This window comes from Pirellulales bacterium (assembly GCA_036499395.1).
Classification (GTDB): domain Bacteria; phylum Planctomycetota; class Planctomycetia; order Pirellulales; family JACPPG01; genus JACPPG01.
In genome coordinates, this window is sequence record DASYDW010000077.1 from 57,672 (window position 1) to 240,749 (window position 183,078).

Annotated in this window: 133 protein-coding genes and 1 tRNA gene; 53 read left to right on the plus strand and 81 right to left on the minus strand. The window is 59.9% G+C overall.

The annotated features are described in order from the left end of the window. Positions 1–300: 300 nt before the first annotated feature. Positions 301–4,239, plus strand: coding sequence for a pectate lyase (pelA, locus tag VGN12_14565; GenBank protein HEY4310669.1), 3,939 nt, complete (start codon positions 301–303; stop codon positions 4,237–4,239). 66 nt (positions 4,240–4,305) lie between these two features. Then, positions 4,306–5,748, plus strand: a complete 1,443-nt coding sequence (locus tag VGN12_14570) for an arylsulfatase (protein HEY4310670.1) — start codon at positions 4,306–4,308, stop codon at positions 5,746–5,748. Between the two features lie 81 nt (positions 5,749–5,829). On the opposite strand, the gene VGN12_14575 is transcribed toward VGN12_14570, so the two are convergent. Next, entirely contained in the window at positions 5,830–7,083 is a 1,254-nt protein-coding gene (locus tag VGN12_14575; protein HEY4310671.1) for a DegT/DnrJ/EryC1/StrS family aminotransferase, read from the minus strand. 328 nt (positions 7,084–7,411) lie between these two features. Between VGN12_14575 and VGN12_14580 the strand changes: the two genes are divergently transcribed. Next, positions 7,412–10,000 carry a glycoside hydrolase family 20 zincin-like fold domain-containing protein gene (locus tag VGN12_14580; GenBank protein HEY4310672.1) on the plus strand — a complete coding sequence of 863 codons (2,589 nt, stop codon included), beginning with the start codon at positions 7,412–7,414 and terminating at the stop codon, positions 9,998–10,000. Positions 10,001–10,036: 36 nt separating this feature from the next. On the opposite strand, the gene VGN12_14585 is transcribed toward VGN12_14580, so the two are convergent. The 9 genes from VGN12_14585 to VGN12_14625 all read right to left on the minus strand — a co-directional run bounded on the left by VGN12_14585 (position 10,037) and on the right by VGN12_14625 (position 23,811). Continuing rightward, on the minus strand, positions 10,037–10,195 hold the full coding sequence (locus VGN12_14585; protein ID HEY4310673.1) for a hypothetical protein: 159 nt from the start codon (positions 10,193–10,195) through the stop codon (positions 10,037–10,039). Then, positions 10,195–11,688, minus strand: coding sequence for a sodium:solute symporter family protein (locus tag VGN12_14590; GenBank protein HEY4310674.1), 1,494 nt, complete (start codon positions 11,686–11,688; stop codon positions 10,195–10,197). Before VGN12_14590 ends, VGN12_14585 begins: the two co-directional genes overlap by 1 nt. Positions 11,689–11,792: 104 nt before the next feature. Then, positions 11,793–13,148, minus strand: a complete 1,356-nt coding sequence (locus tag VGN12_14595) for an amidohydrolase family protein (protein HEY4310675.1) — start codon at positions 13,146–13,148, stop codon at positions 11,793–11,795. Positions 13,149–13,252: 104 nt separating this feature from the next. Then, the gene (locus VGN12_14600) at positions 13,253–16,573 is read right to left on the minus strand and encodes an amidohydrolase family protein (protein HEY4310676.1); all 3,321 of its coding nucleotides are present in this window, start codon (positions 16,571–16,573) and stop codon (positions 13,253–13,255) included. Between the two features lie 154 nt (positions 16,574–16,727). Then, positions 16,728–17,621 (minus strand): endonuclease/exonuclease/phosphatase family protein, encoded by an 894-nt coding sequence (locus VGN12_14605; protein ID HEY4310677.1) that lies wholly within the window; start codon positions 17,619–17,621, stop codon positions 16,728–16,730. A gap of 107 nt (positions 17,622–17,728) precedes the next feature. After that, positions 17,729–18,622 (minus strand): PIG-L family deacetylase, encoded by an 894-nt coding sequence (locus VGN12_14610; protein HEY4310678.1) that lies wholly within the window; start codon positions 18,620–18,622, stop codon positions 17,729–17,731. A 294-nt stretch (positions 18,623–18,916) separates the two neighbouring features. After that, the gene (locus tag VGN12_14615; protein ID HEY4310679.1) at positions 18,917–20,641 is read right to left on the minus strand and encodes an aldehyde dehydrogenase family protein; all 1,725 of its coding nucleotides are present in this window, start codon (positions 20,639–20,641) and stop codon (positions 18,917–18,919) included. A gap of 267 nt (positions 20,642–20,908) precedes the next feature. Continuing rightward, positions 20,909–22,981: a glycogen debranching protein GlgX gene (gene glgX / locus VGN12_14620; GenBank protein ID HEY4310680.1), complete on the minus strand. Its 2,073-nt coding sequence runs from the start codon at positions 22,979–22,981 to the stop codon at positions 20,909–20,911. Between the two features lie 59 nt (positions 22,982–23,040). Next, a complete protein-coding gene (locus VGN12_14625; protein ID HEY4310681.1) occupies positions 23,041–23,811 on the minus strand; it encodes a cytochrome c in 771 nt (256 codons plus the stop codon). Between the two features lie 228 nt (positions 23,812–24,039). Between VGN12_14625 and purM the strand changes: the two genes are divergently transcribed. Next, positions 24,040–25,101: a phosphoribosylformylglycinamidine cyclo-ligase gene (gene purM, locus VGN12_14630; protein HEY4310682.1), complete on the plus strand. Its 1,062-nt coding sequence runs from the start codon at positions 24,040–24,042 to the stop codon at positions 25,099–25,101. A gap of 87 nt (positions 25,102–25,188) precedes the next feature. On the opposite strand, the gene VGN12_14635 is transcribed toward purM, so the two are convergent. The 4 genes from VGN12_14635 to VGN12_14650 all read right to left on the minus strand — a co-directional run bounded on the left by VGN12_14635 (position 25,189) and on the right by VGN12_14650 (position 31,802). Further along, positions 25,189–27,603 carry a thioredoxin family protein gene (locus VGN12_14635; protein ID HEY4310683.1) on the minus strand — a complete coding sequence of 805 codons (2,415 nt, stop codon included), beginning with the start codon at positions 27,601–27,603 and terminating at the stop codon, positions 25,189–25,191. 204 nt (positions 27,604–27,807) lie between these two features. Beyond that, positions 27,808–28,845: a phosphotransferase gene (locus VGN12_14640; GenBank protein HEY4310684.1), complete on the minus strand. Its 1,038-nt coding sequence runs from the start codon at positions 28,843–28,845 to the stop codon at positions 27,808–27,810. A gap of 142 nt (positions 28,846–28,987) precedes the next feature. Further along, entirely contained in the window at positions 28,988–30,412 is a 1,425-nt protein-coding gene (locus tag VGN12_14645) for a DUF1598 domain-containing protein (GenBank protein HEY4310685.1), read from the minus strand. Positions 30,413–30,791: 379 nt separating this feature from the next. Further along, complete coding sequence (locus VGN12_14650; GenBank protein HEY4310686.1) at positions 30,792–31,802, minus strand: SDR family NAD(P)-dependent oxidoreductase; 1,011 nt, start codon at positions 31,800–31,802, stop codon at positions 30,792–30,794. Positions 31,803–32,364: 562 nt separating this feature from the next. Between VGN12_14650 and VGN12_14655 the strand changes: the two genes are divergently transcribed. Further along, entirely contained in the window at positions 32,365–33,498 is a 1,134-nt protein-coding gene (locus VGN12_14655; protein HEY4310687.1) for a GNAT family N-acetyltransferase, read from the plus strand. Here VGN12_14655 and VGN12_14660 read toward each other — a convergent pair. Further along, on the minus strand, positions 33,488–34,615 hold the full coding sequence (locus VGN12_14660) for a fatty acid desaturase (GenBank protein HEY4310688.1): 1,128 nt from the start codon (positions 34,613–34,615) through the stop codon (positions 33,488–33,490). The two genes, VGN12_14655 and VGN12_14660, sit on opposite strands and share 11 nt — an antisense overlap. Positions 34,616–35,059: 444 nt before the next feature. Here VGN12_14660 and VGN12_14665 point away from each other — a divergent pair, with 444 nt between their 5' ends. After that, the gene (locus tag VGN12_14665; protein HEY4310689.1) at positions 35,060–36,325 is read left to right on the plus strand and encodes a beta-ketoacyl-[acyl-carrier-protein] synthase family protein; all 1,266 of its coding nucleotides are present in this window, start codon (positions 35,060–35,062) and stop codon (positions 36,323–36,325) included. Positions 36,326–36,394: 69 nt separating this feature from the next. Here the strand turns inward: VGN12_14665 and VGN12_14670 are convergent, their stop codons facing one another. Further along, entirely contained in the window at positions 36,395–37,741 is a 1,347-nt protein-coding gene (locus VGN12_14670) for a hypothetical protein (GenBank protein ID HEY4310690.1), read from the minus strand. 326 nt (positions 37,742–38,067) lie between these two features. On the opposite strand from VGN12_14670, the gene VGN12_14675 reads away from it, so the two are divergent. From VGN12_14675 to VGN12_14685, 3 genes are all read left to right on the plus strand, one after another. Next, positions 38,068–39,123 (plus strand): transaldolase family protein, encoded by a 1,056-nt coding sequence (locus VGN12_14675; GenBank protein HEY4310691.1) that lies wholly within the window; start codon positions 38,068–38,070, stop codon positions 39,121–39,123. 205 nt (positions 39,124–39,328) lie between these two features. Then, complete coding sequence (locus VGN12_14680) at positions 39,329–41,050, plus strand: response regulator (protein HEY4310692.1); 1,722 nt, start codon at positions 39,329–39,331, stop codon at positions 41,048–41,050. A 63-nt stretch (positions 41,051–41,113) separates the two neighbouring features. After that, positions 41,114–42,388, plus strand: a complete 1,275-nt coding sequence (locus tag VGN12_14685) for a metallophosphoesterase (GenBank protein HEY4310693.1) — start codon at positions 41,114–41,116, stop codon at positions 42,386–42,388. 31 nt (positions 42,389–42,419) lie between these two features. On the opposite strand, the gene VGN12_14690 is transcribed toward VGN12_14685, so the two are convergent. From VGN12_14690 to aroF, 8 genes are all read right to left on the minus strand, one after another. Further along, positions 42,420–43,055, minus strand: coding sequence for a phosphopantothenoylcysteine decarboxylase (locus VGN12_14690; GenBank protein ID HEY4310694.1), 636 nt, complete (start codon positions 43,053–43,055; stop codon positions 42,420–42,422). Positions 43,056–43,119: 64 nt separating this feature from the next. Continuing rightward, entirely contained in the window at positions 43,120–43,674 is a 555-nt protein-coding gene (locus VGN12_14695; GenBank protein HEY4310695.1) for a flavoprotein, read from the minus strand. Between the two features lie 10 nt (positions 43,675–43,684). Beyond that, a complete protein-coding gene (locus tag VGN12_14700) occupies positions 43,685–43,948 on the minus strand; it encodes a DNA-directed RNA polymerase subunit omega (protein ID HEY4310696.1) in 264 nt (87 codons plus the stop codon). Continuing rightward, the gene (gene gmk / locus VGN12_14705) at positions 43,945–44,544 is read right to left on the minus strand and encodes a guanylate kinase (GenBank protein HEY4310697.1); all 600 of its coding nucleotides are present in this window, start codon (positions 44,542–44,544) and stop codon (positions 43,945–43,947) included. The genes VGN12_14700 and gmk overlap by 4 nt, the downstream gene beginning before the upstream one ends. Before the next feature lie 30 nt (positions 44,545–44,574). Beyond that, positions 44,575–45,459: a YicC/YloC family endoribonuclease gene (locus tag VGN12_14710; GenBank protein ID HEY4310698.1), complete on the minus strand. Its 885-nt coding sequence runs from the start codon at positions 45,457–45,459 to the stop codon at positions 44,575–44,577. A 140-nt stretch (positions 45,460–45,599) separates the two neighbouring features. Further along, entirely contained in the window at positions 45,600–46,091 is a 492-nt protein-coding gene (gene secG, locus VGN12_14715; protein HEY4310699.1) for a preprotein translocase subunit SecG, read from the minus strand. Between the two features lie 102 nt (positions 46,092–46,193). Next, positions 46,194–46,949, minus strand: a complete 756-nt coding sequence (tpiA, locus tag VGN12_14720) for a triose-phosphate isomerase (GenBank protein ID HEY4310700.1) — start codon at positions 46,947–46,949, stop codon at positions 46,194–46,196. Next, positions 46,946–47,983 carry a 3-deoxy-7-phosphoheptulonate synthase gene (aroF, locus tag VGN12_14725; GenBank protein HEY4310701.1) on the minus strand — a complete coding sequence of 346 codons (1,038 nt, stop codon included), beginning with the start codon at positions 47,981–47,983 and terminating at the stop codon, positions 46,946–46,948. The genes tpiA and aroF overlap by 4 nt, the downstream gene beginning before the upstream one ends. 244 nt (positions 47,984–48,227) lie before the next feature. Here aroF and VGN12_14730 point away from each other — a divergent pair, with 244 nt between their 5' ends. The 7 genes from VGN12_14730 (at position 48,228) to tkt (ending at position 57,727) form a co-directional block, all read left to right on the plus strand. Then, the gene (locus VGN12_14730) at positions 48,228–48,440 is read left to right on the plus strand and encodes a hypothetical protein (protein ID HEY4310702.1); all 213 of its coding nucleotides are present in this window, start codon (positions 48,228–48,230) and stop codon (positions 48,438–48,440) included. A 286-nt stretch (positions 48,441–48,726) separates the two neighbouring features. Continuing rightward, on the plus strand, positions 48,727–49,668 hold the full coding sequence (locus VGN12_14735; protein ID HEY4310703.1) for a MoxR family ATPase: 942 nt from the start codon (positions 48,727–48,729) through the stop codon (positions 49,666–49,668). A gap of 105 nt (positions 49,669–49,773) precedes the next feature. Continuing rightward, positions 49,774–50,955: a DUF58 domain-containing protein gene (locus VGN12_14740; protein HEY4310704.1), complete on the plus strand. Its 1,182-nt coding sequence runs from the start codon at positions 49,774–49,776 to the stop codon at positions 50,953–50,955. Between the two features lie 126 nt (positions 50,956–51,081). After that, positions 51,082–53,454 carry a DUF3488 and transglutaminase-like domain-containing protein gene (locus tag VGN12_14745; protein ID HEY4310705.1) on the plus strand — a complete coding sequence of 791 codons (2,373 nt, stop codon included), beginning with the start codon at positions 51,082–51,084 and terminating at the stop codon, positions 53,452–53,454. Then, a complete protein-coding gene (locus tag VGN12_14750; protein ID HEY4310706.1) occupies positions 53,451–54,479 on the plus strand; it encodes a DUF933 domain-containing protein in 1,029 nt (342 codons plus the stop codon). The genes VGN12_14745 and VGN12_14750 overlap by 4 nt, the downstream gene beginning before the upstream one ends. Before the next feature lie 249 nt (positions 54,480–54,728). Further along, positions 54,729–55,364: an aquaporin gene (locus tag VGN12_14755; protein ID HEY4310707.1), complete on the plus strand. Its 636-nt coding sequence runs from the start codon at positions 54,729–54,731 to the stop codon at positions 55,362–55,364. Between the two features lie 302 nt (positions 55,365–55,666). Beyond that, positions 55,667–57,727 carry a transketolase gene (gene tkt, locus VGN12_14760; protein ID HEY4310708.1) on the plus strand — a complete coding sequence of 687 codons (2,061 nt, stop codon included), beginning with the start codon at positions 55,667–55,669 and terminating at the stop codon, positions 57,725–57,727. Positions 57,728–57,834: 107 nt separating this feature from the next. On the opposite strand, the gene VGN12_14765 is transcribed toward tkt, so the two are convergent. From VGN12_14765 to VGN12_14780, 4 genes are all read right to left on the minus strand, one after another. Further along, positions 57,835–59,328, minus strand: coding sequence for a GNAT family N-acetyltransferase (locus VGN12_14765; GenBank protein ID HEY4310709.1), 1,494 nt, complete (start codon positions 59,326–59,328; stop codon positions 57,835–57,837). Positions 59,329–59,501: 173 nt separating this feature from the next. Beyond that, a complete protein-coding gene (locus VGN12_14770) occupies positions 59,502–61,124 on the minus strand; it encodes a hypothetical protein (GenBank protein ID HEY4310710.1) in 1,623 nt (540 codons plus the stop codon). Then, positions 61,121–61,873, minus strand: coding sequence for a glycosyltransferase family 2 protein (locus tag VGN12_14775; GenBank protein ID HEY4310711.1), 753 nt, complete (start codon positions 61,871–61,873; stop codon positions 61,121–61,123). The genes VGN12_14770 and VGN12_14775 overlap by 4 nt, the downstream gene beginning before the upstream one ends. A 278-nt stretch (positions 61,874–62,151) precedes the next feature. Beyond that, positions 62,152–62,949, minus strand: a complete 798-nt coding sequence (locus VGN12_14780) for a Nif3-like dinuclear metal center hexameric protein (GenBank protein HEY4310712.1) — start codon at positions 62,947–62,949, stop codon at positions 62,152–62,154. A gap of 165 nt (positions 62,950–63,114) precedes the next feature. Between VGN12_14780 and VGN12_14785 the strand changes: the two genes are divergently transcribed. Beyond that, on the plus strand, positions 63,115–63,900 hold the full coding sequence (locus VGN12_14785) for a sugar phosphate isomerase/epimerase family protein (GenBank protein HEY4310713.1): 786 nt from the start codon (positions 63,115–63,117) through the stop codon (positions 63,898–63,900). Positions 63,901–63,937: 37 nt separating this feature from the next. Here VGN12_14785 and VGN12_14790 read toward each other — a convergent pair whose 3' ends face one another. Continuing rightward, the gene (locus tag VGN12_14790) at positions 63,938–64,303 is read right to left on the minus strand and encodes a cupin domain-containing protein (protein HEY4310714.1); all 366 of its coding nucleotides are present in this window, start codon (positions 64,301–64,303) and stop codon (positions 63,938–63,940) included. Positions 64,304–64,368: 65 nt separating this feature from the next. Further along, positions 64,369–64,947 (minus strand): RsmD family RNA methyltransferase, encoded by a 579-nt coding sequence (locus VGN12_14795; protein ID HEY4310715.1) that lies wholly within the window; start codon positions 64,945–64,947, stop codon positions 64,369–64,371. A 201-nt stretch (positions 64,948–65,148) separates the two neighbouring features. Between VGN12_14795 and VGN12_14800 the strand changes: the two genes are divergently transcribed. Beyond that, the gene (locus VGN12_14800) at positions 65,149–66,276 is read left to right on the plus strand and encodes a peptidylprolyl isomerase (protein HEY4310716.1); all 1,128 of its coding nucleotides are present in this window, start codon (positions 65,149–65,151) and stop codon (positions 66,274–66,276) included. Positions 66,277–66,322: 46 nt separating this feature from the next. Here VGN12_14800 and VGN12_14805 read toward each other — a convergent pair whose 3' ends face one another. Then, positions 66,323–67,438 carry an aminopeptidase gene (locus tag VGN12_14805; protein ID HEY4310717.1) on the minus strand — a complete coding sequence of 372 codons (1,116 nt, stop codon included), beginning with the start codon at positions 67,436–67,438 and terminating at the stop codon, positions 66,323–66,325. Between the two features lie 341 nt (positions 67,439–67,779). Between VGN12_14805 and VGN12_14810 the strand changes: the two genes are divergently transcribed. Next, positions 67,780–69,825: a hypothetical protein gene (locus VGN12_14810; protein HEY4310718.1), complete on the plus strand. Its 2,046-nt coding sequence runs from the start codon at positions 67,780–67,782 to the stop codon at positions 69,823–69,825. A gap of 20 nt (positions 69,826–69,845) precedes the next feature. Here VGN12_14810 and lptB read toward each other — a convergent pair whose 3' ends face one another. From lptB to VGN12_14825, 3 genes are all read right to left on the minus strand, one after another. Next, positions 69,846–70,652: an LPS export ABC transporter ATP-binding protein gene (lptB, locus tag VGN12_14815; protein HEY4310719.1), complete on the minus strand. Its 807-nt coding sequence runs from the start codon at positions 70,650–70,652 to the stop codon at positions 69,846–69,848. A 71-nt stretch (positions 70,653–70,723) separates the two neighbouring features. Then, a complete protein-coding gene (lepB, locus tag VGN12_14820; protein HEY4310720.1) occupies positions 70,724–72,505 on the minus strand; it encodes a signal peptidase I in 1,782 nt (593 codons plus the stop codon). A gap of 184 nt (positions 72,506–72,689) precedes the next feature. Beyond that, positions 72,690–74,228 carry a S26 family signal peptidase gene (locus VGN12_14825; protein ID HEY4310721.1) on the minus strand — a complete coding sequence of 513 codons (1,539 nt, stop codon included), beginning with the start codon at positions 74,226–74,228 and terminating at the stop codon, positions 72,690–72,692. Between the two features lie 72 nt (positions 74,229–74,300). Between VGN12_14825 and VGN12_14830 the strand changes: the two genes are divergently transcribed. Then, positions 74,301–74,777 (plus strand): DinB family protein, encoded by a 477-nt coding sequence (locus tag VGN12_14830; GenBank protein HEY4310722.1) that lies wholly within the window; start codon positions 74,301–74,303, stop codon positions 74,775–74,777. A 25-nt stretch (positions 74,778–74,802) separates the two neighbouring features. On the opposite strand, the gene VGN12_14835 is transcribed toward VGN12_14830, so the two are convergent. Beyond that, positions 74,803–75,621 (minus strand): AAA family ATPase, encoded by an 819-nt coding sequence (locus tag VGN12_14835; protein HEY4310723.1) that lies wholly within the window; start codon positions 75,619–75,621, stop codon positions 74,803–74,805. 211 nt (positions 75,622–75,832) lie between these two features. Between VGN12_14835 and VGN12_14840 the strand changes: the two genes are divergently transcribed. Beyond that, a complete protein-coding gene (locus VGN12_14840) occupies positions 75,833–76,558 on the plus strand; it encodes a 16S rRNA (uracil(1498)-N(3))-methyltransferase (protein HEY4310724.1) in 726 nt (241 codons plus the stop codon). A gap of 19 nt (positions 76,559–76,577) precedes the next feature. Here the strand turns inward: VGN12_14840 and VGN12_14845 are convergent, their stop codons facing one another. Continuing rightward, positions 76,578–77,141: a hypothetical protein gene (locus VGN12_14845; GenBank protein HEY4310725.1), complete on the minus strand. Its 564-nt coding sequence runs from the start codon at positions 77,139–77,141 to the stop codon at positions 76,578–76,580. Between the two features lie 142 nt (positions 77,142–77,283). Next, complete coding sequence (gene lhgO / locus VGN12_14850) at positions 77,284–78,483, minus strand: L-2-hydroxyglutarate oxidase (protein ID HEY4310726.1); 1,200 nt, start codon at positions 78,481–78,483, stop codon at positions 77,284–77,286. Positions 78,484–78,683: 200 nt separating this feature from the next. On the opposite strand from lhgO, the gene VGN12_14855 reads away from it, so the two are divergent. The 3 genes from VGN12_14855 to VGN12_14865 all read left to right on the plus strand — a co-directional run bounded on the left by VGN12_14855 (position 78,684) and on the right by VGN12_14865 (position 82,623). Continuing rightward, positions 78,684–79,079 (plus strand): BlaI/MecI/CopY family transcriptional regulator, encoded by a 396-nt coding sequence (locus VGN12_14855; GenBank protein HEY4310727.1) that lies wholly within the window; start codon positions 78,684–78,686, stop codon positions 79,077–79,079. A gap of 31 nt (positions 79,080–79,110) precedes the next feature. Then, complete coding sequence (locus VGN12_14860; protein HEY4310728.1) at positions 79,111–80,274, plus strand: M56 family metallopeptidase; 1,164 nt, start codon at positions 79,111–79,113, stop codon at positions 80,272–80,274. A gap of 213 nt (positions 80,275–80,487) precedes the next feature. Beyond that, complete coding sequence (locus tag VGN12_14865; protein HEY4310729.1) at positions 80,488–82,623, plus strand: HEAT repeat domain-containing protein; 2,136 nt, start codon at positions 80,488–80,490, stop codon at positions 82,621–82,623. A 125-nt stretch (positions 82,624–82,748) separates the two neighbouring features. Here the strand turns inward: VGN12_14865 and VGN12_14870 are convergent, their stop codons facing one another. From VGN12_14870 to VGN12_14900, 7 genes are all read right to left on the minus strand, one after another. Further along, the gene (locus VGN12_14870; protein HEY4310730.1) at positions 82,749–85,046 is read right to left on the minus strand and encodes a redoxin domain-containing protein; all 2,298 of its coding nucleotides are present in this window, start codon (positions 85,044–85,046) and stop codon (positions 82,749–82,751) included. Positions 85,047–85,136: 90 nt separating this feature from the next. Continuing rightward, positions 85,137–85,838, minus strand: a complete 702-nt coding sequence (locus VGN12_14875) for a TetR/AcrR family transcriptional regulator (protein HEY4310731.1) — start codon at positions 85,836–85,838, stop codon at positions 85,137–85,139. 332 nt (positions 85,839–86,170) lie between these two features. Continuing rightward, complete coding sequence (locus tag VGN12_14880; GenBank protein ID HEY4310732.1) at positions 86,171–87,187, minus strand: alcohol dehydrogenase; 1,017 nt, start codon at positions 87,185–87,187, stop codon at positions 86,171–86,173. 158 nt (positions 87,188–87,345) lie between these two features. Next, positions 87,346–88,755 carry a galactokinase family protein gene (locus VGN12_14885; GenBank protein ID HEY4310733.1) on the minus strand — a complete coding sequence of 470 codons (1,410 nt, stop codon included), beginning with the start codon at positions 88,753–88,755 and terminating at the stop codon, positions 87,346–87,348. Then, positions 88,752–89,942 carry a DegT/DnrJ/EryC1/StrS family aminotransferase gene (locus VGN12_14890; protein HEY4310734.1) on the minus strand — a complete coding sequence of 397 codons (1,191 nt, stop codon included), beginning with the start codon at positions 89,940–89,942 and terminating at the stop codon, positions 88,752–88,754. Before VGN12_14890 ends, VGN12_14885 begins: the two co-directional genes overlap by 4 nt. Next, the gene (locus VGN12_14895) at positions 89,929–90,819 is read right to left on the minus strand and encodes an NAD(P)-dependent oxidoreductase (protein ID HEY4310735.1); all 891 of its coding nucleotides are present in this window, start codon (positions 90,817–90,819) and stop codon (positions 89,929–89,931) included. Before VGN12_14895 ends, VGN12_14890 begins: the two co-directional genes overlap by 14 nt. A 27-nt stretch (positions 90,820–90,846) precedes the next feature. After that, positions 90,847–92,388 carry a glycerophosphodiester phosphodiesterase family protein gene (locus VGN12_14900; protein ID HEY4310736.1) on the minus strand — a complete coding sequence of 514 codons (1,542 nt, stop codon included), beginning with the start codon at positions 92,386–92,388 and terminating at the stop codon, positions 90,847–90,849. Positions 92,389–92,899: 511 nt separating this feature from the next. On the opposite strand from VGN12_14900, the gene VGN12_14905 reads away from it, so the two are divergent. Next, positions 92,900–93,634 (plus strand): VTT domain-containing protein, encoded by a 735-nt coding sequence (locus tag VGN12_14905; protein HEY4310737.1) that lies wholly within the window; start codon positions 92,900–92,902, stop codon positions 93,632–93,634. 57 nt (positions 93,635–93,691) lie between these two features. Here the strand turns inward: VGN12_14905 and VGN12_14910 are convergent, their stop codons facing one another. Beyond that, the gene (locus VGN12_14910) at positions 93,692–94,600 is read right to left on the minus strand and encodes a VOC family protein (GenBank protein ID HEY4310738.1); all 909 of its coding nucleotides are present in this window, start codon (positions 94,598–94,600) and stop codon (positions 93,692–93,694) included. Between the two features lie 205 nt (positions 94,601–94,805). Between VGN12_14910 and VGN12_14915 the strand changes: the two genes are divergently transcribed. After that, positions 94,806–96,209 (plus strand): neutral/alkaline non-lysosomal ceramidase N-terminal domain-containing protein, encoded by a 1,404-nt coding sequence (locus tag VGN12_14915; GenBank protein ID HEY4310739.1) that lies wholly within the window; start codon positions 94,806–94,808, stop codon positions 96,207–96,209. 91 nt (positions 96,210–96,300) lie between these two features. Here VGN12_14915 and VGN12_14920 read toward each other — a convergent pair whose 3' ends face one another. The 3 genes from VGN12_14920 to VGN12_14930 form a co-directional block, all read right to left on the minus strand. Beyond that, a complete protein-coding gene (locus tag VGN12_14920; GenBank protein ID HEY4310740.1) occupies positions 96,301–97,353 on the minus strand; it encodes a DUF1559 domain-containing protein in 1,053 nt (350 codons plus the stop codon). Positions 97,354–97,471: 118 nt separating this feature from the next. After that, the gene (locus tag VGN12_14925; protein ID HEY4310741.1) at positions 97,472–98,215 is read right to left on the minus strand and encodes a PEP-CTERM sorting domain-containing protein; all 744 of its coding nucleotides are present in this window, start codon (positions 98,213–98,215) and stop codon (positions 97,472–97,474) included. Between the two features lie 57 nt (positions 98,216–98,272). After that, positions 98,273–99,274 carry an SMP-30/gluconolactonase/LRE family protein gene (locus VGN12_14930; GenBank protein HEY4310742.1) on the minus strand — a complete coding sequence of 334 codons (1,002 nt, stop codon included), beginning with the start codon at positions 99,272–99,274 and terminating at the stop codon, positions 98,273–98,275. A gap of 610 nt (positions 99,275–99,884) precedes the next feature. Here VGN12_14930 and VGN12_14935 point away from each other — a divergent pair. Continuing rightward, on the plus strand, positions 99,885–100,766 hold the full coding sequence (locus VGN12_14935; GenBank protein ID HEY4310743.1) for a DNA-formamidopyrimidine glycosylase family protein: 882 nt from the start codon (positions 99,885–99,887) through the stop codon (positions 100,764–100,766). Between the two features lie 144 nt (positions 100,767–100,910). Beyond that, a complete protein-coding gene (locus tag VGN12_14940) occupies positions 100,911–102,326 on the plus strand; it encodes a DUF1501 domain-containing protein (protein HEY4310744.1) in 1,416 nt (471 codons plus the stop codon). Positions 102,327–102,398: 72 nt separating this feature from the next. Here the strand turns inward: VGN12_14940 and VGN12_14945 are convergent, their stop codons facing one another. Further along, positions 102,399–103,703, minus strand: a complete 1,305-nt coding sequence (locus VGN12_14945; protein HEY4310745.1) for a hypothetical protein — start codon at positions 103,701–103,703, stop codon at positions 102,399–102,401. A 160-nt stretch (positions 103,704–103,863) separates the two neighbouring features. Between VGN12_14945 and VGN12_14950 the strand changes: the two genes are divergently transcribed. Next, positions 103,864–104,934 (plus strand): DMT family transporter, encoded by a 1,071-nt coding sequence (locus VGN12_14950; protein ID HEY4310746.1) that lies wholly within the window; start codon positions 103,864–103,866, stop codon positions 104,932–104,934. Here the strand turns inward: VGN12_14950 and VGN12_14955 are convergent. Next, positions 104,886–107,969 (minus strand): CusA/CzcA family heavy metal efflux RND transporter, encoded by a 3,084-nt coding sequence (locus VGN12_14955; protein HEY4310747.1) that lies wholly within the window; start codon positions 107,967–107,969, stop codon positions 104,886–104,888. The two genes, VGN12_14950 and VGN12_14955, sit on opposite strands and share 49 nt — an antisense overlap. Positions 107,970–108,049: 80 nt before the next feature. After that, positions 108,050–109,465, minus strand: coding sequence for an efflux RND transporter periplasmic adaptor subunit (locus VGN12_14960; protein HEY4310748.1), 1,416 nt, complete (start codon positions 109,463–109,465; stop codon positions 108,050–108,052). A 552-nt stretch (positions 109,466–110,017) separates the two neighbouring features. Here VGN12_14960 and VGN12_14965 point away from each other — a divergent pair. The 6 genes from VGN12_14965 (at position 110,018) to VGN12_14990 (ending at position 117,544) form a co-directional block, all read left to right on the plus strand. Next, positions 110,018–110,827 carry a hypothetical protein gene (locus VGN12_14965; protein ID HEY4310749.1) on the plus strand — a complete coding sequence of 270 codons (810 nt, stop codon included), beginning with the start codon at positions 110,018–110,020 and terminating at the stop codon, positions 110,825–110,827. A 152-nt stretch (positions 110,828–110,979) separates the two neighbouring features. Further along, positions 110,980–112,380 (plus strand): FHA domain-containing protein, encoded by a 1,401-nt coding sequence (locus tag VGN12_14970; GenBank protein ID HEY4310750.1) that lies wholly within the window; start codon positions 110,980–110,982, stop codon positions 112,378–112,380. A 275-nt stretch (positions 112,381–112,655) separates the two neighbouring features. After that, the gene (locus VGN12_14975) at positions 112,656–114,674 is read left to right on the plus strand and encodes a serine/threonine-protein kinase (protein HEY4310751.1); all 2,019 of its coding nucleotides are present in this window, start codon (positions 112,656–112,658) and stop codon (positions 114,672–114,674) included. Positions 114,675–114,696: 22 nt separating this feature from the next. Continuing rightward, complete coding sequence (locus tag VGN12_14980) at positions 114,697–116,265, plus strand: hypothetical protein (protein HEY4310752.1); 1,569 nt, start codon at positions 114,697–114,699, stop codon at positions 116,263–116,265. Positions 116,266–116,400: 135 nt separating this feature from the next. Further along, positions 116,401–117,039 (plus strand): sigma-70 family RNA polymerase sigma factor, encoded by a 639-nt coding sequence (locus VGN12_14985; protein HEY4310753.1) that lies wholly within the window; start codon positions 116,401–116,403, stop codon positions 117,037–117,039. A 100-nt stretch (positions 117,040–117,139) separates the two neighbouring features. Further along, the gene (locus VGN12_14990) at positions 117,140–117,544 is read left to right on the plus strand and encodes a hypothetical protein (protein ID HEY4310754.1); all 405 of its coding nucleotides are present in this window, start codon (positions 117,140–117,142) and stop codon (positions 117,542–117,544) included. 291 nt (positions 117,545–117,835) lie between these two features. On the opposite strand, the gene VGN12_14995 is transcribed toward VGN12_14990, so the two are convergent. The 10 genes from VGN12_14995 to VGN12_15040 form a co-directional block, all read right to left on the minus strand. Then, positions 117,836–124,219: a hypothetical protein gene (locus tag VGN12_14995; GenBank protein HEY4310755.1), complete on the minus strand. Its 6,384-nt coding sequence runs from the start codon at positions 124,217–124,219 to the stop codon at positions 117,836–117,838. 413 nt (positions 124,220–124,632) lie between these two features. Beyond that, positions 124,633–126,522, minus strand: a complete 1,890-nt coding sequence (locus VGN12_15000; GenBank protein ID HEY4310756.1) for a hypothetical protein — start codon at positions 126,520–126,522, stop codon at positions 124,633–124,635. 161 nt (positions 126,523–126,683) lie between these two features. Next, positions 126,684–128,072, minus strand: a complete 1,389-nt coding sequence (locus tag VGN12_15005; protein HEY4310757.1) for a prepilin-type N-terminal cleavage/methylation domain-containing protein — start codon at positions 128,070–128,072, stop codon at positions 126,684–126,686. Between the two features lie 53 nt (positions 128,073–128,125). Further along, a complete protein-coding gene (locus VGN12_15010; GenBank protein HEY4310758.1) occupies positions 128,126–129,400 on the minus strand; it encodes a prepilin-type N-terminal cleavage/methylation domain-containing protein in 1,275 nt (424 codons plus the stop codon). A gap of 302 nt (positions 129,401–129,702) precedes the next feature. Next, positions 129,703–130,881, minus strand: coding sequence for a type II secretion system protein (locus tag VGN12_15015; protein HEY4310759.1), 1,179 nt, complete (start codon positions 130,879–130,881; stop codon positions 129,703–129,705). 118 nt (positions 130,882–130,999) lie between these two features. Beyond that, positions 131,000–132,337: a type II secretion system F family protein gene (locus tag VGN12_15020; GenBank protein ID HEY4310760.1), complete on the minus strand. Its 1,338-nt coding sequence runs from the start codon at positions 132,335–132,337 to the stop codon at positions 131,000–131,002. Positions 132,338–132,432: 95 nt separating this feature from the next. Beyond that, on the minus strand, positions 132,433–134,148 hold the full coding sequence (locus tag VGN12_15025) for an ATPase, T2SS/T4P/T4SS family (GenBank protein ID HEY4310761.1): 1,716 nt from the start codon (positions 134,146–134,148) through the stop codon (positions 132,433–132,435). 189 nt (positions 134,149–134,337) lie between these two features. Continuing rightward, on the minus strand, positions 134,338–135,468 hold the full coding sequence (locus tag VGN12_15030) for a type IV pilus twitching motility protein PilT (protein HEY4310762.1): 1,131 nt from the start codon (positions 135,466–135,468) through the stop codon (positions 134,338–134,340). A 439-nt stretch (positions 135,469–135,907) separates the two neighbouring features. Then, complete coding sequence (locus VGN12_15035) at positions 135,908–137,623, minus strand: ATPase, T2SS/T4P/T4SS family (GenBank protein ID HEY4310763.1); 1,716 nt, start codon at positions 137,621–137,623, stop codon at positions 135,908–135,910. 381 nt (positions 137,624–138,004) lie between these two features. After that, positions 138,005–138,817: a hypothetical protein gene (locus VGN12_15040; protein HEY4310764.1), complete on the minus strand. Its 813-nt coding sequence runs from the start codon at positions 138,815–138,817 to the stop codon at positions 138,005–138,007. Between the two features lie 413 nt (positions 138,818–139,230). On the opposite strand from VGN12_15040, the gene VGN12_15045 reads away from it, so the two are divergent. After that, positions 139,231–139,914 carry a response regulator transcription factor gene (locus VGN12_15045; protein HEY4310765.1) on the plus strand — a complete coding sequence of 228 codons (684 nt, stop codon included), beginning with the start codon at positions 139,231–139,233 and terminating at the stop codon, positions 139,912–139,914. A 319-nt stretch (positions 139,915–140,233) separates the two neighbouring features. Next, positions 140,234–141,379, plus strand: coding sequence for a quinolinate synthase NadA (nadA, locus tag VGN12_15050; protein ID HEY4310766.1), 1,146 nt, complete (start codon positions 140,234–140,236; stop codon positions 141,377–141,379). Positions 141,380–141,546: 167 nt separating this feature from the next. On the opposite strand, the gene VGN12_15055 is transcribed toward nadA, so the two are convergent. The 4 genes from VGN12_15055 to prfB all read right to left on the minus strand — a co-directional run bounded on the left by VGN12_15055 (position 141,547) and on the right by prfB (position 145,413). Beyond that, on the minus strand, positions 141,547–142,353 hold the full coding sequence (locus tag VGN12_15055; GenBank protein ID HEY4310767.1) for a hypothetical protein: 807 nt from the start codon (positions 142,351–142,353) through the stop codon (positions 141,547–141,549). 480 nt (positions 142,354–142,833) lie between these two features. After that, on the minus strand, positions 142,834–143,541 hold the full coding sequence (locus VGN12_15060) for a hypothetical protein (GenBank protein HEY4310768.1): 708 nt from the start codon (positions 143,539–143,541) through the stop codon (positions 142,834–142,836). Positions 143,542–143,608: 67 nt separating this feature from the next. After that, positions 143,609–144,304, minus strand: a complete 696-nt coding sequence (locus VGN12_15065; GenBank protein HEY4310769.1) for a hypothetical protein — start codon at positions 144,302–144,304, stop codon at positions 143,609–143,611. Next, a protein-coding gene (gene prfB, locus VGN12_15070; GenBank protein HEY4310770.1) for a peptide chain release factor 2 occupies positions 144,291–145,413 on the minus strand; the annotation gives its coding sequence in 2 pieces (ribosomal slippage) (positions 144,291–145,343 and positions 145,345–145,413; 1,122 coding nt in all). The genes VGN12_15065 and prfB overlap by 14 nt, the downstream gene beginning before the upstream one ends. 295 nt (positions 145,414–145,708) lie before the next feature. Between prfB and VGN12_15075 the strand changes: the two genes are divergently transcribed. Further along, entirely contained in the window at positions 145,709–146,320 is a 612-nt protein-coding gene (locus tag VGN12_15075) for a hypothetical protein (protein ID HEY4310771.1), read from the plus strand. 130 nt (positions 146,321–146,450) lie between these two features. Here VGN12_15075 and VGN12_15080 read toward each other — a convergent pair whose 3' ends face one another. Both VGN12_15080 and VGN12_15085 read right to left on the minus strand, forming a co-directional pair. Beyond that, entirely contained in the window at positions 146,451–146,618 is a 168-nt protein-coding gene (locus VGN12_15080; GenBank protein HEY4310772.1) for a hypothetical protein, read from the minus strand. A gap of 48 nt (positions 146,619–146,666) precedes the next feature. Beyond that, complete coding sequence (locus VGN12_15085) at positions 146,667–147,068, minus strand: TspO/MBR family protein (protein ID HEY4310773.1); 402 nt, start codon at positions 147,066–147,068, stop codon at positions 146,667–146,669. A 53-nt stretch (positions 147,069–147,121) separates the two neighbouring features. On the opposite strand from VGN12_15085, the gene VGN12_15090 reads away from it, so the two are divergent. The 5 genes from VGN12_15090 (at position 147,122) to VGN12_15110 (ending at position 152,284) form a co-directional block, all read left to right on the plus strand. Beyond that, positions 147,122–147,439, plus strand: a complete 318-nt coding sequence (locus VGN12_15090) for a hypothetical protein (protein HEY4310774.1) — start codon at positions 147,122–147,124, stop codon at positions 147,437–147,439. Between the two features lie 208 nt (positions 147,440–147,647). Next, positions 147,648–149,162, plus strand: coding sequence for a DUF1501 domain-containing protein (locus VGN12_15095; GenBank protein ID HEY4310775.1), 1,515 nt, complete (start codon positions 147,648–147,650; stop codon positions 149,160–149,162). Between the two features lie 282 nt (positions 149,163–149,444). Next, the gene (locus VGN12_15100; GenBank protein ID HEY4310776.1) at positions 149,445–149,705 is read left to right on the plus strand and encodes a hypothetical protein; all 261 of its coding nucleotides are present in this window, start codon (positions 149,445–149,447) and stop codon (positions 149,703–149,705) included. A 384-nt stretch (positions 149,706–150,089) separates the two neighbouring features. Beyond that, on the plus strand, positions 150,090–150,623 hold the full coding sequence (locus VGN12_15105) for an RNA polymerase sigma factor (GenBank protein HEY4310777.1): 534 nt from the start codon (positions 150,090–150,092) through the stop codon (positions 150,621–150,623). A gap of 161 nt (positions 150,624–150,784) precedes the next feature. Next, positions 150,785–152,284 carry a hypothetical protein gene (locus VGN12_15110; GenBank protein ID HEY4310778.1) on the plus strand — a complete coding sequence of 500 codons (1,500 nt, stop codon included), beginning with the start codon at positions 150,785–150,787 and terminating at the stop codon, positions 152,282–152,284. A gap of 78 nt (positions 152,285–152,362) precedes the next feature. Here VGN12_15110 and VGN12_15115 read toward each other — a convergent pair whose 3' ends face one another. The 4 genes from VGN12_15115 to VGN12_15130 all read right to left on the minus strand — a co-directional run bounded on the left by VGN12_15115 (position 152,363) and on the right by VGN12_15130 (position 156,534). Next, on the minus strand, positions 152,363–153,430 hold the full coding sequence (locus VGN12_15115; GenBank protein ID HEY4310779.1) for a phosphotransferase family protein: 1,068 nt from the start codon (positions 153,428–153,430) through the stop codon (positions 152,363–152,365). Positions 153,431–153,538: 108 nt separating this feature from the next. Then, entirely contained in the window at positions 153,539–154,741 is a 1,203-nt protein-coding gene (locus VGN12_15120) for an acyl-CoA dehydrogenase family protein (GenBank protein HEY4310780.1), read from the minus strand. A gap of 222 nt (positions 154,742–154,963) precedes the next feature. After that, entirely contained in the window at positions 154,964–155,683 is a 720-nt protein-coding gene (locus VGN12_15125) for a histidine phosphatase family protein (protein HEY4310781.1), read from the minus strand. 77 nt (positions 155,684–155,760) lie between these two features. Continuing rightward, a complete protein-coding gene (locus tag VGN12_15130) occupies positions 155,761–156,534 on the minus strand; it encodes a glucose 1-dehydrogenase (protein ID HEY4310782.1) in 774 nt (257 codons plus the stop codon). A gap of 159 nt (positions 156,535–156,693) precedes the next feature. On the opposite strand from VGN12_15130, the gene VGN12_15135 reads away from it, so the two are divergent. After that, the gene (locus tag VGN12_15135; GenBank protein HEY4310783.1) at positions 156,694–157,350 is read left to right on the plus strand and encodes a DJ-1/PfpI family protein; all 657 of its coding nucleotides are present in this window, start codon (positions 156,694–156,696) and stop codon (positions 157,348–157,350) included. Between the two features lie 77 nt (positions 157,351–157,427). Here VGN12_15135 and VGN12_15140 read toward each other — a convergent pair whose 3' ends face one another. The 6 genes from VGN12_15140 to VGN12_15165 all read right to left on the minus strand — a co-directional run bounded on the left by VGN12_15140 (position 157,428) and on the right by VGN12_15165 (position 165,989). Next, positions 157,428–158,912, minus strand: coding sequence for a tetratricopeptide repeat protein (locus tag VGN12_15140; GenBank protein HEY4310784.1), 1,485 nt, complete (start codon positions 158,910–158,912; stop codon positions 157,428–157,430). 317 nt (positions 158,913–159,229) lie between these two features. Further along, positions 159,230–159,571, minus strand: coding sequence for a hypothetical protein (locus tag VGN12_15145; protein ID HEY4310785.1), 342 nt, complete (start codon positions 159,569–159,571; stop codon positions 159,230–159,232). A 206-nt stretch (positions 159,572–159,777) separates the two neighbouring features. Further along, positions 159,778–161,049 (minus strand): DUF1559 domain-containing protein, encoded by a 1,272-nt coding sequence (locus tag VGN12_15150; protein ID HEY4310786.1) that lies wholly within the window; start codon positions 161,047–161,049, stop codon positions 159,778–159,780. A 741-nt stretch (positions 161,050–161,790) separates the two neighbouring features. Further along, complete coding sequence (locus tag VGN12_15155; GenBank protein ID HEY4310787.1) at positions 161,791–162,807, minus strand: PEP-CTERM sorting domain-containing protein; 1,017 nt, start codon at positions 162,805–162,807, stop codon at positions 161,791–161,793. A 346-nt stretch (positions 162,808–163,153) separates the two neighbouring features. Further along, a complete protein-coding gene (locus VGN12_15160; protein HEY4310788.1) occupies positions 163,154–164,626 on the minus strand; it encodes a dockerin type I domain-containing protein in 1,473 nt (490 codons plus the stop codon). Positions 164,627–164,936: 310 nt separating this feature from the next. Then, on the minus strand, positions 164,937–165,989 hold the full coding sequence (locus VGN12_15165; protein HEY4310789.1) for a hypothetical protein: 1,053 nt from the start codon (positions 165,987–165,989) through the stop codon (positions 164,937–164,939). Positions 165,990–166,243: 254 nt separating this feature from the next. On the opposite strand from VGN12_15165, the gene VGN12_15170 reads away from it, so the two are divergent. Further along, positions 166,244–167,710 carry an FGGY-family carbohydrate kinase gene (locus tag VGN12_15170; protein HEY4310790.1) on the plus strand — a complete coding sequence of 489 codons (1,467 nt, stop codon included), beginning with the start codon at positions 166,244–166,246 and terminating at the stop codon, positions 167,708–167,710. Positions 167,711–167,902: 192 nt separating this feature from the next. On the opposite strand, the gene VGN12_15175 is transcribed toward VGN12_15170, so the two are convergent. Further along, the gene (locus tag VGN12_15175) at positions 167,903–169,264 is read right to left on the minus strand and encodes a dockerin type I domain-containing protein (GenBank protein HEY4310791.1); all 1,362 of its coding nucleotides are present in this window, start codon (positions 169,262–169,264) and stop codon (positions 167,903–167,905) included. A 313-nt stretch (positions 169,265–169,577) separates the two neighbouring features. Between VGN12_15175 and VGN12_15180 the strand changes: the two genes are divergently transcribed. Next, positions 169,578–170,825: a protein-L-isoaspartate(D-aspartate) O-methyltransferase gene (locus VGN12_15180; protein ID HEY4310792.1), complete on the plus strand. Its 1,248-nt coding sequence runs from the start codon at positions 169,578–169,580 to the stop codon at positions 170,823–170,825. Between the two features lie 30 nt (positions 170,826–170,855). Here VGN12_15180 and metF read toward each other — a convergent pair whose 3' ends face one another. Both metF and VGN12_15190 read right to left on the minus strand, forming a co-directional pair. Further along, complete coding sequence (gene metF / locus VGN12_15185) at positions 170,856–171,728, minus strand: methylenetetrahydrofolate reductase [NAD(P)H] (GenBank protein HEY4310793.1); 873 nt, start codon at positions 171,726–171,728, stop codon at positions 170,856–170,858. A gap of 111 nt (positions 171,729–171,839) precedes the next feature. After that, complete coding sequence (locus VGN12_15190) at positions 171,840–173,075, minus strand: putative sugar nucleotidyl transferase (GenBank protein HEY4310794.1); 1,236 nt, start codon at positions 173,073–173,075, stop codon at positions 171,840–171,842. A 528-nt stretch (positions 173,076–173,603) separates the two neighbouring features. Between VGN12_15190 and VGN12_15195 the strand changes: the two genes are divergently transcribed. The 7 genes from VGN12_15195 (at position 173,604) to VGN12_15225 (ending at position 182,685) form a co-directional block, all read left to right on the plus strand. Beyond that, positions 173,604–175,856: a CHASE3 domain-containing protein gene (locus VGN12_15195; protein HEY4310795.1), complete on the plus strand. Its 2,253-nt coding sequence runs from the start codon at positions 173,604–173,606 to the stop codon at positions 175,854–175,856. 17 nt (positions 175,857–175,873) lie between these two features. Beyond that, entirely contained in the window at positions 175,874–176,986 is a 1,113-nt protein-coding gene (locus VGN12_15200; GenBank protein HEY4310796.1) for an ATP-binding protein, read from the plus strand. Positions 176,987–177,116: 130 nt separating this feature from the next. Then, positions 177,117–177,199 (plus strand) — tRNA-Leu (locus VGN12_15205). 113 nt (positions 177,200–177,312) lie between these two features. Then, a complete protein-coding gene (locus VGN12_15210) occupies positions 177,313–178,137 on the plus strand; it encodes an FRG domain-containing protein (GenBank protein HEY4310797.1) in 825 nt (274 codons plus the stop codon). A 1,383-nt stretch (positions 178,138–179,520) separates the two neighbouring features. After that, positions 179,521–179,805 carry an antibiotic biosynthesis monooxygenase gene (locus tag VGN12_15215; GenBank protein ID HEY4310798.1) on the plus strand — a complete coding sequence of 95 codons (285 nt, stop codon included), beginning with the start codon at positions 179,521–179,523 and terminating at the stop codon, positions 179,803–179,805. A 428-nt stretch (positions 179,806–180,233) separates the two neighbouring features. Beyond that, the gene (locus tag VGN12_15220) at positions 180,234–180,650 is read left to right on the plus strand and encodes a response regulator (GenBank protein ID HEY4310799.1); all 417 of its coding nucleotides are present in this window, start codon (positions 180,234–180,236) and stop codon (positions 180,648–180,650) included. 928 nt (positions 180,651–181,578) lie between these two features. Next, entirely contained in the window at positions 181,579–182,685 is a 1,107-nt protein-coding gene (locus VGN12_15225) for an endonuclease/exonuclease/phosphatase family protein (GenBank protein ID HEY4310800.1), read from the plus strand. Between the two features lie 206 nt (positions 182,686–182,891). On the opposite strand, the gene VGN12_15230 is transcribed toward VGN12_15225, so the two are convergent. Beyond that, positions 182,892–183,078 (minus strand): hypothetical protein (locus tag VGN12_15230; protein ID HEY4310801.1); only part of this gene is annotated, 187 nt, incomplete at its 5' end.

Below are 183,078 nucleotides of genomic sequence, written 5' to 3' on the forward strand. Positions count from 1 at the left end.
TCGGTGTGATCTTAGCGACCGATCGCGGACTTCTGAATTCTATGACGGAAAGAATCCGCAATATATAGAGGACGATGAACCTCGTTCTCTAGTCCAGAATACGTAGCAAACCTCGCTCGCGCACTTTGCTCATCGTCGTTCGGATTTTCGCCGTCTGCCTCTCCGCACTGCTTTGCGGTCAGCGGGATTCGAGCAATCTGGCAATCGTGGCTTTCGCCTGCCATGATATTTGATCGAGCACAGCGCCGGGCCGGCGCCTCGATTAAAGCTTTGCAAACTAACTTTCGTGAGAATCCTTTGATGGCGAACTGTTTCGCGCGTGGTGCAAATCGCGTTGCACTGTCGGTCGTGATTATTTTTAGCGGCTCGCTCGTTGGGCGGGGGGACGAGATCGCATTCCCCGGCGCGACGTGGGAAGCGAAAGATCCAAGAGAGTTGGGGCTCGATCCAGCGCGATTAGACGCCGTGGCCGCGGCCTTAGGGAGCCGGGGTTGCGCAATCAAGAACGGCTATGTCGTCAAGACTTGGGGTGCCCAGGACCAGCGCAGTGATTGGTTCTCGTCGGCCAAGCCTGTCCTTTCGACTCTGCTGATGTTTGCGCTGCAGGAGGGAAAGATCACTAGCTTCGATCAACCGGTGGCCGATTTCGATTGGGAGCTGTCCCCCAAGGATCGGGCCATGACATTGCGACAACTGGCCAGCATGACCAGCGGTTACGCGCGCCCCGAGGAACCCGGCAAAGCCTGGGCCTACAACGACTACGCCATCCAACTCTATCAGCTGACCGTGTTCGACAAAATCTTCAACGGGCCGGCGGCGGATGTGTTTCATGAAGAGCATCGTTTCGGCGCCCTGGGCTTGCAGGATGGCTTTACGTTCAACAAGAAGCGTCGAATGTCAGCCTCGGTGCGCGATTTCGCTCGCGTGGCGTGGTTCTGGCTCAATCGGGGCAGATGGAACGACGCGCAGGTGCTTCCGCGCGCTTACTTCGATGACAACATGCGGCCGCAAGTTCCGCCGGACCTGCCCGTCAGCCAAGAGGCGAAGACCAACGACTATTTGAATATTGGAAGCTACGGCGGCGAATCGAGCCATTTCTCGAAGTCAGGCCCCGGCATCTACGGCTTCAATTGGTGGTTCAATGACCACGGGCAACAACAGGGACCGGCGCTCACCTGGCCCGACGCTCCCCAAGATACCGTGATGTCGGTTGGGCATCGCGGAAACTGCTCGGTGCTGCTGCCGGGCTTGAACTTTGTCGTCGTGGCCTCGGAAGCCGATTGGGGCCCGCTCGATCCCGGCAAGGCAGATTCGGTCCTGAATAAGAGATTAAAGCTCATCACTGCCGCCGGCACGCCTGTCACGGCCGAGGTGTTCACGCCCAAGGTCGAAGCGACGCACGTGACATGGCAGCCGATGACAATCACGCTCGACGGCCCAACGGCTGCGGCGACGGACAGCGCGCCGAATCCGTTCAAGGACATTCGCCTGCAGGTCGTATTCACCGGCCCCGATAACAAGCGCTACGACGTTCCCGGCTTCTTCGACGGCGATGGCCGTGGTGGGCCGCAAGGAAATGTATGGCGCGTGCGATTCACCCCGGATGCTCCGGGTAAGTGGACGTACCAGGGCGAATTTCGGGGAGGCCCGAACGTGGCGATCGACATTCGGCCTGACGCCGGCCAGCAGCTCGCGCTACCGAATTTGAATGGCACATTCGACGTGGCACCGCGCGATCCAAATGCAGCTGGCTTTTCGAAGTGGGGCCGGCTGCGGTACGCCGACAACTTCTATTTGAAGTTCGCCGATGGACCGTACTGGATTCGCGGCGGCACCGATGAACCCGAGGATCTGTTGGGCTATCAGGATTTCGACAACACGCCGGGCAAACACAAGTACGCGGCCCACGTCGAAGATTGGTGCGCAGGAGATCCAGAGTGGGGCGAAGGCCGCGGGCACGGTTTGGTCGGGGCTCTCAACTACCTGGCCAAACAGCACGTGAACAGCATCTATTTTCTGACCATGAACATCGGCGGCGACGGCAAGGACGTCTGGCCGTGGATCGGGCCGATCAATTCCAAGGGGAGTCCCGACAACGACAACCTGCACTATGACGTCGGCAAGCTCGCACAATGGGAGATTGTGTTCGCACATGCCCAGCGACTGGGAATTTTTCTGCACATCGTGTTCAACGAGGCGGAAGAGGCCAATAAGCGCGAGCTGGACGACGGCGAATTGGGGCTGGAGCGTAAGCTCTATTATCGCGAGATGATCGCCCGCTTCGGCCATCACCTGGCGCTGGAGTGGAATCTCTGCGAGGAATACAACCTGCAGTTCGACTTCGGCCCCGAACGAATTCGTGAATTTGCTGATTACGTACGCGCAATCGATCCCTACGATCATCCGATCACGGTGCATAGCGCCGGCGATCCTGTCGAGAAGCTGCGATTCACGTTTGGCGATCCCCGGTTCAGCCTGACTTCGGTTCAGTTGAATCACCGACCGATCCACGAAGTGACCGAGGCGCTTCGCAGCGAGACCAAACGAGCCGGCCGGCCGCTGCCGATCAGTCTGGATGAATTCACGCTCGATCGGGGGCAGCGTGCGTCGCACATTCCTGTTGACGACGCCGAAGGGCATCGCCGCGAGAAAATCTGGCCCACCTATTTCTCGGGCGGCATGATCGAATTCATTCTCGACGACCTGTTGCGCACCGACAGCTTTAAGACGCCCGAGCGGGAGAAGTTATGGAAGTACCTATGGAACGCGCGTCACTTCATGGAGGAGAATCTGCCGTTTTGGGAAATGGAACCGGCCGACCAGTTGTCTGCCGACGCAGCCACATTTGCTGTTGGTGTTGGCAAGGGAAAAACCGTCCCGCTCGGCCCACAGGTTTTTGGCAAGCGCGGTGCCGTGTATGCCGTTTATCTGCCGACATGCACGGCCACGGGCACGCTCGATTTGACCGACTTGAAGGGAACCGCCACGCAACGCTGGTTCCATCCTGCGCGGGGTGAGTTCGTCGGACCTGTCGCGCAAGTCACGGGGGGCGCGCGGCGGGAGCTGGGTCCGCCTCCCGCTGATCCCGACGCCGACTGGGTCGTGTTGATTGAAGGTACCAAAGCGTCCGAGCCGGCCGAGATCGATGTAAGGGGATTTCGCGATGGTGCGCATCATTGGCGAAAGATTCGCGACAACAGTCGCGTGATTCAGGCCCTCCCCGACCAGCCAACATACGCCCCATCGCAGGTGGCCGAGATCGTTGGCAATATCCTGGTGTTTCAACGTGAGAATGGTGGCTGGCCGAAGGATTACGACTACCTTGCAGTTCTAACGCCGGAACAGATCGCTGCCATTGGCGCGACACGCGATCGGACCGATACGTCGTTCGACAATTACAACATTCACACCCAGGTCGATTACCTGGCACAGGCCTACACGCTGGTGGGTGACGAGAGTTGGCGCGATGCATGTTTACGCGGTTTTGATTTCATGCTGCGCACACAGCTCGCCAACGGCGGCTTTCCGCAGCGTTATCCTGACCCCACCGGGTACGCAGCCCACATTACTTTCAATGATGGCGTGACGATCGGCATTTTGAATGTGCTCAAGGATGCCGCGGATGGCCTGCCTCACTGGTCGTGGCTCGACGCCATTCGCCGCCAAAGCGCGCGTGACGCCGTGGCGCGCGGCACCGCCTGCATTTTGAAATGCCAGATCCAGGCCGATGGCACACGCACAGGCTGGTGCCAGCAACATGACGAGACAACTTTTGCCGCGGCCACTGCCCGCACGTTCGAATTGGCCTCGTGCTGCCCGCAAGAAACCACCGCGATTGTCCGTTTCCTGATACGTATCGAGCAGCCGGACAGCCAGATCGTTCAGGCCGTCGATGCCGCCGTCGAGTGGCTCGATCGCGCGAAGTTGTCGGGTATCCGCGTGCAGCGGGTAGCAGCGCCCGTGGAAGAGTTCGATCGACATAGCGCTGATTTTGACACGGTCGTCGTTTCGGACGAGAGCGCACCTCCGATTTGGGCACGCCACTACGAGATCGGCACCGATCGCCCCGTATTTGCTGGGCGTGACGCGGTCAAACGCTACAACCTGAGCGAGATCGAACGCGAGCGCCGAACCGGCACGCCCTGGTATGGTGAATGGCCACGTCGGTTACTGGCATCGGAATACGGCAGGTGGCACAACAAGCTGCCCGGCCAGCCGACGCCCCCGAAAACTAACTGAGTGCCGGCCAATTTGAGCGTGTGTGCAAGTTGACTTTCGTCCGCCCATCCGCCCACAGACACTTCCATGCTTTCCAACCCCGTCAAAAGCCGGTTCGACAGATACTTGCTGGACAGATTAGCTACCTCGATCATCGTCTGCATCGCGGCAACTTCCTCGCTCATCGGCCATCATCAAGCGCACTCAGCCGAACCTCCGCGTGGTCCGAATATCATATTCATCTTGGCCGATGATCTGGGCTACGGCGACATCGGTTCCTACGGCCAACAGCGCATAAAAACATCGAATCTCGATCGGCTTGCGGCCGCTGGCATGCGGTTCACTGATTGCTACGCCGGCAGCACTGTTTGCGCCCCATCACGCTGTGCCTTGATGACAGGCCTGCATAGCGGCCACGGTCGGATTCGCGGTAACGGTGAGGTTCCGCTTTCCGCCACGGACGTCACGATCGCCAAGATTCTGAAGCAAGCCGGATACGTGACGGGAATTTTCGGCAAGTGGGGGCTAGGCGAAGCTGAGACCACCGGCGTGCCAAATGCGCAAGGGTTCGATGAATGGTTCGGCTATTTAAATCAAAAACACGCCCACAATTACTATCCCGACTTTCTGTGGCATAACCGCGAACGGCAGCCGATCGCCGGCAACGTCGTTGTGAACAACGTCGCCCGCGAACGCGCCGTTTATTCGCAAGATTTGTTCGTGCAACATGCGATCGACTTCCTGGATCGGCATCAGCGAGATCGTTTTTTTCTGTACCTTCCGTTCACCAGCCCTCATGCGAACAACGAGGCGGGACAGCAAGGGATGGAAATCCCCACGGACGAACCTTATTCCCATGAATCATGGCCGGCGGCGCAAAAGAATCATGCCGCCATGATTACGCGGTTGGACCGGGATGTTGGTAGCATCCTCGATCGACTGCACGAACTACAGTTGGACCAGCAGACGATCGTGTTTTTTTCCAGCGACAATGGTCCGCACAAGGAAGGGGGCGCCGATCCGAAATTCTTCGACAGCGCCGGTCCCTTGCGCGGGCACAAGCGTGATCTGTACGAGGGAGGAATCCGCGTTCCCATGATCGTCCGCTGGCCTGGGAACGTCGCGGCCGGCTCAACCAACGACCACGCCTGGGCCTTCTGGGATGTGCTACCGACACTCGCCGAATTAGCAGGTGCTAAACCGGCCGCGGGCATCGACGGTATCTCGGTCGTGCCAACGCTACTCGGCGCCGATGCCGCCGGGCGCGAACAACCCAGGCACGAGTTCTTGTACTGGGAATTCCACGAGCGCGGTTTCAAACAGGCGGTCCGCGCCGGCTCGTGGAAGGCCATCCGTTTCGGCCTAAAGGGGCCCATCGAACTTTACGATCTGGACAAAGATCTCGGCGAAACCACCGACGTGGGCAAGGATCATCCCGGTGTGGTGGCAAAGCTGACGAATATGTTGGACACTGCGCGGACCGAATCGGCCGACTGGCCTGTCCGCGAGAACGATGCCCCGCAGCGCTAATGGACCTGTCATGCTCGGGAAGGATGGCTGAGTAAGCAGCGTAACCGCTCGCAAACGGCCAATAGTCAGGTGTTTGTTCGGCTACCTTGTACTGGCGCTCTGCGCCCAATCGGTCAGCGCGGCGCGACTGGTGGCGATTTTCTCAAAAGCCCAATAGATGTCGTCCATATCCTGGCGAGGACCGAGAAACATGCCTTGCTCAAGCCACAGCGATTGTTCGCGACAAAGCAGATCGCTATTCGGGCACTTCACTCGCTCGTAATCCAGCGTGTCAGCGATACGCGGCAGGTAAGGTCCGAACGCACGATTACGAAACATCGGCTGTTGCGGCAGCGAGTAGCCATAACCGGGTGAGCACGGAATTCCCTCGGCGCGTAATGCTTCGATCACCGTGGCACGCGGCACGCCGAGTTCCTGCTCGACGACGCGCATCATGAACAGGTGGTACGCATGTCGCGTGCAATAGTCAGGGCGTTCCTGCGGGTGCAGGCCGGGTAACGCCGCGATCTTTTCGGCGAGATATTTCCCGTTGCCGTCGCGTGTTTTTGTTTGCTCTTCGAGGCGCTCTAGCTGCGCATTCAACAGGGCGCCTTGCAATTCGCCCAGCCGGTAGTTGCCCGAGATCACGTGGTGCTCGTACCAGACCCCCGTCGGAATTCTTCCACAATTGTGCAGCGACCGGCACTTGGCGGCCAGCTTTTCATCATTCGTGGTGATGATGCCACCTTCGCCGCACGTGAGATTCTTGCTCGATTGAAATGAAAACGAGGCCAAGTCCCCCAGACTGCCCGACGGACGGCCTTTATAAGTTGCCGCGTGGGCGTGTGCCGCGTCCTCAATGACTAGCAGCTTGTGCTTGCGCGCGATCACCATGATGGCGTCCATATCCGCCGGCTGACCGGCAAAATGAACCGGAATGATCGCGCGCGTTCGCGGGGTAATGGCCGCTTCGACCGCCTGAGGATCTAGGTTGAAGGTGCCCAGGTCGACATCGGCGAACACCGGCACCATGTTGGCTTCGATGACCGCCGAAGCTGTCGAGAAAAACGTGTAGGGAGGAATGATAACTTCGGATTCGGCCTCTAGCCCCGCGGCGACCAGGCTCAGGCGTAGCGAAACGGTGCCGTTAACCACGGCGATTGCCTCTCGACAACCGTGCATCGCGGCAAATCGTGTTTCGAACTCCGCGACTTCGTCACCGTCAAGTCGCCCCCATCGACCGCTGCCAAGAGCGCTCAGCAGACGCGCTTTTTCCGGTTCCCCATGAATCGGCCAACTTGTAAAGGGGCGGTCCCGCACGGGACGGCCCCCAAGTAGTGCAAGGTGTTCTGACATGACGCGATCGTTGACTTCGGTCCTGGTTCGATTAGGGCAAAGGGAGCCGCTGGGCGAACAGCTTGCGCCGCGGGAGTCGGTCATCGCCGGGCTGATTAGCTTTCCATAGCGTCGCTGGATATAAGAGACATAACCCGCCGGGCGGGAACATAGAGAATCGCCTCGGACGGTGCGGCACCAGTCCGAGCTTCTGCATCTCGCGGATTCTCTTTGCTCACGCCCCCCCAAAGGCTATCCGAGACCGTTCAGTTCAGCCAGTCCCCGCGCAGACCCTCACTGCCGGGCGGCCGTACCGAGTCGCTTACCGAAACGAATCGCGGAGATTGGGATGATATTTGCGAAGACGTGTCGCTGGTTGCCAGTAACCGTGACGATCATCGGATCGCTGCTCGTCGGGCTCGCGCCGGCCCGCGAACCACAGCGCGAGGATCTGGGCGTCATTCCGACGCCGCAAGAAGTCGTCTGGACCAAGGATTCGCTCCGCGTCGACGAGCAGACCAAGATCGTGCTGCCTGGCACAACGACCGACGGCGCCAAGTTCGCCGCCGAGAATCTGCAGGAACGACTGCGGCAACAAGCCGGTTTGAAATTGCAAATCGTTCAAGACGCGGCAAAGGCCCCGGCCGCCCGGCAGATCGTCCTCGGCAATCCAAAGACCGATCCGCGCGTCGCAAAGCTCATGAAGGCCTATAGCCTGGAGCTGTCCGAAGCGATGGCCAAAGAAGGCTACGTGCTGGGCATCGGCGCCGACGGGATCGTGATTGGTGCCGAGAGCTCGCGCGGTTTGCTTTATGGCACGACAACGCTGCGGCAGATGTTGGTCTACCGCGGATCCGACAAACCATTGCCGGCGGTGCGCGTGCGCGACTGGCCGAAGATGGCCATGCGCGGCGTGCATGATGAGTTCAGCTACGGCCAGGTCTCGACCATGGACAACTTCAAGGACATGATCCGCTTCCTGGCTGAGTTCAAGATGAACACGCTGATCTATTACTTCGAAGATACGTTCCGCTTCCAACGATATCCCAAGATCGGTGATGGACGCGGCGCCCTGACCCGGGCGCAAATCGACGAGTTGGAAGCCTTCGCCCGGCCCCTGGGGGTCGAGATTTTTCCCGTCTTCGAAATGTTGGGAAATCAGGGCGCGCTATTGATGCTCGACGAGGTGCGGCCGTTTGCCGAGTACCCCGGCGCGCACTCGTTTGCCACGAACGACGAGGCATTCAACTTCTTGACCAATTGCTTTAACGAGATCGCTGACGCGTTTGACTCGAAGTACTTCCACGCCGGTCTCGACGAGTCATGGGACCTTGGCTTCGGCAAGAGCGCGGAATCCGTCAAACGGCTAGGGCGTGGGCCGGCCCATGCGGCACACTATCGACGCATCAACGATCTGCTGAAGAGCCGTCACAAAACGATGATCATGTACGGCGACATCATCCTTAAATATCCCGAGATTCTTGACCTGATCCCCAAAGACATCGTGCTGATGGATTGGCAGTATGAACCGGCCGATCACTACCCAACCGTCGATGTGCTGGGCTCGAAGGGATTCCCGATCATCGTGCTCCCCGGCATGAGCAATTGGGACCGGATATTTCCGGACATGTCCAAGGCGATGATCAACATCCGCAACTTCACGCTCGATTGCTACCGGCAGCCCCAACCGCTGGGCTCGATCACTTCGACGTGGGGGGACAACGGTTCCAAGAACCTGCGCGAGCTGCTGTACTACGGTTACGCCTATGGCGGTGAGGTTAGTTGGTCGCCAGACTCGACCGACGTTTCAAGTTTTTCCGACCGGTTCTTCACCCTCAACAACGGGCCGGGCACCGGACCGTATTTCGAGGCGATCTACGCACTACTAGAAAAATGGCCGTGGTGGTTCCCGCTGCTCGACTATTTCCGCCATCCATTCTTGCCCCGCAAGGACGGACGAGCGCACACGACGCAGGAGCTGTATCGCGTCTACGAAGACGCCCGCACGGCGCAGAAGCTGTGCGACATTCTGCAACCGCTCGTCGCGAGGCGCAAGGGGGACGTGGACTATTTGCGCTATTGCGCCCGCATGCACGAGCATTATGTGGCCAGCCAGCGACTGGTCGCAGACTTGAATTCCTTTACAGCCGAGGGCCTATCGCAAGACGACCTTGGCGCCGCGCAGCAGAAGTTTTTGGATCGCATTCACGCCGTCCGTGACGAGGCCACCAGCCTGCGCGACACATTTCAAGAGCTGTGGCTGCGGACGAATCAGCCCGCGAATCTGCACTACGCCATCGACGAATACAATGCGATGGTTCAAGTGTGGGACGACGCGGCGGCACGGGCGGCGACGGGAGTCTTTGCGTACGACCCGCGCCCGGCGGCCGGATGGATTTATCATCCCGATGCTTTTGCCGGCCGGCCCGTCGAGCACGCCTGGTTTCGCAAAGTGCTGAAGCTCGATCCGCACGATGTCGCCGCGGCCGGTATTCAGGTCCACGGCGACACGCATGTCAAAATCTTCGTTAACGGCACGCAAGTCGGCGAGCAGTTCGCGCGCCGCAATCTTTCGGCGCCGGTGAATCCGAAGTTGCTCGCCGTGTACGATATTAAGCCCTACCTGCGACAGGGCGAGAATGTCATTGCGGTCGATGCGCGCGAATACGGCACAAACAATCCGGATCTTGAGCCGGGCGGCCCGGAGCGCAGCGGCGGCTTTCATCTTTATGGCGAGATCCGCGACCGCGACGGCCACGTGCAGCCGATCGTGTCGGACACGAGTTGGAAAGTACGCGACAGCGAAGTGGCAAATTGGAACCAACCCGGCTACGACGATCATGATTGGTCATCAGCCCAAGCGGATCCGAATCCGACGGTTTGGGTGACCTATCCAAACTTTGGCAAAGGACTGCGCGGGTTTAGCGACGTGCGATGAGCCGTCCCGACAGCAACCGCGCTCAGTAATCGGAATTTAGCGTGGAGCTGCGATTTCTTCGTCCGCGTCTTGCGAGCGTTCTAGCCTGGTCAGCATATTCTTGATATCACGCGCGCCGCGAACGCTGACGTAGATAGTGACGGTCGAATACCACACCAGGCAAATGATCGTCAGCAGCCACCAAAACGTCGCCATTATTCGCTGGCCTCGCTGCTGGTATCGGTAACGAATATTGGCTTCAGCAGCGACCCCACGATCATGGCCACGGCCGCGCCAACAAACGCGGCAATGCCCGAATTATAGGGGCCGATTGATTTGGCCATTTCTTGCGTGGCGGGCAGTTGCTCCATGACGAGGTATGTCAATGGGAAGATGGCTCCCACGCCGATCGCCGCCGCGGCGCCCCAATTGTTCGCCTGCGGCCAGTAACAGCATGCCACGAGCAACGTCGACATACTCGAAAGATAGATCGTACCGGTTACGGTCAGATAGGCCCAAATACCGTTGTCGCCGATCTGATACCACAGCCCGAATAAGAGCAAAAACAAGCCAATCACGGCGACGATCATACGATTGACGAGCAGCCCGCGTTTCTCGGGCCAGGGGGTCTTGCGCAGCGGAGCCAGCAGATCGTTATAGATTACACTTCCCCAGGTCAGCATGTACGACGAATCGGTCGACATGTCCGCGGCCAGCATCGCGGCCACGAGTAGGCCCATCAGGCCTGTCGGCACCGTGCGACTGAGAAAGATAGGCATCGCCTGAGCCATGTTGTCCGGATCGACGACCCCCTCTTCGAGCGTGGCCAAGGCCGCGATTCCCCACACCGCGGGAATCAAAAACTGGCACACGAAGAAAAAGCTGGTGGCCGTGTAAACTCGCTGACCGGTTTTCGTGTCCTTGGCCGAGAGTAGTCGGGCGATCGTGGTTTGCCAGGTCAGCACGGCGGCCAGGTTCAAGAGGGAGTTGAAGATAATGAACGGCCAGCCCAACTTCGGATTGGCGAGCGGATTGAAGCCCCCTTCGCCGTAGCGTTCTTGCACCACTTCGACGAGCGAACTCCAGGGGATCTCGAACAACATCAAAAATGTGACGGCCAATAGCCCAATACTCATCACGACAAACTGTAAGTAGTCAGTAACCAACACGGACAACATACCGCCGACGATCGTATAGAACGCCACCGCGGCCAACAGCACGGTCATCGTGATTTCGAGGTTCTCGACCGAGAAACCGCAGACGGTGACCAAAAAGTCGCCGCCTTGGCGAAGAAACGTGCCCATGTTGAGCAATCCGCCGACGACGATCACCAGTCCGCTCCACCAACGAATGCGCGAACCGAACCGCTTTTCGAACAACTCGGCGATCGTCACCACGCCCGAATCGCGCAGTTTCTTTACGCAAAAGCCGGTATAGCCGACCACGAACATGGCAATGGCGTAGGTGATGCCGACCGAGGCGCCGGCGAAGCCATGCTTGTAACCAAGCTCGGCCGCGGACATGCAGGTGACGATACCGAACTCGGTGGCGGCCAACGACGCGATGCCCAGGTAGACATCCATTTCGCGGCCGGCGACGAGAAAGTGCTCGACCTTACCGACGTACTTGCGGACGCTCAATCCCACGGCCATCGTGACGATCAAATAGACGCCGACGATCAGGCCGTCGATCAAGGAGAAATGCGTCATCCCGCTCTCGTTTCCACCGGTTCCGTCAAACACGCGATACGACCGCGGGACCATCGTACGCTCCCCGGCCGGACCTGCCCAGCACCGTCGACTGTGGCCGTGGATTAGGGGTTCTGAATTCCCTGGCGGCGATATTTCTCTTTGTACTTTTCCCACAGCCGCTTGTGCCGGTCGTTTAATTGCACTTCCCGTCCCTGGACGTAGGCGGCCGTGACGTGCGTGGGGATATCTAGCGGGTCGCCGGTCGTGACGATCAGTGTGGCGTCCCGGCCGACGTCGAGCGAACCGATCCGATCGTCAACGCCAAGAATCTTCGCCGCGTATAACGTGACCGACTTCAATGCATCTTCCGCCGGCAGTCCATAGGCGGCAGCCGTGCCGGCGTGGTGCGGCAGATTGCGAATATTGGCCGGCGACGAGCCCGACGCCCCGCCGATCACACCGCCGATGCAGAAAGTAATGCCCGCGGCCTGCAACTTTGCCGGCACGGTGAACGGCGCATCGTACGCATCGCCACGACGTCGAGGCAACCGATGCACTCCGGCCACGATCACAGGCACATCGTGTTTCTTCAAGAGTTCCGCGCACGCCGGTGCGTCGTATCCACCGACGATCACCAAACGCAGCTTTTCTTGATCGGCAAACGACACGGCCGCTTGAATCTGTTGTGTCTCCTCGGCGTCGATAAAAACAGGCATTTTTCGCTCGAGGACCGGAATCATGGCTTCCCAGCGCGCATCGAACTGCGGGGCAGCGCCCTTCCCTGCGGCGCTCGCCTCTTTGGCCGTTGCGTAAGCCCGAGCGTCAGCAAATGCCCGGCGAATCGCCTTGAGCGATTTATCTCGATCCTGCATTTGCGTGGCGCCGGTTTCTTCGATCCACCATGCTTCAATCGGTGCCATCTGTGGCCAATTGATGTGCATGGCCACGCCCGGCTTTAGACACATATCTTCCCAACTCCAGCCATCCAATTGCATGCAGGCGGATTGACCGGTGATCAGGCCGCCGTTGGGAACAGTCAGCACGCTCAAAATTCCGCCCGAGCGGCCGACGGGAATCAGCTCGCTGTCAGCATTGAAGGCGACCTGCGCCTTAACGTTGGGATTGATCTCACCCGTTTCGGCCATATCGCGCGTGCCGCGCACTGAAGGGATTTCGACGAGTCCCAATTGCGAGTTGGCGTCGATCAGCCCCGGATAGACGTGCTTGCCAGATACGTCGACGAAATGCGCCTCGGCCGGGACGGCAATTCCCTTTTCGACCGCCGTGATCTTGCCACCGTCGAACACCAGGGTGCCATGCTCGATCACCGGTCCGCTAACAGGGTGAATCGTACCGCCAACCAGGGCGATAGCATGAGTCTGCGGCGCGCCGGGCACCTCGGGCGTAGCCAGGCTGCGATTCTCACTCGCTGCCACGAGACTCAATGCCGCAACCACGGCCAAATAATGCTGTCGCATCAAAAACGTTCTCCCCTCGCGGCCCTTTAAACCTTTGTTGTCCATCCAGGCTAACTTGTCTTATTCGTGTGGTTCGTCGTAGGCGAAGATTATTGACTTTGCTTCTAATGCCCGTGACCATCCAGCTCGCCGTGATGACAAAAGATATCCTCGCGAGGCCAGAATTCTGACTCGCGTTTCTTCTCATCCTCAGGCGTGGCTGTCGGCTCGCCCGAACTGAGCACGCGCTGCACGAGTGCCGCCCGCAGCTTGGCAGCATCTTGACGCAGTTGCTGGTCTTCCCCGAGATCGAAATACCGTCGGCCATCGACCCACGTTTGCTCGCAGCGACCATACGTCGACAGCGGGGAAGCACTCCAAACGACCAGGTCCGCGTCCTTGCCGGGCTCAAGCGATCCCACAAACTGGTCGATGCGCAATTGCTTGGCCGGATTCAATGTGACGAATTTCAGTGCCTCCTCAGGCTGCACCCCGCCATATTTCACGGCTTTCGACGCTTCCAGGTTCAACCGCCGCGCCAACTCGGCGTCGTCCGAATTGAACGACACTACCACGCCGGCGTTGTGCATCAGGGCGCCGTTGTAAGGAATCGCGTCCAGCACTTCGAACTTAAAGGCCCACCAGTCCGAAAAACTCGATCCGCCGACGCCGTGTTTCGCCATGACGTCAGCGACTTTGTAGCCTTCGAGAATGTGCTGCAGCGTGGCGATTTTCACGTTGAACGACTCGCACGTTCGCAGCAGGGCGAGAATCTCGTCCTGACGATACGAGTGGCAGTGAATCAGGCGTTTGCCTTCGACCACCTCGGCCAAGGCTTCCAGTTCCAGATCCGTTCTCGGCGGCAAACCGGTCTTCGTGCGATTCCACTGGTCGTGGTCCTGGCGATATTGTTGCGCCGCGCGGAACGCATCCCGCACCAACTGCTCGACCCCCATCCGTGTTTGCGGATAACGATTGTTGGCCCTCTCGCCCCAATTGCTTTGCTTGACGTTTTCACCCAGCGCGAACTTGATTCCCTGCGGCGCCGCGGCGAATTTCAATTCCTCCGGCCCGGCGCCCCAACGGAACTTCAGCACCTGGTTCTGACCGCCGATCGTATTGGCCGACCCGTGCAGGATATTCGAGCTCGTCACGCCGCCGGCCAGTTGGCGGTAGATGTTAATGTCGTTGGGATCAACAAAATCGCCGACGCGAACTTCGGCCGTAATCGTTTGGCCCGATTCGTTCACGCCGCCGTCGGTTGCGATATGCGAATGGCAATCAATAATTCCCGGCGAGATGTGCTTGCCCGTCGCGTCGACGGTTATCGCACCATTCGGGACGGCCAGGTTGACGCCCACGGCCTTGATCTTTCCCTGCTCGATGAGGACGTCAGCATTTTCCAACAGGCCCTGTGGTCCACTTGTCCACATTGTGGCGTTTTTGAATAACACGGCTGCAGGTTGCTCGGGCGCGGCTTTTCGACCAAACTCGCCCAATGGGTAGTTCACTTCGGCGAGCGCGCGCACCGGCTTCTTCGGCTTTTCCGACTTCTCTTTCTTACCGGCATCGTCCTTACTGTCGCTCTTAGAAGCGTCTGCCTTCTCCGCTGCATCGTTCGGTTTCTCCGCAGCCTTCTTGTCAGCCTCCGTGTCATCCGACTTTGCCGGCTCCTCGTCCTTTTTCACGACCTGTTCGTCGTTGGCCTCGGTCGGCTTCTCTTTCTCTGCGTCGTCTTCCTTCTTTTCCTCCTTCGTCTCGGCTGCGTCGTCGGCATCAGAGGCCTCGGCCGGCTTCTCGCGCTTCGCCGTTGACGAGGTCTGTTCACCACTGGGCCAAACCACGGCTCCCAGCCAGGTAAGGTCTACCACGGCATCGGCCGCCGCCGCGGGCGTCTGTGCGATGGTCGCCGTCAATTGCAGCACCCCTTCCAGCCCAAGCGGTTCTCCTTTGAAGGAGGTCGTGAAATGCCATTCGGCAAGCGCCGGGCTGACAAGCGCCGTCGACTTATCGCCACGCTTGACCTTGCCCGATAGTTTCGTCGGGGACCCTTTGAGCGCGATCGTGAGTGTTTCTTTGGCGCCATCCGGCTTCGTAATCTCGACCTGCCAAGTCCCGCGCACGTCGACCGTCGGACTGGCTTCGATCTCGTAACGACGGCCGTCGACCCAGGTCTCCAGAACCTTCGATTTCTTCTGCAATAGGTCGCCGCTAGCGACGACAATATTCGCGGCTTTCCCAGATTCGAGCGTGCCCAAGCGATCCGCCATGCCGAACAGTTCAGCTGGCGTGACTGTCAATGCGCGAAGCGCCGCCTCTGGCTTCAGGCCCCGCTCGACGGCTTTGCGGACTGCGCCCAGCAATGCGCCAGGATCTTTGAGCCCACGAGTCGTGAAGGCAAACTTCACGCCGGCATCAGCCAGGCGCGCGGGATTCTCGGGAGCGATGTCCCAATGCATCAGCCGCTCGAGCGAAACATTCGCGGCACCCTCAGGTGTGGAAACATTCGGCGCCTTCGGGAAATCCAGCGGCACGATGACCGAGCGTTTCGTGGCGACAATATCCGCCAGCCGGCGATACTCGTCCCCTGAGCCTCGTACGATCACATCCAGGCCGAACTCCTTGCCGATGCGATCCGCTCGCAGAAAGTAAATTTCATCCGCCGCATCAATCATGACTGGCTGCTTGCCGCCGAGATAACCACGCAGCGCAGCCAACGCATCGCTCCGCTCGGGGCGTGGCAGGTCCTTGTTTCCTTCGTAAGCGTGCCACGCCTGCGAATACCAGCCGGCATCGTAAAGGGCCTGTCGCACCAACGTGTACGCACCCATCGGCGAGTTGGGGTAGCCTGCCAATCCGCGTGCCGTGGTTAGCTTGGCATGCAGGGCGACCTGATCCTTCAGAATCGTTTCGCGACCCGATTCATCCCCGGTGGTCACCAGGGCGCTTGCACCCTTGATGATGCCCGCCGACGGAGCGACCAACCGCACCGCAACCCCTTGAGATCGATACTTGCGGTTGGCGTCATTATCGGGTGCATAAATCGCAATCGCAGCGACCTGCGGCAGAATATTACCGTTCCAGTAACCGGCGCCGGACTTGTCGTTCGCCACGGCCCGCGATGCGTCGGCCGGCAATTCGCTGTAGGCGTCGATGAAGCCGGCGTAGACAGTCTTGCCCTTGGCGTCATGAATCTGTGCATCGGCCGGCGGCGTCACTTTTTCACCAACGGCCACGATGACCCCGTCGCGGAAAACGATCGTGCCGTTTTCGATCGTACGGTCAGGCGAGACGACGATCCTGGCACCCGTGATGGCGTGCGCGGTCAAGACTGGCTCGCGCAAGCCGGGAAAGGGGGCGATTCGCGGCGCTGCACGAGCCGGCCCCTGATCACCGCATAGAACCAAGCAGATCGCAACAACCAGCGAGCTTCTCAAGTAGTTCATCGTGACGGCATCGCGTATGGGTGGATTCGGCAGCCGATGGTTCGATCGGAAACTTCCGCCGGCAAGCTTCGACGATAACCCACCGCGCGGTGCGATGCCAGCAGCGTGACTCGTGACGCCGGCCACACCGATGCATTGCAGCCGTTAATGAGCGTTATTTCTGCAGCATTACTTCGGCGATGACGCCGTAATGGTCGGCATAATCCATGCGGCGCCCCTCGTATTCCTTCCAGACACGCTGGATCGTTTGCCGTTGGATATTGGTTCCGGTTCCGCTGGGATTCAACAGAACGTGATCGATACGTTCTCCGTGCTTGCTCGGCCGGCTCCAACTGTTTTCGCCGTCGACGGACCAGGGGCGAGGATCGTCAGTCGGATACTCGCGCATGTGAGTTGTCGCCAATAACATCCGCCAGCGTGGGCGTTCGTCATCGACGTCCGATGCGACGTTCATGTCACCGACCAGGAATTGCGGAACTCCCTCCTGCAAATTTGGCTTGAGGATTCCCTCCCAGATTTCCGGGATTTGCTTTTCCTTCATCTCGTTGTGCCCGGCCTGCAGGTGCGTGGCCGCGATCTGAAAGCGCACGCCGTCGCGCTCGCCGGCAGCCATCAAGCATCCCTTTTCCGCCAGCCGATCGACCCCGGCCACGTTTTTATAAACGATGTGCGAGACATAGGTCAGCGGGATACGGCTGGCAATTAGAATGCCGCCGCTCGTGCCCGAGATTCCCGACTTCGACGGCGGCGCTACGATATGCGGATAGTGCGACTTGAGCCCCTCTTTCAACTCTTCCGTGATTTTGCGATCAATTACCTCTTCCAGCGCGACGATGTCGTAATCCTGCTGGTTGAGATACTCGATAATCCACGGCGCCCGCAACGCCTGCTTCTTTTGCAAGTCCTCGCTCAAGAAGCCGAACGTGGGCAGCATCTGAATATTCCACGTCAGAATCTTCAGGTTGGATTTCGCAGCCGGGCGCGGCTCCTCAGCCGACAGCGGACTCGAATTGATCCAACCCGAGAGGACCGCCACAATCCCGAACAAACTCAAAACTCGTCGCGAGCAAACTAGCATGGTGACACCAAAAACGATTGTCTAGGTGTAGATTGGCGAGAGCAGATGAACGGCAATAAACGGCCGCGAAAGGGCTCTTATTCGCTGTACGCGGTCGTGCGGCGGAATTTCTCCACGATACGGCCGTCCTCGCGCGGCACAACTCGGCTGGCAAGCAGCATCTTGGCCAAGCCCTCGCGGCGCTCGGCCAGCTTGTTGTCGTCGTAGCTGGTGACCATCGAGCCGAACTGGCTGGTATGCGCCGCGGCGGCCTTGGCTTTCAAAGGAGCTACCTCGGTGATGTCGACCGAGTAGTTGGGCTGGTTCGAATAAAAGAAGAACGCGACCGGCACCTTGTGCGCCTTGAATCCCTCGCGCTCGAGTTCCGGAAAATACAATCGCCACGCCGCGGCGCGCATGGCGTCGGCCGTCACTACGGCACCGCTGCGATGATCGCTCTTGTGCCACTGCTCGTACGGCGCACCGGGATCGATCGACAGAATCGCATCCGGCTTTTGACGGCGGATCTCGCGGGCAACTTGCTTCGTCAGCTCGCGCCGATCGACGTATTCGAGCATTCCGTCGTCATGCCCTAGCCAGGTAATGTGATCCTTGGGAATGCCGAGGATCTCGCAGGAATCCTCCTCCTCACGGCGGCGAATTTCGGCCAGCCGCTCCTTGGTCATCGTCGGATCATTCGATCCAGCGTTGTCGCTGGTGTAGATGAGAATCTGCACGTTGTTCTTCTGCGCGGCGAGCATGGCCAACAGACCGCCCGAGGTGAACGTCTCGTCATCGGGATGCGGCGTCACGACCATGACCGTCTTGCCTTCCCACTTCTCAATGCGGTCATTCCCGTTGTATTCCGGCTCGGCAACGGCGATCTGTGCATGCGCCGTAGGGCTCGCGGCCAACAACAAGAAAAATGCGATCGCAGCTAAGACGAGACACGAAGAAACAGGTCGCCGAAAGGCAATTCGCGGTGGGTTCATCGAATGCGTTCCCCGGGAAGGATCGAAGGCTGGCGACTAGCGCATGAAAGCCATGCGCAGGCACGAGTAGCCTGCACTCCTCGCGGGCGCACGTCAACCTCCCCGTCATAACCAGGAGGACTGCAAAGTCTGTAGCCGGGGGTCTGCGACCCCGGAGCGCTACCATGAGGTCACGGCCTCGAAGAGGTCAGCTACAGAAGACGAGATGCAAATTCTCAACTTTGCAGTTCTACGGCCGACACTTCGGTGTCGCGTCGACCTACTGAACGCGGCCAGGCCAGGCTGGCGATCGCTCTAGCCTCGCAATGCCGGCAGCATCAGGCCGGGCAGCTTCCACCAGGCGGGCCGGTAGGTTAGATCAACCGTCTTTCGCGCCAGGATATTTGCCGTCTTGTGCGTTGGGAACCAGAATGGCTTCGGCATCATCGTCAGCGGCCCCTCGATCACGGTTTTTTGTGCCGCGTCGAGCAGGTATGTGTTATGGACCCAGCCTAGACCGCTTTTCGGATCTTCCAGAGTCCCTTCGGGGAACCCGCCCCAGGGGGTACACATCAAGGCATAGCTGATGGCCGGCCAATGATTGATGCCGACCGTGCCGAAGCGCAGGCGTGCGATCAAATCCTGAAACCGCTCCTCATTCCCGGGCTGCCGGCGAAATTTTGGGTGGACCATTACACCGGCGCCCAGATTCCCCCACAAGCGATCGTTAACGAAATCACCGACGCGATCGACGAACTCCTCGGCCGAAGCCACGTCAAGCGCCGTCTCGGCGCAAACACACACGAACGATTCTTCTTCGAAATAGTGCGGCTCGCGATCCAGCGTCACGTCGCGCACCAGCGTCCAGGGAAGCGTCCCCTGTGGACCCGGTTCAGGCTTGCGACCCGTGAAACGCGTGAAGCGTTCCTCTGCGCCGGGATAATAAGCGCGACGACGAGGAATCCGCGCGAGTACAGCGTCGATCTTGTCGAGAAACTGTTGCCGTTGCGGCCAACTGCGACTCGTGACCACCATCTTCGTCGCGATGCAATTGAACGAGGCGTTGTTGGTGATCATCGCCGCGACGTTTTCAGCCTGAAACGTCAGCTCCCGGGCGCTGTACGTCCCGGGGACGACAATCCACGGCGTGACGTTCCCCAACTCGCTCGTGATTCGCTTTTGCAAGCGCGCCGCACCTTCGGCCTTGCGCCGCTCGCGATCCGGGCCCGGTGGTCCCCACACGATCGTCTCGTGGGAAAAAATCGAACCCGTGATATGCACTTCGTCCACCAGCTCATGCTCGACCGAATAGGTTCCGACATCGGCGCCACCGTAAATGATGCGCAAGAACCCGGCCTCGATCAGCGGGACGAACGCCTGGGCAAAGATGCCCCCCAGGTATTCGTTTACCGGGTTCATTTTCAACAGCACCACTTTGCCTTCTTGAAACAGCTTGCTGAAGGCGTCGGTCGGCGCAATGCTGCTGACGTTGCCGGCGCCCAGGACCAGGGCGATGCCCGCCGGCGCCGATTCCGGTCGAACATAACAGGCAGAGTGCTTGGCGAGATTCTCACGCGTCACGCCCGGCTGCATCCAGACGTCAGCACGAAAGCCGGCAAACAATACCGAGTCGTACAAACCGCGGGTGGGAAATACCTGCACGCGCAGCTGGCCGGTCTTCGTCGTGTCGATCTTGCCAGGCAGCTTTACTTCGCCTGTGCGCTCAATGTCACGCAGTGAGCGGATCAACAAGGTCAGGTAGCGGACCGTGGCCAATGGGCCGGCCGCCATTTCCTCTCCCTCAAGCGGCGTTCCCGGCTCGATCCCTTTGGCACGGCATGCTTCAGTCACCCAACGGTCCGTGGCCACCACGGCACCGTCCAGGCAGGCCTGCGCCAGCTCGATGCGCTTGGCTAACGGAGTCTCGCGCCAGCGCCCTTTGGCCTGTGCCAAATCATCCAGGCAGCGATCGATGACCTCGCGCGAGGTGACCTGGCCCGTCCGTTCCTGATAGAGAGCTGCGGACGTTGCAATGCTCATCGCATGTCACTCCGAAAAAGTGGCCGATGCGCCGTAGTCGCGACGTCCGCACGGCCGGGGCCTGGGGCCAATTCGCCGAAAACGAGAGAGGAGAGTAAATCGTCTACAGAGCGAGGGCGCCGCTCGCTGTGACAATTGTACGACCTGAACCCCTGGTATTCTGCCGCAGCCGGGCGGCGGCCGCTACCATACCCGCCCAGATTTTGCGCGTAACAGCCTCGCAGTACGAGCTCGCCGCCCAGCCGCCGCCCCGTCAAGCTCGCTCGGCTACGGCCCCGAGACGAAGCACACCAACGAATGGTCGATCAGCGTGATCTTTCGATCGTTTCTCACCTCGGGCCCGTCCAGATTGGGGAATACGTCGCCCGGGCTGTCGGCGGCCGTATTGATGAACAGGTTCCAGCGGTAACGGCGTGCGAGCCACGGAATCGAAAACTCGCACGGCAGCGAACCGGCATGGCTCAGCAGCAAGATATGCCGAGGTGATTCCTCCTCGCTCGTGGCTGGCGGCGCTGCCAAAAGGCAGGTCAGACTCATCTCGTCACTCGTCCAATCGACGGGCCCGCCCGAGGCACTAAACCAACTAACGTCGGGAGGCGTACCGGGCCCCTGCGGCTCCCCTTTCAGGAAGCTCGAGCGACGCAACGTCGTCTGGCGTTTGCGAAACGCGATCAAGGCTTGCGAAAAACGCACCAAGTCGACATTGTGCGCGACTAAGTCCCAATCAAACCACGAGATATCGTTGTCCTGACAGTACGCGTTGTTGTTGCCATGCTGCGTCCGCCGGCATTCATCGCCGAACACGAGCATCGGCACGCCCTGGCTGAGGAACAAGGTAGCTAGGAAGTTGCGAATCTGGCGCGAGCGGATTCGCTCGATGATGCGCTTGTTCGTCGGGCCCTCGACGCCGTAATTGTCGCTCAGGCTGTTGTTATCGCCGTCCCGGTTGCCTTCGCCGTTGGCCTCATTGTGCTTGAACTTATACGTCACCAGGTCGTTCAACGTGAACCCGTCGTGCGACGTGATGAAGTTGATGCTGTGATACGGCTGCCGGCTGGGGGCATACAGATCGGCCGATCCTGACAATCGCGTGGCAAAATCCCCTAGCGTCCCGCGGTCACCGCGCCAAAACCGGCGAATATCATCGCGATAACGACCGTTCCACTCGGCCCAGCGCAGGTTGGCGAACGAGCCGACCTGATAGGCGCCCGCCGCGTCCCAGGCCTCGGCGATGATTTTCGTATCGGACAACAGCGGGTCTTCGGCAATCGTCTCGACCAACGGCGGATTCGGCAGCAACTCACCGTTACGGTCGCGGCTTAACACGCTCGCCAGATCGAAGCGGAATCCGTCGACGTGATAATTCAGAACCCAATGCCGCAGGCAAAGGAAGATCAACTCGCGGACAATGGGATGATTACCATTCACCGTGTTACCGCAACCTGAGTAGTTACGATAATACGTGCCGCCGTTTTCGAGCATGTAGTAGACGCGATTCTCCAAACCCTTGAAGCTCAGCGTCGGCCCATGCTCGTTTCCTTCGGCCGTGTGATTAAAGACGACGTCCAAAATCACTTCGATGCCGGCCTGGTGCAGTGCTCGCACCATCTGCTTGAACTCGACGACCTGCGCCCCCGGTTCCGGGCTCGAAGCATAGCCGCGGTGTGGCGAGAAAAAAGCGAGCGGATCGTAGCCCCAGTAGTTCGGGCGATCGTCCGTTCCGCCGAAGCAGTTGTTCGTCGGATAGTCGTGGACCGGCATCAACTCGACGGCCGTCACGCCCAACGACTTCAAATACGGGATCTTCTCAATCACTCCTAGGTACGAACCCGGATGGTCGACGCCACTGGTGCTGGAAGCGGTAAAGCCCCCCACGTGCATCTCGTAGATCACGGTATCGGCCAGGCTGCGTCGCAGGTGGCGATCCCCCTGCCAATCGAACGTGTCGTCGATCACGACGCACTTCGGTGGACGCACGATCCCGTCCGGACAAGGCAGAAAGTTGCCAGCCAGCGCCCGAGCATAGGGGTCGATCAATCGCGCCCGGCCGTCGAAGCGATGCCCCTCGCGCGGATCGAACGGACCGTCGGCCTGCAAATGGTAGAGCTGTCCCGGCGCGATCCCCGGAACGAAGATGCTCCAGATGTCTCCCCAACGATCACTCTCGGCGTCGTAGTGAATGATATCCGCGGGCTCGGGATCTTCGACGTTGTCGTACAACATCAACCGCATGGCCGTGGCTGAACGACTGAAAACCACGAACTGGACACCGCCGTCGATCGGGATCGCCCCATACGGGAGCGGGTGAGTGAACTGCAGAGTCGGATGCGAAAGGGGCATGAAGTCAGCTCAAGGTGGCACGAGGGGTAACACAGCCGTTGTGCTGAAGCATACCACGCTCAGGGCGACGTTCGGACTCGAAACGTTTCATGGCAAGTTTCGCAGCTTTTTCCGAGGTTAGCGAGCGCTGCTTCGGCCTTGGCTTTATCGCCCGCATGGATTTGCGCATTCACATCGCCTGCCGCGTCGCGCATCTCGCCGCACAATTGATACCACTTATCAATGTCGGCCGGATCCTTGACTTCGTGCGTGTCATAGTTTGCGGCCTGGGCAATGGCCGCCAAAACGGCCGCATCGCGAGCATTGTCATCTTTTCTCTCGTCGAAGCGTCGCATATTTCGTTTCAAGCGGTTGTTCACGAATGTGACTTGCTTCATCAACTGCCCCAGGCCTGCGACTTTTTCCCACTGAGGTGCGGCGGCAGCGCCAGTGGACTTGCCTTGTGCGGCGCTTTCGACCGCGGCGAACGCGGTCTTCGCAGCTTCGTAGTCCTTGGCTTTGGCAAGCTGTCTCGACGCCGCCAGTAAATCCGGCGAGCTGGCCGTCAGGCGATGATCCTGATCGTGCTTCGCAAGCACAAGCGCTAGCGCCGCGAGCGTGTGCGCGTCGCGCGCGACCTGCCGCGACTTTTCCATGTACGACGGCGCATCGGCCAGCGCTTCGCGACAGCCCGTCAAGCAGAGATCAACCTGCGCGATCAAATCGGTCGCCGGCATCACCTTCGACAACGGTGGCGGAGCCGGAGGATCACCGGCCAGGACCACTCCCACCAAGACGGCCAGCGGCGCGCAAATGACCAGCATTACCAACCTTGTGGGATATAATCGCAAAACTTCTCTCCTCGATTGTGGCTGAATGTGCTCTCTACCATGCCCGCTCGACGGGCGTGACACAAGTCTATCGCCGCGAAATACCGCTGTTGAGTACGTGGTTTCAGCAACTCAATCGCGCAAACACCGCCAAAGGGTGGGACGTTTCGCTGCGATCCCTGCACGTTTGACAGCCCCTTGCGGGGCCACCTACAATCGCGTCTTTCTCGGCATTCGCCCACAGTATTGATGGCCAAGACGACTTACAAGGACGCAGGTCTCGACCTGGAGTTGTACGCGCAGGCGATGGCCCGACTGCCAGGCCTGATGGCGCGAACACAGTCGCCGCGCGTGCTCCCCTTGCCGGGCGGATTCGCCGGCCTGTTTCAGCTCGATTTCGCCAGCCCTCTCTTCGCCCGCAAGTACGTCGACCCCGTGCTGGTCTCCTGCACCGATGGAGTGGGCACCAAGTTAAAGGTGGCCATGATGGCCGGCCACCACAGCACCGTTGGCATCGACCTGGTCGCAATGAGCGTCAACGACGCACTCTGCTGCGGAGCGGAGCCGTTGTTCTTCCTCGACTACGTGGCGATGTCGAAAGATGATCCGGCGCTATTGGAGCAGATTGTCACCGGCATCACGGTCGGCTGCCTGGCCAGCGACTGTGCCCTGTTGGGGGGCGAAACCGCAATCATGCCCGACCTTTACGCTCCGGGCGATTACGACCTGGCCGGCTTTTGCGTCGGCGTGGTCGAACGGCATCGCGTCATCGACGGCCGTGCGATCGCAGCCGGCGACGTCGTGCTGGGCCTTCCTTCGAGTGGTCTGCACTCGAATGGATTTAGCCTGGTGCGCAAAGTGGTCTTCGAGAAGGCCGGCTTGGGAGTCGACGATTACGTCGAAGAATTGTCCAGCACCGTGGGCGATGCGTTGCTGACACCAACGCGCATTTACGTGCAGCCGATCCGCAAGATCCTCGCGCACTACAAAGTTAAAGGGGTCGTACACGGCATCGCACATATCACCGGTGGTGGGCTGCTCGAGAATCTGTCGCGTGTCCTGCCCGAGGGTGTAACGGCCGTCATCAAGCGCGACAGTTGGCCGGTGCCGCCGGTATTTCCCTGGCTAGCGCGGCTGGGTGACGTCGAAGCCGACGAAATGGCGCGCGTCTTCAACATGGGGCTAGGGCTGGTGTTGGTCGTTAGCTCATTCTACGCCGACAGCATCGCGCAGCAGCTCGCGGACCAGGGTCTGGAGTGCTTCACGATCGGCCACATCGCGAGTAGCGAACGCGGCGCCGTGTGGGCGTAGAAACAGTGTCTTAGCCGAGAATGCTTCTCGTCGTAGAACGCCCGTCCGAATACCAGCTACCGGCATCTAAGTACTGGTAACCACCTCCTACCGCGACGTCTTCAGCGCCGTGCGCTCTTCGGTCCCCCGTGAAGGCCCCGCTTCGCGCAGCTTTTCCAAAACTTCGCCTTGAGTTACCAGATCACTGAATACGATCGGCTTATTGGGCTGGCTCGCCGGAAAAATCGCATAAACGGGGATCGAGTTCCGACCGAGCAGATGCAGCATCTCCTTGATCTCTGCCGAGCCGTCCGTCCAATCGGCCTTGAGCGGCACAATTTGGTACTCTTCGACCAGTTCGCGCACCGCCCGGGTGTTAATCGCCACGCGCTCGTTCGTTTTGCAAGTAAGGCACCATTCCGCGGTAAAATCCACGAAGACAGTTTTCCCTTCGGTGCTCAACTGGACGAGCGCCTCTTGCGAGAAGGGCTGCCACGGTAGCACATCATCACCGGGCACTAGCCAATTGAAGGCGAAGAGCCCAACGAACGTTGCCATTCCGGCGCCGACGCCCCAGGCGACAACCTTCTGGCCGAGTTCGGCTGTCAAAGGAGTGCGTCCCGCCCACCAGCATCCGAGCCAGATACCGATCAAAAGTGCGAATGTGGGCACCAAATAATCTGGCTTGATGCTCATGAACAGAAACACGACTGTTCCCAATAGCACGAAGGCCATGGCTTGTTTGAACGTATCCATCCACACGCCTGGCTTTGGCAGAAAGTGAATCAAACGCGGGAAGGCGCCAATTAATAAATAGGGGCTCGCCATGCCAAGTCCGACACAGAGAAAGATGGCATAGATCACAGCCGGCGGCTGCCTGAGCAACAAGCCGAAAAGAGGCCCCAGAAATGGTCCGCTACAAGGCGTCGCCAATAGGGTGGTGAATACACCTTTGGCGAAAGCGCCTACGGCGCCTTCCTGGGTTGCCAACTGACCGGCGGTTCCACTGCCGACGAACCCTGGTATTGGTATCTCCCACACGCCGAGAAAGCTCAGCGCCATGGCGAATACCAGGCCCGACATCCCGATCGTGAACCAAGGCTTGGTGAACTGTTCGCCCCAGCCCATATTCAGGAACACTGCGAGCGAAGCCAGCACGGCAAATACCGACATCAACCCAAGCGTGAACCAGACGTTCAACAAAAAGATCGAGTGCCGGCTTTGGTGGCTCTGCTCTACGAAGCCAAGCAGCTTAAGGCCGATCACCGGCAGAACGCACGGCATGCAATTCAGAATCAAGCCGCCTAAAAGTGCAGCCCCCAGCATCACAAACAGTGACGTATCGGCCTGTTCAGTATTGGCCTCGATCTCCTCCAAATTAAAGGCGTCACCTGGTCCAGCGGGCGATTCCACGGTCGCCGTCGAAATAGCGGCTGCGGCGTCGGCCGCCTGCTTGTAGCTTTTCGCCGGACGAAACACGAGCGGCAGTTTCCCGGCGATGCTCTGCGCCTCGATCGGTACTTCGACCTCGAACTGCACCCCGTGCGGCATGTCGCACTGGTCCGCTTTGCAAGTCTGCAATCCGATCAGCCCTGACAGCTTAGCGATCCCCGGCTTTGCGTCGCGCGGAATCGCAAGCGAAATCATCCAGGTTACCGGCTGTTCGTAATAGCGTTCCTTTTCGCCTGGGGTCACAGGCGAGGGCTTCTCGACTAGTTTCCCTTGCGCTACCGGCGGCGAGGCTTGCCATCCGGCTGTCTCCTGGAACACGATCAACGTCGGCTTGGAGATATTCTGTGGGTCGCGAGCCGCGAGCGCGTAAACGTGATATCCCTCGGCCGGCTCGGCCGTGATCACTAGCCTTGCCTTTTCACCCGGCGCCACAACTTTTGGTTCGAGATAACCTTGCAATACGACGTGTGCATTCTTGGGCTTATAGACGCCCGCGTCCCCGGGTGCGCTTGCGGCCTCTGCCGAAACTGCCTGCGCGGCCTCGACTGGCGCGGCCGTGAACGGAAGCGACTTGGGGGGCATGCAGCTCTTGGCATCGCACGCCTGGAAGCCGAGCTTGCCTGTGATGGAAAGCTTGGCTGCGTCGGCCCCCGACGATAGTTCCAGCGGTGCCGTCCAGACGACGCGCCCTTCATGCGCTTCTACCGGCAGGTTGTCGAACGCTGGCTCCGGATGAATATCGGGCGCCGTGGCCGACTTGAACTCGCCGGCCAGCTTGACGTCCGTGCTCGGCTCGACCGTGATCTTGCTCTTTACCGGGCCGCCCGGCTTTTGGGTCAAAGAGTAGATGTGCCAGCCGGGCGCGACATCGGCAGTCACCACCAGTTGAGCAGGCCCACTATCACTTGCCGGGGCAATCCGCGCCGTGACCGTGACCGGACCAGCGTTGCCCGCAGGGGCCGCCTTGCCGGACGGATTCAGCGCCCCCAGATCCAATTGGGCGAATGCCGGATGGACCATCACGGCAGCAAGCAGCGGCAGTCCCAGCACAACCCAACGGGCTGCTCTCATCAGATCCCTCATGAAATCCTCCCGACGTCCCCCTCAAATGGCAAAGTCGGCTTATTTTAGGACGCCTGACAGCGCGCGGTCAATTTCAGACCGCTCGAATCATTGGGGCATCTGTGAAGTTTCAAACTGGCATTTACACAATATCTGCCAGCAATGACACGCGTTGGCCCTCGACAATTCTACGCAATTTTCTTGGCGAACGATTCACCGGCTCTCGACCAAATGCGTAAGTCGCCTGACAAAGTAATCTAAACGGGCCTGTACGGCCGCCGGCTGGTCGAAGACACGTCGCCGATCATAAATCCAGGTTAGCCAGTTCGTCCCCCCCAGGAGGACGCCACTGATGTCAAAGGTCCCGGCCAGCATGGCTTCGACCTCGGACAACGAACGCACCTGCTCGTAAGCCGCGAATCCTGCTCGCCATTGGCTACGATCGTCTTCGGCCATGCTTCCTAAAAGGCGAGCCACGTCGGCCGAGACATTCTCAGCGCGCAGCGAGCCAAAATCGATCAGACCGCTGACCTCGTCCCCCTCGAACAATACATTCTCGTGCCACACATCGCGCAGGCAGGGGACGACCGATACCTCTACAGCCGAGGCCCGTTCCAATTCCGACAATACGCGCGGGGCCACCCGCGGGAAGAGTTCCACGATACGGGCCGCCGCCGGTTGATAGTCATCATGTGCGGTCGTGACCAACGATCGCAGTTGCTCCAACTCTCCGGACAATAGCCTTCGCAGTTGTTCGAGACGCTCGCCTATGCTGGGCGAGGGACAGAGTGATGATTCGGCCAGGGGAAACGAAGAGACTGCCTGGTGATATTTGGCCAGCGCCGTCAGGGCGTTTCGCAACCTTGTGAGGCTGGGTGCGGCGTGATAATCGGACGCACCAGGCAGCCACGGCGCTATTTCCCAGAAATGTCCTGCGTGCGAAACGTAGCCTTGATGTGCGACGTTTTCCAACGGCAGTGGCACGCGATCGAAGCCCTCCTGGTGGGCATGCCAGAGTACGGCCTGTATGAATTCCAAACGCTCGCGCGGCGGATGTTCCGGAGGCCAGCGCCGCAATAGTAACAGCCCGCGTGGCGTCGTCAGCCGCCACAACCGCGTGCCGCTCAATCCTCCGGCCGTATCGAGAAACTCGACCGCCGTCGGCTGACAGTCAGCCGGGTAAAAACGGAGCACGGACTGATAGTCGAGCGCATCGGACATCGCATGCTCGGCCGGAAGGAATCGAAGCACGACGCAGAGCGCTGCGTCGCGCAGGTATGGCAGGTCACGTGCGCTAGATTGTTACCGCGCGGCGCGCCGTCGGTCCAAGCCCAATAGAAGACTTAGACCAAGAATTCCTTCCGCTTCGTCTGCCAGCAATCCCCGCCGGCAACTAGTCCCACCACCACTGACCTTCGGCCAGGTCCTGCAGGCTGGTGGTCGCGTGCGCCTTTTCGACCTTCTCGTCGTCGCTAGAGAGCATATTGTCGGTATCCAGCGCCTGGTGAGCCCTCACTGTTACTCCGCCGCCGATCGGCGTCATCAACTGATTTCCCTTCCAGATGCTGTTCACGGCGGATTCAACTTCAAGCGGGGCGTTATAGGTCTCGATCGGGAGCTTTTCTTCGTCGCCGAAGACGTCCATCTCCCATTTCGCCTTTTGGTAATAGTGATTTTGCTGCATGAACGCCGCGGCCACCGACATATCAATCAGGTTCCGCAGTTGGGCAAAAACGGGCGACCGGGCGGCCAATTCCGGGTATTTCTTCGTAAAGCCGTTGACGAACGAGACGCTGGCCTTGTTCGTGGCCGTCGACTTGCCGCGTTGTCCGCCAGCTCCCACGACCTCGTCGGCTCCCACGAGCTTCACGCCATCACCGACGAGCTCCATCGAGTCGCGGTCCTCGGTCGTGCGGACGCATTTATAGTCGGGGACGAAGTACCAGCGTTGCATCGCATTGCGGCTGACCGTGGCTGGATTAGCCCGGTCGACGTAGCTGGTGATTTGAACGGGCGGACGTTCCAGGCCAATGCCGATCAATTTCATGCGGTAATCGGCCTCGACCATGACCTGGGCGAAATGCGTATTCGGCGAGATGCCGCGAATGGCCACCTTCTGCAAACCAAGCGCGGTGCGCAAGCCGTCGACGATGAAATCGGTTTGATCCGGTGTCGCCGCGCCCCCCATCTGCACCAAGAACTGCTGCATACGGGCCAGCCCTTCAGGTGTGGGATCGATCGAGCAGCCGATCAGCGGCCCCTGATCCTCGCCTGGCGGATAAGCACGTAGCGCGACAATGAGGTCCTGCAATTCGAGCACCGGCCTTGCGGCGGTCAACGTCACGACGCGGCCCGACAGATCACGAAACCAACCTTCGGCCGGACCGGCAATCACGACATCGCCGGTGTCGGGATACAGAAACACATAGCGCAGCCGCCATAGACCAGCCAGACAGTTCATTTCGTCCGTAGGCTGTTGTCCGGCTGCCAGCTTGGCTTGAATCGCGTTCTCCAGACGTGTCAGCGAGACCTTGCGCAGATTACTGCGCGCGATGACCTTGTCGTTGAGCGCCGCTTGCGCTTCCTCGATGCGGCGACGCTGCAACATGCCCGTTTGGTCATCGTAGACTTCGCGCCGCAACACACCATCGGCATTTACGACCACACCGGCCGGCGCAAACGGGGAGGGCGTCGACGTGCCCGTGCTAGGGGTGGTGGGCGTCGTCGTAGTCGCCGTGACCGAGACGGCAGCCAGCGCAACTGCAGAGCAAACCGAGCCGACAATAAGGACGCGAGCTCGCACAGAGCGTAACGTCATCCGAGACCTCCCGTTGACCGAACGATTGACCGGTTCGCCCCCACCAGCAGTCACATGGAACACTGCGGCTGGGTGGGGGCGGATGATTGCTAAGAAAAGGATAGGTCCAACGTCTCGTTCCAGCATTCGATCCTAATTTGGCAATTTGGCCAAAGCAAGGAGAAGCAAGGCCTATCAAAGACTTGCGAGAATTCCAGGCGGGGAGATGGCGGTCGGCGGCCGACCGCCCTTGGTCCCCTTTTGGCTATTCGCACACGGTACGGCGATAGCCCACGGGGCTGACCGTGCCACGGCTGCCAGGGAAAGGCCGGAACGTCACCTCTCGGGCTCCTGGAGCAGCCGCTGCCCCACTGGGGCGCCGATTGGTTGGCAGAAGTGCCTACAGCAGGCCGTGGCTGCGATACCAGCGCGTCGTTTGGGCAAACCGGGCCTCGAGATTCGCGCCCACCGAGAAACCCAAATGCTCGCGAGCCCGCTCCGCTCCACAGACCCAGGAGCCGGCGGTCGCCTCGCGTAACTTATCGATATTGAAAATATGTGGCCGGCGGCGAAGCCGGGCCCAGGCTTCGTTCAGACCCGCCAATCCCCAACCCAAGGCTTCCGGCGCGCGAACAACGCGCAAACGACGGTAGCCCAACGAGCGGGCGATCAATTGCCCTAACTCGGCGAAAGTCGGGCTTCTTTCATCCGCCAGAAAGTAGTATCCGCGCGCCGAATTTACGTCATCACCGTGCATAATGCGTTCGCCCCGTTTTGCGGCCGTGATCAGGCCAGCCACCAGATCCGTGGCGTGAATCATCGACGCTCGGCGCTCGGTGAATCCGGGCACCAGGTGCAGCCGCAACATCTTGATCGGGCGAAACATCGACAGCAGGGTCAAGTCCCCTTCGCCGAATACCACGGGGGGACGGACGATTGTCAGCGGAATCCGGTCCGCAAAGCGGGCCGCGGCCAGTTCGCCGGCGCGCTTGCTCCGTCCATAGTTCGAGACCGGTTGGGCCGGGTCGGTTTCCCGACGTGGTCGGTCGCTGTGCGACGGACCGGCTGCCGCCAGCGAAGAAACCAGCACCATCGTCGGAGCGTTAGGTTGATCCGCGCAGGCCTGCGCGACGTTGTGCGTCCCTTGCTCGTTGACGCGCAACAATTCTTCGTAAGTCAGCGCCTTGATGAGCCCGGCCAAATGAAAAACGACGTCGACGCCGGCCGTGGCGGCCGCAACGCTCTCTGGATCCGTGACATCACCGTAGGCCAACTCGGCATGCAATTCGGCTAACTGGACAGTCTGAGAATTGCGACGCACCAGGCAACGAACGGAATGCCCCTCTGCCGTCAGTGCCGAGGCAAGGTGCGTGCCAATAAACCCACTGGCGCCTGTAATTAAAGCCTTCACGATCGCTTGACCTTTTTTTCTACGTCCGGCGTTTTTTCGTCCTGCGCTGCGATTTCAACTGCCCGACCCTCGCCGCGGCGGACAGGACCTTCCAGCAGATACAGCGAAATTCAAGGCCGCTCGGTACTGATGACTGATGCGAGCCTCGGCGCAGCCGCCGCATTCGCGTGACCGGGCTAAATGCTCGCAATTCCGGTAGCGGCGGGACGTCAGCGGAGGGTGTCCGAGGTCGAATTCTTGCGCAGGGGCGGGTGGGAATATTGCCCACCAAGCCATCGCTATATTAGCATTGCACCTTTTCCTGCGAAATCAATGCAAACGTACCAACTGACCGGCTACGCATCTGGCGAGCACTCGGGACATTTGTACGATTGACATTTTTGGCATGCGCATTCGCGGCGTTTCGCCAAAGCGAACGAAATTTGTGCTTTCGCGTGACCCTGTAACGCGTATTGATCGCTCGCGGGCGATAAAGACGCCAAATTGGGCTGTTCGGGAGTCGTGCGGTTCTGCCGTGCAAGTCATTAAGTCTGCCGTGGGATCGGCAGGCTAGAAGGATGCTATGTCCGCAGTCGAAATCAAGCCGGTCAAAAGTTGGAGCGACCGGCGAGTTTTTCTGAATGTCCCCGAGCGCCTGTATAAGGGGGATCCGAATTGGATTCCGCGCCTGCGACTCATTGAGAGCGAACTGGCCGGCTTCAAACACCATCCGTTTCACGAAACGGCTGAGGTGCAAACATTTCTCGCGATGCGCGACGGCGAAGTCTGCGGCCGCGTGGCTGCGATTATTAACCGGGAGCACAATCGCGAGCACAAGGAAGAACGCGGATTCTTCGGATTCTTCGAGACCGTCGACGATCCCGCGGTGGCCAATGCCTTGCTGGATGCCGTGCGAGGCTGGTTGGCCGAACGCGGCATTACGAAGCTGCGCGGACCGGCGAATCCTTCGATGAATTACGACTGCGGCCTGCTCGTCGAGGGTTTCGACACACCGCCTACGTTCCTGATGCCCTACAATCCGCCGTTTTACGAAAAGCTGATCACGGGGTACGGATTTCAGAAGTCACAGGATTTGCTGGCCTATGTGGGCTACGAAGCTCAGCTTCCCGAGTTCGAAAAGGAGATGGGCTGGCTTGTGGATCAAGCGCAAGAACGCTGCCAGGCCACGGTCCGACCCATGATTCCCTCCTCGACAAAAGACGTCGAGCTGTTTCTCGAACTCTATAATCGCTCGTTCGAGGCGATGTGGGGATTTGTGCCGCTCACGAAGCACGAGGTGGCCGAATTCGCGCGCACGCTCAGCTACCTCGTTAGCCGCGAGTTGGCCCTCATCGCCGAGGTCGACGGTCGCGGCGTCGGCGCCGTGCTAGGGTTGCCGGATTACAACCCGACCATCCGGCGAATTCGCGGCCGGCTCTTGCCCTTCGGCTTTATTCACTTGCTGCGCGGCCGAAAAGATGTCCGCCGCATTCGCATCATCAGCATCAACGTCGTGCCCGAGTTTCAACGCTGGGGACTGGGACTGGTCCTGTTGCGTGCGCTCGTCCCTAAGGCACTCTCGATGGGCGTGAAAGAAGCCGAATTTTCCTGGATCGCCGAGTCGAACGTCATGCCCCGCGTCGGGCTGGAAAAGATGAACGCCAAACTGACGAAAACCTACCGCATGTACGATCTCGATCTGCCGGCTAAGCCGTAGTCGAGCTGCGGGCTCGACGCCACAACGCAAGCAAAGCCGATGGCAAACTCGAGCAGATCGTAAGGTGGTAGGGCGAACCAGAGGGCAAGCCAGCCATCAGTCGCTCGTGGGCCGCGGGCAGAGCGTGATACGGCAGCGACGGAAACAGGTGGTGCAAGGCGTGATACCGTAATCCCACCGGAGCCCACAACTCGCCCGTGATGGGATGATTCGGGTAGTTCAGCGAATCGACCAACTGCTCGACGAAGCTCACCGGCTCACCGCGATGCAGATAACGATGTGCGCCCATGGTGCGAATCGCATTGATCATGAGCACGCCAGCGGCGATCAGGTAAAGATCACGCACGAATTGCCACGGTCGTAAGCCCGAGACCACGGCCAATAGCGTGCCCAGCGCCAACGCGAAACAGGCCGCCTCTTGCAACCGCCAGGTGCGCAACTCGCCGCGACCGGGCAGCGGCCGAACGAAGGTGGGATCGATCACCATCGACGAGGCGTGCGCGTAAACCCATTTGCGCGAGCGCGGGCTGATCCATGTCAACGGCGCCAATACCAGGAAGCGAACCACGGCGATGGCCGGCATCACCAGCGGTTCGCAAAGAAACAGAAAGATATTACGTACCGGGCCCGTGGCCAGCGGCAGATACTCGCCGTCATTGGCCGTGCCGTAGTGCTTCCGCACATGATGCAAAGTATGCGTCTGATACAAAAACGAGGGGATCAAAAACGGAATACCGCACAGCAGGTTCCAATAGATGCGAAACGCTTTGAACTTCTCTGCTCGCAGGTGAACGACTTCGTGACTGAACATAGCGGCGCGGTAAAACGCCAACACGGCGGCCGCGTAGATGATTCCCCAGCCCGCCCAATTCAGAGGCGCCCGACGGAGAACGAGCAGCGCGGCCGTCCCCAGGCCGATCGACAGTGAGAAATCGACCCAATAAATCCACGGCCTGGGTTCAAACAGGTCGTTAACCAACTGGCGTGCGTCCCGCAGCGAGAAATCGCTCCGGCTGTGCGCGCCGACGCGCCCCGGCTCCTCGCGGCGAAAATTGGGTAACGTGGGGGTGGGCCAACCCGGGGTACGGGTACTTGAGTATTTCGATGATGTGGTCACTTGGGCGAGAATGCCGGGGCATTCCCCACTGCGAAACTGGGAGATTGAGGGCGAATAGATCGCTCACGATGACGTCAAACCCACATTTCGGCGTATTGCGTGGGACGTCTTAAGAAGCAGGCTCTATAGGCTGTTTGGGCCGAGAACATGGCTTGTGCCGTGCCCGCTCATAGAAATGGTCTATTCTTTGAAAACCGTGCGATAATGGGGATTTCCGCCGCACTCTTCCGCCGCAGCATCTGGACAAAACTTACGAATAGACAATGATTTAGACCCCGGCTGGGCAGCGGTGCTGGGGGAGCGCTATTTCCGGTTAATCGAGCGCAACCCCTTTGCGCCGAGCGTTCGCCGGATTAAGGCTGGAGTGCCGTGTCTGACGTTTTGGGCCGGCGAGGGACAGGGACGTCGCGTTTTGAATGTGCCTGATCCCGTAGGGAGTCGATCGTGGCGGCGCGAGACATCGTCATAACGGGGCTAGGAATCGTCAGTCCGATCGGCATCGGCGGCGATGCCTTTTGGACGGCGCTTCGTCACGGCACCAGCGGCGTCCGGCCACTCTCACTGTTCGACGCACAGGGCTTGCCCGTCACCTACGGCGCCGAAGTGACAGGCTTCGACCCGAAACAGTTCGTCAAGCCACGCAAGAGCTTGAAAGTGATGTCGCGCGACATCCAGTTCGGCGTCAGCGCGGCCGACATGGCGTGTGGGCAAGCGGGCTTGTCTCCGGGGGCCATTGATCCGGAGCGATTCGGCGTGGTGTTCGGCGCCGACATGATTCTCTGCCCGCTGGACGATGTCGAGGCCGCCTATCGCAGTTGCATGGTCGATGGCCGATTCGATTTCCGTCGCTGGGGACAACATGCTATGGCGCAGTTGTATCCCTTGTGGATGTTGAAATATCTGCCCAACATGCCAGCCTGCCACATCGCGATCAACTACGATGCCCGCGGCCCCAGCAACTCGCTCGCCACGGCCGAGGTCTCCAGCCTGCTGGCGATTGCCGAAGCATCCCGCATCATCGAGCGCGGATTAGCGGACGTGATGGTGGCCGGTGGAACCAGTTCGCGCATTCACCCCACAACCTACGTGCGGGCCGTCCTTTGCGACACGGCGCGTCAGGGGCAGGATCCGAAAACAGCCAGCCGTCCGTTCGACGCCGATCGCACGGGTGCCGTCTACGGCGAAGGCTCGGCCGCCTTCGTCCTGGAAAGTCGCCGTCACGCCGAGGCCCGCGGAGTGAAGATTTTCGGACGCGTGCTGGGCTATGCTAGCGGCTTCGAGCCACGTGTTAACGGCTCGCCGCTCAAGGGAACGGCAATCCGCGCGACCATCGAAAATAGCTTGCGCTGCGCCGAGCTTGAGCCGGGTGATATTGGACACGTGAATGCGAACGGTATCAGCACGATTCTTGATGATCGGGCCGAAGCGCAGGCCATTCGCCAGGTGCTAGGAGACGTTCCCGTTACCGCGCCAAAAAGCTACTTTGGCAATCTGGGTGCGGGCACTGGCGCGGTGGAAATGGCGGCCAGCGTGCTGGGCTTCGTCAATAACGAGGTTCCGCGGACCCTCAATTACGAGCGTCGTGATCCGCAGTGCCCCGTGAATGTCGTCCATGGGGAACCGTTACGGGGTGCGAAGGGCACGGCCGTAATTTTGAATCAGGCCTCGACCGGCCAATCGGCGGCCGTGGTGATCGCCGCCGAAGAATAATCACTGGCACGTGCCCGGACGGCAGCCAGGCTTGTCGCGCTGTTGGCACCGCATTCACGTCTGCTGCATTTAGAAGCAGATGTCGACTCCCAACGTAACCCCTTGCAGTAGGACGTGGCCGTTCTTACGGACCACGGGGGCGATGTTGCTCGTGTACTGCACTTGCTCCGCGGCATTCGCGATGCCGCCAACCCACATCAGGTCGTAACCGCCACGAAAGTACATGCGCTCGGTCAGACGTGTCGTGCCGAAAAATCCCAGGTCGCCGATGAACGCCGTCGTTGGCGACGAACCTTGGCCCGTGCCAGATGCATTGCCCAGGTCTGGGTCGACGATCGAGACTTCCGAGGATTGCTTGGCCAGGTTGCCATACACGCCCGCTTTGGCCCGAACCCCTAGTTGCCAAATGTTCTGATTCATGATGACGTCGCCGCCGATTTGCATCCCCGCCAGAACGTTCGTGGTCTTTATGTTGTAGACGCCCTGGAACACGCTGCCGTCGCTGTGAACGCCGGACGAAAACCAATTGAAATGATCGTTGAGCGTAAACATGCGGAAACCGGTGATGAACGACGGTACCAATGTCGGGGTCGCGACCTGCATCCACGTGCCGTCGGGGAGTTGCGAAATGCGATCCGGCCTCGGCAATTTTGAAATGCGGTAGTTTATCTCGAAGTTGCTGAAGCTCGACGAATCCGCCATCGTCATCAAAGACGCGCCATTGAAGCCGCCAACTGTGAGCGGAAATTTCGAAAACAATCCCGCGAACTGAGCGAAAGTCGACGACGAAAAACCCGGCCCGCCGATCGCGTTGCCGCTCGTGGACCAGGTATTCAGCCCGATGAAGGTGAATTCAATGGCGTGTTGGCGATGGAGAACATCTTCAAAGAGGTTTCTCCCGATCGTAAATCTCGCACCTGGCGTGAAGTGGAAGTCTAGCCCGCTCGTGCCCATTACGAGCGGATGCAGAAGCACCACTTGGCCGCTAGTGGTTAGTGCTTCCTGAAACAATTGCGCTAGTGGCAACGCAGTCCCCTGATGCGTAGGGGCCGATCGCTGCATCATCGTGAACGCGACTGACGAGTACCACAGCGGGCCGCGGTTATTGAAAACACCGTCGGGAAAGATCGAATCGGGGCCGTCATCGCAGTTGTTCGGGCAGACGCAGGAGTTCTCGTCCAGCATTTCGCCGAACTCTCCCACGAATTCACCGTCGTCGTTCTCTGCGATCATGCCGCCATCACTGGGGCCGTCGCCGTAGCCCGGCGGAATCGTCTCCTCACTCGCGTCTTGCCAGAAGGCCTGTTGGCGCACGGCCCTCTGATAGCCACTGCTCTGGGCAGAGCACCAGCCTGCTAGCATTGGCCCGCAGACCAGTGCTACCGCAATCGCAATCTTTGAAAGCACTCCCAGCACGAACGAGCTCCTCGTTGTCGCGCAGAGTCGTAACCGACCAACACCGCGAGCCATCGGGCTCGGATGTCCCACCATTAATCGGCCACCGACTGCCCGCAAAACAGGAATAACCGTTAAAATCACCGAAAACGCACAAAGTCATCGCAAACACCCTAGTCACTGCAACCGAAACAGTGCCTCAATGGATCGTTGATGGCTTCAACTTCTCGATTGTGCTATTCTCACTCGCTGCCCCGGAAAACCGCTGCTGCGACTGGCGCATTGGTCGCAGGTAGCGTTCTAAACTATTTATGCAAAGTCAGTTACGAAGAACCTTTGAGGGCGTCATGAGCTCATCACTTAAGTCCCTGATCGCCAGTGGCACGAAGCTCTGGCTCGATTCGATTGACCCTGACTTGGTGGCCAAGAACTTCGCCCTAGGTGCTAGCGGTGCAACGTCGAATCCGATCATTGTCTCCGGGCTGATCGAAACGGGACGCTTCGATAGCGACCTCGAGGGACTGTTGCAGCGCGGCCTTTCGGACGAGGAAATCGCCTGGCAGACGACAGACAAGCTGGTCCGCGGCGCCCAGCAGGTATTTCTACCGGTCTGGGAAAAAACCGGCGGAAACGATGGCTACGTCAGCTTCGAACTTGATCCGCTGATCGAAGATATCCACAATCCGCTACCCCATGCCGAGCGCGTCAAGCGGTATATCGAGCTCGGGAAGAAATGGGCCGCTGGCCACAAGAACCGCATGATCAAGGTACCGGCGACTCCCGCGGGGCTCGATGCTCTCGAAGAGTTGGTCGCTGCCGACGTCACCGTGAATGTGACGCTGATCTTCAGCATGCGGCAATACCTGGCCGCTCGTGACGCCGTGTGGCGCGGGGCATGTCGTCGGGCGAATCTAAGCCATTTCAAGAGCGTGTACAGCATCTTCGTATCGCGATTGGACGTCTACACCGAGAAGGCGGTTCCCAGCCTCTCGCCCGCCGCCCAAGGAATGGTCGGCATCGTCAATGCCAAGCGGATCTGGGCCGCGAACCAGGAGTTCTGGAAGCAGAACAAGACACCGCTTCAACAAGAGATGATCTTTGCCAGCACCGGCACCAAAAAGCCGGAGGATCCTCCCTGGAAGTACGTCGAGGCCTTCGCCGGCAGCGATATCGAGACGAATCCTCCCGCGACCAACGATGCCGTCGAGAAGAGCGGCCGCACAATCACACGTCATGTGGACGAATTGCCGCCCAAGGCCGTGCTGGACGAAATCGACGCCAAGGTCGACATCAAGCACCTCGAAGAGACGCTCATGGACGAGGGGCTCAAGAAATTCGCCGATCCGCAGCATGCCCTGCTGAAGCTGATCGCGTCGAAGCGCGGCGCGCTCGCCCCTCATTAGGACCGGTCGGCCCTAACGGTGAGAGCGAGCATTACTGTCGTGCCGATAGCGAAAAACAGGAAAGCGGGACCGAGCCCCAGGAGGGCTGATTTGCGAGACCTTGAGCGTCCGATGGAAAACTAGGGCGTGCTGAGCGGTTGTTCGCAGCCGAGGCCGCTCCTATAATCGATTACGGATTATTCATATCTGCCGGGAGTTAGGGCCTTTGACGGAAAGACCCAGAATCCTGCTGCTAGGGGACGCGGGCGAGGACACGTCCCCCTTGTTGGCTCGCCTCGGGGACACGGTCGAGACCGTTCCTGTTCAGAACCCGATCCGCGCCTTCGCCCGGCTCGCTCGCGAAAAGTTCGATGCCGTTTACGTCTCCTCGCCGCACCTTCGCGAAGCGATGGAGCTGGGCAAACTCCTGCAGAACGAACGCATCCTTGAGCAAATGCCTGATGGCGTTGTGCTCCTGGACGGCGACAATTCCGTCATTTGGGGCAACGGGCGGCTGCGTGAATGGACCGATCGCGACTCGATCGTCGGTCTGAATTTCTACGCGGTCCTCGGCAGCCCCGAAATTCTCGGGCCCGACTTCTGTCCGTTCCACACGGCCCTCGCCACCGGGGCTCGCAGTTGTTCCACGCTACGCTCGAGCGATAATCGCTACTTCCGCGTGCATGCCATGCCGGTCTGCGATTCGGACGGACCGCCGCAAAACCTGATCGTCACGATTCGCGACGTCACGAGCGAAGTTCTCCAGCAGCAAAAGCTGGCCGCGATTCATCAGGCTGGCGTTGAACTGGCCGATCTGTCGCCCGACGAACTTTCGCACATGTCGATCGAAGAGCGGATCGAGCTCTTAAAGTCGAACATCCTGCACTTCACTCAGGACCTGCTGAACTTCGACGTCGTCGAGATTCGCTTGTTGGATGCCAATTCCGGCAAGCTCGAACCGCTGCTGGCGGCCGGCATGGTGCCCGAGGCGATGGATCGTTCGCTATACGCTCAATTGCAAAACAACGGCGTGACCGGATTCGTGGCCGCCACCGGCAAGAGCTACCTGTGCGAAGACACGACCGAAGATCCGCTCTATCTCGAGGGGTGTAAAGGGGCCAAAAGCTCTCTGACCGTCCCCCTCATTTTGCATGACGAAGTAATCGGTACTTTCAACGTTGAAAGCCCCGAGCCGCGGGCTTTCACCGAAAGCGACATGCAATTCCTCGAGATATTCACCCGCGACGTGGCCGTCGCGCTCAACACGCTGGAATTGCTGGTCGCCGAGAAGGCCACCACGGTCGTCGAGAATATCGAGGCTGTACACCGCGCCGTGGCGATGCCGGTCGACGATATCCTCAACGACGCCGTCAACCTGATGGAGCGGTACATCGGCCACGACCCCGACGTGGGCGAGCGTTTGCAGAGCATTCTGCGTAACGCCCGTGACATCAAGCAGGTGATTCAGCAGGTGGGCCAGAAGATGGCTCCTAGCCAGGCGCATCCGCAGCCGATGCAGAATCAGCAACGCCCGCAGTTGCGCGGCCTGCAGATCCTGGTCGTTGACGCCGACGAAAACGTTCGCAGCGCGGCCCACAATCTGCTCGAACGTTACGGCTGTGTGGTCGAAACGGCACACGACGCTGGTGAAGCCGTCTGCATGGTCCGCAACCTGGCGCCGGGTACCAGTTACGATTGCATCATTGCCGACATCCGCTTGCCCGACATGAGTGGCTACGAATTGATGCTCAAGCTGCAGGGCATCCTGGACGCGGTCCCTATGGTGCTCATGACCGGCTTTGGATACGACCCCGGTCACTCAATCGTCAAAGCGCGGCAGGCGGGCCTACAGGCCGATGCCGTGCTGTATAAGCCGTTCCGGCTGGACGCCTTGCTGGATACCGTCGAAAAGGTATCCAATTCTTCGCGCATGGTGCGGCAGGGCTGATATCATTCGCTGGGGGCATCCGGCGCAGGCGCGCCGCGACTCTAGACTTCAAGGATCGTCGGGATGGAGCCGCTGCTCGCTTGCTCGCTGTTCGCACTGGCCGTGGTCGGTAGCAGTGCCTTTTGGATCACCTTCCTGAATCGCACGCACGGCCTGGGTGTTTGGCGGCCGTTGGTTCATGGGTGCTCGGGACTGGCGCTACTCGGATTTCTGGGCGGGCCGCTTGTGCTCCTGGTCGCGGCACTGGCAGCCTCGCCAGCCATTGCCGCGTACCTGCCGACGTCGATTATCTCACTGCTGGCACATGCCACGGGTTCCTGGGCCGCGGTTGCGGCGCAAAGTTATGCACTCGCGTGCCTATTGGTCGCGCTCGGACCATTTCCCTGGTGGATCGTCTCCCGGCGCCTGCGTCGCGACCCAGCGCAGTTGCGTTCCCTGCGCATCGAGAGCTTCGACTTCGCCCGCCAACGATCAGGCCAGTCGCTGGCGCACGGCTTCAGCCGCTTCGCCGTGCAACTACCCGGCAATGAAGTGTTTCAGGTTGAGGTAAATCTAAAAACGCTGGCGCTCGCGCAATTGCCGCCGCGACTCGAGGGATTGTCGATCTCGCATCTATCCGACCTGCACATGAGCGGCCGGATATCGATCGACTTTTTCCACGAGATGGTCGATCGGACCAACGCCCTGTCGCCGGACCTGGTGGCGATAACCGGGGACATTGTCGACGCATCGAAGTGCCTGGATTGGATCGTGCCCACGCTCAGCCGCTTGAACGCGCCGCTTGGTGTCTACGGAGTCCTTGGAAATCACGACGTGTGCGTCGATCTCGAAACGTTGCGCACCAAGCTCGCCGCGGCCGGTGTTACGAACCTCGGCGGACGCACGCGCCGTTTGGAAGTGGCCGGGGAAACGATCGTGCTCACCGGCAACGAGCTTCCCTGGATTCCTCCGACGACAGACGCTAGCGAGCAATCCGGCACCAACGAACCGGCGGACGCGCTACGAATCCTGCTGTCGCATTCTCCGGATCAAATCGGTTGGGCGCGCCGCCGGCGCTACGACCTGATGTTGGCCGGCCATACGCACGGTGGCCAGATTCAATTCCCGTTCTTCGGCGCGGTTCTGGCACCTAGTATCTTCGGTACCCGATACGCCTCGGGCCTGTTCTACGAGGCGCCGACGCTGATGCACGTCAGCCGCGGTGTTTCAGGCCTGACGCCGGTGCGCTACAACTGCCGCCCCGAGATCGCTCTATTACGGCTGGTCGGATCGAACACGATGCCATGTAGCAACGACGCCACGCCCGACACGGAAGAGGCCATGGCGACCGGTTCGTAAGCGTCCGGTCCGCCGAGGCGTGAGGTGCGATCTATTTCCGCTGGTCAATCAGTCGGTCCTGTATCACGCGGAAGATGCCGTCGGCGACTTCCTCTTTGCTACCCGAGAGCTCTTGCACCACGGCGCCCGTGGAATCAATCAATTCGACCTGGGTGTCGAGCGCGTTCATCGCCTCGGGACCGTTTGAGACCATGAGGTCGCAATGCTTTTTTTCCAGCTTCGCCAAGGCGCGTAGTCGGTGATCGTCTGCCTCAAGCGCAAAGCCGACCAGCCATTGACCGAGTTTTGCGGCACCCAGCGTTGCCACGACGTCGGGCGTTTCGATCAGGTGCAGTTCGAGCGGCTCGCCCGTCTTGCTGATCTTGCCGGGCGCAACCTTCACAGGACGATAGTCGCAAGGAGCGGCCACGCCGATCAATCCGTCGCACGACGCAAAGACCTGCTGGCATTCGGCGAGCATCTCTTCGGTGGAAACGACCGGAATCACACGCACCCCGGGCGGATATTCGACATCGACCGGTCCGCTGACGACGATCACCTCATGACCGGCGGCCAGGGCACTCGCGGCCAGGGCACAGCCCATACGACCACTCGAGGCATTCGTCAAATAGCGCACCGCGTCGAGATACTGCCGCGTGGGGCCGGACGTAATCAGGATTCGCGCCATCGACGGTTCGGAATGATTGGAGATTCTCTTGCGGCAGTACGGCATTGCCCCGCGGCAGTGGCGCTCATTTCTTCGGAATTTGGGAGAGTTGCTCGGCGATGGCAGCAAAGATCTTTTCCGGTGCCGCCATCCGTCCCATGCCGCGCTGCCGGCAACTTAGCCAGCCTTCTTCAGGACCGACCAGAACGACACCGTCCTGGCGCAACTGTGCGATGTTGCGCTGCACGGCCGGCTTATCCCACATTTCGCAATTCATCGCCGGAGCGAGCATGATCGTCCCGGTAAAGCTCAAGGCCAGCGTGCTCAACAAATCGTCGGCCAGGCCTTGCGCCGTCTTCGCCAGAAAATTAGCAGTTGCCGGCGCGACGCAGAGAATCTCGCCGCGTGTCGCCAGATCGATGTGGGCGCCGAGCGGATGCTCGGGCTCGTGAAAGACTTGGGTGTTAACCGCGCGGCCCGTCAGCGCCTCGAACGTCGCGGCGCCGATAAACTCGCGCGCCGAGGCCGTCAGCACGACGGACACTCCCGCCCCGGCCTGCACCAATTGGCTCACCAGCGCCGCGGTCTTGTAAGCCGCGACGCCCCCGGTGACGCCGACTACGACCTCGCGCCCGTTCATAGATCCCCGTCTATAGATCGGTGAGATCCAACTCGACCGGACCTCCGCCCGCCTCGGGCTCGCCCGTGATGCGCAGATTGGCTGACGAATCGAGGTAAATCTTGTCCTGCATGATTTCCTGGATCACGATCTCGAGCTTGTCATGCGTGTCGAGATTCACCAGCGGCCGGCTGCCGGCGTTCAATGCTACCAGGCGCTTCTGGATGAGGGTGGACAGCTTGAAGCGTCCGCCCACCTTGTTCACGATTCGTTCCTCGCGAAGTTCGTCAATCATTCCGAAACGTCTCCCACTTGCTGCAGGCTTGCCTGGTTGAGAATATCGCAGATCACGCGCGTCGCGCGGTCGACTTCGTCGTTAATTACCCGGTGGCGATAGATGTCGATCGATGCCAGTTCGTGGCGCGCCACTTCCAGCCTTCGCTCGAGAGCCGCGGCACTTTCGGTGCCCCGGTCGCGCAGTCGACGCTCGAGTTCATCGAGCGAGCCGGGCTCCACAAAGATTGTCAAGGCTTGAGGATAGTGCCTCAGCACTTCCACCGTGCCTTGCACGTCAATCTCCAAGACTACCCACTTACCGGCCGCCAGGCTAGGGGTGACCTCCTCCCGCAATGTGCCGTACCAGTCCCCCTGGCCGTAAACTTCGCAAGATTCGAGAAAATCGCCATGCTGCCGGCGGCGCGCAAATTCCTCGCGGCTGAGAAAATGATAGTCCACCCCATCCTGCTCGCCGGGGCGCGGCCGCCGGGTGGTCGCCGAGACGCTGGGCACCAGCGGCAGGTCCGTATGCTCGTAAACTCGCTGCAGGAGCGTAGTTTTCCCCGCCCCCGAGGGTCCGGAAACGATCACTAATTGGCCCGATCGGATATTCATCAGCCCGCTCGGCGCATGGGACGCCTGTTGTCACTCGACGTTTTGAATCATCTCGCGGACCCGCTCGATGGCCGCCTTGATCTCGATGACGTGCCGCGAGATCGTGACGTCATTCGCCTTCGAGCCGATCGTATTGGCTTCGCGGAACATTTCCTGCGTGAGGAATTCCAGCTTTCGGCCAGAACTTTCTTCCGCGCGCAGCAATTGGTCGAACTGCTCCAGGTGGCTGCGCAGGCGGACAGTTTCCTCCGAAATGTCCGACCGCTCAGCAAAAATGCTGACTTCCCTTATCAGGTCGCCGGGCTCGAGTGTGACCTGGAACTGATCGAGCGTTTTTTGCAGCCGGTCCGTCAAACGTGTCCGGTAAGCCTCGGCCACGAGCGGCGTCCTCTGTTCGACGTGCGATAGCTCGCTGGCGATCTGCCGACAGTTATCTGCCAAGTCGGCCGCCATCGCCTTCCCTTCCTTGGAGCGCATGTTGGCCAGATTCGTGAGTGCCGCGTTGAGCGTCGACTCGATCAGCGGCCAATCCTCTGCCAATTCAGTGCTCGAGACGGCGTGCTCGACAACCACGCCCGGCAGCTCCAATAGCGCGCCATACGGAATCGGATCGTCGACCTTCCAAGACTGAAACAGCTCGCGAAGCTGCTGGCGGTAGCCGTCGAGTACCACGCCGTTGATGCCGCTGGCGTCCCCGGTGCGTGGCCGATCGACACGCAGCGTCACTTGGATCGAGCCCCGGCGAATCTGCCGGCGGACTACCTGTTCGATCTCAGGCTCGAGCGCGTTGTACGCTTCCAGGCATTTGGTCGACAGCTTGAAGTACCGGCCGTTGATCGTCCGCACTTCAACCCAGGCGCTGCGCCCCTCAAGCTTGCCGCGAGCCTCGCCGTATCCGGTCATGCTCAATAGCACGGTCGAGGACTCCCCAAAAGTGTGAACGCGGAAACGATCGAACCAATGAAATGACGATCGCCACAATCAAAACAGTCTGTTCGCCCGATACTCGATTCGTGCATGCCTAGCGTGCAGCGAATTATCAGGCGATATTGCGGTTACTTGGGCGCTTCGCTGGCCGCGGGTTCCGCAGGCGCTGCTTCGCTTGTTGCGGAACCAGTAGCGGGGGGTGCTGTCTCGGTAGCGCTTCCCTCGGTAGCGCTACCCTCAGGCGCCTTCGTCTCGCCAGTACCTGGTGCCGCCTCGGTCCCCTGGGGAGATGCCTTGACATCGACGTCCACGCCACCCAGCGATGCCTTGGCGCCGCCTGGTTGAACGTCGACCTTGGCTGCCCCGCCCAGCTTGCTGCTGAAGTTATCAGGCGTGTTGTAATACTTCACACCGAGGACGCACAACACAACCCAGATCGACGCTGCCACGATCGTAATGCGGGTGAAAAGGTCGCCGGCTTTGGTGCCGAAGGCGCTCTGCCCTCCCATGCCACCAAATGCGCCAGCCAGACCACCGCCGCGTCCGCGCTGAATCAGCACGAGCAGAATCAAGAACAACGCGACCAGAAACATCAACACCATCAGGATGCCGCCGAACATGGCTCTTTCTCCTGCACGACTAGTCCATTGTGGGCGAGTACTGTGACGAGCCGCCGCGGGTGTGCAACGGTGAAAACTCGCCCGAAAAGTTCGCAATCCTTGCTAACGCGCCGCGGCGGCAATGCCCAGAAAATCATCCGCCTTCAGGCTTGCCCCGCCGATGAGCGCTCCATCGATATCCGGCTGTGCGAGCAGTTCGCCGGCGTTGCCCGGCTTGACGCTGCCGCCGTACAGAATCCGGACCTTCTCCGCAGTGGCAGTATTGTATCGCTCGGTCACGATTCTGCGAAGGTCCCGATGCACCTCTTCGGCCTGCTCGGGCGTGGCCACCTGACCGGTTCCGATGGCCCAAACCGGCTCGTAGGCAATGACCGTTTTCTCCATGTCCGCCGCTGATAGACCCGCGAGTGACCCGGCCATCTGCCGGGCAATGACCGCACCGGTCTGCCCCGCCTGGCGCTCGGCCAGTAGCTCGCCGACGCACACGACCGGCACGATCCCCGCGGCCAGAGCCGCCACGGTCTTGGCCCGCACCTGGTCGTCGGTCTCGCCCAGAATATTGCGGCGTTCGCTATGCCCCAGAATAACGTACTGGCAGCCCAGATCCTTGAGCATCGCGGCACTCGTTTCGCCGGTGAACGCTCCGTTGGCCTCGTGATACATGTTCTGCGCACCCAGCGCAACGCGGCTCCCTTTGAGCACCGCACTCACGGCGTCGATATAGACGTTCGGCGGGCAGACCAAAAGATCAGCAGCCGGGTAGTCCCCAGCCTTGGTCACGACAGCCTTGGCGAGTGCCACGGCGCCGGCCCGATCCAGATTCATTTTCCAATTGCCCGCGATCAGCGGTCGTCTCATACGGTTGCTCCTGCCGGTTGCGAAATCGTCTTGCCCAGCAGTTCAGCCAGCTTGCGAATCTGCTCTGCCACCTCGGCGTACTGTTCAGGCAACAAGGCCTGTTCTCCGTCCGAGAGCGCCTCCTCTGGGCAGTTATGGACCTCGATATGGACCCCGTCGGCTCCGGCGGCCACCCCTGCCAGCGCACAAGCTGGAATCAGATCGGGACGTCCAGTGGCATGACTTGGGTCAACGATGATGGGCAGGTGCGATAGCGTTTTGGCCAGTGGAACGGCCGCCACGTCGAATAGATTGCGCGTAGCGCTGTCAAAGCTCTTGATGCCGCGTTCGCAGAGCACAACGTTGGCGTTTCCTTGGGCGAGGATATATTCCGCGCTCATTAGCAAGTCTTTAACGCTGGCGCTCATGCCGCGCTTCAGCAGCACGGGCCGACGCGTCTGACCGACTTCCGTAAGCAAGTTGAAATTCTGCATGTTGCGGGCGCCGATCTGGAACATATCGGTGTATCGATCCACCAGTTCCACGCGGCGCGGATCCATTACCTCGGTAACGATCGGCATGCCGTACTTGTCGCCCGTGTCGCGCAGGATCTTCAGCCCCTCTTCGCCCAAACCTTGAAACGCATAGGGGCTGGTGCGCGGCTTGAAGGCGCCACCGCGCAGGACATTCGCCCCGGCGGCCTTGATAGCGGCCGCGATCGAATCCAATCGTTCGGCGCTTTCCACGGCACAGGGACCAGCGATCATGCCCAGGTAGCCGCCGCCGAACTTCACACCGGCCACGTCGACGACGCTGGGCTCGGGGTGCGCTTCCAAGCTCGCCAGCTTGTACGGAGGCAGTATGGGCACCACTTGTGCCACGCCCGGAATGGCTTCCAGCGGCGCGACCTGAGTTTTGGCCTCGTCGCCGATGACACCTATAATCGTTCGATAAGTGCCACGACTGAGGTGCGCTTTCAGCCCCAGGGCTTCCACGCGCTGCACGACGTGCTCGATCTGCTGCTCGGTGACGTTGGGCTTCAGTACGATGATCACGGTATCGACCTGCCGCGGTAAGGTTTGCCGGCGGACGGAAAGCCCGACGGCCGAAAATGGTGATCGGGCAGTATACCCTGCCGGGAACGAGGGTTGAAGCACGGTTATTGCTCCAGGGGCAGACGTTTTGCGGCTGTCGCGCCAGGGCTCTACCAGAAGATGACCGACAGGCTCAGGCCTGCTTAACCCGATACCACTCGCGGATCGCTCACACCCAAAGGTTCCTGCAACCTAAGGAGCACAGATGCCAGGGCCAATGCAACGCTGGGGCCGTTTCCGCCTGCGCACCCTATTGGTGCTTACAGCGGTAATCGCAGTCGCCCTGGCCTTTTCTGGACGCGAGTTTCAGGAGTGGCGCCGCCGAGAGCGGGCGCGACAGCAGCGCGCGCAGTTGCTGGGGGTGGACGGCTACCCAGGCGATATTCCCTTGCGTCGCGCGATTCCGCAATTGCGCTAACCATTTCGAGTGTTTAACAAAGTTACAAGCCGGCGCCCGCCCCTGATCCATTACGCCAAGCGAAACTCGCTTTGCCGCATTCGCAAGCTTCCAAGCCCCCGCCGTTAGTTGCCCGCTTTTGAAATCCGGCAGGGGGTGGACCGTGCCGGTTTCTTGCGGCTACCATGAAATGTGTTCGCTGGTGGCGGCCTGGACGTGGCGGTGCCCGGTGCGCATTTCCCGGAACGAGGCGAGCGGCGCGACTTTTCGCACCACTCGACGGAACACTCCTGCGTGGACTGCCAACATGACGCCCGAGCTGCATAGCCTGGTCGGAGAACTTGAAGCCAATATTGCCAAAGTCGTGCTGGGCAAGCCGCGCGTGATTCGCTTGTGCGTCGCGGCGCTACTGTCCGGCGAGCACGTCTTGCTCGAAGACGTGCCAGGGGTCGGCAAGACGCTGGTCGGCAAGGCGCTCGCGAAGAGCATCAACGCCCGCTTCACGCGGATCCAGTTCACCCCCGACTTACTCCCCGGCGACATCGTCGGGTCGAGCATTTTCGACGCGAAGACGAGCGAGTTCTTTTTCAGCCAGGGACCGATCTTCGCCAATATTGTCCTGGCGGACGAAATCAATCGCACGACTCCCCGCACGCAAAGCGCGCTGCTGGAAGCGATGAGCGACGGCCAGGTGTCCGTCGACGGCCATACCTACCGGCTGCCGCGGCCGTTCATGGTGATCGCTACGCAGAATCCCTTCGAGTTTGAGGGGACTTACCCGTTACCCGAAAGCCAGCTTGACCGCTTCCTGTTGCAAACCAGCATCGGGTATCCCGATCGCGACGAGGAATTACAGGTGCTGACGAGTCACCGCCAGGGTGAGCCGGTTGACAGTCTGACGCCGGTTCTGGACTGCCAGCAGGTGATCGCCCTGCAAGAGGCCGTTCGCCGAGTGACGATGGACGAGGCGATTCACCACTACTTGCTCGACTTGATCGACGCCACACGCAACAGCGACGATCTGCACGTGGGCGCGAGCACACGTGGCGCACTTTGCCTGTATCGAGCCAGCCAGGCACTCGCCTTGATTGAAGGACGCGACTACGTCGTGCCCGACGACATCAAGCGGCTGGCCGTGCCGGTGCTCGCGCATCGCGTGATTACGAAAGGCTATTTGCACGGCAATCAGCGCAGCGCCGTCGAAGCCATCATTCAACGTTTTATCGACGATTTGCCTGTCCCGACCTGAAATTGGAGCCACCCGAGCAACGCTCGCAGTCCCCGTCGATCAATTAATGACAGTTGCTTCTCGGCCGATGGCCCATTCACCTTGATGATGCAGCCGTAACGTCGCATGCGTATTCCGCGCCTTCCTACGATCACTCTCGAAGGCCTGTGCTTCATCACGATGCTCGGCTTTCTGCTGGCCGGCGCTCTCGTGCGACAGATCAACTTGCTGTTGGCGCTGTTTGCCCTGCTGGCCGGGCTGCCGCTGGTGAATCGCTGGTTGGTATGGGCCACGCTACGCAAATTGAAGGTCGAACGGCGGATTCCGCGCAGTACTTCAGCGGGCGACTTGTTGCTGGTCGAACTCTCGATCTCGAATCTGAAGAAGAGGCTCGCCTCGTGGGCCGTCACGGTCGATGACCAGATTCGCCGCCAGGGGGCTGGTCGTGACGATGCCCCCATTTCAGCCCGCACGCTCTTTCCCTACATTTCGTCGCGCGGTGCCGCGGCGCAATCGTATCGTGGCCGTATCATGCGGCGCGGGCGTTACGAATTCGGGCCGATTCGGCTCTCTACCCGTTTCCCTTTCGGCATGATCCGTGGCGTCACCACGATCGAAGAATCTCAGACCCTGCTCGTCTTGCCGCGATTAGGCCGCTTAACGCGTCGTTGGCAACGCCTGCAGCAATCCTCGGATATGGGAACGAGCAATGTGCAGCGTCGGCAAGGACTGCTGGAAGGTGACTTCTACGGCCTGCGCGACTGGCGAGCAGGAGATAGCCGTCGTTGGATACATTGGCGAACGAGTGCCAGGCGGCAGACGCCCACCGTTCGACAATTCGAGCAGCAGCGCAACCAGGACCTGGCGCTAATCCTCGAACTTTGGCAGCCGAAACAGCCCGGCGAGATGCACTTGGAGCATGTCGAGATCGCCGTAAGTTTCGCCGCTTCGATCGTCTCGGATCTGTGTCGCCGCGGCGGTCGTACGCTGTGGATGGCCGTCGCCGCTCGCGAATTGCATTGGAACAGCGGCCCGACTTCGCTCGCGCTCACGCGTGAAGTGATGGAAACCTTGGCCATGGCCGAGGCCAACTGCGGGGACCGTTTCCCCGACGCCCTCGGTAAGACGCTCGAGGTCGCCCGGCCGGGCACTAATGTCATTGTCGTCAGCACACGTGCGATTGACCTGGGTGATACCGAGCGATTTGCCAAGCTGTGGCGCAATCCACGGCAGCGAGCCTGGCTCAGCCGCCTGCAATCGATCAACGTAGCGCAACCGAACCTGTCTGAGTATTTCATCCCGCAGTAGAGGTTCATGGTGTTCCGCATCAAGAGTTGGCCACGTCCGTTCGCCGGAATCTGGCGCGCCGCCGCGGAACAGACCTCGAGCGTCCCAATATCCGTCCGCCCGTCGTCGCACGGATCGACGCTGTCCATGGAGCGCATCCTGCAGGTCGGTGTCGCGGCACTTGTGGCACTATCGACCGTGCTGCTGGGCATGGGGGATCGAAATGTCTCGTTGACCATCGCCGCGGTGATTATCGCCTTCTCTTCGGTTTACATCACGGACGTCAAGGGCTGGATCCGCCTCCCCGACCGTTTGGCGGATCTACTGGGCCTCGCTGCCGGTGTACTCGCGTTTTTCCAGTGGCAGCGCGACGTTTCGGATGCCGGCTTACTGGCGCTGTTGAGCTTTGTCATCTACGGACAGTTCGTACTGCAACTGAAGCAAAAGAGCATTCCCACATATTGGTTGCTGATCGCGCTGAGCTTGATGGAAACCGCCGTATCGACCGCGCTGAATGAATCGCTGTTGTTCGGCATCTTGCTATTGGCGTACGTGGTTTTGGCGATTGGCGTGCTGACCGTGTTCTACCTGTTTCGCGAGCAATCCCGCGTGCTCGAGCGAATCGCGGGGACCGACCATTTCGCGGCGCACGCTCCGACCATCGGCATTGCCCCCACCGTGCGCCCCGTGCAGCCGCTGTTATTCACTGGCGGCGCTCAGCAGCAGCAAGCCGAAGGGTCGTTGAATCTGGCGCTCGTTAGGCTGGTGTGCAACGTCGGTGTGATCGCACTGGGCCTGGCTTGCGTCGTCTTCGGCGCAATCCCTCGCGCCGAACGGGGCGTCTGGCGCGAAAAGGAAGTCGAGGCCGCACAACGAGTCGTGGGATTTTCCAACGAGGTCCAACTCGGCGAGATGGGCGCCATCAGCGAAAGCGCCGAGGAGATCATGGAGGTGTATCTCACGGACTCGGTGACACGAGAATCGCTGGAACTGGTCGACGAGCCGTTGTTTCGCGGCGTTGCGTTGACGACCTATACCAATCGCAAATGGAGCCAGGAGTTGGCCATGGGCGAAAGGATCAAAGCCAGAAAGCCGCCACAAGGCGCCCCCGTTGTCCGGCAACGCTATATCGTGCAGCCGCTCGATACAGACGTACTTTTTTGCCTTTACCCTTCTTATTCGCCCGTCTCGAGCGGCGCGATACTGTGGTCCGAAGGGGGTGAGCAGTTGATGCGCACAGAACGTCGCCAGGGCACGTCGATCGAATACGAGCTGACTACGACGAGCATTGTGGACCGTCGCCAGTCAGCGATTGTGCAAGCGGCGCAACGTTTGGACAGAAAGATGGAAAGGCGTCTGACCTTACTTCCCAGCCCGCGCGGCAATATCAGAGATCCGCTGGCCGGCACCAAGGCCGCGGCCGAACGCATCGTGCGCGGGATACCGGCCGAAGATCATTTGGAACGAGCTCGAGTACTGACTAACTTCTTGCGCGACCCGACAAACTTTCGTTATTCCCTGGGCGAAGTGCGGCGCGACACCGAACTCGACCCGGTTGAGGATTTCGTCACCAAGAATCGCGTTGGCCACTGTGAGTACTATGCCAGTGCCCTGGCCTTGATGCTGCGCACGATCGGTGTTCCCACGCGACTGGCGGTCGGCTTTAAGGGCGGAGATTGGATCCAGGACCACTACCAGGTGCGCGCTCTGAACGCCCACGCCTGGGTCGAAGCGTACTTGGCGCCGGAATTTTTGCCGGCGCAGTTACCGCCGGAATTCGATCGCGAGCGAGGCGGCTGGCTGATCCTCGATCCTACCGGTGGCATTGGCACCGGCGCTATTCCCACCACCAGCGGCTACGTCATCGAAGGCATCAGGCAGTTCACAGCCAGTTTGCGCAATGTCTGGCGAACATACGTCCTGGGCCTGAATCATTCGCGGCAACAAGAATCGCTCTACGTTCCGATGCGTGAAGGGATTATCGCTGGACTGGTCAATCTGACCGATCGCCATGCCTGGAGAGGCCTGGCTCGTAGAATTATTCACTGGCTAAGTCCCGCCTATTGGGGGCTGACCAACGGAGGCTGGTTTAGCTGGCGCGGCGCCATCGCCGCGATGATCGTGATGCTGGCGGTCGTCGGTGCCGTCTACGCTGTGCGGTGGACGATCGTACTCCTGCGTCGCTGGTCAACCCGCGGCTCGCCAAGCAATGACCACGGCGGGGCGGATGTGGCGTTCTATCGCCGGCTCGAACGTTTACTGGCGGAGCGCGACCTGCTGCGCGCCCCCAGTCAAACCCAGCGTGAATTCGCGCTGGCCGTCGGAGGTCAACTGGCGGAATCAGCGCAAACCAAACGCGCGGCCCCCGTGGCCCGTCAACTGGTTGAGCTATTCTATCGCGTCCGCTTCGGCCGCCGCACCCTGGACAGTGACGAAGCGGCTGCGGTAGAACAAGCCCTTTCCGAACTGGCCGACGCGCTGACGCTGGCCGGCGAACGTCGCGCACAGGATCACAGATGAAGATCGGTTTGATCGGCTATCAAGGGTCAGGTAAGAGCACGCTATTCGAATGGCTGACCGGGATTGTGCCCGATCCCGCCAAGAGCCATACCGGCCAAGGCGCCATGGCTCCGGTTCCCGAGCCGCGCGTCGATGGGCTGTGCAAGGTCTACAACCCGAAGAAGATCACTTACGCCGCGCTGGAAATCGTCGATACGCCGGGGTTGAGCCGTACGCACGAAGGAAACCCGGCACGCCTGGGCCTGTTGCGCGATTGCGGCTGCCTGGTGATGGTCGTGGCCGCCTTCGATCGGGATGCTCCCCAAGGGGACCTTGGGCGGTTTCAAGAGGACCTTCTGCTAGCCGACATGGAGATCGTCTCCGGCCGGATCGATCGCTTGCGCGACAGCGTCAAGAAACCTCGCCCCAATCGCGATCAAGAGATCGCCGAGCTTGCCGCACTGGAAGAGGTACTGGCCGCCATGGAAGCTGGACAGCCGCTGGCAGAATCAGCGATGACCGAACCGCAACTGAAGGCCACACGCAGCTTTCGATTGCTCACCGAAAAACCCGCCTTGCTGATTCTGAACGTCGCCGACGACGAGTCCGACCCCGCGGCCAGGGCCACAGCCGCCACCACCGACCGGCCGATCCTGGCCGTTCGCGTCGGGTTGGAACGCGAACTGGCGCGCATGTCCCCCGAAGAACGGGCCGAATTCGAGCAAGACCTCGGCCTCACCGGCAGCGACCGCGACCAGGTCCTGCGTAAGATATTGGAGGTTTCCGGCCAAATGTTGTACTTCACCGCCGGGGAAAAAGAGGTGCGCACCTGGATGATGCGCAAAGGGGGAACTGCCCTGGAAGCCGCCGACAACATTCACAGCGACCTGGCCCGTGGGTTCATCCGCGCCGAGGTTATGACCTGCAGCGACTTGGTCCGTCTCGGCAGCGAGCGGGAAATCAAAGCCCACAATCTCGTTCGTCAGGAACCGAAGGATTACGTCGTACGGGACGACGATATCCTGAACATCCGATTCAGCGTTTAGGTCGACCGGTTGGCCCTGGGTTGCTTACCCCAACCGGGCCAAATGCGAATGCCATCTTGCTAACGTCTGAAGGTTGGCTAGACTTTCGCATACCTGTCGTCCACTTTCGCAAGAATGTCTGCCGGTCCTGTTCTGTTTGCTTGCGCTTGTTTCGCATCGCACGAATGGCGCGGCGAGGCGGTGAGCACTGTTCGTCGAGCGCGGCGCGATCGACGCGACCGATCAGATTCATCCGCAGGAGCCCGAGTTATGAATAAGCTGGTTACGGAATTCATCGGCACGTTTTTCTTGTTCCTGACGATCGGTTGCAGCGTGCTGGCCGGTGCTGGCGGCGGGGTCATTCCTCCGCTGGCCATCGGCTCGGCGCTGATGGTGATGATCTTTGCCGGCGGGCATATCTCGGGCGCGCATTACAATCCGGCCGTCACGTTGGGCGCGCTGCTGCGTGGGCGGACCACCGTGCCAGAGGCGATTGGCTACTGGGTTGTGCAGATTCTTGGTGCCGGCGCGGCCGCCGCGGCGGTGAAATTCTTGCGTCCCGACGCCGTTGCGGCGATTGAATACAGCGCGATCGCGACAGGACCGGCATTTCTTGCCGAATTTCTCTTTACGTTTGCCCTTGTCTACGTCGTGCTGAACGTCGCGACGTCAAAGGATACGGCCGGTAATTCGTTCTATGGCTTGGCCATCGGCTTCACGGTCCTGACCGGCGCATTCGCTGTGGGCGATATCTCGCGTGGTGCCTTCAATCCGGCCGTTGCCGTCGGTCTGTGGCGGCTGGGCATTGCTTCGGTAAACGACCTGGGTTTGTACTTCCTGGCGAACCTGGCCGGCGGTGCTGTCGCAGCGATCGTCTTTCGCGTTCTCAACCCGAACGATTCTTAAATCGATCATTGCTGCTTAACAGAAGCGAAATTGCATTTCCCACGCACGCCTAAGGTGCGTTAAGGGGAACGCTAGCGACACGCCTGGATGCCGCCAATTGACGCATCCGGCGCGGCCCCCTAGACTCAGCAAGGTTCTGCTGACCGCCCGAGTGCGGGAAGCGGATCGGGTTCTACGCGCCCGGTAGCGGCGCGACATGGAATCGTGCCGATGGCTGCGTGATCGCGCGCGAGCCGGGCACGCCTGTGACGCATCGCCCGCCTTGGCGCGTCCTCGATTACTCCTACCCCCAGCAAGCAATCATGGCTACGACCTCTACGAGCATTGAGCAGCTCTCGATCAATACCATCCGCACATTGGCCATGGACGCCGTGCAAGCAGCCAACTCCGGGCATCCTGGTACGCCCATGGCGCTCGCACCCGTGGCGTACACGATTTGGAACCGAGTCCTGCGCTACGATCCCGAGCATCCGCTCTGGCCCGGCCGCGACCGGTTCATTTTGTCGTGTGGACACGCCTCGATGTTGCTTTACGCGACCTTGCATTTGGCGGGAGTCAAGCAGGTCGACGCCAAAGGCAAGCCGACGGGCGAGCTGGCAGTGCCGCTAGATCAGATCAAACTGTTTCGCCAATTGCACAGCCGCTGCCCTGGCCATCCCGAGCATGGCATGACCACAGGCGTGGAAACGACAACGGGCCCCCTGGGCCAGGGTATCGCCAATAGCGTCGGCTTCGCGATTGCGCAACGTTGGCTGGCCGCGCATTTCAACAGGCCGGGCTTTGAGTTGTTCGACTATCGCACGTACGTCCTGTGCAGCGATGGCGACATGATGGAAGGCATCAGCTCCGAAGCAGCCTCGATCGCCGGGCATCTCAAGCTCTCGAACCTGTGCTGGGTCTACGACGATAATCAAATCACGATCGAAGGGCACACCTCGCTAGCCTTCAGCGAAGACGTCGGCCGACGCTTCGAGGGATACGGATGGCGCGTGATCCACATCGCAGACGCCAATGACCTGGATGCACTCACGGCGGCGTTGGAAACAGTCGAACAAACGACTGATGCGCCGTCCCTGATCATCGTCCGCAGCCATATCGGTTACGGCGCGCCGCACAAGCAAGACTCGCATTCCGCCCACGGCAGCCCGCTAGGCGAGGACGAGATTCGACTCACCAAGGAATTCTACGGCTGGCCGGCGGACGCCAAGTTCGTCGTGCCTGACGAGGTCCGCGCGGATTTCGCAGCGCAGGTCGGCAAGCGAGGCAAGGAACTGTTCGCCGACTGGCAGCGACGCTTCGACGAGTACGCCAAGAAATTCCCCGAGCTGGCCACCCAGTGGCGTCAGATGGAAGCCCGTGAATTGCCGGCAGATTGGGAAGCGGGGTTGCCAATCTTTCCTGCTGATCCGAAGGGGTTGGCGACTCGCGTCTCCGGCGGCAAGGTGTTGAACGGCGTAGCAGTGAAGATTCCCTGGTTGCTGGGGGGCGCCGCGGACTTGGCTCCCTCGACGATGACCATGTTGGAATTCGACTGCGCCGGCGCGTTCTCGGATACAACAAGCGGACGCAACATGCACTTCGGCATTCGCGAGCACGGCATGGCATCGGCCGCTAATGGCATGGCGCTGTCTAACCTGCGACCGTATGTCTCGACATTTCTGGTGTTCAGCGATTACTTGCGCCCGACACTGCGGTTGGCCGCGATCATGGAGCTGCCCGTCATCCACGTTTACACGCACGACTCGATTGGCGTTGGCGAAGATGGCCCCACGCATCAGCCGGTCGAACACTATGCCGCACTGCGGGCGATCCCCCGATTGCTCGTGTTCCGGCCTGGTGACGCCAACGAAGTGAGCGAGACGTATCGTACGGTTCTGAAGCAGACGCACCGCCCCTCAGCGCTTTGCCTGACGCGGCAAAATTTGCCGACGCTCGATCGGACAAAATTCGCTGCGGCCTCGGGTGTGGCGCAAGGGGGATACATCCTGGCCGACGCACCAGGTGGAAAACCTGACGTCATCTTGTTGGCAACCGGCAGTGAATTGCAGTTGGTCGTTGCGGCCCACGAAAAGCTTTCAGCAGCGGGCGTTAAATCGCGTGTTGTGAGCCTTCCCTGCTTCGAGCTATTCGACGAGCAGCCCGAGGTCTATCGCAACAGCGTGTTGCCCCCTGAGGTCACGGCCCGCGTGGCGGTCGAGGCAGGTATTGTCTTCGGCTGGGAACGGTACCTGGGCCTGTCAGGACGCTTTGTCGGCATGCACGACTACGGCGCCAGCGCGCCGGCCGGCCTGCTCTTCAAGGAATTCGGCATCACTGCCGATCACGTCGTGGCCGAGGCGCAGTCACTGGTGGGCAAGAAATAGCGCTGCTATCACAACAGCGCTCCAACCACGACGTCACAGTCCGCTTTCTGGCGTCCGGATGGCCCTTCTGACGTCGGGAGACTTTCCGCCGAGATCATCCAACAGCGTCAGGTGGACATCTCGTCCAGCGGAGGACGCCACGAGGGCAACCGCGGGAAGAGTACCCGCGCCATCTCGGCAGCCAATTGCGTCGACGCTCGCAAGCGTCCCTCGGCCATGGCCTCGTTGACGTCGAGGTGCCCGAGCAGCAGTCGCGTGACATTTGCACCGTCGCAGGCCAGGTAACTGCGCCCGATACGGTGCCGGCCCAGCTTGACGCTGCGGCGCGAAATCACCAGGCGATACTTTTCGCCATCCAATACCAATCCCAACTCGCAAGGCCGGGTTAATTTGGCGGCATCGGCGCGGGCGTGCATTTCCGGGCAGAGTTGCTTCAAGAACCCAATCGGATTCATCAGCTTGGCCATATAGACTTCGCCCTGCTCCGATTCCGAGCAGTGCAAAGTCCCCCCCGCGATGCGGAAGATTTCCATCAGCGGGTCGTCCGGCGGAGCGTGCAACGTGACCATGTTATAGTCGCGCTCGATCGCTTCGCTGCAAGCGCGGGCCAATAATTCTCGCGCCACATGCCGATGCGTACGTGCCGCGGCCAACTCGAGCACGCGATCTTCGCTGGTAATCAAGTAACCGACGAGCTTGGTCGGGTCGTCTTCCAGTTCGAAGTTATCGTGACCGTCGACGGCAACGTAGACGCGCTCGAAACCTTTGCGACTGATTAACCACCGCCAATAAGCCTCGGTGCGTTCGAAGTGCCCGGCCCGGCCGGCGGTCATTTCCTGATAGAGCCTCATCAGGGCGGGCAGTTCTACCTGCCGCCACGGACGGATGCTGACCGAGGCTTCGCCCGGCACCAGCCCACGCGCCGAGAGCTGCGCGAGCAGATCCCGGCAGCCGGCCTGCGCATGACTGTGCCGCCCGCACAGGGCCCAGCCATAACGGCGGAAAAGATGGGGCACACGCGTCTTAAGAACCCCCAGCACCGCCCCTTCGCGGCGCATCGTCTCGTCTGCGGCCCGAACTAGCCGCCCGGCGTAACCCGATTCGCGAAACTCCGGCAACGTGCCCAGCCACGACAGGCAATCGGTCGGCAGGCTAAGCGAGCCGAACTGCGTCACGCGCTTCGTCATCAGGACGTGGGCCACGACCTGGTCGCTGCGCTTGATAAGTAGCCGATCGCGCGGTTCATAAAAGGGATCGTCGAGCGAGCCATAAAAAGCATCGCGTGTCGGCCCCTGAAAGACTTCGGTCAGCAGGTGGTGTACGACCGGATGGTCACCGGCACAACCGATTGCTAACTGGCCGGTGGGCTCACGATCGGTACGAACGTCGCCAGACAACCGGGCGCGGGACCCGAGCCCGGCCTTACGAGCCGCCAGCTTTGCCCTACCCTCGGATAATTTCAGGACGCGAGCGGTCGCACCGCCGTTTTGCGCGGTTCTCCCGCCGACGGAACCAGTATCACGGCCGACGGAACCAGTATCACGGCCGGCGGCACCAGTATCACGGCCGGCGGCACCAGTCCCTTTGACGACACGAACCAAGGAGGCAACCTCCTTAGTCTGCCGAGAGACAGCCTGATTTGCGGCTGATTTTTGTGTTTCGATCGAATCCGTTCCGCGGCCCCTGAGCCGCGCGCCCGCGATAGCTGAAGTCGCTGCGCACATTTGCGAAAATCCTTTCCGCTCCAAAGTCTTCGATCCGTCTTGACAGTAGCTTAGAGAGTTGTCCCTCGGAATGCCAGCAAAAAATCCCGCAAACTATCTGCCGGATAGAGACAAAATCCGTACTCGCGCGACGTCAACACCGCCGCAGTGCGCTGTTCGCGCAGCGCATCCGTGCGCCGGCGCATCAGCTCGCGGCGCCGTGGCTCAACCCACGCCTGCAGCGCCTCGTTGGCCGCGCGGATCGCATGACAGCGCTCGCGACCATTCTCGCGTGTCTGCTCCGTGGCCAGCCAACGTGCCTTTAAATCCAGCCAATGCGCGATATCCACAGGCGCGGATGTCCAGTCGTGCAAGTCCGCGATGCATTTCTCGGGGTGATAATCCAGGTCACGCAGATCCTGATCGATGCGCCGGACGTCACCAGGCGCCCGCTGGACGGCTGCTGCCAAATGGAAAGTCGCAGAAATCACCAGATAATTCGGCGGCGAAATCCCGAAAAATCCGTGGATCAGCTCGTCCGTCAGTTGGTCGTATTTCGCCCCGCCGATGCCGTGGATAAACAAATCCGAAAGCACCAGCCGCGCGAATAGGGTCGTGACCAGTGCTCTGCTCCGCAACTTGATGCCGCGTTCGCGCAAGCTGGCGAGCACGTCAACAGCACGCGTCGCATCGCCGTCAGGTGCGAGCGGCAATTCAAATTCAACACGTCGCCGATCCGTGAGCGTCATGCCGCTGCTGTGGCGGCGCACGAACAATCGGCGCCGCCGTGGCGTCGAAGAACTCCACAACCAAAACGGAGCCTCGATCAATTCACCGTCGGTGGCCAAATTCGGAACCGGATGGTTGGCGCTGCGGACTCGATTGACGCGCCGATACGTTTCGACGGCGCTGTTGTAAGCGTCGCGCAGGCGCGGCAGGTTGGCAAGCAAATGCGCTGTGAACCAGTGAAAGGCCTCGAGCGCGCAAACCTGGCTCTGCGGCAGTTCGAGCGTGTGGAGCCCCCATTCCTCCTCGAGCACGTGTCGTGACTGCGCCAGGCATTCGCCCAAGTTGCGCGTCGCCGCGGCGCGCTCCAGTGCCATCGGCCAATAATGCCGCATCAGCGGTTCTGGCACGATGCCTTGCAACTGCTTACAGGTCCGTGTGCCGAAACTGGCGAACATACCACGGTCTTCGATCTCGCGCTCTTCGAACGGAATTTCATCGGCCGTGCTGTCGAAAGCGATCGAATCGACGAACGGCTCGTCGAGCGATCCGCCAGGCACGCGCAGCGAAACGTGCTTGATCGTGTCGCTATCGATTACCAGATTGACGGCCGTGGCCTGCTGCTCACGAGCCAAACGGCTGAGCGCGAAATTCTTGTACCAGACGCCCGGATGAAACAATTCCGGCTGATGCCCCGCCAAGAACAGACGCTCACTCGCGCACGGTTCACCGACGTTCCGGTAGGTAGCCGTGTAGCTTCTGGCAAGCTTGACCAACTCGCGCCGCCCGAACTCGGCCAGGTCGTGCAACGAACGCCCTTGCACATCGTATTGCGCGGCCTTGCGATGCGCAACGTTCGCCGTGACCAGTTGCGGTACTTGCGCAACTGCCGGATCGACTAGCACAGAGCCATGCCCGCGCGGAGCACGCAAACGACGATAGGCGAGCGGATTCAGGCCGTCAGTCATCCCGCGCGCTCATTACAAAGTGAGCGCGCATGCGGGGTTGTCGCGCGTGGCTCGGCCGTGCGGGCCATCGCCCGCTGAAGAATCGTGTTGTAATGTGCCAGCCGCGTATCGGCATCGTCCAAGGCGCCCCCGAACGATCGGGCCAGGTCGAGATAAATCAGCGGCACAGCCAACTCTTTGACACGAAAGCCTTGATGAGCCGCCTGTACCCATAGTTCGAGCGGCATGGCATAGCCGTCGTCGGTGATATCAAGTTCTGGCAGCCGGCAAACGCGATAGGCTTTGAATCCGCAGAAGGCGTCGGTCAATTGCAGGCCCAGCAGCTCATTGATCCGCGCTGTCAGCAGTTCGTTGATCCGCCGCCGATCGGCCGGCGGCTGGCTTTCGCCCGTTAATGGCGCCAGATACCGGCTGCCCGAGACGATATCCCAATCCGAACACTCGGCAAAGAACTGCGGAATCATCCGCGGCTGATGCTGGCCATCGCAATCGATCGTGACCAGCACGTCGTAGTTGTTCTGTACGGCAAAATCAAAGGCCGATCGTAACGCGGCGCCGTAACCACGATTCTTGGCATGGGTCACGAGGTGGATCCCCGGCTCGGCGGCCAGCAACTCGGCCGTGCCATCGGTCGAGCCGTCGTTCACAACCAGAATATTGTCGCTATATCGACGAACTTCCGCCAAGACAGGGCCGACATGCTTGGCTTCGTTATAGACGGGCAGCGCGGTCAGGTATCGATGCGACATGGGCGTCTCCGCTGGGTGAAAAGCAAGGATCCCGCCACGGCCCTCGCAAAGCTGACCGCAATTCTAGGTGGGACAGGGATCAAGTCAACGCGGCAAGAGATGCCCCCGGGTTACGGCGCAGCACGACCGTTTAGGAGGCAAGTTCATTGCGGTTCGACGTGGCGAAAACCGCAAGCGAAACCCATGAATTCGACGACAGGCAGCCAATCGACTGGCCGAGGGGACACGTCGTCGGGACGCTCCCCGGAAATTCAACAACATGAAGGTGGAGACCGTCGCTAGCTCCAAGTCAATGGATCGCGCTCGTCGACGCTAGCCCAGACATAAGCGGCGGGAAACTCGCGCCCCAGCAGACCCGCCAAGAACTCGACGGCGAATCGTTCGCTGGCGTAGTGCCCCACGAGAATCATCGCCATACCCATCGCCTCGGCTTCGAGCGCGGTGTGAAAGCGGGTCTCGCCGGTCACGAAGCACTCGCATTCCGCACGCCGCGCATCGGCCAGTAATTCGCCCGCGCTGCCGCAGGCGACGGCAATCTTCGTGACAGGCGATTGAGCATCGCCCACCAACTGCACTCTTTCGACGCCCAGAAATGCCTTCAGGCGTTCGGCCACCTTGGACAATGGCACAGCTTGCGGAAAACGTCCCCAGCGCCCCGCCCCCAAGCGACGGCCATCGACATCTTCCAGTCGCGTCGTCAAAGGCTCGATATCGTTCAGATCGAGCCCCGCAGCCAGACGCTGATTAATTCCTTCCGGCGCCGAGTCGAACGCCGTGTGAGGACTGAAAATCGAGATCCCCGCTCGCGCCAACGTCCATAGCGATCGGCCATCCGCGGTATCGGTCGTAATCCGTTTGAGTGCCGTAAAGGGCAGCGGATGATGTACCACAATCAGGTCCGCGTTGTGCTTGACCGCTTCGGCCGCCGTGGCGCCGGTCACCGTCAGGCACGTCATGATGCGGGCCACAGGAAGCTGTCGATCACCCAGCAGTAGCCCAACATTATCCCAAGGCTCGGCCAAGCGCAATGGGGCGAAGGCGTCCAGAAATCGAGCAATGTCGTCGACAGTGACCATGACCGTGCCCGCGCCTTGCCGCGTCCTGAATTCCCGTTTGATTTCGGACCTCACACCGCAAGCATAGCGTAGATGGCGTGCGCACGCCCTCATGTCGCTCAGCCTGGGTGGCTTGGAGGCGGGCGACAGGCCGTTAGAATCAGCACAGACACCAGGAGTCACTAGATGCCGCCGCTTCCGATCGCCATTCAATTGCGCAGCCTGCGTTTGCCAGTCCGGCGCGCTTTGGAGGCCGCGTCGCGCCTGGGCGTCGCGGCCGTCGAGATTGATGCCCGTACTGAACTTCGCCCCCACGAACTCTCGCAAACGGGCCGTCGCGAATTTCGAAAGTTGCTGGAGAATCTGAACCTGCGGGTCGCCGCGATCGGTTTTTATACCCGCCGCGGCTACAACGTCGCCGACGACCTCGAACGGCGGGTGACGGCCACGAAAGACGCTATGCGGCTGGCCCAGGAATTAGGTAGCGCGGTGGTCGTAAATCAGGTTGGTCAGGTGCCGGAAAATACCGAGGCGACGGATTGGCCAACAATGCTCGAGGCGCTCACTGACATTGGCTCATTCGGCAATCGGATCGGCGCCACGCTGGCGGCCGAAACTGGCAGTGAGAGCGGTGACGATCTCGCGCGGCTGGTCGCGGCGCTGCCCGACGGCGCGTTGGGGATCACCTTTAACCCAGGCAACCTGATTATCAACGGTTTTTCGCCGAGCGATGCGCTCACGGCACTCGGACGCAACGTGATCTTCGTACACGCGAAAGACGGAGTGCGCGACCGCGCTCGTGGCCGCGGTGATGAAGTGCCGCTGGGGCGCGGTTCGGCCGATTTTCCCGCGCTACTCGGCACCCTCGAAGATTTCGCCTACCGCGGCTACCTGTGCATCGAGCGCGAACGAGCCCAGGATCCTATCTTCGAAATTGGTCAGGCCGTCGAGTATCTGGCGAGCCTGTGCTGAGAATTCACGGCAGCTCGCCGATGCAACGACGCGCCGATTAACTTTGCAGCAGCACGGTGTCCTCGTGCTGGTAGCCCGGCGCACAGCAGCAGAGAAACCGCAGCAGGTGATCACCGCTGTTAACGATTTGATGGACACTGCCAGGAGGAATTGCGATGGCGTCACCGGGACCGACTGGACGCATCTCTTCGCCGATGCGCATCGTGCCCGTTCCGGTCAGAATGTAATAAATCTCTTCGGTGTGCGGATGATAATGAGGCGTCGTCGCCATGCCTGGCCCCAAACGAGCCTCGGCCAGGCTTTGCTTTACGATGCACGAATTGCGATCGGCCAACAGTTCGCGAATCTCCGAACCGTCCTTGGTCGTAAAGGCAGGAACTTCGTCGATATTGCGAATGTCCATAGCAATGATTGGGAGTTGAGGAAACGTTGTTTTGGAATCCTGCAGTTCAGATGCACCGCGAGGAACTACGTTCGAAAGATGCCAACGTGCGCCGGGGGATAATGACGCACATTCCAGGTGTCTGGTGAAGGGAGCGTACCAAAGTCGAAGCGCTGGTCGGCCTCGACGACGAAGGTGCTTCCGGCCGGAGCGGCTTGCAGCAGCCGGGACAGCATCTGCAGCATCTCTTCATTGCGCTCGACGTAAAAGTCGTAGGGGGGAGAACAAAATACGACCCATGGTTGCGTTCCCATCTCGGGCAAGCGCCGGGCCCAGATAAAGGTGTTTCCGGCCACGACCTCGGCCAGTTCTGAAACTGCCAATGTCGCCAGGTTATCTCGGATCACTTGCGCCGTGGGAAAATGCTGTTCGATGAACGTGGCCCGCGTTGCGCCGCGGCTAATGGCTTCTAGCCCCAGCGCACCAGTGCCGGCAAACAGGTCGATGGCATGCGTACCAGCGACGGATGGCCCGACCAGGTTAAAAACCGCCTCGCGCACGCGGTCCTTCATCGGACGGGTGCGCTGGTCGCCGGTATACATCAATCGCCGGCGCGCCAAGCGTCCCCCGATGATACGTAGCGGCGTAGCTTCGCCAGCGGGCATAGACCCTCGCGCGGCGGAGTCGCGATCTTGTCGGGGGCGGCGTTTCACAAAAAAACCTCGGGGGGACGATGGTCCTGATTGCCATCCGTGCATGTCGCGACGTATAGAAGTATGGTAGGTTGTCCACTTTCCCGGTGGAAGCACCGCGCCCGCAGGTTGCCTCGCCTTTCCCTAAGCTCCATTCTATTGAGGATTTCGCAGATGCACGTCCGAGTTTGCCCAATTCTGCTGGCGGTTTGCCTGGTCGTCGGCGGAATTACCAGCTCGCCCTGTTTGGCCCAGGCCACGAAGGCCAAGGGTCAGGATCCCCAGACCGTTTTCGAAAGTATGTTCGACGACTGGAAGAAGCTTCTGGCCGAACTTCGCAAAAATACACTGGAATACCGTGCCGCCAAGGAAGATGCTCGTCCCGCGATCATGAAAGAGCGCGAGGAGATTCTGGAACGCGGTATGGCCATGCAGCCGAAGATCATGAAGGCGGCCGAATCGGCCTTTGTCGCCGCGCCGAACAAGAACAAAGACGTCAGTGTCTTTCTCGAATCAATGATCCAGGGCGCCGAGCAGAAGGAACAATATGAAGAGGCTCTGCGCGTCGCCAATCTTTTGATCGCAAATAACTACGAAAACAAGGGGGTCTACTCCCTGGCGGGGCGGGCCGCGTTCAACTCGAATAACTTCGACGAGGCCGCCAAGGATTTCAAACTCGCCAAAGAAGCCGACGTTCTCGAGGATAATCCCGGCAAGCAGCTTCTGGCCCAGGTCCCTGAATATCAGAAGAAATGGGCGAAAGAATCGGAGCTACGGGCTGCGGAAGAAAAGGCTGACGACCTGCCTCGCGTGAAGTTAAAGACCAGCAAAGGGGACATCGTCGTCGAGCTGTTCGAGAACGAGGCGCCGAACACGGTCGCTAACTTTATTAGCCTGGTGGAGAAGGGGACCTATGACGGCACTCCCTTTCATCGCGTCCTGAAAGGATTCATGGCTCAAGGCGGCGATCCGAAGGGGGACGGCACCGGCGGTCCCGGCTACACGATTGCCTGCGAGTGCGACAAGGAGAATCATCGCGACCATTTTCGCGGTTCGCTGAGCATGGCCCATGCCGGCAAGGACACTGGCGGCTCGCAGTTCTTTCTGACTTTCGTGCCGACGCCTCACCTGGACGGACGGCACACGGTGTTCGGGCGCATTATCGAAGGGCTGGACGTACTGTCCGAGCTGCAGCGGCGCGACCCGGCCGATCCGAAGGATCCGGACAAGATCATCGAAGCGACCGTGGTTCGCAAACGCGACCACAAGTACCAGCCTGTCACAGTGGCTGACAAAAAATAGTCGCGACGAGCTTGTAACGCGTAGCGCCAAGGCGACTGCTACAGGACTACAGTCCTGCGTTCAATCCCTGCAGTTCGGCGGGGAGGAATCGTCCGTCCTTGCGCACCAGTTGGCCGTCGAACCAGATTTCGCCCCCGCCCCACTGCGGGGTTTGAATCAGCACGAGATCCCAGTGAACTCGGCTGCGATTGCCATTATCGCATTCGTCATAGGCATTGCCGGGCGTCAGGTGGATCGAGCCGCCAATTTTTTCATCGAATAGCGTGTCGAGCATCGGCCGGCGAACGAGGTTATTGCAACCGATCGACCACTCGCCGATGTAGCGCGCGCCCTCATCCGAATCGAGAATCTTGTTCAGCTTCTCGGCCTCGTTGCGACACGTGGCGCGGACGATCTTTCCTCGCTGGAACTCGAACTCGATCCCTTCGAAAACAGTCCCCTGATATCGAGACGGGGCGTTGTAGCGAATTGTCCCTTCCAAACTGTCGCGGATCGGCGCGGTGAATACCTCGCCGTCGGGAATATTTCGCTGGCCGTAGCAGGGACGCACATCAATGCCGCGAATCGAGAACCTCAAGTCCGTACCCGGCGCGACGAGCCGCACCTGATCCGTGGCTTTCATCCGCGCGACCAGCGGCTCCTGATCCTTGGCCATCTGGGCATAGTCAGCCGTGCAAACGGCGAAGTAGAAATCCTCAAACGCGGCCGTGCTCATATTCGCGGCCTGCGCCATCGCGTCGGTGGGATAGCGCAGCACGACCCACTTGGTTTTGGGGACCCGAATTTCGCTGTGGACGGGGTGCCACCAGTGCTGCTGATACAGGTCCATGCGTTCGTGGGGCACGTCCGAGAATTGACTGCTGTTGCTGGCGCCGCGAATGCCGACGTACGCGTCCATCTCTTGCATGCGCGCCGCCTCGAGCCGGCCGGCAAGACTGATATTCTCGGCGGTTGCCGTGCGATATAGCGACCGCAGCACTTCATTGTTCTTGATCGTGACCAGGGGTTGCGCGCCGCGCTCGGCCGCCAACTCGATGAGCTTGCACACCAGTTCCGGTGAAGGAAGATCAATCGCCTCGATCAAGACCTTTTCGCCCGGCCGGAGCTCGCAACTGTGATCGATGAGGATCTCCGCCAAGCGGGAAATTCGTGGGTCGTTCATGGTTTCCTGCGATAAATCTTGATCCGATTAAACCTGCGTGCGGCCTCATAATAGGCGATCCCGCCGGTAGCAACAACGCAGCCCAAGGCTCAGCTCACCGGCTGGCAGGTCCTGGTGCCGAGTCCGACAAAATCGCTACAACCGGGCCGACCGCTCGTTTGCTTTTGACGCGCGCATTTCGGCGCCCTATACGAATGTAGGAAAACATATCGCCCGGTAAGCGGCTTGGCTCCGGCGCACTGCGCCGCAGTTGCGAGCCTGTCGCGCAGGCGCGCTGTAGAAATGGCATTCTGATGGACGCGCACCCCACGCAGACAGAAACACCCTCCTCGCTTTCTTCGTTGACCCTCGCCTTGCAGCAGCGGCGCGAACGGATGCAATCGCTCTCGGCCGCGCAGCGCGAACGGCTAAGCCGCCTCGAAACGAGTATTCTCGCGCAATTGGATCGCGCCGCCCAAGCGCTCGCTGGCCAGCAGCAAGCCGTACAAGAGCGACGCGACGAATTCGAGCGTCGTACTTCGGACGAAGATAGCCGCAGTGCTGCCGTCCACGCGCGGGCGACGGAGCTTGACCTGCTGGCGCAGAATCTCGATCGCCGGGCCGCGGAATTGGCGGCGCGGGAAATCGCGATTGCCGATCGCGAGAGCGACGTGCAAAAGTCCGTCGCCGCCCCTTTGGCCGAAGTCGAGCGACGTCGCCAGACCGTCGATGCGCGCTCGGCCGAGCTTGACCGGCAAGCGGTGGACCTGAAACGGCAGGAAGCGGCCCATGCGGCCGCTTGTGAAGCGGCTTTCGCGCAGCAAGCCGACATGGAGAAACAATTCGCTCAGCGACAAGCCTTGCTCGAAGCGACAAAACAGGAGATCGACGCGGCAGCGGCCAAGCTCCTCGAGAAAGAACGAGCTGCGAAAGAAGAACGGCATGCCGCGGCCCAAGAGCAATTGCAAATCAAAAGGCAAGCGGACGAACGGCAAGCAGCACTCGCGCGCGAGGCGGCCGAGATTGCTAGCCAGCGTGAGCAATTGAACGGCGCCACCGAGCAGCATCGCCAGGCGGTGCTCTCCGCGGACCGCTTGCGTGAAGGGAAAGAGCAGGAGCTCACTCAGCTTAAAAAGCGGACCGACGAGAAACTGCAATCGCTCGAACGCGAATGGGCCATGGTCACCCACGAACGCGAGCGCACCGATGCTCAACGCCTGCATATCGCCGAGCAATTCAAACGCGACCGGACCGCCGAACGGCAAATCGCGGCCGAACGGCTCTCCGAGTTGCAAACCTTGGCCTCGCAGGGGCGCGTCGTTCAAGAGGCGCTACTGGCGGACATTCGCCAGGAATGCCAGCGTCTGAGCGAACGTTTGCTGGCCCGCGATGACGAACTATCGGCCGAGGTCAAGGCCCACGATGCGACACGCCGTGAACTCGCGGCGCTGGTCGCGCAACTCGATGGTGCCGGCAGCGGTCGCGCCGCGGCCGAATCCATGCTTGAATCGGCAAGTGCCGATGCGACGGCGCTGCGGCGGCAGCTCGCCGCGTTGGAAGCCGAGCGCGATCAATGGCGCGAACGTTGTGAAGCGCAAACTGCACTCTCGGAAAGTGGCAGCGATGCCGAACTGCGGACACATGAGCTGCTGAATCAGATGACCACCGAGCGCGACCAACTGCGGCGCAAGCTGGCCGATGCTGAAACGGCACTGGCCGAATCTGAGGCGGCGAGTGAAAACGCAGCCAGTGGCGCGGATTCGTCGGAAATGGCCGACCTGACGCAACGCTACGAGATGGCCGTCCGCGACATCCGTGAACTCAAAAAGAAGAACGAAGACTTGGAGAAGCGAACAGCTAATTCCAGGCAGGCACCCCCAGCCTTGGGAGGGCCTCTCAATTGGGAAGCGCAAAAGCGACAGTTGCTGGCAAGCCTGGAAGCGGACGAAGGGGGAGAGGACGAACCGGAACGTCACGCCGAACGATTGCGTATTGCCGATGTCGTCGAACAAACCGACTCACTATTGCGCGAGCGTGAGCAAGAAATCGAAGAACTCCGCAGCCAGTTGGAATCAGACGCAAGTAAAGCCAACCTGGTTGCCGCCTCTGACGCGGCGATCGTCGCTGGCGTGCTGGATAAGGATGAAATCCTCATTCGCGAACGAGCACGCCTGAAGGAACTCGAAACGGAGTGGGAAGGAAAGCTAAGGCAAGCCGAGATTACCATCTCGGTAGAACGAGCCCAGTTGGCCCGCGCCCAGGCCCAGTTGGCCGAGAAGCAGCGTACCTTGGAAGATCGCGATTCGGTTCACGATGCCCGCGAAGCGCAGGAAGCAGGGACTAAGCCCAAAGTGTCGCAGCGCGGTCGATGGCTGTCGCGTTTGGGTTTATCGGATGACGAGAAATAAGGTCCGTCGCTGAATATCCCTTACGGCTGCGCAGCTCCTTCGCGCTTCATCCGCTGCCGAAGCGTGTCCACCATGCTATGGGGCGTCGCCTGAGGTGCCAGCCCGATATCCAGCCCCTCGCCGAAATAGTATTTGCGCGCTTCGGGGTTCTGCACGACTTCGTCGGGCTTACCATGGCATAGAACCTTGCCACCGCGGATGACATAGCTCCGATCCGTGATCTGCAAGGTCTCGCGCACCTGGTGATCGGTGATCAAAATCGAGATGCCCGCCGCGCGCAGTCCGCGAATGATCTCTTGAATGCTGGCGATCGTCACCGGATCGATCCCCGTAAATGGCTCATCCAGTAGGATCAACTTCGGGTTCGAGACCAGGCAGCGCGCAATCTCCAGCCGGCGACGCTCACCGCCGGAGAGTGACATCGCCAGGCTCTTGCGCAGCTTTGTGATGTTGAATTGATCGAGCAGATCATCGCAACGTCGGCGGCGCGACTTGCGATCGAAGCCCAACATCTCCATCATTCCCAGCAAGTTCTGTTCGACGGTCAGCTTGCGGAATACGCTCGACTCCTGCGCCAGGTAGCCCATACCGCCGTCGCGGGCACGACGAAACATGGGCCATGTCGTGACGTCCAGATCGTTCAGCGTGACCCGGCCGGCGTTCGGCTCGATCATTCCGCAGGCCATGCGAAAGCTGGTCGTCTTGCCGGCGCCGTTCGGCCCCAGCAGCCCTACGATTTCGCCGACACCGACGTCGAAGTCGACACCGTCGACGACGCGTCGCGAGCCATAGATCTTGACCAGTCCCTGGACTTGCAACATGGGCATCGTGGTCCTCCTTGACCGTTCCTGAGAGCCCGACGATCCGCAAACCGACCGTCGCTGGGCCTGACTCTCAGCTACCGAACAAACTTCATGCGGGCAAAATTCGGGAAAAAGGGAAACGGAATTCCAGTTCCCGGAATCCGATTCCACGAATGCGGCCAATAAACGAATACCGCCTTGCCGACCAGCAAGTCGCGATTCACGAAATGCTCGGGCGTCCCGTCCGGCGCTTTCCACAGGCGACTGTCGGCGCTGCGGGGGCTATTATCGCCGAGCATCAAAAACTCGTCCGAATCGAGCGGGAATTCCACCGTCCTTAGCCCCGCGAATACCTCGGGCCAAGTCGCGGGCTTGGAAAGAAATCCGGATACCGGCCTTTCGTAGTCGGAAAGTGATGCGGACTGGGGCCGATCGAGCGAGTATTGGCAGGCGATGTAATAGACGTCGCGCAGGATGCGCAAGTGGTCAACCTCGAGCGCGGTCCCCACGGCGCCAATGCGGACCGGCGTCAAATCTTCCAGCGTGGGAAGATCATGCTCGATCGGGTCGTAGGTCGTCGGTTTGTCGAACTCCACGACCTTGCCATCGACCCACAAGAGGAGTTGACAATCAACGTTGGCGAATGAGATCGCGTGCCGGCTGCCAGGACGCACGACGGTGTTGGCCGTCGCGCCCAGATCGTTTCCATCAATCGACATCCGTGCGACGCCTGTCAAAACATCGATGCGGCAGTCAAAGTTACGCCCACCTTTGACTAGCCGCAGTACGGCTTCCGCATTTGGTGTTTTGCCCGATGGCTCGGCGGTCAGATCGCAATCGAGGATCAAATCGCCGACCCAGTGCATGCCTTGCGACTCGGTGTCCGAACCGAGGCGCAGATTGCGATGCCAACCGGCGTTATAGGCATAGAAGTCGCTGATCAATCGTGGCGGTATGGAGCCCGTCGGCGGAAACTTCCCGCCGCGCGCATATTGCTGCCAATCGCCCTGCGTTGGCACCAGGTGTTGATATCCCAGCCAAGCCTCGCCAGCGGCGGTGCCATCCGTGCGGTACGCGCGATTTCCCTCGAGGGGCTGCCAGCTATCGCCGCCGGCCTCGGCCATCCCGTGCCAACGAACCGGCAGGCCCTCGACGGTCAGGGCAGGTTGCACATAGTCGTTGTCGTAAACCGACTGCATGATCGCGCGTACTTTGTCAGGCGGCTTGCGCGCTATGTTGCGCTGTGGATCGTCGCCGGTGCGCGAATAGATATTGCCCTGATGAATGATGACGGTCTCATTCGGCAGGCCGACGCAACGTTTGATGTAATTCTCGTTCGATTTCTGCGGGTACTTGAAGACCACGACGTCCCAGCGGCTTGGATCCGCGAAATCGTAGGGAAACTTTGCCACCAGGATCCGGTCCCCCTTATACGTCGGGAACTTTTTTCCCTCGGGCGCTTGCGGATCGATCGTCATCGGAAAGCGGCAGTTCGGACAGATGCCTCCCACAACATCACGGGCGGCCAGGTCGTTGGCGGCTTGGCGGCGCAGGTTGGGATCGCGCTGCGGATCAGCCATCAGCATGCGCGACAGTTCGGCATCCTCGTCCTGTTCTTCGCTGGCGCTAACTCGGTAGGGAAATCCGCACTTCTCGCACGTCAGGTCTTTGTGAACGCCCATCAGCGTCGGCGCCATCGATCCTGTGGGGATGACGAATGCCTCGGCCTCGAAGGCACGAAACAGAAATGCCAACACAAAAGCGATGACCACGGATTCGACCGTCTCGCGCATGCCATCCTTGCGAGGCGGCGCCGGCGCGTCCGAAACACTGGGAGAGGGCTTTTTCACAGCGACCTGCGGTTTCGCTTTGGACATCAATCGTGGCCTTTCGACCGCCAGCGGCAAATGAAAAGAGGAGTGAGCGGGTCTGCCCAACGGTCCCAAGCCGCCGAGAGAGCGGGCGTTTAAGTGCCGGACAAGCTTCTCCGCCTCAGGCGACTTATTCTCGGGAGCGGGTACCGACGACTTTGGCTGCCGGCATATGGTTATTCGCCGCGAGTCACCGAATATAGCGAATTTGGCGGAGGGCCGGAACTTGAATCGCCGGGAACCACGACAGCCCCACAGCTCCCGAGCCGGCCGCAAGCAAGGGCTTGCCCACGAATAACTTAAAGGGCACCAGCCCGAAATGCTCGTCGCGGCTGTCGACGCCCATGGGAGCATTGTCTGACAGCACGAAATACTCGTTCTCTCCCAGGCGAAGCGCCCGAATCTGCGACTCGGGCCGCGACTCGGCGTAATAGACGTCCCGCCAAACTCGCAACCCGGTGATCGTCAAAGACATGCCCTCGCAGGCGATTGCAAATGGTCGGCCTGTGGGGGGCGCATCAGCCACCGGCTGGTCAAAAGGGTAATCGATGATCACGTGGCCATCGACAGCTAGCAGGCATGCGTGATCGATCAACGAGAAGTCGATCGTCTTCGAGCCGCCGATCAGCGGATCGTTGAGCGTTCCATCCGCTACGGCCTTGCCATTGTCGAGCACCTGCACGCGGCCCTCACTCGTCAGCACGCAAACAAATTCATGCGTGCCGACCAGCCCGCGAAGAAATATTGCGCCGGGGCCGCCAGCCCTCAATTGAAACGTTAGCGCCAGGTCACGCACTGCGTGCAGCTCGCGAATCGGTAAGGTTTGGTTGTAACCATAGGTATCCAGAACAGGAGACTCGTCGGCCACACCGTCGCCGTCGAGCCGCAGATGGTGATAAGAAAGCCAATCGCGCGGGACAGATGAAAGAAGCGTGTCGACGTTCGCAGTGTCTTGGCGATCGTCTCCTGTTCCTCGAGAGTTCGCGTTCTTCGCGCCCTCATGCCGCCGTGGCAAGCCCTCGGCAGCTTCCGCGCTGAAGGCAAATCCCTCGTCCGTCATTGTCCATTGCGAGTCTCCCTCGGCTTGCCAACACGACGGCAAGCGATCTTGCCGCGCACGGAATTGATCGTCGTGAACAGTGATCCCCAGGGCACGTTGCTGGCCGAGATTCTTGCGCGCAACGTGACTATCAATGTAAACGTCGCCATGAACGATCGACATTTCCTCGCCGGGCAAACCGACGACGCGTTTCGCGCAGACCATCGCGGCATCGTGCGGAGCGCGCAACGAAACAATTTCCCACCGCCGCGGCCGTCGCCAGGCGAACGCAGCTTTATCGACAAGGACTGAATCTCCGCCGCGCGCATCACTGTTGGAAATCCGTGTATCCGCGGCGCCGCAATTCGGACAGATCACCGGCCGGCCGTCAGAGGCTACCCCCTCAAGACCTGTGGCGAATTCGAGGCTACAGCACGGACATAGAACGTCGACATGCCGAGCGAACAATGTTGGCGCCATCGAGCTTCCATCAATCGTGTAGGTCTGCACGAACCATGTTCGCACCAAAACGCTGGCCAGGAGAACTATGATTGTCCCCTCGACCAACAGTCGCGCGCCATTGCCAACAGGCGAAGAGGCGACCTGCGGTCTGCAGCGCGGCGCTAGGTACTGATGACCTTTCGCAGGCGTGATCGTCGCGGAGTCATGTTCCGAGGAAACTATCGACATCGCTCAAACACTCTGCAAAGATTCCTTTCGCTGCACTGCTCGATTATAGACAAGTCCCCCGAGGGCGCAACGATGACGGCCGTCGCACGTCTCGGTGAGTTGCTTCACAAGGCCCATTTCGGCCCGGCATGGCATGGTCCGGCCGTCGCGGAATTATTAGCGGACATCACGGCCCCTCAAGCTGCGGCGCCGGCGGCCGTGGGTTCGCACAGCATCTGGCAACTCGTGCTACACGTCACGGCCTGGAAGGACGAGGTATGTCGACGCCTGAGCGGGCCGGGGCGAAGACTGTCGCCCGAAGAAAACTGGCCGCCTATTCCCGACACGAGCGAGGCCGCCTGGCAAGATGCGGTTGCGCGTTTGAACGAGTCTCAAAAGACTCTCGAAACGGCTGTGGCAAAGCTATCGGATGACCAACTGGTCACCGTTAATGAAGTCGCGGGGGGTGACAGCGAAGGAAGCTGGGAGGAGCTGTTACACGTCCTCATTCATCACGATCTGTACCACGCAGGGCAAATCGCGATTCTGAAGACGGCACCCTGGCATTGAGAGGTCGCGCGCCCGCGTGACTTCGTCAGTGCGCTTCGGCCATGCGTTGCACGACGCCTAATTCGTGATACACGGCATGAACCGTGTGGGCGTCGACCTCGGACAGTTCCTGCCCTGCCGCCGCAATAAGCGATAGATCCGCCAGTTGCACGACGTTGCGCGGGACGCCTTGCGACAGTTCGGCCAATAGTGCAATGGCGTCGGGCGTGAACGTTTGTTCCAGACGTCCAGCGCGTGCCAGACCATGCTCCAAGTAGTGCTGTGTATCGTCGGCGTTCCAGGGCATCAGGTCGACGCGCAGGTCCGCAAGCTCCAGCAGCCGATCACCCAACTGTGCGACTCGAGCACGACGCGCCACCAGGATCAACGTTGCCGCCGGCTGCGTCGCGACGTCAGTTTGCATCAGACGCAACACCTGAGCTAGGACCTCGGGCGTCGCTTCGTCAACGTCGTCCAGCAGCACAACGTTGCGTTGACTCTCGATATGTTGCGCGGCGATCGTGTCGAGCACGAGCCGCCAAAGCACAGCAGCTTCCTCCCCTGGCGAGACATCGAGCCCCCAGCACGCGGCCAGGTTGGCCAGCAATTCGTGTTTGTCGAGCCCCAGCAAGCTGAACTTCGCGACGGTCACGCCAATTTTGCGAAGCTGCCTGGCAAGTACTTCTAGTAGCAGCGACTTGCCGCTGCCGGCATCTCCCAACAGCAGTCCGCCGCGGTGATCGCCGTCTACCAGGAAGTGCAACCGGGCGAGCGCCTCGTCGTGCGTCAGGCTTTGAAAAAAATAAGCCGGATCGATCGCGTTGCGATAGGGCGCTTCGCGCAATTGCCAATGGGCGAGGTACATGCCTGGGCTCGCTTCCTGCTTGTTCCGGCGCACCCTTGGTGCGGAGCGGGTTGTCAACGCCACGCGCGAATGAGATCACGGTAGATGGGACGCGCGGCTGCTGCCTTTGGTGCCGACTATCGAGGTCGGCGGACTCAGACAATTCCGTGACTCTTCAGGTTTCGGTAAGATATGAAACTAAACTTGACCCAATCCCAACGCCTGCGACGGCATGACACAGCGATACTTCGTAGAACAGCCAATTGCCGGCACTCAAGCCACGCTGCTAGCAGCCGAAGCCCATCACCTGGCGCACGTCATGCGAGGCAAGCCAGGACAGCAGGTCACGCTGTTCGACGGGCGCGGCGGCGAGTACCTGGCCGAAGTGACTCGTGTCGATCGTGCCGCTGTGCAACTCTGCGTGCTGTCGCATCACGCCATCGAGCGCGAACTGCCCATCCCAGTGACGATGGCCGTCTCTTTGCCGAAAGGAGACCGACAGCGATGGTTGATCGAGAAGCTCGTCGAACTGGGTGTCTCGACCTTTGTGCCGCTGATCACCACGCGCGGCGTCGCTCAGCCCACCGGCAGCACGCTCGAACGGCTCGAACGTGCTGTGATCGAGGCCGCGAAGCAATGCGGTCGAAATCGACTGATGGCCATAAGTACGCCGCGAGAGTTTCGCGAATTCGTTAGCCAGGCGCCGGTGGACTCGAAACGCATCTTCGCCCACCCCGGGGCGCCGCTTTCGATCAGCCAGTTCGGGCGTGAAACTGGCAACGGATCAGTCGCTGGGTTTTCGCTGATTGTCGGCCCCGAAGGGGGACTGACCGACGACGAGACGACTATGGCGAACGCTGCCGGCTGGACGGCTGTCGATCTCGGCACACGGATCCTTCGCGTCGAAACCGCTGCAGCGATGTTGGCCACGACAGCCGCGCTAATTGCAGCGAACTAGCTCACGTGGCCGGCAATAACTACGGCTTCTCGCCAGTCGACTTCTCGGCCGGTTTCGCCTCGGCCGCTGTTCCTTTCTTTTCGATGCGTCCGAAAAGGTGGCCGCCGTGATCCCCGCCGTCCCAAGTACCGGCATACTCATCGCGGAACACCAGCACGCGACAGGTGAACTTGCCAAAGCCGGGCACCGGCATATCAGTGAGTGTGATGACCGCCGTATCGCCGGCCCATTTGACGTCCAAAGCCAAGGGGACCGTCAGATCATGTGTCCCATATTGGATGCGCGACTTGAATAGCCACTTATCCTCGCCGACCTTCTTCACGCTTTCAATCGTATATCGCTCTTCGTGCAGTTTCTTGTCCGTCTGTCCCGTGACGGTAAAGGTACCGACCAGCGTGGCGCCGGACATCGTTTCTTCGAAGCGTTGCTCAAGCGCCTCCTTATCGAGCGGCTTATCGGCGGACGCCGCGGCATCCTTCTCGTCTTCTTTGGCTTGGGCAAGTCCCAATGGCACGCCGCCTGCCAACGCCAGCCCTACCAATAAGCCCGCGAGAAGACATCGCGAAATGTGATGAGCGTTCATTGTTTGAATCCTTAATTGAGCGTCGATTTAGCAGCGAATGTGATGCAACGAGCACTGCTCGAAGGCGGTATCTGAACATACCACCAGTATATCGAGTGGCGACGATACAGGGCATCGACCTTACGTCTCGACTTCGTGCTTCTTATGCCATTCGAGAGGCCAAATGATCGACGATCAGGCTCCCCACGTTCAGCGAAGCGGTTGCTGCCGGCGAAGGGGCATTCTGCACGTTGACGACGCGCGGCCCATCCTGAATCAGGAAATCATCGACCATGCTGCCATCGCGCAACAGGGCTTGTGCCCGCACGCCGGCGGGCGCCGCGACAAGGTGCTCCTCCTGAATCTCAGGCACGAGCCGTTGCAGCGCTTTAACGAAGGCTCGCTTGCTGATGCTGCGCCACATCTCGCCCATGCCGGTGCGCCAATACTTCGCGGCCAGTTTCAAGAAGCCCGGGTAGGTTAGCGATTCGACTAGGTCCGCCAGGTTGATATCGGTTTTGCGATAGCCCTCGCGGGCCATGGCCAACACGGCGTTCGGCCCACACTCAACGCCGCCATGAACCATCCGCGTGAAATGGACCCCCAGAAACGGGAACGCCGGATCGGGCGTGGGATAAATCAGATTCCGGCACAAATGCTGAGCCTCGGGCAGTAGCTCGAAGTACTCGCCTCGAAAGGGAACAATCTTGGCCGCTGGCGTCTGACCGCTCATTTTGGTCACCCGGTCACACTGCAGGCCGGCACAATTCACGACATAACGCGCCGAATAAGTGCCGGCTGTTGTCTCGATCTGCACCTCGTCACTGGCAGCACGCATGCTTGTGACCCGCGCTCCGTTCACGATCTGTCCGTCATTGCGACGGACATGTTCGGCCAGGCGAACGCAGACTTGCGGGTAGTCGACAATGCCAGCCTCGGGGACGTGGATCGCGCGGACGCCAGCGGCGTGCGGCTCGAGCTCGGCCAGCCGTGCCCGGTCGATCATTTCTACTCCGACGCCGTTCGCCACGCCGCGCTCGTAGATGCGTTCCAGCGCCGGCAATTCGTCTTCGGCGACAGCCACGATCACTTTGCCGCAGATATCGAAGGGAATTCCCTCTTCGCGGCAAAAAGCCTCCATCGCGGCTTTGCCGGCACGGCAATTCGTGGCCTTGAGCGACCCTGGCTTGTAGTAAATGCCGGAGTGTAGGACGCCCGAATTATGCCCCGTTTGATGCTGGGCAAGATCCTTCTCTTTTTCCAGGATCAGAACCCGCAACTGAGGATACCGCCGCCCCAGCTGATAGCCCGTGGCCAGCCCGACAATTCCCGCGCCAATGATTGCAACGTCGAATTTTTGCATGGCTGCACTTGTACTCGCGACTCCTCACGGGTTCAAGCTGACGTCACCCTCGATACACTCTGGCAAGTTTTCAGAAATGTGCGGTCGATCTCTTGACGCACAAGACAAATTGTCTAGCATTACTACAAGACACGGCGTCTTGTGAAGTTCCGCCGGTGGCACGAAGCTGACGCCGCCTATTCGCGAATCGGGACGATTCGATGAAGAAAAAGCCCATACCCGCCGCCACGGGGGCCGAGCTCAAGGTGCTCGAGGCTCTATGGGAAAACGGTGAGGCAGCCATCCGCGAACTGCGTGATGCGCTCTATCCCGCTGGGGGCGAGTCGAAGTTTGCCACCGTCCAAAAGCTGCTCACGCGCCTCGCGGAAAAGGGTCTTGTGCGCCGTCGCAAGGAAGGAGCCAGCTGGCTTTTTTCGCCCCTGATTGGACGGGACGATTTGATCGGGGGGGAACTGCGTCGCCTGGCCGAAAGCCTGGGGGGCAGCTCGATGGCGCCGCTTTTGACCTGCCTTGTTGAAACGGGCGAGCTTACTGCGAAGGAACGAGCCCACTTGCGCCGCTTGCTCGATGAAGAACCCGGCGCGCAGGGTCCCTGACACCCGTAAAAATCGTTAGCGGAGGTGCAGTATGTCGTGGCTGTCGTGCATCATCTCGAATGTCGTGCTGGCGTCGTTGCTGGCGCTGTTGGCCTACGTCGCTCAGCATCATTTGCGGTCCGCGGCCATTGCCCGAGCGCTGTGGGTGCTGGTACTTGTCAAATTAGTGACGCCTCCGTTGGTAAGCATTCCGCTCGCTGAATCACCTGGGCTGATGGCGTGCCTGCTGGGCACCTGCGCCTGCGGAATACATCTCCAAGAACAGGGAACGTTAAGCGAGTTGCTGCCGTGGCTGTTACTGGCCGTCTGGTCTGCAGGAGCCAGCACGAGGGCGTGGACCGCATGGCGCCGCTGGGCGCACTTTCAGGGACTGATCGCCGGGGTATCATCCGCGCCAAGGGAATGGCAGGCGCTGGCAGATCAGTTGGCCGCGGAACTTTCCATGCGCCGCCCGCCACTGATCCGAGTCGTGCCCGGCCGGTTGCCGCCGCTAGTCATCCCAGGTTGGCACGGGCCGCAAATGTTGTTGCCCAAGACGTTGATCGAACAACTTCAACCATCACAACGTGCCGCACTGCTGCTTCACGAACTGATTCATCTCAAACACAGGGATCATCTGATACGGCTGCTGGAATTGACGGTCGGCATCGTCTTTTGGTGGCTGCCAGTTGCCGGCGCGATTGGCAGGCAATTGCGCGCCTGCGAGGAAACGTGCTGCGACGCCGCGGTTGTGGCCCGTCTACCGCAGTCACGTCGCGATTATGCCTGCCTGCTGCTGGATGTGCTGGATTTCGCCCATCCACTGCCGCAGTCGGCGATGCCGCCCGTGACCGCGATTACTGTCGCCCAGAATGTCGAAGCGCGGCTGAGAGCGATTCTCAACACCCGTCCGCGCGCTCAGCGCCACAGCCTAGCGGCCGCGTGCCTATTTCCGATCGCATTGGCCCTGCTTCCCTGCGAATTGCGTTATGGCGTCATTCGTCGCCCACAAGCCGCTGCGCCTGTCGCGGCGTCGGCCAACGAACGTCCCATCACATACGGAAGCTGTGACCCCAATCCTATGCCGTCGCGAGGACCAATCGAAGTGAAGCCAGCTGCAGGCAAGTTGCCGTTTTCGATGCTCTGCCCCGATTCACCACTGGTCCCGCCGATGATAACTGATCAGCAGCCCTCTACGTTCTGTTGCCCCTCGTAGTTTCGCGATTGACCGGACCGTAAGACCCACGAACCGGCGCACACTCACATCAGAATAGTTGCCGAGACTTGGAACCGTCTGAGCGTGCCGCGGAGCTCGCCACGTAGCGCATTCAGTCGTCATTAATCATCATCTGGGAGGGTTGAAGTGATGTTCCACGCAAACAGGCGCGTTCCTTCGGTTCAATCAACTTGCTTTGTTCTCGCGATCGGTATGGTGTTTGGTTTGACAGGGGCATCACGCGCAGCACAAGAAGGATTTGACGGCTGGGATCTCGAACCAAGCGTCAGCCAGGCGCACCTGGTCGTGGTAGCCCGCGTCGTTAACATCAGCAGCCTGACGGTTGTCGAAGGAGCGAAGACGGACGTGGCTTTGCGCGAATACCGCTTTCAGTCCGTTCGTCGACTTAAAGGCATCTTTCAGCGCGATCAACTCGCTATGACGAACGCCGACCTGGGCTGTCCCGCCGAAGACCCGGTGCTCGGCTGCCCTTTAAAGGAAGGCGAATTTCGCCTGTTGATCCTGGTGCAACAGCAGGGTTTGCAGAACATGGGTTGCGTATCGGCGTCCCCCGGCACAACCACGTTCGCGGAGCGCGTTCCGCTGCTCAGTGGGCCCGAAGATCCGCTGGTGGCAACTGTCGAAACATTGATCAAGGTCACCGATGCGCGTTCGCGTCGCGAGCGAGCCAAGCTGCTTGTGGATCGACTGCACACAACCGACGGACTGGCCGCCGTGCCACTATTAACCAGCCTGCAGACTCGAGCTGACTGGGCTGCGGCCGATCCGCGGGCGCTACCTGTGCTGGCTCAATTAACGGCCCGGCAGCCCCCTGCGGTGTGCGCCGCCGCGCTCAAGGCACTTCGCAACGCTCTTGCGAATTACCATACATCCGGCGGCGGGTTTGACTGGCAAGTCGTGGTCGATGCGCTGCATGATGCCCTGACCGTCCAGCCATTCGAGGGCTGCAATCCTCGCCATGCGATCAGGACCGTCGACCGTGTGGCCGCGATCGACGCATTGGGGTATTTGCGCGCAAGAAATATCGTCATACCCTGGGCTGACGACTGGCTGATAGGCCAGCTTACCAAGGCCGGGACTCACGCCGAACAGACCGCCGCGGCCACCGCTCTGTCCCGATCGAAATCGCCCGCAGCGATCGCGGCGGTAAATGATGCCTTGGCCAGGCTGCCGCTCGATGAGCTTCCGGCGTATGAAACCGCTTATGCGCGCGCCGCGGAAAGACTCAGCTGGACGCAAGCCGAACGATCACTCATCGAGCGATTGAACCATTCCATCATCGCCCAGCAGTCACTCGAAGCCGAAATGGAGCCCTTAGGACGCAGGCGCAGCACGGCGAGTCTCGCTTACCTTTTGCATGCTGCCCATCAAGACGAGCTATCGCCGGCGGACCGGTATCATCTGGCCAGGGCCCTGGGACAGTTGCGAGACGATCAGGCCGTGCCCGTCCTGATGAGATGGATGCGAGACGACGATCATCGCTTGAGAGAACTTGCGCTGACGGCCCTGGAAAACATCGATTCACCGCTCGCAGCCCGTGAAACTCGTCCGCTGCTGAAGACGGAACCCAACCTGGCCAATAAGTTGCGCATGGCACGATTGCTGGCCCGACACCAGATCGCGGACGGCTATGCGCTTGCGACCGAGCATTTGGCCGATCGAACCCACACGCCGCAAGCCTTATTGGTATTGGTAGCCCTCAACGATCCACGCACGACGAATGAACTCTCCGAGATCGTCGCGGCACGACCTGATCGACATTGGTATGCCGTGACGCTGGGCGCTCTTGCCGCGATTGGCAACGCCGAGGCCAAGGCCCAACTACTGGCCATTCTGAACGATGATCGGCATCCGCTCTTGGCGGACGCCGTCGAGGCGGCCGGCCTCGTGGATGCTGACGAATACTTGCTGCCGCTCGCGAAGCTGGCTCAGTCTCGCAACAAGCACATCGCACTGGCCTCGTTGGTTGCGATCCACCGTAACCTGAGCGATGTCCGTTCGTCGCCCAGCGGCATAGCTGCCGCTCAGACGGGTCATTTTTTTGCCGAAGATGAGATGCTCGACGAACCGCGTGCTGCAGGCAGGCTCATCCCGCCCGTCATCGAAGCGCCCGCCATCTTCGACGCCGTGGCGGCGCTGGCGATCGACACGTATGTCGAGCCGGACGTCCGCCGTCTGGCAATTGCGGTCGCCAGACTATTGCACACGAATCGTTACGGCGAATTGCTCGAACGCCTGGCTGACCAGGCCGAGCTCGAAGGAACGCCGCTTCTGAAGATAATCCAGGCCGCACGGCTGGCCTGGCGCGATGCCAGGGACGGCTGCTGAACCGAGGTTCGAAAAACTCTCGCCAGCCAGGATTCGATCGCTGTCAAAAAAAGCGTGCCCCGCGCGTCCTATAGAGCGACGCACGGGGCACTGGCGTGGCGGTCCACCTGAATATGCTTACGCGGCTATTTCGCTTGCGACCCTTCGGCCACCAGCCGCGCGATCTGCTCGAGGATTTGCGCCGCTTGCGGCGGGAACGCCCCTTCCTCGGTGCTCCAGAAGTTCATCGTGCAACGCTGCCCATCGATCTGCACGGGCACGTGCATGCTCGAATGAATATCCTTCTTCGCCATCTTGTTCATCGTCGGCCCCTTGACGTTCGTCAGCGAATCGTTGACGACCACTTTGTCACCCAGGGCGTAATCAGCAAGCGCCTCACCCTCGGCCTTGGCGACCGTCGAAGTGCTGTGGAATGGCGTCTTCAGCCCGATGCGGTCCTGCACCATCTTCAGGCGGAGCTTGTCGCCGTCGACGGTCGTAATGCAAACGCGGTCCACCTGTGGCACCAACTCCAAGATTTGCCACGTGACCAGTTCCCAACTCTTGGGCGTCTCAAGCGCCTTGCCGGCCATCTGCTTTAACTGCTCGTCAACTTGCAGAACGTCACCTTCGGCCTGCTTCAAGAACTCTTTCACTCGCAAGGCCGAATCGGTCGCTGGCGCGGTCAGATCTTGATCCGTCAGCGCCATTTCGAACCAGCCGAACATCATCTCTTCCCAAGTCTGCTCGCCCCAAGCGACGGTGGCGTTCGGATCGGGATTGGCCAGATTATCCGGCGAGTTGTCGAAGTGGGCCACGCAGTGCATCTTTGCGCCGCGCGGGATTTGCTTCGGCTCGGTCAGCCAGTACGTGGTCTGCCAACCGAAGTCGTACCTCGGCACCGACAGGAGAGTTTCCTTCTTTCCATCGGGATAGATTAATTCGTAGAAGAAATCCTTGCCGCGCACATGCATGTGTGGCGAGATCGTCAAGAGCGTCGCGTTCTGACGGAACACGAATTCGCTTTCGACTTCGTAGTTGGGATCCTGCGGCGGAATCTTGAAGGTGAAGTTGCCGGCGTTCTGCACCGCCACTTCGTTCTTCACGGTCGCCGGATCGGCAAAGACAAAGCCAGCATAGCTGCGGTCCGGCTGAGCGACACCGTTGGGCGTGTAATGCACTTCGAAGAGCAGCTTCGAACCCTTCTGCACATAGCGAGCATAGCCTTCTTTAAGCGGTTCCTGACGCAAGCCAGGTGCGAATGCCCCCAGCCAATTCGTTTGCAAACGGCCGGCGCGACCGGTGGGCGCCACGCCTGGCGGGATCACGTACACGATAATGTGATGCACGATGGCGTGATTGCCCGGACGGCATTCCATCGCCTTGATCCACTTGTCCTCGGTCCAGCCTGGATCGATGACAAATCGCTGGTATTCAACCGTCCCTCCGGCTGGGACATCGTACGGCTCGTCGGCCATGTAGATAATCTGATCCGGCTGTGGAATTTGCCAGCCGTCTGTGAATTTCGGCGCCTCGGGCAGATCCTTCGGATTTCCCTCGGGTGCGCCATTCTTGACCCACTTCTCGATCGTGGCCAGATCCGCGTCGCTCAAGCGGCAATCGTTGCTGAACGTGCCCACCGCGGGATCAGCGTGCCAAGGAGGCATGCGGCGTTCTTGTACAACCTCTTGAATCATATCAGCCCAACCCACCGCTTCGTCATAAGAGGTCAGCGGGAACGGAGCGATCTGTCCCGGGCGATGACATTCGACGCAATTGGCGTTGAAGATTCGCGCGACCTGATTCGAATAGGTCACGTCGCTGTCGGCGACCGGTTCCTTGACCCGGCCAATCAAGCAACCTTGCAGCGGCGTCTCGGGCTGGGAAACTTCCTTGCCGGCCAGAAGCTCGGTCAACGCCTCGGCCAAATCACGGCGAATCGGTTCGGTGCGCTGGTAGGCGATTCCCTTGCCCATGAATCCATATTGATCGTCGATGCGACCGTGATAGCGCACGGCGCCATTCTTGTCGAGGACAAATGCCTCGGGCGTGCGCTGAGCTCCGAATTGATCGGCAATCACATTTCCGGCATCTTTCAGCAAGGGGAATTCGATCGCCGCCTCACGAGCGTAATGGGCCACTTCGGTCCCCAGGTCCTGGCGATTCGAATCGACGCCAATGAAGGAAACGCCCCTATCGGCAAATTCCTTCTGCAACTCGACAAGCCGCGGTCCGTACAACTTGGCCAGCGGGCATTCCGTACCCAGGAAGATGACCACCACGGCCTTGCTCTCGGCAAGATCCGCCAAGGCGACTTCCTTGCCGCGGAAATCACGGCCGGTGAAGTTCGAAATCTTCTTGCCGACCAGTGCGCTTTCCGCAGCAAGTGCAAGCGAAGGCGCCAAGCCGACCAGCAGGCACAACGAAAGAATCCTGGCCTTCATCCTCGTATCTCCTGTCAAACGTCGGTCGGAATGCTCGTGATTCGGAACGCTATCTTCTGATCGTGTCGCGTGCATCGGACACGATATCAATCACACGATTTGGCTGCTGACCTCTTCGTCGGACACACCCTGCTCAGGTAGTGTTCGCTCGACGCCAAGATAACTTAGGTACAAACGAATCAATTCTCGGGCAGTTTGCTGCGGCGAAAGCGGATGAGCCGAACGCTCGACGCCGGCGAACAGCGTCGATTGATCGAGCGTGTCGAACATCATGCGCAGCCCAAAGTCCACCGCCACGACGGGGTCAGGATGCGTGATCTCGCCACGCCGGTCGAGAACCAATTCCGTCAACCGCTGCGAAATGTACTTCCCCAACCGGCTGGCAGTTTCAGCGAACTCGGGATCATTGGTGCCGCGCACTATAAAGGCACGGACCAACCCCTTCTTCTCCTGATAGACCGCCACCAGAAACGGGATCACCTCGGCGAAAATCTCGGCGATCGACGCCCCATCCCAGCGCTCGGTATCAAGCGCCAAATCGGCGGTTGCCAAAGCCTCTTCGCAAAACCGTTCGTGCAAGCAGCTCAGCAGCGCGTCCTTATCGGTGAAGCGAGCGTACATCGCTCCCACACTCGAGCGTGCGCGGCGCACTACCTCGGCCACCGTTGCCGCCTCGAAACCGCGCTCGCCAAACACTTCCTCAGCCGCGTCCAGCAGACGTTCGAGCGTCTCCTGGCTACGGGTTTGCCGCGGAGGACGAACCCATTCGACTTTGGAGAGAAGGCGATTCATTAAGTGCTATCTTGGCGTAAGCCAAAACCGGTTTTGGAGAAAAATGGAACCGGAATTCTCATTCTGTTTTCTGCCCGAATTCAAAACCGGGCCACAGAACATGGAACCGGAATCAGAATTCTTATTCTCTTCTGATATTACTATCGAGTGCCAAACCGTGTGTCAACAAGATTTTCGGAAGAATCTAGCGTGGTAGCAGCGACGCCTTACCCCCCGCTAGATCGCGACTCGTTGACCAAAACGACTGCCCCTCAAGGAGTTCGGTCGATAGCGCCCGAACTAATTTCTAGCCAGTTGGCGGCCTGTTCGGCAGTCGATCAATTCTCCGCTGATCACTTCCCCATGGTAAGCACGACGCGGAACCGTGCCTTGCCCGTGATCATCCGCTCGTAGGCCTCGTTCACGCGCGACAAAGGATAGTACTCGTTCATCGATGCCACGCCGGTCCGAGCGCTGAAAGCCAGCGTGTCCTGCGTATCGATTGACGTTCCCGAATACCAGCCCTTCACGGCTTGCGAAGTGGTCAACATTCGGATGGGCGATATCTCCATCGAATCGGTAACGCCGATGGCCATCATCGTGCCGTTAATGCCCAGGCCAGCGGCGATCGAGCTCATCGCCTTGCCGTCGGTCACCGTGGCCAGGATCGCTTTCGCGCCGCCAAGCTTCATGAGCTCAACGGCCGCATCCTGCGATTGGCTATCGATGTAGAGCGAGGCGCCGAGCTTCGCCGCCAACTCTTTCTTATCCTGCCCACGCGCGACTGCGACCGTGTAAAAGCCCATCTTCGCGGCGTATTGCACTCCCAAGTGCCCGAGGCCTCCCAGGCCGTGAACCGCGACAAGGTCTCCCGACCGCGCACCGCTGTTACGCAACGCGTTGAAGGTTGTGATGCCCGCGCACATCAGTGGTGCCGCGTCGATGGGAGACATTCCGTCGGGGACTGCCGCCACGGCGCTGGCCGGCGCAATCATGTATTCGGCATAGCCGCCATCAAACGAGATGCCGGTCGTCAAACCATTTTGACACGCGAAGAATTGGCCACGCCGGCAAGGCTCGCAATATGAACAGTATCCGCCATTCCAGCCGACTCCCACACGATCGCCAGCGTTCCAGCTTTTGACGCCTACGCCTAGCTTATCGATCACCCCTGATACTTCGTGCCCCGGTATCCGTGGATAAGGGATGTTTGGAAACAACCCTTCCTTGACCACCGAATCACTGTGGCAAACGCCGCAGGCTTCCACCTTGATGCGAACCGTGCCCGGCGTTGGCTCCGGCACCGGAACTTCGACTAGCTCAAAAGGGCCTTTTGGTTTCGCAACTCGTGCAGCGCGCATCGTAGCCATTATGAGTACTCCGTTTTGCGGCGGTGGAAAGCACACGGAAACTGAATCTGTTCGCGGCGCCGCCTCGGCCGCTTTCGTGCAGTTTTAGCTTCATCGAGGCGCATGACAAGCACCGGCGATCGCAAACTCAATACTGCACGAGCCGTTCACTACCGAGATCAAGATGAAGCGGCCGTAACCTCGATCACACCGAAATGGTCCGCACCCGGCGAGCTGCCCCGGAACACGTATGGCTTTGCACCGCGGGCCCGAGAGTAATGCTCGACCAGGCAATCGAACGCGTCTTCGCGTTCCGCCAACCCCAACACCGCCACGGTGCCGCCGGCTCCTCCGCCGGTGACCTTGGCGCCGAAGATTCCACGCTCGCGCCCCTGTTCACGAGCTAACCGCACCAGCAAGTCCGTGGCTTCGTTGCCGAGACCTGTTTCGGTATAGCCGTGATGCGACTGGTACATCAATTCACCCATCAGCGTCGCGGCAGGGCACAGGTCGTCGGCGTCCGCACCGCGGGCCAGCTCGGCAAACAGGCGAACTCGCTCATTTTCTTCCACGGCGTAGCGAGTGCAGGCACGAACGGCATAGTTAATCTCGGGTCGGCACCGTGTGAACGGATCGACGTGGTCCTGTGCGACCTGCAGAAATTCCGCGCCGGTCATTCGCTCGGGCAGCTTGCTCTCGTAGCGTTCCCGGAACCGCGAGGGGGACAGGTTCGCCAGATAACCGGCAAAGCGATCATCGGTGAAGCGTGGGATGCGCGAATCGAGATCCGGCCGAACCGTCAATCCTTCGAAATCGCAAATCATCTTGTAGCCCATGAATCCCGCTGCGCGGGCCGCCTCGTATTCGATGCCGGTGACCGCGTGCGACACGCCCGAGTCGATCGCCCAGCAAGTCAAACCGGCTGGCAGTCGCACCAGCGGTTGCGGGACGCATGGTTGGCAGACAAGCGGCAGCACGCACCCCTCATCCCCCAGTACGACAGCGATTTGATCCATGATGCCGCAGGCACTTTCGGCCACAACGTTCTCGGCCCATTGGCACGATTCTGCCAGCTCGACTCCGGCGAGCGGCACGCCGTAGGCGCTCGCCGCGGCCTTCATCACTGCCACCTCGATCGCGGCCGACGAGCTGACTCCCTTATTCAACGGCACGTCGGAATCAATCAGTACCGTGGCGCCGCGCCGCACAATGTCCGGTGATTGCCTGCGCAGCCAATAGAACAATCCCAGGACATACGCCGTCCAACGGATCGCCGGATCACGGTTCACCAATGCTCGCACACGCGCTTCGTCGCTCAGTTCTTCGAAAGAAAACTCAACCCGCGCCTGCCACCCGAGCGCTGCCAATTGCGGATTCACGAAGACGATCCGCTGATCGCGGCGCAACTGCACGGCAGCCCACGTGGCTTCACGGATCGTAGCTTCGAACACCATACCACCGGTGTAATCGTCGTTGCCCCCCATCAAATCCAGGCGACCCGGCGCCCGCGCGACAAACACCGACGACGCAAGCGAAAACAGCTCTTCGCCCCGCTGCAACGATCTGACGGTTTGCAAAAAATCGTTCATGCTAAGGATCGAATCGCATCAATCAGGTATCGAATCCCCTCGTCTGTTAGCCGGGGATGAATCGGCAAGCTGACATACTTATGGAAAAGCGATTCGGCCTGTGGACATTCCCCTTCACGGTGCCCTTTCGCGCGGTAAGCCGCCGTCAAATGCATAGGCATGTAATGCGACCAGACTTTGATCTTCTTCTTCGTATACAGTTCCCACATGAAGTCTTCCTTCGATAGTGGGAACTCTTTCTCGATCAGTACGCAGTAGATGTGAAACGTGTGCTCGACGTCGGGCGAGACGTACGGCAATGTGAGGCCCGCAATACCGGCCAGGCCCGCAGTGTACTGTGTCGCGATATCGCGGCGGCGTTTGTTCAGTTGGTCGAGCTTCGCCAATTGCACCAGGCCGACGGCAGCCTGGGCGTCGGTCATACGAAAGTTGTACCCGACATCCGCGAAATCGAGCATCCAGTAGCGCTTGCCCATTGGCCGCTCGCGCTCGTCGATCGGCAGATACTTTCCCTTTGGGTCATAGGTCAGGCAGCACAACGATCGATACGAGAGCAGCCGCTCGAACAACTGCGGGTCATTGGTCGTGACCATGCCCCCTTCGCCGAGGGTGACCATGTTCTTTTGTTGATGAAAACTAAAGACGCCGATATCGCCCAGCGCCCCGGCTTTACGCCCTTTGTAAAGAGCCCCCGGGGCATGGGCGCAATCTTCGACGATTCTAATTCCGCGCGGCCGGGCGAGTGCCACGAGCGCATCCATCTCGCAACATTGACCGTAAAGATGCACTGGCAAGATCGCCTTCGTGCGCGGCGAAATTTTCGCGGCGACCGATTGCGGGTCGAGGTTCAAGGTTCGTGGGTCGATGTCGGCGAAGACGGCCTTCGCACCGCGCGCGGCGATCGCGTTAGCTGTCGAGATCCAACTCAAGGGCGTCGTGATGACCTCGTCCCCTGGCCCGACTTCGGCCGCGATCATGGCCAGCTCGAGCCCGGCCGTGGCATTGCATACGGCCAAGGCGTGGCGTGTGCCGCAAAAGGCGGCGAACGCATCCTCGAACTGCTTGACCTTCGGCCCGCACGACGGCGCGCTCGTCGCCAGCACTTGGCGCAGCGCCTCGGCCTCCTCAGGCCCGTATACGGAACCGTGGTTGAATTCGAGTTCGTGAACAGCCTTAGGCAGTTCCATGCACGGCTCTTTCAATAACTTGCTGACATGTGGGCGGGACGAAGCCGATCAACTCGGGCAGTCGCCGGCAAACCAAAAAGTCGTCGATCCCGCGTGGCGCCCGGCCCGGCGTGGGTGCGGACTGCGGCACAACCAAATCGGGTGATGCTCCCAGCGCCACAGCCACGCGTCGCGCCAGGTCATAGCGGACAATCTTATCCGATGCGCCGACGTGGAAAATGCCCCTCACTTCGCGACCGGCCAACTCGACGAGTATGCCCGCCAGCGTGCTGACGTCGATCGGATTGCGATATTCGAACGTCGGCGTCACCACTTTCGTTCCCGCGGCGAAAGATGTGGCCAACTTGTCGATATACGAGTTCGTGCCGGGGCGCAGTCCGCGCCCCAGAACGAGCGACACGCGCACGATCGTGGCCGTGGGAAGCAACTCGGCGATCGCGGCCTCGGCCCTGGCCTTCGTACGGCCGTAGAAGTTTACCGGCGTCGGCGTGGCATCCTCGGGATAGACGGTCAGCAAGCCATCAAAAACCGCATCCGTCGAAGTGAAAAGTAGTCTCGCCCCGAGCCGCCGACATTCCTCAGAGACATAACGCGGGCCGTGAAGGTTTACCCGTTCGGCGAATTCCTGCTCGCGCTCGCAGCGATCGATGTCAGCCAGCGCGGCTGTGAGGATTACCGCATCGGGGTGGGCCTGCTCAAAGGCGGCGCGGACGCTCTCGGCGTTTGTAATATCCACGGCAACCGAGGAATCATCCGGCGCGGTTTGTCGGGCACCGGAGATAACGTCGTAGTGCGGCTGCGCGGCACGCACGACATGCGCGCCGACAAAGCCTGTGGCGCCGATCACCAGAAGTCGTGGCTTGCGAGAAGTTGGCATGTGCTTCGCGTGTTGAAATTATTTCACCTAGAGCTGATCGATGGCGCGCCACAAACGTAGCGGGTGATCGGTCTGGATCAGGTCGATGCCCCACTCGATTGCCTGACGATATTGCTCAATCGTCGTGTCCCCTTTCGCGTCGGAAAAAACCTTGATGTCCAGTTCGTGGCAGTGCTTGATGTATTCGGGCGACAGTAATTTCCAAGCGGTATCCACGGCATAAGGTTTGAATCGCTTGGCGAGGGTATCAACGTGGCTTGCAGCGGCAACCGGAGCTAGCGTCCTAATTGCCGGATTGATTTGCTTCAGCTTCTCGAGATAAACGGGCCCCTGATAGACAACCGTTCGCTCGACGAGATTGTGCTTCGCAACTGCGGCGGCCAGCTCCTCGGGGGTGATGTCCTTGGCATCGAAGTAGAGCCCCATTGACGAGGGAAACTTGGCCAGATAGCCGTCTAGCTCTGGCACGGCTGCACCGGCGAACGGTAGGCCGAACCAACTGCCGGCGTCCAGCCCGCGCATCACCTCGTTCGTGGCCTGCCTGACGCGACCACGCCCATTGGTCGTACGGTCGAGCGTGCCGTCGTGCAGCAAGAACAATCCGCCGTCGCTTGTTGTGTGGACATCGATTTCGACGAAATCAGCATGCAGCTTCGCCGCCGCATCGAGTGACGCAACGGTATTTTCTGGAGCGTAACGAAGTGCGCCACGATGCGCCGCATATTTGACTGTACGATTTGCTGTCCGAAGAGATATCGCATGCGCAAGAAATTCTTCCGGCCGATCGGTGCGCACAATGTCAACGTGGGCCGCCAACAGCCTGTCCCAACCCTCGGGATTATCGTTTGGACCGCGCGCATCGCTGACGACGCAAACCTGCTTCGTGTGCAACGTATCGCACGTTTCCGTCGTCGCTTTAGCAGCTGGAACAAGCGCAACCTCAGGCTCCTTACCGGCGATTCCTACGGCAAGCCACTCCTTTGCATCCTGATCGGCCGGAAGTGGTCTAAGTGTTCGAATCTTGCCAGCGGATAACTCCCTTAAACGCGAGAGAACGTCGTCCGTTGCCGATACGACAACTTGATCGGCCATTTCCGCCGCTAGGATTTCACGGGCGAACGCCTCGGGCTCGACATCGCGGCCGACCAGTACCAGGCCAGCTTTTCCGCGCGCCATATCCAGACATTCACCGAGCGTGACGATCTTCGCACCAGCAAAACGTTTGGCGAACCAACTGCCAAAATCCAGGGCCTGCAAGTCAGCCAATGTTTGCTCGCGCAGAGGGCCGGTGCCCGACGATTTACCGTCGAGTTGATCGGCGTCGAAGATCACGTGCCGGCCATCCTTCGTGCGGCGAACATCCAGTTCCATCGCGTCGAGGCCATCCTCAATGGCCATCGCCACCGCGCGAGCGGTGTTTGCCGGCGTTTGCCGCGCGTAGCCCCCCGGCGCGACGACTTTCGGAATCGCCGCCGGCGTTCTGGGCGTAAAGGGATTTGCGACTGGCTCTGCCCCGTCGCAAATCGGACAAAGCCGCATCAAAAGGACCGTGGCAAGAATCCATCGCATCGGCATCAAGGCATGAGAGTGGGCGGGAGGGCGAACAAACTCGCTGCCGTCGGGCGACAGAGAGCCGCATCGAGTGTAACCGGTCACCGGCGTCTCGTCATGCCATGGCGAGCTCCCCATCGCCACGGATGCGATGACCGTGAATTTGCGGAATCGCTTCGACTTCCGGGTAAAGCCATACTGCGCCCAGCACGGCAATCGAAGGCAGGTCGCCGATTTCGTCTGACGGACGTTATATTGCTATAGCGAGGGCTTCGTGAGCTTTCTGCCCCACCGTCGATCCATCCAGCGGCGGCCCTGTTTGCGGCGATTCGCTTGAAACACTTAAAACCATACGGGCCGCCGGCAGAGGCATTCACGGCGCGCAATGCTTACCGACGGCCCTGACCCACGAACGGAGTGGAACGCGGGCTAGGCACAAGCTACGAAAGACGGACATCGCATGCAAATCGAAACGCCGGTAAGCGGCGGCAATCCCTCTCGCAATGACCAAGATGAAGCAAGACGCCGCATGTCCAGCGAACAACATCCTAGCGGTCGTGCAAGAATCGCCGTCAAGATTGGACTGGGCATTATCCTGTTGGCTGTTGTCCTGATACTAGGGCGCAGTCTTGGCCATCACATACCTCAAGTCGAGGATTGGATCGCCGCTCAGGGCCTGTGGGGCTACGTGATCTTTGTCGCCGTGATGGTCGGCGCCACGTCGATCTTTGTGCCCGACACGGTGTTTGCGATCGCCGCGGGCGCGCTTTTCGGCGTACTGTGGGGAACCCTCGCAATGACGGTCGGCTGCCTGCTAACGGCAGCGCTCAATTATGCGACGGCGCGGTTGTTCCTGCAGAACATGGTCCACGCGTATTTAGAACGAAAACCGCAACTCGCCGCCATCCAGCGCGCCGTCGATCGTGAGGGCTTTCGCTTTCAACTCTTGTTGCGGCTTACGCCGATCAATCCCGTATCGGTCAGCTATATCCTGGGCGCCGCCGGAACACGCTTCAGCACGTTTCTGGCCGCTTGCCTGGGTTTGGTGCCTGCGCTGTTCGTGGAAGTCTATTTCGGTTACGTGGCGAAGCATGTCGCCAAGGTATCCGGAGGCAGCAGCGAGCATTCTAAGCTGCATACCGCGATTACGATCATCGGCTTACTCGCCTGCGTGGCGATGCTGATCTATGTCGTCCGCGTGGCGCGTCAGGCCATCCGAACCGCGGAGGCCGCAGACAATATCCAGGGGCCAGGCAACTCCTAGAAGCACATCTCGCTCGTCTTTATTCGCTCCGTGCCTCCGCGTCTCCATGGTGAGCGGTTAATCCTCCCAAATCCCTTCGGGGATTGGCTTCGCTTCGACGATTTCGACAGTTACCTTGTCGGGGGCAAGAACGGAGAAACTTTTCGTCTTGGTATCATCGTGCATCGAGATGGGCTCGACGATTTCGACACCAGCGGCTTTCATTCGTTCGAAGACGGGCTCGATGCTTCGATACGAAAACGCGATATGGTCGATCGGCCGGCCGCGAGTCGGCTGAATTTCCTTTAGCGGTTCGTCCGGCCACCAAGGCGGCGCGGGCGAGACGTCCGGCTTGCCGAAGAAAATCATCGTCACGTTGTCGCACTGAATGAAATTCATCCAGATGCCGGCCAGCGTCGACATATCGCCCGCCGGTTTCTTCACGGTCAGCGATCGCGGTTTCAACCCCAGATGCTTCGCGTACCAACCCACCGTGTCGTTCACGTCCGTGCAAAAGAAATGGACGTGGGCAAAGCGATGATGCCCCATCGTGTTAATCTCGATCAATTCCTTGTCGGGCCCATTGATATACATATAAAAATTGTCGTTGCCAGGAAGCGGCGACAGCGGCGTATGAATGTCGACGTTGTGGCGTTTCCACCATTCGTATTCGTTTTTGACGTCGACGCCTCCCCAGCCGATGTGCCAGATACCGGTATTCAGCTTTGTCTCGGGCGGCGTGTCGACTTTGTTCAACAGAATGAACGAACGCTCGGTGAACAGCGCATCAGCCACGCCGTTGTACTTCGTGGGCGTGGCGCCGAACACACGGCTATAGAACTGCGACGATTTCTTCGGATCGGTCACGTTCAGATGCACATGGTGAAACCGCGCAGGCATGGCATCCTCGGCCCAGGCACGCATCAACGGTGCTCCAAACAACTGGCTGGCGAGACACAGCAACACAAAATGGCTGCGGCGATGCATCGAATTATCTCCTGGCGTGCAAGCGTGTCGAGCGTGAGGCCGCTACTTCGCAAGGGCGGAATCGCCCCTATAAAGCGGCAAGGCTGGTCTATCTTACCCTGTCACGCGACACCACTGAACAAGCATCTGGACCCGCGAACTAGTTGCATTCTCGTGTCCTCGCCGGCAGACTGAGCGCCAGATTCCCTGCCACGGAGGATTGTCGATGAACCGTCGCGAGTCGGTCGGGCTGTTGTGTTGTGCCATTTTAACCCTCGCCACTGGTTCGGCTTCGGCGGCTGACCAACCGCTATTGGCCGGCGTAGCCACGGTCGACATTACACCACCGCCCGGGCAGTTCATGTGGGGCTACTCGAATCGCCCGCAGGCCGCGACCGGCAAGCTCGATCCGTTGATGGCCCGCGTGCTAATGCTGGTCAGTGGCGACGTCCGCGCCGCGATCATCACGCTCGACCTGGGACGCACGCCCGAAGATTCGCTGCTGGCCGACCTGCGCGAGCGGACCCTTTCGAAGCACAAAATGGGCGATCTGTTCGTCACGGCCAGTCATACGCACGCGGCTCCCTCGCTCGAATCGCTCGACGGCAAACCGAACAAGTACGGACCAACCGTGATCGACGCCATCGATCGTGCGATCGACGAGGCAGACGCGAAGCTTGTGCCGGTGCGATTGGGGGTGGGGCGCGGCACCGTCGACATCGCGCACAATCGGCGGCACTTCCTGCCTGACGGCCGCGTCGCCATGCAATGGCGCAACGTCGAGCACGAGCCGACCGCGCCGGTCGACAAGGAATTCGTCCTGTTACGTTTCGACGGCGAAGATGGCAAGCCACTGGCGCTGGTCGTGCATTATGCGTGTCATCCCGTCGTTCTCGGGCCGGACAATCTGGAATACAGCGCCGACTTCGTGGGCGAGACTTGCCGGCAAGTTACCGAAGACGTCGGGGCGCCCTGCCTGTACCTGCAAGGGGGCTGCGGCAACATCAATCCCTACGTCGACAAGACGCCGCGCAACGAGCAGGGTATCGAACTGATGCGCAAAATGGGGCAGACATTGGCAGCAGCGGTGACGAAAACTACCCGGGATATCAAAACCGACGCCAGCCCTCGGTCGTCTCTCAAGTTCGAAGCTCGCTCGGTGCCGGTTCGTCTGCGGTGGGATGTCCGCGATCCGGACGTGAAGGCCGTGCTGAGCAAAATGTACGGCGCGCGGTTCGATCGCTATTTGGCACCCATGCTGCAGTCGGGGCGATTGCGCCCCGTGCTGACCACGCTGTTGATCAATGACGCGGTCGCTCTATGCGGCATGCCAGGCGAGTTCTTTGTGCAATTTCAAACCGATCTGAAAGAGCATTCGCCCATCCCGACGACGCTGCTGGTCGGCTATACGAACGGCTATCACGCCTACTTCCCCACGATTCGCGACGCTGCTGCCGGAGGTTACGGCGGCAAGACCGCCACGTACGTCGCGCCCGGCGCCGGCGAAAAGTTGCGCGACGAAGCACTGGTCACGCTTTACAAAATGACCGACAAGCTGCACGACGTCCCCCGCGAGGAAGATTTTCACCTGCTGGAGTACGACGACGTTAAGCAGCAGGCCAACAAGTAAGACGGACGCGAGGGTTTTGATTACTGCAGCGACACCGAGCGCGAGTGACGGACGGCCTGCTCGAAAAATCGCATCTTCGCCGCGGCGCGGCTTACTCGTTTCCGACGACGTCCGACTGCCCGCGTGTGGAGAGGGCACGCCAGATCGTGAGATCGACGTTCGCCGGCATGAACTGCCCCGAGCCATCCGCCCGCAGCACGTTTACGCCGCCCGGATGCAGGCTGCGCGCGGCACGCCAGCCATAGGCTGAATAAAGAAAGGGCTTCGCCGGCGGCGGCGTCGGGTCGACAGTCACCGACGTGATGCAATCGCAGGTCGGGGAATTCGGCGCGTAGTAATGGTTGTACAGCGAGCAGCGATACTCGCCGCTGCACCACGCAAACCCACGTGGGTCGTTACCGTTGCCGGCGCTTGAATTGAAAAGAGCGGCGCTCGCGCACTTCGCGTCGGTGAGGTCCGGCGTTGCGCTGAAGCCGAGCACGAACTTGTACGTCCGCTCGGGACTGACACCAAGGTACGCACCGGAAGGATCACGTATCGTGTCGAATCCCAACAAGCTTTCCGAGGCGGCGATCGTGTGCGAGCTGCCGTCGGTGATGTCGGCAAAGGTCGTTGTCGAATTCACATAGAAAACACCATCGGTGGCAAACGGTGTTCCTCCGCCAGCGCCCGAGCCCGCGCACATCACGTAATTCGTCGGCCCCGTCTGCGGCTTCTGCTGTTCGCCAACGTCGCTCGGGCAGAGGAACATCGGCAGCATCTGCCCAATGCCATTCAGGTTCGGCGCCGAGATCGGATAGCCGGCACCCGGCATGTACAGCGGAAGCGAGAGATCGAGCAAATCACGTACGTTCGCTTGCTCCATGTAGGGAAGCAATTGCGCCAGCGCCGACCAACGATAAAACGTATAGGGATGCGTGGGTTCCGGCGGATACTGCTGCGATACCTGACCGGATGGCAGACGCTTCAGCGCCGCCTCGTGATTGGCAAGCGCCAGGCCAATCTGCTTGAGATTGTTCTGACATTGCACGCGGCGGGCCGCTTCGCGCGCACTCTGCACCGCGGGGAGTAATAGCGCAATCAAGATGCCAATAATCGCGATGACGACCAGCAACTCGACCAATGTCATTGCGCGCCGTCGCATGCGATTATCCAATTACGCCGTCCGGTCAGGCATTGCCGCGGCCGAAAAGGCAATCTGCCCGGTAACAATATACCGGCCGGGCGGATTGCGAAATTTTTCGGCGAAGAATCACGCCATTTTAACCTGCGCGGCCCATCTTCACACGACGGCTCCGCCAACTCAGGTACGGCAGCACCGCCCCCACGGTCAACAGCAGCAAGCTGCTCGGCTCGGGCACGGCCACATTGCCAGCCGTAATGTTGTCAAACAACACGCCGTCGCCGCTGTTTGAGAACAGCATTGTTACTTTGTTGAACGGGTCGGTGTCCGTCACGCCGAAGTAGAACACATTCGCAAACGATGCCCCCGGCCCAATTGTTCCGATAACTACGTCCTCGCTCGTGCCCAGGATCGTATTCTCCAAGCGCAAGGTAATCGTATTCGCGTCTACGTCACCCGCCTGAATGATGTAGCTGCCGAACGCCGTAACTGGCGCATTGAAGGTGATGTCGTTGTTGTAGGCCGGTTGACCGGCAGTTGCCGGCTGTTCGACAAGAGCGATCGGCGTGCTCACCGGGAGAGCGGGCACACTAAACGCCCCCGAGAACCGAGCCGTGGCGGTGATGCCACTAGCGCCAAACGTCAGTGCCTGCGAAGCCGTGGCCCCGAGCTGACCACTGGTGAACTCGTCCAAAGTCTCGGTTCCGAAAGAACTCAAGGTCCCTAAAAACGTCGTCTGCGTTGCATTCGCTGCCGCGAGGTCGTTGGCACGATTCTCCGGCGTAGGAAAAGGAAGGCTCGTATAGGTCAACTGCCCCGCGACGGCCGACGAGGCTATCGCGACGCCGGCAACCAATGCGACCAGGGAAATACAACGATGCATAAGAAACTCCCAATCAAGGTTTGTAAGGGGGCGTTCACGCGAAGAATCCGCGCCGCACTATCGCTTGGCGCGCCGACGCGCAATCAAGGCCAACAGCGCCGCACCGCAACCGGCCAATGCCAGGCTTGTCGGTTCGGGCACATGTGTAAAGGCAGTCGCCTCGGTAAAGCCCGGTGTTGCACCGGCGGAAGCAAACACTCCCAAGAGTTGCCCCGAGTAGCTGTACTCGGAAATATTGCCCGTGCCGGCGGCAAATCCCAGAATGCCGACCAGCATGCCTTGTCCATCGGGCGCGGCCATAATTCCTTGCGGAAATGCCAAGCCACTGACGTTAAACGTCGCATCCTGAACACCGGTCGTGGCGTTGAACTTCTCGAGCGACTGTCCGAACAAGCCCGTCACGTACAGATCGTTGCCGTTAACGAACACGCCCGCCGCGCCGGGGATAGTGGCATTCAAAGGGACAAGGTCCGACATCGAAGTGAATCCTGCGTCTGATTGCGCGACAGTACCACCTGCGAATCCACCACCGCCGTCGAATCCACCGGCCAACAGCGTGCTGCCGTGAAAGGCCAGGCCACTGAAGCCGAAGCTCGTTCCACCCGCGAGTTGCGGGCCGGCGTTCGACCCATCCGGATTCAGTTGCGAGATTCCAGTGCCGTTCAGGTTTGCCACAAACAACTTCGAACCGTCAGGGCTAAACACCATCGAGTTCGGCATGGCCAGGCCGTTTGCGGCGGTGGCGATCACCTGCGGATTCGTCGCCGTTTCCGTGTGGTAGTTGTAATCGTATTCCACGACCTCGTTGTTTTGCGAACTCGCGACATACAGATGGTTCAAATCCGGCGAGACAACCAAACCATCGGGCGCGTTCAGATTTGTGGAGTCTGAGACAACCGTATTGAGATAGGCGCCGGTGTCGCTGTAGGCGTACACGGCATTGCTGAGTCGATCGACGACCAGCACGTCTGCCTGCACGGTCGTCGTAAAGAATGCATTGAACGACAGAGTCGCTACAGAAAAGAGCAACAGAGAGCAAGTCAAGTTGCGGGTCAACATTAGCGAAACCTCTCGAGATAGAATCCAGGTGTTACATCAAGAATCAGGGAAACGAACGGAAAGACAGAAATCATGTACACCAACTCAACGGTGCATGACAAACGGTCTAGGAGATCGCCACAGAGAAGAAGAGAGCGTTTTTGCTTAGCGTTTCTCTGGCGAAGAAATTGCAACTCTTGGAGAGTGCATGGAAGGTTGACTTTCGTCGCACTAGTATCCACTGCCGGCTAAGCTGAAACAAGTAGTCTTGCAGCTTCTCCCCAATAATCGTCGCGAGCGATTCTCGAACATGGAGTGAATCCATTAACGGCAGCTCGGGGCGCGTGTTTCAAAAACCTTGGTTGACCGGTTTCGTGGGGCCTTGCATGACACCCATCAAAGGGAGAGCGATCAAGTGGTGATTTTTTCGCCACTCGAAAACGCTAGGAAAATGGGAGTTTGCGCGCGTTGCATCAAAACGAAGCGCTGCTTGCTGCGTGGCGAAAAAATCGCCACGACGTGTGCTACAACAATCGTGATTCACCACAACGTCGCCTTTAAATACTTCAGATAACCGCGTTCGAGTATCAACGTCGGGACAGCGATTCTGAAAAAATCTTTGTGAACGACTATGCCCGAGCTCCCCGATATCACGATTTATCTCGACGCACTTGCAGCGCGCATCATGGGCGAGCGACTGTTGCAGGCGCGCATCACGAGTCCGTTTTTATTGCGCACGTTCGATCCGCCAATCGCGGCCGTCTCTGGAAAAAACGTGCAAACATTGCGCCGACTTGGCAAGCGCATCGCCATTGGTCTCGACGATGATCTGTGGCTCGTCTTGCACTTGATGATTGCAGGCCGATTGCACTGGAAGGCGCCCGGCGCGAGGCTGGCGGGTAAATACAATCTGGCTGCTTTCGATTTTCACAATGGATCGCTGATACTCACCGAGGCAGGCGCGAAGCGGCGCGCGGCGCTCTATATCGTTCAGGGGGAAGCGGCGCTTGCCGAACATGATCCCGGTGGCATCGACGTCCTGGCCGCCGACGTCGAGCGATTCTCCGCCGTGCTGCGTTCGCGCAATCACACCATCAAACGCGCGCTGGCGGACCCAAGTCTCATGAGCGGCATCGGCAATGCCTACTCGGACGAGATTCTGCACCGCGCCCGATTGAGCCCCTTCACGCTCACGCAAAAAATGTCGGACGCCGAAATTGCACAGCTCTTCACGGCAACGCGCGACGTCTTGACCGAGTGGATCGAACGCCTGCGGCGCGAGGCGGGCGAAACTTTCCCTGAAGGAGTTACGGCCTTTCGACCCGAGATGGCCGTACACGGCAAGTTCGGCCAGCCTTGCCCGGTGTGCGGTGCGCCGGTGCAGCGCATCCGCTATGCCGACAACGAAACGAATTACTGTCCGGGCTGTCAGACCGGTGGTCAGATTCTGGCCGATCGATCGCTGTCGCGGCTGTTGAAAGATGATTGGCCGCGACATCTAGATGAGCTGTGATTCGATGGGTCCGCGCCGGCTGCAATCTTCAAACGCCGAACCGATACGCAATGTCGGCGATAAAAGAACCGTGCATCAACCGTCGCCGATGGATATACTACGGGCGCATCCCACGCCTGATTTCGCCCGCCCCGAGAAATTCTGATGCTTCGCGTCACGGCCCAAACGCCTGTGCGGCTTTGCGATCGCGTTTCACGACGAGAATTACTACGAATCGGCGGTCTGGGGGCCTTCGGCTGTACTCTGACTGAGTTACTGCAGCCTACGGCGCAGGCTAAGACCAACACGCCCACCGATCCACCGCGAGGTCGGGCAAAGTCGTGCATCGTAATATTCCTCTGTGGCGGTCCCTCGCAGCATGCGACCTGGGATCCGAAGCCCAACGCCCCCGCCGAGGTGCGCGGCGAGTTCGGGCACATCGCAACGGCGGTGCCAGGCATGTCGCTGGGCGAACTGTTGCCACAGACGGCGACGTTGGCCGATCGCTTATGCCTGCTGCGCGCCATGCGCACCGGCGACAACGCGCATTCGTCGAGCGGCTATTACATGTTGACGGGCGTGCCGCATCAGCCGTTGAACGCCGAGAACGTGAATCCTGGCGCCCCGAACAACTGGCCGCAGTTCGCCTCGATCGTTCGGCATTTACAACCTGACGCTGCTTCGCTTCCCAACGCCGTGCGGTTGCCGCAACACATCCACAATACGGACGGTTCGGTCTGGCCTGGCCAGGACGCTGGGTTCCTGGGGCGCGCGAGCGATCCGTGGTTGTTCCGCTGCCAACCGGCATCGGCCGATTTCCGCATTCCCGAATTCTCGCTCCCCGAAGAATTGCCCCTCGACCGATTTCACAGCCGGCAATCATTATTGGACGAGATTGAGCGCCTTCGCGCCGCGTCGCGGCGCGAGGATGCCTCGGGCGGTTCGTATCAAAAAGCGATCGATCAGGCTTTCGATCTGTTGACCTCGCGTGAAGCCCGAGCGGCGTTCGATCTGTCGCAAGAGTCTGATACATCGCGCGACCGGTATGGGCGATCGCAGTTCGGGCAGAGCTTGCTGCTGTCGCGGCGCTTGATCGAGGCCGGCGTGCGACTCGTGCAGGTCAATTGGTTTCGCGGTCCCGACGAGCCGTTCGATGCGCCGTGCTGGGACTCGCACGTCCGCGAAGCTGACCGGCTGAAGAAAGTTCTCATGCCGACGTTCGACCAGGCGTATTCAGCGTTACTGTCGGATTTGGACGGGCGCGGAATGCTCGACGAGACGATGGTCGTCTGCATGTCGGAATTCGGACGCAGCCCGAAGATCAACGTGGTTGCCGGCCGTGACCACTGGGGAAGCGTCTTTTCCGTGGCGCTAGCCGGCGGCGGACTCCGCGGCGGATACATTCACGGCGCTTCGGACACGATCGGGGGCGAGCCAAAAGACGGCATGGTGCGGCCGCAGGATTTGCTGGCCACGATGTTCCAATCGCTGGGGCTTTCGCCCGCGACCGAAATACACGATCCGCTAGGACGCCCCTTCCCGATCGCACGCGGCGAAGTCGTGCGCGAGATCATGGCCTAGTTGCCGCTTTAAAGAGCGGTACGAAGTGCCAGTGTGGGCTTGTCCAGCAGTGCGGATCGCGAGCAGGCGATCTCAATCGCCGTCACCGGCAGCTCGCCGCAACTCGGTCGACGAAATATCGGCGCGAAATTCCGCTTCCGAAACTTCTTCGCACAGCGCGCGCAACTCAGGCGGCAGATTCAAGTCCACCAGCGTTTCAAACCGATCCTGCGCTCGACGGCCAAAGACTAGGAATCGACAGCCGGCCTCCGCGATCGACGAAACTGCCTCGTCACGCTGCGCTGCATCGTTACGATAGTAGCGCGGCTGTGCGATGCGTTCGATCGTGTCGGCGCCGACCAGAAATGTCGCACCGGGAAAAATGCTCGCCTTCGCTACGAACGTTGGCGCTCGTGTAAACCATAGCGCCAAACCCGGCGTGCTCGTGTCGGCCCGCGCGAACTGTGTCGCGCGCAAACGCATTTCGTGAAAGTCGAGCGGCGGCTTGTCGACATTCGTAATCGAAATTTCCCACGCGACTGCTGCCCCCAATCGTTGCTCGGCAATTTGCGCCATGGCCAGATGCCCTGCGTGCAACGGATGGAAAGCGCCCGGGAATATCGCGCGAGCCTTTCTAGAAGCCGCGTCGACCGAAAATGACGTCTCGCCTGTCGCACTGTCACCGCAACGTTCGTCCACCAGCAAGGCGTTGATTTCACCTGCCACCAGCGTTTGCCAATCCGCCGGCGCCAGCGTGCCATTCTCGACGACACATTCGGGCGACTTAAGCGGCAACGTTAGCCGGTCGGACAATCCACACGCCTGCGCGATCATATTCAAAAGCAATCGCGCGGCGATCAACTCCTCGCCATGCCGGTCGCGAGCCCCCTTGGATAGCTCGAGCGAAGCGACTGCCGTTAGTTCCGCCGTTTGCGCCGCGACATGAATTCGATGGGCGCCGCGCTTCGGCCGATCGCTCACGAGGCTGGCCGTACAAGCGATACCGGCAATCGGGCCGGCGCCCCCTTCATTGGCGGCCAAATTAATCGCCTGCTGATAAGCGGTCATCGCCATCGAGCGAGCGGTGCGTTCCGTGCAATAGTGTTCGGGATAAGCGCCGAGCCACTGCACGAGCGCCGTCGACGAATAGGGAATCGTCGCCGCCAGCACACTGCGCGAACCGCCAGGCACAGCCAGCAGCGCCGAAATCGCCTGGCTACCACCACCGGTCGCCGCCACGACGAAGCGCGTCCCGCTCGCATGAATGCGACCGAGGAATTCGTCCGGCGCTATCATCGCAGGCACGGAGCTGGTCAAGCTGGTCACTCCCGGAATCGTCGTGGCGCGCTTTAGATCGCCTTGGTAAATCAGCGTTGGCGAAGTCGGCGCGACGGGCATCGCGCGACTCGAAATGCCATTGCCCGATCGTACCCCTTCCGATTAGGGATGGGGTTTAAACATCTTCCTAATAAATATAGGTCGGCAAAAGTCTTGCATTCTCGCAGCTTGCGTGAAGCTGCGCTCGTCAAGCATCATCATCCTGCATACAATTCGCCCCGTGAAGACCAATCAGAATAGCACCGTGGCCCGGCTGACACGGATCGAGCCCTTCTTGCTCGGTACCGTACTCAGCGGCGTTTCGTCCCTGGGCTACAGTTGCTCAAACGTCTGTTTGCGTTGGCTCGCGCATTGCGATCCGCTGCTGGTGTCGTGCATCAAGGCAGTACCGACGCTGTTCGTGGCCACGGCGTTGGTCTATCTCAGCGTCGCACGCCGGACAATGCGCTGGCCCAGCATGCCGGCCTTCCTGGGGCTGGCCACGGTCGGCATCATCGCGCAGCTCGGCGGCAATGGATTTTTTCAATGGTCGATGGGCGAGGTCGGACTGGCGCTGACAGTTCCGCTCTGCGCCGGCACGATGATCATCGCGGCCACCATTTTGGGGCGAGTCTGGTTGCGCGAGGCGGTCACACCGCGGTCGGCTTTGGCGCTGGCGATCTTGATTTCCGCCATCGTCGTGTTGAGCGTGGGGGCCGAGCGCGCGCCGCAATTGGCCGAACTTTCAACGGCCGACGCTTCGATCACCGCGGCCTTGGCCGCCGCCTGTTTCTCAGGCATCTCTTACGCCGTCTTGAACGTCACGATTCGTCGGCTGGTGACCGGCTCGATGCCGATGAGCCTGGTGCTATCGACCGTCAGCGCCGTGGGAGTCGTCAGTCTAGGGCTGGTCGCGATTGCGCGTACAGGTTGGGCGCCCCTGGCGGCCACGGCACCCAGCGACCTGGGCGTGATGTTCATCGCCGGATCGTTTAACGCGGTCGGTTTTTTCACGCTCACCAAGGCGTTGCAGTTGGTGTCGATCGTGCAAGTGAACGCCGTCAGCGCTTCGCAATCGGCGCTCGCAGCCATAGCAGGCGTGGCGATCTTTGGCGAATCAATGACGACAAGCCTGGTGTTCGGCGTGTCGCTGACGATCCTAGGGCTAACGTTGGTCGACCGCGGACGCAAAATGCGAACGCCTCCGGATAGTGGCGGATCGTCCGCTGCGCCAAACGAGCAATTGGTGGCCATATCGCCGCTTCAATTGCCGGGCAGCGTCGCTCTGCCGCGCGAGCCAACGACCACATAAATAGCCGGCAGTATCACAAGCGTCATCAGAGTGCTGGAAATGACGCCGCCGATAACGACCGTGGCCAGGGGGCGCTGCACTTCGGCGCCGGTGCCGGAACTAGTTGCCATCGGCACAAAACCGACGCTCGCCACGAGCGCGGTCATGACGATCGTACGCAGGCAGGAAAGTGCCGCTTGAGGCACCGCATCGCGCATCGGAATTCCTTCGTGAAGCAAATCCCGTAGCGCTGAGACCAGCACCATGCTATTCAGCACCGACACGCCCGAGAGCGTGATGAAGCCGATGGCCGCCGAGATCGACAGCGGCATTTCTCGCAGCGCTAGTGCCCCGATCCCGCCGACGCATGCGAACGGAACGCTGGCGAACACGATCGCCGTGTCGATCAGATTGTGATATGTGAAATACAAGAGCACCACGATCATCGACAGTGCCAAAGGGACGACGATTGCGAGCCGTGTCTTGGCACGTTGCAGATTCTCGAACTGACCGCCCCAATCGATGCGATAGCCTTCGGGCAGCTTCAATTGCTCGTCGATCCTTTGCTGCGCCTCGGCCACGAAGCTGCCCACGTCACGGCCACGGACGTTGCACTGCACAGTGATACGGCGCTTGCTCCATTCGCGTGAGATCGTCTTCGGCCCCTCGATCACGTTCACCTCGGCCAAACGCGACAGCGGGATGCGTTCACCGGCAGGCGTGGAAATCAGAATATCCGCGATGGCGCTGGGATTGGCGCGCAAGTGTTCAGGAAGCCGCGCCGTGAGCGGGAAAGGAATCTGTCCTTCGATAACGTCACCCAGTTGAATGCCCCCCACCGATTCGACGATATCGAGCACCAGCCGGGCCGAGACGCCGTAGCGGGCGATCTGGTCCTGGCGGATGCGAATCTGCAGCACCGGCTGGCCGGCGATCTGCTCGGTGGCCAGATCGACGCAGCCGCGCACGTCGCGCAAAATCCGTTCCAGCTCGCGACCATAGTTGACCAGCGTGTCGAAATCGTCGCCGAACAGTTTGACGGCCACGTCCGATCGCACGCCCGAGATCATTTCATTGATGCGCTGCTCAATCGGTTGCGTGAACCAATTGATCTGTCCGGGTATGTCCGCCACTTCCTTTTCCATTAACTCGACTAGCTCATCCTGCATCTTGGCGCGCTTCCATTTCTCGCGCGGCTTGAGCGAAATAAACAGATCGGTCATTTCCACGCTGCTGGCGTCGGTGGCCACTTCCGGCGCGCCGACCCGGCTCCATGTATGCGAAACCTCATCGGGAAACAGCTCGAGCAGCATTTTCTCGATTTGTGTGTTCACGCGCACGGATTCTTCCAGGCTCGTTCCCGGCGGTCGCACCACGCCGATCACGATGGCCCCTTCGGAAAGCCGCGGTACGAATTCTGATCCGAACGATAGGGCCAATGTCACGGCCATGACCAGGCTGCCCAGTGCTACGGCCAGCACCATGTAGCGAAACTGCAAGCAAAGGCGGAGAATCGGTGCATAGATCGCCCGGGCGAAGCGTACCGGCAGCGCGTCGCGCTCCTCGATATTTTTGGGAAGCGCCAGACTGGCCAGCACAGGCATCAGCGTCAGCGACAAAATCAGCGATCCAGTAAGCACGAACATCACGGTCAGCGCCATTGGACGGAACATCTTCCCTTCGACACCTTGCAGCGAAAGGATCGGCAGGTAGACGATCATGATGATCAATTGTCCGAACACCGTCGGCGTGCGCACTTCGAGGGCCGCATCGCGAATCACGCGCAACCGCTTGGTACCCGTCAGCGGTCCGTGATGCGCCAGTCGTTTGACGATGTTCTCGACCACGACGACCGAGCTGTCGACGACGATGCCGAAGTCGATGGCTCCCAAGCTTAACAGTGTGCCCGCGATGCCGGCCTGCCACATACCGCAAAAGCCGAACAACATCGCCATGGGGATAGCGAGCGCTACAATCAACCCTGCGCGCAGGTCCCCCAAAAAGACAAATAGGATGATGATCACCAGCAGACCGCCATCGAGGAGATTGCGGCGCACCGTATCGATTACCTGATCGACCAGGTCCGTGCGGTCGTAAACGGTTTCCAACCGCACCCCAGGGGGAAGCTGCTTCTTTACTTCCTGCAGCTTGTCTGCCAACCGGCTTGTGACGGCGTAACTGTTTTCGCCCATCAACATAAAGCCCAGGCCGAGCACGACTTCGCCTTGTCCGTTGGCGGTCACCAGGCCGCGACGGATCTCGTGCCCAATCGTGACTTCGGCCACGTCGCGGACGTGAATCGGCACGCCGGCCTTGGCTGCGACGACGATATCTTCGATCTGCTCGATCGTGCTGGTGCGACCCACGCCGTGTACCAGCAGCATGTCTCCCGAGCGATCAATGCTGCCGCCGCCGACGTTTAAGTTGTTCGAACGCACGGCTTGCATCACGGCTTCCCACGACAAGTCGTACTTGATCAACAGCGTGGGATCGATCCGCACCTGATATTGCTTCTTGAAGCCCCCCCAAGAGTTGATTTCGGCCGTGCCTGGCACCGGGCGCATGGCGGGTTTGACCGTCCAGTCATGAATCGTGCGCAGATCGGTCAGGTCTTTGCCTTCGCCAATCAGGATGTAATGCAGCACCTCGCCCAACCCGGTCGAGACAGGTCCCATCTCGGGTCGGTCAAAGCCCGGGGGAATGTCGACTGTGCCTAAGCGCTCGTTGATCAACTGCCGGGCGAAATAGATGTCGGTACCATCGGCAAAGGTCACGACGACCTGCGACAGTCCGAATTGCGAGATTGACCGTAATTGCTCGAGCCCTGGCATGCCGCTGATGGCTAGCTCGATCGGGAAGGTGATCTGCCGCTCGACCTCTTCCGGAACCAGGGCGGATGCCACGGTGTTGATCTGCACCTGCACCGGAGTCGTATCGGGGAAGGCGTCGATGTTCAGCTTGCGTAGCGAGACCAAACCGGCGATCGCCACGACCAGCGCGAACGCCAGTACGGCAAAGCGATTGCGGAGCGACCAGTCGATCAACCAAGAAAACATCAAGAACTCGGAGGGCGTTGTGCGTATTGGATCTCTGGCCGTCTAGGTAAGCCTCGTGCTCGCGAACAATCGACGGGCGATTACGGGCTGGCGGCGATCCGACTGCGAACGATTTCGGATTTCAGCAAATGGCTGCCCGTCGTGGCGACCCTCTCGCCCGGTTCCAAACCGCTGAGAACCTCGACGACGTTGCGGCGCGAAATCCCAAGCTCCACGGGACGCGCCTCGAAGGTAGTTTCATCCGTCGGGACGAAAACAACCCAGCGTCCTCCCTCCCATTGCACGCACTCGTTGGGGATAACCGTCGCGTGTGGTACCTGCCGGACGCGAATGCGACCCGTACCGAAGGCGTTCGCCAGCAGGCGTCGCCGCTCTTGACCGCGCAACTGGCTTTCGGGAATCATCGGGTTTTCCACTTCGGCACGAACCGATACCGTGCGGGTCTTCTCATCGACTTCCGAGGAAATCCACGCGATCGTACTATGAACGTCGGCGTGACCGCCGTCGGTGGTAAAGACCACGTCTTGGCCGAGCAACAGGTTTGCGGCGTCTTCGCGACGCACGTCGAGCAAGATCCACATCCGGCTGATATCCGCCACGACGAACTGTTCGGCTGACGGGCTGACGACTTCTCCCAGCGAGATCTCGTGGCCGATCACCACACCATCGAACGGCGCAACGAGCGGAATCAAGCCGATCGTAGTAGTCGCCGGGTCGAGCGTGCTTTTCAGCGCTTCCGGCAGGCCGAGGAACTGCAGCCGCTGGGCCAACTCAAGATCGGTGGCGTGTTCAGGATCTTCGAGATGAATCGGCAGGCCAAGATTGATCAACGTTTGCTGCGCATTGGTCATGCGGATATAGGCCTCGCGCGCCTCGGCCTGGACTTCGTACAGGTCCCGCTCGGGCACGACCGATTGGCGGGTGTGCAGCCGGTCCGAGATCCCCTTCTTCAATTGATAGTCGACCACCGCCTGTAGCAACTCGGCCTTTGCCTTGCCAACATCGACAGCTTCGATAATGGCGAGCACGTCCCCCTTCTTGAACGGTTGACCGAGCTGCTTCTCGATACGCCACACTGTGCCGGGAACGCGCGCCGAGAGATGTGCTACCCGCGTCTGGTCATAACTGATTACGCCGTTGGCGATGATTTCCTGGCTGATCGAGTGCTGCTCGGCCTCGGCCGATTCGATGCCCGCTTTCTGAATGGCATCGCGCGAGCTGAAGCGGATTCGCGTGGGAGCCACGTCCGCTTGTTCGACCGTTTCGCCCGGTCCTTCGACGCCGTGTTGACGCGATTTGGTCGTTTGATTCGCGGCGACGCTGATCACGGCCTGAGGCGTGTTTGAGTGCGCCGCCTGGGCGGAGGATTCATCGTGACTGAATTTCCAATGGCTGACGTGGCCCCAGGCCGCCAACGAAAGTAAGCCTGTCAGGACGGCCGTTGAGGGCAACCACGCCTTGGCGACTTGCCAAAGGGACGACAGCGACGGACTCATGGCATTATTCCCGGATTGAAGTGCTCCGGCATCAGCGCAGAGTTACGCCCCGAAGGGCTCTGAGTGACACCGCGGTGGAATCGTGGGCAGCGATGCGCGGTGCGAAAACTGACAGCGGCACGGGGGCGAAAAGACCGGGCTGCGGGCAGTAAACTCTTCATTACGGAACCTTCAGATTCAATCCTAGGTAGGTAGCCTCTTGTTGTCAAAGCACCAATTACGCATTGCCGCATAACTTCTCACGTGGATGGCACATAGGTGCGACATTTGGTTCTGTAGCGGCGGAATCGAGCATTCTCCAATAGTGGGGGTAAGGCCGATTTATGCGATTCCTGCCAATACCGCCCGAGATTGAGCGAAGTCCATACCGCAGAGGGTGGATTTTCGCTTCTGGCAAGCCGTCGGTTACCGCAGCACAACCGGCACGAACGAGAGCGAATCCGCTCGCCCACGGACACAACATCGCGTTCGGGGGCGAGCCTCCGCCTGCTGCACAGGGCTACGCGTACCGCACAGAGACGTTTTGGTTTTTGAGAAAAGGAGGGTCTTCGCATGATTAAGAAAGTGCTCCTGGCCGGGATCGGCCTCAGCCTCGTGGGAGCGATGTTTTTCGGACGAGATGCGTTTAGCTATTTCCGCACGACTGCCGGTCGGATGAAGGACACGGTCCGCGGCAGCGTCCCCTTGGACTTCGAGATCGATCGTGCCCGGCGCATGGTCAAGGAATTGGTGCCGGACATTCGCAAGAACATGCACGTGATTGCCAAGGAAGAGGTCGAAGTCGAACAGCTACGCAAGCAAATTGCGTCGACCGATTCGCGTTTGGGCAAAGAGCGCGCGGAGCTTGTGCGTCTGAAGAACGATCTGGGATCGGGCGACAGCGTCTATCACTACGCTGGACGCTCGTACACCGTTTCGCAAGTGAAGTCTGACCTTGCCAATCGGTTCGAACGTTTCAAGACCACCGACGCCACGCTCGCCAGTTTGAAAGATATTGAGCAAGCGCGCGTTCGTAGCCTGGCCGCGGCGCGAGAGAAGCTAGAAGGAATGCTCGCCGCCAAACGCAAGCTGGAAGTCGACGTCGAACATCTGGAAGCACGCCTCAAAATGGTTGAAGCGGCACAGACGACCAGCGACTATGCGTTCGATGACAGCCGGCTCAGCCGGGTGAAAGAGCTGATCACCGATCTGCGCACAAGGTTGGACGTCGCCGAGCGCTTGACGAGCGCTGAAGGTATTTTTCACGGCGAGATCCCGCTGTCGGAAACGACCAGCGATAATCTGCTCGACGAAGTGACTGAGTACTTGCACCTGGATGGTGCGGAAAAGGTTGCCGAGATCACGTCGCCCAGCGCCGGTTAAGCCGCGACGCCAGGCATCACATCCGCTCACGGCGGATGAAGGGAAAGTTGCAACTGGCGGCGAACAGGGATGTTTCGCCGCCAGATTAGCATGTCGCGGCGCGACATGAAGTCGTAAATGCAAAGGCTCGTGGATCCATCGGAGTGCGGGAAATGTTTCAGCCCTGGCGACTCAAAGTGCGGGAGGCCGAAGAGGCGCTGCGACAGGGTCGGCTGGAGGAAGCGAGCCGACTGCTCGCCGAGCGGGGCTTGCTGGAATTCCTGCCGGCGCAGCGGTTGATGGCAAAAGTGGCGCACGAAATGACACAGCGGGCACAAAAACAATTCGTAGCCGGAGCAACGATGGCCGGCTGGCAGGATCTGGCCACGGCCGAACGTTTGGGCGCGGAACAGGCTGAATTGGCCGGCTTAAAGCAGCAATTCGTCGACCGTGGCTTATGCGAAGCCGAGGCCTATCTCACTGCCGGCGATCCGGCCGCGGCCGTCGAGCGGCTCGAGGCACTCGAGCGTCAGGGGGCAACAGGGCGAGAGTTTCGCCTCGTGCGTGAGGCGGCCGGCAAGGTGCTTAACGCCCAGCAATTATGTCAGGCCGGCAAGTTCGCCCAGGCCGAAGAAGAACTGGCGGCGGCACTCGTTTTACGCCCCGGTTGGCAAGTGCTGGAGGAGATTCGCCAGGCTTGCGTCACGCGCGGCAGCCGGACGAGGTGCCTCGTCGAGGAACTGCACGGCGCACTTTCGCAGGAAGATTGGACGATGGCGCTGGCCCGTTCCGAGGCGATACTGGAGCTTTGCCCTTCCCACGCCCCGGCGATCGATGCCCGGCGGCGGGCATGGGCGGTGGTCGGCATGGAATTGCCGAAAGCGCCCATCACTAGTGCGTCCGCGTTTGTAATGAATAACCAACGATCCGCTGTCGAAGCAGGTTCTCGGAAGCAACCGATGACCGACCATACACCAACTAGCGATCCGCCGGCCGAACGATTCTTGCTGTGGGTCGACGGCGTCGGTGGATATATGGTTTGTCGAGGCGATGTGATTAGCCTTGGCCAACCCGTGCAAGGCAGTTATGTCGATGTACCGGTGCTGGGAGATATCTCGCGATTGCACGCCCGCATTCGCCGCGACGGCGAAAGCTACCTGATCGAGCCTTGTCGCGCGACGCGTGTCGATGGTCGAGTGGTCGAGAGCGCTACGCTTTTGTCGGACGGCAGCGAGATCGAGCTTGGCGACGGCGTGAGATTCCGATTCCGCGTCCCCAATCCTTTGAGCCGCACGGCGCGATTGGACTTTATCAGCCGCCATCGCACCCAACCGACAACAGACGGCGTACTGCTGTTGGCCGAATCGTGCATCATGGGGCCAGGCAGCACTGCCCATATCGTTTGTCGTGACTGGACGAACGAGGTCGTGCTGTTCCCACAAGGGGATGACTTATTTTGTCGGGCATCCGGCCAATATCAGGTCGACGGACACGAAGTGGAAGGCAGGGCCCCGATCACGCGCTCGTCGCAGATCGTGGGGGAGGATTTTTCCCTGAGCTTGGAGAAACTGTGAAGGCTCAACGGCCGTGCGAGTTGGCCGCGAGCGTGTGGTAGGAGGAGGAACAGAGGAACAATTGCTAGAAGAGGACGAAGCGTCGAAGGCGTAAAACACAACCGCGCGGGCCGCGACACCGTGGCCGCCACAGCGCGTTAACTGCTTTGCCATAAGGTCTTGCGATTCCTGGACAAATGAACGAGCCAGCCGCTACTTTAGATGTAGTGAGTGAGGATCCGATGGACCTCCCAGCAACCCAGTTGCAGCCTGCCCCTGAACCACGAGCCGCAGCGATGAAATTTACGTACACCAGCGGCTCGCGTCCCCTCGACGGCTATACGATCAAACGAGGTATCGGCCAGGGAGGATTCGGCGAAGTCTATTACGCTACCAGCGACGCCGGCAAGGAAGTTGCGCTGAAGCTGATCCGCCGCAACCTGGATATCGAGCTGCGCGGCGTCACACAATGCCTGAATCTGAAGCACCCCAATTTGTTGTCCCTGTTCGACATCAAGGTCGACGATCGCGGCGACAGTTGGGTGGTGATGGAATACGTGTCCGGCGAGAGTCTCGAAGATTTACTCGCCAGTCATCCTAACGGCATGCCGATCGACGAGGCGTTGACCTGGTTTCACGGCATCGCCGCCGGTGTAGCGTACCTGCACGATCGCGGCATCGTGCATCGCGATTTGAAGCCGGGGAACATCTTTAATGATGATGGCCTGGTGAAGATCGGCGACTATGGCCTCTCGAAATTCATTTCGGCCAGCCGCCGCAGCGGACAGACCGAAAGCGTAGGCACCGTCCATTACATGGCTCCCGAAATCGCCAACGGGCGGTATGGCAAGGAGATCGACCTCTACGCGCTGGGCGTCATTCTGTACGAGTTGCTTAGCGGGCAAGTGCCGTTCGAGGGAGAGAGTGTCGGCGAAGTGCTGATGAAGCACCTCACGGCCGAGCCGGACGTGACGCGCGTGCCCGAGGCGTTCCGGGAATTGGTTGCCCGCTCACTGGCGAAGGATCCGCAGCAGCGCCCACATTCGGTACAAGAGTTCCTGGCCGCGCTGCCCAAGGATTACGCTCGACCCGTTGCGCCCGCGAGTTTACCTTCGCGCCCGCGGCCCGAGCCGGGCCTGGCCGAAACAACGATTCTGCGCAGCCCCGAAGCGGCGCAGCCTCCCCCGGCACCTCCGTACGGCGGCGCGGCACAGAGCGCCGGTAACTTTGCCGGCCCTGCTACTCCGCTCGGCATGCACGACTTCCAAACACTGTTTCATAAGTTCCTGGCGTGGTGGCAGCCGCTGGCGACAAAAAAGAAAGTTGTCCTGGCCGGCGTAGCCGCCATTGTTATCTCGACGCTAACGCAAATGGATAGCGGCGATAGCCAGTCGGGCAGGTGGTCGCGGGTCGTCGTCTTGACGTTGCTGATCTTGGGAGGCGTGCGCTTAGCAGGCTGGCTGAAGGCGCGTCCAAACATGGGGTCGGTTGCGATACCTCCGGTTCCGTATCGACCGATCGCTCAACCGGCGCCGGCGATGCCCGTCGCCGCAGCCCCTGTTGCGCCCGTACCTGTATCGCCCGCGCCGCCAGCCGTTTACCCAGCGCGGTATAGCCGCCGCGAACAAAGAATGGCGCGGCGCGATTCAGCGCGGCAGTTGTTAACGGCAAAGTCACCTCGCGATAAGGTTACCGAACTCGTCGGGTCTTTGTTGCTGGCCGCACTCGTGGCCGGGGCGGCGTCGCTATTGATGCTCATCGTGCAGCGCCGCGACCAACAGTTTTATTCCGAGTACGCCTGGCTGGGCATGTGCGCGGCGCTCGGGGCGTGGGGCGTGCTGATTCCCGCCAAGCTTTGGGAAGGACATCAGGGAGACGTCGTCCTGCGCCGCTTCGTTATGCTGGGCGTCGGCCTGTTGTTCGGTTTGATTGCTTTCGAAACGGGGCCGCGCCTGCTGAAGATCGTGCTCGAGAATGAAGTCGAAGTCCCACATGTCTCGCTCGACGGCACCTACACGCACAATGTCGAGGGTCAGCCTGACGTGATGGGTTACCTGGCCTATTTCGGTTTCTTGTTTCTGATTTTGCGCTGGTGGAAGCAGGCCGACCCGCTGCGCGGCAGCCGCTTGAGCCTGTGGTCGCTCATCGTATGCGTGTTCTTTGCCTGGGTTTTGACCATGTTCTGGCACTTCCCACAGCCGTGGGGCATGATGATGGCCGGCGCTATATCGCTGGCTGTGCAACTGTCGAGCCCTTGGATCGATCCACAATACCGCTTGGCCCGCGCGCCTGCCGCGCAGCCTGCAAGCACTTAAGCAAAGGATGAAGGGGGACGCCATGTTCGCCTTCGGCACATCTCGATTGATTTCGCAAACGGCACTGTTCGCCGCCGAGCCGAACAGCATGTTCATCATCGCAGTTGTGCTAGTGTTGGTGGCCTTCATCTTTCGACGCCGTCGGCGCCGCGCGCTAAAGGCAGGCCAATGCTCTCGCAGCCTTTGGTTCCCTTGGAAGCCTGTGCTGCTGATCGTGTTGATCGTCGTGGCCTGGAGGCATTTTCATGCCCCGCGATTTACTTGGAATTGGGATCTCGACGAAGAGATCCGCGCCGTCCAAGCCGCCACCAGCAGTGGCGATTTTCCGGCGATCAAGCAGCAAGAACTGTGGGCCCTGCGCCGCTCGGCGGAGGCCGCGCGCGAAGAGCGCGATCGCGATCGGGACCACGCCGCCAAGCCGAAATCCGTCAAAGCGACTCGCACAGCAAAGTCGGTCGTCGCGTCCGTCGTCTCTTCCACACCGAAGAAGGCGGATCCTGCCGAAGCTTACTCGAAAAAAGAAGACCTGATCTCGCCGCACGTAGCCCGCACTGTGGCACAAGCTCAGGAACTGACTACTCGTGCTTTGGATCATGCCCGCGAAATCGTCGCCGACACGGGCCGTGAAGTGGCGGCGCTGAAGGCCCTGACCGCGTTAAAGTTCGTCGTCGATCCCGCCAGTCCTGCTCCGGCCAAGCCGCCGAAGGCGAGCGAGGCCAAACAAGAGCCGGCTCCCGCAGCTTCGGTTGCGGTAATTGAAAGCACTGCAACCCTGGCCGCGCCCGAGGCGCCGGAGCATTCACCCGCCGTTGCATTTAAGTTTCCGACTGCTCCCGCGACGCCCGCAACCGCCGAGCCGGCGGCAAAGTCCACTTCGGTAAGGCCCGTCGTACGAGAGCGCGTACCGGAAAAGACAAAGGTACTGGTGAGCTCAAGCGAAATGGCAAGAGCCGAAAGCGAATCAAAGCCAACGGTTCCGACAACGCCCGCTACGAAGCGCCCCGACTGGATCGATCATCCCGATGGCCGCACGGGCGACATCTATTATGAAACCGTGATGGTCGAGCGTTATGCCACACGGGGCGAGGCCGAAGACGCGCTGGCGAAGGAAACCCAAGAGCGTACCAAGGCGTACGTCGATCGTTATTTGGGCGAGGGGGCGAGCATGCTATTCATCGTGCCGCCAGCCTATGTGCATGATCACCTGGTGAAGGAACGCTACGCCGAGCCCGTCGAAACATCCGTCGGGCCGATGATCAACGCCTACGCCCGCTTGGCGTTCGATCGCCGGGCGCAGGCCCAACTGCGGCGCATGCATCGCGACGCCGAGATCGAAAACCGTCTGTTGGGCGTTGCCGGTGGTGCCGTGGCGGTAATGCTAGTGCTAGGTTCGGTGTTTGGATATCTGAAGCTCGACACGCTCACACGCGGCTACTACACGCGGCGCTTGCAGTTGGCAGCGGGGGTCGTGATACTGGCGGTGGCGGCATTAGGAACGCGGTTCGTTCTGCCGCTTGTTTCCGAAAAAGCGAAGACGCCCCCCAGAGTTATCGAACTGCCGATCGATGTCACCAGGGCGCCGACGACCTAGCGCGGCCCGGGTTGCATGCCGAGCCGAGCGCTTCGAGTGCTTGTCCCTTGGTGGCGAGTTGGAAACTCCCGAGGTGCCCGTCGGGCAGCAGCGTGCAGGCCGAGATTAACCGAACCCTCGATTGTTGTTGTCCCCATGTCCTCTTCGCCCCAGCCTGACGCCTTGCTGGTGGATCGCATACGCTCGGGCGAGCCGGCAGCCTGGAACGATCTGATCAATCGCTTCGAGGGGCGGCTGCTGGCCTTCGTCGAAAGTCGCCTGCGGCATCGCGCGGCCAGCGAAGACGTCGTACAAGAGACGTTCATCGGCTTCCTCACCAGCGTTCCGAATTACGACGTCAGCCGGCCGCTAGAGGGATATCTGTTCTCGATCGCTGCGCACAAACTGACCGACCATATGCGCCGCGAAGGGCGGCGCCCCGCCCTGCCCCTGGCAGGCACGTCAACCGGCGGCGAATGGGACTTGCCCGGCCCGCAGCGCCCCGCCAGCAGCATCGCCCGCAGCGGCGAACGCAAATCGCTCGAAAGCGCGGCCCTGGTCGAGGCGATCGCCGGGCTGATGCGCCGCTGGAAGCAGCAAGGGGACTGGGACAAGATCAAATGCGCCGAGCTGCTGTTCGTGCGCGGCCTGCCGAATAAAGAAGTCGCCAAGCAACTCGGCATCACCGAGCAAGCCGTGGCGAACCACAAGTTCGACTTCCTGGCCCGCCTGCGCTCGCTCGTGAAACAATCGGGCCTGCCCGCCGAAGTGTTCCCCGAACTCCACGATAAATAAAACCCGCACATGCTGAGTCTCACCAACTACCAGCAACCGACTACCGCCTGCTAGCCACCGAATATTACCAACTGCCCTCTGCCGACTGCCCATTAATCAAATGGCTGACGAATTCTCAGACGCCGACCTGGAAGCGTATCTGGACGAAGGACTGCCGCCGGCCGCGATGGCGCAGATCGAAACCGCGGCCCGCGCGGACGCGGCGTTATTGCGCCGGTTGGCCGGCATCAACGCGCGCCGCGACGGTGGCAACCACACGCTGGGCGAGATCTGGCGCTTGCACCGCCTGAGTTGCCCCAGTCGGGCTGAACTCGGCAGCAGCCTGCTCGGCGTGCTTTCGCCGGCAGAGAACGACTACATCCAGTTTCATTTGACGGTCATCGGCTGCCGCTATTGCCAGGCAAACTGGAACGACCTGGCCAATCAACAGGCCGAAGCGGCCGACGCCCAAGCCAGCCGCCGCCGCAAATACTTCCAATCGAGCGCCGGCTTCTTGAAGAAATAACGCAGCGCGCGATTATCGAAGTGCGCTCTCGCGAATCGCGTTCTCACTCAGATGGTCGGCCGACGATCAAACCCCTCTCCCTCTGGGAGAGGGCAGGGTGAGGGGCGTTGCCAACCGAGGCCAATGCCAACCGCAGGCGCGAACGCGACGCGCAATCTCGCCGAGATACCGCAAGCGCACCTCGCGAAGATCGCTCCGGGCATCGGCAAACGGATACGATACCCGCACCAGCCACGTCGTTCACGCGCTGTCAAACAGCGATTCTTCGACGCTCCCGCCCCGCGGCCACCGCTACTCGATAAACCGCTCGAGCAGAATGCCTTTGTTCACGTTGTGGTTCTCACCCCGTTCGAAGCCGACAGGTATGCTGCGGTCGTACATGTAAAACGCGCGATGCCGCTGGATATCTCCCGTATCGGCGCCGACCTCCTGCCCGAGCACCCAGCCATCCGGATACTTCACACTGCGCTGCGGATCATTACTGGGCGCGGGCGTCACCTCGAAATACCCAACCGTAATCCATACGGAATAAACATTCGACCGCGTGGTCAGCAAATTATCGAGCCGACGAAACGCCTTATACGCGAAGTACGGGTTGCGGTACTGGTCATCGATTGGTGCAGTCGTCTCATACCAGCTATACGATCCCGTGCCAGGGTATTCAAATAGCGGATAGTTCGCGGGCGTGCTCGTATTCGGCATCGTCCGCAATAGCGTCGCGTCGATCTCGCGTTCCGGCTGCGGACTTGCCGTCGACGTGGGATCGCGCCGCATGGCATCCAGCGGCACCAGCGTATGACTCCCATACGAACGGAACGGGTTGCTAAAAATGGAGGGAAGATTGGGCGTCGCACTAACCATTTGCGTCACCAAATCCGCTCGCAAATGCGCTCCCTTCGACGACGACTCGGTGGGGGTAACCCCCGCCGGGAGAACAGTTCCCAAGCGGCTTAGGCAAACCGCGTTCCACAGATTGACCCACGAAGGGCCAGACGATACTTGCGCGGACGTATGGCTATCGTCGATAACCCCCTGCCAGACGAACGGATCGAGTATCGTGTTGATATTTACCTTCCCTGGATCCCGAAGTCGCGAGACTCGATTGAACGGCGGATGCAGGGAATGCACCGGCAAATTGTTCGGGTTGTCAGTGCCGGCGTTCGGATCTTGGAAATAGCCCATCATCTTCTGAGGGGGGAGCCAGGTATCCGTCCCCGTAAAGCGCGAAGGGACATGTACGTATTCCAACAACCGATAGAAGTTCGGCGAAAATTCTTGCCGTGGAATCGCGCTGGTCGCCATAGTCGTCACGTATTGCGGAGAGTCGAACACATTGGCCAGGTGTCCGTACTCACCCATGGGCGAGGGAGGATTGGGTTGCCCCGCGTGCTCGTAGGGATGGTTGTTAACCGACGTTTGGCCAGGCCAGCCCGTGCCCAGAAAGGGGAGCCCGAGCGACATTTCGTTGACGCTAAACATGCTCGACGGGCTGCCGAACGGCACGAGCATCAATTCCTTGGAACTGACGTAAGGACGGTCGTTCCAAGTCAACCAAGGAAACGGAATCCGAGGATCGCCACGGTATTCGGCCGTGGGAATGATCGACGAGCCAATGATGTTCGTGTCGCTGCTGGTCCACCACCATTTGCCTGTCGTCGGATCAAAAGCGCCGGTCGCGGTAAGATTCACGAGCTCGCGATTCAGAAATCCAGGTGAGGCAAGAGGACAGGGCTGCAGCAAGGTGCCGGCGCCGGTCGGCGCTGTTGTCGCTTGCGAATACAGGTTGTAATTGTGCGGAATGTCGCCGCGGCGACGGCTGTCAAACGTAAGCGTCCCGGCGGCCAGCAGGCCAGGCTCGCTTGCCGGACCCGGGGTCGCCGCCGCCGACTTCTCTCCATTGAAAGCCGTCAAATCGACAGGCATCTTATCGACGATAATGTACGGATTCGTATTGGCTTCCCACGGTTGGTCTGGATTCGCCAGCCGCTGGAGATAGACATAAGTCGTCGGCGTCGTGGGGTTTGGGCCATTCGTTCCGTCGTACTTTATGTTGGTTTGGCGGAAGGGATCCGAAGTGAACAACGTTGAATCAAAATCATACGGCGTGTCTGGTATGCCGCCCGTGTAATAAGCGTTATCGTTGTAATTCGCATTCGGAACGTTCGCGATATTCGTAGACGTAATTGCCGAAGTGGCCATTGGATAGCCCCTATCAGGCTCGGAAACGCTCATGCGGATTGAGCGGGCGAGGTTAGTCGGAGCAATGGGAGCAATGCTGGGCGGACTGAAATAGAGGGTTGAGATCGGCAACCACAGCGTCTGTTTCATATCGGTTTGTGTTGGATTCGACACGTGATATGGATTCAGATAGGGCGTTGTCGAACCACTAACCGCTGGATTGAACGTGTTGTAAATACCCCCCGTTGCGCCATCCATCAAAATATTGGGGCCCAGCGTTATCCGATAGAGATAATTGTTCTTAATCGAAGTAACGGTAGCTCCTTGCGGAATGGTCGAGCCGCCGGCTAGCACGTCGGTCGATCGGTCGCGTATACCGAATCCGGTCACAAGATTCGCCGTGGTGCCGTAGGGATCGGCGGCTGCGGGGCCGATCATCGCATATGTATTGGGGGGAATGATCGTGTTCGGCGTTCCAGCCGTCGACGTCATATTGAGATAGAACTGTGGCGGTTGGTAGGTCGTGATCGAAGAAAACTCGGTCGTGGTGATCGCCGGCGAGCCGGAGGTGAAATACACGATGCGATCGATCTGCTTCGGCAAAAGGGTGGGCATTCGATCCGGTGGCAGCGTCGGATTTACCGCCGGATTGTTGCGAAACGTTGCCAGCCGCCAGACGGGCGATTGGCTGCTAAAAGTATCGAGTTTCGCGAGGTCGACACCGAATCGCGCTGCACCGGTCACGTTGTCCGTCGTCGCGGTTTGATTGTAGAGCTCGCTGGGTTTCATCCCGCCGATTCTGTTTCCGATCGTGAAGGGGGGATTGGGATTGAATAATTCGACCATCAGCGTGCCGCGGGGGCGGCGCACCTGGTCGAAGTCGGCGTCGACATTCGGGTTGGTGCCGCCATTGATGGTCGTGACAAATTGCCCCTTGCCCGCCCCACCTGTCCCTTGCTTCGAGTCGGCCGTGCCGCGGTCATGCGTGGCAAGCGTCTCGGTGATCAGCAGTTCCGGTCGTTCGCAACCCCAGACGAGGCCGCGCCAAGTGCTCGCGTCGTCGGGGCTCGCAGCTCCCCCGACCGGATTGATAATACCGTCGACATCCCAAGTAGTGTTGGGGGTGGCGTCGTCGTTTTTGAACGGGTTAATGTCGAACTCGAACGGCGTCATGATCGAATCGCCGTCCATGAAGTCGACGATGTTCACCGCCCACTGCGCTAGATAGTACGGCGTGTCGGCCGGCTGACCGGCTAGGCCATCCCCATCGTAGTCCCCGGTAGCCTGCAGGGCTTGCACCGTCGGCGTTGGAACGTGATCCGCCAACAATGACAACAGCACGTATATATGGCGAGCGAAAAGCTGCCTCGCCTTCATGTCGTCGCCTGCCGTCAGTACGCCGCCGGACATCGTGCCGATGGTGTTAGCCGTGCTTGTGTTATTGTTGGCCTGACCGTCGTTATTCAGGTCCAGCGGAAAGCCATTGGTGCCTGGGTTCGTATTGGCGACCGGGTTTCCGGCGACCCCGGTCGGCGACTGCCAACCAGCGGTCGGCGCCGCAACACTCAATGCCGCCCAGGAACCTTCCGTCTCGCCCGGTTCATCAATGATGCCGTTACCGTTGTCATCGTAGCCGTTGCCGAGCGTTCGATTGATATTCATTTTCTCGCCCGCGATAAGCTCAGGAGCGAGAAGTTGCGAGATCGCCAGATCAGCGTTGAACGTCGCGTTATAGGGTAGGGTCTCGGCTCGGATGCGCGCGGCCAGCAGTTGCGTGATGTGGCTGTTCAGGATCGGAGGAATCGTTGTCGTTCGATTAGCAGTCGTGCGGTTGTAGTACAGCGTGAATTCCAGGTCCGGCGAGGCAAACACCATGCTCGGCACTGGCAGGTCGAAGCTGTGCGTTGTTAGCAGGCTTGGTATCTGGGCCAGCTCTGGGTAATACGGAAAACGTCCGACCGCGTCGCTCGGCAATGATGGCGCCGGATTGGTCATCGCGATCGGCGCAAGGCGCAAGATCCGATTTGGCAGTGACGGCGCGTCACTATCTCGCCAACGCAGAATGCGCTCCAACTCGGCGGGCGTGAACGGTTCGTCGACCGAGACGATATACGCGCCGTTCAGACCGTTCGGCCAGTTCAGCCCCCATGTCGACTGTGAGTATCCGTCATTCGCGGCATTCAATGAGAGATCCAGCTCGTACGGATCGTCGATGGCCTCATCGGGCTCGCCCCAGCCAGCATCACCCGCCAGGCTTAAATTGGTCATCGAAGGATAATCGAGATACATTGGCTGGCCGCGTAAGTCGAGGGCGATCATGCCGTCGCCATCAAGGTCCGGCGGCGAGCCATAGGCCGAGCCGTATCCTTGCGCCCACTTGCCCCCTGACCACATGGTCGGATTCTCGAAAAACGGAATCGGAAACTGTGGCGCGGTTGGGGAGAAATTAACCGGCAGATAGGGGTATTGATGTTGCGACCAATTTCGCCAGTTGTACGTCGGCGAGAGACTGGACTCGCGCAGCCAATTCATCGGGTCATTGAGCCAAGTGATACCCACCCCCGGCGGCACGCTCAGTGCCGTTCCTGTGAGTTCGAGCTCGCCGTTGCGCCCTTCGATCCAGTAAACGGAATCGCCACTAAGCGTCTTGCGTAACTCACCGGTCGGCGTTGCCAGCGGCACACTGCCCCCCATTGCCGCGGGCGACGAATTCCAACCTGGCTCGAAGATCGGGTGCAGGCTGATCTCCGGGGGACCATAGCCCGAACCGACTCGGAGTTGATTCGCGGTGTTCATCGGGACAGGGACACCCAGAGTCGGCATCGCGAAAGGCGCATTGACAGGGCTGAACCGCGACGGCGCAGCACTTGCCGACGGCGGGCAATGCCGAATATTCGAATGGGCGTTGAGGTTCAGCTTGCCATCCATGTCAACGCACAGAATCGCGAACAATGGCTTATAGCGCCGTCCATCCGGCGATTGCTGCACGGGCATGCCGAGATCGACCCAAACGCTATCCGGGATACCGTCGCCGTCGTTATCAACATCCCAGAGATGACCGGGCATGCCGCCTTGAATTGGGTCGTAATTCGGATTGCTGCCGGTGAAGTTGGGGTTTTCGCTTTCATCGACCGTCGCCGTGCTTGCGTCGTCCTGAATCGATAGCGGACGCAGCGAAATCTTCCGCAGCAAATTCCTTGCCACGAAATACTGGTTGCCATTGAATGTCAAAGCGTCGTAAGGATTCGCGCTTGACACGGCTGACGTGGGGAACAGGTAGTTGTTGCTACCGCCCAGAGTCGCCTTCCAACGAGTGTTCCAGTACATCATCAAGTCCGGCCGATGCAGCGAAGGGAGTAGCGTCATTAACTGGTAATTGCTTGTGACGTAGGTCGCTGAGAGGGTGGGGTCAGCCCAGACGCGCATCGCCAAAAGCATGTTCTGGAAATCGGGCGCGTCGTAGTCCTCATTCGCGCCGCCGGGTCCCGCGGGATCGAGATAACTGGTAAATGGAGTGCCGGTATCGACCGGTTCGAAAACTCCACGGCGCGGGTTCGGCAATAGCGCGTATTGAAATCCTGGCTGGGTCGCCGGACTTGCGGGATTGAAACTCGGCAAGGGATACGGGGGAGAAGGCAAACAAGCATCGAGCAGGCGCGTGTTAGTCGTCGTCGATACAAACGACGAAGGGTTGAAGCCGAAGCCCGTGCCCGAAAAGGCCCGACCATTGATGAGAAACGTATCGCCCGGGTTCGGGACAATGCCGTCGAACCCTAAAACCTGGAAGTAGTTCGTCGAGTTGTTATAGTTGTAGTAATAGCCGACGATTTGCCCTGTGCGCCCTGCGGCAGGGCCGGTGATCATCGTTATCAACCGGCCGTTGTAGTAACCATAAGGGGCAAGGTCGGTCGACTTGGGAAAAAACGGATCGTTGGAGATGTTTGCCGTGAACGCCAGAATCGGCGTTGGCGCGTACGTACTTAGGTTCACAGGCGAGTTTGCAGTCGAATCAGGCAGGTAAGGAAGCGGTGCCGAACCACCGCCGGAAAGCTGTACAACCATATAGCCGATCTTGTCCGGATTGCCTGATGTGCCCGGCAAAATCGTACCGCGAACGCCATACTGCGAAGGCGTCGATTGTCCCGCATTGTGACCGTACTCATCTTCCAGCAAGCTATGCACGCTCATGACCGAGTTGCTGTCGCGGGAGCCGCGAACGACCTGCATCAAGGCGCCATAAAGTTGCGCCTGCGGCGAGTCGCCCGTTTGTTCCGTGCGGGCACCCTGCATCACGCCTTGCCGGTGGCTGACCGTGGCCACGACGAACGAGATCAACAGCATCGTGAACAGCGCGAGCAGGACCAGCACCACCAACAGGATGACGCCCGCGGACCGGCGGTGCGCCGCGCGGCGACGCAAGGCGTGCGACCTGCGCGTGACTGGCTGGGACTGATTACGCTTCGGGAATGGGCTGCCAGATTCTTGGTTCGCTAACATGATGTGCTTCTTTCGCTGGACCCACGGTGGGGTCAATCGGCCGTATGCCCCGGCCCGCTCGGCGGTTCTCTGTTGCTGGTCAATCGTTTGCGTCACTTGGGGTGACGGCATCCCTGACGTTTGCCGGACTGGCGGCCGGCGTAAGTTCCTGCGTGCGTCCTGTTTTCAACGGATGGCGTTCGTTAGTTCGAGAGACCTGCAAAGTCTGTAGCCGGGGACTTCGACCCCGGAGCGGCACGTTGATGCCCGGACCTCGAAGTGGCCGACTACAGAAAACAAAGTGCATGTTTTCAACTTTGCAGTTCTCTTGATTCGTTGGTCGTGAATGGTTTTTTTGATGTCGTGTGCCGGCGATTCAGTGAGTTCGCCCTCACCTGCCCACTCCCCGAGGGAGAGGGATTTCTAATAGCTATCTATTGCGAACCGAACGGCGAATCGCCGTCGACCGTGATTGTCTTCTGATAAACACCGACTACGCCTTCGACCACCGTGGCGTAGGCGTAGATGTACACAGAACCGACCCCCACGACATTAACCATGTTCAAATTGGCAAACTGGACGCCAATAGGCGGCGGGCTAGTGCCAAAAAGCACCGGTGGAGTGTTTCCTGTTCCATTGAACGCGGGATCGTCCCATTGAACGCCCTGGGGCCAATCTGGGCCGTTAAGCGTGACATTGCGGAAACCACCAGCCGACGTCAGCGCGGTGCCATCATCGACCGCCAGGATTCGGTACCAATTGGCAATGGTGCGGAAGCGGGGCCAATAAATAGGACCGCCGCTGCCTTGCCGCATTTCGCCGGCCACCGTGATCCCTGAGAGCATCAACCACTGTCCGGGCTTCAGCGTTGCTAGCCAATCGGCCTGATGCTGTGCGCGCTGCGGATCAGGATCGGTTGGGTTTTGCGCTGCATAAAGTGTGACCTCTCCACCGCCGAGACTGCCTGGGTTTATTTTCGCAGGCACCATCCATTCGCCGGGCAGAATGTCATCGGTGAGTGGCGTCGGAGGCATGTCAACCACACGATTCTGGCAGATCACGACCGACACGTTGTATTGCCGCGTGTTCATCAGGGCTGACGAATCCGGGTGCATGACGGTGTCTTGCAAATTCGCGGCCGTCGCGTCAACCTGTGCCGACGCTGGGGATACCGTAGCGAACCAGGAGTAATTGCCCTGGTACAGCGGCTCTTGCCGATTCGTGCCCGTCGTGTCGTAGGTGAAGCCAAGCGTTGGACGATCACTGGACGGGTTTGTCGGATTCAGCGGATTGAAGATTAGATCGCTGTTGGAGCGGAAGATGCGATCCGCCACCGTCAGGGGCATGAAGCGGGGCTGCGTCTGGATCGTTGCTGACGCAGTCGATGTGGATTGGAACCACGGCTGCGGCCACGGCCCGTAACCAGGCGCGGGAACCGGCGGCAAGTTATACGGAGTAGAAGCGCTCCAATTCTGCTGAACGCCGAGGTTCTGGACCGGCGGGACCGGCCAGGTAGGAAGGGGACTCAGAGGCGGAGTCTGCGACCACACCGTTCCATTGATTGGATATCGAGGCCATTCGGGCAACATCGTGATGCGCGGTAGCAGCGGTGCCCCGGGATCATACGTTTGCTGGTAGGGGAACGTCTGAATGAACGTCCATTGCGCTGGCGCACTGCCGTAGGGAGGAACAGTAGCTGGACCGTTGCCGCCCTTGAGATAGGTATTGGCGGCTTCTGAAACGCCCAGCGGATCAAATACCAGCACCTGTCCTGCGGTAGCAGCGAAGGGGGGATAGGGATTGGGCGAGGTAACAAAGTAGCCAGGAGGATACGGCGGAGGAAGTTGTGGGTAAGTAGTAGACGAATTCCAAAAAAGATTGACGCCAATCGGTGTTGCTGCGACAGGTGACGACGGATTGTAAATGTACGGATACAAAACCGGGTAGAGTTGAGGAGCGGTGGAGTAATCAGGGGCGGGGGGAGTGCTCAAGCCGGTCGGCGGGACAGCCGTTTTCAACTGCGCACCACCGGGGCCGATGTAGTTGTTGAAGACCAATGGTGGCAGGTAGGGGTACGTTATAATCCGTTGCTGGTATGACTGGGGGCTTGCAACGACACTATTCGTTGGATCGGGGTCGATGAACATCCCCATCTGCGTGTCGACCCACTGCTTAGGCTGCAAATAGCTGCGGACTTCCATGTCGCGGAAGCTGGCGCGGCCGGCGGTGCTCGATTGGTCGAGCTTGTTGGCTTCGACCAGTTCGTACGCTCCTAAGGGAACGAGCGCCGCCATGCCCAGGATGCCAACCGACAATATGCCCACGGCGAACAACACTTCGAGCAGCGAGATACCACTCCGAGTAGTGGGCAGAGGGCAGTGGGCGGAGGGCCGTGACGAAGTAACTCGCGGAATCGCACATTTCCTGGTGCGAATCCCAATACTGCCTGCTGCCTGCTGCCTGCTGTTTGCAGATGTAATCATCTCTATCGTCCCCCCAGCCTTTGCATTTCGATCGCCAGTTGGCGGGATTCCATGATCTCGACGTACGACCCGTAGCCGGGCGTGCCGTTGTACACGCCGTAGCCGCCGTTATTGAAGGCCGTGGCCGAGACATTGTTCTCGGCGGTGCTGATCGTACCGGACTTGTTGTCGATCGAAACCCACAGACTGGTCATGTCCTGCCAGTTCAGGTAGGGCTTGAAATTCGAGTCGCCCGGGTCGAACGGCGCGCTGGCGTTAGCGGGTGAGATGATGTGCGGCGGCGACGTCGGCAGCGGCACGAATTCGCGATGGCCGATCAGCAAATGAATCGGCGTCAGCGGCTTGATGGGTATCGGAATAGGACAGGGGAGCGACGACGCTATTCCCTGAGTGGTCGCCGAGTCGTTGCCCCAGCACCAGACGGTATCGATCGCGCCTGACGGGGCGAACATGATGATGATCGACGACGTGTCAGGCGCACTGCCCCCCAGTGGCGATCCAGAGCCACCACTCGTTCCGGGACGCGGCCAAATGGGCTGAAACGAATAGGTGTATCCGTAGGCCGACAGCAACGTGCTTGCTTGTGTGATTTGTTGGTTCGGCACATCGAATCCCGAGAAGTTCAAGTCGATGACGGTCGAGCCCGGCAACGTGACCCCCGCCGCTGCGCTGCGAACTGGCTGACGGAGGATTTGAAATCGATAGAAGCCATCTGCGGGCGCACTTAAACCGCCGGTGCCCGTGACCGCGACGATTTGCCAATGATAGGAAACAGAAGTCGCAGGATCGATCGTGTACGTGCCGACCGCGGGCGCGGGATTCAATGTCGTGGAAAGAGGCGGTTGGTAGAAAGCCTGCGGCGAACTATTCGCCGTGGCTATCGGGTTCGGCCAAAGCTGGAAATACGATCCCTGATTGTTGAAGCGGATGAGATCGCCGACGCGAATCGTGCCAATCCAGCCGACGTCCGTTGACGGGACATTGGTGGAGTTCGACGGGTCGGTCGGCCCGGTGCTCGGAGATGGAACGCCGATGAAAGTGATCAATCCGCTCGACACAGCCACGACCGACGAAAGTGAATCACCGGTGTAGGGGAGCGGCACTTCGGCGTAACTCAGTGAAACGCTCGCCTCGGGCAGGCCGGCGAGCCGATCGAGGACCACCGCATAGGGCCGGCCCGACTGCATGGCACGATTCCGCGCCCCGGTGAGCGTGGAACTGACGATGCGGGCCCCCTCACGCACCTGCCGGTTCGACATGATCGGCGCGAGCATCGGAATGGCAGACGCCGCCAGAAGCGAGAAGATCACCAGCACGACCAATAGCTCGACGAGCGTCGCGCCGCTGTGGCCGAGAGATAGGCATCGATTCTTATTCTTGCGGTCGTTCACAAATGTTGCCGGTTGTTCAGGCGATGATTAGGCGTCGAGACTTAATGCTTTGCTTATTGTTGTCCGAGCAAGTGATTGGTCACGTTATCGGTGTAGCCGACGTCGACGTCGGTAGGATCGGGTGCGCCCACAAGGGTAGAGTTGTTCGGATAAGTCGTTGTGTATGGCGAAGCAACGGCGAACGGGTTATAGATCGGCCAGGCCGGAACAGGAGAAAACGGAATTACGGTATTTGTCGGCGCTGCGAGGTAGTTGTAGAACTTGCATATCCAATTTGGCGAGGCCAGCGCATAACCGTTGCCGTCGATTGGCGGGTGTTGAATCCCATCGATTCCGTCAGCGCCCATCGAATAAACCAACGGGACCAATGCCATTCCGTCCGCGTAGTTCGTTGCTAAAGGAAACGCTTGCAGATCGTTATTTGTAAGATTGCTGGGATTAAACGGATGCTGCATCTTCAACGGGTCGAAGGGGTCGTGGTTCTTTGCGGTGAAGTGCGGATCTGAGGGACTGTTCACCGGGTCATAAGGCTGAAAGTCAGAAATGAAGCCCGGCGCCCAGCGGATGAAGCGAATGGGCCGCCCCCAAGCATCTTGGAACTCGGGCATACCGTCGTTGTCGGCATCACCGATGCTGTCCGGGTTGATTAGTTCACCCGCCACGGTGTCATCGCTGAGCCCCGTGTTGAGAATCATGTACAGGCATTCCGCGTCCTCGAATTCCGCGCTCGGGGTCAGCGCGTTGGAATTGCATTTGCGCTGGTATGAGAGGTTCGTCGCCGTCGGCTGCAGCGTAAGGTTGCCGCCAATCGGCCCTTTATACCATTGATTTGTACTTGCGCTGTCATAAGTAAAGTACGGGGCAACGATAGGCGCCGAAGTTGATGATGGAAGTCCGTGAAGATTCGGCAACCCGAGGGCATTCGGATTCGGAATCGCCATCACGTCCGAGTACCGATCGGGCAACTCCATCCGCATCAACTCGCGAATCGCATTCAAGCGGTGCAGCGCCGACTGCTGTGCAGTGAGGCCGGCCGTGTTGATGGGCAATCGTCGCGTCCGGTACGACTCGTAGCGGATCATTAATTGGCCGTGCAGCTTGGCGATCAGCGCCTGCGTGTTAGCCTGGTTCGCGGCTTGTTGGGCGGCGCGCGCGGCCACCAAAACGATGCCTGCCAGGATGGCGATGATTACGATCGTGACCAGCAGTTCGACAAGCGTGAAGCCGCGCCGATTGTTTAGTGGCGCAGCAGTGGCGCACTGCGAATGCTTCTGACTGCGCCGTATGGCGTTTGTAGATTGTCGGCGAATGTTCTGTTCCGGGTACATTGCCTACCGCGTTTCGATTGTTTTGCCACCTGACGTCGCGCTCCCTGGCCGGCCCGCGTGTCTCTGCGACCGCGTCGTGCGGTCGATCGCTTTTCGGATCCGCTCTCGCGGATCCTCGTTCGCCGGCCTGTTGGCCGGATGTCGCGTATCCCTCGGTCTCCCTCACCCTGCCCTCTCCCAGAGGGAGAGGGGTTTTTTGTTTTCGGCATTCGTAGGGTGCCCTGTGGGCACCAACAAAAACGGGTCGTCATTTCTGATTTGGTGCATGCAGTGCACCCTACATTATCGATACCCGCACATGACTATTGGGGGACGTTATCCTCGATCTTCGAATCGATGAAGTTGGTCAGGTTGTCGTTGTCCCCTGTGGTGACGTACACCTGCGACCCCTGATTGGCAGTCTGCGGAACGACGGGTACGTACTGGCGCCCGGCGCCTGCAATTTCATACTGCGAGCCGCCGTATTCGTAGTCCAATCCGCCGGCAATCAACTGAAACTTCTTGGGGCTCCAGGGCAGGAGCTGTTGCGTCGTCGCGTAGGGAACAGCAAAACCCCATTCCGCCGCCATGTCAGTGGTTTTATGACCTGATCTCGCCGGTGTTTGATAGACGGTATGCGGGTTAGTCGGCATGGAGCCGGTCACGAGTGTCGAAAGCGAGCCTTGGGGGGCACCGTACGGAGAGCCCAGCACGATAGGAAAGAAACCGGGGTAGGTCGCGACCATCGTTTGATTCAGGAACTTGTACGAGTAGCTGTTCGGCTCGAAATAGACGAATGGGGGTACGCCCGTGATTTTATTGGTGCTTCCCTTGGGAGTGTACTCGGGCCAACCGTCGCCATCGACGTCCGTAAGACGTGTTTCATCGAATTCATAGAGCGAGGGGAGACGCGAACCCTTCACAGCAAACGGATTCGTTGGGTTGGCGCTAAAGCCCCACAGAACATTGTTGGTCGTAAACTGCGACGTCGTCGTGTCGTATGCGGCAGGCGGACCAGCAAGCCAAAATACCAGCGACTCGGCAGCATCCATGTTATCTAGATCCAGGGGGATCGGCGCGCCGCTGGGATTAGACAGGTCGCGGACACTCCAATTGTTAGCCAAGTACCAAGCGACATCGTTCGTGTTGTTCAGCCACTGCGCTTGATAGTTGTTGGTCAACCGAGAAAAGCGCTTTCGCAATGACCGGTTGAACAAGTCGTATCGAGACGGACTCGGCGCGCTGTTCGAATTTGCATTCTGCACAGCCGGTATCGCCATGCAGGCTGGGTATTCGCTGCCGTAGTTGTTCTTGTACGACTGCAGCGCTGTGTCGAGGTTCGCGATGTCGACCTTCGTGGCGGCATTCTTGGCGGCGTTAATCGCGAAGGTGACTGCCACGCCCAAGAGCGATGCCAGCATGCCGATGATGATCAGCGACATCATTAGTTCGACGAGCGTAAAGCCGGCTCGCGGTGCGATGCGCGAAGCACGGATCCTCACCCGCGCCTCTCCCTGGAAGGGCAAGGGGTGATCTTGTCGCGACGGCGCGCCTGCGGTGGTCAATGGCCTGTTCCCTGTATTGCACATAAATTCACTCCTTGGCATGCGGCACGCCGTATTACTTTCCGCCCGAGAGGTTGGTGATCAAATCGATCAGTGGCAGGAACAAGGCGATCACGATAAAACCGACCATCACGCCCAGCACGACGATCATCAACGGTTCGAGCAAGCTAACGAGGCTTTCGGTGAGTACGGCCACTTCCTCGTCGTAATTATCCGCGACCTTGTAGAGCATCGTATCGAGCTCGCCCGTCTCCTCGCCGACGTCCACCATGTTGACGACCAGGTCGTCGACGATGCGCTGGTTCATCCGCGTGATATAGATCAGGACGCCGATCGGCCCGACGATGAAGACGAACCAGAAAAAGGCCGCCATGATGTGAAACTTGGGGCGCGAGAACTCCTTCATCGGCCGCGAGATCGATTCGCCTTCGCGAATCGACTCGTAAATTTTGGTGTACATGTTCTCGAACACGGCGTTACCCGACGTTTCGCGCGTGATGTTCAGGGCTTCGAGAATTGGCACGCCGCTGGCCACCAACGTGCCGAGCGTGCGCGTGGTGCGGGCGACGATGTTCTTCTCGATGATCTGGCCGAAGACCGGAATTTTCAGCAGAAACGTGTCCCAGCCGACTCGCCCGTGCCGGAATTTGCGGATCAATTTGACCGTCAGCCAGAAGCTAATGGGTATGACCGGAATCAGGTACCAGTAATGGACCGTGGCGTAGCTCAGGTTCACCAACAGCACGGTCATGGCCGGCAGCTTTAGACCGAAGCCGTCGAAGATCTTGATGAACTCAGGCACGATCTTGTACATGATGAAGACCAAGATGCCCACGGCGACGGTGATCACGACCACCGGGTAGACAAGGGCGCCTTTCACCTTGCGCTTCAAGGACTCGGACTTTTCCTGGAACTCGGCCAAGCGGCGGAGAATGATTTCCAGGGCACCACCCGCCTCGCCGGCCTTGATCATGTTGACGTACAGCCGGTCGAAGGCCTTATGCTGCTTCGACATTGCCTCGGACAGGGTCGAACCGGATTCGATGTCGTCGCAGACGTCGATCAAGCTGTTCTTCAGACGCCCGCCCTTCTGCTGTCCTTCGAGGATTCGCAAGCTGCGCAGAATCGGCAGGCCGGCGTCCTGCAAGATGGACAACTGGCGCGTAAAGGTGGTCAGCACTTTCGACTTTACGCCGCCGATGGCGAAACTTTTTTTCTTGCCGCTTTTCTTCTTTTCGGCAGCTGCCTTCCGGGCCTTCTTGACTGAGATCTTCGTGACGAAGTATCCCATCTGCCGAATCGTAGCTTGCGCTTCTTCTTCGCTCGGCGCCTCGATCAGGTCCTTGATCTCCTGACCCGTGGCGTCCATCGCTTCGAATTGAAAAGTCGGCATAGCAAGCTCCCGAGGAAATGATGAATCAAGAAGCGGCGCGGAAGCGCGACTTTTGCTTATTCATCATTCATCGTTTTGTATTCATCGTTCATCGTTTATCCGTCGACGATCGTTTCGCGTACGACTTCTTCGACAGTGGTCGTTCCGGCGTAGCATTGCGCCATGCCCATGTCGCGCAGCGGGACCATGCCGTAACTGCGGGCCTTATCGCGCAAATCGTCGGTCGAGGCATTGCGTATCACCATCTCACGCAGGTCGTCGTTCATAATCATCAGCTCGAAGAGCCCGACGCGCCCTTTGTAGCCGGTGTTGTTGCAGTTATCGCATCCCTTGCCGCGGTAGAACTTCTTGTCTGCCACGTCGGTTTGCGTCAGTTGCAACTCGGCGAGCGACTCGGCGCTGGGGCGGACTTCCTCGCGGCAATTGCTGCAAATGCGCCGCACGAGCCGCTGGGCCAAGATGGCTTCGACCGTGGCCGTGATCAAAAACGGCTGCACGCCCATGTCGCGCAACCGCGTCACGGTGCTGGGGGCATCGTTCGTGTGCAGGGTGCTAAACACCATGTGGCCTGTGAGCGAAGCCTGCACGGCAATTTCGGCGGTTTCCACGTCGCGAATCTCGCCCACCAGGATGCGATCCGGATCCTGACGCAGAATGGCCCGCAGGCATGCGGCGAAAGTATTGCCGATCGAAGCGTCGATCGGCACCTGCACGATGCCGTCGATGTCGTACTCGATCGGGTCTTCGGTGGTGATGAGCTTGTCCTGGATATGATTCAATTCTGACAGCGCCGAATAAAGCGTGGTCGTCTTGCCCGATCCGGTGGGGCCGGTTACCAGCACGATGCCGTTGGGCTTGCCGATGACGACACGAAATTGACGCATCAGGTCGGCGTTCATGCCGACGCCATTCAGGTCGAGCTTCACAACCGAGCGGTCGAGGACCCGCATGACGACGCTTTCGCCGAACATCGTCGGCAGCACCGAGACGCGCAAGTCGACCGGATGGCCGCCGACCGATAGCTCGATGCGGCCGTCCTGCGGCAAACGTCGTTCGGCGATGTCGAGATTGGCCATAACCTTGATACGGGTGGTAATGGCGAAAGCCAGGTGGCGCGGCGGCGGCACCATCTCGTACAAGACGCCGTCAGCCTTGATGCGGATCTTGAACTCGTTCTCGAACGGCTCGAAGTGCAAGTCGCTGGCATGGTCCTTGATGGCCAACAGCAGCACCATGTTCAATAGCTTGCGGACCGGCGCGCTGTCGGCCAGCGCCTCGACACTGGTCAGGTCGATCGGACCTTCACGGCCCATCATGGCCGCCGCGGCCTTGATGTCCTTATCCTGCTCCATGTCCGTGATCAGCGACTCGAGGCTTTCCGCCGTAGCGTAGTAACGCTCCAGAGCCCCCTTCACGTCGCGCTCGGTGGCGACGACCGCGCGGACGTCGTAGCCGAGGAAGTTGCGCAGCTCGTCCAGGATCGAGAGCTTCTGCGGATCGCACATCGCGATCACAAGCGTGCCGTTCTTGAAGCTCACCGGGATGATGCGGTAAAGCTGCGCCATCGGCTCAGTAACGTAGGCCAGCACGTCGGGCGGAATAACGACCTCCGAGAGGGAGATCACCTGCATGTTCATTTGTTCGGCCAGGGCCTGGGCCAACTGGTCGTCCGAGACCAGCCCCATGCGCTCCGCCACCTGGCCCAGCAACTCGTCAGGACGTTGCTGCTGCTCTTCGAGCAGCATTTCGAGTTGCTCGTCGGTGATGAACCCCAGATCGACGAAGATCTGGCCGATACGTCGCATTGCCATAAATGTCGTGCCCTGTCGGCGTCTTTTTAGATCGCGCTGGTGGTGGCTATTCTGATAAGGCCCGTTTCAGGGGACCGTCTTTTACGATTCGCTTCCGTCCGCGGCGGCGGATTGTATTGGTCTATCGTGCGTTTGTGCTTCTAGGCCGTTTCGCGCGAGGCTAGCTGGGCGTTAGTCGTGTACCTTCGCTTAGTGCCCGTGCCCCTCTTTCTTTTCCTTTTCGCCTTTCTCTTCGACTTCGTCATCCAGGCCCTCGTCGGCACGCTGTAGTCGCCGTTTCAAGTCGTCCGGCGAATTGGCCTTGAACAGGACCTCTTCCTTGCTGACGATCCCCTCCTTCCACAGGCGGAACATGTGATCGTCCAACAACTGCATTCCGAACTTCATGCCGGTCTGAATCGCCGAATTGATGCGGAACGTCTTGTTCTCACGGATCAGGTTGGCAATGGCCGGGGTAACGACCAAGAGTTCATGCGCCGCGACGCGGCCCCCCCCGATCTTCGGCAACAGCGCCTGCGACAAGATGCCGATGATCGACGTCGAAAGCTGCGTGCGGATCTGATCCTGCTGACTGGTGGGGAACACGTCGATGATGCGGTTCACCGTGCCCTGCGCGCCAGTCGTGTGCAACGTTCCGAACACAACGTGGCCGGTTTCGGCGGCCGTGATCGCGGCTTCGATCGTTTCCAAGTCGCGCATTTCGCCGACCAGGATCACGTCAGGATCTTGTCGTAATGCACGGCGAATAGCTTCGGCGAAGCTCGGCACGTCGACGCCGACCTCGCGCTGATTGACGGTCGACTTCTTGTGCTCGTGATAGAACTCGATCGGATCTTCGATCGTGATGATGTGATGGTCGACGGTTTCGTTGAGGTAATTGATCATACTGGCCAGGCTGGTCGACTTGCCCGATCCGGTGGGACCGGTCACCAGAAACAGGCCGCGCGGACGCATGATCATTTCCTTGCACACCTCGGGCAGTCGTAGCTGCTCCATGGTGAGCATGGACGTCGGGATTTGCCGCAGCACCATCCCGATGTTTCCCTTCTGCTTGAAGATGGAAACACGGAATCGGGCGGCCGTACCGAAGGCGAAGCCGAAGTCGCTACCACCAACTTCTTGCAATTCTTGCTGGCAGCGTTCGGGCGCGATGCTCTTCATCAGGCTGACCGTATCATCGCCGGTCAGCACCTTGGTCTCGAGCTTGCGCATGCGGCCGTGCAACCGAAGAACCGGTGGCTGGCCGACAGCGATGTGCAGATCGCTAGCCCCTTGGGTAACGACGGTCTGCAACAGCTTGTCAATTAAGATCGTACCCACGAAGTGCCTCCCGCGCGGTCTGCCGGTGGCGAGCCGCCGTCGGTCGGAGCACCCCTGAATCCCTCCAACACCATGGGCTCGCCGCGATAACCGAGCCTGCGATTTCCGTCCCCCTCAGAACGGTTCGCTTTTGGAAGACTCGGCTCGCCTCGCTTTTCCTGGTGTTGCCTGGCTAGGGATTATTCGCCCCCTCCGCCCGCGACTCAAATTTTGCCACCTCGATGCCGCAATTCTCTGTTCGATTAACTATTCGCCTGTTCACTCACGATCGATCGATTCGTCCTGCCTGCTTTGTCGCATCACGAGCGCGACTGGTCGTCGGCCCGCCACTCACGCATGCCATATTTAACACGCACTTGCCATACCTGTACGCGGCGACTGCCATTCTGTAGACGCCACGGAACCTGCGCCACTCTCGATTCAAGTGGTCGCCAGGCGATCATTCTTGGCCCGTTCGCTTGGCGACTCGGAAGACCTCTTCGATCGAGGTGATCCCCTTCATCGCCTTGATCATTCCATCTTGGTAAAGCGTCTTCATCCCGTTTGCCATCGCCACCTTACGGAGTTCCTGAGTCGAGGTTCCCTGGAAGGCCATTTCGCGAATCTTGGATTTCATCAGCAGCAACTCGTAAATGCCGATGCGACCACGGTAGCCGCTGCGCTGGCAGTTTCCGCACCCTTTCCCCTTCATGAAGTGCGCCTTCTCGGCGATCTCGCGGCGAATGCCCGCTGACTCGAGCACGGCGTCCGAAGGCATATAGGGCTGCTTGCATTTAGTACAAACCACGCGCACCAGACGCTGTGCCAGGATCGCGATCACGCTGCTAGCCACCAAATAGGAGGGTACTCCCATGTCGACCATACGTGTAACAGCGCCGGGCGCATCATTCGTATGAAGCGTGCTAAATACTAAGTGTCCCGTCAGAGAGGCTTGAATTCCCATCTCTGCCGTCTCTGAGTCACGCATCTCGCCCACCAGAATCACATTTGGTGCCTGCCGCAACATCGAGCGAATGATTCGGGCGAAGTCGAGCCCGATTCCATGGCTCACTTGCACCTGATTGATGCCAGGGAGGTAGTACTCGACCGGATCTTCGGCCGTGATAATCTTGCGGTCGGGACGGTTCAGGTCGTTGAGCGCGGCATATAGGGTGGTGGTCTTTCCCGAACCAGTCGGGCCGGTGACTAGGATGATCCCATTTGGACGCCGTACGAGTCCGTTGAAGTTGCGGAAGTCCTCTTCCGAGAGCCCGAGCTGTCGTAGCCCGACCTTAATGCTGTCTTTATCCAAAATACGCATAACCACGGATTGGCCGTGGTTAGTGGGAAGCACGCTGACGCGGAGATCGAGCTCTTTTTCGCCGACTGTCACCTTGATCCGCCCGTCCTGGGGGCGACGGCGTTCCGCAATGTCGATCTTTCCCAAAATCTTGATGCGGGAGAGGATCGCCCCCAATAGTCGGCGGGGGGCTGCGTCCCGTTCGATCAGCACGCCATCGATTCGGTAACGAACGCGGACACGATCTTCGAACGGTTCGATGTGAATATCCGAGGCCCTCAGTTGCACGGCTTCTGCAATGATCAATTGCACCAGTCGCACGATGGGGGCGCTAGTTTCATCGACCACCTCACCGCCGGAGTCGCTGCTCTCGACGGTTTCCGTGAAGTCGATCGCCGTGTCAGTGAACTCCTGCAACATCGAGTCGGCGCTTTCGCCTTCCGTCTGACCATAATGCCGGTTGATGGCATCGACGATATGTTCACGGGGCGCCAGGGCGATATCGACCTTGCAATTGAGGATGAAACGCAGCTTGTCGAGCGTATCGAGATCGTTCGGATCACTTACGACCACCTTCAGCGAATCGTCCTCTTTTGCCAGGGGCAGAATGGCATTTTCGCGGGCCACGGACTCCGGGACCAACTCCACGACCGATGGTGGAATCGCGATTTCGCTCAGATTGACGTAATCGAGCCCATGCTCCTGCGCGATGGCCCGCATGACATCGTCGCTGCTGGCATAGCCCAAACGCACTAGGGCATCGCCCACTTTGACGTTCGAGGCCCGAGCCATCTGATTCGCCTCGGCCAACTGGTCGGCGCTGATGACCCGTTGGCGAATCAAGATCTCAGTAAAGTCGCGCATCCCTGTTGCCATCGCTCTCTCGATTACATGCGGTTGAGGAACAGTAATTCTTGACGCCGGCGCGGCGCATTGGATTCGGCCTAGTGTCCCCGAAAAGCCGACTGCTGACGACTGGACGGGCGTGAAGGTTCGCGTCGATTCGGCGGCCGTTAGAGGTGGCTACACCGACGAAACGACGACGGGGGCGAACGCCTCCGTGGAAATCATACCTAAGCCCTGATCTGGTTCAGAGTAATGGCGTGATTCGGAGGTGTCAATCAAACCTCGGCCGTTGCGCAGTCCAGCGCGCCGACAGGGCGATGTGGGCCGCCACGATCGTTAGGAACCTAATAAACCGAGGGCCGGATCAGGGGGCAGCCGACGCGTCACGAAGTGCATCTGCGATGGGCCCTGCTAACGCGCCCCCGGTCCGTACAGCGAGGGCGACATGAGGGGCACTGGCCGGGCCTGCTTCGTCTCGATTTTGCGGGCGTCCTGGCGCACTTGAGTCGCCAGCTCGCGCACGGCATCCGCTCGGTCATATTGTCCAGCCTGCTCCAGCAGTTCGGCGGCCTCGGCCAGATGGCGCTCGGCGGGGCGCAACAGATGCGCGGCCCAAGGATTGGGCGTTTCGGGGGCGGGCCAGTTCTTATACTCGGCCGAGGTCGACGGTACAGCGTCGTCCTCTTCCTCGAACTGGCGAATGGCCTCGGCGATCGTTCGTTCGTCCGACGCGGCGGCTTTGCTTTGATCTTCCGCCCAAGCGTCCGTCTCGCGCGATGGTTGGTCGAACATCGTGCCAGCGATTGGATTCACGCCGACCGCACGCCGCAGTTTCAGAATCTCACGCGCGGCAAGACTGGTTCGGGGGCGTGAGTCGGATTGCTCGCCACTCCGAGCCGAGGGTGCGGACTGATCGTGAGGCGCGGGGGGGGCAATGCGCCTATTGATCTTGTCTTGCGCCGCGGAGCATCCGGCGCAAGACCGATGCGTTTCGTCGTCGAGCACGACCTGTGGGTTTTCCGCCAAATTATCGTCGACGAACTCGCTGAGAAATACTGCCCGCCAATCCAAGGCCTGGGGCAGATCGTCGAGCTGTAAATCATTGATCAGTTCAGCCGGTTGATCACCTTCGGCGTCGGCCAATGAGACCTCGGTGATCAATACGACGAACATGGGCAGCAGGATGGCTCGCCAGCCGCGCGGCGCTTGAAAAAATGCTTGCATGGGTCCTCACCTCGACGAGATCGATTGGGAAGCTTCGAACTCTCCAATGCTGTCATCCAGGGTTCGTGCCAGCATCGGGATCGGAATTATAGGCCCGCGAAGGGCGACATCCCTAGAGCATTTGCCAGCCCCTGCGACGCAACCTCGCCGCCCAATCACGTCAACTCAGACCGCTCACTCCCTCATTCGCGCGAATGGCGGGATTCGACCACTATTTAGCAATTTTCTACTACGACGCGGTTTCGGTGTGACAACCCGTTGTCACCGGGGCTCGCTACAGTTCGGGAGAGATCAGCTTTCGTCAGGGGGCGTCGGAAATGCAGCTTATTGAAGACTTACCACGGCAACTCGACGGCCTTACTGCCGATCACCAAGCAAGAACCATGGCAAAGCGGCAACCGCGACACGACAGCATGAAACATTCAGGTGGCGAGCAGCCAGCCCTCTGCACCGTAATGGTGGCGGATGACCAGTTGATGGTGGCTGAGGGACTGGCTCGATTGCTCGCAGCGGTCGAAGGTTGCCAGATCAAACTGGTGACCAGCGACGTGCTGCGGCTAATGTCCGCGGCTGAGGATGAACCACCGGGGCTCGTTGTCATTGATACGGCGATGGCACAGTCGCTTCGCGTTGCACGGGCGCTCGCGACGCGGTGCCCCAGAACCAAGGTCATTCTGCTTGATGAATTTCGTCTCGAAGCGCATCTGCAACGGGCCATCGACTGCGGCGCAGCGGGCTACTTGACGAAGTGCGATGCGCCGGCTGACCTGACGGCGGCAGTTCGCAAAGTGCTGACTGGCGCTCTAGCGTTTCCTGGGCCCCTTCCTATACCGCCGCCACTGCCCCCGGGCGCCCCTAACACAGAGACCATGAAGGGAAATGGCCCGCACGGACTTTCGCTGCTGACACGGCGCGAATTGGAAGTACTGACACGCCTGGCCGAAGGACTGAAAGTTCGCGACGTAGCTCGCTCCTTGGGAATCAGCGCCAACACGGTTGAAAACCACAAAGCCCACGTGATGCGAAAACTCGGCCTGCACAAAAATGTCGAACTGGCGCGGTTCGCCATCCGGCATGGGCTCGTCTCGGACGATTAGCAGTGCTTGAGAGCCTGCCTCGCACCGGCAATCCGAGTCGGGGCAGCCTTGGCTTGTCGACTTCTATTTTGCGTTCCCTGAGGCTATCGTGCCGCGCCAAGGTGTGGCCGCTGTTGCGTAACGCTCGGTGGGCGCTGGCTGTCTCCGCTCCTGAACGGGGGATATACTTCCGTATCCCCCCGCATTTGCGATTTCCGACCGCAGGCGGGCTGGTGCCGAGTTTGCCTCGCCTGATTAAGTTACGCCATTCGATCCGTGGTTTCTCGGGTCGAGACGACGCGGCGTCGAATAGCAAAAGCATGAAAAGAGTTTCGAGACCATGAGCGTTTTGACCGATTCGCGGACGCAACCGCAGTTTGAGCTGCAGCCGTACAAGTCGCTCGAAAATGACGCGCTGCACAAACGTATTCAGTCCGTGCGCGACGCGCTCGGCAAGCGACTGCTGATTCTCGGTCATCATTATCAGCAAGACGAAGTCATCGCGCTCTCGGACTTGCGCGGGGACAGCTACCAACTGAGCCGCATGGCGGCCGACAGCCGCGATTGTCGGGCGATCGCTTTTTGCGGCGTGCATTTCATGGCCGAGACGGCCGACGTTCTGGCAAATCGCCCTGAGCGGCTCGCGGAACGTCACGGCGAACGTGTGACGGTCATTCTGCCCGACATGGCCGCCGGCTGCTCGATGGCGGACATGGCGATGATCGACCAGGTCGAGAATTGCTGGAGCGATCTTGGCGAGGTGCTCGACACCAAGGACATCACGCCGGTGACGTATGTGAATTCCGCGGCCAGCCTGAAAGCATTTTGTGGTCGTCACGGTGGTATCGTCTGCACATCCAGCAACGCGGCCGCCGTGCTCGAGTGGGCTTTCGAACGCACGCGCCGCGTATTGTTCTTTCCGGACCAGCATCTGGGGCGCAACACGGCGTTACGCATGGGAATTGGTATCGAAGAGATGCCGGTTTGGAATCCTCACGCCGAGTCATTCGGCGGCAACACAGAAGAGACGTTGCGGAATTCGCGCGTCGTGCTGTGGCAAGGACATTGCAGCGTCCATCAGATGTTTCGAGCCGAGCACATCGATCAATTTCGCGCCCGGCACCCCGGCATAAAAATCCTGGTCCACCCCGAATGTACGCGCGAGGTGGTCGACAACGCCGACATTAGCGGATCGACGGGCAAGATCATTCGCGAAGTAGAAACGGCCTCGCCCGGTACCTGCTGGGCGATTGGCACCGAATTGCACCTGGTCAACCGCTTGAAACAAGAGCATCCCGAGCAAGAGATTCACTTTCTCTCGCCGGTGGTTTGCATGTGCGCCACGATGTATCGCATCGACCTGGCGCATTTGTGCTGGAGCCTGGAGAATTTGGCCGCGGGCACGCCGGTCAACATCGTGGAAGTCGACGCGGAGACATCGCGATGGGCGCTGGTGGCGCTTGAGCGAATGCTCGAAGTGAAATGAAGCATCGTCCACGTTAGTCGACAGCGGAGCGGGCGACGGGGTCGGACGTCCCGTCCGCCTTCTTTCGCCGGGGGCGGGCGGCTCGCCCGCCTTCTGTCGGAAGCGCGTTGGATTGAGGTGGACGAGACGTCCGCCCCCCAAGAAGTTGACGCCTCGCGTTGCGCGATTTATTTCGCGTCGACTTTCTGGCAGTAAGCGATCTTGTCGGCCGTCGTCGTGGGCAGTTTTCCGGCCGGCGCTTTGACCGCGGCCTTCTCTGCGACCGAAGCCGCTTGAGCTACCGGCGCTGCTGGCGCCTCGGCAACTGGCTCCGCGACCTCTTCGGCCGGCGCGGCCGATGCCGCCTTGGCACGGGCTGCGGCCAGAATATCGGCGGTCGACATTTTGCCACCAGCAGGCTTCGCCGCTGGTGCGGCTGGCTTGGCGGCGGGGGCCGCGGCCTTCGGTGCGGCAACCGCAGGGGGCGAGGCGCCCCCGGCTTGTTTCGCGCGAGCCGCAGCCAGGATGTCCGCCGTGCTCAACTTTGCACCGGCTGGCTTGGCCGGGGCTGCTGCTTCGCCTTTAGCGGGAGCGGCGGGCGCCGCGCCGCCGGCCTTCGCGCGAGCGGCGGCCAATATGTCCGACGTGGATTTCTTCGCTCCACCGGCCGCCGGTGCGGCAGGCTTCGCCACTGCGGCTGCGGGCTTCGCAGCGGCCGGCTTTGGTGCGGCGGCGGGCGTGGCTTCCTTTGCCTCGGCGGGCTTGGCGGCCGGCTTGTCGACGATCTTCAAGAAGTCGAGCGCGATATCGTACCAGCCGATATTGTTGTTGCCGTCGAACTCGACCAGCGCCCGACCGCTCATATTCACGGTCTTGATCTGGCCTGTCTGGCCGTGAAAACGACTCAGCTCGGGACGACCTACGTCGGCCACGACATATTTATCGGTGTAGTCGTTCTTCAGCTTATCGATCGCGTCAAAGTCGAACGCAGGCATGGAGAATCTCGCCGCGGCAAAGGGGTAACGAGGCTCGGGCGGGCTTTCGCAGGGTTGGGCCAGGGAAAACCCGGGAAAGCCAGCATTCTGGCCAAACAGGGGCCTGAAATCAAGGTGGGGGTAGCAGGGCAGCGTTAACTGGGCCTGGCACGTGCGGTTAGTCCGGCACTATGGGACAGCCGCAGATCGGCCTCGGTCAAATGCTATGGGGAGTAGCCTGTTTAGCTTGCATTTTGGCAAGTTGGGCTCCGCGATCCGAATTGCAGGACTTCGACGTGGTGCGTCTGGCTCTAGGCCCGACTTTGATCGTTGGAAGCGTGTGTCTGCTCTTCGGAGGTTGGCGCTTTGCGCTGTTCGCCGTGGCAATCGGCCTTGGCACGCTTGTCATCGTGGCAACAGCGTCACTGTTATTGTTGGTCGTTCTGTGCCACCCACCGATTTGACGCGACTGGCTCCTGGCATGATGTGACGAATCGAGCCTTACGGCCACATAATAACGAAACGAGGTCGTGCTTTCTTAAGCTCGGCCACGCCACTGGCGGTAACCTTCGAGCCCGCAAGCCAAAGCGAGTGGTGGTCAACCGGCTTTTGGTCTGGAAGACCGACCAAGATCTTCAGTCCGGCGTCAGAAACTGCCGTGTCACACAGATTCAGATGGAATAGGTTGGTAAGCGCAGTCAGGTTGTGTAGGCCATCGTCCGTAATCTGAGTGTTACGAAGGCCGAGTTGCTCAAGGTGTTCCATGCGACCGATCGCCGCCAGCCCCTTGTCGGTAATCCTTGTGCCATCTAACCGCAGCACGGTGAGATACTTCAAGCCGGCGAGCCTTTCAAGCGCGTTATCGGTGACTCTAGTGTTTACAAGAATAAGCGTGTCGACATCAGGAATTTGATCCAAGAACGACAAGTCGTCGTCGCCTACTACGGTATTCGAAAGGTCAACTTCGGGGTGATTCTGTAAAACTGCCACGCGACGCGTATTAAATCCATCAACGTAGTCGTTGAAATGTGACACCGTTCCGCCTAACGCAGCAACGCGCGCACCAGCAATTCGATGGCGGAGCATCATTGCAACCTCAGCTCGCCAGATTGCCAAGGGAATCGCGACGATGACGATAACGCTAAATAGGGCGACCATCGAGAAACGCAATTGAAATCGTGAAGTTGCTGTCGGGCCTTCGCTTTTCATGTCATGGCACAGCGCGTCGCCTAAGAATTAGACAGCCAAATGGTGCGTCGAGGCTACTACGTCGATTCTAGCCTCCCGAAAACTCATATCGCCAGCGAACCGTTTGTGGCCAGGCTCTCAATTGCGGCGAGGCCGGTTCAATGAGAACAGTGGCCGACGATTCATCCAGCTCGAGTCGGCTTGTCTCGCGGTCGACACTTAAGATAACGCCCGGAGCGAGTTCGATGTGTGCGTCATCAATCACGTGGCACGGTGCCAGGATTCGGTAACGGCTGCCGATTCGCGTTGGCGCCTCGGCGGCTCGGCAGGCGATGTCGAATTGCAGTCGCGGTGGTTGGGGCGTCGGCGCCGGTGTTTCCCCTGGCCCTGGCATACGAAGCGAATGAGGCGGACCACCGCCTGGTGTGAACGTGCGAGGAGCGTCGGTCGCCGCTGGCAGGCCCGACACGGCCTCATGATGCTGCGACAGTGCGGCTGTGGCCGTGATCGCAACCGACCAGTGGCTACGGCCGGCACGACCCACGGCCATTATCACGCGCTCGCTGCCGCGCTCTTCGAGGTGCCAATCGGTAAGCGGAGGACTGGCGGGCCAGTCTTCGCCAGCGTTTGCATCAGGAACCTGGTCGATCGATTCCCACAGCGGCATCGCGTGCTCGCCGTTCTCATCGTGAGAAACCCATTCCAGGCGCTGCCCGAGCCGATCGCCGCGCGGCAGCCAGACGATACGCAATGTGCCCGCCACGAGCGGATCAGGAATCTTCACCGGCTTCCTCGATCGGTTGGCCGGCGCGCCAGCGAAGAAACGCGTCGAGGAAGGGCTGGATCTTGCCATCCATCACGCTCTGGAAGTTGCCGATTGCGTAGCCAGTGCGAGAATCCTTGACACGTTGATCCGGGTGCAGGAAGTAGTTGCGGATCTGGGAACCGAAACCGGTCTTGGCCTGATTTTGGTACTTAGCGGCTTGCTCGGCCTCGCGTTTCTCTTCTTCGAGGCGTGCCAGCCTGGCTCGCAACATCTTCTGCGCGAGAGCGCGGTTCTTATGTTGACTGCGTTCCTGCTGACACTGGACGACCACACCGCTCGGCATGTGGGTCAGGCGGATGGCACTCGACGTTTTATTGACGTGCTGCCCGCCAGCGCCACTGGCGCGGAAAACGTCTTCGCGCACGTCCTCGTCGTTAATTTCGATCTCGGCCGACTCGGGCACCTCGGGCGAGACGTCCACGGCGGCGAAACTGGTCTGCCGCTTTCCTTCAGCATTAAACGGGCTGATGCGCACCAGCCGGTGCATGCCAGTTTCGCCCTTTAGGTAGCCGTAGGCCATCGGACCACGGACCATGACCGACGCGTTGTTAATGCCGGCCTGCTCATTGTCCTGCCGATCCAATAGCTCGACCTCGTAACCATTGTCTTCGGCCCAGTGCAGATACATGCGCAGCAGCATCTCGGCCCAGTCGTTGGCATCGGTGCCGCCGTCGCGGGCGTTGATCGAAAGGATGGCGTTGTTCGGATCGTGCGGACCGTTGAGCAGGGCTTTGAGCTCGAGATCCTCAAGCACTCCTTCCAGCCTATCCAATTGCGGCGCGATCTCGGCCGCGAGACCGTCATCCTCATCAGCAAGCTCGAGCATGACGTCCAGGTCGGCGACCGACTTGATCAGCTCCTTGAGCGGCTTGACGATCGTCGATACGGCCTTGAGCTCGGCGACGGTTGCTTGCGCGGATTCTGGTTTGTCCCAGAAGCCGGCCTCGCTCATTTGCGCTTCGATGGCGGTGGCGCGCTTTTGGCGGGTGTCAAAGTCAAAGAGAGTCTCGTAGTTGAGTAACCCTTTGGCGGATGCCCTTGGCGCGATCGGAAAGCTCCTTATTCACGGACGTAATCCTTTGGCTGGGGACAGGACAAACGAAGGCAGTCGATATGGTAAATGAGGTCGACCAGGAAATTTTATCGGTTTACGGGCCAATCTGCCACCAGGGCTGTGCGGACGCGGATCGGGTGCGGGCTCGTCACGAGCTAGCGGAACTGCTGCGGCGCGGACCGTGCAGGCGTCAAAATCGTTGCAACGCCGCGCCGCGAACTCGAAGCTATATTTCCGCGAGGTCCAGGCCCGGACCGGCGTGTTTTCCCTTCAGCATGCATCCCAATTAATGGACGAGGTATAAGACGATGTTGAATCGACGATGGATTTTCGCAGCCGGCCTGGCGATTTGCGGCGGCTTGATGTTGCAATTCGTGACGCCGCTGTCGGCCCAGCAGAAGGACGCACCCGCGGCGGACGCTCAGCAGGACGACAAGAAGGAAAAAGAAAAAGAGAAGGACCTCGACCTGCGCTATGCCAAGGCCTACCTGAAGCTGATGGAAGTGACACTGAATAAGTATCGCGAAACGAATCGCAAGTTGCCCAACACCATTCGGCCGAGCGTAATGCAGGCGATCGAAGAGAGCGTCCGCGAAGCTCGCGAGCGGGTCACACTGATCGACAAGGATGATACGAAGGAAGGCGACATCTATCTTTCGGGAGCTAACGCCGAGCTGCGAGATGCCACGGAGTCGCTGCGCAAAGCCGAAGCCGCGAACGTGCAATTCTCGGGCACGATCAGCGCCGAAGAAATTGAACGGTTGAAGGCCGAACTAGAGGTGGCCATGATCAACGTCGAGAAGGCCAAGCACCTCGGCTCCGAATCGCCGTTGGCGAACGTGCGGTATGAACTCGAGCAGTTGCGTGAAGAGGTCGCCGAGCTGCGGATGTTCGTGGCCCTGTTGCGCGATCGTAACTAAGCGATCGTTGGCGCAAAAGTTGAACGAATCATCAAAGCGAGGCGTGTGCATGGCATGCACGCCTCGCTTTTCTTTTGATCTAAATCTAGGATCACCAGTGCTTCCTCTTAAAGTGTAGTTAGGTGGTGGCCTACTCTTCAGCCTTCGCTTCTTCGACTGCCTCCAAGACAGCCACCGCCGCCTTCGCCATCAGGTGACGTACGCGTTGCCGAACGTCATGCCGATGGTGCTTACGAAGCACGTCCACGATCGCTCGCTCCAAGGCTTCTTCCAGTTCCTGAACTTCGTTGTGATCCATGCTTCTACCTGCGGAAATATTCTTGGTTAGCTGCAGATGACGCGACGGTCACCTTCCCCAATTCATCGCTGTGATCGATAACTGCAGTGTCGTGGCCAAAGAGACCCAGACGAAATAAGGTACCTGAGCCACGGCCACCCACCGATAATGTGTCCAGATCGCCGCCGCCATCCAGATGATGGTGGTCCACACAATCAGAATATCCACCGTCGCCAGCGGGAGACTACGCGTGCCGAACTGAATCGGCGTGAACAGCAGGTTAGCCACGAGGTTGATGGCGAAGGGCAATGCAACGAACCAGCCGATCCTTCCCCGAAGCGCCTGCACAAAAACGAAACCGAACGTGACGAGGATGATCGGGTAGATAATCTGCCAGATCAGCCCGATCGTCGCAGGCGCAGGCGTCCAGCTCGGCTTATGCAGCTCGTTGTACCAGGTCATCCAATCCATACGAAAACCTGTTCATCCTGCTTTTGTGGTTCAGCCTTTAGCCTTGGGAACTAATGATGCGCTGGTATCACGATGTCAGCTACTTTTTCGGCGGCGCATTTCTTGTCAACGCGATCCCACACTTCGTGGCCGGTGTCATGGGGCACCCCTTTCAAAGCCCGTTTGCCACGCCGATGGGCGAAGGGTTGTCGCCTGCCTGGGTCAACGTCTTGTGGGGTGCGGCAAATCTTATTGTTGCGTACCTGCTCTTGGCACGCGTGGGCGGTTTCGAATTTCGCCGATGGCGGCACGTTTTGGTCGCCGGAGCCGGCGGACTGGCGATCGCGTTGCAACTCGCGCGGACGTTTGGGCGTTTTTACGGCGGTCTGTGACGGTGGGATCGAGAGAGTCGATGTGCGTGCATGGCCTGGTTAACGGCCAAAATAGTGACCGTGCGAGCAAAAAGTGCCTGGTCGCTGTTCGCCTTGCCCCGGCTCGTCTGGTACGATGAGCGTCATCAGCGCCGGCCCTTATACAACCTTGAGGCGGCCGGCACTGATGCTCGCCTGAAGTGCCAACCTACCCCCGCCAGGACCCGCCATGTTTCGCGTCCTCGGTTCATCGCGTGCCCTCTGCGACGGCCTGACTCGCCGCGAGTTATTGCGCGTCGGCGGACTGGGGCTCGCTGGGTTGGGGCTGGCCGATCTGCTGCGGTTGCAAGACGCCGCGGCTTCTGTGCCTGGCGAGCGTCCTCGCTCGTTTGGCCGCGCGAAGTCGGTAATCCTCCTGCATCTGTACGGTGCGCCGAGCCAGATCGAGTTCGTCGACCCGAAACCGAACGCCCCGGTCGAGATTCGCGGCGAGCTGAAATCGATTCCGTCCAGCTTGGCGGGCTGCGATGTCTGCGAACTGTTACCGAACTTTGCCAAGGTAATGGATCGGACGACTGTGTTACGCTCGGTGACGCACCCCTATCCGCTGCACGGCGTCGCGTATGCGTTGACCGGAGTGCCGGCGATTGATGCGCCAATGGAGCTCAGCCCGCGCGATCCACGGCACTGGCCATTTTTCGGCTCGGTCGTCGATTACGTCGAAACGCAGCGAGAACGCCAGGCGACAGGACCCGCGACCAAGCGGCGCGTACCGAACAATATCGCCCTGCCGTTTCGCTTCAGCACGCGACGCGTGGGCGAAGTGCCGAGGGCCGGGCCCTATGCGTCGTTTCTCGGAAACGAATACGATCCCGTGTGGACGGACTTTGTCGGTAGCGGCACCAAGGCGCTAACGAAGACGCTCGCCCAGCAGAAGTTCGAGGACAACGATCCCTACATCGGCCTGTCGCCGGATAGCCACTTCGTGGTCCCCTCGGCCACGGCGCTATTGCCGGAGCTGACACTCGACCGGCTCGACCGACGACGGACGCTGCTCGCACAACTGGATCAGGCCAGGGCTGATTTGAACTCAAGCGCCGGCGGACGTCAGTTCGATCGTTATCGGCAGATGACGTATACGCTGCTCGAGTCGGATGATTTGCGCAGTGCCCTGGACGTACGGCTCGAACCCGAGGCAACGCGCGACATGTATGGCCGGACATTGTTCGGGCAGGCGTGCCTGGGGGCGCGGCGGCTGGTCGAGGCGGGCAGCCGGATGGTGACCGTCTTTTGGGATGAATATGGTCTGGCCGGCAGCGGTTGGGACACGCATTGGAACCATTATCCGCGCATGCGGCAGGAACTTTGTCCGGGGCTGGATCTGGCATGGTATGGGCTGATTACCGACCTGGACCGGCGCGGAATGCTGGACGATACGCTGGTTGTCTGCACCAGTGAACATGGACGCACGCCGCATATCGCGAACGTGCAGGGGGGCGGCCGAGACCATTGGTCGCGCGTTTATTCGGCGCTGTTTGCCGGCGGCGGCACGGCTCGCGGCCGCGTGGTGGGGGCTTCGGACAAGCATGGCGGCGATGTCGCCAACGATCCGATCAGCCCCAAGGACATGCTGGCCACGATGTACCATCTGCTCGGGATCGACCATCGGTCGATCGTGCATGACGCGCAGGGGCGCCCCCTGCCGCTAGTCGACGGCGATGTGATTTCCGCCTCGCTCGCCTAGGCCCTGCACCGCACTTCGCACCCGCTCATGAGCACATTCGCGGATCAACTTGCGCGAAAATGCGTAACTTTGGGCGCGAAGGGGAAGCAGGAGAAGCTTTGACGCACGTTTTGCGCGTGACCTGCCTGCTGCGTATCGACACGCGATGAAGCGCGCGGCGCGAGGCAATGTCGATCATGCGCGAAGCCATCAACGGTGCGCCGAGACTCGCATCGCGGTTGTAAGCGCGCGGCAATCCATCGCATCGCGCGCGCTTGTTGATGATCGCGCGCGAAGGAAGAAATGATGCGCACGATTGCGCGGCGCGCGGTTCGGCGCAGCGCGGTGAAGTCGCGCGATGAAGCGAATCGCGCGAGTTTGGCAAAACTGGGGTTGCACATTTTGCAAGCCCCCCGTACAAATGAATGCATGTGGCAGCAGCGCCTGCAACGCTATTGCGTTTTGGGTGCTGCGAAACAAGAAGTTTTAGATTCGAAGGTGAGCTTCAGCCACACGAGAACCGCTAGGAAGGTTTTCAACGAACTCACCAGCACCCTTAGTTAGGAGGACGTAAGAGTGGCCAAGAAGAAAGCTGCCAAGAAAGGTGCCAAGAAGAAGGCCGCCAAGAAGAAGACCGCCAAGAAGAAGTAGGTGGTCCGCGATCGAGATCCTTGAGATCCCGATTGTGTGAAGCTTAAAGCAACAACGGTGACGAGCCGCCCGCCTGCACAAGGCGGGCGGCTCTATTTTTGCGCCGTGCCGGTCCCCTTGGGCCAAACTCTCTTGTCATCGCTGCTCGATTGACGATCGAGACGTCAAATCTAGAGCCAATTTCCGGCCTTTTCGCCAATATTCGGCCCGCAGCGTGCCGATCTCCTGCCGCAAAACGCTCGGTCGTTCCGTCTATACTTCCAGGACGAACGCGACACAAAATAGGATGACGCGGCGGTGGCATCAGATGCACAACTCGCGACATTGGCGCGCGCCGGAGATGTTGCAGCGTTCGGCGAATTGGCCGGCCGCTACGAACGGACGCTGCTGGCCCTAGCGTTGGCCAAGCTGCACGACATTCACGCCGCCGAAGACGTCGTCCAATCGACATTGTTGCGGGCGTTTCGGCAGTTGCATGGATTGCGCGACGTGGACCGATTCGGGCCGTGGCTCTACGCGATCGCGTATTCACAGACAACCGATGCCCTCAGGTCGCGCCGTATTCCCGTTAGTCTGTCGCCGGCATGTGACCAGATTGCCGGAGAGGACGGCGATGAGCTACGGCTTTGGATCGAACACGAGCACCTGCTGAATTTGGTCGCGCGCTTGCCCGATTCCGAACGCACGCTCTTGGGGCAGCGTTATTTCGATGGGCGCACCATGGCCGAAATCTCAGCCGCCAGCGGTCGGCCCATCGGTACGGTTACTAAGCAGATTTCGCGGGCGGTTGCCCGCCTCCGCGAGTGGTTTGAGAAAGGGGATCTATCATGAATCTGGAAATCTCTCTCGAAAGCCGGTTGGAATCTTTAGGCACCCAATTGCGTGCGAGGCCGCGTCAGACGGAACGCGTGCTCGAAGAAATCCGGGCGTCGGGCATGATTTCTGTGATTGAGAGAACTCCCCTGCGGTCACGACGCCCGTCGAGGCTATTCATGACGGTCGCGACAGGCGTGGCATGCCTTTGTGTGGCGGGGCTGATTGTGGTGTTGATGGCACCTTCGTCGGCCGTGGGCTGGGCTGACGTCGCTGCTACCTGGCAGGCGCAGCCGTGGGTGCGAGGCCAGGTCGTTTTTCCGGGCGACAACGAGGGCGAAATGTGGATTTCACCCCACCGGCAGATCTGGGCATTCAACCTGAACGGCACCCTCTACTTCTATGACGGCGAACAGCGAACAAAATACGAATATCACCGCTCCGATCGGCAAATCACGAAGCTGCCGCTGGGAAGCGATGATGTTCAAAAAGCTCTTCCACTCGGCGCGTTGTCCGACAATAAGCCTACGATCGGCCCGTGGCTCTTTGGAACCGAGAAAATCGTTGCGCAAGAGCGGCGCGAGGTCGTCGACGCTGGTCGGACGTGGATCGACTTTCGGCTCACCCTGTGGCGAGGAGCGCGAAACCACGCTGTTCTTCGGGTCGATCCGCAGACCCGGCTGCCGGTCTACCTAACCGCTGCATCGAGTGAGGAGTCGAAAAACGCCTATAAATGGGAATTCAGTTATCCCACAGAAGGCCCGACTGATATTTACGCTCTGGGCGCGCCACGCGATCTACCGGTCGTCGATTGCATGCCCGCTACGGATGCGCAGCAGGTGCTCGATAGGATGGCTGCCACGCGGTCCCGCATTGGTGATTTCCGCTTAATTATCGGACGACCGGCAGGTCTGGTCATCGGAGGTGCGAACGACGATTGCTTGCCAACAACCATCGTAAGTCGCAAAGGGAGCCGCTGGCGCGTCGAGCAGCGAGAGATCACGTCGCAGGTTGAGCCAGCCACTGCGCGCCCCGCAGATGGCGATTGGGCAAAATGGCTGTCGGAGGAAGCCCAACGTCACTCATTCGTTCCGCAAATAATCTGTGATGGTACAGCGGTTTGGGAAAACAGCGAGCGGCGTGCAGGGCATGTCGGACAGTGGCAGCGCAGCGGTACCACCGGGCCACAGGACTTGCTATCGGGTGAGGACCGCCTCGGGAATCTTCCCTCGGCGCCGGACGTAAAGATTGCCTCGCTCGTTTATCCCGACCTAACTCCCAAACGCGGCTGGCAATTCGCATTCGACGCCGCGCCGGCTGATGCGCCTGGCTATGTGCTCATCAAGCGTTCAGCGCGGCTGGCGATGGCTGAACCGATGGTCGGCCACGAGTGGTATTACATCGATCCAGCCAAAGGGTGCGCTGTGGTGCGAATCGAATTGTTTAATCTTCCGCCGCGAGCTGCAGTGCATCCGACCGCGGCCGACACGCGCAATACAATCCGCTTCGAAGGCTTCGCGTCGTCGCCGCAGGGCTTTTGGTATCCAACTGTCGTATCTACGGAGAGTATCTCTCCGAAGCCGCAAGGGGTTCAAGAATATCGGAAGACGGTGCGTTATGCCTTTGATTTTGCCCCCACGCTGCCCGACGACTTGTTCGTCGTCGGTAGTCACCCTTGAGAGCAGAGGCAGATCGACACGAATGACCAACGCTCATCAGCTGAACACGAGGAGCGGAATTGAATTGTTCGCTCGCCTTCAATACTTCCCGGTCTCGGCCGCCCGCAGGCTGGCACGCATCATGATCTTTGTTGCCTCCAGGAAGGCCACGAAGCGCTCGTCCTTCGTCAGGCCGTGGTGGTAGCGGTAGTAAATCTGTTGCGCGATTACGGCCGTCTTGAACATGGCATAGACGTAGTAGAAGACCATGCCCGATATGTCACGACCCGTCTTTTCGGCATATCGCGCGGCCAACTCGGCCCGGGTCATGCTTCCCGGTACAGTCGTCGGCGCCCAGCGGATCAACTGCATCTCGCCTGGATCGTCGGCGTTGATCCAATAGCACAGCGCTGTCCCCAAATCCGAAAGCGGGTCGCCGAGCGTACACATTTCCCAATCGAGCACGCCGATAATCTTGGTGACGTCATCGGCCGCCACGATCGTGTTGTCGTACTTGTAATCGTTGTGGATCAGCGTGGCGTCAGAATGCGTGGGCATGTGCTCGGCCATCCAGCGGCTGACCGGTTCGACTTCGGGAATATCGTGCGTCTGCGAGCCATAGTAGCGCTTCACCCAACCTTCGACCTGCCGCTGCATGTAACCCGTGGGCTTGCCAAGATCGGCCAGGCCGATTTTTTCGTAATCCAGACCATGCAGCGTGGCGAGGGTATCGACGAACGACTCGCTGAGCCGGCGGGCGACATCGGGCGTGAAATCGAGCCCGGCCGGGGGCTCGCGGCGAATGATCACGCCGCGGATGCGATTCATCAGGTAGAAGGGGGCGCCCAACACCGTGTCATCATCGCAATACAACACCGTTTGCGGTGCCTGAGGGAAACCCGTGTGCAATTTCGACAGCACACGGTATTCGCGCCCCATGTCGTGCGCGCTTTTCACCTTGCTGCCGAACGGCGGGCGCCGGAGCACCATGTCCAGATCGCCCAACCGGACTGAGTAGGTAAGGTTCGAGTGGCCGGCCGGGAATTGCTCGACGATCAATTCGCCTTGGGCCGTCGGCAATTGTTCACGCAAATAAGCATCGAGCTTGGCGAGGTCGAGTTCCTCGCCCGAGCGAACCGTGCGCGTTTTATCGAGAATGTCAGTCACGTGGGGACTCCGGGCACGTGGGAAAGTGAGTGACGGGTGACTAGTAGTTCCCGTCACCCTGCCCTCTCCCGGAGGGAGAGGGGTTCAGACTTTGAATTGCCAATCGCGCTACGAGATCTTCACGCCGTAACGACTGAGGACGCGTTTGGCGACGACCATTTTGTGTACTTCGTCGGCGCCGTCGTAGATACGGGCGCCACGTTCGTTGCGCAGGAACGTCGCCAGGGGCGTATCGCTGGTGATACCCAGGGCGCCATGCACCTGGATCGCGCGATCGATCACCTTCAGCAGCACGTCGGCAGCGAAAAACTTGATGCAGGAGATCTCTTCGCGCGCCTCGGCTATGCCCTGGTTGTCGATTTTCCAAGCGGCTTGCAGGACCATCAGGCGGGCGGCATTAATCTCGGCACGACTGTCGGCGATCCATTGCTGAACGATCTGCTGCGTGCCGAGCGGCTTGCCGGGGGCAAGTTCACGGCTGGCGGCGCGCTTGCACATCAAATCGAACGAGCGCTCGCAGATGCCGATCCAGCGCATGCAGTGGTGGATACGGCCCGGGCCAAGACGCTCTTGTGCGATGGCGAAGCCTTCCCCCTCTTTGCCGAGCACGTTCGTCTGCGGGACGCGACAGTTTTCGTAAACGACCTCGGCGTGGCTGTCATAGTCGTCGCCGGCGTGCCCCATCAGCTCGATATTGCGAATGAACTTGAAACCGGGCGTGTTGACCGGCACGATGATCTGGCTGGCCCGCTTGTGCGGCGGCGCCTCGGGATTTGTAACGGCCATTACGATGGCAAAGGCCGACCCGTCATACGATGACGTGAACCACTTGCGGCCGTTGATGACGTAATCGCTTCCCTGTTTCACGGCCAGGGTATCCATCCACACGGGGTTCGAACCGGGGCGCTCCGGCTCGGTCATCGAAAAGCAACTGCGAATCTCGCCTTCCAAGAGTGGCTTCAGCCAGGTCTTTTTCTGCTCGTCGGTGCCGAACTGCAACAGGATTTCCATGTTGCCGGCATCGGGGGCCTGGCAGTTGAACGAATAATGCCCCATCGTGCTGCCGCCGAGAGCTTCGCTGACCATGCCGTGTTCGAGAAGCGACAGTCCCATGCCGCCATGCTCTTTGGGGATTTGCGGACACCACAGGCCGAGCTTGCGCACCTTGGCGCGTTTCTCGCGCAATTGCGGCACCATCGCTTTGAATCCGCGCTCGCGAGCCTCAGGCTCGAGCGGATAGAGCTCCTTCTCAACGAACTCGCGCACCTGCGCGAGGATCTCTTGCATCCTGGGCGAAATAGAGAAGTCCATCCGAATCTCCCCTCGAAATGTTGTGGACGCGAGTTGATGCGTGCGCGATGCTCGTCGGCCTTGCGGCCCCGTATGCGAATTGCGGTTGTATGCGCCGTCGCCTGGCGACGATTCCCACAATCGTCGCATTTCCAGCGCCGCTGTAAAGCGGCGGGCCCGTCTCGTGGCCACGCCGGGCGCGTGCGGTCGGATAAGCCGTCGACCGTTTATCGGGTCGGCCGTCTATCGGTACGTCAGGTGTTCCGGGGCGTCCAGGTGCGGAAAGGCGTTATATCGGCTGAGCGTAAATCGCTCGCCGGAAAAGATAAATTCGCTGAACGAGGCGTTACGCACCATCCAAGCCATCTGCAAGGTCGTGCGATGCGTGAGCCCCAGGGCTCGCTGCATACATACCCCTACCGGCCCGCCTGACGTGAAAGCCGCGACCTGCCGGCCGGCGCCGGGCCGGGCCGAGATCTCATCCAACGCCCGATGCACGCGTTGGCAGAATGTGGCCCAGGATTCGACCCGTGGCAGGTCCAATTCGCCGTGGGCCCAACGGTCGATCACTACTTCGTAAAGCTTTTGAAACGCACGCAGCTTCTCGGCGCGGTCCGGCGCCCGTTCGACCGCCTCGTGCAGGCGACGGATGTTGTCGTGCTCCTGGATCAGGCTCGGCAGGGCCTGTTTCAGCACGGCTTCGGCCTCGTATTCGTCGAGACCAGGAAGCACCACCGGCTCGGGCCAGTCCAATCCGGCAGCCCGATATGCTTCACCGGCCAGACGGGCTGTCTCGATGTGGCGGCGGCAGGGGCCCGTGAAGACTTCGTCAAACAGGACGTGCCGCTCGGCCCAATACTCTCCGAGCAACCGCGACTGCGTTTCTCCAACAAGAGACAACTGATCGTAGTTCTCGGCAAAGAACGAGGCCTGGCCGTGCCGGATTGCAAAAAGGGTGCTCATCGCAGGAGTGCCCGAGGACGAAGCTCGACTGTCTACACAACAGCCGGGTAGCGGCAATTCAGAAACTCGACAGCCATCTAGATCGTGTGACCGCCATCGACCAGGTAGACTCCGCCGGTGCAGTATTCCGCGGCATCGCCGGCAAGGAACACGGCCATGGGCGCGATCTCATCGGGTTGGGCCATCCGCGCCAGCGGCAACTGCGAGGTGAATTTCTCCAAGTTGCTTTCGGTCTCCCACAGGGCCTTGCTGAACTTGGTCTGCACGAGGCCCGGGCAGATGACGTTGCAGCGTATCTTCACCGCGCCCCACTCTGCGGCCAAGACCTTGGTCAGGCTGATCAGCGCCGCCTTGCTGACGCTGTAGATGCCCAACATCGGCTCGGGGCTAATGCCGCCGATGCTGCTGATGTTGATAACCGATCCACCACCACGCTCGGCCATAATCGGGAAGGCGCGCTTGGCCAGTTCCAAGGGCCCTTTAACGTTGACGGCCATGATCTTGTCGAACACAGCTTCATCGGCCATCACGATGGGCCCGAAGACCGGGTTCGTCGCCGCGTTGTTGACGATGATGTCCACGCCGCCGAATCGGGCGACCGTCTTGTCGACCAGGGCATGAAGATCGGCCGTACTACCGGCATGCGCGGCGACGGCGTCGGCTTCGCCGCCGGCGGCTTGGATCGCCTTGGCCACGACGTCGACGCTCTCTTGCTTGCGGCTGCTGACCATCACCTTGGCGCCGAACTCGGCCAGGCCGCGGGCGATCGATTCACCAATTCCCTTGCTGGCCCCGGTGACGATGGCAACTTTACCTGTAAGATTGAAACGCGCTTTGATCGAATCGGGCATTGTGCCATCCCCCTCGGTGTGCGGCGCCACTGGCGGCGCTCGATTTCTTGGTCAGTGTGAGAGCAAGTTAACATCCGCCACGAACCGGGGCAAACGCGACAGGTCGCGGAACGCAAGGACGCTCGCCAGCGTCATCATCAGCGGAAGGTCGCGGATGACATGATCGAAATCCTTCTGCCCGAGGAGTTTCCTATGACCGACGAGCGTATCACGCCCCGTACCGTCGCCATCCTGATTTTTGACGATGTCGAGGTGCTGGACTTCTGCGGTCCGTTCGAAGTCTTTTCCGTCACCGGGGGCAGATCGGGACCGAAGGCATTCCAGGTTTACACGGTGGCCGAGAAGGCGGGAATCGTGACCGCGCGCAACGGGCTACGCGTGATGGCGGACTATGCGATCGGGACCGCGCCGGCGGCAGATCTGCTGGTGGTGACTGGCGGACAAGGGACGCGACGCGAGATGCACAACGCCACACTTCTGGAGTGGATCGCCGCGCGCGATGCGAACACGGAACTGACGCTCTCGGTGTGCACCGGCGCGCTGCTATTGGCCAAGGCGAAACTTTTAGACGGTTTGCGCGCGACGACGCATCATGGCGCCATCGATCTGTTACGCGAGACCGCGCCGCACACGCAGGTCGAGGCCGGCCTGCGCCTCGTCGATAACGGACGGATCATCACGAGCGCCGGGGTGGCCGCGGGCATCGACATGTCGTTGTATGTCGTAGGCCGGCTGCTGGGCCAGGCTGTCGCGGAAGAAACGGCCCGCTATATGGAATATCCCTGGCCGCGTCCGAATTGGCAGACGCTTGGCTGACGAGACGATGCAGACGCCGGAATTGCTGATTCCGCAGTTTTCGCGCCGACGTTATTTGCCGCGCGACGCTTCCTGCACTAGGGCGTGGCCGGCTTCTTGGCCGGTGTTGCCTTGGCCGGCGCCTTGGTGGCCGACTTCGTCTCGACCTTATCCGCGGCGGGCGTCGCGTCGGCCTTGGCCGGGACCGCAGCCGGTCGCTTGGACAATCGATCGTACAGTTTTTGCGCTTCGGCACGGTAGGCAAACGGAGCGTCGCTCTTCAAGGCCGCTTCGAGCAATGGCTTGGCCGCTTCACCGCGACTGCGGTCGTCGGCAAACATGGCGAAGAAGTAGGCCGCATCGGGGGAAAATTGATTGGCCGTGGCCACGGCGTTGAAGACGCGCTCGGCGTCTTCCATTCGTCCCATGCGGTAACAGATCCAGCCCAGGGTCGCGGCCGTTTCGGCATCGCGTTGTTGCCGGTAGGTGGCATCGGCGAGTGTGAAAGCCCGCTTCCGCTCCTCTTCGCCGATTTCGTTCAGAGTCAGCGCCAACTCGTTGGCTATGCTGCCGGCGCCGGGGCTCTCCAGATAGGAACGCTCAAGATATTTTTGTGCCTGTTGATACTCCTTGCCAAAGCGAGCCACGCGGCCGGCCAGGAACAACGCGTCTTGCGATTCGGGATCGATCGAGAGCGCTTCAGCGGCCTGCTTCTTGGCTTCCTCGAGACTGCCGGTGCGTAGCAACCATTGCACAGCGTCCAGGCGGGTCTTGAGCTTCTTCGGATCGGCGGCGACCGCTTGCTTCATCCATTTATCGGCGCTTGCGCGGTCCTTAGCCTTCTCGAACATCTGGGCCATTGTCATTTCGGGCGAGGGGATATCCTCGTCCATGCGGGCCGCGGCCTGTAACTCGGCATAGGCTTCTTTCTGCTTGTCCATCTCGAACAAGACCTGGCCCAAGCGATAATGCCCCGCGGCGGCGTCGGGGCTGGCCTTGAGCAGCTCGCCGAGCAGCTTGCGCGCGTCTTCCCAATGCTCTTGCTGCTGGGCAACCATCGCGGCGCCCAGATAGGCGCGCTTGATGAGGTCCTTTTTCTTTTCCGCGTCCCCTTTGAACGGCTTAGCCAGCGCGAGCGCCTTGTCGCTTAACAGACCGGCGTCGGTCCAGCGCCCTTCGCGCAGCGCTAACTCGGCCATCACGAGATACGTTTCTGGATCGTCCGGATAGTCGATCACAGCGCGTTCGAGCTGAGCACGGCCATCCCGTGGACGACTGAGCGCATAGTAAACCGTGGCCATCTGTACGCGCCCGTTGGGGAGATCCGAGTGCGCCTTGGCGGCCGCGTTGAAGGATTCGAGCGCGCCGTCGACGTCTTGCTTAGCCAGCTTTCGTTTGGCTTCTTCGATTTCGGGGTAGGTCTTCTTGTCCGGGGAAGAACCGTCTACGCGCAGTGGTTCCGCGGATGCCATGTCCGCACTGAATACCCAGGACAAGGATGCAAAGGCGAATATCGCCGTGGCTCTGACCAGCGTATGCCGCAACTTGACGGTCGCGGCGAAGCGCGGCGACGAACGATGCATGCCAGTTCTCCCCTTCGCGTCCCGATAAAGAATATGAATGAAGGGAAGAGCATTGAGGACATCCCCTTAGTCGCGCGGGATGACTGATGGCTCGCCCCAGAGTGCCTGCCCATCGACTTACTCAAGTCTATTCTAGCATGGCGCAGGCCCCCCGCCAGCACAGCGAGTCGCCCTTGGCGCCGCGCAACGATTGCCAAGGAAATACGAGCGCAAGCGATGCGATGGATCAATGCGCGAAGCGCAATTCAGCGCATTTTTGAAAGTTGATGCAGCGTCACAGCGTGGCGCCGCATCACACTGCATGACGGGCGCGCGAGCTAGGCAGCCTTGAGTTTGGCCAGCGCTTCTTCGGCGGCTTGCTTGGCTGCTGGATCTTTGTCCTTGGCCATCTTCTCGAGTGCCGGGATCGCCTCCTTAGCCTGAGGGCCAATGTCGCCAAGGCGCTTAGCCGCGGGAATGCGAATATCGTCGATGCCAAATCCGGCTTTCTGCTTCTTGGCTAATTGGCCAATCAGTTGCTTGATGTCTTCCGGCGTTGCCACCTGCGGCGGGGCGGCTTTGTACTTCGGCCCGCAACCGGTCACCAGCAGCATGGCGACGAGCAAGGTGGCAAAACCTGCGACACGAAAAACCTTGGCGTTGGAAATGGTCGACAGCATGGTGGTTCAGAAAACTCTCTAGGTTCGAAATGAGCCCTGTTCGACAGGGGCCCTTGGTGGGGAAAATCGCCTTGCCCGGCGAGTACGAGCGATTTAAGCAAAAACTCTCCGGCTGCGATCGCGCTTGATCGCAGCCGGAGATAAGAACTTCTTTAAATAACAGACAAGCAATGCGCGAAAGGGGTCATACGGAAATCACGCTGGAATCACGGAGGCGAAACAGGCTCGCCACCGGCCCGCGTCGACAGTGCCTGATAGATCCCGACCATCGGTGGTTTTCCGGTTGTCGGTACCGAGATCTGCGTATAGTTCGGGTAGGTTCCCGCAGTAAGAGCTTGAAGAGAGCCACCAAGACGCGGATCAGGATAGTATCCATAACCGCCGTTGGCACAGTCGATGCCGGTCTGGATATAGCGGACGCTGCCATCGGCCATCAGGAAGTTGGCGCCGCCGGTGTGCGACGAACGAAAACCGCTCATCATGTGCGAATTTCCTTGGCTCGAAGTCATAGCGCTAGAATTACAGGCATTTTTGCTCGGTGACAGCCCGGCGTAACCAGCAATTGTGAGATTTCCACCATCGGCTCGGCTCATTAGCACCGGATATTGATTAAGCGGCATCGTCGTCGTTCCCATCATGCTGCCGACATTGAAGGCCTGTCCGGCAATAGTCGAAAACGTGGTGGAATTCGGCTCGCCGGCGATCCACGCCCATTGCGGTTGGTTTGAAGTGTTGCCGGTGCCATCCTTATCGCTCAAGGGCGTGCGAACCGTGCTGATATGCCACTTCGAACCCTGAGCACCCTCGCCCATCATGAAGGTATTGCTCAAGCCATCGGTGATGGCCTGGGCCGTATTCATCATGTTGAAACTGAACATGCCGCGTTCCCAACCGGGCACACTGTTTCCTTCGACGCACCAGGCATCCGTGATACCCGAGCAGAGGATGTAATCGACGGCGCCAAAGAGACCGTTGAACGTGGTCATGCTGCCCGCGCTAGCCAACGGTCCCTGTGTACCAGTGGGAGATGGAACCGGAAAGGTGGCTGTTGTCGAGGTTGTACCGTAATCAAGAGCCGCGTTGTAAATCGGGTTGTCTTTGTCATCCGACGGACAGACAAAGGTATTAATCACCTGATTGGCAACGATCTGCGGCTGGTTGTACCACTGGTTAGTGTTGACATACATGGCCGAGGTCGCCCCCGCCTCGAAGTACGGAAGCAACATCGTGTAAGAGCTGGCCAAGAAGTTTCCGCCCGTATCCACCAGGCCACCGGGAACGAAGACCCCCATGGCGCTGAGATAGTTTTGATGGGCGAGCCCGAACTGTTTCATATTGTTCTGGCATTGGGCCTTCCGCGCGGCTTCGCGGGCGGCCTGTACAGCAGGCAACAGTAGGCCAATAAGGATGCCGATGATTGCAATCACTACCAGCAATTCGACCAGCGTAAAGCCGGTCCGGCGGCGCGAGGCGTGCATGTTGAAATCTCCCTTCCCGTGCCGAGGAGGCGTCCCCCCTCTTCGATGAAAATAAGAGCAGATGAATTCCCGAGCGGGATATCCACCGCTGAGCATACCGACGCCAAGTCAAGAATGCAAACTTAGTGTTAAAAATCTTTTGCGATTTTAACGACCAATGATGTTCACGGTATCGCGACGATGTGGCAATGGTCGTTTTTGCGCGGCGAGAGTCGATTGCTCATGCCAGGTTTGGGCGGGGTAGATGTCGCATAAGCGGACTTCTGTAGGCGAACCTTTGTGACCCCCACAAAGGTAGGGAGATCAATCGGAGCGGCACGTCGGTTGGAAACACCGCGTCCTTAAGGCCAGGTGATTTTGCGATTCCCAAAGACGTGTGAGGCAATCCCACTGCGCGGTCTCGCGGGACTAGCACCCCCGTCAAAGAAGTGAACGGCTTGCGCGACGGTACGGCCGCGATCCCGAAACTACGCGGGGCTACGTCGTAGTTAGCCGGACTGAAGGGATGTGGCTCTGAAGCGAAGCCCCGAGCTTGGTGCATCCCGCAACCTTGCGGCATCAAGGCGCATAAAAAAAGCTGGGGACGACCTTGCGAGTCGTCCCCAGCCCGAACCTCGTCTCTGGGTGAGTTCCGCGTGATCGGCTCATGCGAGCGGCACTACGGACGCCTCACCCAACTTGCTATCGACTTCCCCAACCGCACCAGGAAGAGGAAGCTTTTCTGACAACTCCCAAATCTGCTTACTTACGACGCTTCCAAGCCAAGGCAAGGCCCAGTGCGCCCAGACCGGCCAGCACGATCGTACCCGGCTCCGGGACTTGCGGCTGAATCGTCTGGGTCGAGAACTGGTAGAAGATACCCGGGTTGGAGGTGGGGTCGTTGCCTTGCAGGTTGTACGTACCGTTGCCGGTCGGACCGTTCGACACCTGGTCGCCGATCAAGCCGAGGTAGGTACCGGTACCTGGACCGCTGGGGACACCACCGCCGGCGTTCGAGTAAGTACCGGGCATCTGAATGTCACCGGTCGTGACAATCTGAGCCAAGGGGACCGTGAGGACGCCGTTAACGAACTGGCTCGCAAGGGTCGACTGGGTCAGCGCGTTCGAACCGTTCGGTCCGTAAAGGCCGGTGAACATCATGTATTGGCCGACCGTGGCATTCGTTCCGGTTGGGCTCTGGACGGCTTGGTTGGCAGTGTCACCTGCTTGTACACCGGTACCGGAGTTCCAGACGAAGGCGGTCGGACCGATCGCGCTGATCGGGCCGAGTTGCCAAGCGGAGGGCAGCGTGCCAGTGGTACCTGCGGCGCTGTTCACACCCGTCAGGGTGCCGGAACCACTACCGTACCACCAGCTGTCGGCATACAGCGAGCGCTGTCCGCCGAGCGCCAGATCAGTTTGTACAGCCGGCACCAAGTCCGGGCCGGCCTGATTGGCATAGGAGCCGTTAACGATCGATTGGGCAGCACTGACGTCAGCGATGTTGGTGAGGCCGCCTTGGTTGAAAGGTATCCCGGCGGAGGTGGTTAGGCCGTTGCCGGCGAAAGTAACGTCTTGAACGACGAGCACCGGATTGGTGCCGGCACCGACAAGGTCAGCTGCCTTGACCTGGACGCCGAAGGTGACGACCTGTTCACCGGCAGGAATGATGCTGTTGGTGGCATGGGTCGCCACACTCATCACGACAAGCTGAACGGCCTGGGCAGAAGAGACCATCGATAGGACGACGGCCGCTGCGACGAGGGATCGAAATTTCACTGTGTGCTCTCCTAGATGATGCGCAAGCTTAGAGAAAAGGCTCTTAGCGACTGACTAATAACAAAACGATACTTTGAAAGTGGTCTTCGCAATTTCTCTGAGCCGTGTCGGATGCACCCTAGTGGGCTTCTATCCAGTTGGCTGTCAGAGGGCGTTGACCGTTGCCCCGACTAGATGTCGTTCAAAGTTTCGCTTGCATTAGCACTTCGCTAGCTGGGCCGAATCTCTAACCTACGTCCCCTGGCGTCGCGATTGACGGCAGGTCTAGGTCACACACACGCTTCGATCAAAACTACTCGATTCATGAAGCTGCTTGGCGCACAAACAGCCCCATAAAAATAAAACTTTACACTAGTCTGCGACGGATTGCAAGCAATATTCCACCCAATCCGAGCAAAATCCAAGTTCCCGGCTCCGGGACCGAATTGGCGTTGCCGCCACCGGGCAAAGCGGGCGTGGTATGCAGCCAATTGCTGGAAACCAACGCCAAATCCTGGGCGTTCACGATACCGTCACCGTTTATGTCACCTGTGCCCAAGTGCGCCGAATTCGCCGTGAGCCAATTGCTGGAAACCAGGGCCAAGTCTTGAGCGTTCACGACGCCATCGAAATTGGCGTCGCCAGTGGCGATATTCGCTTGGGCCGTGAAGGTGGCCGTAAAGTGCAAGTCAATGAAGACGCCGGTTCCAATCGTCGACCCGTACAGGTGATTAGGATCCGTGGGGTCCGGACGAGAGGGATCGGGCGTCCCCTTCAGTCCGGCAAAATTAATGTCGCCGTTTGAAGTGCCGAACGACATCGTGGCCGAATAGGGGACCGCCATCAGGTAAGTCCCTCCCGGTCCACGCGTGTACTGCCCTACGGCTGACGCTCCCAAATCATTGCTGATCGAGAGAAGGCCGTTCGTGCCATTGTTCGCCAGTTGATTGACCAGGTCGAAAAAGGACGAAGGCGTGAATTGGGCGACGTTATTCGATCCATTATTCGCTTGAAAATTCGACGAAAAGGCCAACACGCCCGAGAAATGAATGTTGCTGGCATCAAACGACCCGGTGGTGGTCGGAGTTACCGTGACACCATTGCTCGACGCGTACCCGCCGGTACCGGTCAAGGCCGCCGTTCCGGCATCACCTTTTCCGGTAGGACCGAAACCAGCATCCAGGGGGCCACCACCAACAACCGGGGCGAGGACCGTTCCGTACATCGACTGCTGAGCGGCAGTGCCATTCGCGAAAATGTTCGGACCCGAAGCTCCGACGAACGTTAGGCCAAGTTGAGAGGGGGTCGCATTGTTGTAAATGCCAGGCGTACCGGTCCCTCCCGAATCGGGATAATAGTTGCCGCTGAATGCGAATTGGGTCGTTGGATTGAAGTTGTTGAAATTGGCAATGACCGGCTCGGCGCCGAAATTAAGCGAGTTCAGGAAGTTATTTCCTACCGTGGTGAAGCTACCTGATGCCGACGATTGGGCAGAGTTCGTATAGCCCGGGTAGGAGCCAAAATTCGGATCGACACCAAAGTGAAATTGGCCATTGGCGTCGGTATACCCTTGCACATTGGGATCGAACTGATTCTTGGCCTGGGGAACGCCATTATAGACTTGGATCCATTCCGGCTGGCCGTTGGGGTAATCGATTTCGCTCCCTAACGCGCCATCTGCCGAATTGAAAACCACATCCCCGATGGCGCCCGAGAAAACGACCGGGCTCTGCGAGGGTTGAAAAACCCAGTTAATGTCGGCCTTCGCGGAGGAGCTTAAGAACCAGGCCACAACGGCCACCGGCGCCAGGCCGTGCTTCCACGTGAGTCGATTAATCATCCTGGATAACCCTTGCCTATAAATGATTTCTCTGCCGGCCCCCTCTAGAGAGGAACCACCGCCAATCTCTAGATGCTAACCCGGCATTAAAAAGCTCGCAACATATTTTTTTGGAAAATCCCTTCTTTTCGGATTTGCCGTGACCATCCGTGAATTCACTCCGAAAGACTTGGATGCCACACTGCCCAGACGAGGGGATGGTCCTAAAAGAAACGGTCCCTCGCAACGCGATGGCTGCGAGGGACCGTGATCGTTTTCTTGCCGCACAGGACGGCGGCACTATTGCTGGTTCAAGTGCTCCTAGAGAGCCCTAGTCAGCCTTCTTGGCGTTGAAATCCAGAGTGCCGGTCTGACCGCTGAGGTCATAGTCGACCTGCCCCTTGATCTTATCGCCCGTGACTTTGCCCTTGAACTTGGCGACGAGGGCCGTACCTTCGAAGTCGACGTTGATCTTGAACGAGACTTCCTCTCCGTCGATCTTGCCGTCCTCGAGCTTGACTTCCTTGCCATCGGGGGTCTGAGCGACGCCCTTGATCTTGTCGCCGTCGACTTCGATTTTCACACTGGATTTCAGCGTCTGGCCGTCGTCGGTCGTGACATCAACATCCCATTTTCCGGCCAATTTGCCACTGTCGCCAGCGGGACGCTTGGCAATGACGTCGAGCGTACCGGTCTGACCGCCGAGGTCGTAATCGACCGTGCCCTTGGCACCGGCGTCAACGGGCTTCAGCTTGAACTTGGCAACCAGTTCGCTGCCCTGGAAATCGAGAGTGACCTTGAAGGCCAGCTCGCCGTCCTTGACCGCGGCCTCGTCGATCTTGGCTTCAGTACCGTCCACACCAACGAATTTACCGCCCAGCTTGTCGCCTTCCTTTTTCAGGGTCAGGGCTGCCTTCAGGGTCTGTCCGTCGTCGGTCTGGATGTCCAGGTCCCAAGTTCCTTCGTCGATCTTGCCACCGCCAGCTACGGCGCGACCCCCGGTGACGTCCAAATTGCCAGTTTGGCCACCCAAATCGTATTCGACGGTGCCCTTCAGATTCGAGCCTTCCTGCTTCAAGGCAAATTTGGCCACCAACTCGGTGCCCTGGAAGTCGAGAACGACCTTGAATGCCAGGTCATCTCCCTTGACCGAAATCTCATCGGCCTTGACTTCGGTGCCGTCCATGCCGACGAAAACCCCCTTCAGCTTGCCGTCGTCCTGGCTTAGCTTCAGCACCGATGCCAAAGTCTGCCCGTCGTCGGTCATGACCTTGAGGTTCCAATCGCCGACGGCCTTCGCCGCATCGTCAGCCTGGGCCAGGGAACTGCCCACGGCCAAAACAATCGCCCCGAATACCATCCCGCGGGCAAGATACCGCTTCATAAAACAGCCTCCACGAAGAGAAGAAGAGTAAAAGGACCGAAAAAAGCTCGGCAAGCGGCAGGCGTCATTGAGCCTGGCAATCGGCGCCGAACTAGCAATCTACTGGGAAACCCCCGGAAAAGTTTCAAGAATCTCTACAATAGCAACGTGAAGAAGCGTCCACAAACAGTTTTTGACGCCGTTAGGCCAAGAAAACGACGCGTTCTGGAAACGCGTTTTTCGATAGCTTTCTCAGCCTCGGGCAGAGAGCCTTGATGAACGAACCGCTGACGCTGGGAATCGACTTAGGGACCGGGGGCGTACGGGCCATGGTGGCGACGGCCGACGGTCGTATTGTCGCGCAGAACGCCGTCGCCAACGAGACGAAACTTTCGCGGGAAGAAGGGCGTCACGAGCAATTGCCCCACGATTGGTGGCAAAATGTCAGGGAATGCCTGGGCGGCGTCGTCGAAGAGCTAAAACGTTCCGGTTTTCGCACCAGCCAGGTGCAAGGGATGGCCGTGGACGGCACCTCGGGAACACTGGTCGCGCTCGACGCGAATGATCAGCCGGTTCGGCCGGCGATTATGTACAACGACCCGCGCCCATCAGGCGAAGCCCTGATCCTGAACGACCTGGCGCGATCTTGGTGCGAACGCGCGGGCTACCGATTCGAGCCCTCGTTCGCGCTGGCAAAAATCATGTGGATGGCACGAAATGAAGAACAGCATTTTGTGCGGGCCGCGCGCTTCGTGCACCAAGCCGATTACATCGTGGGCCAGTTGACCGGCGACTTCGGTGTGACCGATTACAGCAACGCACTGAAGACCGGCTACGACCTGATCGAGGAGAAATGGCCGGCGTGGATGACCGAACTGCCGGGCGTCACCGAACGGCTGCCGCGCGTTGTCGCACCAGGGGCGCCGGTGGGAACTGTGACTGAGCGGGCGGCCGAGGCGACTGGATTGCCGGTCGGATTGACGGTGCTGGCCGGCGCCACGGACGGCGTCGCGGCAGCGGTCGCCGCCGGTGTGCGCAAGACGGGAGATTACAACACGACACTCGGCACGACGCTCGTCTTCAAGGGAGTTACCGAACGGCTGATGCGAGACCCGCAGGGACTCATCTACTCGCACAAGTTGCCTGGCGGAAAATGGTTGCCCGGTGCAGCGAGCAATACGGGATCGTCATGGATCCGGGCGTGGTTTGGCGCGGCGCCGCCGGCGGAACTTGACCGTGCGGCGCGTGAGTTTCTACCGGGGCGACTTGTGGGTTATCCACTGGTAGGGCGCGGTGAACGCTTTCCCTTTCAGCACGCGGACGCCGAGCGGTTTATGCTGCCCGATCCCGTCGATGCGAACGAAGCATTCGCGGGGTTTCTGGTCGGTACGGCGATTGTGGAACGGCTGGCTTATGAAGTCCTCGACAGTGCTTGTGGAACTACCGGAGGTGCCGTCTACTCGACCGGCGGTGGCAGCAAGAGCGATGTCTGGATGCAATGCCGCGCGGACGTAACGCAACGAGTCCTGCATCGGCCGGCCGTCGCCGAGTCGGCTTTCGGTAGCACCATCTTGGCGGCGGCCGGAACCGTCTTTTCCTCGTTAGCGGAAGCGACAGCGGCTATGGCCAAAACGGCTCACTCGTTCGCGCCTGAGACGAAGAATGCGGCGCAATACGATGATCTATTTAGAAAGTTCCGCGCAGAGCTCGAGAGGCGCGGGTATCTGGCGGCGCCACCGTAGGCAATCGCATCGCTGGCGGGCTCTTGAAGCATAGTTTCATCATGAGTCGCTGGTCGAAACATCTTTCTTGAAGGGGAACCGACGGCAGATCCGCGCATGAAAAAAGCCTTCTCAAGGCCGAGGCACTTGAGAAGGCTGTATTTGAGAACGCTCTGCTTGAAAAGTTATGTCGGATATCGAACGAAACGGCCTTTAACTTCGCAAGCGACGCCGTTTCCAAAGAAGGGTGACGCTTCCCAGTCCGAGCAGCAACCAGGTGCTGGGCTCAGGCACAGATTGATTGATTGCCGAGGGTCCACCTATGTCCCCTGGAGTACCGCCGCCGGCAATAGGAGCCATTACTGAGGCGGGAACCGTCGGCGTAGTCTTCAGCCAGTTGCTGGAAACCAAGGCCAAGTCCTGAGCGTTCACGATACCGTCGCCATTGACGTCGCCGGTACCGAGCTTCGCCGCATTGGTCGTTAGCCAACCGCTAGAGACCAGGGCCAGATCCTGGGCGTTGACAACGCCATCGAAATTGGCGTCACCGGCGGCGATATTGGCGGTAGCAGTGAGGTTGTAGCTCAAATTGATGTTGTAATAGAGCGCACCGAATGACCCTGAGTCGTTAAAAGCGGGAAGTGGCACGTGCATCACGTAAGTGCCGCCGGCACCGCGGGTGATAATTCCCATGGGATTGGTGTTATCGCTTGGCGATGCGGTACCTACCTCATTCAGCGAAAATGCGCCCTGACCGCCAGTTGTATTTAGATTCAGGGCGAGGTTGATATTGAATTGACCGGTGATCGCCAGTGTTTGCGCGTTGAAGTTGCCACCGGCATCAACCGGCATCGGCGCTGCGGCATGCAAATTGGTGATTGGGTCCTTATCGCCTGTCCCATTACTGAAAGTACCGTAGCTCGTCGAGATGCTGACTTTGCCGCCGTCAGTATTGTTATTCGCATAACCTCCGGTCGGAACCAGATTGCCAGCAATGCTCTGCTGAATCGGAGTGCCGTAGTTGCTGGGTGGCGAGGTGAATTGGACGGGGTTGGGAAGCAAATCCCCGGAATTTTGAACTACTGTCTGAGCATTCGTAAGATTAATGCCGTTGGGGTCTGGTTCGGCGCCAAAATTCAGGCTCTGCAAAAAATTGTTGCCCACCGACGTCATAGTGCCGACGCTGTAGGTTGACAGGCTGTTGGTGAAGCCCGGAAAGAGCGTGATGTTGTTATCCGTCTGCGGCACCATGTTGTAGAGTTCGTCGATGTTGTTATTCGCATCGAAGCCGCCGATTTGACCTGTCAGGGTCACAGCCGAGCTATTTTGCAGAACCCAAGTGATGTCGGCGCGCGCCACATTGGCAACGAGCAAAGCGACTGCTAGCGACGCTGCGAATCCGCGCAGTGCACTCGAACGATGTTTCTTCATGTGATTTTGCGCCTTCCCAAAGGCCCCCCAGACTCCGACAGGTATGCAACCGGCACCATACCGGAAAAAAATCTCCCACCAGTCTTTACTACCAACCGAAACCAACGATGGCAAGGGATTTAGCGCTTTTTTTTGGATTTCCAAATTTAACGTTTGCGCTCAAACTTTTTGGATTTTCCGATCCCCCCGCAACACAACACGATAAAACGTGGCTGCATTCGATTTACCCGACATCGTTGGGGGGGTGCGAACTCAACAAAACCGGCTTGCAGATACTGACAATTACCTGGCCCCGGATCATCTCGATCCGCGCTCTGATGAGCTGGCAGCAATCGAGCGTAAACTAGTAGATGGTCTCTCCGACGGGTCGCGCGCGTCCCGCGGATTCAAATCGATTTCCAGACGCTCTTTCGCCCTGAAACGCGTTCCAAGGGCGATGTTTTGCTAGGCCATGTTGATGAAACCTCTTATCCGTACCACCTGCCTGGGCGTGTTCCTCATGGCGGGGGCGGTCTGTCACGCCCAGGACGCTGCAAAGTCTCTTGGGCGAATGGTCGACGAAGAGGTGCTTGGCGCTGGTATCACTAACGCCCGCGTCGTTCAGGCGATGCGCATCACGCCGCGGCAGGAATTCGTGCCGCTGGCCGAGCGCCCTAACGCATTCTTCGACATGGCGCTGCCGATCGGTTGCGGGCAGTCGATCTCGCCCCCCTTTGTCGTGGCGACCATGACCGAGCACCTCGATCCGCAGCCAACCGATACCGTCCTCGAAATCGGCACCGGCAGCGGATATCAGGCCGCGGTGCTCAGTTCGCTGGTGCGTGACGTTTACACGATCGAGATTCAGGAGCCGCTCGGAAAGCGCGCCGACGAAGTGTTCCGGCGGCTGGGGTACAAAAACGTCCATTGTCGCGTCGGTGACGGCTATCAAGGCTGGCCCGATGCCGCACCGTTCGACAAGATCATCGTCACCTGCTCGCCCGAAAAGGTTCCCCAGCCACTGGTAGATCAATTGCGCGAAGGGGGCCGGCTGATCGTGCCGGTCGGCGAACGATTTCAGCAGACGCTGTATCTGTTCCGCAAGGTCGATGGAAAACTAGTGGGACAGGCGCTCGAGCCGACGATGTTCGTTCCCATGACAGGCACGGCCGAGCGTAATCGGCTGATTAAGCCGGACAGCATTCACCCGACGCTCGTCGGCGGTGGCTTCGAAAAGGAATCGCCAGAGACTCATGTGCCCGAGGGTTGGTATTACCTGCGGCATGCGAAGTTAGAGTCCGATTCAACCGCGCCCGAAGGTAAGCAAGTAATTACATTCACCAACGACACGCCGGGGCGCAGCGCCCGGGCCTTGCAGGCGTTGGCGGTCGACGGCCGGGTCGTGTCCTCGCTGGAACTATCGTTGTGGGTGCGTGGGCGCGAGATTCAGCCGGGGCATGCCGAGTACGAGCGGCCCCGCCTAGTCATGGTGTTCTATGGCGAGGATCGCCGACCGGTCGGTCAGCCAGCTTCATTCGGCGATTGGATGGGAACGTTTCCCTGGCGCGAAGATAGCGACAGCATCGCCGTGCCACGTGACGCGCGCATGGCCATCATCTGGATCGGTCTGCATGGCGCGACGGGCGAGATTTCGTTCGACGTCATGGCAATGATCAGCCATGCCTTACCGAAAGCCCTGCAAGCGGGACGCACCGAGCCGCAATAATTGGGCCGGGCTACGTGGCGCTTTGCTCCTTTACGCCGGTCGAGTTACGGCCCGCAAGACCCGGCACGTGGCTGGCGACTTGTTGAGCACGTAAAAGTGAATTCCAGGCACGCCACTATCGAGTAAGGCCTGCGTCTGGGCGGTGGCGAAATCGACCCCCACTTCGAATTGATCGACCGCACTGTCCTCGTGTGCTTCGAGGTCAGCGACGAGACTCTCGGGGAGCCGGGCACCGCACATGCCCGTGATTCGTCGAATCTGAGCCAGGTTTGTCACGGGCAGGACGCCGGGGACGATCGGCACCGTGATCCCAACTCGCGCACAACGATCGCGAAACCGGAAGAAGTCATCGTTGTCGTAGAACAACTGTGTGATCACGATATCGGCGCCGGCGTCGACCTTCCGCTTCAGGTTGTGTAAGTCATCTTCCGGGCTGACGGCCTCTTGGTGCGTCTCGGGGTAACCGGCCACGGCGATCCCGAAATCCGGAAACTCGCCGCGAATCAGCGAGACGAGCTCGTTGGCGTAGCGTAAGCCGCCCGCGACGGGCCGGAATTCGGCTTCCCCCTTGGGAGGATCGCCGCGCAGAGCGACGATATTCGTAACGCCCCGGGCCGCGGCTTCTCGCAAGTATTCGCGCAAGGCGGATACCGGCGAACCGACGCAGGTGAGATGCGACGCAACTGGGCAATTAAATTCACGCCGCACCCGCTCGACAACCTCGAGGGTCTTCGCCTGCGTCGAGCCGAGCGCGCCGTAAGTACACGTGATATAGCTGGGCTCAAAGGCGACCAGGTCGGCCAGGTGCCGAAACAGTTCCTGCTCGCCGACAGGAGTCTTGGGCGGAAACAATTCAAACGAAAGGCCGAGCTTTCCCGGCCCGTATGCTTCGGCGACTCGCATGCGCAGTGAGTTCCTGGTCGAATGACGATTGGCTAGAGCAGCGGGCACGTAAGATCGCCGGTTGGCTTCCGGTTTCACGGCCGCGGCGGAGTCTATTCTAGTCGACTGAGCTTACAGGGATAGCGGTTCGCCTGCCAATTGCCGCTCGTGCCGGGTCAGTTCGTACATGTCGAACAGCAACTGGATATCGCACGGCCGCTGGCTGACATTGCGCCGCGTGAACATTCGTGCCTGGGTCGCGACCATCACGTCGACCGGGGCCTCGGTTACCTGGCCGAACAGCCGAGCATAATTGACAAAGCTCGGAACGTTGGTGGTTACGAACCCATACAGCATGCTGCACGCGCCGATGGTCTTGCCCGTAAAGATGCCGGTATTGATCGCGGTCTTGGCATAGTCGCCGACAATCGTGCCGATGAACTGCATGCCGGTCGCAACCCTTTGCCCCCAATACTCCATATTCACCTGTCCGTAGGTGTTTTTGAGGTCGCTATTGCAGGTACCGGCGCCGAGATTCACCCAACTGCCGAGATAGCTATGTCCGAGAAAGCCGTGATGCTGCTTGTTCGTGTAGGGTTCGATGACCGAACCTTCAATCTCGCCGCCAATTTTCGTAGTATGCCCGAGGGAAACGCCGTCCTTAATGGCGGCGTGCTCGATGATCCGGGCGCCGGCTCCCAAATGGGCCGGGCCGCTCAGGAAACAGTACGGTCCGACCGAGGCATTTTTTTCCAGCACGATCGGCCCCTTGCGGGTATCGGTAACGACGTGCTGTCCGAGGGTCGCCCCGTCCGCCGTGAAAACACCGTCGGCCAACTGCTGATAGTCGCCCTCGTGCAGACGCAATTGCAGGTTTCCGGCCAATGTCGTCAGATGATGCCGTACCACGTCGTGAGGATAGTCGAACAGCGGCAGGTCAGCCTCGGCCTTGGGCAGCACGCAGCGCTCAACGAGGTCGAGCAATTCCTGATGGGGTGAGTCGGCCTTTGGCAGCGCGTTACCGGCCGGTAACAGCGCCGCGGCGAGGGTCTTGCCGGTATCAACGCGAAACGGTTTGCCGGCGGCCCGCAGTGCTTCTAATTGCCGCCAGACCTCGGCCGAAGGGACCAGCCGGGCGTTAAGTAGCAGTGTCGGCTCGCCCGCCAAGCGCGTGCCGGCGGGCGCAGCATAGTCGGCCGCATGCACCGCCCGCAGATGAGGTCGCACGCGCACCTCGACGTGCGGATCCAAAGCCAGGGCGCGGTCGATCAGTCGAAAGCTACCGCATGAGATCGTGAACGCAGGCCGGCCGATGGAAATCGGGTAAAGCTGCGTCACCTGCTCGTCTTCGAAGAGGAGTATCGGCATGGATCTGGCTTTCCATTCTCCGGTCGCAAGCGTTCGGCGCGTGTCTTATGCGTTCACGGTTTCGCCACGCGAAGCCGCCAAAAATCCGTCTGTAAGTCTACCGCAGAAAATCGCCCGCCCAGAGGGCGAATCGCGCCCGTCCAAACCATATAGACGGAATGATACTGCCAAGCGGTCGCCGGTTATGTCTGCCCATGGACGCGCTCACCGATCACAGGGTGCGCACGGGATCGATAAGTATTTCTCATTTTCCTGAAGTTTGGCATACTGCCGGAGTTAATTGCCCGAGATCCGCCATCAGCAAAAGCGTTAGGCCGAGAAGATCGGCGCGGCAACAGGCGGAGAGATTCTCTGCTGGACTCGAGAGGGAGCGAACCACGCAGCGTGTCAGCGGGAACGACCGGGGAGCGTATCGGGGCGATGGTGCCAAATGCTGCGCTGCTAGTTTGGCGCGTACAGCCATGTTTGACTGCATAGTGATTGGCGCAGATCAAGAACCCTAACGGGCCCTTTACGGGGCCACTCAGCATGAAGCAGTTACCAAGCGTGCTGATCGTGGCGATCGCCGTGATCGTTGTGGTAATGGCCGCGAATCGATGGTTTGCTCATCGCAACATCACGCACTTGAACGATGCCGTCACCGAGGTCGCTCACACGCACCATGTGCTGGATCTGACTTCGGAAGTCTTGAACGTGGCGGTCGATGCCGAGACGGGTCAGCGCGGCTTTGTCCTGACGGGGGACGAGATCTTCTTGCAGCCCTACGACGCGGCCGTGAAGCGATTGAACGAGCGCTTGGCGCAACTCGCTGACGAGACCCGGGATGACCCGCTCGAACGAGAACGTGTCGTAAAGCTGTCGGCGTTGGTTTCGGCGCGCCTCGAGCGGCTGGCGCAGGCCATCGTCATGTACCGGGAAAGGACCGGCGGTAACGAGTTTGCCGCACTCAGCAAGGCTGGTAAGCAACAGATGGACGCCATCCGTGGTTTGGTCGGCGAAATCAAAGCGGATGAACGGCGTATGCTGGTGGAACGCACCGACCGGGCTCGCGCCACATACCGTATCGCGGTTGGAGCCAACATCGTGACGGGGGCCTTGGCCCTGGCCGTTCTCGCGGCCTTTGTCGTACTTGCCAGTCGCAGTATGGCCGCAGGACGCCGGCAAGCCGAGGCAATCCAATTCGCCCATCACAAGCTGCAGCAGGAAATGCAGGAGCGCAACCGCGTGGAGCTTGCACTGCGCGAGAGCGAGCGCATCTACCGAGCCATCGGCGAATCGATCGATTACGGAGTGTGGCTGTGCGACGCCGACGGAAAGAATACCTACGCCAGCCCGGCCTTTCTGAATCTGGTCGGCATGACGCAGGAAGAATGTTCGGAATTCGGTTGGGGGAAAGCCCTGCATGCGGATGACGTCGAGGATACGATCGCGGCCTGGCAAGAATTCGTGCGCACTGGCGAGACCTGGGATCGCGAGCATCGCTTTCGCGGGCGCGACGGCCAATGGCATCCCATCCTCGCACGCGGCGTTCCGGTGCGCGATGAGCAAGGGGCGCTACTGTGCTGGGCGGGTATCAATCTCGACATAAGCCGGATGAAGCATACCGAGGAGGAATTGCACGAGGCGCACAACGAGTTGGAGCAGCGCATAAAGGAACGAACCAACCAGTTGATGCACGTCAACGAGCAACTGCAGCACGAAGTGCTCGAGCACTCGATCGCCGAGGCGTCCTTGCGCGAACGGGCCGAAGAGATCGAAGCCTTGATGGACATCTTGCCGACGCCCGTCTGGATTGCACACGATGCGCAATGCCATCGGATCACGGGCAATCGGGCCGCGTACAACCTGGTGCAACTGCCGGCGGGTACCAATCTGTCGCTATCGGTGCCGATCGGCAAAAAGCCCGCGGATTTTTCCGCCTTCGGTCAGGGGCGCGAGTTGGCGGCGAGCGAGCTTCCCCTGCAGCGCGCCACGGCGAGCAGTGCCCCGGTGCCGGATCACGAGATCGATCTTCGTCGAGCGGACGGTGTCGTAAGGCGTATCAGTGCGGCGGCGGTTCCCCTGTTCGATCATGCCGGCAATGTTCGCGGAGCCATCGCATCGACGATCGACATCACCGAACGGCGAGCTTTGGAAAACAACCTCCGCGCGTCGCTGGACGAGAAGGAAGTATTGCTCAAGGAAGTTCATCACCGCGTGAAGAACAACTTGCAAGTCATTTCCAGCTTGCTGTATCTGCAATCGCAACAGACCCACGACGAGTTGAGCATCGAAATGTTCAGCGAAAGCCAGCAACGCGTGCGGTCGATGGCGCTCGTACACGAACGCTTGTATCGCTCGCCCGACCTGGCGCAAGTCGATTTCGCCGAGTACATCACCTGCCTCGGTGAGTCGCTGCTCGGCTCCGATCGCGCGAGCGACCGGATTCGGCTGCTGATCGACGTTCACGACGTGAAACTTTCGATCGACAATGCTGTTCCGTGCGGGCTGTTAGTCAACGAGTTGTTGTCCAACTGCCTGAAGCACGCCTTTGCGGATCGCGATCACGGCTGCATTGAAGTGGAGTTGCACAGCGCCGACGAAAGGGAAATTCTGCTCAGTGTGCGCGATGACGGTGTGGGACTGCCCGAGCATGTGCATCCGGAAACGTCGCCGACGTTTGGGATGCAGGTGATCATGGCGCTGGTCGACCAACTGCACGGTTCGCTGCACGTTGAGCGCGCGTTGGGGACGGAATTCCAGATTCGTTTTCCTCCCGCGCCGTTGGCCAGGTATTCGTGAGAGCGAAAACGGTGAATATGCCAGCCACCCCAACACGATCCTCTGAAAACGCGCCGCGCCGCGTACGCATTCTGATCGTCGAGGACGAGCGGCTGGTCGCGATGAGCCTGCACAAACAGTTGACGACCCTCGGATACGAGATTGCGCAAAGTGTTGCATCGGGCCAGGCGGCGATCGAGGCCGCGGCAAATCATCAGCCCGACTTGATCCTGATGGATGTCCGGTTGGAAGGACCGATGGATGGCATCGAGGCCGCCACCGAGATCCGACGAGCGCGGAACATTCCGGTCATTTATCTTACCGCGTTTTCCAGCGCCGATATTCTCGAGCGGGCCAAGATCACCGAGCCCTTCGGATATATTCTCAAGCCGTTCAACGAGCGCGAGCTGCACGTTGTGATCGAGACGGCGCTTTTCAAACATCGCATGGAGGCGGAACGGGCGGGCCTGCAAGAGCGCGAGAATCGCCGGCAGCACGATCGGCTGTCGTCGCTGGCAACGCTCGCGGCCGGTATTGCCCACGAAATCAATAATCCCATCGGCACCATATTGCTCGCCGCCGAGATGGGCATGGCCTCGGAGCAGCATGTGCCGCAAGCCCTGGCGAGCATTGTTGCGGATGCCAAACGATGCGGCGATATCGTGCGCAATGTGCTGAGCTTTGCGCGCGGGGAAACGATCGAGCGCGCGCCGACCGAGCTCAACGCCATCGTCCAAACTGCGTGCGCTTCGGTCGCTGGTTATCTGCGCAGCAGGAATTGCTCGCTAGACCTGTCGCTGGCCGCGGACCTGCCGACGGTGGAAATCAACTCGCACGGCATTGGGCAGGTTCTAGAGAACTTGCTGCGCAACGCGGCCGATGCCTCGGGCGCTGGCGATACCATTGACGTGCGCACGATCGGTGAGGGCGACTTGGTACGAATTCGCGTCCGCGATCAGGGTACCGGGATCGATCCCGATATCCTGCCACGCATCTGCGAGCCGTTCTACACGACACGCCGCAACCTGGGTGGAACAGGGCTAGGACTCTCGATCGTGCATGGAATCGTGGCCGACCACCACGGACGCCTGCGGTTCGAAAGCAATCCAGGCGAAGGCACGACGGTGACCGTCGAACTGCCTGCCGGCTAGGGCTTTGGGATGTACGGCATTTTTATTTTGCCGTCGCCAAGGCCCCGGATGATGTAAGATTCGAGCCGCGTCCGGCGGAGGATTGACCACTTGCCCGCCGGTCGTCAAAATCGAAGGCTCGCCCGAATTAGCCGGAGTGGCGGAATGGCAGACGCGCTGGACTCAAAATCCAGTGGCCGCAAGGTCGTGTGGGTTCAAGTCCCACCTCCGGTACTTCTTTCTGCTTAGGAACTTATGATTCAGCGGATGCGACCTAACCGGCGTGACTCGAATCCCAAGTGTTACCCAATCTGTTACTAGGATTTGCCGTCCCGCTGGGAAAATAGATGGGCGAATACATTGGGGAAATCGGTCGTCGCACCCTTTTGCATGAGGCCTATTGCGACCCGGTTGAGAACTTGCATGAATTCCTAGAGAAGGTCGCGTCAATTTCCGCTAACGCGGATGACAAGTTTTGGTTTAGGGGTGAAGCGGACGTCACTTATAAGCTTCAACCGTCTGTTGGACGCCTCCATTCGGTTGGTTCGGTGTCGAAAACTTTCAACGAGAAGGACGAAAGGGACCTACTAGATCGGTTCCTTCGTCGTGCCTATCCGTTTGTCGGCAGGATGCTTCCTAGGTGGGAGGCGCTCTTCTTGGCGAGACACCATGGTTTGCCGACGCGGCTTCTGGATTGGACAGCCAGCCCCCTGATTGCCTTATTTTTCGCCTGTGAGTCCATGAAGGAGTGTGATGGCCAAATCTGGGCAATTCAACGATATCGTGGGCGCGACACAAAAGAGCTTGATTTTATCGGCTGTCCGCCCAACGCTTCGCCCCTTGAATATGACGGCTCAGACGCGGTGAAGATCATATACCCCGTGTTCAATTCACCTCGAATCATGGCTCAGGACGGAATCTTCACCTATCACGCTCGACCACAAACTCCGCTCACGCAATACGCAGCAGACAAGACCCAGTTCGCATGGCATGATTTGGACCTGAAATGCGTGCATCGCTGGACCGTCCCCGGCGGTGCGAAGCTTGGCTTGATCAAAGCCCTTCATCGCCTTGGCGTTCATCAGCGGACCATATATCCGGATCTTGATGGACTAGCCAAAGGACTTTGGCAAACCGAGGTCCTCTGGCGGCCAATTCAAGGGGATGGCTAAACTTTAACATTCGTCGCTGTGTCCGTGTGACGCGACGCACGAGCAGCCCAGAGCACATCTGCCGTCGTCTGGGCATTCCTCCCGACATCACAGCAGTGACATGTGCAGGCGTGCCAGTAGGCGAGCGGCGCGAAGAATAGGACGCTTGCCATTTATCGTGCGCTGCCACCCCCTGGCAGTTTTCGACCTATGCTTTAGCTGTGAGGTTCCGCGCCCACTGAACTACGTCCCATGACGCGAATCGCTTTCCTTGCGGCCGCCTTCTGGTTGACGTTGGCATATGCCACGCCTGCTCGCGCCCCTCATTCCTGGCTTCCTCGTCACAAGCCGCTCGGCGCAATCTTACGCAGCTTTAACGAGCAGAGTCGCGGCGGGTTTCATGGCGCGCTCCATCGCCGTTCGCCGCATAGAATGCGACCGTAAATGAGCGATCGCACTTCGTTTGTCCGTTCAGGCAGCCCTCCGCCGAATTTGCCGCCTCGCGTCTCCCGCGATCGAGCGGCTTTAATTGAACATCTGGTCGAGGGGCGTGCGCAGGCGTTACCGTGATGTTCGCACGGGTTACTATGTCGACTTCCCGTCCATCGCATTGACGCCAGCGCCCACGCCTCCGCCTGTACCGGTGCCGATCCCTCCCGCGCCGATTTCTCCTCCATCGCCCGGCACGCCAACGCTTGGCGGAGATGCGCAAGGCGGTCCGTGACAGATTGCAAAGACCTTCCAGAGTGTCAACTGGGTGCGCCATCGAGGCGCATAACCTCGATGGCGCACCATAACTTCTTCTTGCCGCCCTTGCCGTTTCAGCTTTTGGCAGTAGGGCGCCGGCGATCGTCCCTCGCAACGTCGCGTCTCACGGGGCCACGGCGTCAGGCGTGACCCGCGGCGGGGAGGGCCTTTCAAAGGGTGAGTCGCGCCACCACGTGATTGAATGCAAACCGCACTGGGCGAGCTTGGGCCCTATCGCATTCGCGACTTCTCTCGGAACGGGCCCCTGGGTTAGCCGCGAAACACGAATCTGCCAGAATGTCATCGCGGCAGACTTCTCGCCAGGCGAACCCTACCGCATCTTCGCGGCGGTACTTTCTACGCGTGCCGCGCTCTCACGCCCTGATACTATTATTGGCGTGATTCCATCGCCTCAGCGCAACACCTTAGCAACCTTAGCAGGTTTGATGGCCTGATTTCCAGGGTGCGCGTCGGGTGCTATAGTGTGGCGGCGGTTGGGGGACGCGGGCGGCAACGGGCGTGGCTCGTCGAGATGTCACGCTCGGTCCGCGATTCGGCTCACATTTACCGCGTACACAACTGCGTCGATCTCGAGATGCAGTAGGTTAGTGCGAAAAAGCTTGCCGGTGCAGCGATACAACCCAGGAGCGTTCTACGATGATCACCGTTGGCATGAACTATCACGTGATCGCCGGCAAGCAGCATGACTTCGAAGAGAAGTTCGCCGCGGTCATTTCGGCACTGCGCGCCGCCGCAGGCCATACCAGCTCGACCCTGTGGAAGGACGTGGCCGACGACGCTTCGTACCTGATCACCAGCGAGTGGTCGGACGAAAAGGCCTTTCAGGATTTCATCCACAGCCAGGCCTTTCGCGACGTCACGACCTGGGGCAAGGAGCAGATTCTGTCGGGCCGCCCGCAACATAAGATCTACAAGCATTAGTTCAGCGCCTGGGTAGCCGACGAGCGAGGGGCGCCGTACAAAACTCCCGGAAGCACGCCGAAAATCTAAGCGGCCTTACAGACGTTGAAGGCCGCATCGTCTAGCTAGGCAGCCATCGAACCGGTCGATAGGCCCGCAACGGTTGGTCGAGAACCGAGCGACGGTTCGCCGCGATTCGGTCGGCGTCGCTCGAGGGCAATTGGCCGGACGATGTCTATTTGGCTATTTCTCGAGGGCGATTGGCCGATTTCGAGCCATCCAGGCCAGAACAGCCGGCGTTTGCATGCCCCGCGCGCGCGATCCTATCCGCAAGCTTACGTTTGGCGCGCTCTTTGCTCTGACGACCTATGGTATGTCGGCCGCGTGCGGGTTAGCCGGCATTCCATGATTCACGGGGCGCCAGGATCCCGAAGCCAGGAAGCAGAGCCATGGTCACCTCAACCTCTCAGTCGGAACAGCGTCGTTTGCGTGTGTTAATCGTTGACGATAACCACGACTTAACGACCGTTTTGCAGAAGGCATTTACCGTTTGCGGCGCGAGTGCGATTGTCGCCAACGACGGAGTGCGGGCGATCGAACTAGCCCGCAAGATGCCGATTGATGTCATCCTGTGTGATCTGAACATGCCGGGGATCGACGGCTTTAATCTGGTGCGGATTCTCCGCGCGGATCCCACGATGCCTTACCATCCCGTGTGCGCTTTTACGGGACGTTCGGACGAAACGTGTCGGCGTCAGGCAGTCGAATGCGGTTTCGACGGATATATCGTCAAGTCGGCACGTTTTCCGGACGTACTGAGCTTTCTCAAGCGTTATCAGCAGGCGGGTGTGGGCGACGCCCCGTAGCGGTCCCGCGATTTGCCCGTATGGTAGACTTGGGTTACGGGCTCGCGTCAGTTGACAAAAGTCCTAGCTGGATCGCTCGAAAGAAACTCTGCTTTCGAGCGATGAAGGCTCACCTGCGATTGGCGTCGAATTATGCGTAGGTTCCTTTGTGTCCGGACGAAGCGGATTTCTATTTCTTGCCGGCGCTCTCTAAGGCCGCTTCTGGCTACCGTTGTCCTGATGGCGACGTCGGCGAGTTTGGCCCTGGGAGAACATCCGCGCTGGGCCCCTATGGCTCCGCAATCTATGTCAAAGCCGTCGCACTCTAGCCGGAAGGCGCGATCGTATCACGGCCGAACCCGTGCAGTTGCTCAGCCGTCGGGATGCGCCGGAAATGCGCCCCTTCAACCGCCGCCGGCTGCAGCGCAGCGACCGGCGTCGAACTCGCAACAACAGCCTGCGCCGCCAGCGGCAGCGCACTAGTTCTGCACCCGAGTTAGTCGCGAGATGTTTTTAGCGGTATCCCGTTTGGGGCTCTGCATCCGCAAGGAGTACTGGTCCTAATTCGCGCAAAATCCGCGCGATTTTACTGGACTCGGTCTCGATTCTCGCGATAGGATGTGGCGGTCTTTCTTCCATTTTTCGGACTGGGTGTCGGCCGAGCGAACATCGCGAGTACGCGCGATCGGTTCCGGCCGGCCTCTTAGCTACGGGAGCCGCTACTGGATAACGTCTAAAGCCGCCTGGCTCCGATTCGTCAGTTGACGAAGTCGGTGCTGTTCTGCGCGGCTTGCATCCAGTCTTCCAGCGCGGCTTTTATCCGGCGTGACGCCACGGGCGTAGTTGTCCGTCGCTTCCCGGTCGCTATGTCTTTCGGCTGCTGCCTGCGTCGAAAGTCGATTTCCCAACACGCATTGCAACTGTTTTTCTGGCCTTTAGCGAGCAGCTCATGAAACGAACGATTCGAATTCCATCTTCTACATCGTCCGGCCTGCGATTTGCGCGGTGGGCGTTGTTGGCCATGATGTTGGCCGCGTCGACCGCGAGCACCGGCCGCGCCGCGACCGTCAACTTGAACGTCATGACCTTCAACATCAAGTTCGATGACGGCTCGATCGGCAATCAATTCGAAGCCAACGGCTGGGTCGTCAACAAGTTCTACGTGCCGACCGGCAACCGTCGCGACAAAGTCGAAGCCACGATCTCCAGTGCCGCTCCCGATATCTTCGGCGAGCAGGAAGGCCTTCCGAATCAGGTCACTGACCTGAAAAACGCCTTTCCCAACTACACGTATTACGGCCAAGGCCGTAACGGCGGTAACGGCAGCACCAGTGGCGAAACAAACGGCATCTTTTATCTCACTTCACGTTTCACCGAGGTCGCCGAGGGAGATTTTTGGCTCAGCACGACTCCCACCGTGCCTGGTACGACGTTTGTCGGCGGCGGAACCGATACGGGCAATCCGCGCATGGTGAGTTGGATCAAGCTGTACGACAATCAGAGCCATCAAACGTATTTCGTCGCGGATACGCACTGGTCGCTCGATACGCAGGCGGAGAATCAATCCGGAACGTTCATGCGCACGGAGCTCGCGCAACTGGCTGGCGGATTGCCGATGATCGTGATCGGTGATTTCAACACGACCCTGCCCAGCACCGCCTTACAAACACTCGTCGGTGCCACGAGCAGCGGCTTCAAATTGACCGATGCCTATCGGCATGTTTATCCCACCGTCGGACCGAATGAGGCCACGTTTCACAATTTCACGGGCAATCAGTCGGGCTCGGCCATCGATCACATCTTCTACACTGCGTCGACCTTTACGGCCACGGCCGCCGCGATCGTACACACCACGTATAACGGCCTTTACCCGTCCGATCATTTCCCCGTGACGGCAACGTTGCAAGTCACGGTTGTGCCTGAGCCCGCGGCGATCGTGATGGCGTGTTTGGCCGCCGTGGGAACGATCGGTTTAGCGCGGGGAAGATTTTCACCACGGAAACACGGAGGCGGAAGCGGAGGAAGTGGGCAGAAGGCAGCCGGCGTTGGGCAGTGAAGGAAATGCGGCGGGCAGAATGATGAGCCGAAAGGCTAGGAGATGCGGCCACGAAAAACGTGAAAAGGCACGAAGAGGAAGAGAAGGAACTTTGCCCTATGAATTTTCTCTGTGTCCTCTGAGAGCTCTGTGGCAAGAAACTCTGTGGCAAGAATCTTCTGGCCCGGAAGGGAACGAGTGGGCCGCTGACAGTCGGCTGGGGCCGTTTAGAAACGGAGAATGCGGAACGCAAGCTCAATGAAAAAGAAGAGCGCGCGCGGAAAGGCCACGGGAATATGAAAAAGATTTGGGCGCTGCCGCCGTGGGTCGGGTTGAGCTTCCGGAAAGTTCTTTGGCTTGTTAAAGGAATGAAGTTTTGGAGTCGCCTGACCCACGGCAGCTTGATCTGCGCCT

Bases quoted from the DNA above. Each gene is read 5' to 3' on its own strand.
- pelA (HEY4310669.1), top strand. From the start codon at position 301: ATGGCGAACTGTTTCGCGCGTGGTGCAAATCGCGTTGCACTGTCGGTC.
- VGN12_14570 (HEY4310670.1), top strand. From the start codon at position 4,306: ATGCTTTCCAACCCCGTCAAAAGCCGGTTCGACAGATACTTGCTGGAC.
- VGN12_14575 (HEY4310671.1), bottom strand. From the start codon at position 7,083: ATGTCAGAACACCTTGCACTACTTGGGGGCCGTCCCGTGCGGGACCGC.
- VGN12_14580 (HEY4310672.1), top strand. From the start codon at position 7,412: ATGATATTTGCGAAGACGTGTCGCTGGTTGCCAGTAACCGTGACGATC.
- VGN12_14585 (HEY4310673.1), bottom strand. From the start codon at position 10,195: ATGGCGACGTTTTGGTGGCTGCTGACGATCATTTGCCTGGTGTGGTAT.
- VGN12_14590 (HEY4310674.1), bottom strand. From the start codon at position 11,688: ATGACGCATTTCTCCTTGATCGACGGCCTGATCGTCGGCGTCTATTTG.
- VGN12_14595 (HEY4310675.1), bottom strand. From the start codon at position 13,148: ATGCGACAGCATTATTTGGCCGTGGTTGCGGCATTGAGTCTCGTGGCA.
- VGN12_14600 (HEY4310676.1), bottom strand. From the start codon at position 16,573: ATGAACTACTTGAGAAGCTCGCTGGTTGTTGCGATCTGCTTGGTTCTA.
- VGN12_14610 (HEY4310678.1), bottom strand. From the start codon at position 18,622: ATGAACCCACCGCGAATTGCCTTTCGGCGACCTGTTTCTTCGTGTCTC.
- VGN12_14615 (HEY4310679.1), bottom strand. From the start codon at position 20,641: ATGAGCATTGCAACGTCCGCAGCTCTCTATCAGGAACGGACGGGCCAG.
- glgX (HEY4310680.1), bottom strand. From the start codon at position 22,981: ATGCCCCTTTCGCATCCGACTCTGCAGTTCACTCACCCGCTCCCGTAT.
- purM (HEY4310682.1), top strand. From the start codon at position 24,040: ATGGCCAAGACGACTTACAAGGACGCAGGTCTCGACCTGGAGTTGTAC.
- VGN12_14635 (HEY4310683.1), bottom strand. From the start codon at position 27,603: ATGAGAGCAGCCCGTTGGGTTGTGCTGGGACTGCCGCTGCTTGCTGCC.
- VGN12_14645 (HEY4310685.1), bottom strand. From the start codon at position 30,412: ATGACGTTACGCTCTGTGCGAGCTCGCGTCCTTATTGTCGGCTCGGTT.
- VGN12_14655 (HEY4310687.1), top strand. From the start codon at position 32,365: ATGTCCGCAGTCGAAATCAAGCCGGTCAAAAGTTGGAGCGACCGGCGA.
- VGN12_14675 (HEY4310691.1), top strand. From the start codon at position 38,068: ATGAGCTCATCACTTAAGTCCCTGATCGCCAGTGGCACGAAGCTCTGG.
- VGN12_14685 (HEY4310693.1), top strand. From the start codon at position 41,114: ATGGAGCCGCTGCTCGCTTGCTCGCTGTTCGCACTGGCCGTGGTCGGT.
- VGN12_14690 (HEY4310694.1), bottom strand. From the start codon at position 43,055: ATGGCGCGAATCCTGATTACGTCCGGCCCCACGCGGCAGTATCTCGAC.
- VGN12_14695 (HEY4310695.1), bottom strand. From the start codon at position 43,674: ATGAACGGGCGCGAGGTCGTAGTCGGCGTCACCGGGGGCGTCGCGGCT.
- VGN12_14700 (HEY4310696.1), bottom strand. From the start codon at position 43,948: ATGATTGACGAACTTCGCGAGGAACGAATCGTGAACAAGGTGGGCGGA.
- gmk (HEY4310697.1), bottom strand. From the start codon at position 44,544: ATGAATATCCGATCGGGCCAATTAGTGATCGTTTCCGGACCCTCGGGG.
- secG (HEY4310699.1), bottom strand. From the start codon at position 46,091: ATGTTCGGCGGCATCCTGATGGTGTTGATGTTTCTGGTCGCGTTGTTC.
- tpiA (HEY4310700.1), bottom strand. From the start codon at position 46,949: ATGAGACGACCGCTGATCGCGGGCAATTGGAAAATGAATCTGGATCGG.
- VGN12_14730 (HEY4310702.1), top strand. From the start codon at position 48,228: ATGCCAGGGCCAATGCAACGCTGGGGCCGTTTCCGCCTGCGCACCCTA.
- VGN12_14735 (HEY4310703.1), top strand. From the start codon at position 48,727: ATGACGCCCGAGCTGCATAGCCTGGTCGGAGAACTTGAAGCCAATATT.
- VGN12_14740 (HEY4310704.1), top strand. From the start codon at position 49,774: ATGCGTATTCCGCGCCTTCCTACGATCACTCTCGAAGGCCTGTGCTTC.
- VGN12_14745 (HEY4310705.1), top strand. From the start codon at position 51,082: ATGGAGCGCATCCTGCAGGTCGGTGTCGCGGCACTTGTGGCACTATCG.
- VGN12_14750 (HEY4310706.1), top strand. From the start codon at position 53,451: ATGAAGATCGGTTTGATCGGCTATCAAGGGTCAGGTAAGAGCACGCTA.
- VGN12_14755 (HEY4310707.1), top strand. From the start codon at position 54,729: ATGAATAAGCTGGTTACGGAATTCATCGGCACGTTTTTCTTGTTCCTG.
- tkt (HEY4310708.1), top strand. From the start codon at position 55,667: ATGGCTACGACCTCTACGAGCATTGAGCAGCTCTCGATCAATACCATC.
- VGN12_14770 (HEY4310710.1), bottom strand. From the start codon at position 61,124: ATGACTGACGGCCTGAATCCGCTCGCCTATCGTCGTTTGCGTGCTCCG.
- VGN12_14775 (HEY4310711.1), bottom strand. From the start codon at position 61,873: ATGTCGCATCGATACCTGACCGCGCTGCCCGTCTATAACGAAGCCAAG.
- VGN12_14780 (HEY4310712.1), bottom strand. From the start codon at position 62,949: ATGGTCACTGTCGACGACATTGCTCGATTTCTGGACGCCTTCGCCCCA.
- VGN12_14785 (HEY4310713.1), top strand. From the start codon at position 63,115: ATGCCGCCGCTTCCGATCGCCATTCAATTGCGCAGCCTGCGTTTGCCA.
- VGN12_14790 (HEY4310714.1), bottom strand. From the start codon at position 64,303: ATGGACATTCGCAATATCGACGAAGTTCCTGCCTTTACGACCAAGGAC.
- VGN12_14795 (HEY4310715.1), bottom strand. From the start codon at position 64,947: ATGCCCGCTGGCGAAGCTACGCCGCTACGTATCATCGGGGGACGCTTG.
- VGN12_14800 (HEY4310716.1), top strand. From the start codon at position 65,149: ATGCACGTCCGAGTTTGCCCAATTCTGCTGGCGGTTTGCCTGGTCGTC.
- VGN12_14805 (HEY4310717.1), bottom strand. From the start codon at position 67,438: ATGAACGACCCACGAATTTCCCGCTTGGCGGAGATCCTCATCGATCAC.
- lptB (HEY4310719.1), bottom strand. From the start codon at position 70,652: ATGCCCATGTTGCAAGTCCAGGGACTGGTCAAGATCTATGGCTCGCGA.
- lepB (HEY4310720.1), bottom strand. From the start codon at position 72,505: ATGTCCAAAGCGAAACCGCAGGTCGCTGTGAAAAAGCCCTCTCCCAGT.
- VGN12_14825 (HEY4310721.1), bottom strand. From the start codon at position 74,228: ATGTCGATAGTTTCCTCGGAACATGACTCCGCGACGATCACGCCTGCG.
- VGN12_14830 (HEY4310722.1), top strand. From the start codon at position 74,301: ATGACGGCCGTCGCACGTCTCGGTGAGTTGCTTCACAAGGCCCATTTC.
- VGN12_14835 (HEY4310723.1), bottom strand. From the start codon at position 75,621: ATGTACCTCGCCCATTGGCAATTGCGCGAAGCGCCCTATCGCAACGCG.
- VGN12_14840 (HEY4310724.1), top strand. From the start codon at position 75,833: ATGACACAGCGATACTTCGTAGAACAGCCAATTGCCGGCACTCAAGCC.
- VGN12_14845 (HEY4310725.1), bottom strand. From the start codon at position 77,141: ATGAACGCTCATCACATTTCGCGATGTCTTCTCGCGGGCTTATTGGTA.
- lhgO (HEY4310726.1), bottom strand. From the start codon at position 78,483: ATGCAAAAATTCGACGTTGCAATCATTGGCGCGGGAATTGTCGGGCTG.
- VGN12_14855 (HEY4310727.1), top strand. From the start codon at position 78,684: ATGAAGAAAAAGCCCATACCCGCCGCCACGGGGGCCGAGCTCAAGGTG.
- VGN12_14860 (HEY4310728.1), top strand. From the start codon at position 79,111: ATGTCGTGGCTGTCGTGCATCATCTCGAATGTCGTGCTGGCGTCGTTG.
- VGN12_14865 (HEY4310729.1), top strand. From the start codon at position 80,488: ATGGTGTTTGGTTTGACAGGGGCATCACGCGCAGCACAAGAAGGATTT.
- VGN12_14870 (HEY4310730.1), bottom strand. From the start codon at position 85,046: ATGAAGGCCAGGATTCTTTCGTTGTGCCTGCTGGTCGGCTTGGCGCCT.
- VGN12_14875 (HEY4310731.1), bottom strand. From the start codon at position 85,838: ATGAATCGCCTTCTCTCCAAAGTCGAATGGGTTCGTCCTCCGCGGCAA.
- VGN12_14880 (HEY4310732.1), bottom strand. From the start codon at position 87,187: ATGGCTACGATGCGCGCTGCACGAGTTGCGAAACCAAAAGGCCCTTTT.
- VGN12_14885 (HEY4310733.1), bottom strand. From the start codon at position 88,755: ATGAACGATTTTTTGCAAACCGTCAGATCGTTGCAGCGGGGCGAAGAG.
- VGN12_14890 (HEY4310734.1), bottom strand. From the start codon at position 89,942: ATGGAACTGCCTAAGGCTGTTCACGAACTCGAATTCAACCACGGTTCC.
- VGN12_14895 (HEY4310735.1), bottom strand. From the start codon at position 90,819: ATGCCAACTTCTCGCAAGCCACGACTTCTGGTGATCGGCGCCACAGGC.
- VGN12_14900 (HEY4310736.1), bottom strand. From the start codon at position 92,388: ATGCGATGGATTCTTGCCACGGTCCTTTTGATGCGGCTTTGTCCGATT.
- VGN12_14905 (HEY4310737.1), top strand. From the start codon at position 92,900: ATGTCCAGCGAACAACATCCTAGCGGTCGTGCAAGAATCGCCGTCAAG.
- VGN12_14910 (HEY4310738.1), bottom strand. From the start codon at position 94,600: ATGCATCGCCGCAGCCATTTTGTGTTGCTGTGTCTCGCCAGCCAGTTG.
- VGN12_14915 (HEY4310739.1), top strand. From the start codon at position 94,806: ATGAACCGTCGCGAGTCGGTCGGGCTGTTGTGTTGTGCCATTTTAACC.
- VGN12_14920 (HEY4310740.1), bottom strand. From the start codon at position 97,353: ATGCGACGGCGCGCAATGACATTGGTCGAGTTGCTGGTCGTCATCGCG.
- VGN12_14925 (HEY4310741.1), bottom strand. From the start codon at position 98,215: ATGCATCGTTGTATTTCCCTGGTCGCATTGGTTGCCGGCGTCGCGATA.
- VGN12_14930 (HEY4310742.1), bottom strand. From the start codon at position 99,274: ATGTTGACCCGCAACTTGACTTGCTCTCTGTTGCTCTTTTCTGTAGCG.
- VGN12_14935 (HEY4310743.1), top strand. From the start codon at position 99,885: ATGCCCGAGCTCCCCGATATCACGATTTATCTCGACGCACTTGCAGCG.
- VGN12_14940 (HEY4310744.1), top strand. From the start codon at position 100,911: ATGCTTCGCGTCACGGCCCAAACGCCTGTGCGGCTTTGCGATCGCGTT.
- VGN12_14945 (HEY4310745.1), bottom strand. From the start codon at position 103,703: ATGCCCGTCGCGCCGACTTCGCCAACGCTGATTTACCAAGGCGATCTA.
- VGN12_14955 (HEY4310747.1), bottom strand. From the start codon at position 107,969: ATGTTTTCTTGGTTGATCGACTGGTCGCTCCGCAATCGCTTTGCCGTA.
- VGN12_14960 (HEY4310748.1), bottom strand. From the start codon at position 109,465: ATGAGTCCGTCGCTGTCGTCCCTTTGGCAAGTCGCCAAGGCGTGGTTG.
- VGN12_14965 (HEY4310749.1), top strand. From the start codon at position 110,018: ATGATTAAGAAAGTGCTCCTGGCCGGGATCGGCCTCAGCCTCGTGGGA.
- VGN12_14970 (HEY4310750.1), top strand. From the start codon at position 110,980: ATGTTTCAGCCCTGGCGACTCAAAGTGCGGGAGGCCGAAGAGGCGCTG.
- VGN12_14975 (HEY4310751.1), top strand. From the start codon at position 112,656: ATGAAATTTACGTACACCAGCGGCTCGCGTCCCCTCGACGGCTATACG.
- VGN12_14980 (HEY4310752.1), top strand. From the start codon at position 114,697: ATGTTCGCCTTCGGCACATCTCGATTGATTTCGCAAACGGCACTGTTC.
- VGN12_14985 (HEY4310753.1), top strand. From the start codon at position 116,401: ATGTCCTCTTCGCCCCAGCCTGACGCCTTGCTGGTGGATCGCATACGC.
- VGN12_14990 (HEY4310754.1), top strand. From the start codon at position 117,140: ATGGCTGACGAATTCTCAGACGCCGACCTGGAAGCGTATCTGGACGAA.
- VGN12_14995 (HEY4310755.1), bottom strand. From the start codon at position 124,219: ATGTTAGCGAACCAAGAATCTGGCAGCCCATTCCCGAAGCGTAATCAG.
- VGN12_15010 (HEY4310758.1), bottom strand. From the start codon at position 129,400: ATGTACCCGGAACAGAACATTCGCCGACAATCTACAAACGCCATACGG.
- VGN12_15020 (HEY4310760.1), bottom strand. From the start codon at position 132,337: ATGCCGACTTTTCAATTCGAAGCGATGGACGCCACGGGTCAGGAGATC.
- VGN12_15025 (HEY4310761.1), bottom strand. From the start codon at position 134,148: ATGGCAATGCGACGTATCGGCCAGATCTTCGTCGATCTGGGGTTCATC.
- VGN12_15035 (HEY4310763.1), bottom strand. From the start codon at position 137,623: ATGGCAACAGGGATGCGCGACTTTACTGAGATCTTGATTCGCCAACGG.
- VGN12_15040 (HEY4310764.1), bottom strand. From the start codon at position 138,817: ATGCAAGCATTTTTTCAAGCGCCGCGCGGCTGGCGAGCCATCCTGCTG.
- VGN12_15045 (HEY4310765.1), top strand. From the start codon at position 139,231: ATGAAACATTCAGGTGGCGAGCAGCCAGCCCTCTGCACCGTAATGGTG.
- nadA (HEY4310766.1), top strand. From the start codon at position 140,234: ATGAGCGTTTTGACCGATTCGCGGACGCAACCGCAGTTTGAGCTGCAG.
- VGN12_15055 (HEY4310767.1), bottom strand. From the start codon at position 142,353: ATGCCTGCGTTCGACTTTGACGCGATCGATAAGCTGAAGAACGACTAC.
- VGN12_15060 (HEY4310768.1), bottom strand. From the start codon at position 143,541: ATGAAAAGCGAAGGCCCGACAGCAACTTCACGATTTCAATTGCGTTTC.
- VGN12_15075 (HEY4310771.1), top strand. From the start codon at position 145,709: ATGTTGAATCGACGATGGATTTTCGCAGCCGGCCTGGCGATTTGCGGC.
- VGN12_15080 (HEY4310772.1), bottom strand. From the start codon at position 146,618: ATGGATCACAACGAAGTTCAGGAACTGGAAGAAGCCTTGGAGCGAGCG.
- VGN12_15085 (HEY4310773.1), bottom strand. From the start codon at position 147,068: ATGGATTGGATGACCTGGTACAACGAGCTGCATAAGCCGAGCTGGACG.
- VGN12_15090 (HEY4310774.1), top strand. From the start codon at position 147,122: ATGATGCGCTGGTATCACGATGTCAGCTACTTTTTCGGCGGCGCATTT.
- VGN12_15095 (HEY4310775.1), top strand. From the start codon at position 147,648: ATGTTTCGCGTCCTCGGTTCATCGCGTGCCCTCTGCGACGGCCTGACT.
- VGN12_15100 (HEY4310776.1), top strand. From the start codon at position 149,445: ATGATGCGCACGATTGCGCGGCGCGCGGTTCGGCGCAGCGCGGTGAAG.
- VGN12_15110 (HEY4310778.1), top strand. From the start codon at position 150,785: ATGACGGTCGCGACAGGCGTGGCATGCCTTTGTGTGGCGGGGCTGATT.
- VGN12_15120 (HEY4310780.1), bottom strand. From the start codon at position 154,741: ATGGACTTCTCTATTTCGCCCAGGATGCAAGAGATCCTCGCGCAGGTG.
- VGN12_15125 (HEY4310781.1), bottom strand. From the start codon at position 155,683: ATGAGCACCCTTTTTGCAATCCGGCACGGCCAGGCCTCGTTCTTTGCC.
- VGN12_15130 (HEY4310782.1), bottom strand. From the start codon at position 156,534: ATGCCCGATTCGATCAAAGCGCGTTTCAATCTTACAGGTAAAGTTGCC.
- VGN12_15135 (HEY4310783.1), top strand. From the start codon at position 156,694: ATGATCGAAATCCTTCTGCCCGAGGAGTTTCCTATGACCGACGAGCGT.
- VGN12_15140 (HEY4310784.1), bottom strand. From the start codon at position 158,912: ATGCATCGTTCGTCGCCGCGCTTCGCCGCGACCGTCAAGTTGCGGCAT.
- VGN12_15145 (HEY4310785.1), bottom strand. From the start codon at position 159,571: ATGCTGTCGACCATTTCCAACGCCAAGGTTTTTCGTGTCGCAGGTTTT.
- VGN12_15150 (HEY4310786.1), bottom strand. From the start codon at position 161,049: ATGCACGCCTCGCGCCGCCGGACCGGCTTTACGCTGGTCGAATTGCTG.
- VGN12_15160 (HEY4310788.1), bottom strand. From the start codon at position 164,626: ATGATTAATCGACTCACGTGGAAGCACGGCCTGGCGCCGGTGGCCGTT.
- VGN12_15165 (HEY4310789.1), bottom strand. From the start codon at position 165,989: ATGAAGCGGTATCTTGCCCGCGGGATGGTATTCGGGGCGATTGTTTTG.
- VGN12_15170 (HEY4310790.1), top strand. From the start codon at position 166,244: ATGAACGAACCGCTGACGCTGGGAATCGACTTAGGGACCGGGGGCGTA.
- VGN12_15180 (HEY4310792.1), top strand. From the start codon at position 169,578: ATGAAACCTCTTATCCGTACCACCTGCCTGGGCGTGTTCCTCATGGCG.
- metF (HEY4310793.1), bottom strand. From the start codon at position 171,728: ATGCGAGTCGCCGAAGCATACGGGCCGGGAAAGCTCGGCCTTTCGTTT.
- VGN12_15190 (HEY4310794.1), bottom strand. From the start codon at position 173,075: ATGCCGATACTCCTCTTCGAAGACGAGCAGGTGACGCAGCTTTACCCG.
- VGN12_15195 (HEY4310795.1), top strand. From the start codon at position 173,604: ATGAAGCAGTTACCAAGCGTGCTGATCGTGGCGATCGCCGTGATCGTT.
- VGN12_15200 (HEY4310796.1), top strand. From the start codon at position 175,874: ATGCCAGCCACCCCAACACGATCCTCTGAAAACGCGCCGCGCCGCGTA.
- VGN12_15210 (HEY4310797.1), top strand. From the start codon at position 177,313: ATGGGCGAATACATTGGGGAAATCGGTCGTCGCACCCTTTTGCATGAG.
- VGN12_15215 (HEY4310798.1), top strand. From the start codon at position 179,521: ATGATCACCGTTGGCATGAACTATCACGTGATCGCCGGCAAGCAGCAT.
- VGN12_15220 (HEY4310799.1), top strand. From the start codon at position 180,234: ATGGTCACCTCAACCTCTCAGTCGGAACAGCGTCGTTTGCGTGTGTTA.
- VGN12_15225 (HEY4310800.1), top strand. From the start codon at position 181,579: ATGAAACGAACGATTCGAATTCCATCTTCTACATCGTCCGGCCTGCGA.